206 protein-coding genes, 8 tRNA genes and 2 pseudogenes (1 of these 216 cut by a window edge) are annotated in these 228,746 nt (G+C 65.1%); 98 read left to right on the top strand and 118 right to left on the bottom strand.

Features of this window, described 5'->3' with window-relative positions:
• Positions 1-939 carry the 3' portion of a chorismate synthase gene (aroC, locus tag BLQ58_RS07645; protein ID WP_092595903.1) on the top strand. The gene continues 165 nt to the left of window position 1, outside the view, so 939 of the gene's 1,104 nt are visible here — the last part of the coding sequence; its start codon lies off the left edge, out of view; it ends in the stop codon at positions 937-939.
• Positions 933-2,150 (top strand): MFS transporter, encoded by a 1,218-nt coding sequence (locus tag BLQ58_RS07640; RefSeq protein WP_092595900.1) that lies wholly within the window; start codon positions 933-935, stop codon positions 2,148-2,150. Before aroC ends, BLQ58_RS07640 begins: the two co-directional genes overlap by 7 nt.
• Here the strand turns inward: BLQ58_RS07640 and BLQ58_RS07635 are convergent.
• The gene (locus BLQ58_RS07635) at positions 2,147-3,250 is read right to left on the bottom strand and encodes an NAD(P)/FAD-dependent oxidoreductase (protein WP_092595897.1); all 1,104 of its coding nucleotides are present in this window, start codon (positions 3,248-3,250) and stop codon (positions 2,147-2,149) included. The two genes, BLQ58_RS07640 and BLQ58_RS07635, sit on opposite strands and share 4 nt — an antisense overlap.
• A 44-nt stretch (positions 3,251-3,294) precedes the next feature.
• A complete protein-coding gene (locus tag BLQ58_RS07630) occupies positions 3,295-3,996 on the bottom strand; it encodes a FadR/GntR family transcriptional regulator (protein WP_092595895.1) in 702 nt (233 codons plus the stop codon).
• A gap of 300 nt (positions 3,997-4,296) precedes the next feature.
• On the opposite strand from BLQ58_RS07630, the gene BLQ58_RS07625 reads away from it, so the two are divergent.
• On the top strand, positions 4,297-5,253 hold the full coding sequence (locus tag BLQ58_RS07625) for a flagellar brake protein (RefSeq protein ID WP_092595893.1): 957 nt from the start codon (positions 4,297-4,299) through the stop codon (positions 5,251-5,253).
• A 75-nt stretch (positions 5,254-5,328) separates the two neighbouring features.
• On the opposite strand, the gene BLQ58_RS07620 is transcribed toward BLQ58_RS07625, so the two are convergent.
• The gene (locus tag BLQ58_RS07620; RefSeq protein WP_092595891.1) at positions 5,329-7,008 is read right to left on the bottom strand and encodes an electron transfer flavoprotein-ubiquinone oxidoreductase; all 1,680 of its coding nucleotides are present in this window, start codon (positions 7,006-7,008) and stop codon (positions 5,329-5,331) included.
• Positions 7,009-7,441: 433 nt separating this feature from the next.
• On the opposite strand from BLQ58_RS07620, the gene BLQ58_RS07615 reads away from it, so the two are divergent.
• The 5 genes from BLQ58_RS07615 to BLQ58_RS07595 all read left to right on the top strand — a co-directional run bounded on the left by BLQ58_RS07615 (position 7,442) and on the right by BLQ58_RS07595 (position 11,707).
• Positions 7,442-8,227 (top strand): SDR family oxidoreductase, encoded by a 786-nt coding sequence (locus BLQ58_RS07615; protein ID WP_066738575.1) that lies wholly within the window; start codon positions 7,442-7,444, stop codon positions 8,225-8,227.
• 109 nt (positions 8,228-8,336) lie between these two features.
• Complete coding sequence (locus tag BLQ58_RS07610) at positions 8,337-8,936, top strand: TRAP transporter small permease (protein WP_092595889.1); 600 nt, start codon at positions 8,337-8,339, stop codon at positions 8,934-8,936.
• The gene (locus BLQ58_RS07605; protein WP_175459856.1) at positions 8,933-10,237 is read left to right on the top strand and encodes a TRAP transporter large permease; all 1,305 of its coding nucleotides are present in this window, start codon (positions 8,933-8,935) and stop codon (positions 10,235-10,237) included. Before BLQ58_RS07610 ends, BLQ58_RS07605 begins: the two co-directional genes overlap by 4 nt.
• A 40-nt stretch (positions 10,238-10,277) precedes the next feature.
• A complete protein-coding gene (locus BLQ58_RS07600) occupies positions 10,278-11,306 on the top strand; it encodes a DctP family TRAP transporter solute-binding subunit (RefSeq protein ID WP_092595887.1) in 1,029 nt (342 codons plus the stop codon).
• Entirely contained in the window at positions 11,306-11,707 is a 402-nt protein-coding gene (locus tag BLQ58_RS07595) for an acyl-CoA thioesterase (protein WP_092595885.1), read from the top strand. Before BLQ58_RS07600 ends, BLQ58_RS07595 begins: the two co-directional genes overlap by 1 nt.
• 59 nt (positions 11,708-11,766) lie before the next feature.
• Here BLQ58_RS07595 and BLQ58_RS07590 read toward each other — a convergent pair whose 3' ends face one another.
• Positions 11,767-12,312, bottom strand: a complete 546-nt coding sequence (locus BLQ58_RS07590) for a PAS and helix-turn-helix domain-containing protein (RefSeq protein WP_092595883.1) — start codon at positions 12,310-12,312, stop codon at positions 11,767-11,769.
• A gap of 157 nt (positions 12,313-12,469) precedes the next feature.
• Between BLQ58_RS07590 and BLQ58_RS07585 the strand changes: the two genes are divergently transcribed.
• On the top strand, positions 12,470-13,168 hold the full coding sequence (locus tag BLQ58_RS07585; protein ID WP_092595881.1) for a CoA transferase subunit A: 699 nt from the start codon (positions 12,470-12,472) through the stop codon (positions 13,166-13,168).
• 11 nt (positions 13,169-13,179) lie between these two features.
• Positions 13,180-13,818 (top strand): CoA transferase subunit B, encoded by a 639-nt coding sequence (locus BLQ58_RS07580; RefSeq protein WP_066738566.1) that lies wholly within the window; start codon positions 13,180-13,182, stop codon positions 13,816-13,818.
• Positions 13,819-13,939: 121 nt separating this feature from the next.
• Here BLQ58_RS07580 and BLQ58_RS07575 read toward each other — a convergent pair whose 3' ends face one another.
• Both BLQ58_RS07575 and BLQ58_RS07570 read right to left on the bottom strand, forming a co-directional pair.
• Entirely contained in the window at positions 13,940-14,422 is a 483-nt protein-coding gene (locus BLQ58_RS07575) for a DUF411 domain-containing protein (protein WP_092595879.1), read from the bottom strand.
• Positions 14,423-14,432: 10 nt separating this feature from the next.
• Positions 14,433-15,209, bottom strand: coding sequence for a 3-hydroxybutyrate dehydrogenase (locus BLQ58_RS07570; RefSeq protein ID WP_092595877.1), 777 nt, complete (start codon positions 15,207-15,209; stop codon positions 14,433-14,435).
• A gap of 179 nt (positions 15,210-15,388) precedes the next feature.
• On the opposite strand from BLQ58_RS07570, the gene BLQ58_RS07565 reads away from it, so the two are divergent.
• From BLQ58_RS07565 to BLQ58_RS07505, 13 genes are all read left to right on the top strand, one after another.
• Positions 15,389-16,270 carry an alpha/beta fold hydrolase gene (locus BLQ58_RS07565; RefSeq protein ID WP_092595875.1) on the top strand — a complete coding sequence of 294 codons (882 nt, stop codon included), beginning with the start codon at positions 15,389-15,391 and terminating at the stop codon, positions 16,268-16,270.
• A gap of 28 nt (positions 16,271-16,298) precedes the next feature.
• Positions 16,299-16,661, top strand: coding sequence for a RidA family protein (locus BLQ58_RS07560; RefSeq protein WP_092595873.1), 363 nt, complete (start codon positions 16,299-16,301; stop codon positions 16,659-16,661).
• A gap of 15 nt (positions 16,662-16,676) precedes the next feature.
• Positions 16,677-18,908 (top strand): RelA/SpoT family protein, encoded by a 2,232-nt coding sequence (locus tag BLQ58_RS07555; protein ID WP_092595871.1) that lies wholly within the window; start codon positions 16,677-16,679, stop codon positions 18,906-18,908.
• A gap of 21 nt (positions 18,909-18,929) precedes the next feature.
• Positions 18,930-19,006 (top strand) — tRNA-Val (locus tag BLQ58_RS07550).
• A gap of 349 nt (positions 19,007-19,355) precedes the next feature.
• Positions 19,356-21,263 carry a threonine--tRNA ligase gene (gene thrS / locus BLQ58_RS07545; RefSeq protein WP_092596457.1) on the top strand — a complete coding sequence of 636 codons (1,908 nt, stop codon included), beginning with the start codon at positions 19,356-19,358 and terminating at the stop codon, positions 21,261-21,263.
• Positions 21,264-21,310: 47 nt separating this feature from the next.
• A complete protein-coding gene (gene infC / locus BLQ58_RS07540; RefSeq protein ID WP_092595869.1) occupies positions 21,311-21,832 on the top strand; it encodes a translation initiation factor IF-3 in 522 nt (173 codons plus the stop codon).
• Positions 21,833-22,012: 180 nt separating this feature from the next.
• Positions 22,013-22,210 (top strand): 50S ribosomal protein L35, encoded by a 198-nt coding sequence (gene rpmI / locus BLQ58_RS07535; RefSeq protein ID WP_006575466.1) that lies wholly within the window; start codon positions 22,013-22,015, stop codon positions 22,208-22,210.
• A gap of 28 nt (positions 22,211-22,238) precedes the next feature.
• Positions 22,239-22,595, top strand: coding sequence for a 50S ribosomal protein L20 (rplT, locus tag BLQ58_RS07530; RefSeq protein ID WP_092595867.1), 357 nt, complete (start codon positions 22,239-22,241; stop codon positions 22,593-22,595).
• Positions 22,596-22,849: 254 nt separating this feature from the next.
• On the top strand, positions 22,850-23,875 hold the full coding sequence (pheS, locus tag BLQ58_RS07525) for a phenylalanine--tRNA ligase subunit alpha (RefSeq protein ID WP_175459866.1): 1,026 nt from the start codon (positions 22,850-22,852) through the stop codon (positions 23,873-23,875).
• A gap of 66 nt (positions 23,876-23,941) precedes the next feature.
• Positions 23,942-26,389, top strand: coding sequence for a phenylalanine--tRNA ligase subunit beta (gene pheT, locus BLQ58_RS07520; protein ID WP_092595863.1), 2,448 nt, complete (start codon positions 23,942-23,944; stop codon positions 26,387-26,389).
• A gap of 75 nt (positions 26,390-26,464) precedes the next feature.
• Complete coding sequence (locus tag BLQ58_RS07515) at positions 26,465-26,881, top strand: integration host factor subunit alpha (RefSeq protein ID WP_066738541.1); 417 nt, start codon at positions 26,465-26,467, stop codon at positions 26,879-26,881.
• Positions 26,882-27,078: 197 nt separating this feature from the next.
• Positions 27,079-27,516 carry a MerR family transcriptional regulator gene (locus tag BLQ58_RS07510; protein WP_092595861.1) on the top strand — a complete coding sequence of 146 codons (438 nt, stop codon included), beginning with the start codon at positions 27,079-27,081 and terminating at the stop codon, positions 27,514-27,516.
• Positions 27,517-27,572: 56 nt separating this feature from the next.
• Positions 27,573-27,649, top strand: a tRNA-Pro gene (locus BLQ58_RS07505).
• Between the two features lie 343 nt (positions 27,650-27,992).
• On the opposite strand, the gene msrA is transcribed toward BLQ58_RS07505, so the two are convergent.
• From msrA to msrB, 3 genes are all read right to left on the bottom strand, one after another.
• Positions 27,993-28,724: a peptide-methionine (S)-S-oxide reductase MsrA gene (msrA, locus tag BLQ58_RS07500; RefSeq protein ID WP_092595859.1), complete on the bottom strand. Its 732-nt coding sequence runs from the start codon at positions 28,722-28,724 to the stop codon at positions 27,993-27,995.
• Between the two features lie 62 nt (positions 28,725-28,786).
• Entirely contained in the window at positions 28,787-30,709 is a 1,923-nt protein-coding gene (locus tag BLQ58_RS07495; RefSeq protein ID WP_092595857.1) for a cytochrome c biogenesis protein DipZ, read from the bottom strand.
• Between the two features lie 55 nt (positions 30,710-30,764).
• The gene (msrB, locus tag BLQ58_RS07490) at positions 30,765-31,283 is read right to left on the bottom strand and encodes a peptide-methionine (R)-S-oxide reductase MsrB (RefSeq protein WP_092595855.1); all 519 of its coding nucleotides are present in this window, start codon (positions 31,281-31,283) and stop codon (positions 30,765-30,767) included.
• Between the two features lie 172 nt (positions 31,284-31,455).
• Between msrB and BLQ58_RS07485 the strand changes: the two genes are divergently transcribed.
• The gene (locus tag BLQ58_RS07485) at positions 31,456-32,217 is read left to right on the top strand and encodes a response regulator transcription factor (protein WP_092595853.1); all 762 of its coding nucleotides are present in this window, start codon (positions 31,456-31,458) and stop codon (positions 32,215-32,217) included.
• Complete coding sequence (locus BLQ58_RS07480) at positions 32,214-33,665, top strand: sensor histidine kinase (RefSeq protein WP_092595851.1); 1,452 nt, start codon at positions 32,214-32,216, stop codon at positions 33,663-33,665. The genes BLQ58_RS07485 and BLQ58_RS07480 overlap by 4 nt, the downstream gene beginning before the upstream one ends.
• 301 nt (positions 33,666-33,966) lie before the next feature.
• Here BLQ58_RS07480 and BLQ58_RS07475 read toward each other — a convergent pair whose 3' ends face one another.
• The gene (locus tag BLQ58_RS07475) at positions 33,967-34,227 is read right to left on the bottom strand and encodes a hypothetical protein (protein WP_092595849.1); all 261 of its coding nucleotides are present in this window, start codon (positions 34,225-34,227) and stop codon (positions 33,967-33,969) included.
• A 465-nt stretch (positions 34,228-34,692) separates the two neighbouring features.
• Between BLQ58_RS07475 and BLQ58_RS29415 the strand changes: the two genes are divergently transcribed.
• The 3 genes from BLQ58_RS29415 to BLQ58_RS07460 all read left to right on the top strand — a co-directional run bounded on the left by BLQ58_RS29415 (position 34,693) and on the right by BLQ58_RS07460 (position 35,742).
• Positions 34,693-34,929: a hypothetical protein gene (locus BLQ58_RS29415; protein ID WP_254775835.1), complete on the top strand. Its 237-nt coding sequence runs from the start codon at positions 34,693-34,695 to the stop codon at positions 34,927-34,929.
• A gap of 104 nt (positions 34,930-35,033) precedes the next feature.
• Entirely contained in the window at positions 35,034-35,270 is a 237-nt protein-coding gene (locus BLQ58_RS29725; protein ID WP_092595845.1) for a hypothetical protein, read from the top strand.
• An 82-nt stretch (positions 35,271-35,352) separates the two neighbouring features.
• Complete coding sequence (locus BLQ58_RS07460) at positions 35,353-35,742, top strand: hypothetical protein (protein ID WP_092595843.1); 390 nt, start codon at positions 35,353-35,355, stop codon at positions 35,740-35,742.
• Between the two features lie 110 nt (positions 35,743-35,852).
• On the opposite strand, the gene BLQ58_RS07455 is transcribed toward BLQ58_RS07460, so the two are convergent.
• The 5 genes from BLQ58_RS07455 to BLQ58_RS07435 form a co-directional block, all read right to left on the bottom strand.
• A complete protein-coding gene (locus BLQ58_RS07455) occupies positions 35,853-40,742 on the bottom strand; it encodes an NAD-glutamate dehydrogenase (protein ID WP_092595841.1) in 4,890 nt (1,629 codons plus the stop codon).
• Positions 40,743-40,893: 151 nt separating this feature from the next.
• Positions 40,894-41,415 (bottom strand): MarR family transcriptional regulator, encoded by a 522-nt coding sequence (locus tag BLQ58_RS07450; protein WP_092595839.1) that lies wholly within the window; start codon positions 41,413-41,415, stop codon positions 40,894-40,896.
• A gap of 382 nt (positions 41,416-41,797) precedes the next feature.
• On the bottom strand, positions 41,798-42,172 hold the full coding sequence (locus BLQ58_RS07445; protein WP_066738921.1) for a hypothetical protein: 375 nt from the start codon (positions 42,170-42,172) through the stop codon (positions 41,798-41,800).
• 178 nt (positions 42,173-42,350) lie between these two features.
• A complete protein-coding gene (locus tag BLQ58_RS07440) occupies positions 42,351-43,328 on the bottom strand; it encodes a tripartite tricarboxylate transporter substrate binding protein BugE (RefSeq protein WP_092595837.1) in 978 nt (325 codons plus the stop codon).
• Positions 43,329-43,628: 300 nt separating this feature from the next.
• A tRNA-Lys gene (locus tag BLQ58_RS07435) sits at positions 43,629-43,704 on the bottom strand.
• 125 nt (positions 43,705-43,829) lie between these two features.
• On the opposite strand from BLQ58_RS07435, the gene BLQ58_RS07430 reads away from it, so the two are divergent.
• A complete protein-coding gene (locus BLQ58_RS07430) occupies positions 43,830-44,729 on the top strand; it encodes a LysR family transcriptional regulator (protein ID WP_092595835.1) in 900 nt (299 codons plus the stop codon).
• Positions 44,730-44,848: 119 nt separating this feature from the next.
• Positions 44,849-46,231 carry an 8-oxoguanine deaminase gene (locus BLQ58_RS07425; protein WP_092595833.1) on the top strand — a complete coding sequence of 461 codons (1,383 nt, stop codon included), beginning with the start codon at positions 44,849-44,851 and terminating at the stop codon, positions 46,229-46,231.
• 116 nt (positions 46,232-46,347) lie between these two features.
• Here BLQ58_RS07425 and BLQ58_RS07420 read toward each other — a convergent pair.
• Positions 46,348-46,423 (bottom strand) — tRNA-Lys (locus tag BLQ58_RS07420).
• A gap of 366 nt (positions 46,424-46,789) precedes the next feature.
• On the opposite strand from BLQ58_RS07420, the gene BLQ58_RS07415 reads away from it, so the two are divergent.
• On the top strand, positions 46,790-47,053 hold the full coding sequence (locus BLQ58_RS07415) for a DUF1488 family protein (RefSeq protein ID WP_066738920.1): 264 nt from the start codon (positions 46,790-46,792) through the stop codon (positions 47,051-47,053).
• Between the two features lie 148 nt (positions 47,054-47,201).
• On the opposite strand, the gene BLQ58_RS07410 is transcribed toward BLQ58_RS07415, so the two are convergent.
• From BLQ58_RS07410 to folD, 5 genes are all read right to left on the bottom strand, one after another.
• A complete protein-coding gene (locus BLQ58_RS07410; protein WP_254775834.1) occupies positions 47,202-49,061 on the bottom strand; it encodes a SulP family inorganic anion transporter in 1,860 nt (619 codons plus the stop codon).
• Positions 49,062-49,065: 4 nt separating this feature from the next.
• Positions 49,066-49,863 carry an exodeoxyribonuclease III gene (gene xth / locus BLQ58_RS07405; RefSeq protein WP_092595831.1) on the bottom strand — a complete coding sequence of 266 codons (798 nt, stop codon included), beginning with the start codon at positions 49,861-49,863 and terminating at the stop codon, positions 49,066-49,068.
• A 6-nt stretch (positions 49,864-49,869) separates the two neighbouring features.
• Positions 49,870-50,307: a hypothetical protein gene (locus tag BLQ58_RS07400; RefSeq protein ID WP_092595829.1), complete on the bottom strand. Its 438-nt coding sequence runs from the start codon at positions 50,305-50,307 to the stop codon at positions 49,870-49,872.
• 30 nt (positions 50,308-50,337) lie between these two features.
• Positions 50,338-52,443: a M3 family metallopeptidase gene (locus BLQ58_RS07395; RefSeq protein ID WP_092595827.1), complete on the bottom strand. Its 2,106-nt coding sequence runs from the start codon at positions 52,441-52,443 to the stop codon at positions 50,338-50,340.
• Positions 52,444-52,608: 165 nt separating this feature from the next.
• Positions 52,609-53,466, bottom strand: a complete 858-nt coding sequence (folD, locus tag BLQ58_RS07390) for a bifunctional methylenetetrahydrofolate dehydrogenase/methenyltetrahydrofolate cyclohydrolase FolD (protein ID WP_092595825.1) — start codon at positions 53,464-53,466, stop codon at positions 52,609-52,611.
• Positions 53,467-53,621: 155 nt separating this feature from the next.
• Here folD and BLQ58_RS07385 point away from each other — a divergent pair, with 155 nt between their 5' ends.
• A complete protein-coding gene (locus tag BLQ58_RS07385; RefSeq protein WP_092595823.1) occupies positions 53,622-54,320 on the top strand; it encodes a hypothetical protein in 699 nt (232 codons plus the stop codon).
• A gap of 93 nt (positions 54,321-54,413) precedes the next feature.
• Here the strand turns inward: BLQ58_RS07385 and BLQ58_RS07380 are convergent, their stop codons facing one another.
• The gene (locus BLQ58_RS07380) at positions 54,414-55,046 is read right to left on the bottom strand and encodes a response regulator transcription factor (RefSeq protein ID WP_092595821.1); all 633 of its coding nucleotides are present in this window, start codon (positions 55,044-55,046) and stop codon (positions 54,414-54,416) included.
• Between the two features lie 141 nt (positions 55,047-55,187).
• A complete protein-coding gene (locus BLQ58_RS07375; RefSeq protein WP_092595819.1) occupies positions 55,188-57,800 on the bottom strand; it encodes a PAS domain S-box protein in 2,613 nt (870 codons plus the stop codon).
• Between the two features lie 432 nt (positions 57,801-58,232).
• Between BLQ58_RS07375 and aceE the strand changes: the two genes are divergently transcribed.
• The 4 genes from aceE to lpdA all read left to right on the top strand — a co-directional run bounded on the left by aceE (position 58,233) and on the right by lpdA (position 65,341).
• Positions 58,233-60,920: a pyruvate dehydrogenase (acetyl-transferring), homodimeric type gene (gene aceE / locus BLQ58_RS07370; RefSeq protein ID WP_092595817.1), complete on the top strand. Its 2,688-nt coding sequence runs from the start codon at positions 58,233-58,235 to the stop codon at positions 60,918-60,920.
• 202 nt (positions 60,921-61,122) lie between these two features.
• The gene (gene aceF, locus BLQ58_RS07365) at positions 61,123-62,787 is read left to right on the top strand and encodes a dihydrolipoyllysine-residue acetyltransferase (protein ID WP_029051239.1); all 1,665 of its coding nucleotides are present in this window, start codon (positions 61,123-61,125) and stop codon (positions 62,785-62,787) included.
• Positions 62,788-62,878: 91 nt separating this feature from the next.
• A complete protein-coding gene (locus BLQ58_RS07360; RefSeq protein WP_029051240.1) occupies positions 62,879-63,511 on the top strand; it encodes an Ntn hydrolase family protein in 633 nt (210 codons plus the stop codon).
• Positions 63,512-63,550: 39 nt separating this feature from the next.
• On the top strand, positions 63,551-65,341 hold the full coding sequence (lpdA, locus tag BLQ58_RS07355) for a dihydrolipoyl dehydrogenase (protein WP_029051241.1): 1,791 nt from the start codon (positions 63,551-63,553) through the stop codon (positions 65,339-65,341).
• A 311-nt stretch (positions 65,342-65,652) separates the two neighbouring features.
• Here the strand turns inward: lpdA and phaP1 are convergent, their stop codons facing one another.
• A complete protein-coding gene (phaP1, locus tag BLQ58_RS07350; protein WP_029051242.1) occupies positions 65,653-66,231 on the bottom strand; it encodes a TIGR01841 family phasin PhaP1 in 579 nt (192 codons plus the stop codon).
• A gap of 468 nt (positions 66,232-66,699) precedes the next feature.
• Here phaP1 and BLQ58_RS07345 point away from each other — a divergent pair, with 468 nt between their 5' ends.
• The 4 genes from BLQ58_RS07345 to pbpG all read left to right on the top strand — a co-directional run bounded on the left by BLQ58_RS07345 (position 66,700) and on the right by pbpG (position 70,414).
• Positions 66,700-67,647, top strand: coding sequence for a histone deacetylase family protein (locus tag BLQ58_RS07345; RefSeq protein WP_049815906.1), 948 nt, complete (start codon positions 66,700-66,702; stop codon positions 67,645-67,647).
• A gap of 122 nt (positions 67,648-67,769) precedes the next feature.
• Positions 67,770-68,213 (top strand): acyl-CoA thioesterase, encoded by a 444-nt coding sequence (locus BLQ58_RS07340; RefSeq protein ID WP_029051244.1) that lies wholly within the window; start codon positions 67,770-67,772, stop codon positions 68,211-68,213.
• 25 nt (positions 68,214-68,238) lie between these two features.
• Positions 68,239-68,934: a nitroreductase gene (locus tag BLQ58_RS07335; RefSeq protein WP_029051245.1), complete on the top strand. Its 696-nt coding sequence runs from the start codon at positions 68,239-68,241 to the stop codon at positions 68,932-68,934.
• 295 nt (positions 68,935-69,229) lie between these two features.
• The gene (gene pbpG / locus BLQ58_RS07330; RefSeq protein ID WP_139186073.1) at positions 69,230-70,414 is read left to right on the top strand and encodes a D-alanyl-D-alanine endopeptidase; all 1,185 of its coding nucleotides are present in this window, start codon (positions 69,230-69,232) and stop codon (positions 70,412-70,414) included.
• A gap of 105 nt (positions 70,415-70,519) precedes the next feature.
• Here the strand turns inward: pbpG and BLQ58_RS07325 are convergent, their stop codons facing one another.
• Positions 70,520-71,305: an IclR family transcriptional regulator gene (locus BLQ58_RS07325; protein WP_029051247.1), complete on the bottom strand. Its 786-nt coding sequence runs from the start codon at positions 71,303-71,305 to the stop codon at positions 70,520-70,522.
• A gap of 237 nt (positions 71,306-71,542) precedes the next feature.
• On the opposite strand from BLQ58_RS07325, the gene BLQ58_RS07320 reads away from it, so the two are divergent.
• The 3 genes from BLQ58_RS07320 to BLQ58_RS07310 are packed head-to-tail and all read left to right on the top strand — an operon-like array spanning position 71,543 to position 73,971.
• On the top strand, positions 71,543-72,268 hold the full coding sequence (locus tag BLQ58_RS07320) for a (Fe-S)-binding protein (RefSeq protein ID WP_029051248.1): 726 nt from the start codon (positions 71,543-71,545) through the stop codon (positions 72,266-72,268).
• A gap of 27 nt (positions 72,269-72,295) precedes the next feature.
• Complete coding sequence (locus BLQ58_RS07315; protein WP_029051249.1) at positions 72,296-73,708, top strand: LutB/LldF family L-lactate oxidation iron-sulfur protein; 1,413 nt, start codon at positions 72,296-72,298, stop codon at positions 73,706-73,708.
• The gene (locus BLQ58_RS07310) at positions 73,705-73,971 is read left to right on the top strand and encodes a hypothetical protein (protein ID WP_029051250.1); all 267 of its coding nucleotides are present in this window, start codon (positions 73,705-73,707) and stop codon (positions 73,969-73,971) included. The genes BLQ58_RS07315 and BLQ58_RS07310 overlap by 4 nt, the downstream gene beginning before the upstream one ends.
• 99 nt (positions 73,972-74,070) lie before the next feature.
• Here the strand turns inward: BLQ58_RS07310 and BLQ58_RS07305 are convergent, their stop codons facing one another.
• The 5 genes from BLQ58_RS07305 to BLQ58_RS07285 form a co-directional block, all read right to left on the bottom strand.
• A complete protein-coding gene (locus tag BLQ58_RS07305; protein ID WP_029051251.1) occupies positions 74,071-74,865 on the bottom strand; it encodes an ABC transporter ATP-binding protein in 795 nt (264 codons plus the stop codon).
• 1 nt (position 74,866) lies between these two features.
• On the bottom strand, positions 74,867-75,763 hold the full coding sequence (locus BLQ58_RS07300; protein ID WP_029051252.1) for an ABC transporter permease: 897 nt from the start codon (positions 75,761-75,763) through the stop codon (positions 74,867-74,869).
• 101 nt (positions 75,764-75,864) lie between these two features.
• Positions 75,865-76,845 carry an ABC transporter substrate-binding protein gene (locus BLQ58_RS07295; RefSeq protein ID WP_029051253.1) on the bottom strand — a complete coding sequence of 327 codons (981 nt, stop codon included), beginning with the start codon at positions 76,843-76,845 and terminating at the stop codon, positions 75,865-75,867.
• A gap of 377 nt (positions 76,846-77,222) precedes the next feature.
• Positions 77,223-78,257, bottom strand: coding sequence for a quinone-dependent dihydroorotate dehydrogenase (locus BLQ58_RS07290; protein WP_029051254.1), 1,035 nt, complete (start codon positions 78,255-78,257; stop codon positions 77,223-77,225).
• Between the two features lie 176 nt (positions 78,258-78,433).
• The gene (locus BLQ58_RS07285) at positions 78,434-79,231 is read right to left on the bottom strand and encodes an arginyltransferase (RefSeq protein WP_029051255.1); all 798 of its coding nucleotides are present in this window, start codon (positions 79,229-79,231) and stop codon (positions 78,434-78,436) included.
• Positions 79,232-79,416: 185 nt separating this feature from the next.
• Here BLQ58_RS07285 and BLQ58_RS07280 point away from each other — a divergent pair, with 185 nt between their 5' ends.
• Positions 79,417-79,950, top strand: coding sequence for a hypothetical protein (locus BLQ58_RS07280; RefSeq protein WP_139186072.1), 534 nt, complete (start codon positions 79,417-79,419; stop codon positions 79,948-79,950).
• Positions 79,951-79,954: 4 nt separating this feature from the next.
• Here the strand turns inward: BLQ58_RS07280 and aat are convergent, their stop codons facing one another.
• From aat to BLQ58_RS07235, 9 genes are all read right to left on the bottom strand, one after another.
• Positions 79,955-80,701: a leucyl/phenylalanyl-tRNA--protein transferase gene (gene aat, locus BLQ58_RS07275; RefSeq protein ID WP_029051256.1), complete on the bottom strand. Its 747-nt coding sequence runs from the start codon at positions 80,699-80,701 to the stop codon at positions 79,955-79,957.
• 34 nt (positions 80,702-80,735) lie between these two features.
• Positions 80,736-81,320 (bottom strand): NUDIX hydrolase, encoded by a 585-nt coding sequence (locus BLQ58_RS07270; protein ID WP_029050656.1) that lies wholly within the window; start codon positions 81,318-81,320, stop codon positions 80,736-80,738.
• Positions 81,321-81,528: 208 nt separating this feature from the next.
• Positions 81,529-81,605, bottom strand: a tRNA-Met gene (locus BLQ58_RS07265).
• A 138-nt stretch (positions 81,606-81,743) separates the two neighbouring features.
• Positions 81,744-82,505, bottom strand: coding sequence for an RES family NAD+ phosphorylase (locus BLQ58_RS07260; RefSeq protein ID WP_029050655.1), 762 nt, complete (start codon positions 82,503-82,505; stop codon positions 81,744-81,746).
• Complete coding sequence (locus BLQ58_RS07255) at positions 82,465-82,854, bottom strand: antitoxin Xre/MbcA/ParS toxin-binding domain-containing protein (protein WP_029050654.1); 390 nt, start codon at positions 82,852-82,854, stop codon at positions 82,465-82,467. The genes BLQ58_RS07260 and BLQ58_RS07255 overlap by 41 nt, the downstream gene beginning before the upstream one ends.
• Positions 82,855-82,945: 91 nt before the next feature.
• On the bottom strand, positions 82,946-84,202 hold the full coding sequence (boxA, locus tag BLQ58_RS07250; protein ID WP_029050653.1) for a benzoyl-CoA 2,3-epoxidase subunit BoxA: 1,257 nt from the start codon (positions 84,200-84,202) through the stop codon (positions 82,946-82,948).
• A 22-nt stretch (positions 84,203-84,224) separates the two neighbouring features.
• Positions 84,225-85,649, bottom strand: coding sequence for a benzoyl-CoA 2,3-epoxidase subunit BoxB (boxB, locus tag BLQ58_RS07245; protein ID WP_029050652.1), 1,425 nt, complete (start codon positions 85,647-85,649; stop codon positions 84,225-84,227).
• Positions 85,650-85,691: 42 nt separating this feature from the next.
• Entirely contained in the window at positions 85,692-87,371 is a 1,680-nt protein-coding gene (boxC, locus tag BLQ58_RS07240) for a 2,3-epoxybenzoyl-CoA dihydrolase (protein WP_029050651.1), read from the bottom strand.
• A gap of 204 nt (positions 87,372-87,575) precedes the next feature.
• A complete protein-coding gene (locus tag BLQ58_RS07235) occupies positions 87,576-88,532 on the bottom strand; it encodes a helix-turn-helix transcriptional regulator (RefSeq protein WP_029050650.1) in 957 nt (318 codons plus the stop codon).
• A gap of 251 nt (positions 88,533-88,783) precedes the next feature.
• Here BLQ58_RS07235 and BLQ58_RS07230 point away from each other — a divergent pair, with 251 nt between their 5' ends.
• From BLQ58_RS07230 to BLQ58_RS07195, 8 genes are all read left to right on the top strand, one after another.
• On the top strand, positions 88,784-90,496 hold the full coding sequence (locus BLQ58_RS07230; protein WP_029050649.1) for a benzoate-CoA ligase family protein: 1,713 nt from the start codon (positions 88,784-88,786) through the stop codon (positions 90,494-90,496).
• A gap of 72 nt (positions 90,497-90,568) precedes the next feature.
• Positions 90,569-91,384, top strand: a complete 816-nt coding sequence (locus BLQ58_RS07225) for an alpha/beta fold hydrolase (RefSeq protein WP_029050648.1) — start codon at positions 90,569-90,571, stop codon at positions 91,382-91,384.
• A gap of 76 nt (positions 91,385-91,460) precedes the next feature.
• Entirely contained in the window at positions 91,461-92,678 is a 1,218-nt protein-coding gene (locus tag BLQ58_RS07220) for an ABC transporter substrate-binding protein (protein ID WP_029050647.1), read from the top strand.
• A 77-nt stretch (positions 92,679-92,755) separates the two neighbouring features.
• On the top strand, positions 92,756-93,622 hold the full coding sequence (locus tag BLQ58_RS07215) for a branched-chain amino acid ABC transporter permease (protein WP_029050646.1): 867 nt from the start codon (positions 92,756-92,758) through the stop codon (positions 93,620-93,622).
• A gap of 14 nt (positions 93,623-93,636) precedes the next feature.
• On the top strand, positions 93,637-94,701 hold the full coding sequence (locus tag BLQ58_RS07210) for a branched-chain amino acid ABC transporter permease (RefSeq protein WP_029050645.1): 1,065 nt from the start codon (positions 93,637-93,639) through the stop codon (positions 94,699-94,701).
• Positions 94,698-95,489 (top strand): ABC transporter ATP-binding protein, encoded by a 792-nt coding sequence (locus BLQ58_RS07205; RefSeq protein ID WP_029050644.1) that lies wholly within the window; start codon positions 94,698-94,700, stop codon positions 95,487-95,489. Before BLQ58_RS07210 ends, BLQ58_RS07205 begins: the two co-directional genes overlap by 4 nt.
• Positions 95,486-96,202 (top strand): ABC transporter ATP-binding protein, encoded by a 717-nt coding sequence (locus tag BLQ58_RS07200; protein ID WP_029050643.1) that lies wholly within the window; start codon positions 95,486-95,488, stop codon positions 96,200-96,202. The genes BLQ58_RS07205 and BLQ58_RS07200 overlap by 4 nt, the downstream gene beginning before the upstream one ends.
• A gap of 376 nt (positions 96,203-96,578) precedes the next feature.
• Entirely contained in the window at positions 96,579-98,480 is a 1,902-nt protein-coding gene (locus tag BLQ58_RS07195) for a potassium transporter Kup (protein ID WP_029050642.1), read from the top strand.
• 83 nt (positions 98,481-98,563) lie between these two features.
• Here BLQ58_RS07195 and BLQ58_RS07190 read toward each other — a convergent pair whose 3' ends face one another.
• On the bottom strand, positions 98,564-100,927 hold the full coding sequence (locus BLQ58_RS07190) for a Tex family protein (RefSeq protein WP_029050641.1): 2,364 nt from the start codon (positions 100,925-100,927) through the stop codon (positions 98,564-98,566).
• A 177-nt stretch (positions 100,928-101,104) separates the two neighbouring features.
• Here BLQ58_RS07190 and BLQ58_RS07185 point away from each other — a divergent pair, with 177 nt between their 5' ends.
• From BLQ58_RS07185 to BLQ58_RS07175, 3 genes are all read left to right on the top strand, one after another.
• Positions 101,105-101,887, top strand: coding sequence for a hypothetical protein (locus tag BLQ58_RS07185; protein ID WP_029050640.1), 783 nt, complete (start codon positions 101,105-101,107; stop codon positions 101,885-101,887).
• A gap of 58 nt (positions 101,888-101,945) precedes the next feature.
• Positions 101,946-102,149: a DUF465 domain-containing protein gene (locus tag BLQ58_RS07180; protein WP_029050639.1), complete on the top strand. Its 204-nt coding sequence runs from the start codon at positions 101,946-101,948 to the stop codon at positions 102,147-102,149.
• 251 nt (positions 102,150-102,400) lie between these two features.
• A complete protein-coding gene (locus tag BLQ58_RS07175; protein WP_254775850.1) occupies positions 102,401-104,554 on the top strand; it encodes a DNA repair helicase YoaA in 2,154 nt (717 codons plus the stop codon).
• Between the two features lie 105 nt (positions 104,555-104,659).
• Here BLQ58_RS07175 and BLQ58_RS07170 read toward each other — a convergent pair whose 3' ends face one another.
• The gene (locus BLQ58_RS07170) at positions 104,660-105,490 is read right to left on the bottom strand and encodes an outer membrane protein assembly factor BamD (protein ID WP_029050638.1); all 831 of its coding nucleotides are present in this window, start codon (positions 105,488-105,490) and stop codon (positions 104,660-104,662) included.
• A 16-nt stretch (positions 105,491-105,506) separates the two neighbouring features.
• On the opposite strand from BLQ58_RS07170, the gene BLQ58_RS07165 reads away from it, so the two are divergent.
• Positions 105,507-106,730 (top strand): RluA family pseudouridine synthase, encoded by a 1,224-nt coding sequence (locus BLQ58_RS07165; protein ID WP_029050637.1) that lies wholly within the window; start codon positions 105,507-105,509, stop codon positions 106,728-106,730.
• Positions 106,720-107,541 (top strand): peptidoglycan editing factor PgeF, encoded by an 822-nt coding sequence (gene pgeF / locus BLQ58_RS07160; RefSeq protein WP_049815784.1) that lies wholly within the window; start codon positions 106,720-106,722, stop codon positions 107,539-107,541. Before BLQ58_RS07165 ends, pgeF begins: the two co-directional genes overlap by 11 nt.
• Here pgeF and BLQ58_RS07155 read toward each other — a convergent pair.
• Positions 107,538-107,780: a hypothetical protein gene (locus tag BLQ58_RS07155; protein WP_029050635.1), complete on the bottom strand. Its 243-nt coding sequence runs from the start codon at positions 107,778-107,780 to the stop codon at positions 107,538-107,540. The genes pgeF and BLQ58_RS07155 overlap by 4 nt on opposite strands.
• Positions 107,781-108,100: 320 nt before the next feature.
• Between BLQ58_RS07155 and phaC the strand changes: the two genes are divergently transcribed.
• The 9 genes from phaC (at position 108,101) to BLQ58_RS07110 (ending at position 118,942) form a co-directional block, all read left to right on the top strand.
• Positions 108,101-109,981 (top strand): class I poly(R)-hydroxyalkanoic acid synthase, encoded by a 1,881-nt coding sequence (gene phaC, locus BLQ58_RS07150; protein WP_029050634.1) that lies wholly within the window; start codon positions 108,101-108,103, stop codon positions 109,979-109,981.
• Positions 109,982-110,056: 75 nt separating this feature from the next.
• Entirely contained in the window at positions 110,057-111,235 is a 1,179-nt protein-coding gene (locus BLQ58_RS07145; RefSeq protein ID WP_029050633.1) for an acetyl-CoA C-acetyltransferase, read from the top strand.
• Between the two features lie 109 nt (positions 111,236-111,344).
• Positions 111,345-112,085 carry a 3-ketoacyl-ACP reductase gene (locus tag BLQ58_RS07140; protein ID WP_029050632.1) on the top strand — a complete coding sequence of 247 codons (741 nt, stop codon included), beginning with the start codon at positions 111,345-111,347 and terminating at the stop codon, positions 112,083-112,085.
• Positions 112,086-112,513: 428 nt separating this feature from the next.
• A complete protein-coding gene (gene phaR, locus BLQ58_RS07135) occupies positions 112,514-113,065 on the top strand; it encodes a polyhydroxyalkanoate synthesis repressor PhaR (protein WP_029050631.1) in 552 nt (183 codons plus the stop codon).
• A 182-nt stretch (positions 113,066-113,247) separates the two neighbouring features.
• Positions 113,248-114,123: a hypothetical protein gene (locus BLQ58_RS07130; protein ID WP_139186071.1), complete on the top strand. Its 876-nt coding sequence runs from the start codon at positions 113,248-113,250 to the stop codon at positions 114,121-114,123.
• A gap of 175 nt (positions 114,124-114,298) precedes the next feature.
• Complete coding sequence (gene rimO, locus BLQ58_RS07125; protein ID WP_049815780.1) at positions 114,299-115,672, top strand: 30S ribosomal protein S12 methylthiotransferase RimO; 1,374 nt, start codon at positions 114,299-114,301, stop codon at positions 115,670-115,672.
• 136 nt (positions 115,673-115,808) lie between these two features.
• Complete coding sequence (gene bktB / locus BLQ58_RS07120) at positions 115,809-116,993, top strand: beta-ketothiolase BktB (RefSeq protein WP_029050629.1); 1,185 nt, start codon at positions 115,809-115,811, stop codon at positions 116,991-116,993.
• 78 nt (positions 116,994-117,071) lie between these two features.
• Complete coding sequence (locus tag BLQ58_RS07115) at positions 117,072-117,644, top strand: hypothetical protein (protein ID WP_049815779.1); 573 nt, start codon at positions 117,072-117,074, stop codon at positions 117,642-117,644.
• Positions 117,645-117,727: 83 nt separating this feature from the next.
• Entirely contained in the window at positions 117,728-118,942 is a 1,215-nt protein-coding gene (locus BLQ58_RS07110; protein WP_029050627.1) for a cystathionine beta-lyase, read from the top strand.
• A 69-nt stretch (positions 118,943-119,011) separates the two neighbouring features.
• Here the strand turns inward: BLQ58_RS07110 and BLQ58_RS07105 are convergent, their stop codons facing one another.
• The 6 genes from BLQ58_RS07105 to mfd form a co-directional block, all read right to left on the bottom strand.
• Complete coding sequence (locus BLQ58_RS07105) at positions 119,012-120,643, bottom strand: PepSY-associated TM helix domain-containing protein (RefSeq protein ID WP_029050626.1); 1,632 nt, start codon at positions 120,641-120,643, stop codon at positions 119,012-119,014.
• A gap of 21 nt (positions 120,644-120,664) precedes the next feature.
• Positions 120,665-120,964: a hypothetical protein gene (locus tag BLQ58_RS07100; protein ID WP_029050625.1), complete on the bottom strand. Its 300-nt coding sequence runs from the start codon at positions 120,962-120,964 to the stop codon at positions 120,665-120,667.
• Positions 120,961-121,272 (bottom strand): hypothetical protein, encoded by a 312-nt coding sequence (locus BLQ58_RS07095; RefSeq protein WP_029050624.1) that lies wholly within the window; start codon positions 121,270-121,272, stop codon positions 120,961-120,963. The genes BLQ58_RS07100 and BLQ58_RS07095 overlap by 4 nt, the downstream gene beginning before the upstream one ends.
• Positions 121,273-121,501: 229 nt before the next feature.
• On the bottom strand, positions 121,502-122,356 hold the full coding sequence (gene serB / locus BLQ58_RS07090) for a phosphoserine phosphatase SerB (RefSeq protein WP_029050623.1): 855 nt from the start codon (positions 122,354-122,356) through the stop codon (positions 121,502-121,504).
• 96 nt (positions 122,357-122,452) lie between these two features.
• Entirely contained in the window at positions 122,453-123,664 is a 1,212-nt protein-coding gene (gene argE / locus BLQ58_RS07085; protein WP_029050622.1) for an acetylornithine deacetylase, read from the bottom strand.
• A gap of 54 nt (positions 123,665-123,718) precedes the next feature.
• The gene (gene mfd / locus BLQ58_RS07080; RefSeq protein ID WP_029050621.1) at positions 123,719-127,171 is read right to left on the bottom strand and encodes a transcription-repair coupling factor; all 3,453 of its coding nucleotides are present in this window, start codon (positions 127,169-127,171) and stop codon (positions 123,719-123,721) included.
• 187 nt (positions 127,172-127,358) lie between these two features.
• Here mfd and ispD point away from each other — a divergent pair, with 187 nt between their 5' ends.
• Positions 127,359-128,093: a 2-C-methyl-D-erythritol 4-phosphate cytidylyltransferase gene (ispD, locus tag BLQ58_RS07075; RefSeq protein ID WP_029050620.1), complete on the top strand. Its 735-nt coding sequence runs from the start codon at positions 127,359-127,361 to the stop codon at positions 128,091-128,093.
• Between the two features lie 22 nt (positions 128,094-128,115).
• Positions 128,116-128,622: a 2-C-methyl-D-erythritol 2,4-cyclodiphosphate synthase gene (gene ispF / locus BLQ58_RS07070; RefSeq protein ID WP_029050619.1), complete on the top strand. Its 507-nt coding sequence runs from the start codon at positions 128,116-128,118 to the stop codon at positions 128,620-128,622.
• 13 nt (positions 128,623-128,635) lie between these two features.
• Here the strand turns inward: ispF and BLQ58_RS07065 are convergent, their stop codons facing one another.
• The 6 genes from BLQ58_RS07065 to ompR form a co-directional block, all read right to left on the bottom strand.
• The gene (locus BLQ58_RS07065; protein WP_029050618.1) at positions 128,636-129,217 is read right to left on the bottom strand and encodes a GNAT family N-acetyltransferase; all 582 of its coding nucleotides are present in this window, start codon (positions 129,215-129,217) and stop codon (positions 128,636-128,638) included.
• A 238-nt stretch (positions 129,218-129,455) separates the two neighbouring features.
• Entirely contained in the window at positions 129,456-129,977 is a 522-nt protein-coding gene (locus BLQ58_RS07060) for a carboxymuconolactone decarboxylase family protein (RefSeq protein ID WP_029050617.1), read from the bottom strand.
• A gap of 121 nt (positions 129,978-130,098) precedes the next feature.
• Complete coding sequence (locus tag BLQ58_RS07055; RefSeq protein ID WP_029050616.1) at positions 130,099-130,647, bottom strand: peroxiredoxin; 549 nt, start codon at positions 130,645-130,647, stop codon at positions 130,099-130,101.
• 320 nt (positions 130,648-130,967) lie between these two features.
• The gene (locus BLQ58_RS07050) at positions 130,968-132,260 is read right to left on the bottom strand and encodes an MFS transporter (protein WP_029050615.1); all 1,293 of its coding nucleotides are present in this window, start codon (positions 132,258-132,260) and stop codon (positions 130,968-130,970) included.
• 273 nt (positions 132,261-132,533) lie between these two features.
• Entirely contained in the window at positions 132,534-133,883 is a 1,350-nt protein-coding gene (locus BLQ58_RS07045; RefSeq protein ID WP_029050614.1) for an ATP-binding protein, read from the bottom strand.
• Positions 133,884-133,906: 23 nt separating this feature from the next.
• Positions 133,907-134,629: an osmolarity response regulator transcription factor OmpR gene (gene ompR, locus BLQ58_RS07040; RefSeq protein ID WP_010810107.1), complete on the bottom strand. Its 723-nt coding sequence runs from the start codon at positions 134,627-134,629 to the stop codon at positions 133,907-133,909.
• Between the two features lie 285 nt (positions 134,630-134,914).
• Here ompR and BLQ58_RS07035 point away from each other — a divergent pair, with 285 nt between their 5' ends.
• Positions 134,915-135,286 (top strand): hypothetical protein, encoded by a 372-nt coding sequence (locus BLQ58_RS07035; protein WP_029050613.1) that lies wholly within the window; start codon positions 134,915-134,917, stop codon positions 135,284-135,286.
• Here the strand turns inward: BLQ58_RS07035 and BLQ58_RS07030 are convergent, their stop codons facing one another.
• Together BLQ58_RS07030 and hpnD are read right to left on the bottom strand one after the other, a co-directional pair.
• The gene (locus BLQ58_RS07030) at positions 135,287-136,549 is read right to left on the bottom strand and encodes a Zn-dependent hydrolase (RefSeq protein WP_029050612.1); all 1,263 of its coding nucleotides are present in this window, start codon (positions 136,547-136,549) and stop codon (positions 135,287-135,289) included.
• Between the two features lie 141 nt (positions 136,550-136,690).
• A complete protein-coding gene (gene hpnD, locus BLQ58_RS07025) occupies positions 136,691-137,521 on the bottom strand; it encodes a presqualene diphosphate synthase HpnD (RefSeq protein WP_029050611.1) in 831 nt (276 codons plus the stop codon).
• Between the two features lie 409 nt (positions 137,522-137,930).
• Between hpnD and BLQ58_RS07020 the strand changes: the two genes are divergently transcribed.
• Both BLQ58_RS07020 and BLQ58_RS07015 read left to right on the top strand, forming a co-directional pair.
• Positions 137,931-139,175 (top strand): efflux RND transporter periplasmic adaptor subunit, encoded by a 1,245-nt coding sequence (locus tag BLQ58_RS07020; RefSeq protein ID WP_029050610.1) that lies wholly within the window; start codon positions 137,931-137,933, stop codon positions 139,173-139,175.
• 9 nt (positions 139,176-139,184) lie between these two features.
• Positions 139,185-142,295 (top strand): efflux RND transporter permease subunit, encoded by a 3,111-nt coding sequence (locus tag BLQ58_RS07015; protein ID WP_029050609.1) that lies wholly within the window; start codon positions 139,185-139,187, stop codon positions 142,293-142,295.
• 21 nt (positions 142,296-142,316) lie between these two features.
• On the opposite strand, the gene BLQ58_RS07010 is transcribed toward BLQ58_RS07015, so the two are convergent.
• From BLQ58_RS07010 to BLQ58_RS06975, 8 genes are all read right to left on the bottom strand, one after another.
• Complete coding sequence (locus BLQ58_RS07010) at positions 142,317-142,553, bottom strand: hypothetical protein (RefSeq protein ID WP_029050608.1); 237 nt, start codon at positions 142,551-142,553, stop codon at positions 142,317-142,319.
• Positions 142,554-142,618: 65 nt separating this feature from the next.
• Positions 142,619-143,032, bottom strand: a complete 414-nt coding sequence (locus BLQ58_RS07005) for a DUF3830 family protein (RefSeq protein WP_029050607.1) — start codon at positions 143,030-143,032, stop codon at positions 142,619-142,621.
• A gap of 77 nt (positions 143,033-143,109) precedes the next feature.
• The gene (locus BLQ58_RS07000) at positions 143,110-144,300 is read right to left on the bottom strand and encodes an amidase (protein ID WP_029050606.1); all 1,191 of its coding nucleotides are present in this window, start codon (positions 144,298-144,300) and stop codon (positions 143,110-143,112) included.
• 35 nt (positions 144,301-144,335) lie between these two features.
• Complete coding sequence (locus tag BLQ58_RS06995; protein WP_049815778.1) at positions 144,336-145,367, bottom strand: ABC transporter ATP-binding protein; 1,032 nt, start codon at positions 145,365-145,367, stop codon at positions 144,336-144,338.
• Positions 145,368-145,383: 16 nt separating this feature from the next.
• The gene (locus BLQ58_RS06990; protein ID WP_029050604.1) at positions 145,384-146,475 is read right to left on the bottom strand and encodes an ABC transporter ATP-binding protein; all 1,092 of its coding nucleotides are present in this window, start codon (positions 146,473-146,475) and stop codon (positions 145,384-145,386) included.
• Between the two features lie 2 nt (positions 146,476-146,477).
• The gene (locus BLQ58_RS06985; RefSeq protein WP_029050603.1) at positions 146,478-147,365 is read right to left on the bottom strand and encodes an ABC transporter permease; all 888 of its coding nucleotides are present in this window, start codon (positions 147,363-147,365) and stop codon (positions 146,478-146,480) included.
• A 10-nt stretch (positions 147,366-147,375) separates the two neighbouring features.
• Positions 147,376-148,326 carry an ABC transporter permease gene (locus tag BLQ58_RS06980; protein ID WP_029050602.1) on the bottom strand — a complete coding sequence of 317 codons (951 nt, stop codon included), beginning with the start codon at positions 148,324-148,326 and terminating at the stop codon, positions 147,376-147,378.
• A 103-nt stretch (positions 148,327-148,429) separates the two neighbouring features.
• The gene (locus BLQ58_RS06975) at positions 148,430-150,007 is read right to left on the bottom strand and encodes an ABC transporter substrate-binding protein (RefSeq protein ID WP_254775849.1); all 1,578 of its coding nucleotides are present in this window, start codon (positions 150,005-150,007) and stop codon (positions 148,430-148,432) included.
• 263 nt (positions 150,008-150,270) lie between these two features.
• Between BLQ58_RS06975 and BLQ58_RS06970 the strand changes: the two genes are divergently transcribed.
• Positions 150,271-151,518, top strand: a complete 1,248-nt coding sequence (locus BLQ58_RS06970) for a Zn-dependent hydrolase (protein ID WP_029050600.1) — start codon at positions 150,271-150,273, stop codon at positions 151,516-151,518.
• A 26-nt stretch (positions 151,519-151,544) separates the two neighbouring features.
• On the opposite strand, the gene BLQ58_RS06965 is transcribed toward BLQ58_RS06970, so the two are convergent.
• Entirely contained in the window at positions 151,545-152,330 is a 786-nt protein-coding gene (locus BLQ58_RS06965) for an IclR family transcriptional regulator (protein WP_029050599.1), read from the bottom strand.
• Between the two features lie 246 nt (positions 152,331-152,576).
• Here BLQ58_RS06965 and BLQ58_RS06960 point away from each other — a divergent pair, with 246 nt between their 5' ends.
• From BLQ58_RS06960 to BLQ58_RS06935, 6 genes are all read left to right on the top strand, one after another.
• Entirely contained in the window at positions 152,577-153,275 is a 699-nt protein-coding gene (locus BLQ58_RS06960) for a GntR family transcriptional regulator (RefSeq protein ID WP_029050598.1), read from the top strand.
• 35 nt (positions 153,276-153,310) lie between these two features.
• Positions 153,311-153,988, top strand: a complete 678-nt coding sequence (locus BLQ58_RS06955) for a DUF2848 domain-containing protein (protein ID WP_029050597.1) — start codon at positions 153,311-153,313, stop codon at positions 153,986-153,988.
• A gap of 8 nt (positions 153,989-153,996) precedes the next feature.
• Positions 153,997-155,319 (top strand): amidase, encoded by a 1,323-nt coding sequence (locus BLQ58_RS06950; RefSeq protein ID WP_029050596.1) that lies wholly within the window; start codon positions 153,997-153,999, stop codon positions 155,317-155,319.
• A 135-nt stretch (positions 155,320-155,454) separates the two neighbouring features.
• Positions 155,455-156,780, top strand: a complete 1,326-nt coding sequence (locus BLQ58_RS06945) for an MFS transporter (protein WP_049815777.1) — start codon at positions 155,455-155,457, stop codon at positions 156,778-156,780.
• 210 nt (positions 156,781-156,990) lie between these two features.
• A tRNA-Leu gene (locus tag BLQ58_RS06940) sits at positions 156,991-157,077 on the top strand.
• Between the two features lie 185 nt (positions 157,078-157,262).
• Positions 157,263-158,270: a tyrosine-type recombinase/integrase gene (locus tag BLQ58_RS06935; RefSeq protein ID WP_029050594.1), complete on the top strand. Its 1,008-nt coding sequence runs from the start codon at positions 157,263-157,265 to the stop codon at positions 158,268-158,270.
• Between the two features lie 24 nt (positions 158,271-158,294).
• Here BLQ58_RS06935 and BLQ58_RS06930 read toward each other — a convergent pair whose 3' ends face one another.
• From BLQ58_RS06930 to BLQ58_RS06900, 8 genes are all read right to left on the bottom strand, one after another.
• Positions 158,295-158,603 (bottom strand): hypothetical protein, encoded by a 309-nt coding sequence (locus tag BLQ58_RS06930; protein WP_029050593.1) that lies wholly within the window; start codon positions 158,601-158,603, stop codon positions 158,295-158,297.
• Entirely contained in the window at positions 158,596-159,093 is a 498-nt protein-coding gene (locus tag BLQ58_RS06925) for a hypothetical protein (RefSeq protein ID WP_175459855.1), read from the bottom strand. Before BLQ58_RS06925 ends, BLQ58_RS06930 begins: the two co-directional genes overlap by 8 nt.
• 2 nt (positions 159,094-159,095) lie before the next feature.
• Positions 159,096-159,314, bottom strand: a complete 219-nt coding sequence (locus BLQ58_RS06920) for a hypothetical protein (protein ID WP_029050592.1) — start codon at positions 159,312-159,314, stop codon at positions 159,096-159,098.
• Positions 159,307-159,549, bottom strand: coding sequence for a hypothetical protein (locus tag BLQ58_RS06915; protein ID WP_029050591.1), 243 nt, complete (start codon positions 159,547-159,549; stop codon positions 159,307-159,309). Before BLQ58_RS06915 ends, BLQ58_RS06920 begins: the two co-directional genes overlap by 8 nt.
• Positions 159,549-159,707: a hypothetical protein gene (locus tag BLQ58_RS29070; RefSeq protein WP_175459854.1), complete on the bottom strand. Its 159-nt coding sequence runs from the start codon at positions 159,705-159,707 to the stop codon at positions 159,549-159,551. The genes BLQ58_RS06915 and BLQ58_RS29070 overlap by 1 nt, the downstream gene beginning before the upstream one ends.
• Before the next feature lie 2 nt (positions 159,708-159,709).
• Positions 159,710-162,418 (bottom strand): toprim domain-containing protein, encoded by a 2,709-nt coding sequence (locus tag BLQ58_RS06910; protein ID WP_029050590.1) that lies wholly within the window; start codon positions 162,416-162,418, stop codon positions 159,710-159,712.
• 81 nt (positions 162,419-162,499) lie between these two features.
• Positions 162,500-162,748, bottom strand: coding sequence for an Ogr/Delta-like zinc finger protein (locus tag BLQ58_RS06905; protein ID WP_029050589.1), 249 nt, complete (start codon positions 162,746-162,748; stop codon positions 162,500-162,502).
• The gene (locus BLQ58_RS06900) at positions 162,745-162,903 is read right to left on the bottom strand and encodes a hypothetical protein (RefSeq protein ID WP_254775833.1); all 159 of its coding nucleotides are present in this window, start codon (positions 162,901-162,903) and stop codon (positions 162,745-162,747) included. Before BLQ58_RS06900 ends, BLQ58_RS06905 begins: the two co-directional genes overlap by 4 nt.
• Here BLQ58_RS06900 and BLQ58_RS06895 point away from each other — a divergent pair.
• The 3 genes from BLQ58_RS06895 (at position 162,902) to BLQ58_RS06880 (ending at position 165,774) form a co-directional block, all read left to right on the top strand.
• Positions 162,902-163,474: a helix-turn-helix domain-containing protein gene (locus BLQ58_RS06895; protein WP_092595811.1), complete on the top strand. Its 573-nt coding sequence runs from the start codon at positions 162,902-162,904 to the stop codon at positions 163,472-163,474. The two genes, BLQ58_RS06900 and BLQ58_RS06895, sit on opposite strands and share 2 nt — an antisense overlap.
• Positions 163,475-164,081: 607 nt before the next feature.
• Positions 164,082-164,732, top strand: coding sequence for a hypothetical protein (locus BLQ58_RS29065; RefSeq protein WP_029050586.1), 651 nt, complete (start codon positions 164,082-164,084; stop codon positions 164,730-164,732).
• A gap of 52 nt (positions 164,733-164,784) precedes the next feature.
• Positions 164,785-165,774, top strand: coding sequence for a hypothetical protein (locus tag BLQ58_RS06880; RefSeq protein ID WP_029050585.1), 990 nt, complete (start codon positions 164,785-164,787; stop codon positions 165,772-165,774).
• Here BLQ58_RS06880 and BLQ58_RS06875 read toward each other — a convergent pair.
• Together BLQ58_RS06875 and BLQ58_RS06870 are read right to left on the bottom strand one after the other, a co-directional pair.
• Positions 165,750-166,511 (bottom strand): DNA-methyltransferase, encoded by a 762-nt coding sequence (locus BLQ58_RS06875; protein ID WP_049815775.1) that lies wholly within the window; start codon positions 166,509-166,511, stop codon positions 165,750-165,752. The two genes, BLQ58_RS06880 and BLQ58_RS06875, sit on opposite strands and share 25 nt — an antisense overlap.
• Positions 166,465-166,662, bottom strand: coding sequence for a Com family DNA-binding transcriptional regulator (locus BLQ58_RS06870; protein ID WP_092596451.1), 198 nt, complete (start codon positions 166,660-166,662; stop codon positions 166,465-166,467). The genes BLQ58_RS06875 and BLQ58_RS06870 overlap by 47 nt, the downstream gene beginning before the upstream one ends.
• Positions 166,663-167,504: 842 nt before the next feature.
• On the opposite strand from BLQ58_RS06870, the gene BLQ58_RS28715 reads away from it, so the two are divergent.
• Positions 167,505-167,852, top strand: a complete 348-nt coding sequence (locus tag BLQ58_RS28715) for an immunity protein Imm33 domain-containing protein (protein WP_029050584.1) — start codon at positions 167,505-167,507, stop codon at positions 167,850-167,852.
• A gap of 90 nt (positions 167,853-167,942) precedes the next feature.
• Positions 167,943-168,260: an SMI1/KNR4 family protein gene (locus BLQ58_RS28710; RefSeq protein ID WP_139186069.1), complete on the top strand. Its 318-nt coding sequence runs from the start codon at positions 167,943-167,945 to the stop codon at positions 168,258-168,260.
• A gap of 278 nt (positions 168,261-168,538) precedes the next feature.
• Here BLQ58_RS28710 and BLQ58_RS06850 read toward each other — a convergent pair whose 3' ends face one another.
• The 14 genes from BLQ58_RS06850 to BLQ58_RS06785 form a co-directional block, all read right to left on the bottom strand.
• Positions 168,539-169,891 (bottom strand): phage late control D family protein, encoded by a 1,353-nt coding sequence (locus BLQ58_RS06850; protein ID WP_217635964.1) that lies wholly within the window; start codon positions 169,889-169,891, stop codon positions 168,539-168,541.
• Positions 169,888-170,328, bottom strand: a complete 441-nt coding sequence (locus BLQ58_RS06845) for a phage tail protein (RefSeq protein ID WP_049815994.1) — start codon at positions 170,326-170,328, stop codon at positions 169,888-169,890. The genes BLQ58_RS06850 and BLQ58_RS06845 overlap by 4 nt, the downstream gene beginning before the upstream one ends.
• A gap of 3 nt (positions 170,329-170,331) precedes the next feature.
• The gene (locus BLQ58_RS06840; RefSeq protein ID WP_175459853.1) at positions 170,332-172,899 is read right to left on the bottom strand and encodes a phage tail tape measure protein; all 2,568 of its coding nucleotides are present in this window, start codon (positions 172,897-172,899) and stop codon (positions 170,332-170,334) included.
• Positions 172,900-172,928: 29 nt separating this feature from the next.
• On the bottom strand, positions 172,929-173,057 hold the full coding sequence (locus BLQ58_RS06835) for a GpE family phage tail protein (protein ID WP_092595805.1): 129 nt from the start codon (positions 173,055-173,057) through the stop codon (positions 172,929-172,931).
• Entirely contained in the window at positions 173,027-173,356 is a 330-nt protein-coding gene (locus tag BLQ58_RS06830) for a phage tail assembly protein (protein WP_092595803.1), read from the bottom strand. The genes BLQ58_RS06835 and BLQ58_RS06830 overlap by 31 nt, the downstream gene beginning before the upstream one ends.
• Before the next feature lie 32 nt (positions 173,357-173,388).
• Positions 173,389-173,898, bottom strand: coding sequence for a phage major tail tube protein (locus tag BLQ58_RS06825; RefSeq protein ID WP_092595801.1), 510 nt, complete (start codon positions 173,896-173,898; stop codon positions 173,389-173,391).
• A 34-nt stretch (positions 173,899-173,932) separates the two neighbouring features.
• Positions 173,933-175,105 (bottom strand): phage tail sheath protein, encoded by a 1,173-nt coding sequence (locus tag BLQ58_RS06820; RefSeq protein WP_092595799.1) that lies wholly within the window; start codon positions 175,103-175,105, stop codon positions 173,933-173,935.
• 128 nt (positions 175,106-175,233) lie between these two features.
• Positions 175,234-175,590, bottom strand: a complete 357-nt coding sequence (locus BLQ58_RS06815) for a DUF1353 domain-containing protein (RefSeq protein WP_092595797.1) — start codon at positions 175,588-175,590, stop codon at positions 175,234-175,236.
• 5 nt (positions 175,591-175,595) lie between these two features.
• Positions 175,596-176,207, bottom strand: coding sequence for a hypothetical protein (locus BLQ58_RS06810; RefSeq protein WP_092595795.1), 612 nt, complete (start codon positions 176,205-176,207; stop codon positions 175,596-175,598).
• Position 176,208: 1 nt separating this feature from the next.
• Positions 176,209-177,366: a phage tail-collar fiber domain-containing protein gene (locus tag BLQ58_RS06805; protein ID WP_092595793.1), complete on the bottom strand. Its 1,158-nt coding sequence runs from the start codon at positions 177,364-177,366 to the stop codon at positions 176,209-176,211.
• Positions 177,363-178,067: a phage tail protein I gene (locus tag BLQ58_RS06800; protein ID WP_092595791.1), complete on the bottom strand. Its 705-nt coding sequence runs from the start codon at positions 178,065-178,067 to the stop codon at positions 177,363-177,365. The genes BLQ58_RS06805 and BLQ58_RS06800 overlap by 4 nt, the downstream gene beginning before the upstream one ends.
• Complete coding sequence (locus tag BLQ58_RS06795; protein WP_092595789.1) at positions 178,060-178,974, bottom strand: baseplate J/gp47 family protein; 915 nt, start codon at positions 178,972-178,974, stop codon at positions 178,060-178,062. The genes BLQ58_RS06800 and BLQ58_RS06795 overlap by 8 nt, the downstream gene beginning before the upstream one ends.
• Positions 178,971-179,333 (bottom strand): GPW/gp25 family protein, encoded by a 363-nt coding sequence (locus BLQ58_RS06790; protein WP_092595787.1) that lies wholly within the window; start codon positions 179,331-179,333, stop codon positions 178,971-178,973. Before BLQ58_RS06790 ends, BLQ58_RS06795 begins: the two co-directional genes overlap by 4 nt.
• Complete coding sequence (locus tag BLQ58_RS06785; protein ID WP_092595785.1) at positions 179,330-179,947, bottom strand: phage baseplate assembly protein V; 618 nt, start codon at positions 179,945-179,947, stop codon at positions 179,330-179,332. The genes BLQ58_RS06790 and BLQ58_RS06785 overlap by 4 nt, the downstream gene beginning before the upstream one ends.
• A 133-nt stretch (positions 179,948-180,080) precedes the next feature.
• Here BLQ58_RS06785 and BLQ58_RS28705 point away from each other — a divergent pair, with 133 nt between their 5' ends.
• Positions 180,081-181,070, top strand: a complete 990-nt coding sequence (locus BLQ58_RS28705) for an HNH endonuclease (protein ID WP_139186068.1) — start codon at positions 180,081-180,083, stop codon at positions 181,068-181,070.
• 392 nt (positions 181,071-181,462) lie between these two features.
• A complete protein-coding gene (locus tag BLQ58_RS06770) occupies positions 181,463-181,771 on the top strand; it encodes a hypothetical protein (RefSeq protein WP_092595780.1) in 309 nt (102 codons plus the stop codon).
• A 159-nt stretch (positions 181,772-181,930) separates the two neighbouring features.
• Here BLQ58_RS06770 and BLQ58_RS06765 read toward each other — a convergent pair whose 3' ends face one another.
• The 11 genes and pseudogenes from BLQ58_RS06765 to BLQ58_RS06715 form a co-directional block, all read right to left on the bottom strand.
• Positions 181,931-182,392: a phage virion morphogenesis protein gene (locus tag BLQ58_RS06765; protein ID WP_092596448.1), complete on the bottom strand. Its 462-nt coding sequence runs from the start codon at positions 182,390-182,392 to the stop codon at positions 181,931-181,933.
• Positions 182,389-182,829 carry a phage tail protein gene (locus BLQ58_RS06760; RefSeq protein WP_092595778.1) on the bottom strand — a complete coding sequence of 147 codons (441 nt, stop codon included), beginning with the start codon at positions 182,827-182,829 and terminating at the stop codon, positions 182,389-182,391. The genes BLQ58_RS06765 and BLQ58_RS06760 overlap by 4 nt, the downstream gene beginning before the upstream one ends.
• Positions 182,826-183,333: pseudogene (locus tag BLQ58_RS06755) on the bottom strand (hypothetical protein). The gene BLQ58_RS06760 and the pseudogene BLQ58_RS06755 overlap by 4 nt, the downstream one beginning before the upstream one ends.
• A complete protein-coding gene (locus BLQ58_RS06750) occupies positions 183,330-184,136 on the bottom strand; it encodes an N-acetylmuramidase domain-containing protein (RefSeq protein ID WP_092595776.1) in 807 nt (268 codons plus the stop codon). Before BLQ58_RS06750 ends, BLQ58_RS06755 begins: the two are co-directional and overlap by 4 nt.
• Positions 184,114-184,461: a phage holin family protein gene (locus BLQ58_RS06745; protein WP_092595774.1), complete on the bottom strand. Its 348-nt coding sequence runs from the start codon at positions 184,459-184,461 to the stop codon at positions 184,114-184,116. The genes BLQ58_RS06750 and BLQ58_RS06745 overlap by 23 nt, the downstream gene beginning before the upstream one ends.
• Entirely contained in the window at positions 184,458-184,847 is a 390-nt protein-coding gene (locus tag BLQ58_RS06740) for a putative holin (protein WP_092595772.1), read from the bottom strand. Before BLQ58_RS06740 ends, BLQ58_RS06745 begins: the two co-directional genes overlap by 4 nt.
• A gap of 59 nt (positions 184,848-184,906) precedes the next feature.
• Positions 184,907-185,077 (bottom strand): annotated as a pseudogene (locus BLQ58_RS29410) (tail protein X); the annotation flags it as partial.
• Positions 185,077-185,544, bottom strand: a complete 468-nt coding sequence (locus tag BLQ58_RS06730; RefSeq protein WP_092595768.1) for a head completion/stabilization protein — start codon at positions 185,542-185,544, stop codon at positions 185,077-185,079. The gene BLQ58_RS06730 and the pseudogene BLQ58_RS29410, both read right to left, overlap by 1 nt.
• Before the next feature lie 120 nt (positions 185,545-185,664).
• Complete coding sequence (locus BLQ58_RS06725; protein ID WP_092595766.1) at positions 185,665-186,396, bottom strand: phage terminase small subunit; 732 nt, start codon at positions 186,394-186,396, stop codon at positions 185,665-185,667.
• Positions 186,393-187,418 (bottom strand): phage major capsid protein, P2 family, encoded by a 1,026-nt coding sequence (locus BLQ58_RS06720; RefSeq protein WP_092595764.1) that lies wholly within the window; start codon positions 187,416-187,418, stop codon positions 186,393-186,395. Before BLQ58_RS06720 ends, BLQ58_RS06725 begins: the two co-directional genes overlap by 4 nt.
• Before the next feature lie 31 nt (positions 187,419-187,449).
• Entirely contained in the window at positions 187,450-188,301 is an 852-nt protein-coding gene (locus tag BLQ58_RS06715) for a GPO family capsid scaffolding protein (RefSeq protein WP_092595762.1), read from the bottom strand.
• Between the two features lie 137 nt (positions 188,302-188,438).
• Here BLQ58_RS06715 and BLQ58_RS06710 point away from each other — a divergent pair, with 137 nt between their 5' ends.
• Entirely contained in the window at positions 188,439-190,220 is a 1,782-nt protein-coding gene (locus BLQ58_RS06710) for a terminase ATPase subunit family protein (RefSeq protein ID WP_092595760.1), read from the top strand.
• Positions 190,217-191,245, top strand: coding sequence for a phage portal protein (locus BLQ58_RS06705; protein WP_092595758.1), 1,029 nt, complete (start codon positions 190,217-190,219; stop codon positions 191,243-191,245). The genes BLQ58_RS06710 and BLQ58_RS06705 overlap by 4 nt, the downstream gene beginning before the upstream one ends.
• A gap of 51 nt (positions 191,246-191,296) precedes the next feature.
• Here the strand turns inward: BLQ58_RS06705 and BLQ58_RS28700 are convergent, their stop codons facing one another.
• The 5 genes from BLQ58_RS28700 to BLQ58_RS06685 form a co-directional block, all read right to left on the bottom strand.
• Entirely contained in the window at positions 191,297-193,126 is a 1,830-nt protein-coding gene (locus tag BLQ58_RS28700) for an ATP-binding protein (protein ID WP_139186067.1), read from the bottom strand.
• Positions 193,127-194,822: 1,696 nt separating this feature from the next.
• On the bottom strand, positions 194,823-196,046 hold the full coding sequence (locus BLQ58_RS06700; RefSeq protein WP_092595756.1) for a glycosyltransferase family 87 protein: 1,224 nt from the start codon (positions 196,044-196,046) through the stop codon (positions 194,823-194,825).
• Between the two features lie 227 nt (positions 196,047-196,273).
• Positions 196,274-197,530: a hypothetical protein gene (locus tag BLQ58_RS06695; RefSeq protein WP_139186066.1), complete on the bottom strand. Its 1,257-nt coding sequence runs from the start codon at positions 197,528-197,530 to the stop codon at positions 196,274-196,276.
• A gap of 420 nt (positions 197,531-197,950) precedes the next feature.
• Positions 197,951-198,313: a VanZ family protein gene (locus BLQ58_RS06690; protein WP_254775832.1), complete on the bottom strand. Its 363-nt coding sequence runs from the start codon at positions 198,311-198,313 to the stop codon at positions 197,951-197,953.
• 118 nt (positions 198,314-198,431) lie between these two features.
• On the bottom strand, positions 198,432-199,289 hold the full coding sequence (locus BLQ58_RS06685; protein WP_092595752.1) for a 23S rRNA (adenine(2030)-N(6))-methyltransferase RlmJ: 858 nt from the start codon (positions 199,287-199,289) through the stop codon (positions 198,432-198,434).
• 162 nt (positions 199,290-199,451) lie between these two features.
• Here BLQ58_RS06685 and mnmC point away from each other — a divergent pair, with 162 nt between their 5' ends.
• The 8 genes from mnmC to BLQ58_RS06645 all read left to right on the top strand — a co-directional run bounded on the left by mnmC (position 199,452) and on the right by BLQ58_RS06645 (position 210,532).
• On the top strand, positions 199,452-201,461 hold the full coding sequence (gene mnmC / locus BLQ58_RS06680) for a bifunctional tRNA (5-methylaminomethyl-2-thiouridine)(34)-methyltransferase MnmC2/FAD-dependent 5-carboxymethylaminomethyl-2-thiouridine(34) oxidoreductase MnmC1 (protein WP_092595750.1): 2,010 nt from the start codon (positions 199,452-199,454) through the stop codon (positions 201,459-201,461).
• A 158-nt stretch (positions 201,462-201,619) separates the two neighbouring features.
• The gene (gene tig, locus BLQ58_RS06675; protein ID WP_092595748.1) at positions 201,620-202,969 is read left to right on the top strand and encodes a trigger factor; all 1,350 of its coding nucleotides are present in this window, start codon (positions 201,620-201,622) and stop codon (positions 202,967-202,969) included.
• Positions 202,970-203,074: 105 nt separating this feature from the next.
• The gene (gene clpP, locus BLQ58_RS06670; RefSeq protein WP_008651661.1) at positions 203,075-203,725 is read left to right on the top strand and encodes an ATP-dependent Clp endopeptidase proteolytic subunit ClpP; all 651 of its coding nucleotides are present in this window, start codon (positions 203,075-203,077) and stop codon (positions 203,723-203,725) included.
• Between the two features lie 274 nt (positions 203,726-203,999).
• Positions 204,000-205,277 carry an ATP-dependent Clp protease ATP-binding subunit ClpX gene (gene clpX, locus BLQ58_RS06665; RefSeq protein WP_066738113.1) on the top strand — a complete coding sequence of 426 codons (1,278 nt, stop codon included), beginning with the start codon at positions 204,000-204,002 and terminating at the stop codon, positions 205,275-205,277.
• A gap of 267 nt (positions 205,278-205,544) precedes the next feature.
• Positions 205,545-207,956 (top strand): endopeptidase La, encoded by a 2,412-nt coding sequence (gene lon / locus BLQ58_RS06660; protein WP_092595746.1) that lies wholly within the window; start codon positions 205,545-205,547, stop codon positions 207,954-207,956.
• Between the two features lie 226 nt (positions 207,957-208,182).
• Positions 208,183-208,258 (top strand) — tRNA-Val (locus BLQ58_RS06655).
• Positions 208,259-208,302: 44 nt separating this feature from the next.
• Positions 208,303-208,379, top strand: a tRNA-Asp gene (locus BLQ58_RS06650).
• A 206-nt stretch (positions 208,380-208,585) separates the two neighbouring features.
• The gene (locus tag BLQ58_RS06645; RefSeq protein WP_092595744.1) at positions 208,586-210,532 is read left to right on the top strand and encodes a SurA N-terminal domain-containing protein; all 1,947 of its coding nucleotides are present in this window, start codon (positions 208,586-208,588) and stop codon (positions 210,530-210,532) included.
• Positions 210,533-210,621: 89 nt separating this feature from the next.
• On the opposite strand, the gene BLQ58_RS06640 is transcribed toward BLQ58_RS06645, so the two are convergent.
• The gene (locus BLQ58_RS06640; RefSeq protein WP_254775831.1) at positions 210,622-211,218 is read right to left on the bottom strand and encodes an arylesterase; all 597 of its coding nucleotides are present in this window, start codon (positions 211,216-211,218) and stop codon (positions 210,622-210,624) included.
• A gap of 97 nt (positions 211,219-211,315) precedes the next feature.
• On the opposite strand from BLQ58_RS06640, the gene BLQ58_RS06635 reads away from it, so the two are divergent.
• A complete protein-coding gene (locus tag BLQ58_RS06635; protein WP_092595742.1) occupies positions 211,316-212,014 on the top strand; it encodes an ABC transporter ATP-binding protein in 699 nt (232 codons plus the stop codon).
• 59 nt (positions 212,015-212,073) lie between these two features.
• On the opposite strand, the gene pgi is transcribed toward BLQ58_RS06635, so the two are convergent.
• From pgi to BLQ58_RS06595, 8 genes are all read right to left on the bottom strand, one after another.
• Entirely contained in the window at positions 212,074-213,702 is a 1,629-nt protein-coding gene (pgi, locus tag BLQ58_RS06630) for a glucose-6-phosphate isomerase (protein WP_092595740.1), read from the bottom strand.
• A gap of 280 nt (positions 213,703-213,982) precedes the next feature.
• Complete coding sequence (locus BLQ58_RS06625) at positions 213,983-214,930, bottom strand: DMT family transporter (protein WP_092595738.1); 948 nt, start codon at positions 214,928-214,930, stop codon at positions 213,983-213,985.
• Complete coding sequence (locus tag BLQ58_RS06620) at positions 214,927-216,558, bottom strand: NAD(P)H-hydrate dehydratase (RefSeq protein ID WP_092595736.1); 1,632 nt, start codon at positions 216,556-216,558, stop codon at positions 214,927-214,929. Before BLQ58_RS06620 ends, BLQ58_RS06625 begins: the two co-directional genes overlap by 4 nt.
• 6 nt (positions 216,559-216,564) lie before the next feature.
• Positions 216,565-217,860: a D-amino acid dehydrogenase gene (locus BLQ58_RS06615; RefSeq protein ID WP_092595734.1), complete on the bottom strand. Its 1,296-nt coding sequence runs from the start codon at positions 217,858-217,860 to the stop codon at positions 216,565-216,567.
• A gap of 39 nt (positions 217,861-217,899) precedes the next feature.
• Positions 217,900-219,210, bottom strand: a complete 1,311-nt coding sequence (locus BLQ58_RS06610) for a TRAP transporter large permease (RefSeq protein ID WP_092595732.1) — start codon at positions 219,208-219,210, stop codon at positions 217,900-217,902.
• Positions 219,210-219,761 (bottom strand): TRAP transporter small permease subunit, encoded by a 552-nt coding sequence (locus BLQ58_RS06605; RefSeq protein ID WP_092595730.1) that lies wholly within the window; start codon positions 219,759-219,761, stop codon positions 219,210-219,212. Before BLQ58_RS06605 ends, BLQ58_RS06610 begins: the two co-directional genes overlap by 1 nt.
• 130 nt (positions 219,762-219,891) lie before the next feature.
• Positions 219,892-220,863, bottom strand: a complete 972-nt coding sequence (locus BLQ58_RS06600; protein ID WP_092595728.1) for a TRAP transporter substrate-binding protein — start codon at positions 220,861-220,863, stop codon at positions 219,892-219,894.
• Positions 220,864-220,996: 133 nt separating this feature from the next.
• Positions 220,997-222,367: an amidase gene (locus BLQ58_RS06595; RefSeq protein WP_092595726.1), complete on the bottom strand. Its 1,371-nt coding sequence runs from the start codon at positions 222,365-222,367 to the stop codon at positions 220,997-220,999.
• Positions 222,368-222,572: 205 nt separating this feature from the next.
• On the opposite strand from BLQ58_RS06595, the gene BLQ58_RS06590 reads away from it, so the two are divergent.
• The gene (locus BLQ58_RS06590; protein ID WP_092595724.1) at positions 222,573-223,169 is read left to right on the top strand and encodes a winged helix DNA-binding protein; all 597 of its coding nucleotides are present in this window, start codon (positions 222,573-222,575) and stop codon (positions 223,167-223,169) included.
• 272 nt (positions 223,170-223,441) lie between these two features.
• On the opposite strand, the gene BLQ58_RS29405 is transcribed toward BLQ58_RS06590, so the two are convergent.
• Entirely contained in the window at positions 223,442-223,588 is a 147-nt protein-coding gene (locus tag BLQ58_RS29405) for a hypothetical protein (protein ID WP_254775858.1), read from the bottom strand.
• On the opposite strand from BLQ58_RS29405, the gene purL reads away from it, so the two are divergent.
• Positions 223,526-227,512, top strand: a complete 3,987-nt coding sequence (gene purL, locus BLQ58_RS06585; protein WP_254775847.1) for a phosphoribosylformylglycinamidine synthase — start codon at positions 223,526-223,528, stop codon at positions 227,510-227,512. The two genes, BLQ58_RS29405 and purL, sit on opposite strands and share 63 nt — an antisense overlap.
• Positions 227,513-227,574: 62 nt before the next feature.
• On the opposite strand, the gene BLQ58_RS29060 is transcribed toward purL, so the two are convergent.
• From BLQ58_RS29060 to BLQ58_RS06575, 3 genes are all read right to left on the bottom strand, one after another.
• Entirely contained in the window at positions 227,575-227,712 is a 138-nt protein-coding gene (locus BLQ58_RS29060) for a hypothetical protein (RefSeq protein WP_175459852.1), read from the bottom strand.
• A 41-nt stretch (positions 227,713-227,753) separates the two neighbouring features.
• Positions 227,754-228,197, bottom strand: a complete 444-nt coding sequence (locus BLQ58_RS06580; RefSeq protein ID WP_092595720.1) for a hypothetical protein — start codon at positions 228,195-228,197, stop codon at positions 227,754-227,756.
• Between the two features lie 163 nt (positions 228,198-228,360).
• Positions 228,361-228,696: a hypothetical protein gene (locus tag BLQ58_RS06575; protein ID WP_254775830.1), complete on the bottom strand. Its 336-nt coding sequence runs from the start codon at positions 228,694-228,696 to the stop codon at positions 228,361-228,363.
• Positions 228,697-228,746 lie beyond the last annotated feature (50 nt).

The following is a 228,746-nucleotide window of genomic DNA, read 5'->3' as shown; positions in this document are numbered from 1 at the left end:
GTGACGCAGCGCCAGGAGCCGGACCAGGTGGAAATCCTGTCGGGGGTGTTCGAGGGCAAGACCACGGGCACGCCGATCTGCCTGCTGATCCGCAATACCGACCAGCGCAGCAAGGACTACGGCAATATCGTCGAGACCTTCCGGCCGGGCCACGCCGACTACACCTACTGGCACAAGTACGGTATCCGCGACTATCGCGGCGGCGGCCGTTCGTCGGCCCGCCTGACAGCGCCGGTGGTGGCCGCGGCGGCCATCGCCAGGAAGTGGCTGCGCGAGCAGTACGGCACCGAGATCCGGGGCTACATGTCGCAACTCGGCGAAATCGAGGTGCCCTTTACCGACTGGAAGCATGTGCCGGAGAACCCGTTCTTCGCGCCGAACGCCGACATCGTGCCCGAGCTGGAAACCTATATGGATGCGCTGCGCCGCGATGGCGATTCCGTCGGCGCGCGCATCGAGGTCGTGGCCAGCGGCGTGCCGGTGGGCCTTGGCGAGCCGCTGTTCGACAAGCTCGACGCCGATATCGCGCACGCGATGATGGGTATCAACGCGGTCAAGGGCGTGGAAATTGGCGCCGGTTTCGACAGCGTGGCCCAGCACGGCACCGTGCATGGTGACGAACTGACGCCAGAGGGCTTCCGCACCAACAACGCCGGCGGTGTGCTGGGTGGCATCTCCACCGGGCAGGACGTGACCGTGTCGCTGGCGATCAAGCCGACATCGAGCATCCGCACCGCGCGGGAATCGATCGACAAGGCGGGCCAGTCGGCCAGCGTCGAGACGTTCGGCCGCCACGACCCGTGCGTGGGCATCCGTGCCACGCCCATTGCCGAGGCGATGCTGGCGCTGGTGCTGATGGATCATGCGCTGCGCCATCGCGCCCAGTGCGGTGACGTGCGCGTCGAGACCCCGCGCATCGCGGCGCAGGTCAAATCCTGAGTACCGCCTCATACCGGCCGGGGTCGATCGACCCGGCCACCTATCTCCGTTTCGGACTTTTCTACCTCGGCTACTACGGCTACGTCGGCGTCATCTCGCCGTATGTGAGCCTGTTCTTCGCCGATCGCGGCTTCTCGCCGGTGCAGATCGGCGTACTGATGGCCTGCTTCCAGCTGAGCCGCATCGTCGGGCCGTATCTGTGGGGCTGGCTGTCGGACGTCACCCATACGCGCGTGAAGCTGCTGCGGCTGGCGGCCGTCGCGTCGCTGCTGGCGTTCCTGGCCGTGCCCGGCGTCCACAGTTACGGCGGCATGATGGCGATGATGATCGGGCTCAACCTGATTACCAGTGCCATGTCGCCCTTGGGCGATGCGCTGACGATTTCCACGCTGCGGCGCCATGGCGCGTTCGACCACCGCTATGGCCGCGTGCGCATGTTTGGCTCGGTGGGGTTTATCGCGGCCGTGCTGCTGGGCGGCGCGCTGTTCGAACACTTCGGCATGCCGGCTTTCCCATGGCTGGCCAGTGCGATGCTGGCGCTGTTCGCTGTGGTGGTCTTCGGGCTGCGCGATGCCGAAGACGAAGGGCCGCGCGTGAAGCCGCCCCCGGCGCTGCCGCTGCTGCGCCGGCCCGACGTCGCATGGTTCCTGGCGTCGGCCTTCCTGATGATGTTCGCCCACGCGGCGCTCTACGTGTTCTATTCGCTGTACCTGGAGCAACTGGGCTATAGCAAGATCGCCATTGGCGTGATGTGGACCATCGGCGTGGTGGCCGAGATCGTGTTCTTTTTCTATCAGGGGCGGCTCTTTGGCGCGCTGGCACTGCGCACGATCCTGGCGGGCACCTTCGTGCTGGCGGCCGTGCGCTTCGGGGTGACCGGCTACTTCGCGCAGTACGCGTGGCTGATGGCCGCCGTGCAGATCCTGCATGCGGCCACGTTCGCCGCGCACCACAGCGCCAGCCTCAAGCGGCTGCAGCGTTGGTTCGCCGGGCCGTTGCAAGGGCGCGGGCAGGCACTTTATACGGGCATTTCCTACGGTCTGGGCGGAACGCTCGGCGGCCTGGTCATGGGGTGGACGTGGAAGACGCTGGCGCCGATGCACACGTTCGGCCTGGCGGCGCTGGCCGCGGCGCTTGGGGCCGGCTGCGCCGCGATGAGCTTCCGGGATGAGCGCCCGGAGGCCCACCCGGAAGCTGCGACGCAGGCTTAGGCCAGCAATCCGGCGACCTTCTCGGCAATTGCCAGCGACGACGTCAGTCCCGGCGATTCGATCCCGAACAGATTGACCAGTCCCGGAACGCCATGCACCTGCGGGCCGTCGATACGGAAATCGGCGGCTGTCTCGCCCGGGCCGCTGATCTTCGGGCGGATACCGGCGTAGCCCGGCTGCAGGGCGCCATCGGCCAGGCCCGGCCAGTAGCGGCGCACCTCGTCATAGAAGCTGTCGGCATCGTGCGGTGGCACGCTGTACTCGATCTCCTCGATCCAGCGCACATTGGGCCCGAAGCGGGCCTGGCCGCCCAGATCCAGTGTCAGATGCACACCCAGGCCGGCGGCTTCGGGCACCGGGTAGATCAGGCGCGAGAACGGCGCGCGGCCAGCCAGCGTGAAATAGCAGCCTTTGGCGTAGAACTGGCCGGGAATGTTCTCGGGCGGGATGCCGTCGATGCGGCGCGCCAGTTCGGGAGCGGTCAGGCCGGCCGAGTTGACCACCGTGCGGGCCAGCAGCGTCGTTTCGCCGTCTTCCCCGGCCACGTCCAGCCGAATGCCATCGGGCGTGACGGCACCGGATACCACGGGCGACTGCACGGCCAGCATCGCGCCGGCCTGTTCGGCATCGCCCAGCAGGGCGGTCATCAGGCCGTGGCTGTCGATGATGCCGGTCGATGGCGACAGCAGGGCGGCATGGCATTCGAGCTGGGGCTCCAGGGCGCGCGCCTCGTCGCGCGTCAGCAGACGCAGGTCATGCACGCCATTGGCCTCGGCCTTGGCGCGGATGCCGGCCAGCGTGGCCACCTGGGCCTCGCTGGTGGCCACAATCAGCTTGCCGCAACGCTGGTGGGTCACGTGGTGGCTGGCGCAATAGTCATAGAGCATGGCTTTGCCGCGCACACAAAGCTCGGCCTTCAGCGATCCGCCGGGATAGTAGATGCCGGCATGGATGACTTCGCTGTTGCGGGCGCTGGTGATCGTGCCGAACGCGTTTTCGGCTTCGAGGATGATGACCTCGCGGCCCTGCTGCGCCAGCGTGCGGGCCACGGCCAGGCCCACCACACCGGCGCCAATCACGACGCAATCCACGTTTTCCATCTGTCTGCTCCTGTTTTGTTCGGACTTTTCCGATGTCTGTGTGTTCAGTCGAGTCCCATCCGGTGCGCGGCGGCGCTCAGGTGGGCCGAGGCGGCCGCGCGCGCGGCTTCGGGGTTGCTGGCGGCGATGGCATCGACCAGCGCGGCATGTTCGGCGTCGGCGGCGCGCGGCGTCCCCTGGGCAGCGTGCAGCCGGGCGCTGTTTTCCCATGCATGCTGGCGCGCCACCAGCAGCTGCTGGCTGACGAAGTCGGTCAGGCCCGTGAAACACGGGTTATGCGCGGCCTGCGCGATGGCGTGATGGAACGCGATGTCGGCCGCCGCCGCGCTGGGAAAATCGGCGCCGTGGCGCTCCATGCTGGCCAGCGCTTCGCGGATCCGCTGCAGATCGGCTTCGGTCCGGCGCAGCGCCGCCATTTCGGCACAGGCCGTTTCCACGACGCGCCGTAGTTCGAAGAGTTGCGCGAGGGTCGGGCCGCCGTCCGGCGTGCTGGCTACGCGCCAGACCTGGCCGCCGGGCGTCTCGGACACATAGGCCCCGGAGCCCTTGCGCGTAATCAGCACGCCGTCGGCCTTCAGCAGGGCAATGGCCTCGCGCACGATCGGCCGGCTGACATCGAACGCATCGGCCAGCGCCGCCTCGGCTGGCAGGCGTGCGCCGGCGGCAAAGCGCCCGGCGGCAATGTCGTCGCGCAGGGTCTGGGCGATGCGGCTGGCGAGCGAAGCGGGGCGGGGCAATCGATCCATAGTGATCCGGGATGCTGTCAGGCTGTCTGACAGCTTTTCATCGAATGCTGATTCTGCAAGGTCGAATGATGCCCGTCAAGCGGCGATTGATCTGTTGATGGCCGAATGGCGAAGACGGCACATGAAATGGTTCCGAAAGCGATCGCCCCCAAGGTGGGGGTCAAGGTTCTGTCACATTGGTCGATAGCAGACGCATCAGGATCGGTGTGTCCGTCATTGGGTGATGGACAAAGGTCCGTCACGATTTCCTCGCGTTGGCGCATCGTGCGCCGGCGCGTTTCATGGAGAGTCCTCCACGCCATGATTCCGCTTACGCCCCAAGACTTGCCCGTCGGGCAGCCGCTTCCCTGGTCCTTGCTGGACGGACAGGGCAACCTGATGCTGGGCAGCGGCAGCATCATCCCCGATGCACGCGATCTGGCGCTGATGTTCCGGCACGGCACGGTCTGCCGGCCTGACGACATGCTGGAAGCCGGCAATGAACCCGACGCCCAGGCTGGCACGCGCCTGAGCGCCGGACCGCTGGGCCTGCAGGTGGGTACGCTGCTGCACGTGAAAACACCGGGCGATCAGTCGCGGGCCGCCGCAAGCCGCCTGATCGGCTTTATCGAACAGGGGCTGTTTGTCACCTGGCCGACCCTTGGCGGGCGCGAACTGGCCGTACGTGCCGGTGAAGACCTGCTGCTGCGCGGATTCTCCGGGCACGCCATCCACAGTTTTACCTCGACGGTCACGGCGGTGTGCCGCAGCCCGTTCCGATACCTGGTGCTATCGGCGCCGGCCCAGACCGAACAGATGCCGGTGCGCCGCGCTGCCCGCGTGCCTACAAGGTTGGCGGCCTATCTGGTCGATGCCGACGATGCGAGTGCCGAGGCGGACGAAGGTGGCGACGGCGGCAACGGTATCGACAACGGCCCCGGCCAGACCATCCCCGATCTGAGCGTTGACCAGCGCATGGGCGAGGGCATGGCGCGGCTGGGGCTGCTGTCCGACCTCAGCACCGGCGGCGCGCTGGTGCAGACGTCGTCGCCCGCCCCGGCGGTGGGGCAAAAGGTGCGGCTGCGCTTCCAGTTGCGCACCGGCGCGCTGGACGCCGAAGTCCTGATCGATGCCACGGTGCGCAGTGCGCCGGGGCAGGAAGATGACGAATTCCCGGCATTCGGCGTGGCGTTTGACGCGCTGGGGGAGCGCGAGCTGACCCTGCTGCAGTGCTTTATTTACGAGCAGCTGCTGGCAACGACCTGCATGCCGGTCTGACGCCGGCGGCGCGCAAAGCAAAACGCCGGCCACTGGCCGGCGTTTCCGTTGCTGCGCGGGGGGGCGCAGCGCGACTTACATGCCCACGTAGTTCGGGCCGCCGCCGCCTTCCGGCGTAACCCACACGATGTTCTGCGTCGGGTCCTTGATGTCGCAGGTCTTGCAGTGCACGCAGTTCTGCGCGTTGATCTGCAGGCGTTCCTTGCCATCGTCGTTCTGCACGAATTCGTACACGCCAGCCGGGCAGTAGCGCGACTCGGGGCCGGCAAACTTTTCCCAGTTGACGTTGACCGGCACGCTGGCGTCCTTGAGCGTCAGGTGCGCGGGCTGGTTCTCTTCGTGGTTGGTGTTGCTGATGAACACCGACGACAGGCGGTCGAACGTGAGCTTGCCGTCCGGCTTCGGGTACTCGATCTTCTGGCACTCGGCGGCCGGCTTCAGGTACACGTGGTCCGGCTTGGTGCGGTGGATGGTCCAGGGCGGGTTGCGGATGCCGAGCTTCGGCAGCAGCCACTGCTCGATGCCGGTCATCAGCGTGGCCGTGGTGCGGCCCTTCTTGAACCATTGCTTGAAGTTCTTGGCCTGCAGCAGTTCCTTGTGCAGCCAGCTTTGTTCGAACGCGGCCGGGTAGGCAGTCAGTTCGTCATGCTGACGGCCAGCCTGCAGCGCGTCGTAGGCGGCTTCGGCGGCCATCATGCCGGTCTTGATCGCGGCGTGGCTGCCCTTGATGCGCGAGGCGTTCAGATAGCCGGCATCGCAGCCGACCAGCGCGCCGCCCGGGAACACCGTCTTCGGCAGCGACAGCAGGCCGCCGGCCGTGATGGCACGGGCGCCGTAGCCAATGCGCTTGCCGCCTTCGAAATACTGGCGGATTTCCGGATGCGTCTTGAATCGCTGGAATTCCTCGAACGGCGACAGCCACGGGTTGGTGTAGTCCAGGCCCACCACGAAGCCGACGGCGACCTTGCCATCTTCCATGTGATAGAGGAACGAACCGCCGTAGGTGGCCGGATCGAGCGGCCAGCCAGCCGTGTGCACCACCAGGCCGGGCTTGTGCTTGGCCGGGTCGATTTCCCACAGTTCCTTCAGGCCGATGCCGTAGCTCTGCGGATCGCGGCCAGCGTCGAGCTTGTACTTCGCGATGATCTGCTTGCCCAGGTGGCCACGTGCCCCTTCGGCGAAGATCGTGTACTTGGCATGCAGCTCCATGCCGAGCTGGAAGTTCTCGGTCGGCTCGCCTTCCTTGTTGATGCCCATGTTGCCGGTGGCCACGCCCTTGACCGAGCCGTCGTCGTTGTAGAGCACTTCGGCGGCCGGGAAGCCCGGGAAGATCTCCACGCCCAGGGACTCGGCCTGCTGGCCCAGCCAGCGCACGAAGTTCGACAGGCTGACGATGTAGTTGCCTTCGTTGTGGAAGCACTCGGGCAGCAGCGGGGCACCCTTGGAGCCGGACTCGTCCAGGAACAGGAACTTGTCTTCGGTGACGGGCTGGTTCAGCGGCGCGCCCAGTTCCTTCCAGTTCGGAATCAGCTCGTTCAGCGCGATCGGGTCCATGATGGCGCCCGAGAGGATATGCGCGCCCGGCTCGGAGCCCTTTTCGAGCACGCACACGTTGACGTCGCCGCCTTTTTCCGCGGCAAGCTGCTTCAGGCGGATGGCGGTGGCCAGGCCGGCGGGACCGCCGCCGACGATGACCACGTCATATTCCATGGCTTCGCGCGGGCCGAACTGCTCGACGAGCTGTTGCTGATCCATTGTCTCTTACCCTCAGTGTCTTCTGGGCGGCAATACTGCCGCATGGTGCAGCCCTCTCCAGGCGTGCGGATTGTGGGATGCGGTAATCGTGGTTCTGCGGAACCGGGGACCATGCGGGGGGCGAGGCGGGTTCGACGTGTGGCGGCACGCGCCTGCCCGGTGGGGGCCCGGCGCGGCATGCGCGCTGACCTGGCGATCGGCGGGTTACCGGGCCGGATCTAGGCGTTTTTCCTCTTTCCCTTTGGGGACCAAGTTCTTAGAATCTTCGGCATTGTCCGGGACTCGACACCCTCAGGCAAGACATTTTTTTGAACGACCGTTCTTTTTTTTGATAAGCTGCGGCCGCACATCGGCAGGTGCCTTCCCCGGCGCCCGCGATGCGGAACAGCGGGCCGTGCCGGGCCTGCGCGGTTGCTCCCACACCGAGGTAACTATGGGTTTGTCGATCAATCTGGAAGGCAAGGTCGCGCTCGTGACCGGGGCGTCGAGCGGGCTGGGTACGCGGTTTTCGCATGTTCTGGCTGCTGCCGGCGCCAAGGTCATCCTGGCCTCCCGCCGCGTGGAGCGGCTCAAGGAGCTGCGGGCAGCGATCGAGGCCGATGGCGGCAGCGCGCACGTAGTGCGGCTGGACGTGACCGACCCCGACAGCATCCGTGCTGCCGTGGCGCACGCCGAAACCGAGGCTGGCTCCATCGATATCCTGGTGAACAACTCGGGCGTGTCCACCACGCAGAAGCTCACCGACGTCACGGCCGACGACTTCGATTTCGTCTTCGATACCAACACGCGTGGCGCGTTCTTCGTGGCGCAGGAAGTGGCCAAGCGCATGATCGCGCGGGCCAAGGGCGCCGAGAAGATGGGCAACCCGCTGCCACAGGCGCGCATTGTCAATATTGCGTCGGTGGCCGGTCTCAAGGTACTGTCGCAGATTGGTGTCTACTGCATGAGCAAGGCCGCCGTGGTCCACATGACCAAGGCCATGGCTCTGGAGTGGGCGCGTCACGGTATCAACGTGAACGCGATCTGCCCCGGCTATATCGACACCGAAATCAACCACCACCACTGGGATACCGATGCGGGGCAGAAGCTGATCCAGATGCTGCCGCGCAAGCGCCTGGGCCAACCCGAAGACCTCGATGGCCTCTTGCTGCTGCTGGCGTCCGATGCATCGCGCTTTATCAATGGCGCGGTGGTCACTGCCGACGATGGCATGGTCTGACCGCTGACCCTTCGGGGGGAGGGGGCGGGCCTAGAAGAATAAGCAACAGGAGAAACGTCTCGGACGGCCAGCTGGCCAGAGGCGGCCCGGAACCGGAGGCCGGGTTTTGATGGCTCAAGAAGAACTGGCACGGCGCGACGCCGGGCCGCAGCACGTTGTCGATTCGGTGATCGTTCCCGAAGCCGCCGACGAGGCGCGCGATAGCGAATTCCGCATTTCACCGCGTATCGAGGACTGGGTTGGCGTCATTGTGATGGTGTTGCTGGTGGCCATCACGTTTGCCAACGTGGTGGTCCGCTATTTCACCGACGAATCGTTCGCGTGGACCGAGGAATTCTCGGTCTTCCTGATGATCGTGCTGGCGCTGGTGGCCGGCAGCGCCGCCGTGGCGCGCGACCGCAATATCCGTATCGAGTATTTCTTCGAGCGGGGCAGCGCGGCGCGGCAGAAGCGGCTGGCTGTCCTGTCGGCCGTGGGCGTGGCGGTGATGTTCCTGGCGCTGGCGGTGCTGGGCGCGCGGATAACATGGGATGAATACGCGTTCGGCGAGACCTCGCCGGGCATTGGCGTGCCGAGCTGGTGGTATTCGATCTGGCTGCCCGTGCTGTCGGGTGCGATCGCGCTGCGCGCCCTGGCCCTGGCCCTGCGCAATGTGCGCGCGCTGAAGGCGCTCCATGCAGCGAACAAGGATGGAGGCCAGCCGCGATGACACTGGTCGCCATCATTCTCTTCGTGGTGTTCATCGGCCTGATGCTGCTGGGCGTGCCGATTGGCGTGTCGCTGGGGCTGGGCGGCCTGGTGGCCATCGGCCTGTCGAATCTGGACACCCAGATGTTCGGCCTGCTGGCCGTGCCGCAGAACTTCTATGCCGGGCTGGCCAAGTATCCGCTGCTGGCGATTCCGATGTTCGTGCTGGTCGGGTCGATCTTCGACCGCTCCGGCGTGGCGCAGCGGCTGGTGACCTTTGCCATCGCCATCGTCGGGCGCGGGCCGGGCATGCTGCCGCTGGTGGCCATCCTGGTGGCGATGTTCCTGGGCGGCATTTCCGGCTCGGGGCCCGCCAATGCGGCGGCCGTGGGCGGCGTGATGATCGCTGCGATGTCGCGCGCCGGCTATCCGGGCTCGTACAGCGCGGCGGTGGTGGGCGCCGCGGCGGCCACGGACATCCTGATTCCGCCGTCGGTGGCCTTCATCATCTATAGCGTGCTGGTGCCGGGCGCGTCGGTGCCGGCGCTGTTCGCGGCAGGCATGATCCCGGGCATCCTGGCTGGCGTGGCGCTGATCGTGCCGGCCGTGTGGCTGGCGCGCAAGCACAACATGGGGCATATCGAGGCCGCACTGCCGCGCCCGCCGTTCTGGAAGAGCCTGCGCGAGGCCGCGTGGGGGCTGGTGGCGCCGTTCCTGATCCTGGGTGGCATGCGCGCGGGCTGGTTCACGCCGACCGAGGCCGCCGTGGTGGCGGTGGTCTACGGCCTGTTCGTCGGCATGGTGATCTACCGCAGCATCGGCATGCGCGACCTGTTCACCATCTTCCAGGAGGCGGCCGAAACGTCGGCCGTGATCCTGCTGGTGGTGGCGCTGGCCGGCATCTTTGCCTACGCGCTGTCCACGCTGGGCGTGATCGACCCGCTGGCCAACGCCATTGCGCATTCGGGCCTGGGCGAATACGGCGTGCTGGCGCTGATCGTGCTGCTGCTGATGACGGTGGGCATGTTCCTGGACGGCATCTCGATCTTCCTGATCTTCGTGCCGCTGCTGCTGCCAATTGCCAACGCCTTCCACTGGAACCCGGTATGGTTTGGCGTGGTGCTGACGCTGAAGGTGGCGCTGGGCCAGTTCACGCCGCCGCTGGCCGTGAACCTGATGGTGTCGTGCCGCATCGCCCGCGTGCGCATGGAAGAAACCGTGCCCTGGGTGATCTGGATGCTGCTGGCGATGTTCATCGCCATGCTGATGGTGCTGGCCTATCCGCCGCTGGCCACCTGGCTGCCCAACTACCTGGGCTACTGATTTGAACGACAAGACGAAGATGAAACGAGGAGATTCCCGCATGAAACGCCGTGCCCTGATGCTGTCCGTTGCCGCCTCGATCGCTGCCGCTGCCTTTGCCGCGCCGGCCGCCATGGCCCAGACCTACAAGCCCGAATACAAGATGTCGCTGGTGCTGGGCCCCGCGTTTCCGTGGGGCAAGGGCGGCGAGATCTGGGCAGACCTGGTGCGCCAGCGCACCAGCGGCCATATCAACATCAAGCTGTATCCGGGCACGTCGCTGGTGGCCGGCGACCAGACGCGCGAGTTCTCGGCCATCCGCCAGGGCGTGATCGACATGGCCGTGGGCTCGACCATCAACTGGTCGCCGCAGGTCAAGGAACTGAACCTGTTCTCGCTGCCGTTCCTGATGCCCGACTACAAGGCGCTGGATGCGCTGACGCAGGGCGAAGTCGGCAAGTCGATCTTCGGCACGCTGGAAAAGGCAGGCGTGGTGCCGCTGGCCTGGGGCGAGAACGGCTTCCGCGAAGTGTCGAATTCGAAACACGAGATCCGCAAGCCCGAAGACCTCAAGGGCCTGAAGCTGCGCGTGGTGGGTTCGCCGCTGTACATCGAGACCTTCAACGCGCTGGGCGCCAACCCCACGCAGATGAGCTGGGCCGATGCGCAGCCGGCCATGGCGTCGGGCGCGGTGGACGGCCAGGAGAATCCGCAGAGCGTGTTCGCCGCCGCCAAGCTCTACACGGTGGGCCAGAAGTACGTGACGACCTGGGGCTACGTCGCCGATCCGCTGATCTTCGTTGTCAACAAGCAGATCTGGGAAAGCTGGACCCCGGCTGACCGCGAGATCGTGAAGCAGGCCGCCATCGACGCCGGCAAGCAGGAAATCGCACTGGCCCGCAAGGGGCTGGTGGAGCCGGGCGCGCCGGCCTGGAAGGACATGGAGCAGCACGGCGTGAAGGTGGTCTCGCTCTCGCCGGCCGAGCACGACGCGTTCAAGAAGGCCACGGCCAAGGTCTACGACAAGTGGAAGAAGCAGATTGGCGCCGACCTGGTGACCAAGGCCGAAGCGTCGATCGCCAAGCGTTGATGAAGCACGTCTTCACCTGCGTGATGCCGATCCGGTGGGGTGACATGGACGCCATGGGCCATGTCAATAACACCGTCTACTTCCGCTACCTGGAGCAGGCGCGAATCGAGTGGTTCGCGTCGATCGGACGCAATGGGCGGGACGGTAACGGCCACGGCCCCGTGCTGATCAATGCCCACATGACGTTCCTGAAGCAGCTGCGTTACCCCGGCGATATCGAATGCCGGGTGTACGCGGGCCAGCTGGGACGGTCGAGCTTCGAGACGAAGATCGAGATCCGCCGGACCGACCTGCCCGATGTGGTCTGGGCGGAAGGCGGCGCCAAGGTGGTGTGGTGCGACTACGCGGTGGAGAAATCGGTGCCGGTGCCGGACGAGATCCGGCGGCTGATCGAGGCCTAGGTTTTTATCCGCAATCGGCAGGCCCCTTCTCCCGCCAGGCGGGAGAGGGGCGCAAACCGTCAATGATTGACCAGCCGCTGCACCAGATCGACAGCGGTATGCGCCCCATATTTCTTCATCAGCCGCGCCCGGTAGATATCCACGGTGCGCGGGCTGATCGCCAGCAGCTTGCCGATCTGCTTGCTGGTCTTGCCTTCCACCAGCTGTGCGGCAATGTCGCGTTCCCGGGCGGTCAGTTCGGCCGTGACCGGCCGCTTCTGCGACAGGTCCTCGAATGTCCAGATGCCGGCGCCGAGCGGATCGGTGCGGTCCAGCGCGCGGCCCGTGACATGGCACCAGAACAGCTCGCCGCTGGCGCGCTTCATGATCCGTTCGTCGGAATACAGCCCCCTTGTGTTCATGACCGGCACGATGCGCGCGCCGGTACGTTCGAATTCGTCGGCGGTGGGGTAGAGCACCTGGAACGACTGGCCCATCAGGGCTTCGCGCGTGGTGCCGAAGATCCGGCAGACCTCGTCGTTGCAATCCTCGATCATCCGGGCGCGCGAGAGCACCAGGCCGACCGGCGCCAGCTGGAATGCGGTCTGGTAGTCGATGGGCGGCATTATCCCTTATGTACTTTTACGTAATGGCGTTCGCGGCATCCGTTGACGTATCCTTTGGGGCGTCAACGGCGGCGCCTGACCGCCGATTGTACCGTTACAATTTCCGCGTGTGGCCAACCGGCCGCGCAAGAGCGGGACTACCGAGGAAGGAGCGAACATGAACAAGGTCTACGCCAGCGCCGCCGAGGCGCTCGCGGGCGTCGTACGCGACGGCCAGACGATCGCCGTGGGCGGTTTCGGTCTGTGCGGCATCCCCGAAGCACTGATCGCCGCGCTGCGCGACAGCGGCGTCAAGCAGCTCACCTGCATTTCCAACAACGCCGGCGTGGACGGCTTTGGCCTGGGGCAGCTGCTGGCCACCCGCCAGATCAAGAAGATGATCTCGTCGTACGTCGGCGAGAACAAGGAGTTCGAGCGCCAGTACCTGGCCGGCGAACTCGAGCTCGAATTCACGCCGCAGGGCACGCTGGCCGAAAAGCTGCGCGCCGGTGGCTCCGGCATTCCGGCGTTCTTTACCAAGACCGGCGTGGGCACGATCGTCGCGGAAGGCAAGGAAACCCGCGAATTCAATGGCGATACCTACGTGATGGAGCAGTCGCTGGTGTCCGACGTGGCCATCGTGAAGGCCCAGAAGGCCGACAAGGCCGGCAACCTGGTGTTCCGCCGTACCGCCCGCAACTTCAACCCGGTGTGCGCCATGTCCGGCAAGATCACGATCGCCGAAGTGGAAGAGATCGTCGAAACCGGCGAAATCGACCCGGACGACGTTCACCTGCCCGGCATTTTTGTGCACCGCGTCGTGCTGAACACCCGCCCCGAAAAACGCATCGAACAGCGCACCGTGCGTGCCAAGTAAGGAGACAGATCATGGCATGGACACGTGATGAAATGGCCGCACGCGCGGCCGCCGAGCTGCAGGACGGCTTCTATGTGAACCTGGGCATCGGCCTGCCGACGCTGGTGGCCAACCATGTGCCGCAAGGCATGGAAGTGTGGCTGCAGTCGGAAAACGGCCTGCTCGGCATCGGCCCGTTCCCGACCGAGGAAGAAGTGGATGCCGACATGATCAACGCCGGCAAGCAGACCGTGACGACGCTGCCGGGCTCGTCGATCTTCTCGTCGGCCGATTCGTTCGCGATGATCCGCGGCGGCAAGATCAACCTGGCCATCCTGGGCGCGATGCAGGTCAGCCAGCGCGGCGACCTGGCCAACTGGATGATCCCGGGCAAGATGGTCAAGGGCATGGGCGGCGCCATGGACCTGGTGGCCGGCGTGGGCCGCGTGGTGGTGCTGATGGAACACACGGCCAAGAAGAAAGACGGCACCGAGGACGTCAAGATCCTCAAGGAATGCAACCTGCCGCTGACCGGGCTGGGCGTGGTGAACCGCATCATCACTGACCTGGCCGTGATCGACGTGACGCCGCAAGGGCTGAAGCTCGTCGAAACCGCGCCGGGCGTGTCGCGCGAGGAAGTCCAGGCGAAGACGGAAGCCGAACTGATCTGAGCGCCGCTGCCTCGAGCACGCAGCCTCAAACAAAAAACCCCCGCCGGTTCGCCCCGGCGGGGGTTTTTGCTTCGGACGAAACCGAGGCGCTGGCCGGGTCGCCGGCGCAAGCGCCCAAGGCTCAGGTCGAGGGCTTGTTGTAGCTGGAGAAGACCGACGCCGCGCCATCGGACTTCACCAGCAGCACGTCGAACGGATCCTTGCGCGGACCATACTCCATGCCCGGCGAGCCGACCGGCATGCCCGGGACGGCCAACCCGGCGGCCTTCGGCCTGGCTGCCAGCAGCTTCTTGATATCGGCGGCAGGGACGTGCCCCTCGACGCCGTAGCCCTGGATGACGCCGGTATGACACGAGCCGAATCGCTCGGGAATGCCATATTTCTTGCGATATACGCCGGTATCGTCCACGTCGTGGGTGGCCACGGTGAAGCCGTTGTCGCGCAGGTGCTTGACCCAGCCCTCGCAACAGCCGCAGGTCGGGCTCTTGTAGACGTCGATCGCCAGGGCCTTCGGGGCCTGGGCCACCGCCATCAGCGGCGACAGCAGCAGGGCCCCGGCGCCAAGGGTGCGCAGGACATGGCGTCGCGATTGACTACGCTGCATCGCCGCCTCCTTATTGCGCCACCCAGCCGCCATCCATGTTCCAGATCGCGCCACGCACCTGCCTGGCCGCTTCGCTCGACAGGAATACCGCCAGCGCGCCCAGTTCCTCCGGCGTGACGAACTGGCCCGACGGCTGCTTTTCCAGCACCAGCTCGCGCTTGGCCTGTTCCACCGGGATGCCTTCCTTCTGCGCGCGGGCTTCCACCTGCTTCTGCACCAGCGGGGTCAGCACCCAGCCCGGGCAGATTGCATTGGCGGTGACGCCGGTCTGTGCGGTTTCCAGCGCGGTAACCTTGGTGAAGCCGACAATGCCGTGCTTGGCCGCCACGTAGGCCGACTTCTCGGCGGAGGCCACCAGGCCGTGGGTGGACGCCACATTGATGATGCGGCCCCAGTTCCTGGCCTTCATCGACGGCAGGGCGAGACGGGTGGTATGGAAGGCGGAGGTCAGGTTGATGGCGATGATCGCATCCCACTTGTCGACCGGGAATTCCTCGATCTTGGCCACGAACTGGATGCCCGCGTTATTGACCAGGATGTCCACGCCGCCGAAGTCCTTCTCGGCATAGCGCATCATGTCCTCGATCTCGGCGGACTTGCTCATGTCCGCGCCGTGGTAACCCACCTGGATGCCGCTGCCGGCGCGGGCGATTTCCGCCTTTGCGCCGTCGGCATCACCGAATCCGTTGACGATGATGTTCGCGCCCTGCGCAGCCAGAGCCTGCGCGATGCCGAGTCCGATACCGCTGGTCGAGCCCGTGACCAGTGCCGTCTTGCCTTTGAGCATGTAAGCCTCCGTCGGGAGTGTCAGGATGTGCTGTGGCATTGTACTCGCAGGGCGTACAATCCGGCTTTGGCCTGGCGCCGTATTTCGTCGCGTTCTGCCCGGTGTTTCATCGGGGGCAAGAAATTCCGAAAAACTCGCACGCCGCAGGGGATGCGGTGGCACCAGCAGGGGAGTCCCAGATGTCTTCCAGTCCGCGCCTTGGATTCGTTCAGTGCTTCAGCCCGGCGGGCCTGCATCGCATGGCCTATCACGAATGGGGCGATCCGCTGAATCCGCGCGTGCTGATGTGCGTGCATGGCCTGACGCGTACCGGCCGCGACTTCGACGCGCTGGCGCGCGCGATGTCCGACGAGTATCGCGTCGTGTGCCCCGACGTGGCCGGCCGCGGACGCTCGGAATGGCTGGCCGATCCGCATCACTACGTGGTGCCGCAGTATGTGTCGGACATGGTCGCCCTGATCGCCCGGCTCAACGTCGAACAGGTGGACTGGTTCGGCACGTCGATGGGCGGGCTGATCGGCATGGGCCTGGCAGGCCTGCCGAAGTCGCCGGTGCGCAAGCTGCTGCTCAACGATGTGGGGCCGCGCATCGCCGCGCAGGCGCTGGAACGAATTGGCGCCTACCTGGGCCTGCCGGTGCGGTTCAAGACCTTCGAGGAAGGGCTGGCGTACCTGCAGACGATCAGTACGTCGTTCGGCCGGCATACGCCCGAGCAATGGCGCGAACTGAACGGCGCCATCCTCAAGCCGGTGCAGGGCGCCGAGGGGCTGGAGTGGGGGTTGCACTACGATCCCGCGCTGGCCGTGCCGTTCAAGGAGGCGTCCCCCGAGGCGGTGCAGGCCGGCGAGCAGGTGCTGTGGCACATGTTCGAGGCGGTGCCAGGGCCCACGCTGATCGTGCGCGGCGCCCAGTCCGACCTGCTGCTGCGCGAGACGGTGGCCGAGATGGTGGCACGCGGCAAGCAGGTGTCGACGGTCGAAATCCCCGATGTGGGGCACGCGCCCACGTTTATCGATCCGGCCCAGATTGCCATTGCCCGGGAATTCTTCCTGGGTACGTAACGAATTTTTTTGCTGAGAAGAATCTGATATGAGCACCTACCCCCTGAAGCGCGCCCACGTGGGCAAGCGTCTGTCCGAATACGCGGTCTACAACGGCGTGGTCTACGTGGCCGGCCAGGTTCCCGAGGTGGATCCCAAGGCCGACCTGCGCGGCCAGACCCGCGAGGTGCTCGGTCATATCGACCGCCTGCTGGCCGAGGCCGGCAGCGACAAGACGCGCATCCTGATGTGCCAGATCTTCCTGACCGACGTCACCCGCATCGGCGAGATGAACGAGGTGTGGGACGAATGGGTGCCCCAGGGCAACACGCCCCCGCGCGCGACGGTGGAAGCAAAGCTGGCCAATCCCGACTACCTGATCGAAGTGGTGGTGACGGCCGCCCTCAATTGATGCAGGCGTTGTGACATGGTGACGTCAACGGAGCTGACGGGCCAGACCGCAGGCATTCCGGATGCCGGGCTCGTCGAACGCGCCCTGGCCTTTGTGCGCGAGGTGGCGGACGGCGAGAACCCCGTGCTGTTGCCGACCGGCGAGAGCGTGCTGTCGCACGCCGAAGGGATGCTGCGCATCCTCGACGGCCTGCGGGTGGACGATGCCGCGCGGGCCGCGGCCTGCCTGTTCGCAGCGGCGGCCTTCGTGCCCGACGCCGAGGCCCAGATCGAACCCAGATTTGGCGAGGAGGTGGTACGCCTCGTGAAGGGGGTGCGCCAGCTGCTGCGCATCGGCGCCATCGCAGTGACGCAGGCGGACGTGTCGGAAGCGTCGAAATCGCAGGTGGCCGCGCGTCACGAGCAGGTCGAGGCGTTGCGCAAGATGCTGCTGGCGTTTGCGCAGGATATCCGCGTGGTGCTGGTGCGGCTGGCGTCGCGCCTGCAGACGCTGCGCTGGCTTGCGCAGACCAAGACGCCGCCGCTGGCCGGCGTGGCGCGCGAGACGCTGGACATCTACGCGCCGCTGGCCAACCGGCTGGGAATCTGGCAGGTGAAGTGGGAGCTTGAAGACCTGGCGTTCCGCTTCGAGCAGCCCGATACCTACAAGCGCATCGCGAAGCTGCTGGACGAGAAGCGCATCGAGCGCGAGGGCTATATCGCGCAGGCCATCGCGCGCCTGCAGTCGGAGCTGGCCTCGGCCGGCATCCGCGCGGAGGTGACGGGCCGCCCCAAGCACATCTACAGCATCTGGAAGAAGATGCGCGGCAAGGAACTCGATTTTGCCGATCTGTACGATGTGCGCGCGTTCCGTGTGATCGTCGACGACATCAAGGACTGCTACACCGTCCTGGGGATCGTCCACCATATCTGGCAGCCGATTCCGCGGGAGTTCGACGACTATATCTCGCGGCCGAAAGCGAACGGCTACAAGTCGCTGCATACCGTGGTCATCGGCGACGACGGGCGCGCGTTCGAAGTGCAGATCCGCACGCAGGAGATGCATCATTTCGCCGAGTACGGCGTGGCCGCGCACTGGCGCTACAAGGAGGCCGGCGGCAAGGGCTACAGCGGCCAGTTTGCGGCCGACAATACCTACGACGAAAAGATCGCCTGGCTGCGGCAGCTGCTGGCCTGGAAGGACGAGGCCGACCACACCGTCGCGCACGAGGATTCGCCGTGGGAGCAGCTCAAGCATGCCGCCATCGACGACCATATCTATGTGCTGACGCCACAGGCGCGCGTGGTGGCGCTGCCCCAGGGCGCGACGCCGGTGGACTTTGCCTATTACCTGCACAGCGATCTTGGGCACCGGTGCCGCGGGGCGCGCGTGGACGGATCGATGGTGCCGCTGAACACGCCGCTCAAGAACGGGCAGACCGTGGAGATCGTGGCGGTGAAGCAGGGCGGCCCGTCGCGGGACTGGCTGAACCCCGAGCTTGGCTATCTGGCGAGCAATCGCGCGCGGTCGAAGGTGCGGGCCTGGTTCAACGCGCTCGATTCGCAGGAAACGCTGGCGCAGGGCCGGGCGCTGATCGAAAAGACGCTGCAGCGCGAGGGCAAGACGGCCGTCAATCTCGACGATCTGGCCACGCGGCTGAACTTCAAATCGACCGACGATCTCTATGCGGCCGTGGCGAAGGAAGAGTTCAGCCTGCGGCATGTGGAGCATGCGCTACGTCATCCGGAAGGTGACGCCCAGCCGCAGTTCAACGAGGAAGAGGCCGTCACCAAGAAGAGCCGCGCCACGAGCGTGGCGCGCGGCGCCAAGAGCGGCGTGCTGGTGGTGGGCGTCGATTCGCTGATGACGCAGATGTCGCGTTGCTGCAAGCCGGCGCCGCCTGACGAAATCGTCGGGTTTGTCACCCGCGGCCGTGGGGTGTCGATCCATCGCCGCAACTGCAGCACGTTCCTGCAACTGTCGGCACGGGCGCCCGAGCGCGTGATCCAGACGGAGTGGGGCAAGCGCAGCGACGCGGTGTATCCGGTGGACATCCAGGTGGAAGCGGTGGATCGCCAGGGCCTGCTGCGCGATATCTCCGAAGTGCTGTCACGGGAGAAGATCAACGTGACCGGCGTGAAGACGCTGTCGAGCAAGGGCGTGGCGCGCATGCAGTTTACGGCGGAAGTGTCCGAGGCCACGCAGTTGCAGCGCGCGCTTCAACTGATCGAGGAAGTGCAGGGGGTGTTGCACTCCCGGCGAAAATAAGGTTATACTCTGCGCTTCGCTAGGCTCGTAGCTCAGCTGGTTAGAGCACCACCTTGACATGGTGGGGGTCGTTGGTTCGAGTCCAATCGAGCCTACCAACGAACATGCAGTACAACGCCGGAAGCGCACCATGAACATGACAACTCGAACTACTACCGCTGGTTAGCGACAGTAGTCGAGGTGCGCCTTCGACCCGTGCAGGATGCGGGGAAATACAGAAAAACGCGGCCTTGGCCGCGTTTTTTTTCGTCTGTCGTTTGCCAGTGTGCTGCTAAGCTGCCGCGTCGCCTGAATTTGGGCGCGGGTCAGCCCGAGAGATTTCCGTTGCCGGTGTTGTCCGATGCGCGCGTGCGCCGCATCTGGCGGCCTGGCGCCACAAAAAGTTGCTTTGTCCGCCCGCCCTGGTGCCCAGACGCCGGCGCGGTGGAATCCACAAGAGGTGCAATGATGATCGCAATCACGCTGCCGGACGGTTCCCGTCGCGAGTACCCCGGCCCCGTCACGGTGGCTGAAGTGGCGCAGAGCATCGGCTCGGGCCTGGCCAAGGCCGCGCTCGCCGGCAAGGTCGATGGTCGCATGGTCGATACGAGCTACACGATCGACCAGGATGCCTCCCTGGCCATCGTCACGGACAAGGACGCCGACGGCGTCGACGTGATCCGCCATTCGACGGCCCACTTGCTGGCCTACGCCGTCAAGGAGCTGTTCCCCGATGCGCAGGTGACGATCGGTCCGGTCATCGAGAACGGCTTCTACTACGACTTTTCCTACAAGCGTCCTTTTACGCCCGAGGATCTGGCCGCCATCGAGAAGAAGATGACGGAGCTGGCCCGCAAGGACGAGAAAGTCACGCGCGAAGTGTGGAACCGCGACGAGGCGGTGGCGCTGTTCGAGTCGATGGGCGAGAAGTACAAGGCCGAGATCATCGCGTCGATTCCGGCCGACCAGGAAATCGGCCTGTATCGCGAAGGCAGCTTCGTCGATCTGTGCCGTGGCCCGCACGTGCCGTCGACGGGCAAGCTCAAGGTCTTCAAGTTGATGAAGGTGGCCGGCGCCTATTGGCGTGGCGACTCGAACAACGAGATGCTCCAGCGCATCTACGGCACGGCCTGGGCCAGAAAGGAAGATCAGGAAGCGTACCTGACGATGCTGGAGGAGGCCGAGAAGCGCGACCACCGCCGCCTGGGCAAGACGCTGGACCTGTTCCACCTGCAAGAGGAAGCGCCGGGCATGGTGTTCTGGCACCCGAAGGGCTGGAGCGTCTGGCAGGCCGTCGAGCAGTACATGCGCGGCCGCCTGACGGAAGCCGGTTATCAGGAAGTCCGGACGCCGCAAGTGATGGATCGTTCTCTCTGGGAGAAGTCGGGCCACTGGGAGAACTACAAGGAAAACATGTTCGTCACGGAGTCGGAAAAGCGCGACTACGCGATCAAGCCGATGAACTGCCCGGGACATGTCCAGATCTTCAACCACGGCCTGCGTTCGTACCGCGACCTGCCGTTGCGTTTTGCCGAATTCGGCTCATGCCACCGCAATGAACCGTCGGGTGCGTTGCATGGCCTGATGCGCGTGCGTGGTTTCGTGCAGGATGATGCACATATCTTCTGCACGGAAGAGCAGATCGTCGAGGAAGCCAAGGCGTTCAACGAGCTGGCGTTTTCGGTGTATGACGATTTCGGCTTCAAGGACGTCAAGGTCAAGCTGTCGCTGCGCCCGGAAAAGCGCGCCGGCTCGGATGCCGTCTGGGATCACGCCGAAGACGGCCTGCGCCTGGCGCTGCGCGCCTGCGGCGTGGAGTGGGAGGAACTGCCGGGCGAGGGCGCCTTCTATGGTCCGAAGGTGGAATACCACATCAAGGATGCGATCGGCCGTTCGTGGCAGTGCGGTACGCTGCAGCTCGACCTGGTGCTGCCGGAGCGCCTGGGCGCCGAGTACGTGGCGGATGACAACGGCCGGAAGCGCCCGGTCATGCTGCACCGTGCCATCCTGGGTTCGTTCGAGCGATTCCTCGGCATCCTGCTGGAAAACCATGCGGGTGCGCTGCCCGCCTGGCTGGCTCCGGAGCAGGTGGTCGTAATGAATATCGCCGAATCCCAGGCGGAATATGCCGAAAACGTCGTGCAACTCTTGCAAAAACAAGGGTTTAGGGCCAAGGCGGATTTGCGTAACGAGAAAATTACGTATAAAATCCGCGAGCACTCGCTCCAGAAGATTCCCTACCTGCTAGTGGTGGGCGACAAGGAGCGGGACGCCAATCAAGTGGCCGTGCGTGCCCGTGGCAATGTGGATCTGGGTGTCATGCCCGTTTCCGCCTTTGTGGAACGTCTTCAGAACGACGTTGCCAGCAAAGCCTGAGGGTGTGAAGCACGGCTTGTTTTTTTGTCTTCTTGAGGTAACGGAACATCGCTACAGACAAAGGTCACCGTATCAACCGGGAAATCAGCGCGCCTGAGCTGCGCCTGGTAGGGGTTGATAACGAGCAGCTCGGCATCGTCAAGTTCATGGACGCACTGCGCATGGCCGAGGACAAGGACTTGGATCTGGTGGAGATCGCGCCTAACGCGGCTCCTCCCGTGGCCCGCATCATGGACTACGGCAAGTTCAAGTACGAGGAAGCCAAGCGCGCCCACGAGGCCAAGCTTAAGCAGAAGATCATCCAGGTCAAGGAAGTGAAATTCCGTCCTGGCACGGATGATGGCGACTACAACGTCAAGCTGCGCAACCTGCGACGCTTCCTGGAGGATGGGGATAAGACCAAGATCACGCTGCGTTTCCGCGGTCGTGAGATGGCCCACCAGGAAATCGGCGCGCGCATGCTCGAGCGTCTGAAGGCTGACCTGGAAGAGCTGGGTCAGGTCGAGCAGATGCCGAAGATGGAAGGTCGCCAGATGGTGATGGTGCTGGCTCCCAAGAAGAAGAAGTAATTCCTGTGTGGGGCGACGGCCGGGATGCCGGGGGTATCCCGGCGTCGCCCTGCGCGGAAACCGTGCGTGGTGTACGGGGTTTGCACCCCGGTGCCGCGTACAAAAACAAGTGGATGCGGGTTTTGCAAGTGATGGCGTCAGTCATCCACCTGCATGCATGTCATAGAGCTGGAGTTATTCATGCCTAAGATGAAGACCAAGAAAAGCGCCTCCAAGCGCTTTACGGCGCGCCCGAACGGTTCGTTCAAGCGTGGCCAGGCCTTCAAGCGTCACATCCTGACGAAGAAGACCACCAAGAACAAGCGTCAACTGCGCGGCACCCAGGACGTCCATGAGACGAACCTGAAGTCCGTTCGCGCGATGATGCCTTACGCATAACCCCAACCGATAACGAAAGGAGTATTACATGCCTCGAGTAAAGCGTGGGGTCACTGCACGGGCCCGTCACAAGAAGGTTATCGACGCTGCCAAGGGTTACCGCGGCCGTCGCAATAATGTCTACCGTATCGCCAAGCAGGCGGTCATGCGTGCTGGTCAGTACGCGTACCGCGATCGTCGCAACAAGAAGCGCGTGTTCCGCGCTCTGTGGATTGCACGTATCAATGCCGCGACGCGTGAGCATGGCATGACCTACAGCGTGTTCATGAACGGCCTGAAGAAGGCTTCGATTGAACTGGACCGCAAGGTGCTGTCGGACATGGCCATCCATGACAAGCCTGCCTTTGCCGCCATCGTCAACCAGGTGAAAGCCTCCGTTGCCTGATGGCCGTTCGGGAAGCGCGTAATGCGCTTCCGGGCAAGCACCGACCGCAAGGTCTGCTGAAACGGGGCTCCTCACCGAGCCCCGTTTTCATTTCGAATGCCATGCCGAATGGAGACTTCCCCAGCCGGGACGGCATCCGAAATGACAAGGCATCGCCGCGTGCGACCTACCGTGTACCGCGTATCGCGCCCGGCGGCAGTGCCTATCCTTCCTATGCACCATCCACGTACCGTCCACGTATAGCCGTCATGTCCCTGGATCTGGATCAAATCGTCGCCGACGCACAGGCCGCCTTCGCCGCCGCCAACGACAACGCCACGCTGGAAAACGAGAAGGCCCGCTTCCTGGGCAAGACCGGCGCACTGACCGAACTGCTCAAGGGCCTCGGCAAGCTGGACCCGGAAGCCCGCAAGACCGAGGGCGCCCGCATCAACCAGGTCAAGCAGCAGGTGGAGGGCGCGCTGCAGGTGCGCCGCCAGGCGCTGGCCGATGCGCTGATGAACGCGCGCCTGGCCGCCGAGGCCATCGACGTGACGCTGCCGGGCCGCGCCGTGGCGCGCGGCAGCGTGCACCCCGTGATGCGTACGTGGGAGCGTGTCGAGCAGATCTTCGGCTCGATCGGCTTCGACGTGGCCGACGGCCCCGAGATCGAAACCGACTGGATGAACTTCACCGCGCTGAACAACCCGGACAACCATCCGGCACGTTCGATGCAGGACACGTTCTATGTGGACGGCCGCGACAGCGACGACAAGCTTCTGCTGCTGCGTACCCATACCAGCCCGATGCAGGTGCGCTACGCCCGCATGCACGTGCAGAAGTACGCCGGCAAGCCGATGCCGCCGATCAAGGTGATCTGCCCGGGCCGCACCTATCGCGTGGACAGCGACGCCACGCACTCGCCGATGTTCAACCAGGTGGAAGGCCTGTGGATCAGCGAGGATGTCAGCTTTGCCGACCTCAAGGGCGTGTACACCGATTTCCTGCGCAAGTTCTTCGAGCGCGACGACATCCAGGTGCGCTTCCGCCCCTCGTACTTCCCGTTCACCGAGCCGTCGGCCGAAATCGACATGGCCTTTGGCAATGGCAAGTGGCTGGAAATTTCCGGCTCGGGCCAGGTTCACCCGAACGTGCTGCGCAACATGGGCCTCGACCCCGAGCGTTATATCGGCTTCGCGTTCGGCTCCGGGCTGGAGCGCCTGACGATGCTGCGCTACGGCATCAATGACCTGCGCCTGTTCTTCGAGGGCGACGTGCGCTTCCTGCGCCAGTTCGCCTGATCGTCGCAGGCCGCTGCCCGCATATCGTCAAAGACATCACAGAATACCTACCGGATCAGAAGCGCCATGCAATTCTCGGAATCCTGGCTTCGCACATTCGCCAATCCTGAAAAGATCTCGACCGACGCGCTGTCCCACAGCCTGACCATGGCCGGCCTCGAAGTGGAAGAGGTCGGCCCGGTTGCGCCGCCGTTCAACAAGATCGTGGTGGCCAGCGTGCTGGCGACCGAACGCCATCCCAATGCCGACCGCCTGAACGTTTGCCAGGTGGACGTCGGCACCGGCGAGACGCTGCAGATCGTTTGCGGCGCGCCCAACGTGAAGCCGGGCATCAAGGTGCCATGTGCGCTGGTGGGCGCCGTGCTGCCGCCTGCCGAAGACGGCGGCAAGCCGTTCGAGATCAAGGTGGGCAAGCTCCGCGGCGTGGACAGCTTCGGCATGCTGTGCTCGGCCCGCGAACTGAAGCTGTCGGAAGATCACGGCGGCCTGCTGGTGCTGCCGGACGACGCGCCGGTGGGCCAGGACATCCGCCAGTACCTGGACCTTGACGACCAGGTCTTCACGATCAAGCTGACGCCAAACAAGGCGGACTGCCTGTCGATCCACGGCGTGGCGCGCGAGGTGTCGGCGCTGACCGGTGCCGCGCTGACGCTGCCGGACATGTCGCCGGTGGCCGTGACGCTGCAGGACAAGCTGCCGGTCAGGATCTCGGCGCCCGACCTGTGTGGCCGTTTCTCGGGCCGTATCATCCGCGGCGTGAACGCCCGGGCGGCCACGCCGGCCTGGATGGTGCAGCGCCTGGAGCGTTCGGGTCAGCGCAGCATCTCGGCACTGGTCGATATCTCGAACTACGTGATGCTCGAACTCGGCCGACCGTCGCACGTGTTCGACCTGGACAAGATCCACGGCGGGCTGGACGTGCGCTGGGGCCGCAAGGGCGAACAGCTCAAGCTGCTGAACGGCAACACCGTCGAGGTGGACGAGCAGGTTGGCGTGATCTCCGACGACAAGGAAATCGAAAGCCTGGCGGGCATCATGGGCGGCGACAGCACCGCCGTGTCGCTGGACACCACGAACATCTATCTGGAAGCCGCGTTCTGGTGGCCCAATGCCATCCAGGGTCGCGCGCGCCGCTACAACTTCTCGACCGATGCCGCGCATCGCTTCGAGCGTGGCGTGGACTACGCCACCACAGTGGAGCACATCGAACGCATCAGTGCGCTGATTCTTGATATCTGCGGCGGCCAGGCCGGCCCGGTGGACGACCAGATCGTCAACCTGCCGCAGCGCAAGCCGGTGGCCCTTCGCGTGGCGCGCGCCGAGCGCGTGTTGGGTATCGAACTGTCGCCGGCTGAGATCGCCGATGTGTTCCAGCGCCTGAACCTGCCGTTCACGCGTTCGCAGGGCGCGGATGGCGAGGTGTTCGAGGTCACGCCGCCGAGCTATCGCTTCGACATCGAGATCGAGGAAGACCTGATCGAGGAAGTGGCGCGGATCTACGGCTTCGAGCGTATCGTGGCCCGTCCGCCGATCGCCGAAAGCGAAATGCGCCCGACCAACGAAGGCCGCCGCTCGCAGCACGTGGTGCGCCACGCGCTGGCCGCGCGCGACTTCAACGAAGTGATCAACTTCGCCTTCGTGGAAGAGCAGTGGGAGCGCGACTTTGCCGCCAATGACAACCCGATCCGCCTGTTGAACCCGATCGCTAGCCAGCTGGCCGTGATGCGTTCGACGCTGATCGGTGGCCTGGTCGACAAGGTGCGCTACAACCTCAACCGCAAGGCGGCGCGCGTGCGCCTGTTCGAGGTGGGCCGCGTGTTCCACCGCGACGCCAGCGTGGCCGACGGCGGCCTGACCGTGGCCGGCTATCGCCAGCCGATGATGGCGGCGGGCATCGCCTACGGCCCGGCATTCGAGGGGCAATGGGGTGTGGCAACGCGCCCGGTGGACTTCTTCGACATCAAGGGTGATGTGGAGGCGCTGTTCCATCCGCGCACGCCGCGCTTCGAGCCGGTGGCGCATCCCGCGCTGCACCCGGGCCGCGCCGCGCGCGTGATCGTCGGCGGCAAGTCCGTGGGCGTGGTGGGTGAAATTCACCCGCGCTGGCTGCAGGAGTACGAGCTGACCAACGCGCCGGTCGTGTTCGAGCTGGAGCTCGACGCGCTGCGCGACGTGGGCCTGCCGGTGTACACGGAAATCTCCAAGTTCCCGGCGGCCGTGCGTGACCTGGCCGTGGTGGTCAAGCAGCAGGTGCGCGTGCAGGACATGATCGATGCCATGCGCGCGGCGCTGGACAAGGCCGGCTCTGGCCACTTTGTCCAGAGCCTGGTGCTGTTCGACGAGTTCCGTCCCAAGGCGGCGTCGGCGTCAATTGGTGCCGACGAGAAAAGTCTTGCCTTCCGGGTAACGTTGCAAGATACTGGGGCGACCCTCCAGGACGAGACAGTCGACAGCGCGGTGCGTTGCATGGTCGACGCGCTGACAGCGGGCTTCGAAGCCCGTCTGCGCGGTTAAACCACCATCGCAGTTGGAGCGCCCGGGCACAGCTCCCGGGCGGATCGCCAGACAGATTCAAGAGAGCGATCAAGGATGAACGATCGAGACGCGATTTCCATGAATGCTGCAGACCTGGGCGAGGCAAGCGACCGGCATGCTGCCTCCTTCGACGATGCATCGCCGGAAGCCCGCGCTACCGAGGTGCCTACCCTGACCAAGGCCGAACTCGCAGAAATGCTGTTCGACCAGGTCGGCCTGAACAAGCGCGAATCGAAGGATATGGTCGAGGCTTTCTTCGACGTGATTCGTGAAGCCCTGGAAAAGGGCGACAGCGTGAAGCTGTCCGGCTTCGGCAACTTCCAGTTGCGCGACAAGGCCCAACGTCCCGGCCGCAACCCCAAGACGGGCGAGATCATTCCGATCACCGCCCGCCGTGTGGTGACGTTCCACGCAAGCCAGAAGCTCAAGAGCCTGGTCGAGGAACGCGCCGACGTGGCGCTTCCGGGCTGACGACGCGGCAGGACCTGACGCCCCGCGTGTCAGCCGCCTGTCGAACGATGACCGTCGCGGCGCACAGACATCTGTATCAATTTGCCACATCGGTTGGATTGCCCGGGGCGGCGGCTGTCTGTATCCTGCAATGCTGCGCGCGCGTCGCGCCAACCGCGTCTCGCCCCTGACGGGGCTGACATCAGCTTCTCCATCGCATGACGGAAAAATCCAGCGAGCGCGTCGCGCTGCCGCCGATTCCCGCAAAACGCTATTTCACGATCGGTGAAGTCAGCGAGCTTTGCGCCGTCAAGCCGCACGTCCTGCGCTATTGGGAGCAGGAGTTCACGCAGCTCAAGCCCGTGAAGCGGCGCGGCAACCGCCGCTATTACCAGCACCATGAAGTCCTGCTGATCCGACGGATTCGCGAACTGCTCTACGAGCAAGGCTTCACGATCAACGGTGCGCGCAACCGGCTGGACGAAGGGCGTCATCATGGCGTCGCCGCTGCCATGCCGGACGAAGCGGTCGAAGCCAAATCCGACGCCGCAGTGCAACCGCCGATGCTGTCGGTCGACCTGAACACGCTGCGCGGCGACCTGGTGGAAGTCCAGCATCTGCTGGCGCAACTGAAGCAGATCGCGAAGCATGAATAAATTAACTGCAAACCACTAGCCATTACTGTCGGCTCTGATATAATCTCGTTCTTCTTCGGGGCGTAGCGCAGCCTGGTAGCGTACCTGCATGGGGTGCAGGTGGTCGGAGGTTCAAATCCTCTCGCCCCGACCAAAAAAAATGGAAGCCCGCGTAATCGATTGGTTACGCGGGCTTTGTCTTTTCCGATTCAGTGATTGCCCTGGCGATATGCCAGGCGAACTGGTCAGGGCGGGATCACCGCAAAATTTCCTTACATCTCAGACATTGTTCTGTGTCCGTGATGGTCTAGCCTTAACCCCATTCATCGAACTCATGGAATGCCGCACGATGGCGGTTTATCGTGCGGCCGCGTTTATTAGTGATGACCTGGCGTGACGTCTTACTGATTGGTTGTGGATGGGTAGGTGCCTGCGTGGCCGCGGGGTGGATCCTGAGCGCGGCGGTCGGGGTGTTCGGGTGAACCTGCCGGGCTCCCTCACTGCGCTTTCGATACCAGCACCGGATCGTTCCGATAGAGGTCCGGGAACATCTTCTTCAGGTTGCCGATCTTCGGCAGGTCGTTGAAGACGATATACATGTCGCGCGGGTTCCGGGCCAGATAATCCTGGTGGTAGCTCTCGGCGGCATAGAACGGCTTGTTGGGCTCCACGCGCGTCACGATCGGCGACGGCCAGGCCCTGCTGGTGCCCAACTGCGCAATATAGGCTTCGGCAATCGATTTCTGCTCCGGTGTAAGCGGGAAAATGGCGGAGCGGTATTGCGTGCCGTGGTCCGGCCCCTGGTAGTTCAGTTGCGTCGGATTATGGGCGACCGAGAAAAAGACCTGCAGCAGCTTGCCGTAGGTAATTTGCGTGGGGTCGTAGCGGACTTCCACGGACTCGGCGTGTCCGGTATTGCCGGTGCCCACTTTTTCGTACTGCGCCGTATTGGCCGCGCCCCCCGCGTAACCGGATGTGACCAGCGTTACGCCACGTACATGCTGGAACACGCCTTGCACGCCCCAGAAGCAGCCGCCGGCGAAGACCGCCGTGGCGGAATGGCTGGTGCCCGGTTTTTCGTCGACGGTGGGGGCCGGAACCTTCACTGCGTCCTCGGCCGACAGGGCGGGTACCCGGTAGGTGGTGGCGATGGCCGCGACGAAGGCGAGCCCCATCATCTTGAGCGTGGTAGGGCGGGTCCAGCGTTGCAGCGTGGTGATGGCGGTCATGGTGATGTTCCTTTCGCTGTCGAAATCAGTGTGGATGGCTTGAACCGGTCCTGGCTACGGCCTCAGCCGAACGTGAACGCGTAGGCCTGCACGCCGGGGTCCAGAAACTCGATGGCAAAGGTGCGGTCGCGTATCGTCCCGTCTTGCCGCACCAACTGGTAAAGGCGCTGGTCCGTGACCGTGCCGGTGCCGTCGGCGGCCACGTCCGTGCCGTGCGATGCCCCTGGCGACTGGCCATCGATCGTCACACGGAAACGCGCCGGCTTGCCGTCGCGGCCGGGGCCCAGCACCAGATGCAGATCGCGGGCGTGGAAGCGGTAGACGATGCGCCCATCGGGCTTCACCAGCGAGGCGTGCTCGTCGCCGATATTCCACTGGCCGGCCAGGCCCCACTGGTTCAGCGCAGGCTGGACGGGCGCGCTGTAGTCCTTCGTGGCGTCTTGCCGGGCACCGCCGGGCGAGGCGAAATTCTCGGCCCGTGCGTAGCCGACGTAGGTTTCCGGCGACTGCACGGCGCGGGCGTCGGCGGCCAACTCCACGCCCGATGCCATGCCCTGTACCGTCCCTTCCGCCGCGCCCGCACCGACAGCAGCCATCTTGCCCACATCGCCGTGGCCGGCCTCGGCCAGCAGCTCGCGGATGACCTGCTCGGACTGGTCGTATTCGCCTTCGCCGAAGTGGTGGAAGCGCACGCGTCCCTGGGCGTCGATGAAGTAGTGCGCCGGCCAGTAGTTGTTGTGGAAGGCGCGCCAGATGGCGTAGTTGTTGTCGATCGCGACCGGGTAGGTCACGCCCAGGTCCTTCGTCGCCTTGCGGACGTTGTCGATATTGCGCTCGAACGCGAACTCGGGCGCATGCACGCCGATCACCACCAGCCCCTGGTCGCGATACTTGTCCGCCCACGCCTTCACGTACGGCAGCGAGCGCAGGCAGTTGATGCACGAATACGTCCAGAAATCGACCAGTACCACCTTGCCTCGCAGGGCGTCTGCCGTCAGGGGCGGCGAATTCAGCCACGCCACCGCGCCATCGACACCGGGAAACTTGCCTTCGACCGGCAGGTTCGATGCATGGTCGGCCGCCGCGCGCATCATCATCGACCCACCGGATGCCTCGGGCCTGGCCGACATCGCCATACTGTTCTGCGCCATCGCCTGTGGCTTGGCCTGCATCATCATCGCGCCGCCGCCGCCGCCGCCGCCGCCGCCGCCGCCGCCGCCGCCGCCGCCGCCGCCGCCGCCGCCGCCGCCGGCGTCCTTGCGGCCGGCGAAGGCATCGACCAGCCGCTGCTCCAGGCCGCCGGTGGCTACCGTGGAAATACGCGTGAGGATGCCAGTATCGAGCCCGAGCGCGATGGCGGCCACGCCCACGAGCATGGCGGCGCCGATGCCGCGCCGGATCCATTCGCCCGCGCCCAGCGACCGTTTCATGGCGGCGAACACGCGGCCGCCTACCAGTAGCGCCACCGCCAACGACGTGGCGGCGCCGGCGGCATAGGCGAGCAACAGCAGGGTGGTGCCGATGCTGGCGCCCTGCAGTGCTGCGCCCGTCAGCACCAGGCCCAGGATCGGGCCCGCGCAGGGCGCCCAGAGCAGGCCCGTGGCGATGCCGAGCAGGAACGACGACGCCGGGCTGGCCGGGCGTCCGTCGGCCTGGGCGAAGCTGGTCAGGCGGCTGCCGGCACGTACCAGCGGCTGGGTCAGCCGTTCGGCAAGGCTCGGCAGCAGCAGCGTCACGCCGAACACGGCCAGCATCGCGATGGCCAGCCAGCGGCCAAGTTCATTGGCCTGCGCTACCCAGCCGCCGCCCACGGCGGCCAGCGTGGCCACGCCGGCGAACGTGATACCCATGCCGGCCAGCAGGGGCAGGCCGCTGCGCACGAACGGCTGGTCGGCCCGCGCGAATACGAACGGGAGGACAGGCAGGATGCAGGGGCTCAGGATCGTCAGGACCCCGCCCAGGTAGGCAAGTATCAGCAGCAGCATGGCGTGGTGCTCGTGGTCGGTGGCTGGGGAATGTCGCGGTGCCCGCGGGTCAAGGTCAGGCGGCAGCCGGCCGGAAGGTCATTGCTACGCCGTTCATGCAATAGCGCAGACCGGTGGGCTTGGGTCCGTCATCGAATACATGGCCCAGGTGACCGCCGCAGCGGCGGCAATGCACCGCGGTGCGGATCATCCCGAACGTCACGTCCTGGGTGGTGCCCACCGCATTGGCCAGCGGCGCCCAGAAGCTGGGCCAGCCGGTGCCGCTGTCGAACTTGGTATTCGACGCGAACAGGTCGAGCTGGCAGCCCGCGCAGGCGAACAGGCCCTTGCGGTGCTCGTCGTTGAGCGGACTGCTGAACGGCCGTTCCGTGCCTTCCTGCCGCAGCACGTTGTACTGGGCGGCGGTCAGCTTCTTGCGCCAGTCGGCATCGCTCATGGTCACTTCGAATTTCTCGGGGGCCTGCGGGGCGGTGCCGGCGCTGGTCGGGCCCGCCAGCAGCCGCCAGCCGCCCAGGGCGGCCACCGCGGCAGTCAGGGTGCCGCCGGACAGCAGAAAGCGTCGGGTGATGCGCATGGTGGACTCCGTGCTCAGGAAGGGGTGATCGGATGGTAGGCAACCGGGCGTATCGGAGTCCTCGCCGAACCTTAAACAATTCGTGATAACTGCCTCAGGCGGATTTCTGCACAATAGCGACACATTCCCGATTTCCCGAGCTTTCCCGCAGCCCCTGCCCACCCGGTACAACATGGAACACCCGAAACGGATCCTGCTGGTCGAAGACGATGCCGGCATTGCCAACGTGCTGGCCATGCATCTGCGCGACGAACGCTACGAGGTCGTACACAGTGCCGACGGCGCCGAAGGCCTTCGCCTGCTGGAGCAGGGCGGCTGGGACGCGCTGGTGCTGGACCTGATGCTGCCCGGCGTGGATGGGCTGGAAATCTGCCGGCGGGCGCGTGCGATGACGCGCTACACGCCGATCATCATCACCAGCGCGCGTTCCAGCGAGGTGCACCGCATCCTGGGACTGGAACTGGGCGCCGACGACTACCTGGCCAAGCCGTTCTCGGTGCTGGAGCTGGTAGCGCGCGTCAAGGCGCTGCTGCGGCGCGTGGAGGCGATGGCCCGCGATGTGCGCGCCGACGCCGGTAGCCTGGAACTGGCTGGCCTGGCCATCGACCCGCTGGCGCGCCAGGCTTCGGTCGACGGCCGGCGGCTCGATCTCACGCCGCGCGAGTTCGACCTGCTGTACTTCTTCGCACGCCATCCCGACAAGGTTTTCTCGCGCATGGACCTGCTCAACGCGGTCTGGGGCTATCAGCACGAAGGCTACGAACACACCGTGAACACGCATATCAACCGGCTGCGCACCAAGATCGAGGCCGATCCGGCGCGCCCGATGCGCATCCTGACGGTCTGGCGTCGGGGCTACCGGTTCGTGGCCGACCCGGCTGCCGCGCCCATGGGCGAGGTGGAAGACAAGGGGACCGAAGGGGAGCCATCGTGAACCTGTCGCTGACCCAGCGCCTGTCGGCCGTGTTCGCGGCGCTGCTGCTGGCCTGCTGCGGCGCGTCGGCCTGGCTGCAGGTGCGCGCCAACGCGATGCACGAGAAAGAGGTGATCCAGAGCCTGTCGCGCGGCCTGGCCGCCTACATCGCGCGCAATGCCCTGCTGGAGGACCAGAGTGCCATCGCGCCGCAGGCGCTGCGCCAGCTGTTCGGCCAGTTGATGGTGGTGAACCCCAGCGTCGAGGTCTATCTGCTGGACGACCAGGGCCATATTCGCGGCCACGATGCGCCCAGCGGCCACCTGATCCGCGATCGGGTCGATCTGGCGCCGGTGAAGAAGCTGATCGACGGCGGCGCGCTGCCGATCCTGGGCGACGATCCGCGCAGCGCGTCCGGGCGCAAGGTGTTCAGCGCCGCGCCGTTGCGGCAGGGCGGCTATATCTATGTGGTGCTGATGGGCGAGACGCACGACCGGCTTGCCGCGCGGGCGTCGCAGGATTCGGTCATGCGCACCACGCTATGGTCGATGGCGCTGGTGGCCTCGCTGGGCCTGATCGCCGGCCTGGTGGCGTTTGCGCTGATCACGCGGCCGCTGCGCCGGCTGACCAACGAGATCCGGCAGTTCGATTCCGGCGATGCCTACACCGCCGGCGACCCGCAGGCGACGCCGGCAGAGCCCGTGCCACGCGACGAGATGGCGGCGCTCGAATCGGCGTTTCGCCAGATGTCGGACCGCATCGACAGCCAGTGGCGCGCGCTCAAGCAGCAGGACCAGGAACGGCGCGAGATGGTGGCCAACATCTCGCACGACCTGCGCACGCCGCTGACGTCGTTGCACGGCTACCTGGAAACCTTGTCGGTCAAGGCCGACAGCCTGAGCGCGGACGAACGCCAACGCTATCTGGCGATTGCGCTGGCGCAGAGCGCCAAGGTCGGCGGACTGGCCCAGGCGCTGTTCGAACTGGCGCGGCTGGAGCATGGCATGGTGCAGGCCGTGCCCGAGGACTTCTCGATGGTTGACCTGACGCAGGACGTGCTCGAAAAATTTGCCTTGCCTGCCGAGGCCAAGCATTTGCAACTGCGCGCCGGGGTGCCCCCCGCGTTGCCGGCCGTGTCGGCCGACCTCGGCATGATCGAACGCGTGCTGACCAACCTGCTGGACAACGCGATCCGGCACACGCCGGCCGGCGGTACGGTCGAGATCGACCTGGCCAGCCAGGACGGCAGGGTGGCGGTCACGGTCAGCGATACGGGGCCGGGCATTCCGCCGGCGCTGCGCGAGTCGATCTTCCAGCGGCCGTTTCCGTCAGGCGGCGCGCATCGGGGCGGCGGCCTGGGCTTGCTGATCGTGCAGCGCATGCTGCAGCTGAATGGCAGCCAGGTGAAGCTGGTGGACCGGCAGGGCGGTACGACGCTGACGTTTGCGCTGCGGGCGGCGGCGCGGTAGCAGCCATGGCTGGCATGTGCTGTACGGCATCCATCGGCCGGCCTTTCCTTCGTCTGGAAGGGGGGCAGGCGGCCACGTGGGCCGATGCGGCGCGCGGCAATGCGGGGTGTCCGATGCACCGCGCGCCTCGTTCTAAGGCGCGATGTGAAGCGATTGGCCGCGCCGGATATCTGGCGGGCCACCGTATGGCCAAGTTCAACCCGTTGCTACGTATCGGGCACATGATTGGTAGTTGGGCGAGCTATGTAGGCGGCGTGGGCCTGCGGCGCTGATGCGCCAGGGTAGGCACGAGCCCGCCGACCTACAGCAGCGCGAAGCGTGCGGCCTGCGGCCCCACCACCGCCGGCCGGCTGACCGGATAACGATGATGGTCGCCGCCGGCCTCGAACGACAGGTAGTCGGGTGTCCAGCGCAACCCGCGCAGGATCCGGGTTTCCAGACCGTCGACAACAATGGCGCCGCCGTGCACGGTGACGCGGTCACAAGGCAGGCGCAGCAGCTCGGCGTCGTCGCCGAAGTAATGGGCTTCCAGCAGGATCGAGGCGGCTTGGTAGGCGGGCATGAGGGTCGTCGGTGCGGCGGATCGAATACTGTATAAACATACAGTAGTATAGCGGCGTTGCCTCGCGGCCGCACGTGCCTGATTCTCAATTTTCGTGGCCGGCGCCCGATTCAGAAAAGTCTTGCTTCCCCGACATCGCGACGTGGCCGGCGCACGTCCATGGCCCATCCATCGCTGCCCCATCGCCAGATTGGTATAACCTGAAGTGCAGGAACCTCCGATCTTCCGGCGTCTCTCGACATCGGAGAAACGTCTCGAAGCGGGAGGCTGCGGATGTTGGAAAGGGAAAGCAGGACGTGCTGGTTTGCCGCGGGGTTGCTGACGGGGGCCATCACGGCGGGCATATGTGCATGGCTCGGCGTTCAACGCGCGCGACGCGACAGGTTGCCGGCCGGAACGTCTGGCGCGGCCGACGCCGATGATGCCGGAGCGCCGGCGGGGCCCCCTGTCAGGCCGGTACCTTCGGTGGCCGCGTCGCATCAGACCGACGGTGGGTCCGACATGTTCGAGTACCGTGGGTTTGTCGTGCATCTGTTCTGGCAGGCCCTGGCGCCGGAGCGTTATCGCGCGTGGTGCGATATCTGGGAAGCCGGGGCGGTGGTGCAGGAAGCAGGCGGTCCGCCGGCCACGTTCCTGAGCGCGGCCGAAGCGCGGCTCGCAGCGGGGGCATGGGCACGCCACTGGGTGCAGAACAATGGCTAGGGCAGTCACGCCATCCCGCCGACGTGGGGCGTGAATCATGCAGACGCGCGGTGTGATGCGTGGAGCCTGCGTGATACGATGACTCGCTTCATTTGGAGTTCATGATGTTTGTCTGCCAGAACCAGCCTTGCGGCGCGCAGTGGTCGCCCGACGAGGTGGAGATCCGGAACGAAGGGCAGGGCCCGCTGTTTCGCTGCCCGCTGTGTGGCGCGCGCAATCACCTGGAGGCCCGCGATGGGCCGGACGGCGCGCCAAGATACCGCCAGGTTCCTCGGGCTCCCGCCGCAACGGCGACGGAGCGTCCGTCCAGGCCGGCGCCTCACCGCGGAAAACGGCACTGATTCCGTCGCGCAAAAGGGGCACCGTCATCCACGATAGCGATGTCACCTCAAGCCGGCGCGGTCTCGTACCGTTAAGACAATCATGGACATTAGCGATATCTCTCACGATGCCGCCTCCAATGCCGAAGTCATTGGATGGGCGGGTGCATCCCCTCAGGTCATTGCCAGGGTGCTGAACACCGCGCTGGCCGCGCAGGATCTCTCGGGCTTTGCCGCGCTGCTGTCTGACATCGCACGAGACCGCGGCCTCAAGGGTGCGCGCGGCACGCATCAGTCGATTTACGACATGCCGTATGCGAGCCTGCTGCCGCGCCAGAAGCATATGCTGGCCGATGCGTTCGACCTGTTCCTGCGCCTGGGGCTCGAATTCCGCGCGCGTGGCGACGGGGCGGACGATGATCTGACCGATGACGGCGACGACGCGCCGCCGCTGCGTGACATGGACGACGACGACGTGATCGACGACGACTGACGCGCAGCACCGGATGCTTCACGTCATACGACTGTTTGATCCCACCACATCCTTCGGCCCGCCCAGTGCGGGCCGTTTTGCTTGCAGTGCGGTCAACGCGTGCACCGGCGTCAGGCGCGTTCCAGCAGGCCGATCTCCCTGACCGCCACCGACAGCATCGACAGGGCCGCCGCGCCCGACACACCCGACGCGCGCTGGTCGGTCAGCATCTGCGCGTAGCGGTCCAGGGCCACCTGACGGCTGCCGCGCCAGGTGTGGATCATTGCCGCCGCATCGTCGCTGTCCTGTGCCTGGGCCAGTACGCTGGTGGTCAGTGCGCGCTTGAGCCGGCCCAGGTCTTCCAGCGTGGTTGTGCGCGCGAGCAGGTCCCAGTGCGTATCGGCCGGCAGCGACAGCGCGCGTTCGCGCAGCCAGCCGAAGTTGAGTTCGGTGTCGAGTGCGAAGTAGACTGCCGCCACCGCCGCCAGGCTGCGGTGGCAAGCCCCGGCCACCTCGGCAATGTCGAGCGCGGCGGCAGCGTTGTCGCTGGCGGCCACACGCAGGGCCAGGTCGTCGTCGACACCGGCCTCGGTCAGCGACAGGGCTGCATCGGCCATGGCCTGCGACGTCTCGGGCGGCAGCAGCGTCGCCAGTTGCGGCGTCAGCCACTGCGCGGCCTCCATGAATCGCGTGGCACCCGGCTCGACCGTGCCACCGCCCCGGAGGTAGCGCACGAACCATAGCGTCGCGCGTTCCAGCAGCCGGCCCAGCGCGCCGAACATGCGCGCCTGGATGGCATCGTCCACGCGGTTGTCGAGAGCGTCGATGCGTTCCCACAGCCCGGTCAGCCCGAATACGTCGCGCGCCAGCAGGCAGGCGCGCACGATGTCGGCGGGCCGGGCGTCGGTCTCTTCCATCAGCCGATGGACGAAGGTGGCGCCGATGCGGTTCACCAGCATGTTGGTCAGGTGCGTGGCCAGGATCTCGCGCCGCAGCGGGTGCCGCTGCATGGTCGCGGCATGCTGCTGCTGCAGCGGCTTCGGGAAGTAGTCGACGAGCAGGCCAGCCACCAGTGCATCTTCGGGCAGGTCGGACACCAGCAGCTCGTCGTAGAGCCACATCTTGCTGTAGGCCAGCAGTACCGCGCGCTCGGGCGATGTCAGGCCCTGGCCCAGCGACTTGCGTTCGGCGATGTCGGTGTCGGACGGCAGGAATTCGAGCGGACGGTTGAGGCGGCCCGCGCGTTCCAGCCAGCGAATCAGCCGGCCCTCCGCATCGATCAGCGTCGGCGCCTCGCGCCCCGCCACCGACAGCGCCTGGGTCTGGTAGTAGTTGTCCTGCAGCACCAGCAGGCCCACCTCGTCGGTCATCTCGGCCAGCAGCTTGTTGCGCTGCTTCCCGGTCATCTCGCCATCGGCGACGACCAGCCCGAGCAGGATCTTGATGTTGACCTCGTGGTCCGAGCAATCGACGCCGGCCGAGTTGTCGATGGCGTCGGTATTGATGCGGCCGCCGTTGCGCGCGAACTCGATGCGGCCCAGTTGCGTGAAGCCCAGGTTGCCGCCTTCGCCCACCACCTTGCAACGCAGTTCGTTGCCGTTCACGCGGATCGCGTCGTTGGACCGGTCGCCGGCCTGCAGGTGCGTCTCGGTGCTGGCCTTGACGTAGGTGCCGATGCCGCCGTTGTAGAGCAGGTCCACCGGCGCGGTCAGGATCGCGTGCATCAGCTCGTTCGGCGACAGCGCGGACGCCTGGATGCCCAGCGCGGCCTGCACCTGCGGCGACAGCGGAATCGTCTTGGCCGTACGCGGAAACACACCGCCGCCGGCCGAAATCAGCGAGGTGTCGTAGTCGGCCCAGCTGGAGCGCGGCAGGTCGAACAGGCGCTGGCGCTCGGCCAGGGCCTTCGCGCAATCGGGGTCCGGATCCAGGAAGATATGCCGATGGTCGAACGCGGCCAGCAGCCTGATATGGGGCGACAGCAGCATGCCGTTGCCGAACACATCGCCGGACATATCGCCCACGCCCACCACGGTGAACGGCGTGCTCTGGATATCCACGCCCATTTCACGGAAGTGCCGCTTGACGCTTTCCCACGCGCCGCGCGCCGTGATGCCCATCTTCTTGTGGTCATACCCGACCGAGCCGCCCGACGCGAAGGCGTCGTCGAGCCAGAAGCCGTATTCGGCCGAAATGGCGTTGGCGTAGTCGGAGAACGTGGCCGTGCCCTTGTCGGCGGCCACCACCAGGTAGGGGTCGTTCTCGTCGTGACGCACCACATCCGGCGGCGGCACCAGCTGGCCCGATACCAGGTTGTCGGTCAGGTCCAGCAGGCCGCGCAGGAAGGTCTGGTAGCAGGCCACGCCTTCGGCCAGGAAGGCATCGCGATCGGTGGCCGGCGGCGGACGCTTGACCACGAAGCCGCCCTTGGAGCCTACCGGAACGATCACGGTGTTCTTGACCATCTGGGCCTTCATCAGGCCCAGCACCTCGGTGCGGAAGTCCTCGCGGCGGTCCGACCAGCGCAGGCCGCCGCGTGCCACGCGCCCGCCGCGCAGGTGCACGCCTTCGACGCGTGGCGAGTAGACCCAGATCTCGAACATCGGGCGCGGTTCGGGCAGGCCCTGCACCAGCGCCGGATTGAACTTGAACGACACGTACGGGCGCGCCTGCCCGTCCGCGCCGCGATGGAAATAGTTGGTGCGCACCGTGGCGTCGATCAGGTTCAGGAACAGCCGCAGGATGCGGTCCTCGTCCAGGTTGGGCACCTGGTCGAGCGCGGCATCGATATCGGCCAGCCACTTGCGGGTGCGCGGGTCGTCGGTCTTCTCCGCGTGATCTGGTGCGGGCGCGGCCGCCGTGGCCGGGTCGAAGCGCGCCAGGAACAGCGACACCAGCATCGCCGCGATGTTGGGATTGGCCGTCAGCGCCCGTTCGATATACGCATTGCTGAACGTGGAGCCGACCTGGCGCAGGTACTTGGTGTAGGCGCGCAGGATGGTCACGTCGCGCGCGGCCAGGCCCGCGCGCAGCACCAGCCGGTTGAAGTCGTCGTTCTCGATCTCGCCATTCCAGGCGCGCGCGAAGGCGTCCTCGAACAGCGGCTTGATTTTCTCGATGTCGATGTCCAGCGGCTTGCCGTCGGGGTCGGCCACGATTTCCAGTCCGAAGTCGTGAATCCACACCGGCTCGCAGCCATCGGGCTCGATCAGGTAGGGGCGCTCTTCGTCCACGCGCACGCCCAGGTGTTCCAGCATCGGCAGGCTCAGCGACAGCGCGATGGGTTCGCCGGCGCGGTACACCTTGAAGCGGAACGCGCCCGATGGGGCCTCGATCGGCCGGTACAGGTTCATCGCCAGCTTGCTGGGATGCTGGCGCGCATGTTCCATCAGTTCGATATCGCGCACTGCGGTGCGGGCCGCGTAGTCCTCGCGAAAGCCGGCCGGGAACGAGTCGCCGTAGCGGCGCAGCAGCCGGTTGCCCTGTTCCTCGCCACGGCTGTCGTGCAGCGCCTGCGCCAGATCGTCCTGCCAGCGGCGCGTGGCCTGCACGATCTTTTCTTCAAGCTCGCGCGTGTCCACCTCGGGCATCGTGCCCGGTTGGCCGCGCACCGTCAGCTGGATGCGTGCGAGCGGCGATTCCGACAGCTGCGGGCTGAACTCGCAACTGGTGCCGTTGAACGACTGCACCAGCAGCTTCTGGATGCGCTGGCGCAGGTCGGTGTTGTACTTGTCGCGCGGCACGAAGACCAGGCACGAGATAAAGCGGTCGAAGCGGTCGCGCCGCACGAACAGCCGCGTGCGCTGGTGTTCCTGCAGGCGCAGGATGCCCAGCGTGATGTCGAACAGTTCGTCCTCGTCGGCCTGGAACAGTTCGTCGCGCGGATACTGCTCCAGGATCGTCACCAGCGACTTGTACAGGTGGCCCTTGGTCAGGAAGCCGGCCCGCTGCAGGATATTGGCGCACTTGCGGCGCACCAGCGGAATCTCGCTGGTGCTGACCATGTAGGCCGTGGACGTGTACAGGCCCACGTAGCGGCGTTCGCCGAACAGGTTGCCATTGGCGTCGAGCAGCTTCACGCCCACGTAGTCGAGATAGCCCGGCCGGTGTACCGTGGACCGCGAGTTGGCCTTGGTGATGAAGATCGGCGATGCGCCTTCGATGATGGCGCGTGCGGCGGGCGGCAGGGGTGTGACATCGTCAGTGCCCGGGTCGCGCAGCGCCTCGCGCAGGATGCCCGCGCCGGAGCCCGCCACGCCGCGCAGGAAGTACTGGCCGTCGCGCGACACCAGTTCATAGTCGCGCTGGCCCAGGAATGTGAAATGGTCGTCGAGCATCCATTCCAGGAACGCCCGCGCCTCCGCTGACTCCGGCGTGCCGGCATCGGCCGCGTGGGCCATGCCGGCCACGGTTTCCTGGGCGATCTGGCGCATGCGCGGCCAGTCTTCCACGGCTGCGCGCACATCGCCAAGCGCGGCGCCGATGCCCACGCGCAGCGCATCGAGCCGGGTGGACTCTCCGGTGCGGTCCACTTCGAAATGGATGAACGATTCGAGCCGGCAGCGATCGGTGCTGGCTTCGGTGCCGCCCAGGCCGATGCTCTCGATCGCCCCGCGCGCGTCGCGGCAGACGCGGAATACCGGATGGATGGCCGAATGCAGGGTCAGGCCGTGACGGTTGATCTCCATCGTCACGGAATCCACCAGGAACGGCATGTCGTCGTTCACGATCTCGACGATCGTGTGGTCGGAATGCCAGCCGTGTTCTTCCAGGTTGGGGTTGTACACGCGCAGCCGCGCGGCACCCGAGACGAATTTCTGGGCCGTCTGCCAGTGCGCCATCACGGCGCCGTACAGATCGGCGACGTCGCGCGCCAGCAGGTCTTCGGCATCGGCCAGGTCGTAGTAATGCCGGAACAATGGCTCGACGATGGCAAACGTGGCGGCGGGCAGGCGTTCACGCGCGAATGCAACCAGATCATCGAGCAGTTGCGCAACCTTTTCTTCGTTCTCGGGGGGCATGGCCTCTCCTCGCTGTTCTCGGTGGTGTGCCGGTGCATGCTCACACTGTAGGAAAGATTTACGAGGCCGGGGCCACAAAACGACGACGCCCCGCAGGGGCGGGGCGTCAGGGTCGTGACCGGTGGGCGCAGGGCCGAAGCCCTGGTGCGGGTCAGGCGGCCAGCGCGTGTTGTGCGGTGCGGCTGGCGTGCTCGGCCACCACCAGCGATAACTCGGCGGTGTTGCGGGCGGCCTGGCGGCTGTGGCGTTCGGCGTGATGGTCCAGCGTGGCGGTCATGCGATGCAGCAGACTGGTCAACGCGGTGCGTTCCGCCGGCGCCAGATGCGAGATCGAGACCGAGTGCAGCGCCCGCACGGCCAGCGCCGCGCGTTCCAGGCGCGAACAGGCTTCGAAGGCGATCTGCGGCGTGCCATCGCTCGGAAACTCCAGCCAGCCATCGGCATGGAGTTCGCGCAACAGTCGCTCGGTCTGGGGCACGTCGAGGAAGATCGCGCCCTGGCATGGCTGGCCGCGCGTGAAATCACCGGACTGGATGCCGCGCAACAACAGCCATTTTGGATAGGTCAGCCCGGAGACGCTCAGCGTCTGTTCCAGGGCGCTTTGCCACGCGGTGACCGCATCGACAAGCGAGAACACGACAGGCTCGTGGATTTCGAGTGCTTTGGGCTGCATTTGCTCAGGTCTCCCATAACAGGGTTTTCTTGCCGCCTGGACACTTCTTGGGCCGGTGCTTGGCCGGCCCGGACGGCTGGCGCCTGCCTCTCGATCGGGCCGGTCGCTCTTCATTGAAAATCGTTAGGGACGAACACTATCAGCAATGTTGGGACATTTGCGTGACAGGTCGGGTATGTCCTAGTCAATCTTTTGGCTGAGGCGGCTGCGTTGCCGCTTGACGCTGCAGGGCAGGCGGGGTGTCTGACGTCTGATGTGCGCAAGGGCGGCAGGCGGCGCTGCCCGAATGAAAAAAGCCCCCGCGCGACGGCAGGGGCCTTGAGGCGCTGACAGTGAAAGCAAGCCCGGTGTGCCCTGGCCGCCGACTGTCTGGGTGCGGGATTTACTGCTTCTTGGCGCCGTCGGTGTACGGATCGGCCTTGCCGGACTTGGCGCCGTCCAGGTACGGATCGGGCTTGCCGCTCTTCGCACCGTCCAGGTAAGGATCCGGCTTGCCGGACTTGGCGCCATCGGTGTACGGGTCGGCCTTCTTGTTCGGGGCCAGGTCGGCGCGCGTCGATTTCTTCGCGCCATCGGTGTACGGATCGAACTTGCCGGACTTGGCCGGATTCTGGTTCGGATTCGCCTTGTTCTTGGTGTGGCTGCCGCTGTAGAGATCGCCGCCATCCGTGTAGTTCTTCTGGGCGTGGGCCAGCTGCACGGCGCCCAGGGCAGTCAGGGCGGCAACGATCAGCGTCGGTACGGTCTTCTTCAGCATCATTATCCTCTCGAGTGAGGGCCGGTCGGTGGGATCGGCCAAAAACAGAAATTTGTAGAAAATGCCTGTATCGATAATCACACTGTACCGCTATTTGTGACGGCCTGCCGCCGGGAGTCGTAGTACCAACCCTCGGGCGACGGGCGCGTCACGTGACCGTCATGCCATCATCAGGCGGTCATTCGAGCGTGATGTTCTGGTCGGTCGCAATCTTCTTGCGCAGTTCCAGTTCGCGCTTGATCTGCGCGGCATATTGCTGCTGCGTATTGCCATCGGGATAGGCGCCGGCGTCGTGCAGGCGCTTCTTCACGTTCGGGTCCTGCAGTGCCTTGACCGCGGCATCGTGCACCTTGGCGACGATCGCTGCCGGCGTGCCTGCCGGGGCCACCAGGCCGTACCAGGCCATGTTGTTCATGTCCTTCATGCCTTCCTCGGCGAAGGTCGGCACATTGGGCAGGCCTTCCACGCGCTTGGGCGCGGCCACGGCCAGCGCACGCAGCTTGTCGCTCTGGATGAAGGGCATCGACGACGGCAGGTTGTCGAACTGGGCGTTCACCTGGCCGGCCAGCGTGTCATTCAATGCCGGGCCCGATCCACGATAGGGGATGTGGACCATGTCGGTCTTGGTGATGTACTTGAACAGTTCGCCGTCCAGATGCGAGATGCTGCCCTTGCCGGCCGACGCATAGCTGTACTTGCCAGGGTTCGACTTGAGCAGGGCGACGAATTCCTTGAGGTTCTTCGCCGGCACCTTCGGGTTCACCGTCAGTACGTTCGGCACGTTCACGAGGTTCGTGATCGGCGCGAAATCCTTGATCGGATCGTAGGGGTTCTTGGCGTTCGTGGCCGGGTTGGTGGCCATCGTGCTTACGGTGGCGATGCCCAGCGTGTAGCCGTCCGGTGCGGACTTGGCCAGCGCGTCGGCGCCGATCGCGCCGCCGCCGCCGCCGCGGTTCTCCACCACCACCGGCTGACCCAGTTCGCGGCCCAGCGCGTCGGACACGGCGCGGCCAACGATATCGGTGGTGCCGCCCGCTGCGAACGGCACGATCAGGCGGATCGGCTTGGTCGGATACGACTGCGCCTGCGCGGCGGTTGCGACCAGGCCCAATGCGGCGAGGGCGCCCGCGGCGCCCACTTTCAGAACAGCTTTCAAGAGATGCCTCCCAACATATTGCTTGTATTGCCCGGATACGGACTCGGGTTCCGCAATACGGAACTACGTTCCGTGATATGCGGCGAAGAGCATTCAACCGCGAAAGGCGAGGGCCGGGATATAGGGGGGAACCCGTGGAGATCGGACCACCGGCGCCGCGACGTGGGGAAGGGGGCTTGCACCGCTCTGACCGGAAAGCAGGGGGCCGGAAAGCAGGGCCGGAAAAGCAGGGCCGGAAAAGCAGTGGGCCGGAAAGCAAAAAGCCCGAAGCGGGTAGCCTCGGGCTTTTCTGGAATTCGCTGGTGGGGCGTGAGTGACTCGAACACTCGACCTACGGATTAAGAGTCCGCTGCTCTACCAACTGAGCTAACGCCCCAACGAAGAAAAAGATTGTAGCAAGCGACTTTGTATCGCGCAAGCCCCTTCGAAGAGTTTTTTGAAGAAATTGCTGCGCCTTACAATGCGCAGATTCCTGAGCCGACCCTTTTCCGTCCTTCCGCCATGCACGCACGTGTCCTCCGCTATCTTGACGAAGTTGTTCGCCGTGGTTCGATCCGGCGCGCGGCGGAAACCCTTCACGTGGCGCCCACGGCAATCAATCGCCAGATCCTTGAACTGGAAGCCGAGCTTGGCGCGCCGCTGTTCGACCGCATCCACAAGCGCCTGCATCTGACGCCGCTGGGCGAGGCCGTGCTCGCCCATGTCCGGCAGACGCTGCGCGAACATGCGGCACTGCAGGCGCGCGTGGCCGAGATCAAGGGCGCGCGGCGTGGCATGGTGACGGTTGCCACCACATCGGGCCTGGCTGGCGCACTGATGCCGTCGCTGGTGCATGACTTTCGTCAGCATCAGCCGGGCATCGTCGTCCGCGTGGCCGACCTGCCGGTCAGCGGCATTGTTACGGCGGTGGAACAGGGCGATGCCGATCTGGGGCTTGGCTACGACCTGCCGGAAGTGGCGGCGTTTCGCGTGGTGGCCAGTCGCGACTGGTCGATCGGTGCCGTGGTGGCGCCGGGCCATCCGCTGGCCGCGCAAACGTCGGCCACGCTGGCCGAATGCGCGGGGTACCCGCTGATCCTGCCGGCGCCGTCGCTGTCCATCCGCGCACTGGTCGACGATGCGTTTGCCCGCCAGTCGATCGAGTTGATGCCGGTGGTGGAATCCACCTCGGTGGTGCTGATCCAGCGCCTGGTGGCCACGGGCGCCGGCGTGGCGCTGCTGAATCCGCTCGATGTGATGGAGGAGCGGGCGCGCGGATCAGTGGTGTTCGTGCCGTTGCGCGACAGCGGCCTGCAGCGCCAGACGTTGCGGCTCGTGGCGCGTGGCCGCAGCCCGCTGTCACCGGCCGCCGGATCGATGGCCGATGCCATGGCCCAGACCCTGGCCGGCCTGTTCCGCTAGTCGCCTCGATCGCTGTCTGTCCACATTTTGTGGACACCCCGCACGAAATTCTGCGCTTGGGGGTGCTAGCCGGCGGTGCGTAGACTCCGGGGCATACTTCATCCGGATACACGACTGCCATGACCCTGATCCTCCAGCACGCCGACGTACTGGTCACCATGGACGCCCAGCGCCGCGAGATCGCGGACGGTGCCCTCGTCGCCAACGGCCCTGCCATCGAATGGGTGGGTCCCACCGCCGATCTGCCCGAGACCTACCGTCGCAAAATCGACGATGGCAGCGCCGAGGTGGTGAATATGCGCGGCCATGTGGTGATGCCCGGTCTGGTCAATACGCACCATCACATGTACCAGAGCCTGACGCGTGCCGTGCCGGCCGCGCAGGACGCCGAGCTGTTTGGCTGGCTGACCAACCTGTACATGATCTGGTCGCACCTGACGCCCGAGATGATCCGCGTGTCCACGCAGACGGCGATGGCAGAGCTGATGCTGTCCGGCTGCACGACCACCAGCGACCACCTGTACCTGTATCCGAACGGCGCCAGGCTCGACGATTCGATCGATGCGGCGCGGCAGATCGGCATGCGCTTTCACGCCGCGCGCGGCTCGATGAGCGTGGGGCGCAGCCAGGGCGGCCTGCCGCCCGACGTGGTGGTCGAGCGTGAGGCCGACATCCTGCGCGACAGCCAGCGACTGGTGGAGCAGTACCACGATGCCTCGCGCCACGCGATGCTGCGCGTGGTGCTGGCGCCGTGCTCGCCGTTCTCGGTGTCGCGCGACCTGATGCGCGAATCGGCCACGATGGCGCGCCACTATGGCGTGTCGCTGCACACGCACCTGGCCGAGAACGACAACGACATCGCATACTCCCGCGAGAAGTTCGGCATGACGCCGGCGCAATACGCCGAGGACCTGGGTTGGGTGGGTCGCGATGTCTGGCACGCGCACTGCGTGAAGCTCGATGACGAGGGCGTGGCGCTGTTCGCGCGCACCGGTACGGGCGTCGCGCATTGCCCGTGCTCGAACATGCGGCTGGCGTCGGGCATCGCGCCAATTCGCCACATGCGCGATGCAGGCGTGCCGGTTGGGCTGGGTGTCGATGGCAGCGCGTCGAACGACGGCGCGCACATGCTGGGCGAGGCGCGCCAGGCCATGCTGCTGCAGCGCGTGGGTTTCGGTCCGGCGGCCATGAGCGCGCGCGAGGCGCTGGAGATTGCCACGCTCGGCGGTGCCCGGGTGCTGAACCGCGACGATATCGGCGCGCTGGTGCCGGGCATGTCGGCCGATATCGTATCGTTCGACATGTCCGCCGTCGGCTTTGCCGGCGGGGGCCACGACCCGGTGGCGGCGCTGGTGTTCTGTACGCCGGCCAATGTGTCGACCAGCATCATCAACGGCCGCGTGGTGGTGCGCGATGGCCAGTTGCGCACGGTCGATCTGCCGAACGTGCTGGCCGATCATCGCCGGCTGGCGCGCGCGCTGTTCGAGAGTGCCAGGGTTTGATGCGGCAGCGTTGGAAGCTTTGATGATCGGACCGCATGAGCGGTCCGGCCGTACATAGCGGGATCGCCAGAAAGCAAAAGGCCGGAAGCATCGCTGCTTCCGGCCTTTCTTTTGTCTGGTGGGGCGTGAGTGACTCGAACACTCGACCTACGGATTAAGAGTCCGCTGCTCTACCAACTGAGCTAACGCCCCGACGAAGACCGAGATTCTAGCAGCATTTTCAGCTTTGTCAAACGCTAGATGCGTGCCGCGCATAAATCGCTCCGAGGCCCGCAGGCATGCGCGCTGCAAGCCGCCGCGTGAGCGGATCGATCGGTCGAACGACCGGCTGAACCATCGGCGGAACGATCGGCACATCGCGCTGACACACATGCATGGCATGCTGCGCGGTTGCGGTGGCGTCCGATGCAGAACATTCGACAAGTGACGGAACTTGCCGTGCCCGCCGCTAGTCATTGGGACGAATCTTATTCTGCTGATGGCGCGCAGGGGATCGAAGACGATTTCCGCAAAGCCATGTTAGGATTCTTTTCCACTTGCATATGGAGGGCTGTGATGATGGAAATCAAATTCCAGGAGCAAGACCGCTACGACATCAACAACGAGGGTTTGCTGTTCCACGCGCTTGTCGATGGTGAGCAAGTGACATGCGTGGTAACACGCGAAGCACTCTGGGAAGGGTTCAGTGCCGACCAGGTGCTGTCGCTGGAAGAGGCGTTCCGCGCCGGTCGTGACACGATCGAACGCGCGGCCGTGGTACTGATCGAGCAGGGTGTCCCCCAGCCGGTCGTGGTCAAGCGGGCGCACGTGGCGCCGGTCTGAAGGCCGGCCGACGGTAGCAACCCTCCGCCCGCCGGCTTCGGCCCTGCTTCACCGCAGGCCGGCCGGCGCGCCAGACGCCAGAAGGTTCAGGGCGCCTTTCGAGTAGTTCTCAGCAGTTTTTTCAAAGTCTGGTTGTCTGCATTGCCATTCAGGCAGGATGCGTCGTGTCCAGTGCCGTGCCATGCCGTGGCGCGGCCTGAACTGTGGCGTCCTGTTCCGGCTGGCTTGCCGGGCCGCCCGGCCGTGCTGCGCATTCCTCGAAAATGCGCGCCTGGCATTGCGCGCAGATTTCGGGCGATAGCCGCGCGATGATCGTGTGAAGTGCCTGCCGCTTGGTCGGGAAGATATGGTCGTTGCCCAGCTTGGCGGTGAATCCGGTCTGCTTCCACGTTTCGAGCACCTGCGTACGCGGGCGATGGAAGTAGAGATCGCCGCCGGCCGCGCGGCGTTCGCTCAGTTCGGCCTCCCACATCTCGGCGCCAGCCAGGTCGATAAAGTTCATGCTCTTGGTCATCGCCAGCAGGTGCTTCTGGTCGGCATCGACGGTGCGCAGCCAGTGCAGGCGATCGGTCACGTATTGCACCGCGCCGAAGTAGATTGCGCCTTCCATGCGCAGCAGCTTCAACTGCGGGCATTCGGGCTGCGGGCGTCGCAGTTCGTCCAGCGGCGTGAAGCGCCGGCCCGGGTCGTCCGCGTCGGGCACCAGGCTGCGTACGGCGGGGCGCGACGTGCGATAGAGATAGGCCACCAGCGACAGCATCGTACCTAGCAATACGGCCATTTCCAGCCGGATCACCAGTGTGGCGGCGAACGTGCCCACCGCGATGGCGAATTCCGTCCGGGAAAGCTGTGCGATGCGGCGCATCCGCTGGAAATCGAACAGGCCCCAGGCCACCAGCATCAGCATGGCCGCGATGGCGGCCAGCGGCATCTGGGCCAGCAGCGGGGCGCTGACGGTGACCAGCACCACGAGCAGCAAGGCCGAAAAAACGCTGGCCAGCGGCGTCTGCGCGCCAGCCTCGAAGTTCGGCATCGAGCGGTTCAGCGATCCGCACGAGATATAGCCCGAAAACAGCCCGCCGGCGATGTTCGACAGACCCTGGCCGATGAACTCGCGATTGGCGTCGACATGCTGCCCGGACCTCAGCGCCACGGCCTTGGCGATCGAGATCGACTGCCCCAGCGCCACAATGGTCAGCGCGGCGGCGATGCCGAGCAAGTCGGGCACCGTGCGCCAGTTGATGTCGGGCACATGGAAGGGAGGAATGGCCGACGGAATCGGGCCCACAACGTTCACATGCTGGGCGCCGCCCCAGCCGCTATGGTTCAGCATCATCGCCACGCAGTAGCCCGCCAGCAGGCCCAGCAGCATGAACGGCAGCCGCCGCGACACCCGCTTGAGGGCGATGGTGACCACCAGCGTCACGGCACCGACGATCAGCGCGCTGCCATTGACGGTGTCGAGGTTCTCGAACAGGAAACGCACCACGCCGAACGCGCTGGTGCCCGTGGGCACTGCCAGGCCGAACAGGTCCTTGAGCGCGTAAAGGCCAATCAGCGTGGCCGCGCCGCAGGTGAAGCCGAGCAATACCGATGGCGAAATGAAGTTGGCGAGCGAGCCCAGCCGCAGCGCGCCGACCGCCAGTTGCAGCAGGCCCACCAGCATCGTCACGGCAAGGGCCAGCGCGATATAGTCCGGGCTGCCCGCGAAGGCCACCGGGCTCAGCATGGCGAACAGCGCCAGCGAATTGGCATTGGTCGGCCCGGACATCACATGCCAGCTCGACCCGAACAGCGCCGCCACAATGCACGGAATCACAGCCGTGTAGATGCCATATTGCGGCGGCAGCCCCGCCAGCGTCGCAAAGGCCACGCCCTGCGGCAAGACCAGCACCGCACCGAGCAGGCCGGCGATGACGTCCGCGCGCAGCGTCAGCGGGGTGACGCGTCGCAGCCACGGAAACCAGCGCTGCAGGGTCGGGGTGTTGGCGCGGGCGGTGGCGCTCATCGGCTCAGTCGAGCTTGAGCGAGGCCACGACCGGGGTGTGGTCCGACGGCTGGTCCCAGCGGCGCGGTTCCTTGTCGATCAGGCAGGTCGTGCAGCGTTCGGCCAGCGCCGGCGTCAGCAGGATGTGGTCGATGCGCAGGCCCGCGTTGCGGCGGAAGCCCATCATGCGGTAGTCCCACCACGAGAACGTTTTCTCGGGCTGCTCGAACATGCGGAATGAATCGACCAGACCCATTGCCACGAGCGCCTTGAACGCATCGCGTTCCTGCGGCGACACCAGGTTCTGGCCTTCCCACTTGGCCGGGTCGTGCACGTCGCGGTCTTCCGGGGCGATGTTGAAATCGCCCAGCAGCGCCAGCTTCGGATACTTGATCATTTCGGCGCGCAGCCAGTCGGTCATGGCGCGCAGCCAGTCGAGCTTGTAGACGAATTTGTCGGAATCCAGCGCCTGGCCATTCGGGAAATAGGCGCTGATCAGCCGCACGTCGCCGTAGGTGCCGGCCACCACGCGCTGCTGGGCGTCTTCATAGCCGGGGATGTTGCGCACCACGTCGGTCGGCGCCGGCATGGCGCCGTCGCGCGCCACGATCGCCACGCCGTTGTACGTCTTCTGGCCCGTGAAAATGCTGTGGAAGCCGGCGGCTTCCAGTTCGGCCAGCGGATACTTGTCGTCGGGCAGCTTCAGTTCCTGCAGGCACAGCGCGTCGACAGGGGTGCCCGCGGCGTCCTGCGCGGCCAGCCATTGCAGTACCTGAGGCAGACGGACCTTCAGGGAATTGACGTTCCAGCTCGCGATTCTCATATGTCGTTATTCTTCGGGGTTGGCACTTTCGCCAAAAAGGTTGCGGCTGCCGCCCAGCAGATCGCGCTGGTCGAGGATTTCGAATGCGATGTCGGGATGGGCTTCCATGCTGCGCCGGATGGCGGCGGGAATCGCCTGCCGGGTCTTGCGGCACAGGCCGGGCTGGTCGGCCAGTTCGATGCGGAAGCCGCGCGTGGTGCGCACCACGTTGTCGCTGGGCGTGATCGTGATCGTGATGCCCAGCAGCGCGTGCATCCGTTCCTGCATGCGGTTCAGTTCGGCCAGCGTGGCGATGTTTTCTAGTCGTTCTACGAGTTTCTTTTCTTCCTGCTGCGTGAGCTGCAGAATGCGCCGGTCGGCCTGCGGATTTTCCAGCAGCGCCTCGCGGTTGCAGACGCAGGCGCCCGGCGGACATTCCTTGCGGATCGGGAAAGGAATGTCCATGAGCCGGGGCGCCTGGTCGGGGCGACGCGATCAGGCCGCCACTGCCGCCGTGTCGGCCATCCCGCCGTGCCGCAGCAGCGCGTCGATCTGCGGGGTGCGGCCGCGGAAAGCCACGAACGATTCCATGGCCGGGCGGCTGCCGCCCACCGACAGGATCTCCTGCCGGTAACGCGCGCCGGTTGCCGCATCCAGCACGCTGCCCGACAGCTTGGCGGCTTCCTCGAAGGCCGCGTACACGTCGGCCGACAGCACTTCGGCCCACTTGTAGCTGTAGTATCCCGCCGCGTAGCCGCCCGCGAAGATATGGCTGAACGTGTTCGGCCAGCGCGACAGCGGCGACTGCGGCACCACGTGCTTCGCGTCGTTGATCTGGCGCGACAGTTCCAGCACCGACACGTCGCCCTGCGGGTCGTAGTCGGTATGCAGGTGCATGTCGAACGACGAGAGCACGATCTGGCGCAGCGTCATCATGCCGTTCTGGAAGTTCCTGGCCGCCAGCATGCGGTCGAACAGCGCGCGCGGCAGCGGGGCGCCGGAATCCACGTGGGCCGTCATCGTCGACAGCACCTCGTATTCCCAGCAGAAGTTCTCCATGAACTGCGACGGCAGTTCCACGGCATCCCATTCCACGCCGTTGATGCCCGAGACGCCCAGGTCGCCCACCTGCGTGAGCATGTGGTGCAGGCCGTGTCCGAACTCGTGGAACAGCGTGATGACCTCGTCATGCGTGAACTGCGCCGGCTTGCCACCCACGGGCGCCGTGAAGTTGCAGGTCAGGTAGGCCACCGGCGTCTGCACGGTGCCGTTGTCGCGCTCCTTGCGGCCGCGGGCGTCGTCCATCCAGGCGCCGCCGCGCTTGCCTTCGCGCGCGTAGAGGTCGATGTAGAACTGGGCCAGCAGCGCGCCCTGGGGCGACACCACGCGGAAGAAGCGCACATCCTTGTGCCAGGTCTGGGCGGTGTCCGGCTCGATCTTCACCGAGAACAGCTTCTCGACCACGCCGAACAGGCCTTTCAGCACCTGCGGCTCCTGGAAGTACTGCTTGACCTCGTCGTCGGAGAACGCATAGCGCTTCTGGCGCAGCTTTTCCGACGCATAGGCCACGTCCCACGGCTCGATCGTGTCCAGGCCCAGTTCGGCGGCCGCGAACTCGCGCAGTTCCTTCCAGTCGGCTTCGGCGAAGCGGCGGGCGCGGACGGCCAGTTCGTCCAGGAACTTCAGCACGTCGGCCGGCGTTTCGGCCATTTTCGGCACCAGCGAGACTTCGCCGTAGTTGTTGTAGCCGAGCATCCGCGCCTCTTCGCGGCGCAGCGTCAGCTGCTCGCGCATATTCGACGTGTTGTCCCAGTCGGGCTGGCCGTTGTTGTACTGCGGGCCCAGTTCCGAGGCGCGCGTGACGCTGGCCTGGTACATGGTCTGGCGCAGCGCGCGGTCATCGGCGTACTGGAGCACCGGGAAGTACGACGGGAAGTGCAGCGTGAATTTCCAGCCGGGCTTGCCATCCTTTTCGGCGGCCAGCCTTGCGGCTTCCTGCGCGTCGGCCGGGATGCCAGCCAGGCGCTTCTCGTCGTCGACGTAGAGCGCATAGGCGTTCGTGGCATCGAGCACGTGATCCGAAAATGCCTTCGACAGCTGGGCCTGCTGCTCCTGGATCTCGGCAAAGCGCGGCTTCTGGTCTTCGGGCAGCTCGGCGCCACCCAGGCGGAAACCGCGCAGCTCGTTTTCGAGCAGTTGCTTGCGGGCCGGCGACAGCCCGCCGAATTCCGGGCCGGCCGCCACGGCCTTGTATTTCTCGTACAGGGCCAGGCTCTGACCCAGCGACGACCAGAATTCGGTCATGCGCGGCAGGTTGTCCGAGTGAGCCTTGCGCAACTCGGGCGTATCGGCGACGGCGCTCAGGTGGCCCACCACGCCCCAGGCACGGCCCAGCGGTTCGGTGGCGGTTTCCAGTGCCTCGACGGCGGTTTTCCACGAAGCCGGCGTCTCCGGAGCCTCGGCGCGCGCGACGGCCGCCTCGGCCTGCGCCAGCAGCACATCCAGCGCTGGGCCGATGTGCTCGGGGCGGATCTCGGCAAAGCGCGGCAGGTCCGCGAAGTCCAGCAACGGGTTGTTGGCGCGGTCGGTGGTATCAGTCATGACAATTCCCGGTTGGCGTGCCGCCGTCGAAAAATGCCATGCGGGCATGGCGGCACGATTACCTGTGCAAGATGAGGCCTTTAGGGCCAAATATCCAGTACGACTTTGCTATCAGGATGATTGAGGCGCGGCGCGCGCGCCATCGGGACCCATCCCGATCATTCGTCAGGCCAGGCCAGCCCGGCGCTCGGCCGCTTCCAGCGTGTTGATCAGCAGCATCGTGATCGTCATCGGGCCAACGCCACCCGGCACGGGCGTGATGTGGCCGGCTACCTCGCGCACGCCGGCAAAGTCCACGTCGCCGCACAGCTTGCCGGCATCGTCGCGGTTCATGCCCACGTCGATGACCACGGCGCCCGGCTTGACCATGTTGGCGGTGATGATGTTGCGGCGGCCCACGGCGGCCACGATGACGTCGGCGTCACGGGTGTGCGCCGTCAGGTCGCGCGTCTTGCTGTTGCAGATCGTCACGGTTGCACCGGCCTGCAGCAGCAGCATCGCCATCGGCTTGCCCACGATGTTCGAGGCGCCCACCACCACGGCACGGGCGCCGCGCAGCGGGTACTGGATCGATTCCAGCATCTTCATGCAGCCGTAAGGCGTGCACGGGCGGAACAGCGGGGCGCCGGTCATCAGCGCGCCGGCGTTGGCCACGTGAAAGCCGTCCACGTCCTTTTCGGGGGCAATGGCTTCGAGCACCTTGTGGCTGTCGATATGCTTGGGCAGCGGCAGCTGCACCAGGATGCCGTGGATCTTCGGGTCGTTGTTCAGCGCGTCGATGCGGGCCAGCAGGTCGGCTTCGGACAGGTCGGCCGGATAGCGGTCCAGCGACGAGTAGAAACCGTTGTCCTCGCAGGCCTTGACCTTGTTGCGCACATAGACCTGGCTGGCGGGATCCTCGCCCACCAGCACCACGGCGAGCCCGGGCTGGTGGCCGGCGGCGGTCAGGCGGGCGGCGCGCTGGGCGGCTTCGGCACGGATTTGTTTGGCAAGGGCGTTACCGTCGATCAATTGGGCGGACATGGGCGTACGTGACTGGAAAGGCTGAGAAGAAGGCGCCGCGCGCCACGCTGCAGGGCGGGCGCGTGCAAAACCCGGATTATAAAGGCTTGGCACGATTCGGCGCCGCCTTGACCGGATGCAAGCGGAGACAGGCTGGCGACTGCTAGCATCCGCCGATGGACATAGACGATTCTTCAATTCCGGAACTGCTGGCGACCTGGCCGCTACCGACCCTGGCCGTGGCAGTGCTGGTCTGGGCGATCTCGCAGCGGCCGTGGCTGGTGCTGCGCCGCGAGCCGATCCAGCATGCCTGGCTCGGGACGCTGGTGTTCCTGGCGCTGCTCTGGACGGCGCGGGCCACACTGGGCGGCGGGGTGGTGATCCAGTTGATGGGCGCGACGCTGGCCGTGACGATGTTCGGCCTGCCGATGGCGCTGGTGACACTGGCCATCGCCAACGTGATCTCGCTGATCGGGCTTGCCTACCTGGCCGGGCAGGCGTGGCAGGACATCCACTGGGTCTCGCTGGCGCCGCGCTTTATCTGGATGGCGGCGGTGCCTGCGCTGGTCACGGCCGGCCTGCAGGCCACTTTGCGGCACTGGCTGCCGCGGCACCTGTTCATCTTCATCCTGGGCCACGGGTATTTTGCCGCGCTGGTGGCGGCCATCGTGGCGGGGGTGCTGCGGCTGGCCTGGCTCATGCTGGCCGGACACGGGGGAGAGGCCGGGCTGACCGTGGGCGACTGGCTGACCGGCGTGGTGATCATCGCCTTCGGCGAGGCCTTCCTGACCGGCATGCTGGTGGCCATCTTCGTCATCTACCGCCCGCAATGGGTGGTGACGTTCACCGACGCGGAATACCTGGAGGGAAAGTAGGGGGCGGACCGGGCTGGGCCGGACCCAGCAGGGTCGGCGCCGGCCGTGGTGTGGCAATGCACGGGCAGCCGGCGCGTCGGGGATGTTGCCCGATCAGCTGTTGCGCGACAGGGCCAGTCGCAGCAGGTCGGCCACCGTGTTGACGTTGAGCTTTTCCATGATGTTGGCGCGGTGCGCCTCCACGGTCTTGATGGAAATGCCCAGGTCGTCGGCGATCTGCTTGTTCAGGCGGCCGGCCACGATGCGTTCCAGCACCTGCTGCTCGCGCGTGGTCAGCTTGGACAGCAGGTCCTTGGCGGCGCGCTGTTCGCGGGCGGCGGAATGGTCGGTGCGGGCCTTCTGCAGCATCCGTTCCACCAGCGCGCGCAGTTCGGACTCATCGAACGGCTTTTCGATGAAGTCGATCGCGCCGCGCTTCATCGTCGACACCGCCATCGGCACATCGCCATGGCCGGTAATGAAGACGATCGGGATGTCGATGTTCTCGGCGATCATGCGTTCCTGCAGCTCCGGACCGCTCATGCCGGGCATGCGCACGTCCAGGATCAGGCAGGCCACCGAACCGGTGTCGTAGGCGGACAGGAACTGCTCGGCGCTGTTGAAGCTGCGCACCTGGTAGCCGTTGCCCTCTAGCAGCCAGGTCAGCGAGTCGCGCATCGCTTCATCGTCGTCGACGATGAAGACGGTCTCGCCACGATGCGGCGTTGGGCTGGGCGTTGCGGTCATGAAGTCTCCTGGGGCAAAGTCGTTTGCAACGAAGTGTAACTGCATGCGGCGGCGCGCAACACCCCCAGGCAAATCGTCCGGACGGCCTCCCGATGCCCCGCGGCAGAGGGTCGTCCGGCATGCCCGGGGGCGCTCCCGAGGTTATTGCTCGGGTAGCGCGGGCTGCAGCGGCAGGGTGATTTTAAACGTACAACCGATGCCGTCCACATTGTTTTCCACCCACAGACGGCCCTGGTGGGATTCAATGATCGACCGGCAGATGTTCAGGCCCATGCCCATGCCGTCCGATTTGGTGCTGAAGAACGGCTCGAACAGCCGTTCCTTGGTGGCTTCGTCCACGCCCGGGCCCTGGTCGATCACGTCGATGCAGACCGATTGGCCGAACTCGACGTTTTCGACCCGCGCATGGAGCCTGACCACGCCGGCCGCGCGCATCGCCGGCAGGCCGGCCATGGCTTCCACGGCGTTCTTGAGCAGGTTGACCAGCACCTGCTCGATCAGCACCGGGTCCACATACAGCATCAATGGCGGGGCGGGCAGGCGCGTCAGGATGGTCACGCGGCGGCGCGTGGCTTCCAGGTCGGCCAAGCCCACGGCGTCGGCCACGATGTCGTGCAGGGCGGCCTCGCGCCGCTGGGGCTGGCTGCGCTTCACGAAGCCGCGGATGCGGCTGATGATGGTGCCGGCCCGCACGGCCTGGGCCGACGTCTTTTCCAGCACCGGGATCAGGTCTTCCGGCGTGCTGCGGCCCGAATGCAGGCGCGCCACGGCACCCATGCAGTAGTTGTTGATGGCGGCCAGCGGCTGGTTCAGCTCGTGCGCCAGCGACGACGCCATCTCGCCCATGGTGGTCAGGCGGCTGGTGAACTGCAGGCGTTCCTCGTGCTGGCGCGCCATTTCCTCGGCGGCCTTGCGGACCGTGATGTCGGTGGCGATCTGCATCTGCGCCAGGTGGCCGTCCACCCACTGGATATAGCGGCGGCGCACTTCAAACCATTTCTGCATGTCCGGCACGAACACTTCCCGGGCGTCGGACGCGTACGGCATCAGCTCCGAGGCGGGCAGGCCGGCATAGGCGTCGACGAAGTCGGTGTTGTCACTCGACATCTGTTCCTTGTCGAAGTCGTCGCCGGCCAGTTTCAGGTGCCCCTCTGCCTCCCAGCCGAACAGCTGGCGGTAATAGCGGTTGGCGAACAGCAGTTCGGCCTTGTCGGTGGCCAGCACCGACACCGCGGCGTCCAGGCTTTCCAGCACCGTCGTGAAGCGGTCGTGCGCGGCGGCCAGTTCCTCGCGGGCGCGCTTGGGCTCGGTGATGTCCGTCATCGAGCTCATCCAGCCCGTATGGCGGCCGCGGCTGTCCACCAGCGGCGACACGTACATCCGCGCGAAGAAGCTGCTGCCGTCGCGGCGCATCACGCGCATTTCGTAGCCGGTGGCCGGCGACTTGCCCTGCAGCGTCAGGTCGATCTGCTTCTGCATCTCCTGCTGGTCGTTGGGCGGCCAGTAGGGGAAGGGCGGGATGCGGCCCACCAGTTCGGGCTCGGACCACCCGGTCATGCGGCAGAACGCCGGGTTCACGTAGGTGATGCGGCCGTTCAGGTCCAGCGCCCGCAGCCCGATCAGCATCGAGTTTTCCATCGCGCGCCGGAACGATGTCTCGGCCAGCAGCGCGCGCTGCGCCTCGGAGCGCCGGCTGGTGTGCCGCCACATGCTCCAGAGGCTCCAGAGCAGGAAGCACGACAGCCCCACCACCAGCCACAACAGCATGTTGTTGGGCAGGTTCGATGGGGGCGGATAGGCATCGGCGCGCAGCGACAGCGAATGGCCCGGCGGGTCGAGCAGCACCTCGTAGGACAGCGCATTGCCCGGCACCGGGCGCACCGACGTGCTGGCGCGCGTCTGGTTGTTCTTGTCGATCAGCGAAAAGCGGTACCGCTCGGTCAGCTCGGGCGGCAGCAGGTGGGTCAGGATGCCGTTGATCGAATAGAGCGCCCCGAGCGTGCCCAGGAACTCGTTGTCGCGCACGATCGGCACTTCCATCAGCATGAAGCTGTCGCCGCGGTCGTTGGTAAGCGGGCGGGAATAGACCACGCGCTGGGTCTCGCGGGCGGCGTCGAAGGTGTCCAGCACCTCGGGTTCCAGCGGCTGGTCGACGGTTTCACGTAGCCGTCCGGCGAATTCGGACGTCGACGGCAGCGACCAGCGGCCACGCTTGGTGGCGTCGAGCCAGTTGATGAAAACGATTTCGGGGTTTTCGCGCAGGATTTCCTGGGCGGCGGTGCGGTAGGCGCCCTGGTCCAGCTGCGCGGCGGCGATGTCGCGCGCCAGCGAGGCCATCTGGTCCTGGTTGCTCAGCAGGGATAGCCGAACCCGCTGCTGGGCCCAGGCGGCATCGCGGTACAGCGAGTCGCGCTGCTGCTGGCGCTCGGTCTCGTGCAGCGACCACAGGATGACGCCCATCGCGACGGTAAACAGCACGATGGCCACCAGCGGAATGAACATGAACCAGCTGGTCGCCACCAGATTGCGCCAGCGCATGATCCACAGGCGGCGCGGCGGCGCGGCCAGCGGCTCCATGACGTCGGCGTGATCGACGTGTTCAGGATGGTCGTCGTGACCGACATGCGAATCGCCATGGCCCGCGCGCGCCACGCCGGGCGCAACGCCCTGGGCGGAATCGCTGACGGTACCGGCGGAATTCGGTGGCAGGATGGCCATTCGCAGGCCAGAGAGGATTCGGTCGAAGAACTGCATAGGGGATTGACGGTCAGCCGAACAGTGTATCGGCTTTATTGCGGTGCGTCGCTTGGGGAAAGCGCCTATCCGGCACCGCCGGATTCGGAAATCCGCAGACGGTTTTCCGGCTTGGCCATGCGGTTTCTGGTGCACTGCCGCAATATTTCACATTATAAGAAATGACTTCGTAATCTGAAAATTTAGCTTGTCAGCCGTTGCTGTGCTTCCATAGAATCGCTTCGACCGAACAATGCGGGCGGAGCCATGTGCTTGAGCCGATGAGGATCCGGGCGACGCGACCCGATGCGAAAGATCCCGGTCCTGGCCATTGAACCGATGCCAGGGCCACGAGGCAAGGGCTCCGCTGCGACGTCAACACCGTCAGACCGGCCAACCGAGATCCGCCATACCGGGCGGGCGCCGGGGCAGGAATTTACCCAGGAGACAGTCATGTCCGCTGTACCAGAGCAGATCCTCGGCGCCAGCAGCGCCAACGACGCAGATCCCCAGGAAACGCATGAATGGCTTGACGCCCTGCAGGGCGTCCTGAACGCGGAAGGCTCCGACCGCGCCGCCTTCCTGATCGACAAGCAGATCGAATACGCACGCGTGAACGGCGTGACGCAGCCGTTCCACGCCGAAACGCCGTACATCAACACCATTCCGGTGGAACAGCAGGCACGCATTCCAGGCGACCAGGACATCGAGCACCGCATCCGCTCGTACACGCGCTGGAACGCGATGGCCATGGTGCTGCGCGCCAACAAGAACACCAACGTCGGCGGCCATATCTCGTCGTTCGCCTCGGCGGCCACGCTCTATGACGTGGGCTACAACCACTTCTGGCGCGCCCCGTCGGAACAGAGCGGCGGCGATCTGGTCTTCGTGCAGGGCCACTCGGCTCCGGGCGTGTACTCGCGCGCCTTCCTGCTGGGCCGCCTGACGGTCGAACAGCTCGACAACTTCCGCCAGGAAGTGGACGGCAAGGGCATCTCGTCGTACCCGCACCCGTGGCTGATGCCGGATTTCTGGCAGTTCCCGACCGTGTCGATGGGCCTTGGCCCGATCATGGCCATCTACCAGGCCCGCTTCATGAAGTACCTGGGCAGCCGTGGCCTGGTGAACACCGAGGGCCGCAAGGTCTGGGCCTTCCTGGGCGATGGCGAGACCGACGAGCCGGAATCGCTGGGCGCGATCGGCATGGCCGGCCGCGAGAAGCTGGACAACCTGGTCTTCGTGATCAACTGCAACCTGCAGCGTCTGGACGGCCCGGTGCGCGGCAACGGCAAGATCATCCAGGAACTGGAATCGGAATTCCGCGGTTCGGGCTGGAACGTGATCAAGGTGGTGTGGGGCAGCCGCTGGGACCAGCTGCTGCAGCGCGACACCAAGGGCCTGCTGATGAAGCGCATGATGGACTGCGTGGACGGCGAGTACCAGACCTTCAAGGCCAAGGACGGCGCCTACGTGCGCGAGCACTTCTTCAACACGCCGGAACTGAAGGCCATGGTGGCCGACTGGTCCGACGATGACATCTGGCGCCTGAACCGTGGCGGCCATGATCCGCACAAGGTGTACGCGGCCTACAAGGCGGCCAGCGAGCACAAGGGCCAGCCGACGCTGATCCTGGCCAAGACCATCAAGGGCTATGGCATGGGCGATGCCGGCCAGGCCATGAACGTGGCGCACCAGCAGAAGAAGATGCCGGTGGACGCCATCCGCGCGTTCCGCGACCAGTTCAACATTCCGGTGCCGGACGACAAGCTCGAAGAAGTCCCGTACCTGACCTTCGAGGAAGGCTCGAAGGAACTGGAATACATGCGCCAGGCGCGCATGAACCTGGGCGGCTACCTGCCGGCCCGCCGCCAGAAGGCCGACGCGCTGAAGGTGCCCGAGCTGTCGGCGTTCGACGCGCTGCTGAAGGCCACCGGCGAAGGCCGCGAAGTGTCCACCACGATGGCCTTCGTGCGGATCCTGAACACGCTGCTCAAGGACAAGCAGATCGGCCGCCACGTGGTGCCCATCGTGCCGGACGAATCGCGCACGTTCGGCATGGAAGGCCTGTTCCGCCAGGTTGGTATCTGGAACCAGGAAGGCCAGAAGTACGTGCCGGAAGATCACGACCAGCTGATGTTCTACAAGGAATCGCAGACGGGTCAGGTGCTGCAGGAAGGCATCAACGAAGCCGGCGCCATGTGCGACTGGATCGCCGCGGCCACGTCGTATTCGACGCACGGCGTGCAGATGATCCCGTTCTACATCTACTACTCGATGTTCGGCATCCAGCGTATCGGCGACCTGTGCTGGGCCGCTGCCGACATGCGCTCGCGCGGTTTCCTGCTGGGCGGCACGTCGGGCCGGACCACGCTGAACGGCGAAGGCCTGCAGCACGAGGACGGCCACTCGCACGTGTTCCACGCCGTGATCCCGAACTGCATCTCGTACGACCCGACGTTCCAGTACGAGCTGGCCGTGATCATGCAGGACGGCCTGCGCCGCATGTATGCCGAACAGGAAGACGTGTATTACTACCTGACGGTGATGAACGAGAACTACGAACATCCGGAAATGCCGGCTGGCGTGGAAAAGGACATCGTCAAGGGCATGTACCAGTTCCGCAAGGGCGTGGAAAACAGCAATGCGCCGCGCGTGCAGCTGCTGGGTTCGGGCACGATCTTCCGCGAGGTGATCGCCGCCGCCGAGATGCTCAAGAAGGACTGGGGCGTGGAATCGGATATCTGGAGCTGCCCGAGCTTCACCGAACTGGCCCGCGAAGGCCAGGCCGTGGAGCGCCATAACCTGCTGCACCCGACGGAAGCGCCGCGCGAGTCGTTCGTGGCCCAGAAGTTGAAGGGTGTGCGTGGCCCGGTCATCGCATCCACCGACTACATCCGCGCGTTCGCCGAGCAGATCCGTCCGTTCGTGCCGCGCCGCTACGTGGTGCTGGGCACCGACGGCTTCGGCCGCTCGGATACCCGCGAGAAGCTGCGTCACTTCTTCGAAGTGGACCGCAACTGGGTGACGGTGGCCGCGCTGAAGGCGCTGGCCGACGAAGGTGCGATCGGTCGCGAAAAGGTGGCGGAAGCCATCAAGAAGTACAACCTCGACCCGAGCAAGCCGAACCCGATGTCGGTCTGATTCCCCGGACTTGCACGACTGAACCCCCGCAGCGCGGCAACCCGCCGCGCCGCGGGCGCCCCCGGCTGGCCCGGCGGTGCCCGGCGGCGCAGGTGATGCGCGGCAGCGTGACAGATGCGTGCGGCGAGAGTAACCTCGCCGATTGCGTTTGTCGTGTTGAGCGTAACGAACCAGGGTGCCGGCTGCCCAGGAGAGACACTGAATGAGTCAAGCGATTGAAATCAAGGTGCCGGACATCGGCGACTACGACGCCGTTCCCGTCATCGAAGTGCATGTGAAGCCGGGCGACCAGATCAACGCGGAAGACGCGCTGGTCACGCTGGAATCGGACAAGGCCACCATGGACGTGCCGTCGCCGCAGGCCGGCACGGTCAAGGAAGTCAAGATCAAGGTGGGCGACAACGTGGCCGAAGGCAGCGTCCTGGTCATGCTGGAGCCTGCCGGCGCCGGCGCCGCCGCCGCTCCGGCTCCGGCCGCCGCATCGGCCCCGGCACCGGCACCTGCCGCCGCTGCTGCGGCTCCGACGCCCGCCGCACAGGCGCCTGCCCCCGCAGCCGCGCCGGCTGGCGGTGGTACGGTAGAAGTCAAGGTGCCGGACATCGGCGACTACGACGCCGTCCCCGTCATCGAAGTCCACGTGAAGCCGGGCGACCAGATCAACGCGGAAGACGCGCTGGTGACGCTGGAGTCCGACAAGGCCACGATGGACGTGCCGGCCCCGCAGGGTGGCACCGTCAAGGAAGTCAAGGTCAAGGTCGGCGACAACGTGGCCCAGGGCACGCTGATCCTGATCCTGGAAGCCGCTGGCGGCGCCGCCGCAGCCCCGGCTCCGGCAGCAGCCCCCGCTGCCGCCCCGGCCCCGGCTGCTGCTGCACCGGCACCCGCGCCGGCTGCCGCCGCCCCGGCCCCGGCTCCCGCCGCTGCGCCGGCCCAGGGCGTGACCGGCAAGGCCGCCCACGCCAGCCCGTCCGTGCGCAAGTTCGCACGTGAACTGGGTGTGGACGTGGCGCGCGTGCCGGGCTCGGGTCCGAAGGGCCGTATCACCCAGCAGGACGTGCAGAACTTCGTCAAGGGCGTGATGTCGGGCCAGACCGCTGCCCCGGCGGCCGCTGCCGGCGGTGGGTCGGGCGTCGGCCTGGACCTGCTGCCGTGGCCGAAGGTCGATTTCACGCGCTTCGGCGAAGTGGAATCGAAGCCGCTGTCGCGCATCAAGAAGATCTCGGGCGCCAACCTGCACCGCAACTGGGTGATGATCCCCCACGTCACGAACTGCGACGAGGCCGATATCACCGACCTGGAAGCGTTCCGCGTGCAGCTGAACAAGGAAAACGAGAAGGCCGGCATCAAGGTCACGATGCTCGCGTTCATGATCAAGGCCACCGTGGCGGCGCTGAAGAAGTTCCCGAACTTCAATGCATCGCTGGACGGCGACAACCTCGTGCTGAAGAAGTACTTCAACATCGGTTTCGCCGCCGACACGCCGAACGGCCTGGTCGTGCCGGTGATCAAGGACGCCGACAAGAAGGGCGTGATCGAGATCAGCCAGGAGATGGGCGAGCTGGCCAAGCTGGCGCGCGACGGCAAGCTCAAGCCGGACCAGATGCAGGGCGGCTGCTTCTCGATCTCGTCGCTGGGTGGCATTGGCGGCACATACTTCACGCCGATCATCAATGCGCCGGAAGTGGCCATCATGGGCGTTTGCAAGTCGTACATGAAGCCAGTCTGGGACGGCAAGCAGTTCGCGCCGCGCCTGACGCTGCCGCTGTCGCTGTCGTGGGACCACCGCGTGATCGACGGCGCCGAGGCGGCGCGCTTCAATACGTACTTTGCGGCGCTGCTGGCGGACTTCCGTCGCATTCTTCTCTAAGCGGTGGCTAAAGATTTTGCTTCATCTTGAAGCAACCGCAACGCGCACCGGCCGGGCCGGTGTGCGGATAGCCGAGTAAGGGGGGCGAGCCATGACTACCTGCGTTGTCGTACGCAAGGGTGACGAGGTGGCGATCGCGGCCGATGCGCTGGTGACGTTCGGCGATACGCGCCTGTCGCGTGCCTACGAGCGCAACCAGAAGGTGATTCCCGTGGGCGAGAGCTTCGTCGCGCTGGCGGGCACCACCGCGCATTTCCCGGTCATGCGCGCACTGTTGACGGGCATGGGCGACGAATGCCGCCTGATGACCCGCGACGACGTGTTCCGAACCTTCCTCAAGGTGCATGAAAAGCTCAAGAACGAGTACTTCATCAACACCAAGGAAGACGAGGACGACCCCTACGAGTCATCGCAGATCGTTTGCCTGATCGCGAATCCGGGCGGCATTTTTGGCGTTTATTCCTACCGCGAGGTGTTTTCGTTCGACCGTTTCTGGGGCATTGGCTCGGGCCGCAACTATGCGCTCGGGGCCATGCACGCGGTGTACGACCGGCCCGAAATGGGCGCCGGCGACATTGCGCGGATCGGGGTCGACGCGGGAATCGAATTCGACAAGAGCTCGGCGGGCCCGATCGACGTGCACACGGTGAAGATTCTTGCGGCACCCCATGAGACGCCCCAGCAGCCCGGCGGCGCGGAAACCAACAAAGACGGCGCGGCCTGAACCCGGAGCGGGCAGGGCGCGCATCCCAGGAGGAAAAGCATGAGTGTGATCGAAGTCAAGGTGCCGGATATCGGCGATTTCGACGCGGTGGAAGTGATCGAGGTGCTGGTCAAGGCCGGCGACACGGTCGAGGAAGAGCAGTCGCTGATCGTGCTCGAGAGCGACAAGGCCAGCATGGAAGTGCCGTCGTCGGCCACCGGCAAGGTGGTGGACGTCAAGGTGAAGGTTGGCGACAAGGTGGCCAAAGGCACGGTGATCTGCACGGTGGAAGGCGGCGCGGCCGCCGCCCCGGCGCCGGCGCCCGCCGCGGCACCTGCTCCGGCGGCTGCTCCGGCCCCGGCTGCGGCCGTTGCGCCGGCGGCAGCCCCCACGGCCGCCAAACACAGCGGCAGCGCCGACATCCAGTGCGACATGCTGGTGCTTGGCGCCGGCCCCGGCGGCTACTCGGCCGCCTTCCGTTCGGCCGATCTGGGCATGAACACGGTGCTGGTCGAGCGTTACGGCTCGCTGGGCGGCGTCTGCCTGAACGTCGGCTGCATCCCGTCGAAGGCACTGCTGCACAACGCAGCGGTGATCGACGAGGCGAAGGCCCTGGCCGCGCACGGCATCCTGTTCGGCGAAGCCAAGATCGACCTGGACGGCCTGCGTCATTACAAGGAATCGGTGGTCAGCAAGCTGACCGGCGGCCTGGCCGGCATGGCCAAGTCGCGCAAGGTACAGGTGGTGCGCGGTATCGGCACGTTCCTGGACCCGCATCACCTTGAAGTGCAGGAAACCGAAGGTGATGCCAAGGCCACCACGGGCAAGAAGACCGTGATCCGGTTCGAGAAGGCCATCATCGCGGCCGGCAGCCAGGCCGTGAAGCTGCCGTTCATCCCTGAAGATCCGCGTATCTTCGATTCGACCGGCGCGCTGGAACTGCGCGACATCCCGAACAAGATGCTCGTGATCGGCGGCGGCATCATCGGCCTGGAAATGGCCACCGTCTACAGCACGCTGGGTGCGCGCATCGACGTGGTGGAAATGCTCGATGGCCTGATGCAGGGTGCGGACCGCGACCTGGTCAAGGTCTGGGACAAGATGAACAAGCATCGCTTCGACAACGTGATGCTGAAGACCAAGACGGTCGGCGTGGAAGCCAAGCCGGACGGCATCTACGTCAAGTTCGAAGGCGAGGGTGCCCCGGCCGAACCGGTTCGCTACGACGCCGTGCTGGTGTCGGTGGGCCGCACGCCGAACGGCAAGAAGATCGGCGCCGAGAAGGCCGGCGTGGCCGTGACCGACCGTGGCTTCATCGACGTGGACAAGCAGCTGCGCACCAACGTGCCGCATATTTTCGCGATTGGCGACATCGTTGGCCAGCCGATGCTGGCGCACAAGGCCGTGCATGAAGCCCACGTGGCCGCCGAGGCCGCGCATGGCGAGAAGGCGTACTTCGACGTCAAGCAGATTCCGTCGGTGGCCTACACCGATCCGGAAGTGGCATGGGCCGGCCTGACCGAAGACCAGTGCAAGGCGCAGGGCATCAAGTATGGCAAGGGCGTGTTCCCGTGGGCCGCTTCGGGCCGCGCCATCGCCAATGGCCGTGACGAAGGCTTTACCAAGCTGATTTTCGACGAGGAAACCCATCGCATTATCGGCGGCGGTATCGTCGGCACCCATGCGGGCGACCTGATCAGCGAAGTGTGCCTGGCCATCGAGATGGGCGCCGATGCCGTGGATATCGGCAAGACCATCCACCCGCACCCGACGTTGGGCGAGTCGATCGGCATGGCCGCCGAGATCTACGAAGGCGTCTGCACGGACGTGCCGCCGCCGCGCAAGCGTTGATCGGCCTCCTCGACACCGACGAAGCCCGCCGTCCGGCGGGTTTCTTTTTGGCGGATTACTCAATTAACCGCCAAGAAAATGCGGCGCCGGCAGGCGGGCGAAAAAAACCCGGCAACCTGCTTGCAGGGCCGGGCCGAACGATACCTTTTGGAATCGGTACCGAGGAGACATCGGTACAGGGCGATGGACGATGGCGATGGTGCCGCCTCTTGTCCACGCTTGCCGTTGGCAAAGCACCCATCCTGGCGGGCAGGGCGAGGATGCTTTGCCAACGGACCGGCCGAAGCCGGTACGCTGGAGAACTACGGTGCTTAGGCAGCAGCAGCCGACTTCTTGGCGGCGGTGCGGGCCGTTGCGCTGGCTTGCTGGGCAGCCTTGGTGGCGGCGGTGGCAGCAGCCTGGAAGTTGGTTTCGGCCATTTCAACAGCCTGCTTGGTGGCCTTCTGGACCGACTCGTAGGCGTTGTTGGCAGCCGAGATGGCCGACTTCACGATGGCCACGGTCGATTCCGAACCGGCCGGGGCGTTCTTGGCGAAGTTGTCGACCAGGGCTTGCACGTTCTTCGTGCCTTCGGCCAGCTGGGCTTCGGCAACCTTCGTGAACTCGCTTTGGGTTTCCGAAGCGATTTCGTACAGGTGACGGGTGTAGGCCAGGGTCTTTTCGGCAACCGGCTGCACCAGGGCAGCCTGGATGGCCAGCAGTTCCTGGGCATCCTTGGCGCCAAGGGCCTTCTTGGCGTTGTCGACGTTCTCGGCGAACGTGGCCTTGACCACTTGCAGGTTCAGCTCAACGAGCTTCTCGACGCCTTCGAAGGCCTTCGAGGTCAGACCGAACAGGGTCTCGAGGTTGGCTTTTTGTGCAGCTGCAACTTGTTCCGGGGTCAGGATCATTGCTGGTCTCCAGTGGTGAACTTCAAGGTCAAGCAAAATTAAAATTAAGCCGCCCAGATGTCAGGGCCATGACTTCAGTGTCTGGCCAGCCCGAGCGTACCTTCGTATGTCCGTCGGCGTTTTCCGAGATTCTCGGTCTTTGATGCGCCGCAACAATTCCAATTCTAAGCAAGGCAAATTGGGTGTCAAGCGGTTTTTGTGCGGCGCACCAAAAATACCGGGGGATTTTCCTTCGGAAGGGCATTTCGGGCCACTATCCCGCCATGGGTAAGGGTTTGTCCCGATCTAGGGCGGGCGTCGCGGAGGTGGTGCGATGCGAGAAAAACGGGTGTTTCACACGCCTTGCGGCATCGCCACGGGTCCAGTGCTGAAGTCGGTGCTACCATCGCTGACTGTCCGGTCGGGAAATGACTGCAACGCGTCACTTGCCGACCAAGCTTCCAGCGCCCCGACCCCCCACGCGCCCCGATGTTCGCCTTCTACGCCGACCACTTCGTCCTGCCGCTGCCCCCTGGGCATCGCTTTCCCATGCGCAAGTACGGCATGCTGCGCGATGCCGTGGTTCGTGAGGTGCCCGGGCTCCAACTGCATGAAGCACCGCGTGCTGGCGACGATGCGTTGGCGCTGGCCCATTCGGCCGACTACATCGCCGATGTTTCGGCGGGGCGGCTGGACCCGGCACGCCAGCGCGAGATTGGCTTCCCCTGGTCGCACGAAATGGTGGAGCGTTCGCGCCGGTCCGCCGGCGCCACGATCGCGGCGTGCCGCACCGCACTGACGCAGGGCATCGCGGTCAACCTGGCTGGCGGCACGCACCACGCCTACGCCGACAAGGGCGGCGGCTTCTGCGTGTTCAACGACGCCGCCATCGCCGCGCGCCAGTTGCAGCGCGATGGCCAGGTGCGGCGTGTGGCGGTGATCGATCTTGATGTCCATCAGGGGAACGGCACGGCCTCGATCCTGCGCGACGACCCATCGGTGTTCACGCTGTCGCTCCATGGCGAGAGGAACTACCCGTTCCGCAAGGAGGCCAGCGACCTCGATGTCGGGTTGCCCGATGGCTGCGACGACGACACCTATGCCGCCGCGCTCGCCGGAGCGCTCGAATCACTGCAGGCGCGCTTTGCTCCCGACCTGCTGATCTACCTCGCCGGCGCCGATCCGCATGAAGACGACCGGCTGGGGCGCCTGCGGCTGACCATGGCAGGCCTGGCCCGGCGCGACAGCATGGTTTTCGACTTTGCCCTGGCGCGCCGGCTGCCGATCGCCGTGGCGATGGCGGGCGGCTATGGCAACCAGATAGAAAACACCGTGGCTGTACACACGCAAACCGTCGCACTGGCGGCGGCCTGTCACACCCGTTACGGCGCACTGGATGCCGGCCTTTCGTCGCCCATGTCGGCGGCGGCCGCATGATGGCTTCGATGCATCGTAAAAAATTTGGAACCTTGTGGCATACCGTGCGCTCATACGGTCCTCGCATGTGGCTGCTGCGGCGCTGATCCCGTTTCGCTCAATGTTGTCCTGAACCGATTCCAATGAAGCCTGAACCCGATCGCCGTAGTGCGTACGCGCACTTTCAGCCCATCACGACGCGTTGGATGGATAACGATGTGTATGGCCACGTGAACAACGTTGTCTACTACAGTTACTTTGATACCGTCGTGAATGCGTACCTGATCCGGGAAGGCGTGCTCGACATCGAAGCCGGTGCCACGATCGGCCTCGTCATCGAAACGCAGTGCAACTACTTCTCGTCGCTAAGCTTTCCCGACACGGTCGTGGCGGGTCTGCGCGTGGCGAAGCTGGGTAATTCGAGCGTGCGCTATGAAGTGGGGCTGTTCCGCAACGACGAGGATGTGGCGGCGGCGCAGGGGCATTTCGTGCACGTATACGTGGATCGCGAAACGCGCAGGCCGGTGGCGTTGCCGCCGGCGTTGCGCGAGGCATTGCAGGCGCTGGTCGTAGGCCAGCCACAATGAACAAGATTTGAGGAGACCACAGAGCATGTCGCAAGCAGATGACGCCGCGATTGTTGATCGCGCCATCACGACACGCCGTTCGGTTCGGGCGTTCCTGGATACACCGGTGCCGCGCGAAACCATCGAGGAAATTCTTGCTGTCGCCAGCCGGGCGCCGTCGGGCACGAATACGCAGCCCTGGAAGGTTTACGTGCTGGCGGGCGATGCCAAGGCGCGCTTCTGCGCGGATGTGCTGGCCGCTTACGACGACCCCGACCGCGACGCCAAGTACCGCGAGGAATATCCCTACTATCCGCGCGAGTGGGTGGACCCGTACCTGTCGCGCCGCCGCAAGGTGGGCTGGGACCTGTACAGCCTGCTGGAGATCAAGCGCGAGGACAAGGCGCGCATGCACGAGCAGCACGCCCGCAATTTCCGCTTCTTCGATGCGCCGGTCGGCCTGATCTTCACCATCGATCGGATCATGGAGCAGGGCAGCTGGCTCGATTACGGCATGTTCCTGCAAAGCATCATGGTGGCAGCGCGCGCACGCGGGCTCGATACCTGTCCGCAAGCCGCGTTCACGCAGTTCCACGCGATCATCAAGCAGCACTTGCTGCTGACCGAGGAGGAAATGGTGGTGTGCGGCATGTCGCTCGGTTATGCCGACCCGGGCGCGACAGCCAATCAATTGACAACCGAACGTGAACCAGTCAGTGGGTTCGTGCGTTTCCTCTCCTGAATTGCCCTGACAGATATCAGGATTCCGCCATGCAGACCGTTATCGACAGGAACCGGCAGGAAACAAGGCGTCGTGACCTGCCCTGTGGCCGACGACGATGGCGTGACGCCTGAGACTCAGCACGTTAAAAACTGTTGTATTTGCGTTAGCAGTGATGTGATTTATATGGCTCTTTTCCCGCAATGCGGAAATGTTTGCGAATGAAACTTTAAAGAGCCGCTGTAAGTCATTAATCTTGCTAAGAATTTCTTAATTTCCTACACTAGCGCCATTCCGTATTCGCGCTGAACAGATCATGTTCCGGACCGATTCCTTCATGTCCCGACTCTTTGGCCTTCCTCAACTGACCGCTATCGCCACGTCGGCGCTGGTGTCGGTTGCCCTGCTGGCCGCGCCGGCAGCGTACGCATCGACGAAGTCGACTGCGACGAAAACTTCCTCCAAAAAGACCGAAAAGTCCGCAAAACCCACCAAAAAGGTGGCTTCTGCGAAAGCGGAGGCGTCTCCACGCAAAGTGATTGTCGTCAGGAACGGCAAACGCACCGTGGTGGCCAGCCGTGCCGCGCCGGTGCGCGCCGCGTTCGTGCCGGCCAAACCGTCGCTGGGCGAGGCGATGGGCCTGCGGGACACCGAGGACGCCCTCTCTCTGCGTTCGTCGGTGGCGCTGGTCATGGATCAGAACACCAACGAGGTGCTGTTCCAGAAAAATCCGACAGCGGTGCTGCCGATTGCCTCGATCACCAAGCTGATGACAGCGCTGGTGGTGATGGACTCGCACCTGCCGATGGATGAAATGCTGACGGTGAGCGAGGACGACCGCGACACCGAGAAGCACAGCAGCTCGCGCCTGCGCTTCGGCACGACGCTGACGCGCCACGAGATGCTGCTGCTGGCGCTGATGTCGTCGGAAAACCGCGCCGCGTCGGTGCTGGGCCGCAGCTACCCGGGTGGCCTGCCGGCTTTCGTGGGGGCGATGAACAAGAAGGCACGCGAGCTGGGCATGAACGACAGCCACTTCGTCGATTCGAGCGGCCTGTCGAGCAGCAATGTGTCGAGCGCGATGGATCTGGCTCGCCTGGTCAACGCGGCTTACCGCAACCCGACCATCCGCGAATTCTCGACGCAGCCGGAGCACGAGGTCAGCGTGTCGGGTCGCACGATGCACTACGTCAGCACCAACCGCCTGGTACGTGGCGGCAGCTGGGATATCGGCCTGCAGAAGACCGGCTATATCTCGGAAGCTGGCCAGTGCCTGGTCATGCAGACCCGCGTGAACGATCGCAACGTGGTGATGGTGTTCCTGGACTCTGTGGGCAAGCTGTCGCGCTTTGCCGATGCCACGCGCGTGCGCAACTGGCTTGAGCATCAACCGCCGTCGGCAGGGGGCCAGCCGCGCCCTTTCCCGTCAACGCCCAATCTTACGCAGGGTCCTAGATCCCCTGCGGCGGTCCTGGTATCGCAGCAGTCGCATGGCACCTGAGCGGTAGCCATTGCGCCATGGAAAACGCGCCGTGGGGTGTCAGCCCCCGGCGCGTTCTTTTTTGCCCGGCCGACGTGGCCGTCGAGCCGACGATGACGGTGCAGGTCAGGCGGTAGGTTCGGGCACGTAGCCCATGCCGCGCGAAATCTGCAGCGCGGTCTCCTTGAGATTCTGCAGCCAGCTGTCCTGCAGCCGGTCGGCCGGGGCCGACAGCGACAAGCCTGCCACGAGCCGGCGGGAGTCGTCATAGATACCCGCGGCGATGCAACGCACGCCCAGTTCCAGTTCCTCGTTGTCGCGCGCATAGCCGTTCGAACGCACCCACCCCAGTTCGCGTTCGAGCTTGGCCAGATCGGTGATCGACGTGCGCGTATGGCCGGCCAGACCGGTGCGGGTGGCATAGGTGCGCACGCGCGTGGCTTCGTCGGCGGCCAGGAACAACTTGCCCACCGATGTGAGGTGCAGCGGGGCGCGGCCGCCAATGGCGCGCACGACCTGCATGCCCGAGCGTTCGCTGTAGGCGCGCTCGATGTAGACGATTTCGTCGCCCTGGCGCACCGACAGGTTCACGGTCTGCCCCGTCACGCGATGCAGCGCCCGCATCGGCGCCAGCGCCGCGTCACGAACCGAGAGCCGTGCCTTGACCAGGTTGCCCAGTTCCAGCAGCCGCATGCCGAGCCGGTAACTGCCGGGATCGGAGCGGTCGACAAAGCGGCAGGCCACCATGTCGTTCAGGATGCGGTGCGCGGTGGACGGGTGCAGGCCGGTGGCCAGCGACAGCTCTTTCAGGCTGACGGGATCCGCGTGCTGGGCCAGCGCGTCCAGCAGCGTCATCATGCGCTCGATCACCTGGATCGAGGTCTTGCCGGGTGACTTGTCTGCTTCTGCCATGTGGAAATGTTGCCGTGCGGCAAATTAAGCGTTTGCCTGATTCTATCTCGCATCGTGAAAATTTCAACAGGTGAAACGTGATTTTCGAGATTTCCTTCGATTGATGCGGCCTGGCGCCCGGCGGGTCATGAGCCACTTTGCACCGCCCGATGAACAGGATTGCGGCGCCGGATGCCCGCAGCGGTGGGGCAAAGGGGCATAATCACGGGGTTTCAGGGTCTGGATAAAGAAAACGCCATGCGAATCGGACTGTTCGCCACCTGTCTGGTGGACCTCATGCGCCCCGAGATCGGGTTTTCGGTGCTGAAGCTGCTGGAATCGGCTGGCTACGAGGTGATGGTGCCCGAGGCGCAGACCTGCTGCGGTCAACCCGCGTACAACTCGGGCGAGCGCGCCGTGTCGCGCGATCTGGCCGAGAAATTCCTGCGTGAATTCGAGATGTTCGACTATGTGGTGGTGCCGTCGGGCTCTTGCGGCGGCATGATCCGCCACCACTACCACGACCTGCTGCGCGACGACCCCGAGCTGAACGGCCGCTACGAGCGACTGCGCGAACGCGTGTTCGAACTGACCGATTTCCTGGTCAACGTGGCGAAGATCGACAAGCTCGATTCCAGCTTTGCCGGCCATATCACCTATCACGATTCGTGCTCGGGCCTGCGCGAACTGGGCGTCAAGCAACAGCCACGCGCCTTGCTGGGCAAGCTGCCCGCCGTGCAGCTGACCGAGATGAAGGACTGCGAGGCCTGCTGCGGTTTCGGCGGTACGTTTTCGGTCAAGTACGGCAATATCTCCACGGCGATCGTCGACGAGAAATGCGCCAACATCAAGGCCAGCGGTGCCGACGCCGTGGTGCTGGGCGACCTGGGCTGCATGTTGAATATCGAAGGCCGGCTGCGCCGCTCGGGCGATGCGCAGACGCGCGTGCTCCATATCGCACAGGTGCTGGCCGGCGACGCCTGACACTGCGAACTTTCAAGAGAGCCCCAGATGCAAGTGCACAGCATGGAATTCAAGGCGCGCGCCGGGCAGAAGCTGGCCGATCAGCGTCTGCAGCAGAACCTCAAGAAGCTTTCGACGAAATTCGTGACGGCCCGTGCCGACGCCATCCGCGACATCGACTTCGACGCCACCCGCGCCGCGCTGAAAGAGCGCCGCAACCGCGCACTGGAAAACCTCGACGTCTGGCTGGCCACTTTTGAAGAAAATGCGACCCGGCGTGGCGCCACGGTGCTGTTTGCCGAGACTACGGCCGACGCCGCCCGGCTGGTCGCCGAGATCGCCCAGAAGCATGGCGTGAAGAAGGTCATCAAGAGCAAGTCGATGGTGACCGAGGAAATGCGCCTGAACCAGGTGCTGGGCGAGATGGGCGTGCAGAGCATCGAGACCGATCTGGGCGAGTACATCCTGCAGATCAACGATGCCGAACCGCCGTCGCACATCATTGCGCCGGTGATCCACAAGGACAAGGACGAGATTGCCGACCTGTTTGCCAAGGTCCACAACAAGCCGCGCCTGACCGACATTCCCGAGATGACGCGCGAGGCGCGCGAAGTGCTGCGCCCCGAGTTCCTCTCCGCCGACATGGGCGTGACAGGCGGAAACTTCATCATCGCCGAGACCGGCTCCGTGGCGGTGGTCACCAACGAAGGCAACGAGGGCATGTGCACGATCATGCCGCGCGTGCACGTGGCCGTGACGGGCATCGAGAAGGTCTTGCCGACGCTGGAAGACCTGGCCACTGTGATGCGGCTGCTGCCGCGCTCGGCCACGGGCCAGGCGATCTCGAACTACTTTTCGCTGCTGACCGGGCCGCGTGCGGAGGGCGAGCGGGATGGCCCGGAGCACATGTACTTCGTGCTGGTGGATGGCGGGCGTAGCGGGCTGATCGGTGGCGAATTCCAGGAGATGCTTCGCTGCATCCGTTGCGGCGCGTGCATGAACCACTGCCCCGTGTACCAGAAGATCGGCGGCCATGCGTACGGTTGGGTCTATCCCGGTCCGATGGGTAGCGTGCTGACGCCCAGCTATGTCGGCCTGGCCAATGCGGTGGATCTGCCGCAGGCCGCCACGCTGTGTGGCGAATGCAACCGGGTGTGTCCGGCATCGATTCCGCTGTCGGACCTGCTGCGCAAGCTGCGCGAGAAGCAGATGGAGCGCCACCTGCGCCCGTGGCAGGAGCGCGTGGCGCTGCAGGTCTGGGGCTACGTGGCCCGGCGCCCGGACTTGTACGCCTTTGTCGCACGGATTGGGGCGCGTATGCTGTCACGCATGGGTGGCCGCAGCAAGCTGATTGCCAGCCTGCCCATGGCGGGCAAGGGCTGGACCGAAACACGAGACATGCCGGCCCCGAGCGGCCGCACGTTCCGCGAGCTATACAAGGAAAGGAGGGCGCGTTCATGAGCGCCAATCAGGAAACGCTGGCCGTCATGCGCCAGGCGCTGGAAGCCCATCTGGCCGGCACGCTGCCTGCCGGCGAGCTGATCGCCCGGTGGCGGGCTGCCGCACCGTCGCTGACGCTGCCACCCGTGTTCGGACAAGCAATGGAGGAATTGCTACGTCGGATGGAGATGGCGGCGGTCTTCGCACAGGACAGCTGCTCGTTTTCGAGCACGGCGGTGACCGATCAGCTCCAACGCTGGCTGGACAAGGCGGCAACTGCCTGAGCGGCGGCCCCGATACTCCGGGTGCCGGCAGGAAGAAGAAAAGCCCGCTTCGGCTTCGAAGCGGGCTTTTTTGCGAGCGGCTTGCGCCGCGCGTGGCGATCAGCTCAGCAGAAGGGCGTCGTCATCGAGTTGCTCATGCCGCGTCTGCTCGAACATCTTGAGCAGGTCGGGCACGTCGAGGCCCTTGCGCTGGTCGCCCGACACATCGAGCACCACCTGGCCCTGGTGCAGCATCACGGTGCGCTGGCCGTAGTCCAGCGCCTGGCGCATCGAATGGGTGACCATCATCGTCGTCAGCTTGCTTTCCTCGACGATACGCGCGGTCAGTTCCAGCACGAAGGCTGCGGTCTTGGGGTCCAGCGCTGCCGTGTGCTCGTCGAGCAGCAGGATGCGCGACGGCTGCAGCGATGCCATCAGCAGGCTCACCGCCTGGCGCTGGCCGCCCGACAGCAGGCCGATGCGGTCCGTCAGACGGTTTTCCAGGCCCAGGTTCAGCAGGCGCAGCTTGTCGCGGAACAGTTCGCGCGACGGCTTGTTCAGTGCCGGCCGGAAACCGCGGCGCGAGCCCCTAGCCATGGCCAGCGCCATGTTTTCCTCGATCGTCAGCGCCTCGCAGGTGCCGGCCATCGGATCCTGGAACACGCGGGCCACCAGGTGCGCGCGGTCCCAGGCGGGCTGGCGCGTAACGTCTGTGTCGTCGATCATGATGCGGCCGCTGTCGACCATCGTGTCGCCGCTGACGGCGTTCAGGAAGGTCGACTTGCCGGCACCGTTGGACCCGATCACGGCCACGAACTGGCCGGCCGGGATTTCCAGGCTCAGGCCGCGCAGGGCCCGGTTTTCGATCGGCGTGCCCGGGTTGAAGGTGAGCTTCAGGTTTTCAGCGCGCAGCATCTCAGGCACCTCCGTTCTTGCGGGCGAACAGCTTCTTGCGCGTGGCGGGCAGCACCAGCGCCAGCGTCACCAGCGCGGCGGTCACCAGGTTCAGATCCTGTGCCTTGAGGCCGATGAATTCCGAATTCAGTGCCAGCGCGATGAAGAAGCGGTACAGGATGGCGCCGACTACCACGGCCAGCGTCACGTACACCAGGCGTCGCGCCGGGATGATGGTCTCGCCGATGATCACCGCGGCCAGGCCGATCACGATCGTGCCGATACCCATCGAGATGTCCGATCCGCCCTGCGTCTGGGCGAACAAGGCGCCGGCCAGCGCCACCAGCGCGTTTGACAGCGCCATGCCGGCCAGCGTGGCGCGGCCCGTGGGCACGCCCTGGGCACGTGCCATGCGCGGATTGGCGCCCGTGGCACGCATCGCCAGGCCAAGCTGCGACGAGAAGAACCAGTCCAGCGCGAGCTTGGCGATGACCACCACGACGAACAGCACCAGCGGGCGCAGCACGTAGTCGGGCATCCATTCGGGCTGCAGGATCGTGAAGATCGTCGGCTCGGTGATCAGCGGCACATTGGGGCGGCCCATGATGCGCAGGTTGACCGAGTACAGCGCGATCATCATCAGGATACTGGCCAGCAGATCCATGATCTTCAGGCGCACGTTGAGCCAGCCCGTGATCCAGCCGGCCATGGCGCCGGCGACGATGGCGACCACCGTGGCAATGAACGGATCCTGTCCGGCGGAGATCAGCGTGGCGGCGACTGCGCCACCGAGCGGAAAGCTGCCATCAACGGTCAGATCGGGAAAATTGAGGATGCGGAACGAAATCAGCACCCCGAGCGCCACGAGGCTGAAGATCAGGCCGATCTCCAGGGCACCCAGCAGGGAAAAGAGGGACATTGGGGAAAATCCTTTGCAGGCCGTCCGGCCGGCCCGGATAGGGCCATTGGGGGCGCTTCGGGCCGCGCGCCACAGGGTAGGGCGCGCGGCATCCGGCGGTATTACTTGATGACGGTCTTGGCTTCCTTGACCAGGTCCGGCGACAGCGTGACGCCTTGCTTCTCGGCGGCGCCCGTGTTCACGAACAGTTCAAGGTTATCCGACGTCTGCGAGGCGATCGCGCCCGGCTTCTCGCCCTTCAGGATGCGCACCACGACCTTGCCGGTCTGGTGGCCGAGGTCGCCGTAGTTGATGCCCAGCGCGGCGATGGCGCCACGCTTGACGCTGTCGGTATCGGAGGCCACCAGCGGAATCTTCGATTCGTTGGCCACTTTGACCAGCGATTCGTAGGCCGATACCACGTTGTTGTCGGTGTTCGTGTAGATCACGTCCACCTTGCCGATCAGGCTCTTGGCGGCCGGGCCGATGTCCACGGTACGCGGCGCGGCGGCTTCCTTCAGCGACATGCCCTGCTTGGCCAGCAGATCCTTCAGCTCCTTGACCACCACCACCGAGTTGGCTTCACCGGGGTTGTAGACCATGCCGACGGTCTTGGCCTTGGGCACCACGCGCTTGATCAGCGACACCTGCTTGTCCAGCGGCAGCTTGTCCGACACGCCGGTCACGTTGGTGCCCGTCGCGCTCCAGCTCTTCACCAGCTGCGCGGCCACCGGATCGGTCACGCCCGAGTACACCACCGGCACGGACTTGGTGGCGGCCACCACGGCCTGGGCCGAAGGCGTGGCGATGGCCACGATCGCGCTCGGCTGGTCGCCCACGAACTTGCGGGCGATCTGGGCGGCGGTGCCCGGGTTGCCCTGGGCGCTCTGGTATTCCCACTTCAGGTTCTTGTCGGCGTCGTAGCCGGCAGTCTTCAGCTCGTCGCGCACGCCGTCGCGGATGGCGTCGAGCGCAGGGTGATCCACGATCGACAGGACCTTCACGGTGGCCGTCTGGGCCTGCACGGCACCGCCGTAGAGCAGGGCCAGCGCCACTGCGCTGCCGAGGATGGACTGGGTGGTGGATGCCTTGAAACGCAGCATGTAATTGTTCTCCCCCGAGGGTTCGGTGCTTTTCAGTCAGTCAGCCGCAAACGGTACGACTGCCGTCCTGACGGGCGCCGGCAGGCCGGAAAGGGCATCTGCGGGGCTGCCCGGCGGTCCTGATGCGGACGCGGCGCGCCCGGCGGCAGGTACGGGCACGCGCGTGATCACATCGGATGCGACGGCGCGAAGCCTGCGAGCATACCATTTTCGGCCCCCGCTGGGATCGCTTTTGGTGCTGCATTGCGCCATATCCTGCCGAAAAACACCTCCCAAAGAAGGGTGTGCCGCAAGATATTGCGCAAGATTGTCATTTTTCGCGTGAATGCGCCCGATGACCGACACGGGGTGGTGGCCCCCGCGATGCCGTCCGCCGCCTACCGGCGCAGGGCGGCGGCGCAGTCGCGGACCAGCGTCGGGCCGCGGTAAATCAAGCCGCTGTAGACCTGTACCAGTTGCGCGCCGGCGTCGATTTTGGCGCGCGCGCCCGCTCCGTCGAAGATACCGCCCACGCCAATAATTGGCAGATCATTGCCAACGACGCGGCGCAGTTCACGCACTACACGCGTGGATGCCTCGAAGACGGGGCGGCCGGACAGGCCGCCGGCTTCGTCGGCATGGGGCAGACCCTTGACCGCGTCGCGCGAGATGGTGGTGTTGGTGGCGATCACACCGTCGATACCGTGGCGGACCAGGGCATCGCCGATATTGCGGATCTGGTCGTCATCGAGATCGGGCGCGATCTTCAGTGCCACCGGCACGTACCGCTTGTGCTGGTCGGCCAGGCGCTGCTGGGCGGTCTTGAGCGTGGACAGCAGGCTGTCCAGCTCGCTGGCGCCCTGCAGCTGGCGCAGGTTCTTGGTGTTGGGCGACGAGATGTTCACCGTCACGTAGCTGGCGTGGGGGTAGACGCGCTCCAGGCAGTACAGGTAGTCGTCGGCCGCGCGCTCGATCGGCGTATCGGCGTTCTTGCCGATGTTCAGGCCCAGCACGCCGCCTTCGGCCTTCCAGCGAGACGCCTGCACGTTGCGGATGAACGCGTCGACGCCGCCGTTGTTGAAGCCCATGCGGTTGATCAGCGCATCGGCCTGGGGCAGGCGGAACATGCGCGGACGCGGATTGCCGGCCTGGGCGCGGGGCGTGACGGTGCCCACTTCGATAAAGCCAAAGCCGAACGCGGCCAGCCCGTCGATATAGGCCCCGTCCTTGTCCAGCCCCGCGGCCAGGCCCACCGGGTTCGGAAAGCGGATGCCCATCACGGTGCGCGGATCGTCGGCGATGCTGTTGCCGAGGCAGCCGGCCAGACCCATGCGCTTGGCGCGCATCAGGTTATTCAGCGTGAAATGGTGGGCATCCTCCGCGTCCATGGAGAACAGGGCGGGGCGAAACAGGGGATAGAGCGCGTTGAGCACGGATGGGGCGCGGCCGGAGCCGGAGAGGAGTCGGAACCAGGGCGGCATTGTAGCCGTTCAGGCCGCGTCTGCCGCCAATTCTGCCCGGTCTGGGCGCGAACTGCCCCGTTCGGCCTGGTTTCGACTGGATTTGCCTCGCGTACCCGGTAGCCCGGGCACGGGCCCGCGCCTGGCGCCTATTCCTGTGCCGGGCCGGGATTGGCCGACGGTTGCGGCTCCGGCGAGGCGGGTGCGCCTTCGAACGCGTGCCACTGGTTGCCGGTCAGGACCTGCAGCGGCTGGAAGCGCGCCTTGTAGGCCATCTTGCGGCTGTCTGCGATCCAGTATCCCAGGTACAGATGCGGCAGGCCCAGCTCGCGGGTCTGATTGATCTGCCAGAGGATGTTGTACGTGCCATAGCTGGTGCCGGTTACCAGCGGGTCGTAGAACGTGTAGACCGACGACAGCCCATCGTCGAGCACATCGATCATGCTCACCATGCGCAGCTTGCCGGCCTCGGGCGAACCCGCCGGCTCGCGGAATTCCACCAGCCGGGAATTGACCCGGCTTTGCAGCAGGAACTGCTCGTACTGGTCGCGGCTGTCCTGGTCCATGCCGCCGCCCGCATGGCGCATCGACTGGTAGAGCAGGTACAGCGCGTAGTGCTCTTCCACGTACGTCAGCGGCGCCACCAGCGCCTGCAGGCCCTGGTGCTGTTTCCAGGCGCGACGCTGGCTGCGGTCGGGTTCGAACTGGTCCACCAGCACCCGGCACGGCGTGCACGCGCGGCATTCGTCGCAGTAGGGGCGGTATGTGAAGATGCCGCTGCGGCGAAACCCGGCCCGCACCAGCCGCGAGTAGACATCGGCGTTGATCAGGTGGGCGGGTGTCGCCACCTGCGAGCGGGCCATGCGGCCTTCCAGATAGCTGCAAGCGTAGGGCGCCGTCGCATAAAACTGCAGCGCGGAGAGCGGTAGTTCCTTCAGCTTGCTCATGACGTCGAATGAGGGGGCGGCGCGTCGGACGCCGGCATTGCGGGTCTGAGTGGCAGTCTATCAGAGCCCATTGGGGCACGTCTGCAAGCGGAATCGGCACGGCGGCCGGCACTTTGAGATTCCTCGCATTGTTTTCAGCGCAGCGGCTTTCTAGGATGCGCTCTCTGATACTTCAGGAGCACATCATGGCATCCATGCCATTCGAGGAAGGTTCGGGAAGGGCGCAGCCTGGCGCGACCATGGTTGCGGGCTACCCGGTTGGCCGGTGGACGCGCTACGCAGACATGGCGGCGGTGGCAGGCCTCGGTCTCGGGCTGCTCGCCGCGTTGTTCGGCATTCTCGATTACCAACGCAACGTCTACGGCGACATGTTGAAAACCGAGGTTCGGGCCGTTGTGTCCACAATGTCGGAAATGGACAGGCGGCTCAGTGGTGAAATCGGGGCGCTGGACAAGAAGCTCAGCGGACAAATCGTCGCGCTGGACAAGAAGCTCAGCGGACAAATCGTCGCGCTGGATAACAGGCTCAGCGGACAAATCGGGGCGCTGGACAACAGGCTCAGCGGGGGAATGAAGGGGCTGGAAGCCCGCCTTGGCGACAAGATCGACGCCACGAACCGGCGTCTCGATGAAACCAATCAGCGCCTTGTCGGGCTGGAAAAGGAAGTCGGCGGCATCAACGTCCGCCTGGGCCGGCTCGAAGGAAAGGTCGCCAAGTGATGGCTCAGGCGTCGCCGTTTGTGCCAGTCCAGCGGCGCAGTTCGCCCTTGTCGAAATGCCATGGCTCGATAGTGGCAGAGCCTGCCGCGGCCCGCACATGCGCGATAAAGTCGGCGCGCGGAATCGGCGCCGCGCCAAGCGATGCAAGGTGGTCGGTTTCCTGCTGGCAGTCGATCATGGCGACGCCGTGGCGCTCCAGGAACGCACAGAGCGCCGCCAGCGCGATCTTCGAGGCATCGGTCCGATGCGCAAACATCGATTCGCCGTAGAACATGCGTCCCAGCGCCACCCCGTACAGGCCGCCCACGCGCTCGCCCTGGTACCAGGCCTCGACGGAATGCGCCAGGCCCAGCCGGTGCAGGGCCGCGTACGCGGCAATGATCTCGTTCGTGATCCATGTGCCGAGCTGGCCGTTGCGCGGCGTCATGGCGCAGGCGCGCATGACGGCCGTGAAGTTGTCGTCGACGCGGATTTCCCAGTCGGGATCGCGCAGCACGCGTCGCAGTGTCTTGCGGAACGAAGGAGAAACCTTGAGCGCGGCGGGCACCAGCACCATGCGCGGGTCGGTGCTCCACCACAGCACGGGCTGGCCTTCGGAGTACCACGGGAAGATGCCCTGGCGATACGCCAGCAGCAGGCGCTGCGGGGTCAGGTCGCGGCTGGCCGCGAGCAGTCCGGGCGCGTCGCTGGCTGGGCCGAGCGCGCGCTCGACCGGCGGAAACGGATCCTGCGGGTCGAGCCAGGTAATCATGCCGGGAAGATGGGCGGGGCCGCCTGGGCCGCGGTTACGGTGTGACGGTGGCGCGGCTGGTAAGCGGCCGCATCGGCTTGTCGATGTCGAGCGTGTGCAGGCGGAAGTCGCCAGCGGCGATCCTGCCCGCGGCGCGGTCGGCAAAGAAGCAGCGGAGCGTGTGGATCACGGTCGGGAAGGCCAGGTCGTCCCAGGGCACGTCGGCTTCATCGACGAGCTTGACCTCCAGGCTTTCTTCTCCCGGAGCGATGTCCAGGTCGTTCAGTCTGGCCAGGTAGAACAGGTGCACCTGATGCACATGCGGCACGTTCAACATCGAGAACAGCCCGCCCACTTCCACGCGTGCGCCGGCTTCTTCGAGCGTCTCGCGAGACGCAGCCTGCGCCGTAGTTTCGCCAATTTCCATGAAGCCAGCGGGCAAGGTCCAGAATCCGTAGCGCGGCTCGATGGCGCGCTTGCAGATCAGGATCTTGTCTTCCCAGACCGGAATCGTGCCCACGACATTGCGCGGATTGACGTAGTGGATGGTGCCGCAGTTATCGCACATGCTGCGCGGGCGGTTGTCGCCTTCGGGCACGCGCAGCACAACCGCATGACCACAGTTCGAGCAGAATTTCATGGGAGGCGTCCGGGAAGAATGGGGGAAAGTGTATCACCGCGCCGGAGACTCGCTTTGGCGGCTGCGTGAGGCAGGCGCGCGAAGCGTGGCGAGGGCGCACCGCGCCTGACATGCGGCATGGCCGAGGCGGCGATGCAAAACAAAAAACCCGCCGTTGGGGCGGGTTTGCTGTGTTGCTGCGTGACGGATCCGATTGATGCTGATCGGTTGGTTGCGGGGGCAGGATTTGAACCTGCGACCTTCGGGTTATGAGCCCGACGAGCTGCCAGACTGCTCCACCCCGCGTCCGTCGAAGCTGTGATTATAGGTGACCTGTTTTCGCATTGCAACAGAAACTTAAAAGTTCTGCGATGGCAGCCAATCCGGCGCGTTCGGGCTGCGCCTGACCTGCCTAACTATTGGAGCGTTTTTGCGCCGGGCCGTTCAAGCCGATGGCGGATTTTCACTTGTGCGATGCGGTGGCGGCCAGGGGGTACTTTCGAATTCGAAGCTGTCGCGCTGTCGCAGGTCATCGCGTTGCCAAATCACGCGGTCGTGGCGCACCGTGAGCATCCAGGTGGTGGTGGCCAGCGGTTGCGGCGGGTCGAACGCGCGCGGCGTCAACACGGCCACGCAGGTACCTGGCTCGGGATCTCGCACCGACGTGTAGCGGATCAGGCCGACACCGGCTTCCCGGGCGATGCGCGCGAAGTCCTGGCATGGGCCGTACTCGCGGGGGTGCGTCCACTGCGCGGCGTCCTGCGCGAAGGGCAGGGCGTCCAGCGCCACGCCATCGCTGCGGACACCTACCTGGAACAGCGTCTGTGCGCGCGCATCGATGCGGGGCAGGGCCGGGCAGTCCATCAGGAAGCGCCAGCGCCAGTAGCCCAGTTCGGCGCAGGCGGTACGGATCGATTCCGCGCCGTAGAACACGCCGGGGTCCTGGCCACCCCGGAAGCGTGAGCCCCACTCGGTGGCCGGATACCGGAACGGCGTAAAGATCAGGTAGTGCAGGGCGCGCGCGTCGGGTGGGACGACAGGTTTGCCGGCATCGATCACGGCTTCCAGAACGGCCTGCTCTTCGAGGGTATCGACCAGGGGCATGGTCGAGACAACATGCTGGGCTTCCACGGCCCGCCAGAGCGTGAGCGCGAACAGCTTGCGCTCAGATGCGACCGCGGGTGGCGTCCAGGTAGTGAACGACACGGACGAGGCCCTCAGTGGTGCGGATCAGTTCCAGCGGTTTGCCGCCGAGCGAGATGTTGTCGTGCGTCAGCCAGAGCCGCGCCTGCTCGTCATGGCCGAGGATGGCATCCAGCGATCGGAACAGGCGGACGAACAGGACAGCGAATTCCCATTCCTTGCGATGCGCGTCCAGCACATAGCCGCCCGAGGCCATGCGGGACACCGAGGCGGTGCTGATGCCCAGCACACTGGCGACGATGGCCTGGCTGATGCCCAGGAAGCCGGCCGCACGCATCACCGCCTTGGTCAGCGTCACACCGGCGTCAGGGTTGCCGGTCGGCGCAGTCTCCGGAATCTGCCTCGATTGCATCGCCCATGGTCTCCTGTTTCTTGAGAAACATTATAGGCGGCAGGTTTCACTTGGGAAGTTGCAAATCGAGACAGTTCCAGACCCTCGACAATCAGTACGTTTCGATGTGCAGCCGGCCTTCGGCGCGCAGGCGCGTCTCCACCTCAGTCCACGACAGCCCGGCCATCGCGCACACCTCCGAGAAAGCACCGAGTACGCCTTCCTCCATGCCCTTGAGCCCGCAGATGTAGACGTAGCCATGCGGGTCGCCAAGCAGTGCGGCGACGCTGGGGGCCGCTTCGCGTATCGCATCCTGCACATAGCGGCGCGACACGCCCGGGTCGCGGGAGAACGCGAAGTGGATGTCCAGGAAGTCCTTTGGCAGCTTCAGCAGCGGGCCGAAGTACGGCAGTTCGCGCCGGTTGCGAGCCCCGAAGAAGAGCAGACGGCGACCGCCGAAGTGGCTCATGTTGCGGCGCATCCGTTCGGTCATGGCACGCATCGGCGCCGATCCCGTCCCGGTGCAGATCATCATGACGCTGGCTTCGCGGTGGTTCGGCATCAGGAACGTGTTGCCGAACGGGCCGACGACCTGCACGGTGTCGCCCTTGTTCAGGTCACACAGGAAATTCGAGGCCACGCCACGCACCGGATTGCCGTCGTGGTCGGTGTCCACGCGCTTCACGGTCAGCGCCAGGTTGTTGTAACCGGGCCGTTCGCCGTCGCGCGGGCTGGCCACCGAATACATGCGGATGTAATGTGGCCTGCCCGACGCATCTGTGCCGGGCGGAATGACGCCGATGGCCTGTCCTTCGAGCACCGGAAAGAACTGGTTGCCGAAATCCAGCACGATATGGTGGATATCACTCGACGCGTCGGTCTCCGTCAGCCGGTAGTTGCCGGCCACCGTGGCGGTCAGCGGTTCGCGGATGCCATGCAGGTGGACGTATGGATGCGCCGCCGACCACGGCGCCTTGGGCGAGGTATGGCGGCTGGTTTCCACCGCCTGCACCGTTACCGGCGTGCTCGATGCCGCAGCCTCGCCAATCGCTTCGTCGGCTGCTGCGGCGTCGATGGCGGCGTCGATCACCGCATCGGTCAGCGGCACCTCGGCGGGCAGTTCGTCCCAACCCAGCTGCGCCTCGATCGTGTAGGCCTGCCCTTTGAACATGGTGCGCCAGTTGTCGATGGCGCCCGTGGGGCAGGGCGACAGGCACGCGCCGCAGCCGTTGCAGACGTCGGCCTTGACCACGTAGTTGCGGTCGTCGTGGGTGATGGCATCGATCGGGCAGGTGTCTTCGCAGGTATTGCACCGAATGCAGATTTCCGGATCGATCAGATGTTGCTTGATGATGTCGGCGGCGCCCATGATCGTCGGTTCCTCCGAAAATTCAGTTGAAGCGGACGTACTCGAAGTCCACCGGCTGGCGGTTGATGCCAATGGCAGGCGGCGCGATCCAGTTGGCGAACTTGCCCGGCTCGACCACCCGGCCCATCAGCGACGCCACGTACTTGCGGTCCGCGTCGGTGGCCAGCCACTTGTCCTTGTTGGCATTCCACTCGGCTTCGCCGATCACATCGCCTGTGGGCGACACATGCAGGTTCGCGAACGTGCCGATCTTGCGGTTGAACGCCTTGTGCGGCACCGTCAGCCGGAACGGGATGCCGGCTTTCTCGATCACCTTGTTCCAGCGCGCCACCCCGCCCACGGAATCCTTGATGTAGTCGTCCCGCAGCACTTCGTTCAGCGCGTTGAGCATCGGCACCTCGCGCTCGGCCAGCTTGCCGTCCCGGACTTCGAGGATACGGTACACATCCCCCTTGAGCAGGTGATCGTCGGCGCGCTTGCCCTCCTCGAAGCGGCCCTTGAGGCCGGCGCTGTAGAACGTGGCGGCGTTGGACGACTGGTCCGCGCCGAACAGGTCGATCGTCACGCTGTAGTGGAAGTTCAGGTAACGCTGGATGGTTTCGAGGTCGATCACCCCGGCGGCGCGCACGTCGGCCGGGTCCTGGATGTCGCGCTCGCGCATGACCTCGCAGGTGCGCTGGATCACGCGCGACACGCCGGATTCGCCCACGAACATGTGGTGGGCTTCCTCGGTCAGCATGAAGCGCGTCGTGCGCGCCAGCGGATCGAAGCCCGATTCGGCCAGCGCGCAGAGCTGGAACTTGCCGTCGCGGTCGGTGAAGTAGGTGAACATGAAGAACGACAGCCAGTCGGGTGTGCGTTCGTTGAAGGCGCCCAGGATGCGCGGGTTATCCTCGTCGCCAGAGCGGCGGCCCAGCAGCGCCTCGGCCTCCTCGCGGCCATCGCGGCCGAAGTGGCGGTGCAGCAGGTACACCATGGCCCACAGGTGGCGTCCTTCCTCCACATTGACCTGGAACAGGTTGCGCAGGTCATAGAGCGATGGGGCGGTCAGGCCCAGGTGGCGCTGCTGCTCCACCGACGCGGGCTCGGTGTCGCCCTGCGTGACGATGATGCGGCGCAGGTTGGCGCGGTGCTCGCCCGGCACTTCCTGCCAGGCCGCCTCGCCCTTGTGCTCGCCAAAGTGGATCTTGCGCTCGGCATCGGCCGGTTGCAGGAAGATGCCCCAGCGGTAGTCGGGCATCTTCACGTGGTCGAAATGCGCCCAGCCCGACGGGTCCACCGACACCGCCGTGCGCAGATAGACATCGAAATTGTGCGAGCCGTCCGGACCCATGTCGCGCCACCAGTCCAGGAAGGCCGGCTGCCAGTGTTCCAGCGCGCGTTGCAGCGTGCGGTCTTCCGACAGGTTGACGTTATTCGGAATCTTCTGGCTGTAGTCGATGCTCATCGCGGGTCTCCTTTTTTCGTTGTCAGGGGTGGCGGGCGGCGGTCAGACCCGGTCCCAGTCGAAGCGTGCCTTGTTGCCGGTGCCGAAGACCTTGAGTGCCCCGTGCTCGCCCACGGCGTTGGGGCGGTTGAAGATCCAGTTCTGCCAGGCCGTGAGCCGGCCGAAGATCCGCGTTTCCATGGTCTCGTGGCCCCCGAAGCGCAGGTTGGCCTCCAGGCCGGTCAGCGCATCCGGCGACAGGCTCGCGCGTTCCTCGATGGCGATACGGATCTCGTCTTCCCAGTCGATGTCGTCCAGCGCGGCCGTGACCAGCCCCAGCGCCTCGGCCGCAGGGCCGGCGAGTGGCTTGCCCGCCTGCTCGCGCACGGCGGCCAGTGCGTCGGATTCTTCGTAGAACCGTGCGGCGATCCGCGTCAGCCCGTTCGGCATCGGATAACGGCCAAAATTGGCGGCGTCGGCATGCAGGTGCGGGGCCTCGTCGGGGGCATCGGGCATATGCAGCATGTAGGTGCGGTCGGCGGCCAGCGCCAGTTCCAGCAGCGTGCCGGCAAAGCACGAACCCGGTTCCACCAGCGCGAACAGGCTGCGCGAGGACACATCGAGCCGTGCCAGCGTCCGGCGCAGCATGCCGATGGTTTCGCGCACGAACCAGTGACTGGCGTGGGCGTCCATCAGCGCATCGGCTGCCAGCACCTGCGCGGCGTCGCCCGTGGTCTTCAGGACCCACATGCCGATGTCGAGGTGGTTGGCGCGCAGGGTCAGGATGGCGTCATCGAGCTCGCGGGCCATCTTCAGCGGCCACCACTGCGCGCCGGCAGCGACGATGCCTGCCACGTCAGTCGGCTGCTCGCCGGTGGGGGCGCTAACGGTGATCGTGGCGTGGCGCGCGTCGCGGTCGATGTCGACGCGCACGGTGTCATAGCGATAGCCGGTGTCGCTGGTGTGGCGCGCCAGCGGTGTCAGCGCCACGCCGGCCTCGCCCGCGGGTCGATCGCTTTGCGCGGCCAGCGCCTGCGCGCGTTCGCGCACGTGTTCGTTGAAGCGGGCGGGTTTGACCACATCGTCCACCAGTCGCCAGTCCTTGGCGCGCTGGCCGCGCACGCCCTCGGTGGTCAGGCAGAAGATGTCGGCGTGGTCGCGGCGTACGCGGCGCTTGTCGGTCACGCGCGTCAGACCGCCGGTGCCGGGCAGCACGCCCAGCAATGGCACCTCGGGCAGGCTCACGGCCGACGAGCGGTCATCGATCAATACGATTTCGTCGCAGGCCAGCGCCAGTTCGTAGCCACCGCCGGCGGTGGTGCCGTTGCAGGCTGCGATGAACCTGATGCCGGAGTGGCGGCTGGCATCCTCGATGCCGTTGCGCGTTTCGTTGGTGAACTTGCAGAAGTTCACCTTCCAGGCATGGCTGGACTTGCCCAGCATGAAAATATTGGCGCCCGAGCAGAAGATGCGGTCCTTCGCGCTGGTGAGCACCACGGTGCGGACTTCGGGATGTTCGAAACGGATGCGCTGCAGCGCGTCGTGCAGTTCAATATCCACGCCCAGGTCGTAGGAATTGAGTTTCAGCGTGTACCCGGGGCGCAGGCCGCCTTCCTCGTCGACGTCCATGGCCAGTGTCGCAATCGGTCCATCGAACGTCAGCTTCCAGTGGCGGTACTGCTCGGGATGGCGCTCGAAGGTCACCGGGGCGGCAGGGGCGAGCGTGGCGGTCTCCGTCGGCATGGGGGCGTCTCCTTGATGCACTATAGTGCCGTATCATTTGCGATGAAATATAGTGCATCGAGGCGGGCGATGCAAGTCCCGCGCAACATGTCGGCGCGAAGCCGGAGACTTCGCGGAATTCGTGGGCAAAGGGCGGCGACGCGCGCCCGCTATCGTGGAAATGTTCCGGCCGCCCCGGGCACTGTCCGGGGCGGCCGGGCAGGTCTAGTGCGGAAGCTGGCGCAGTTGCGTCTGGAGCGCCTGCAGCGACGACGCGGCGTCCTGGCCGCTGGTGTCGATCGAAACATCCGCGCGCGAATAGAGCGGGGTGCGCGCCTGCAGGATGCGGCGCAGGTCGGTCATGGCTTCGCGGTTGCCCTCCATCGGGCGCATGTCGCCCTGGGCGACCACGCGCGCCATGTGCTCCTCGGGCGAGGTGCGCACCCAGACCGTCAGGCAACGCGACAGCAGCAGGTTGAATGTGGCCGGTTCGGAAACCAGGCTGCCCGGCGTGGCCAGCACCATCGTGTCGTGCTCGCGCAGCACGCGTTCGAGCGCGCGCATTTCATAGCGCCGGTAGGCGGCCTGGCCGTAGAGCGAATGGATCTCGGACAGGCTGGCGCCGGCCTCCTGCTCGATCGCCGCGTTCAGTTCGACGAACGGGATGCCTTCGGCGGCAGCCAGCGCGCGGCCGATCGTGGATTTGCCGGCGCCGCGCAGCCCGATCAGCGCAATGCGACGATGCCGCGCGTCGCGCGACTCCGCTGGCGACAGCGCGTGCTGCGCCGCCTCGCGCACGCGCGCCAGATCGCTGGCGGGCAGTTGTGCCAGCCACTGCACCAGTTGCGAAAACTCAGCGGCGCCGGGGCTGCCGTGCCCGGTGGCGTGGCCATCCACCTCGGCCAGCACGACGGGCAGCGGCACGTCCAGCGCGCCGGCCACCTGGCGCAGCAACAGCACCGATGCATTGCCGGTGCCCGTTTCGAGGTTGGCCAGGTAGCGTTCCGAGACATCGGCGCCGCGTGCCAGGTCCTTGCGAGACATCCCGCGCGCCGCGCGCAACGAGCGGATGCGTTCGCCAAGCTGCGTCAGATAGGGGTCGCGCTCGCCCGTGGCGCGGGACTCCGCGCGCGCGTCGGCGCGGCCGTCGGGGGGCAGGAGCGTGTCGGGATCGCGACGCATGCTGGTATCGAAAATAGGGTCAGGTTGGATCGGGCGACGCATTATACGTACACGGCGCGCCTCATCGCGCATGGTGGGCGCTGTTATATAGTGCATACCCTTGCTTGCATAATAGTCGATATGAAATAAAATGCATCGACATCACGGCGGCGCTGCGCGTGGCTGTCGGGACAAGAAGACAAACTGCTGGAAGCCATACCGGACCGCGTGCTGTGGCTGGCGACGATCCGGGTGGCCAGAGGAGTGGAGACATGACGCCCCCGATCACTAGCACCGCGGCTGCCGGCACGGCAGGGCAGGCGGTGTCCCCGGCTGTATCCCTCGCATCGTCTTCCGTGTTGGCTGGCGAGGCGCCGGGCCCGGCAACTGCGACGGCCACCGTCGCCGTGACCGCGCTGCCCAACCGCTACAACGCCGCCGACGACCTCCTTGCGCGCCACCTGCAGGCCGGGCGGGGCGGCAAGCTTGCCTATATCGACGACACCACGACGCTGACCTTTGCCGGGCTGGACGATCGCTGCCGCCGCTTTGCCGGCGCGCTGCATCGGGCGGGGTTCCGGCGCGAGGAGCGCGTCTTGCTGTGCGCGCTCGATACGATCGACTTTCCCACGGTATTTCTGGGATGCCTGCTGGCCGGCGTGGTGCCGGTGGCCGTCAACACGCTGCTGACCGTCGACGACTACGCATACATGCTGGCGCACAGCGGCGCGCGGGCCGTGGTGGTGTCGGCGCCGCTGCTGGGTACGATGCAGGCCGCCATCGACAAGGCCGGGCTGGCGCCCGACGTGATCGTGGCCGCGCCCGGGACGCCGTCGATGGCCGACGCACCGGCCCCCACCGTCGCCAGCATGGTGGCCGATGCCGATCCGGCACCCACCGCAGCCGCTACCGGCCCTGACGACATGGCGTTCTGGCTGTATTCGTCGGGCTCGACGGGCCGCCCCAAGGGCACGGTCCACACCCATGGCAACCTGTTCCATACGGCCGATCTGTACGCGCGCCGGGTACTGGGCATCCGCGAAGACGACGTGGTGTTCTCGGCCGCCAAGCTGTTCTTTGCCTATGGATTGGGCAATGCGCTGACATTTCCGCTGTCGGTGGGCGCCACCACGGTGCTGATGGCCGAGCGGCCGACGCCTCAGGCGGTATTCCAGCGCCTTGTCAAGCATCGTCCGACCGTGTTCTGCGGAGTGCCGACGCTATTCGCCGGCATGCTGGCCGCCGCCGACCTGCCGCCGCGCGCCGATGTGGCGATGCGGGTGTGCACGTCGGCCGGCGAGGCGCTGCCGCGCGATATCGGCGACCGTTTCCAGAACCACTTCGGCTGCGACATTCTCGACGGCATTGGATCCACCGAGATGCTGCACATCTTCCTGTCGAACCGTCCGGGCGAAGTGCGCTACGGGACCACGGGCCGCCCGGTGCCGGGTTATGAGCTGAAGCTGCTCGACGAGCAGGGCGAGCCGTGCGCGCCGGGCGAGATTGGCGACCTGTTCATCAAGGGGCCGTCGGCCGCGCTGATGTACTGGGGCAATCGCGACAAGAGCCGCGATACCTTCGTGGGCGCCTGGACGCGCAGCGGCGACAAGTATGTCTGCGATGCCGATGGTTACTACACCTACGCGGGCCGCAGCGACGACATGCTCAAGGTGGGTGGCATCTATGTATCGCCGGTCGAGGTGGAGGCCGTGCTGGCCCAGCATCCGGCCGTGCTGGAGGCGGCCGTGATCGGCGTGGCCGATGCCGACGACCTGATCAAGCCGAAGGCCTTCGTGGTGCTGCGGCCGGGCCAGCAATGGCACGACGGCATGGCCGCCGAACTGCAGGCTTTCGTCAAGACAAAACTGGCGCCGTACAAGTATCCGCGGCAGATCGAATGCGTGGAGGAATTGCCGAAGACGGCCACCGGCAAGATTCAGCGATTCCGTTTGCGCCAGCGCGAGGAAGCGGCGCGGCTCTCGTGAGGTATCGTGACGGCGTAGCGTCGGGCAGTCAGTCAGGCGGGTGCAGGCAGGCGTGGTGACAGGGGTAGTGACATGGGCAGCGAGCTGGTTCGAATTCCTTTCGATGGGCGGCAGATCGACATCGAGTACCAATGGCTGAGGCAGGAACGCAAGCGGCGGCCGCTGGTGGTGTTCCTGCACGAGGGCCTGGGCTCGATCAGCATGTGGCGCGACTTTCCGCGCCAGTTCTGCGACGCCGGCGACTTCCGGGGCCTGGTCTTCTCACGCTACGGCTACGGGCGTTCCACCCCACGGCCGCATGACGAGAATTGGGGTGTCGATTTCATGCATCGCCAGGGCCGCGAGGCGTTGCCGGCGCTGTTCGATGCGCTGGGCATCGGCCCCGGCCGCCAGCATGGCAAGCCCTGGATGCTGGGCCACAGCGACGGCGGGTCGATCGCGCTGATCTACGCGGCAAGCTTTCCCGATGCCGTGGACGGCCTGACCGTGCTGGCGCCCCACATCTTCGTCGAGGACCTGTCGGTGCGCAGCATCGCCGCCACGCGCGAGACCTACCTGAACACCGATCTGCGCGCACGCCTGGCGCGCCACCATGCCGACGTGGAATCGGCCTTCTGGGGCTGGAACGATATCTGGCTGAACCCGGAATTTCGCCATTTCGACCTGCGCCCGCTGCTGGACGGCATCCGCAGCCCGGTACTGGCCGTGCAGGGCGAGGACGACGAGTACGGCACCATGGCCCAGATCGAGGGTATCCAGCGATATGCCCCGCAAACCGTACTGCTTAAACTCGCGCGCTGTGGGCATTCGCCACACCGCGACCAGGCGGGCGCATTGACGGCTGCGACCGCGGCGTTTATAACGGCAAATACTTCAATCCTAAAATAACTGGCGGCGACAGCCGGGCCGGCACCGGCCCGGTGCACGCGGCGCCATCGGCTTCAGACCACCAGGAGGAGATTCCATGCATCGCAATGCATTGCGCAGGCTGCTGCACGCGCGTCGTCTGTCTGTCGTCACATTGGCCGCCAGCGCGGTGCTGGCCACCGGCTCAGCAGCCCTGGCCCAGACGGCACCGGCCGCCCCGGCCGGCGGCAAGGTCAAGGTCGGCTTCATGCTGCCGTACACGGGCACCTATGCGGCGCTGGGCACGGCCATCGAGAACGGCTTCCGGATGTATGTGCAGCAGCAGGGCGGCAAGCTGGGCGGGCGCGATGTGGAGTACTTCAAGGTGGACGATGAATCGGACCCGGCCAAGGCACCGGAAAACGCCACCAAGCTGATCCGACGCGACCAGGTGGATGTGGTGGTCGGCACTGTGCATTCGGGCGTGCAGATGGGCATCGTCAAGGTGGCCAAGGAAAACAACACGCTGCTGATCATCCCCAATGCGGGCGTGGACGAGGCCACGGGCCCGCTGTGCGGCCCCAATATCTTCCGGTCGTCGTTCTCGAACTGGCAGCCGGGCTATGCCATGGGCCACGTGCTGGCCGATCGCGGCATGAAGAAGGTGGTCACGCTGACCTGGAAGTACGCGGCCGGCGAGCAGTCGGTCAAGGGTTTCAAGGAGGCCTTCGAGGCCAAGGGCGGCAAGGTGGTCAAGGAACTGAGCCTGCCGTTCCCGAACGTCGAGTTCCAGGCGCTGATTACCGAAGTGGCGTCGCTGAAACCGGACGCCGTGTTCGTGTTCTTTGCCGGCGGCGGTGCGGTCAAGTTCGTGAAGGACTGGCAGGCAGCCGGGCTGAAGGACAAGATCCCGCTCTTCGGCTCGGGGTTCCTGACCGATGGCACGCTGGAGGCGCAGGGCGCCGCCGCCCAGGGGCTGGAGACCACGCTGCACTACGCCGATGGCCTGAGCAACGCGCGCGACAAGGCCTTCCGCCTGGACTACGCCAAGACCTACAAGCTGCAGCCTGATGTCTACGCCGTGCAGGGCTACGACGCCGCGCAGCTGCTGGCCGCCGGCGCCAACGCGGTGAAGGGCGACATGACGCGCAAGCCGGACATCATCAAGGCCATGGAAGCGGCCAAGGTGGATAGCCCGCGCGGCGCGTTCACGTTGTCGAAGGCCCACAACCCGGTGCAGGACTTCTACCTGCGCCGCGTGGATGGCCGCGAGAACAAGGTCAGTGCCGTGGCGGTGAAGGCGCTGGCCGATCCGGCGCGCGGCTGCCGCCTCTGATCCGGCGCCGCCGCGGCCTTTCGCACGGCGCCCCAACGCCACCCCTCGATCCACCAGACGGCACGGCCGGTTTCACGATGGACATCGTTTCCTTTCTCATCCAGTGCCTGAACAGCGTGCAGTACGGCCTGCTGCTGTTCCTGGTGGCCAGCGGGCTGACGCTGATCTTCGGCATCATGGGCGTGATCAACCTGGCCCATGGCAGCTTCTACATGCTGGGGGCTTACCTGGCGTTCACGCTGGCCAGCCTGACCGGCAACCTGTTTATCGCGCTGCCGCTGGGCATCGTGCTGGCCGTGCTGTTCGGCTACGTGCTCGAATGGGCGTTCTTCAGCTACCTGTACCAGCGCGATCACCTGCAGCAGGTGCTGATGACCTACGGGCTGATCCTGGTGTTCGAGGAACTGCGCAGCATCCTGGTGGGCGACGACGTCCATGGCGTGCCGGTGCCCGCGCTGCTGGACGGGTCGCTGCCGATCGGCAACGACATGACCTATCCGGTGTACCGGCTGTTCATCTCGGCGGTCTGCCTGCTGGTGGCGGGCGCGATGTACTACGTGATCCGGCGCACGCGGGTGGGCATGATGATCCGCGCTGGCGCCACCAACCGCGAGATGGTGCAGTCGCTCGGCATCAACGTGACGGTGCTGTACCGCTTCGTGTTCGCGCTGGGCGTGGCGCTGGCCGTGCTGGCGGGGATGATCGCGTCGCCAGTGTCGTCGGTGTACCCGGGCATGGGCGGGCAGGTGCTGATCATCTGCTTCGTGGTGGTGGTGATTGGCGGTATCGGGTCGGTCAAGGGGGCGCTGGTGGCCTCGCTGCTGATCGGCTTTGTCGACACGTTTGGCAAGGTGTTCTGGCAGGACGCCGCCGGCGTGCTGGTGTACCTGCTGATGGCCGTGATCCTGCTGTGGAAGCCGCAAGGGCTGTTCCGCGCGGGTTGAGCAGGGAAGGGGACATGCAAACCGACATCTCGACAACCGCGCCCCAGCCAGTGCGGCGCCCCGCGTGGCTGGCCGCAACGGGCTGGATCATCGCGCTGGCCGTGCTGTGCGCCGCGCCGCTGCTTTTGACCGCAGACAGCCACAAGTACTACATCGAGCTGCTCAGCAAGGTGATGATCATGGCGATCTTCGCGCTGTCGCTGCAGCTGCTGATCGGCTACACCGGACTGGTGAGCCTGGGGCACGCGGCGTATTTCGCCATGGCGGCCTACGCCACCGCCATGCTGGCGCCCCAGAGCGGCGCGGGCAACGGCTGGCTGCTGTTGCTGGGCGCGGTGGGCGCCGCCGGTGCGCTGGCGCTGGTGGTGGGTACGCTGGTACTGCGCACGCGCGGCATCTACTTCATCATGGTCACGCTGGCCTTCGCGCAGATGGTGTATTTCGTGTTCCACGACACCAAGATCGCCGGGGGCAGCGACGGCACTTATATCTACTTCCGTCCCGAATTCGGCCTGTTCTCGGAACTGCCCATCACGGTGAACGATCCGGTGCGCTTTTACTGGCTCGTGCTGGCCGCGCTGGTGCTGACCGTGGCGCTGCTGGCGTTGCTGCTGCGCTCGCGTTTCGGCCATGCGCTGGTGGGCATCCGCCATAACGAGCAGCGCATGCGCGCGGCCGGCTTCGGCACGTATCGCTACCAGCTGGGCGCCTTCGTGGCTGGCGGCATGCTGGCCGGGCTGGCGGGATTCCTGTATGCCATCCAGTTCGGTTTCGTGAACCCCGAGATTGCGTCGTGGCACCAGTCGGGCAATGCCATGCTCATGGTGATCCTGGGCGGCGTGGGCAGCCTGGCCGGGGCCGTGCTGGGCGCGTTCTCGTTCGTGCTGCTGGCCGAGTGGTTCGGCACGCTGACCAGACACTGGCAGTTGCTGATGGGCGGCTTCATCATCGTCGCGGTGGCGCTGCTGCCGCGCGGGCTGGTGAGCGTGCCGGCAGTGCTGCGGCAACGTTCGCCGCGCCGCGGGCGCCGCCATGCCGGCGCCGCCGACCCGAACGCGCAGAGCCGGGAGGCCGTATGAACCATGCCACATCGGCGCCGGTGATGCAGGCCGAGATGCTGTCGCGCCGCTTTGGCGGTCTGACGGCGGTCAACCAGGTGGACCTGTCGCTGCACCTCAATGAAATCCACGCCGTGATCGGCACCAACGGCGCCGGCAAGTCGACACTGATCAACCTGCTGTCCGGCGAGCTGCCGCCGTCCGAAGGCCGGCTGTATCTGCAGGGGCATGAGGTCACCGGCTGGGCGCAGCCAAGGCTGGCGCGCCACGGGGTGGGGCGCAGCTACCAGCGCAACAATATCTTCCTGCCGCTGACCGTGCGCGAGAACTGCCGGCTGGCCGCCCAGTCGCGCGCCCAGCGCGCATGGCGACTATGGGAATCCGCACAAGGCTGCCGTACCAGCCGGGCGCTGGCCGATGAAGCGCTGGAGCGCGCCGGCCTGTCGCAGCACGCGGGCCGCGTGGCCAGCGAACTGGCCCACGGCCAGAAGCGCCAGCTGGAAGTGGCGATGTGCCTGGCCACGGAGCCCGTGGCGCTGCTGCTGGACGAACCGCTGGCCGGCATGGGTGCCGAGGAATCGGCCCGCATGCTCGACCTGCTGCGCGGCCTGCGCGAAGGGCACGCGATCCTGCTGGTCGAACACGACATGGAGGCCGTGTTCGCCGTGGCCGACCGCATCACGGTCATGGTCAACGGCACGGTCATTGCATCGGGCGATCCGGCCAGCATCCGCGCCAACCGTGAGGTGCAGCTGGCCTACCTGGGCGAAGAGGACGAGACGGGGCAGCGGCAGGAGGCCGGCGCATGAGCACCACCGCCATCATCGACGCCAGCGGCGTCAACGCCTGGTATGGATCCAGCCACGTGCTGCGCGGCATCGACTTCCATGTCAACGCGGGCGAGACCGTCGGCCTGCTGGGCCGCAACGGCATGGGCAAGAGCACGCTGCTGCGTACGCTGCTGGGCCATGTCCGGGAACGCGCCGGCACGATCCGCGTGGCTGGCCGCGAGATGTCGCGCGCCCGGCCGCACGAGGTGGCCCGGCTTGGCATCGCCTACGTGCCAGAAGGACGTGGCATTTTTCCGAATTTGAGCGTGCGCGAGAATCTGGTGATGGCAGCGCGGGCCGGCTGCGGTGGCCGCAGGGACTGGGACGAGGTACGCGTGCTGGACCTCTTTCCGCGACTCAAGGAACGGCTATCCCACGGCGGGCAGCAGCTGTCCGGCGGCGAGCAGCAGATGCTGTCGATCGGCCGCGCGCTGATGACCAACCCCGACTGCCTGATCCTGGATGAGGCCACCGAGGGGCTGGCGCCGCGCATCGTCCACGAGATCTGGAACGTGATCGCCACCGTGCGTGGCACGGGCATCGCATCGATCGTGGTCGATCGCAACTACCGCGCGGTGCTGTCGCACGCCGACCGCGTGGTCGTCCTCGAAAAAGGGCAGGTGGTCATGGCGGGGCCCGCCGCCAGGCTGGCCGCCACGCCCGCCGCGCTGGACCGCTACCTGGGCGTCTGACACCTGTTTGAAAAAAGTAACGTATCAGACATTTGGTGTCGTGCCTTCACAACGTGCCGATGGTGGGTGATACCACCGTGGCGGCATTGGTGGGCCTTGACCATGCCCCGCTTCTTTCCCATGCTTGATCGGTCGCGGCCAATGACGTCGGCTTTTCCACAGTGGTCGCCGCACGACACTTCATCTAGAATGCGCGCGTTTGTGCATCGCAATAGAAACTGAGAAGGCCAATACGCCCCATCGGGGACCGGAGCCGCTAGCGTGAGAGAAGATCGTGCCTGATAAAGCACTTTGGAGGGACTGTCCGTCTGGCGCCATGCCAGGGCAGCCAAAGGCAGGCACGGGAGGCGCGAGCCGGTTCACCTGACCCAATTCCATGACCCAGTCCGCAACCACCAGCCATTACTTCGTCGAAAGCCCGAGCACCCGTGCGCTCGTGATCGGCGCGATCGGCGTCGTCTTTGGCGACATCGGTACCAGCCCCCTTTATTCGCTGAAGGAGTGTTTCAGCAAGGACCACGGCATTCCGTTCAGCCCCGAAGCGGTGCTGGGCATCATCTCGCTGCTGTTCTGGGCGATGATCGTCGTCGTGTCGATCAAATACGTGTTGTTCGTGATGCGCGCCGACAACAACGGCGAAGGCGGGGTGCTGGCGCTGATGGCGCTGGCGCTGCGGACCGCGGCGCCACGGTCGCGCATGGCCCGGCTGATCATGATGTCGGCCATTTTCGGCGCCTGCATGTTCTATGGCGATGCGGTGATCACCCCGGCCATCTCGGTGCTGTCCGCCGTGGAGGGGCTGGAGATCGCCGCGCCAGCGCTGTCGCACTTCGTGATCCCGATCACGCTGTCGATCCTGTGCGTGCTGTTCTTCATCCAGCGGCACGGCACCAGCGCCGTGGGCAAGCTCTTCGGGCCGATCATGGTGGTCTGGTTCCTGGCCCTGGGCGGCCTGGGGATCTTCAATCTGGCGCAGGCGCCGGACATCCTCAAGGCCATCAATCCCTGGTACGGCATCTCGTTCCTGATCGAACACTCGCTGCTGGCGTTCATCGTGCTCGGCAGCGTGTTCCTGGTGCTGACCGGTGCCGAGGCGCTGTACATCGACATGGGCCACTTCGGCGCCAAGCCCATCCGCTACGGCTGGTTCGCGCTGGTGATGCCCTGCCTGATGCTGAACTACTTCGGTCAGGGCGCGCTGCTGCTGGTCAACCCGAACGCCATCGAGAACCCGTTTTTCCTGATGGTGCCGGACATGCTGCAGCTGCCCATGGTGCTGCTGGCCACGGCGGCCACGGTGATCGCGTCGCAGGCGGTCATCTCCGGCGCGTTCTCGCTGACCAGCCAGGCCATCCAGCTGGGGTTCCTGCCGCGCATGCGCATCCTGTACACGTCGGCGGCGGAAATCGGCCAGATCTACCTGCCCGTGATCAACTGGGCGTTGCTGGTGCTGGTGATTGCCGTGGTGCTGTCGTTCCGCAAGTCCGAGAACCTGGCCGCAGCCTACGGCATTGCCGTGACTACCACGATGCTGATCACGACCTTCCTGGCGGTCATCGTCATGCGCCGGTTCTGGAAGTGGAACCGGGTGCTGGTGACGGTACTTGGCGCATCGTTCCTGATCGTCGACCTGTCGTTCTTCGCCGCCAACCTGCTCAAGGTGGCGGAGGGGGGCTGGTTCCCGCTGCTGATGGGCAGCACGGCGTTCTTCCTGCTGATGACCTGGCATAGCGGCCGCAAACTGCTGCGGGCGCGCAGCCTCGAAGACGGCATTCCGCTGGAGCCCTTCATCGCCGGCCTGCTGGCCCATCCGCCGCATCGCGTCGAAGGCACGGCGGTGTTCCTGACCGGCAGTACCGAATCGGTGCCGGTGTCGCTGCTGCACAACCTGAAGCACAACCGCGTGCTGCACGAGCGCGTGGTGTTCCTGAGCTTTGTCACGCGCGACATTCCCTACGTGGACGACGACCATCGCCTGACCTGCAAGGACCTGGGCGGCGGCGTGTTCATCCTGGCATCGGAGTACGGCTTCAAGGAAACGCCGGACGTGAACCGGGTGCTCGACCTGGCGCAGCGCAAGCTCGACATGCATTTCGAACTGATGGAGACCTCGTTCTTCATCGCGCGCGAGACGGTGATCCCGTCCAAGCTGCCGGGTATGTCGATGTGGCGCGAACGCCTCTTCGCGTGGATGCATCAGAACGGCGCCAAGCCGTCGGACTTCTTCTCGATCCCGGCCAACCGGGTGGTGGAACTGGGTACGAAGGTAGAAATCTGAGCCGGCTCGCCCACTGGCCGCCGCAATGAAAACGCCCCGCATCGAGCGGGGCGTTTTTCGTTCTGCCGTGCGTTGCGGGCGGCTTAACGCTTGAGCTTGGCAAAGGCGGCGGCCATGGCGCCTTGCGTCTCGGGCTCGCGGCGGGCGATGCCGCCGGCGCCACGGTTGCCGCCTCCGCTACGCGGACCACGATCGGCAGGGCGGTCGCCGCCGCCCGCGCGGGCCGCCTGCTGGCCGGGTTCGTCGTCCAGGCGCATGGTCAGGCCGATACGGTTGCGCTTGACGTCCACTTCCATGACCTTGACCTTGACGATCTGGCCGGCCTTGACCACTTCGTGCGCGTCCTTGACGAACTTCGTCGACAGCGCCGAGATGTGGACCAGCCCGTCCTGATGCACGCCGATGTCGACGAACGCGCCAAAGGCCGCCACGTTGGTAACCACGCCTTCCAGGATCATGCCCGGCTGCAGATCCTTCACGTCTTCCACGCCTTCCTGGAAGGTTGCGGTCTTGAACTCGGGGCGCGGGTCGCGGCCCGGTTTTTCGAGTTCGGTCAGGATGTCGCGCACGGTCGGCACACCGAACTTGTCGTCGGCAAACTGCTGCGGCGACAGGCCGCGCAGGCTCTCGCGGTTGCCCATCACGTCGGGCAGGCCCTTCTTGATGTGGTCGAGGATCTTCTGCACCACCGGGTAGGCTTCCGGGTGCACGGACGAACGGTCAAGCGGATTGTCGCCATTGTTGATGCGCAGGAAGCCGGCCGCCTGCTCGAACGTCTTGTCGCCCAGGCGTGGCACCTTCTTCAGCGATTCGCGATTGCTGAACGCACCGTTGGCATCCCGGAACTCGACGATATTGCGCGCCAGCACCGAGTTCAGGCCCGACACGCGCGCCAGCAGCGGGGCGGATGCGGTGTTCACGTCCACGCCCACGGCGTTCACGCAGTCTTCCACCACGGCGTCCAGCGCACGGGCCAGCTCGCGCTGGTTCACGTCGTGCTGGTACTGGCCCACGCCGATCGACTTCGGATCGATCTTGACCAGCTCGGCCAGCGGATCCTGCAGGCGGCGGGCAATCGACACGGCGCCGCGCAGCGATACGTCCAGGCCAGGGAATTCCTTGGCAGCCAGTTCCGACGCCGAGTACACCGACGCGCCGGCCTCGCTCACCACGATCTTGGTCAGCTTCAGCTCCGGGGCGCCCTTCATCAGGTCCTGCACGAGCTTGTCGGTCTCGCGGCTGGCCGTGCCGTTGCCGATCGAACAGAGCGCGACATTGTGCTGCCGGGCCAGCCGGGCCAGCGTGGCCAGCGAACCGTTCCAGTCGCGGCGCGGCTCGTGCGGGTAGATCGTGGCGGTATCCAGCAGCTTGCCGGTGCTGTCCACCACGGCGATCTTGCAGCCCGTGCGAATGCCTGGGTCGATACCCATCACGGACTTCGGGCCCGCCGGCGCGGCCAGCAGCAGTTCATGCAGGTTTCGGCCGAACACCTTGATGGCTTCGCCCTCGGCGGTTTCGCGCAGCTGGGTCAGCAGTTCGGTTTCCAGATGCGGCTGCACCTTGACGCGCCAGCACCAGCGGCACACGTCGGCCAGCCATTTGTCGGCCGGACGGCTGCGGTTCTCGATGCCGACATGGCGCGCAATCATGCCTTCGCACGGGTGCGGCACCATGGCGTCCTGCTCTTCGCCCAGGCCCAGCTTGACCAGCAGCACGCCCGCGTTGCGGCCGCGGAACAGCGCCAGCGCACGGTGCGACGGCACGGTGCGGAGGGTCTCGCTGTACTGGTAGTAGTCGCGGAATTTCTCTTCCTCGGCGGTTTCCTTGCCTTCCATGACCGTGGACGACACCACGCCGTTGTTCCACAGGTGATCGCGCAGCTTGCCCAGCAGCTCGGCCGTTTCGCCAAACTGCTCGGACAGGATGTCGCGGGCGCCGTCCAGCGCGGCCTTGGTGTCAGGCACGCCGCCTTCGGCGGTGGGGTTGCCATTGACGAATTTGGCGGCCTCGGTCTGCGGATCCAGCGTGGGGTCGGCCAGCAGCGCCTGGGCCAGTGGTTCCAGGCCGCATTCCCGGGCGATCTGGGCGCGCGTGCGGCGCTTTGGCTTGTAGGGCAGGTACAGGTCTTCCAGCGTCTGCTTGGTCTCGGCGCCCTCGATGGCGGCGCGCAGCTCGTCGGTGAGCTTGCCCTGTTCCTCGATCGACGCCAGGATCGTGGCGCGGCGGTCTTCCATGTCGCGCAGGTACAGCAGGCGCTCTTCCAGGTTACGCAGCTGTGTATCGTCGAGGTTGCCCGTCACTTCCTTGCGGTAGCGGGCGATGAACGGCACCGTGGCACCTTCGTCCAACAGGTCGACGGCAGCCGCCACCTGGCGCGGTTGCACGGACAGTTCGGCCGCGATCAGCGACACAATCTTTTGCAGGACGGAAGCAGGCAGATTGGACATCGAGAAAACGAGTCAGTCGAAAGCGGGGCATTGTGCCACAAGCGCGGCGCGCTTCCGGTGACGGGAAGACACCTTTTACCGTGTCTTTTCCGCGGCTTGCGCGGGTGGCGCCCGCACGGCACCTGGCGGCCGGTTCGCGGTGCGGTCCGAGGGGCCCCCGGATGCTAGAATCGCGGCATGATCGTCAAGCCCCTTCCGGCCGTCATGGCTCGCCCGGTTTCCTTTTCCGCTTCCCCGATTGCCACGCTGGCGCTGGCCTCGCTGCTGCTGGGGGCGCCGCTGGGCGCCGCGCACGCGCAGGCGTCCGCACCCGTTGCCGCGCCCGCATCGGTACCCATCCCGCCGGACCCTGGCAAGCCGCGCGATTTCGAGGCCGAGCGCAAGGCCATCAATGATTCGCGCGCATGGACCAATTACCGCTTCGCGGTGGCCGAGCGCGCGTGCTACAGCAAGTTCCTGGTGACTAACTGCATCGACAAGGCCAAGGACGTGCAGCGCGAGGAACTGCACGTGCTGCGGGCCAAGGACCTGGAAGTCGGCGATGCCGAGCGGGCCTACAAGGCGGCCACGCGCGATCGCGAGCAGGCCCTGCGCCGCGCCGAATTCGAGGCCGGCCAACCGGGCCGGGCGGCCAACGAGCAGGCCAGCCGGGAAGCGTTCGATCGCAAGCAGCAGGAACAGGCGCTGCGCGATGCGCAGGCCACGGGGCAGGCGCCGCAGCGCGCGGCCAATGCCGAGGCGTACCAGAAGAAGCAGGACGATTACAACGCGCGCATGAAGGAAGCCCAGCAGAAGGGCGCCGAAAGCGCGCGCCAGCGTCAGGAAAACGTCAAGACGTACGAGCAGAAGCAGGCAGACGCCGTGCAGCGCCAGAAAGACCTGGACGAGCGGCGCGCACGTGCCGAGGAGAAGCAGAAGCAGGGCGGCCAGAATTCCGGGCCGAGCCCGTTCGGTTTCTGATTCGTTGGCAGGGTCTGGCGGGGCCGCTGGCTGCCGCCATGGAGTACGAAGGCGCACCATGGATGAAAATCTCAACACGCTGGCGCGGCAGATCATCGAGTTGCAGATCGAACACCGCGACCTCGATTTCCTGATTGACCGGCTGTCCGCCGATCCCGCCCACGATGAACTGCAGCTGCGTCGCCTGAAAAAGCGCCGCCTCAAGCTCAAGGACGCGATCACCTTGCTGCAGCTGCACCTGGAACCCGATGTTCCGGCCTGATGCCCCCGCAACGGCGCGCTGGCCTGACGATCCGGCCAACTGAAGCGCGGCACACGCACCACACATCTCTCGTGGCAGGGCAACCGGCCACGGGTATCGAAGAAAGCCCCACCTTGCCAGATCCCACCGACGACCTCCTGTCCGATGCCGCCGAGGCGCCCGACGCACACGAACCCGCCGAATCCCTGGGCGAGGCCGTGGCAGCGGCATCGGCCAGCCAGGCGGCCTTGCAAGCCGCGCAACTGTCGACGATGTTCGCCGACACGGGCACGCTGGCCACGGCCATCCCGGGCTACCGTCCGCGTGCGTCGCAGTTGAAGATGGCCGAAGCCGTGGCCAATGCCATCGGCCAGAACGACACGGTCATCGTCGAGGCCGGCACCGGCACCGGCAAGACCTTTGCCTACCTGGTGCCCGCCATGCTCTGGGGCGGCAAGGTCATCCTGTCCACCGGCACCAAGAACCTGCAGGACCAGCTGTTCCTGCGCGATATTCCGACGGTGCGCCATGCGCTGAACGTGCCGGTGTCGGTGTCGCTGCTCAAGGGGCGCGCCAATTACGTGTGCCACTACCACCTGGAGCGCGCGCAGGCCAATGGCCGGCTTGCATCGAAGCAGGATGCCGCATGGCTGCGCGACATCGGGAATTTCGCCAAGGCCACGGCTACCGGCGACAAGGCCGAGCTGGCGTCCGTGCCCGAGAACGCGCCCGTCTGGCAGATGGTGACGTCCACGCGGGACAACTGCCTGGGCAGCGAATGCCCGAACTACAAGGAATGCTTTGTGATGCGCGCCCGCAAGGAAGCGCAGCAGGCAGACGTGGTGGTGGTGAACCATCACCTGTTCTTTGCGGACGTGGTGCTGCGCGATACCGGCATGGCCGAGCTGCTGCCCGCCGCCAACACGGTGATCTTCGACGAAGCCCACCAGCTGCCCGAAACGGCGACGCTGTTCTTTGGCGAAACGCTGTCCACCAGCCAGTTGCTCGAACTGGCCCGCGACACCGTGGCCGAAGGCCTGTCACACGCCCGCGACGCCGTGGACTGGGTGGCGCTGGGCGCGCCGCTGGAACGTGCTGCGCGCGACTTGCGGCTGGCGTTCGGCCGCGACAACGTGCGCATGGCGATGGGACAGATCGATGCCGATCCGCGCACTGCGGAGCCGTTCTACGAAACGCTGGACGCGCTGGAAGAGGCATTGTCCGGGTTTGTCGAGGCGCTGGAATCGCAGGCCGAGCGCGCCGAAACGCTGGAACAGTGCCATCGCCGGGCCGTGGAGCTGGCCAACAGGCTGGAAGTCTGGCGCGATGACCGCGTGGCCGCGACGCCGGCCCCCGCGGCGGTAGCGTCCGGCGAGCCGGCGGCCGAGGGTGATGCGGAAACCGCGGCGCCGCCCGCGCCTGCCCAGTCCGGCCCGGATACCGTGCGCTGGGTCGAAGTGTTCTCGCACACCGTCCAGCTGCACCGCACGCCGTTGTCGATCGCCCCGATCTTCACGCGCCAGCGCGAAGGCCAGCCCCGCGCGTGGGTCTTCACCTCGGCGACGCTGTCGGTAAAGGGCAATTTCGCCCATTACGCGGCGCAGCTCGGGCTGAACAAGGATCAATCGCTGACGCTGCCCAGCCCGTTCGATTACGCGAAACAGGGCCTGCTCTATGTGCCGCGCGACATGCCGCCGCCCAATTCGCCCCAGTTCACCGAAGCCGTGGTCGAAAAGGCGCTGCCACTGATCGAGGCGGCTGGCGGCCGCACCTTCCTGCTTTGTACCACGCTGCGTGCGGTGCAGAAGGCGTCGGACATGCTGTACGACCTCTTTGCCGCGCGTGGCATCAACCTGCCGCTGCTGGTGCAAGGCCAGGCCAGCCGCACCGAACTGCTGGACCGCTTCCGTCAACTCGGCAATGCCGTGCTGGTCGGGAGCCAAAGCTTTTGGGAAGGTGTGGATGTGCGCGGCGAGGCGCTTTCTCTGGTCATCATCGACAAGCTGCCTTTCGCGCCGCCCGACGACCCGGTGCTGGCCGCCCGCATGGAGGTGTTGCAGAAAAAGGGCCTGAGCCCATTTGCCGTACACCAGCTGCCGCACGCGGTGATTACGCTGAAGCAGGGCGCCGGGCGCCTGATCCGTTCCGAATCGGATCGCGGCGTACTGGCCATCTGCGATACGCGGCTCGTAGAAAAGCCATATGGCCGTCAGATCTGGCAGAGCTTGCCGCCGTTCACGCGTACGCGAGAGGCCGAAACGGTGGTGCGGTTCCTGGAAAGCCTGCGCAAGCCGGCTGACGAGGCAGGCACGAATGCCTGGCCTGGCGCGGAAGCGGGCGGCGAGGGCCGGGTCGACGATGAACGGGTCGACGAAGGCCGGGTCGACGAAGGCCGGGGCGGCGAAGAACGGGGCGGCGAGGCATAGGAAGAGCGGGAAAAGCGCCAGCCAGCACTCAACACCGTCGCCGAAAAACGAAAAAGCCCGACCTTGCGTCGGGCTTTTCTCATGTTCCGGCCAGGCCGGGCGTCGTCAGAACACTTCCCACCAGGACTTGTCCTTGCGGCGCTGTCCGTACTTGATGAAATCGCTGTTCGGGTAGTTGCGTTCCATCACGCGTGCCGCGTCGTCGCGCAGGTCCTTCATGCCCAGCGCATCGTACGACCGGACCATGATGTACAGCGCCTCTTCGTTGGCCGGCGCGCCATCGTAGTCCTTGAGCGCCTGCTGCGCGCGGTTCACGGCCGCCAGGTAGGCGCCACGGCGGTAGTAGTAACGCGCGGCGTGGACCTCGTGCTGGGCCAGCGCGTTGACGATGTACTGCATGCGCAGCGTGGCGTCCGGGGTGTACTTGCTGTCCGGATAGCGCGTGATCAGGGTCTGGAACGCGTCATAGGCGGCGCGGGCTGCCTTGGGGTCGCGTTCGCTGAGATCCTGGCCCGAGAAGCGGCCAAGCCAGCCGAGGTTGTCGTTGAAGTTGATCAGGCCCTTGAGGTAGTAGGCGTAATCGATGTTCGGGTGGCTCGGGTGCAGCTGGATGAAGCGGTCCACGGCAGCCAGCGCGGCAGCGGTCTCGCCATCCTTGTAGTTGGCGTAGGCGGTATCGATCTGGGCCTGCTGTGCATAGCGGCCAAACGGATAGCGGCCCTCGAGCTTTTCGTACAGCTTGACGGCGCGCGTGTAGTCGCCGCCATCGAGGGCATCCTTGGCTTCCGAATATAATTTGTTGGCCGACCAGCCGGCAGTTTCGTCAGGCTGGTCTCCCAGCAGGCCGCATGCCGATAGCATGACGCATCCGCCTGCGAGCAAAACCGCTCCAATTTTCGCGCGCCAGTTCGCGCGTTTGATGCTCTGCAATTGCATGGGCAACCTGTTCCGGATGAAAAAAAATAGCGCCAAGCATTATAGCCGAAGCCCCAAGACCGAAACCGGTCTGGAACGCCACTCCGAAAACGCCGACGTGACCGACGAGGAATCCGAAGACTTCGACGACCATCTTGATGATGGCGACGAAGGGGAGGCGACTGGCGAATTCAATGACGAGGTGCCTGCCACGGCGCCTGCCGCGCCTGACCTGATGCCACTGTACCTGGAAGTCGATAGTGCGGCGCATGGCGAGCGGCTCGACAAACTGCTCGCGCGGCACTTCAACGAATTTTCGCGCAGCCGCATCCAGCAGTGGATCGAGGAGGGCGCCGTCCGCGTGGACGGCGAGCCCAGCCGTGCCAAGGCATCGGTGCAGATGGGCCAGCAGATCGAGATCCGCCCCCAGGCCGCGCCGGAAACGATGGCCTTTACCGCAGAGGACGTCCCACTCGACGTGCTGTACGAGGACGAGGCGCTGCTGGTCATCAACAAGCCGGCCGGGCTGGTGGTGCATCCTGCCGCGGGCAACTGGAGCGGCACGGTCCTCAATGGCCTGCTGCACCGCGATCCGCACGCGGCGCGCCTGCCGCGCGCCGGCATCGTGCATCGGCTCGACAAGGAAACCTCGGGCCTGATGGTGGTGGCGCGCACGCTGACTGCTCAGACCGACCTCGTACGGCAACTGCAGGCCCGCACGGTCAAGCGCACGTATATCGCGCTGGTCTGGGGCGAGACGCCCGACGAGGGCACGATCGATGCGCCGATCGGGCGCGATCCGCGCGAGCGCACGCGGATGGCCATTGTGCATACCAACAGCGGCAAGCCGTCGCGCACGCATTTCGAAACGCTTGGCACGGTGCCGCTGGGCCGCTCGAAGGTATCGATGGTGATGTGCCAGCTCGAAACCGGGCGCACGCACCAGATTCGTGTGCATTTCGAGTCCATTGGCCATCCGCTTGTAGGGGATCCGGTGTATCACAAGGCGACGCAGCGCGGACAGCGCCCGGCCGTGCGCGTGCCGCTGCCGGTGCCTTTCACGCGCCAGGCGCTGCACGCATACCGGCTGGGGCTGATGCACCCGGTGACGGGCCGCAGGAAATCCTGGGAGGCCGAGCCCCCCGAAGACCTGCAGGCATTGATCGATGCGCTCGACTTCGATCGCTATGCCGAGGAAGACGAAGAGGACGAGGGCGAGCCCGAGTGGTACGAAGGAGAGGCCGATGACGATGACGACTGACCGGGCGACAGTTGACCCGATGGCCGGTGCCGCAGCCTGGATCGTCCCGGACTGGCCGGCGCCGGCCCGGGTGCGCGCGCTCTCCACCACGCGAAAGGGGGGTGTCAGCGCAGGTCCGTATGGCTTGGCCGATGGTCGCGCCGGAGGACTCAACCTGGGTACGCACGTCGGCGACGATCCGGCTGCCGTGGCGGCCAACCGGGCACGGCTGGCCAGCCATCTGCCGGCCATGCCGCACTGGCTCGAACAGGTGCATGGATGCGGCGTGGCGACGGCCGACGACGCGGGCGAAGGCGACGATGTGCCGCGCGCCGATGCCAGCGTGAGTGCTACGGCCGGACACGTCTGCGCGATCATGACGGCCGATTGCCTGCCCGTGCTGCTGTGCAATACGGATGGGACGGTGGTGGGTGCCGCGCACGCGGGCTGGCGCGGGCTGTGCGACGGCGTGATCGAGGCCACCCTGGCGCGCATGGCCACGCGGGCGGGCGCGGGGGCGCGGTGGCTGGCCTGGCTCGGCCCGGCGATCGGCCCCGATGCCTTCGAGGTGGGGGTCGAGGTACGCGAGGCGTTCCTGCAGCAGGCCTTGCCCGACGAGCGCGCGGCCGTGGCAGCGGCGTTCGTCGCGGGCGCGCCCGGCAAATTCCTGGCCGACCTGTATGCACTCGCACGCATTCGCCTCGCGCGCGCCGGCTGCACGCAGGTGTTCGGCGGCAATACCTGCACGGTCAGCGACGCCGATCGCTTCTACTCCTACCGCCGCGACCGCACCACGGGCCGCATGGCCACGCTGGTCTGGCTGGCCGACTAGGGCCCGGTCGCACCATCGTCCGGAAGCCGCGCCGCCTGTGCCGTGGCCGCTTCCGCGGCTTCACGGGCTTCCTGCGCACGGCGCCGGCGACGCCGGCCCGGCGTCCCCATGATGTACATCACGATCGACACCGGCGCCAATCCGTACAACAGGAACGTGGCCACACCGGCGACGACACTGGTCTCGGTGATGGCCATCATCAAGGCGACGTAGAGCCAGCCAATTGCCACGATATACATCAGGCTTTCATCTTTCCTGGATAGGGGTTGGACCGGCCCGGCAACCCGCGCCAGCATTACCGTCCGGTAGGTTGGGCTTCACTTATTCAGCCCACGCATCGCAATGCGGATTTCCGCATTGACAGTCTCTCCATTGCAAGGCAACAATGCCTCGAAATGTATCGGAACCGAGGAACGATTCCAGGGTTTCGCCGGCAAGCATAGCGTAAGAGCCAAGCAGCCCTGGGCAGCTTGCGGACGCAACCCGGATGCGGGGCGGGTCGGGAGACAGTTACCCCGAGCCCGTCATCCACTACGACAGGCAGAGAGACGATTACATCATGGCGACCGGCAAAGGTGCGGCAGCTTCCGGCAAGGAAGACAAGTCCCAACCGTTTCAATTTGCGCCGGGGCCATTCGATCCAGCTGCATGGCTGGAATGGTCCCGTCAGTGGGCCCCTGAAGCCAACGGCGAGATGCCGGCCGGTTTCCCGGCGGGTCTGGCCGGTGCATTCCCCGGTGGCTTTCCCGCCGGCGATGCCTTCGCCAAGGCGTTCCAGCAGGCGTTTCCGACTGGCGGTGCGAACGGCGGTCCCGTGAAGATCGCGCCGGACCAGCTGGCCGGCATCCAGCAACGCTATCTGAAGGACTTTGCCGAGCTCTGGCGCGAAATGGGCGAGGGCGCCATGGTCGCCAACGGCAATCCGGCCGGCAACGGGAATGCCGGTGCCAGCGAACGCTTGTCCGATCGCCGTTTCGCCAGTCCTGCCTGGCGCAACAACGCGCCGTACCGTTATACCGCCGCGTTCTATCTGCTGACGGCGCGCGCCATGACCGAACTGGCCGACGCGGTGGAAGCCGACCCGAAGGTGCGTCAGCGCATCCGCTTCGCGGTGTCGCAGTGGGTCGACGCCATGTCGCCGGCCAACTTCCTGGCCACCAATCCCGATGCCCAGCAGCGCCTGATCGAGTCGGGTGGCGAATCGCTGCGCAACGGCGTGCGCAACATGCTGGAAGACCTGCAGCGCGGCAAGATCTCGCAGACCGATGAGAAGGCCTTCGAAGTGGGCCGCAACGTGGCCGTGACCGAAGGCGCCGTGGTCTACGAGAACGAGTACTTCCAGCTGCTGCAGTACAAGCCGCTGACCGACAAGGTCTACGCCCGGCCGCTGCTGCTGGTGCCACCGTGCATCAACAAGTACTACATCCTCGACCTGCAGCCCGAAAGCTCGCTGGTACGGCACGCCGTGGAAAACGGCCACACGGTCTTCCTGGTGTCGTGGCGCAACCCCGATGCGTCGATGGCCGAGCGCACGTGGGACGACTACATCGAGCACGCGGCCATTCGCGCGATCGAGGTGACGCGCGATATCGGCGGGCAGGACCAGATCAACGTGCTGGGCTTCTGCGTGGGTGGCACCATCATCTCGACCGCGCTGTCCGTGCTGGCCGCGCGTGGCGAACGGCCCGCAGCCAGCCTGACGCTGCTGACCACACTGCTCGATTTTTCAGATACCGGCATCCTCGACGTATTCGTCGACGAAGCACACGTCCAGCTGCGCGAAGCCACGCTGGGCGGCGCCTCCGGGGCGCCTTGCGGCCTGCTGCGCGGCGTGGAGCTGGCCAACACGTTCTCGTTCCTGCGACCGAACGACCTGGTCTGGAACTACGTGGTGGACAACTACCTGAAAGGCAATACGCCGGTGCCGTTCGACCTGCTGTTCTGGAACGGCGACGCCACCAACCTGCCGGGCCCCTGGTACTGCTGGTACCTGCGCCACACCTACCTGCAGGACGAACTCAAGGTGCCGGGCAAGCTGACCGTCTGCAATGCCCCGGTGGACCTGGGCGCGATCGACGTGCCGACCTATATCTACGGGTCGCGCGAAGACCATATCGTGCCGTGGATGGCCGCCTATGCATCGACCGCGCTGCTGAGGAACAAGCTCCGCTTCGTGCTGGGCGCCTCTGGCCATATTGCCGGCGTGATCAATCCCCCGGCGAAGAAGAAGCGCAGCCACTGGACCAACGATGCGCTGCCCGAATCGGCCCACGAATGGCTGGCCGGCGCCCAGGAGCACCCCGGCAGCTGGTGGCCCGACTGGATGGCCTGGCTGGGCAAGCACGCAGGCCAGAAGCGCGCCGCATCGGACACGCTGGGCAACGCCCATTACCCGCCGGTGGAGCCGGCACCCGGCCGCTACGTCCGACAGCGCGCCTGATTTCACGCGGGCCGGCCGTGGCGGCTGGCCCGGTTTCGAACCGATCCGCGATTCGCTTTCTCGAAAGGACCTCAAATGACCGACATCGTCATTGTTTCCGCAGCCCGTACCGCAGTAGGCAAGTTCGGTGGCTCCCTGGCGAAGATCCCGGCGCCTGAATTGGGTGCCATCGTGATCAAGGCCGCGCTCGAGCGCGCCGGCGTGAAGCCGGACCAGGTAAGCGAAGTGATCATGGGCCAGGTGCTGACGGCCGCTTCGGGCCAGAACCCGGCGCGCCAGGCTTCGCGCAAGGCCGGCCTGCCTGACATGGTGCCGGCCATGACCATCAACAAGGTGTGCGGCTCCGGCCTGAAGGCGGTGATGCTGGCCGCGAACGCCATCATCGCCGGCGAAGCCGAGATCGTGGTGGCTGGCGGCATGGAGAACATGAGCGCCGCGCCGCACGTGCTGCCGGGCTCGCGCGACGGCTTCCGCATGGGCGACACCAAGCTGGTGGACTCGATGATCGTCGACGGCCTGTGGGACGTCTACAACCAGTACCACATGGGCATCACGGCCGAAAACGTGGCCAAGGAATACGGCATCACGCGCGAAGCCCAGGATGAGTTCGCCGTGGGATCGCAGAACAAGGCCGAAGCCGCCCAGAAGGCCGGCAAGTTCGACGAGGAAATCGTCCCGGTACTGATTCCGCAGCGCAAGGGCGATCCGGTGGCCTTCAAGACCGACGAATTCGTGCGCCAGGGCGCCACGCTCGACAGCATGTCCGGCCTGAAGCCCGCCTTCGACAAGGCCGGCACGGTGACGGCCGCCAATGCATCGGGCCTGAACGACGGCGCCGCCGCGGTGGTGGTGATGTCGGCTGCCAAGGCCAAGGAACTGGGCCTGACGCCGCTGGCCACGATCAAGGCGTACGCCAACGCCGGCGTGGATCCGGCCGTGATGGGCATGGGTCCGGTGCCGGCCAGCAAACGCTGCCTGTCGCGGGCTGGCTGGGGCGTGCAGGACCTGGATCTCATGGAAATCAATGAGGCCTTCGCCGCCCAGGCCCTGGCCGTGCACAAGGAAATGGGCTGGGACCAGTCGAAGATCAACGTGAACGGTGGCGCCATCGCCATCGGCCATCCGATCGGTGCATCGGGCTGCCGCATTCTGGTGACCCTGCTGCACGAAATGAAGCGTCGTGACGCGAAGAAGGGCCTTGCCTCGCTGTGCATCGGCGGCGGCATGGGCGTGGCGCTGGCAGTCGAGCGCTGATTGCAGGAGGGGTATGCCGGCGGCGCGTGCCGAGGAACGTCTGCCCGCCGGTATCGACACAGACCTGAGCATCGATAACAACGATCGAGCGAGCCAACTAGGAGTGGATATGACTCAGCGCATTGCATATGTGACCGGCGGCATGGGTGGCATCGGAACCGCGATTTGCCAGCGTCTGGCCAAGGACGGATTCAAGGTGGTGGCGGGCTGCGGCCCCAATTCGCCGCGCCGCGAGAAATGGCTCGAACAACAGCGCGCGCTTGGCTACGAGTTCGTGGCGTCCGAGGGCAACGTGGCCGACTGGGATTCGACCAAGGCCGCCTTCGACAAGGTCAAGGCCGAAGTGGGCGAAGTCGACGTGCTGGTCAACAACGCCGGCATCACGCGCGACGTGGTCTTCCGCAAGATGACGCGCGCCGACTGGGACGCCGTGATCGACACCAACCTGACGTCGCTGTTCAACGTGACCAAGCAGGTGATCGACGGCATGGCAGACCGTGGCTGGGGCCGGATCGTCAATATTTCGTCGGTGAACGGCCAGAAAGGCCAGTTCGGGCAGACGAACTACTCGACGGCCAAGGCAGGTCTGCACGGCTTCACGATGGCGCTGGCGCAGGAAATGGCTACCAAGGGCGTAACGGTGAACACTGTGTCGCCGGGCTATATCGCTACCGATATGGTCAAGTCCATTCGCCAGGACGTGCTGGACAAGATCGTCGGCACGATTCCGGTCAAGCGCCTGGGCGAGCCGGCTGAGATTGCTTCGATCTGCGCCTGGCTGGCATCGGAAGAATCGGGTTTTTCGACCGGTGCCGACTTCTCGCTGAACGGCGGCCTGCATATGGGCTGACGCCGGCGGCCTGCATTGGGACGCCGCCTTGATGCGGCGCATCCAGCGCAGTGCACAAGCGGATATTCCTGGCCGGCTGCGCAGCGCCAGGAACGGGCCGCCCGCATGCCACCCGGCGCGCGGGCGGCCTTTTTTTTCAGGCCCTTTCTGTAGACGACGGTGGTTTGCTGCGGGTTTTCCTTAAACACTGCCGTCTTTCCATAGTGCTTTCTTGAGCATAGAATCAGGGCAATGGCGCAACCGGCACCAAAGAAGAGCGCTCTTCACGGGTCTGGTCCGGTTGTATCTTGCGCGCCTGCGGCGTCGATCCCGCCCGGGACGACGCGTCCATTGCGCACTGCACCGCATGCGGTGCAGCAGCGTTGCGACCAGGCGCAGCAGCGGATGCCAACCGCCGGCATCAGCGACGACAAAAGGATAGAGCACCGATGGCCACGACCAAGAAAGGCGCAGAGCGACTGATCAAGAAATATCCCAATCGCCGGCTCTACGATACGCAGACCAGCACCTACATCACGCTCGCGGACGTCAAGCAGCTGGTCATGGATACCGAGGAATTCAAGGTCGTCGACGCAAAGACGGGCGAGGAACTCACGCGCAGCATCCTGCTGCAGATCATCCTGGAAGAAGAAACGGGCGGCGTTCCGATGTTTTCGAGCGCCATGCTGTCGCAGATCATTCGTTTCTACGGCCATGCCATGCAGGGCATGATGGGCACCTACCTGGAAAAGAACATCCAGGCCTTCATCGACATCCAGAACAAGCTGGCGGAGAACTCGAAGGGCCTGTATTCGGGCGAGGCGTTCAGCCCGGACATGTGGTCGCAGTTTATGAACCTGCAAGGCCCGATGATGCAAGGGATGATGAGCAACTATATCGAGCAGAGCAAGAACCTGTTCGTACAGATGCAGGAACAGATGCAGAACCAGGCCAAGAGCATGTTCGGCACGTTCCCTTTCAACCAGCCAGACAAGAAGTAAGCGGCCTTCCGGCCAGCGCATATCAGGCCCTGCACGTGCAGGGCCTTTTTCGTTGTGCGGCGGCGACGAGATGTTGTGAATGTCTGGCGAATTGCCACATTGGTGATGCACTCCCCGGAGAGCGATGCCCACGGCAAGTCTTCTGTGGTGCAATCGGCGGAACCCTGAGCAACGGGTACCTGTTGATCCCGATTTCTTTCGCTGCACGATGGCATCTCTCGCGCAAACGCACACGCACCCGCCGGGCGGCGCGGCGCCATCGGGCCCGAACTGGAGGCACATCCATGCCCAGCCAAGCCGCTACCTGGGGCCTTGAGCCCGACCATGTCGAATCGCCGCAATTCACGAATGTCTTCGAGTTTGCGCTCGGTCTGTACGGCCAAATGGCCCACATTCAGCACGAGGTTGGCGCGTTGTCGGCGGCCCAGCCGCGGATCGAGGAGCGACTCGATGCGACGCAGGCCCTTGTCGGCGCCGCCGAAACCCGCCTCGGCGGACAGGTCGTTGAAGCCGAGGCGCGCCTGACGGACCGGATTCGCGAATCGGAAGCCCGCACGGCCCAGGCGCTGGCGGCGTCGGAGGAAAGGAGCGAGTCGCTGATCGCCAGGGTCTTGCGGGAAATTGACGCCCGTTCCGAAGCGCGCTTCAGCCGGATGGACGCCAGGTTTGACGCCATCGATGCCAAATTCGAAGTCGTAGACGCAAAGTTCGATGCCATCGACGCCAGATTCGACCAGATGGACGCGCGGTTCGACCAGATGGACGCCCGGATGGACAAGATGGACACCCGGATGGACAAGATGGACGCCCGGATGGACAAGATGGACGTTCAAATGGACAAGCTGGACGCCAGATTCGACAAATCTGACGCACGGGTGGACAAGCTGGAAGAAAACCTTGGAGGTCGCATCCAGTCCGGTAACGAAAAGATCTCCGCCCTGAAAGACCGACTCAACAAGGTCTTCTGGGTGGCGTCAGGCGGGGGCATCGTGCTCGGCCTGGCGGTGGGCTGGAAGCCGATCATCGAACGCATGGGGAGTCTGGCTGGCCTGTCGTAGCGTGGTTTCCGGCCATTTGGCCGGCCCATGCGCCAATATCGGCCGCTCGGGGTAAAATCTCCGCCTTTCATGGCAATGACGGCGCCCGGCAGGCTCGCCGGATGCCATAGACCAGCGCGGCGCACCACCGGGGACGGTAGGGCGCGCCCAGATCCCCCCATATTCGCGGTGCCCCATGTCGTCTGAAACCAATCTGTCCAATCCTGCGCCGAAAGTCGGCTTTGTATCACTTGGCTGCCCCAAGGCCTTGGTCGATTCCGAGCAGATCATCACGCAGCTGCGTGCCGAAGGCTATGCCATCAGCGGCACTTACGACGGTGCCGACCTGGTGGTGGTCAACACCTGCGGCTTTATCGACGAGGCCGTGCAGGAGAGCCTGGACGCCATTGGCGAGGCGCTGACCGAAAACGGCAAGGTCATCGTGACCGGCTGCCTGGGAGCCAAGAAGGATGCGGCGGGACACGATATCGTGTCGTCGGTCCACCCAAAGGTGCTGGCGGTTACGGGGCCCCATGCGCTGGGCGAAGTGATGCAGGCCGTGCACACGCACCTGCCGAAGCCGCACGATCCGTTTACCGATCTGGTCCCTGCTGCAGGCATCAAGCTGACCCCCAAGCACTATGCCTATCTGAAGATTTCGGAAGGCTGCAACCATCGGTGCTCGTTCTGCATCATCCCGTCGATGCGGGGCGACCTGGTCTCTCGCCCGGTGGCAGAAGTGATGCTGGAAGCCGAAAACCTGTTCAAGGCCGGCGTCAAGGAACTGCTGGTGATCTCGCAGGACACGAGTGCGTATGGCGTGGACGTCAAGTACCGCACGGGCTTCTGGGCGGGCCGGCCGTTGAAGACGCGCATGACCGAACTTGTCGCAGCGCTTGGCGAGCTGGCCAGCCAGTATGGCGCCTGGGTACGGCTCCACTATGTCTATCCGTATCCGCATGTCGACGAGATCATTCCGCTGATGAACCAGGGCAATGTGCTGCCGTACCTGGATGTGCCGCTCCAGCACGCGCATCCTGATGTGCTCAAGCGCATGAAGCGTCCGGCCAACGCCGAAAAGACCCTCGACCGCATCCGTGCGTGGCGCGAAATCTGCCCGGAGCTGACGATCCGCAGCACGTTTATCGCCGGTTTTCCGGGTGAAACGGAGGCCGAATTCCAGACGCTGCTCGATTTCATTGCCGAAGCCGAGCTCGACCGCGTGGGTTGCTTCGCCTATTCGCCGGTGGAGGGGGCAACCGCCAACGACCTGCCCGGCGCGCTGCCCGACGAGGTGCGTGAAGAGCGCCGTGCGCGGTTCATGGAAGTCGCCGAGGCCGTGTCGGCACGCAGGCTCCAGCGCAAGGTCGGGCAGACGCTGCGGGTACTTGTCGACGAAGTGAACCAGGACGGCGGCATTGGCCGGTCGTCCGCCGATGCGCCGGAAATCGACGGTCTGGTCTATATCGACCCCGTCGCCAAGCCGTCGCAGCGTTTCAAGACGGGAGACTTCGTGAACGTCAAGATCACGGGTGCCGACGGTCACGATCTCTGGGGTGAAATCGCCTGACGCTGTATCGGCTTTTTGGGGCCGGGCGGGCGGATGGAAGTGTGCCTGTCCAGACAATTAGGTAAAAGTACGGTCGTTCGCTTTTGCTTGGCGAGGACTATACTGTGCGCCGCAACATAACGCATGGAGACGAGTCATGACGCGTGAAGTGGTGATTGTCAGCGGTGTACGCACCGCAATTGGCACCTTCGGCGGCAGCCTGAAGGACCTGGCCCCGACCGAACTGGGTGCGCTGGTGGTGCGCGAGGCATTGGCCCGCGCCAACGTGTCGGGCGACGACGTCGGTCACGTCGTCTTCGGTAATGTGATTCAGACTGAACCTAAGGACATGTATCTGGGCCGCGTAGCGGCCGTGAACGGCGGTGTTTCCATCAATGCGCCCGCGCTGACCGTGAACCGCCTGTGCGGTTCGGGCCTGCAGGCGATTGTCAGCGCGGCCCAGACGATTCTGCTGGGTGACGCCGATGTGGCCATCGGCGGAGGCGCCGAAAGCATGAGCCGCGCCCCGTATCTGGCACCGATGGCTCGCTGGGGCGCTCGCATGGGCGACGCCAAGCTGGTCGATATGATGCTGGGCGCGTTGCACGACCCGTTCCACACGATTCACATGGGCGTGACGGCCGAGAATGTCGCGAAGGAATACGACATTTCCCGCCAGCAGCAGGACGAAACCGCCCTGGAATCGCACCGCCGCGCGTCGGCCGCCATCAAGGCTGGCCACTTCAAGGGCCAGATCGTTCCGGTCACGTTGAAGTCGCGCAAGGGCGATGTCGTCTTCGATACCGACGAGCACGTGCGCCACGATGCCACCATGGACGACATGACGAAGCTGAAGCCGGTTTTCGTCAAGGAAAACGGCACGGTGACGGCTGGCAATGCCTCCGGTCTCAATGACGCCGCCGCAGCAGTGGTGCTGATGGAGCGGGCAGAGGCGGAGCGCCGCGGGTTGAAGCCGCTGGCGCGTCTGGTCTCCTACGGCCATGCCGGCGTGGATCCGAAGACGATGGGGATCGGCCCGGTGCCCGCCACCAAGATTGCGCTCGAGCGGGCCGGCCTGTCGGTCAAGGATCTGGACGTCATCGAGGCCAATGAAGCCTTCGCTGCGCAGGCCTGCGCCGTGACCAAGGCCTTGGGGCTGGATCCGGCCAAGGTCAATCCGAACGGTTCGGGCATTTCGCTGGGCCATCCGATTGGCGCCACGGGCGCCCTGATCACCGTGAAGGCGGTGCATGAGTTGCAGCGTGTCCAGGGCCGCTACGCGTTGGTGACGATGTGCATCGGCGGCGGGCAGGGAATTGCCGCGATCTTCGAGCGCCTTTAAGTCGCCTTGCGCGCAATTGCCAAGGAAGCCGTCTTGTCCCGTCCCGCTCTGTCCTGTCTGCATTCGTTAATCGTTGTGATGGCGGTGGCGCTGCCGGCCGCTGCCATGGCTGCCGCAGACGAACTGTCGACAGGAACCGGGCAGGGCGGCGGCTTTGGTATCAACGAAGCCATCCGCGCAGGAGAAGCCGAGCGCGGCGCATCGCTGTCAACCGGACCGGTTCGCACGCTGTCGCCGCGCCAGGAGTACTCGCACTATCCGACTTACGTCGGCACGGTGGGCGACAAGCCAGTGCGCATGCGGATTGCGCCGAAGACCGACACACGAGACAGCCTGCAGGGCGAGTATCAGATCGGCGATGGCAAGGGTGTGCGACTGCTGTCCGGGGAATGGGACGACGGCACATTCCTGATGGAGGAGTCGGACGACGGCACGCGTGTGTCCGGCAACTGGGAAGGGCAGATCGACCGGAACGGCGCGGTGCGTGGCACATGGACCGATGCCTACAATCCGGCGATCGTCTTGCCTTTTTTTATTCGCCCGTTTGGCGGATATCTGGTGATTCCCCCGTTCGACACAAATTCGGGCAGTGGCGTCACCTATGCGCCGCCGGCCCCCAAGTCATCGATCTCGACGGGCAAGTCCCGCTGACACGTCGGCGCCACATCGCGTGGCGAGCGCGGCATTTGCTGGTAAGCTCGGACGCCTGATCCGAATTTTCCAGGGAATACGCCGTGTCTGCATCTGACTCGTCCCGCAACGCCCCGCGCTATATCCGGACCACCGCGGTCCAGCCCGAACTGGATATCGCGCCGGGTTTCGACTCTTTTTCCACGCCCACGTATCGCGGCTCGACGATCGTCTTCCGCAATCTTGCTGAATTGCGCGCCTATGGTGATCGCAGCAAGACGTACTGGCGCTACGGCCTGCATGCCACGCCCACCAGCGAGGCACTGTGCCAGCAACTGGCGCAGATTGAAGGTGGCCGGCACACATTGCTGCTGCCTTCGGGCATGGGCGCCATCTCGCTGGTGTATTTTGCCCTGTTGCGGACCGGCGACGATGTGCTGGTGCCCGACAACGTCTATGGCCCGAACCGCGACCACGGCGAATGGCTGGCGCGCGAATTCGGCGTGACGGTGCGCTACTACCATCCGTCGATTGGCGCCGGCATCGCTTCGCTGATCCAGCCCAATACGCGGCTGATCTGGATGGAGGCACCGGGCTCCGTGACGATGGAGGTGCCTGACACCGACGCCATTGTCTCGGTGGCGCGGGCGCGAGGCGTGCTGACCGCCATCGACAATACGTGGTCGGCGGGGGTCTATTTCAAGCCTTTCGAGAAGGGCATCGATATCTCGGTGCAGGCGCTGACGAAATACCAGTCCGGGGGCAGTGATGTGCTGATGGGCGCAGTCATCACGCAGGACGACAAGGTGCATGACCGCCTCAAGCGTACCCGCATGATCATGGGCTGGGGCGTGTCGGCGGACGATTGCTTCCTGGTCCTGCGCGGGCTTGCCAGCATGCCGGTACGCCTGGCGGCGCACGACCGTGCGGCACGTGAAGTTGCCGAATGGCTCAAGCAGCGTCCCGAGGTGACCCGTGTGTTGCATCCGGCCTTGCCCGATTGCCCGGGGCACGCCGAATGGTTGCGTGATTTTTCCGGGGCCAGCGGACTGTTTTCGATCATCCTGCATGACCGCTTCTCGCGCGAGCAGGTGGATGCGTTCGTCGAGGCCCTGAAACTCTATGCGATCGGTTGGTCCTGGGGCGGCGCGCATAGCCTGGCGGTGCCGTACCACATTGACACGATGCGGCCGGCGGGCACGTGGCCGCCGGAAGGCTGGACGAACGCCGGGGAGCTTGTGCGTCTGTACATTGGCCTCGAAGACACGCGCGACCTGATTGGCGATCTGAAGCAGGCGATGGAAAGCTGCCTGCGCTAGCCGCCGGGGCGCCCCGTAGCAGTAAAAAAGCCCCGCCGAAGCGGGGCTTTCTGTTTGCTGGCCAGTCCATCAGGAGGCGTCGGCCTTGCGCATCGTGGCTTGCGGCGCCGGCTGGGCCGCAGTGCCCGGTGTTGCCCACACCGATTCGGCGGGGCCATTCTGCGCGCGGCGGCGGGTCACACGGGCCAGTGCGATGTAGCCCACCGCCATGGCAATGGCGCCAATATCGAAGCCGGCGATGACCCAGCGGCCATGGAGTGCGGCGGCAAACACGTGATCCCCGGTCAGGACCCAGTTCGACAGCGGCACGGCCAGTGTTGCCAGCGCCGCCACGTAGAGCAGTTCCACGGCTGCGCGAATGGGAGGCCTGGCCAGCGCCCATGCCGCGGCCAGCACGAACACTGGCCAGAACACATAGCTCACGGCGCGGTCCGGCCACAGCAGGGCCGCCGGGAAGCACAGCGCCACCCCGATGCAGGTGCCGATGCAGACGCCTACCGTGGCCTGGGCCAGAAGCTTGTGGACACGAGGCTGTTCGGCCTGCCGGGACTTGCGGCGCGTCTCGATCCACAGCAGGTTGCCGGAATAGAACAGGAACGCGCCGGCGAGCCCTGCGACAAGGTACACGAGCCGCACCGCCAGGTCGCCATAGGTGCCGTAGTGCAGCGCAAACATGGCGCTGTAGATCATGTGGTTCGTGTCGCGGGCGCCAGCCGTCTGGTTGGCGATCAACTGGCCGGCGTTAGGCTCATTGGCGGCCGCGTGGATGCCCACAGCGCCGCCGTTGCCGAGCGCGCGCGTGCTGTCGCCTCGTACTTCGGCCACGGCGTTGGCATCGCCGTAACGCTGGAAGCGGATGGCGTTGGGCGTGAATCGCTCGCCGCCGTGTTCGCGCGCAATAGCGAGCAGCTGGGCCGAACTCATCGTCGGGGATGCGCGGCCCGAGGCCGTGACTTCGGGGGCCGCACCCGTGACGCGCGGAATCACTTCGAACAGCTTGCCGTCGAACGTCAGCGTGTTGAAGACCATGACCATGATCAACGACAGGCAGAAAAATGCGCCGGTGATGGCGAAGATCAGGTGGAACGGCAGGCTGAACAGGCCCAGCACATTGTGCGTGTCCATCCAGAAACGCTTCAGGTTGCGGCCGGGCCGCACCGCGAACAGATCTTTCTTCAGGCGGGGCAGGTGAAGGATCACGCCCGATACAAGTGCCAGGCCGTACAGCACGGAGATGATCCCCATGAAGTACATCCCATTGATGCCGAGGCCCAGCGAATAGTGCAGCGCGTTCAAGAACGCCGACAGCTCGCCAGTCACGTGGTCGAGCGAAGTGTTGTTCTGCGCCGCCTTGTCGCCGTTCAGGCGCTCGCCGTTCATCGTGTGCCATTCACCGGCCTTGTCCTGCCAGTAGGCGTTGAAGTCCGGTTCCTCCTTGCTGGGCAGGCCGACGTAGACGCTGTTGGCCGCGTCCGGATGCACCGCCACCAGCTTCTGCACGAAGGCGTCGATGGCAGGCCCGTCCACCTGGACTTCGGTGCCGTGATGACCCTCCAGGCGCGCCGGGTTCTGCCAGACGTGCAATTCGTGGTGGAAGACGGTGATCGCGCCCGCGAAGAAGGCGATGAACAGTGCCCAGCCGGCCATCAGGCCGACCCAGGTGTGGAGCGTATTGAAAACGCGCAGGGTATTGGGTTTCATGCGAATGCCTCGGTGGCCGGATCAGTGCCCAGACAGGGCAGACAGGGTCGATGCCGGCGGCATCGCGTGCATCAGGCGGACCGCCCACAGAATGCCGTAGCAAACCAGGTTGCCGCCAATCAGCCAAAGCCAGGCGGCGCGGCTGGTCTGGAATAGCAGGCTCAGGCTGATGATGGTCACCCACAGCACGAAGCTGAGGGTGACGGCCAGCACGACGCCGCTCTCCCAGCCGCCCGGCAGCCACAGCACGCCGAGCGTGCACAGCGCGACGGCCAACGGCAGGCCCAGCAGGGTGCCGGCGAGCCACTTGGTTCCAATCATGGTGCACTCCCTTCGCCGGGCATGTCGTCGTAGCGTTTGTGGTGAATCCAGGTGCCGACGAACGGCCATGCGGACAGGCAGCAGGTCAGCGTGACCAGCGTCGCGGCGATCGCCACGGGCCAGCCTTCGGGGATGCTCATGACCCAGGTGCTGCCGATGGCAAGCGCGACGCCCAGCCAGCACAGCAGCCGCGGCGGTAGCGGTGCACGGCCGTTGTTGTCGGCGTCCACGCACAGGACCTGATTCGGCGCGGAAAGATAAAGGCAGGCGGCGGCGGCCAGGGATAGGAAAACGGCTAACGCTTGCATGCGTCGAGCGACCGAGGGGACGGTGTTACGGGAAAGAAATAATAATAATGATTCGCATTTGATTTCACAAGGAAATCGCGGCTTTAACGGGCTAATCGGTACACCTGTGACCGAAAAGCGAATAACGCAAATGTAATGTGACATGCGCACGGAAATGTGCGCAGAAGACGGCCCCCGGCATCGCGAGGGCCTCAACAGGCACCGCGAACGGGTGCCGGCGGGTAATCGCTTAGTGCGGGAACAGGTTGAGCAGGCCGTCCAGGCCCACGTGATTGAACGCGACGCTGGCTTGCGCGCGCACCACGGGTTTGGCCCGGAAGGCCACCGAAAGACCCGCTACGGCCATCATCTTGAGGTCGTTGGAGCCGTCGCCCATGACGATGGCCTGGGACGGGTCGGCGCCGATCTGCGCGCAGACTTCCCGCACCGTGCGTGCCTTGACGTCGGCATTGACGATTTCGCCCACCACGTTGCCGGTCAGCTTGCCGTCGACGATTTCCAGCGTATTGGCGCGCGTGAAGTCGAGTTTCAGCCGCGGCTTGAGCTGGTCGGTGAAGTGTACGAATCCGCCCGACACCAGCAGCGTCTTCATGCCCAGAGCCTGAATTGTCTGCAGCATGCGCTCGGCCCCCGGCGACAGCTTCAGGCGTTCGGCGTACACGCGGTCGAGCACGCTCGCGTCCAGGCCCTTCAGCAGGGCCACGCGGCGGCGCAGGCTTTCGTTGAAATCGGTAATTTCGCCGCGCATGGCGGCTTCGGTGATGGCCGATACCTCGGCCTTGAGTCCGCAGAAGTCGGCGATTTCGTCGATGCACTCGATCGTGATCAGCGTGGAGTCCATGTCCATCGCCACCAGCCGGAAATCCGACAGCTTGCGGCCTGCCGGCACCACTGCCCAGTCGATGCCACGTTCGCCGCACACGTCGTCCAGGGCATCGCGCAGCGCCGGGGTCAGCGGATTGCACTGATCGGCGGCTGCCACGCTGTCGCCGCGCAGCGCGAGATCAGGGGCATTGGCCACCGTGCGGACGGCGTCGAGGTCGGCGGCGGACAGCGGGGACAGGCTTTGGAGAATCAGGGGCATGACGGCAGGAATCCGCGCGATGCGGGAGGGGCGACAAGGAGAAGGGCGGTATTGTACTGCGCTCCCGCTCCCTCATCGCGCCCGGGGCGGCGACGATCAGGCCGCGCGCAGGCTGTCCACCACCTTGTGCAGGAACGCCTCGCAGGCGGCCAGCTGGTCCAGCGCCACGAATTCGTCGGGCTTGTGCGCCTGCTGGATATCGCCGGGGCCGCATACGACGGCCGGAATGCCGGCACGCTGGAACAGGCCGGCCTCGGTGCCGTAGGCCACCTTGTTCGTGTCGCGGTCGGCGGTCAGTGCGCGCACGAGCTGCGTGATGGCATCGGATTCGGCGGCGTCGAGCGACGGGGCCGCGGCGATCTTGCTGATCGCCATGCCCGCATCCACGTGCTCGGCGCGCATCTTCGGCACCAGCACGTCGTTCACGTACTGCTGGATGCGTGCCAGGATGGCTTCCGGATCCACGCCCGGCAGGTTGCGGAACTCGAACACGAACTCGCATTCGGCAGGGATCGTGTTCAGCGCGATACCGCCGTGGATCGTGCCGGTGGACGCCGTGGTGAACGGTACGTCGAAGGCCCGGTCGTACGGGCCGTTGGCCTTGAACTCGTCGGCAATGTCGCGGATATAGCAGATCAGGCGCGCCGCATATTCGATGGCGTTGACACCCTTCGGCGTCAGCGACGAATGGGCCGCCTGGCCCTTCACGCAGCAGCGATAGGCGTTGATGCCCTTGTGCGCAACGATCACGCGCATGCTGGTCGGCTCGCCGACGATGCAGCCCGCCGGCTTCACGCCGCGGTCGCGCAGTTCGGCCAGCAGGTACGGCGCGCCCATGCAGCCGATTTCCTCGTCGAAGGACAGCGCGTAGTGCACCGGCTCGCGCAGCCTGGCGTCGAGGATAGTCGGCAGGAGCGCCAGGCTGGCGCCGATGAAGCCCTTCATGTCGCATGTGCCCCGGCCGTAGAGCTTGCCGTCGCGAATCACCGGCTTGAACGGGTCGGTGGTCCAGCTCTGGCCGTCCACGGGCACCACGTCGGTGTGCCCGGACAGCACGATGCCGCCATCGGTGGCGCCGTTCGCGGCAGGAATCGTCACGAACAGGTTGGCCTTGTCCCCCTGCGGGTTGTAGCTCAGATGCGGACGCAGCCCCTTTGCCAGAAAGTGGTCGCGCACGGATTCGATCAGGCCCAGGTTCGAGTGGCGCGACGTGGTGTCGAACGACACCAGGCGCTGGGTCCACTCCAGCGCGCTGCCGCGTTGCGGGGCTTCGGTATTGGTGTTTCGGGTGTCGGCGGCAGCTTGCATGGGATGGTGAACCGTTGATTCGTCAAGGATGTGATCGTACACCTGTCGGCGTGGTCAGGCCAGCTGGCGCAGCGTGTGTTTGATGGTCTGCGCACGGGCGCCCACGTCGGGCATCTTGGCCTCGATACGCAGCTTGTCCTGGCCGGCCAGCTTGATGTGTTTGTTCTTTTGCACGAGGTCGATGATCCGGATGGCGTCGATCGGGGGATTCGGCACGAACTGCATGCTCACGGTGGCCTCGCCGGCGTCGATTTTGCGCACGCCCAGCGGCGCGGCGGCAATGCGGAGCCGGTGCGTTTCTATCAGTGCCTGCGCCTGGGCGGGCAGCCGGCCGAAGCGGTCGATCAGCTCTTCCTGGATGTCGTCCACGCGCTCGCCGGTCTCGCAGTTGGCCAGCCGCTTGTAGAGCGATAGACGCTCATGGACGTCGGCACAGTAGTCGTTCGGCAGCAGCGCAGGCGTGCCGAGGTTGATCTCGGTGGTGGCCGCCAGCGGTGCCATCAGGTCGGGCTCCTTGCCGGCCTTGAGCGACTTCACGGCCGCGTTGAGCATGTCGGTGTAAAGCTGGAAGCCGATTTCGTGGATCTCGCCCGACTGCTTGTCGCCCAGCACCTCGCCGGCGCCGCGGATTTCCAGGTCGTGCATGGCCAGGTAGAAGCCCGCGCCCAGTTCCTCCATCTGCTGGATGGCTTCCAGCCGGCGCTGCGCCTGCTTGGTCAGGCCGTCCACGTCGTGCACCAGCAGGTAGGCATAGGCCTGGTGGTGGCTGCGGCCCACCCGGCCGCGCAACTGGTGCAGCTGGGCCAGGCCGAAGCGGTCGGCGCGATGGATCAGGATGGTGTTGGCCGTTGGCACGTCGATACCGGTCTCGATGATCGTCGTGCAGAGCAGGATGTTGTCGCGGCGGGCCACAAAGTCGCGCATCACGCGTTCCAGCTCGCGCTCGTGCATCTGTCCGTGCGCCACGGCGATGCGGGCCTCCGGCACCAGCTCGGCCAGCCTGGCGCGCTTGTTCTCGATCGTCTCGACTTCGTTGTGCAGGAAGTAGACCTGGCCGCCGCGCTTGAGCTCGCGCAGGATGGCCTCGCGGATCACGCCGTCTTCCTCGCGCCGCACGAAGGTCTTGATGGCCAGCCGCTTCTGCGGCGCGGTGGCGATGACCGAGAAGTCGCGCAGGCCTTCCAGCGCCATGCCCAGCGTCCGCGGGATCGGCGTGGCGGTCAGCGTCAGCACGTCCACTTCGGCGCGCAGCGTCTTCAGCGCCTCCTTCTGGCGCACGCCAAAGCGGTGTTCCTCATCGATGATGACCAGGCCCAGACGCTGGAACTTCACTTCCTCGGACAGCAGCTTGTGGGTGCCGATGACGATGTCGACCGTGCCGTCGTTGATCTGCTTGATCGCGGCGTCCACTTCTTTTTTCGTCTTGAAGCGCGACAGTTCCACGATGCGCACCGGCCACTCGGCAAAGCGGTCGGACAGGGTCTGGAAGTGCTGCTCGGCCAGCAGCGTGGTGGGGGCCAGCATGGCCACCTGCTTGCCGCCGAGCACGGCCACGAACGCCGCCCGCAGCGCCACCTCGGTCTTGCCGAAGCCCACGTCGCCGCAGACCAGCCGGTCCATCGGCTTGCCCGACGTCATGTCGGCGATCACGGCCGAAATGGCGGCGGCCTGGTCTGGCGTTTCCTCGAAGCCGAAGCTCTCGGCGAAGGTCTCGTAGTCCTTGGGCTGCAGCGGGAAGGCAAAGCCCTGGCGCAGCGCGCGGCGCGCGTACAGGTTCAGCAGTTCGGCGGCCGTGTCGCGGATCTGCTGCGCGGCGCGGCGCTTGGCCTTGTCCCACTGGCCGGTGCCCAGCGAGTGCAGCGGGGCGGTGTCCGGATCGGCGCCCGAATAGCGCGAGATCACGTGCAGCTGGTGCACGGGCACGTACAGCTTGCTGGCCTTGTCGTAGTCCAGATGCAGAAATTCCTCGTCGCCCTGGCCCATGTCCAGCGTGACCAGCCCCTGATAGCGGCCGATGCCGTGCTCGCTGTGCACCACGGGGTCGCCGATCTTGAGTTCGGCCAGGTCGCGCACCATCGAATCGACGGTGCTGGCCTGCTCCTGCTTGCGGCGCCCCGTGCGGCGCGCGGTACCGGCATACAGTTCGTTCTCGGTGACGAACGCGAATTTAGCGGCGGTCAGGGCAAAGCCGCTCTGCAGCGGCGCGACCACGATCGAGAAATGCGAGTCGCCAGCCAGGAAGGCCGCAAAGTCCTCGACCACCATCGGACGCAGACCACTTTCGGCAAACAGCTGCATCAGCGTTTCGCGCCGGCCCGCCGAGTCGGCGCACATCAGTACGCGTGTGGCCTTGTTCAGCAGCAGTGCTTCCAGGTTGACCAGCGGATCTTCGGCGCGGCGGTTGACCGACACATCGGGCAGGCTGGCCGAGAAGGCCGGCACGTCGGCCGCCACGGCCTCGCGCTGCAGCACCAGCCGGGCCAGCGGCTTGGCCCCGATGAAGAACTGCTCTTCGGACAGGAACAGGTCCGCGGGCGGCAGCAGCGGGCGCTCGCGGTCGTGGCGCATGAAGGTGTAACGCTGCGTGGTGTCGGCCCAGAAGCGGCGGATGGCCTCATCGACCTGGCCCGCGAATGCCAGTTGCGTGCCGGCGGGCAGGTAGTCGAACAGCGTGGCGCTTTGCTCGAAGAACAGCGGCAGGTAGTACTCGATGCCCGCGGACGGTACGCCGTTGCCGATGTCCTTGTAGATCGGGGACTTGGTCGGGTCGCCCTCGAACACCTCGCGCCAGCGGCCGCGGAAGGCGGTGCGGGCGGTGTCGTCCAGCGGAAACTCGCGGCCCGGCAGCAGGCGCACTTCCTTGACCGGATACAGGCTGCGCTGCGAATCGGGATCGAACGCGCGGATGGTTTCGATCTCGTCGCCGAACAGGTCGATCCGGTACGGCAACGCCGAGCCCATCGGATACAGGTCGATCAGCCCGCCGCGCACGCTGTATTCGCCCGGTCGCATGACCGCGCTGACGTGCTCGTAGCCGGCCAGCGTGAACTGCGCCTTGAGCGCGGCCTCGTCGAGCTTTTCGCCCTGTTTGAAGAAGAACGTGTAGGCGGCCAGGAACGAGGGTGGCGCCAGGCGGTAGAGCGCGGTCGATGCGGGGACGATCATCACGTCGCACTGGCCGCCCTGGATGTCGTGCAGCGTGGCCAGGCGTTCCGATACAAGGTCCTGGTGCGGCGAGAAGCTGTCATAGGGCAGCGTTTCCCAGTCGGGCAGCAGCCGCACGCGCAGTTCGGGGGCGAACCATGGGATTTCCTCGGCCAGCCGTTGTGCGTCCATGGCATTGGCGCAGATCACGGCCACCATCGGCACGCTGGCGCGATGCTGGCGCGCGTAGGCGGCCACCGCCAGGGCGTCGGCGGATCCGGTCAGGCCGGCCACGGTATGGCGCATGCCAGCCTTGATCAGTGGCAGGGTGGCGAAGGGAAATGCGGTAGCGTTGTCAGGCATTGGCAGCATTAGGCGCAAAAACGGCGACACCCCGCCGGCACATGCGAAAGGCATGCCACGGGCAGGGTTGTCTGTCATGCCAGCCGGGCCATGCCAGGATTCATGGCGGCGGGCGAGGGCCGTATTATAGAATGCGCTCCGGCCGGCCCGCTGGCCGTGCCAAATATTCAAAGGCCCTCAGAAACCTGTGTCCGATCGTCGATTCGCCCTGATTCCCTGTGCCGGTACCGGCAGCCGTGCCGGCGGCGCCGTGCAAAAGCAATACCAGACCGTGGCCGGCCGGCCGATGCTCTGGTACGCCCTGGCGGCGTTTTCCGCCAGCGAAGCCATCAGTGCCACCGCGCTGGTACTGGCGCCCGACGACATGCCGCTGGAGTCACGGTTCGGCGCGCAAGCCTTTGCGGGGCTGCGCTTCGACACCGCGTTCGTGGGCGGCGATTCGCGCCACGCGTCGGTACTTGCCGGCCTGCATCATCTGGCCACGCTGGGTGCAACGGACACCGACTGGGTGCTGGTCCACGACGCCGCGCGCCCCGGGCTGACCAGTGCGATGATCGATACGCTGGTGCGGGCGGTGGAATCCGACGATTCGGCCAGCGAGCCGATCGGCGGCATCCTGGCCGTGCCGGTGCCTGATACCCTGAAGCGTGCCGATGCCGGCGCGCGCATCGGCGGGACCGTGTCGCGCGAGGGCCTGTGGCAGGCGCAGACACCACAGATGTTCCGCATCGGCGTACTGCGCCATGCGCTCGAAGACGCCATGGCCGCCGGTGCCGTGGTCACCGATGAAGCCAGCGCCATCGAGCGCCTCGGCCTGCATCCGCGGCTGGTCAACGGATCGCTGCGCAATTTCAAGGTGACCTACCCCGAGGACTTTGCGCTGGCCGACGTGCTGCTGCGCACGGGCCAGCCGGCGTCGTGACCCATTTTTGCAAGGAGTCGTTTTGAATCCGTTCGATTTTCGCGTTGGGCAGGGCTATGACGTGCACGCCCTGGTGCCGGGCCGCAAGCTGATTCTTGGTGGCGTCGATATTCCGCACGACCGTGGCCTGCTGGGCCACTCCGATGCCGATGCGCTGCTGCACGCCGTGACAGACGCACTGTTTGGCGCGGCCGCGCTGGGCGACATCGGCCGCCATTTCCCGGACACCGATCCGGATTTCAAGGGCGCCGACAGCCGCGTGCTGTTGCGCGAGGCCGCGCGCCGTGTGCGAGCCGCCGGGTTCGAGATCGGCAACGTCGATGCCACCGTCATCGCGCAGAAGCCCAAGCTGGCGCCGCATATCGCGGGTATGGTGGCCAACCTGGCCGAAGACCTGGGCCTGCCCGTCACGCATTGCAACGTGAAGGCCAAGACCAACGAGAAGCTCGGGTTCGAAGGAAAGGAAGAGGGTATCGTCGCGCAGGCGGCGGTGCTGATCTACCGCCGCACCGCCGACGTGCAGGACTGATTGCGCGACCCGTTCAGGGGGCTGGCGGCGACGGTGCCGCCGGTTCCTCGGCCTTGATCGGGTAGACGTAGTCGATCAGCCGCGCCATGGCCCCATGGCGCGATCCGGCTTCCGTATGTTTCTGGAAGCCCATCTGCTCGCAGAGTTTGATGGCCGAATCCATTTCGGGCATGGTGCGGCAGATCAGCGCCTGGGCGCCAATGTCGCGGGCGCGCTGGATGCAGATCTGCATCAGCCGCTTGCCCAGCCCCAGCCCGCGCGCCTGCGGGCTGACCGAAAGCAGCCGGGCTTCGGGCTGCGTCAGCGTGATCGTGGAGTCGTCCAGCGCCGTCAACGTGGCGCCCGGATGGCAGAACAGCACCGCACCGCTGATGCCGTGGTCGGTTTCCGCGACCCACCATTCCATGTCCGGATTGTCCTTGGCGGCCATCACGGACTTCATGCCGCGCTGGAACGACGCACGGCAATCTTCCATGATTTCCAGCTCATACTGCCCGTAGGCCTGCTGCGTGACCGCGGCGATATCGCCCCAGTCGTGTACAGCGGCCAGCCGGAAGCGGAAGCGCGGCGAATTGGGTGAAGGCAAGGTGCTCATGGCAACGGCGAAGTTCGTGACCTTTCGTTGATTGTAGGCCGCGCCATGCACAAATGCACCGGGTCGATTGGCTGTACGCGATGTCGGACAATACCGATTGACCGATTGCGGAAGTGCAGAAATGCACGCGGGCAGGCACTCTTCAGTGCCCGCCCGCGTGGGTGCCTGGCGATGCGTCACGGGCGACGCCGCCCGCGATAAACGCCCGATTGGCGTGCTTCGGTTGCGATTTCGCGCCTTATTCCGCGACGATTACATTGGCAGCGGCGCCAATCACGGCGGCGATGCGGCCGACATCGCGCAGCTGCTGGGCGCTCATGCCCTGTTCGTTCTTCAGCAGCTGGTAGTGCGACTTCACGCAGAAGTGGCACTTGCCGATGATCGACGCAGCCAGGGCGTACATCTCGAAGCGGCGCTTGTCCACACCACCATGGGTAGCGTAGGCGTTCATGCGCAGGCCAGCGGGCTGGCTGGCCAGGTCCGGATCTTCGGCCATCTCGACGTACGGATACCAGATGTTGTTCATGCCCATCAGCGCGGCGGCGGTTTGCGCGGCGTTGACTTCCTCGGGCGACAGCACGTTGGCATTGCGAATCACGTCGACAATCAGCTTGCTCTTGGCCGCGAAGGCCGCAGCCAGCGCCACGCCCACCGCATCGTTGCCTTCCAGCGACGAACGCGCGATGGTGCCATCCACATTCAGGCGGATGTCCTTGGCGTAATCGGGGATTGCATTCTTAATCGTGCTGAGGAATTCCATTTATTTCTCCTATCGACAAGGGCTCAAAAAACCCGCACATAGCGGGTTTCGACATGAAAGGGCGCCAGGCCCTTCCATGTGATGTGCCGGGTCACCCAAGGTGCCTGGCGGGCAGGGCCAATTACAGCGTGGCGCCGCCGACAGCGCGGTTGCACGGGCACAGTTCGTCCGTTTGCAGACCGTCCAGAATACGCAGGACTTCTTCCGGGTTGCGGCCCACGTTCAGGTTGTTCACCGAAACGTGCTGGATCACATTGTCCGGATCGACGATGAACGTCGCGCGCAGGGCCACGCCAGCGGCCTGGTCACGCACGCCCAGCTGGTCGACCAGCGAGCCGGTCACATCGGCGAATTGCCACTGGTTCAGCTTGTTCAGGTCCTTGTGTTCGCGGCGCCATGCCAGCTTCACGAATTCGTTGTCGGTCGAGCCGCCCAGCACGATCGCGTCACGATCGGCGAAGTCGTTGTTCAGCTTGGCGAACGCCACGATTTCGGTCGGGCACACGAACGTGAAGTCCTTCGGGTAGAAGTAAATGATCTTCCACTTGCCCTCGAACGACTTTTCGGTGATGTCTTCGAAAGCCGACTGGCCATTCTCTTCGTGGTTGTTGAAACCCGGCTTGACACCAACGATGCTGAAGGCTTCGAGCTTGTCACCAACGGTCTTCATAGACTTCTCCTAGATACGGTTGAACAGATTGAGGCTTGCAATCTACGATTCCGTTCCCGCGGCAGCCGGGGATGTCAATCGTATTTGCACGAAAGCTTCGAGTATGCGCATTTGTGCGCACCAAGGCCAATTGGTTTTCTTAACTGGCCCGATAGGCAGCGTTTCATGCGGCGCAAAACGAGCCGCCAGTATGCCATGTGCGCGAGATGGTGATGGCTGTCCGAAAAGCAATCGCGCCGCCATCACGTACTTGCCACGAAAACGTGTCAGGCACATGAAGGCGGCGCGGGCCGCACGCATGCGGCAGGCAGGCCAGGGGCTCAGGCGGTGCGCAGCGCCGCTTGCTCGCGCCGGGCGCGGAAGATGACCAGCGTGGCGACCAGGCCGCAAGCCGCGGCAAACATCAGCCACAGGCCGGGGGCTGCCTTGTTGCCGGTGCTATGGATCAGGTACGTCGAGATCGCCGGCGTGAAGCCGCCGAACAGTGCCGTGGCCAGGCTGTAGGCCAGCGAGAAGCCGGCGGTACGCACGGCGGGCGGCATGACCTCGGTCAGGGTGACGACCATGGCCCCGTTATAGCTGCCATAGAGGAACGACAGCCACAGTTCCACCATCAGCAGGCGCTCGAAAGAGGGCGCCGCCACCAGCCACGACACCGCGGGGTAGGCCGTGACCAGCGTGGCGATCGTGAAGAACACCAGCAGCGGCTTGCGGCCGATACGGTCGGACAGCGCCCCCATCAGCGGCAGCCAGATGAAATTCGACAGGCCCACGCACATCGTGACGATCAGGTTGTCCACGTCGTCGAGCTTGAGCACCGTCTTGCCGAACGTCGGCGTGTACGCGGTAATCATGTAGAACGACACCGTGGTCATTACCACCATCAGGCAGCCGGCGATGATGATGCGCCAGTTGTCGAGCATCGAACGGTAGATCTCGTTGATCGTCGGACGATGCTTGCGCGTGCGGAATTCCTCGGTTTCTTCCAGCGAGCGGCGGATCAGGAACAGGAACGGCACGATCAGGCAGCCGATCAGGAACGGCACGCGCCAGCCCCAGCTGTCCATCTGCGCGGGCGCCAGCGTGGCGTGCAGGACCACGCCGAGCAGGCCGGCGAAGATCACGGCCACCTGCTGGCTGGCCGACTGCCAGGCCACGTAGAAGCCCTTCTGGCCGGGCTTGGCGATCTCGGACAGGTACACCGACACGCCGCCCAGTTCCACGCCGGCCGAGAAACCTTGCAGCAGGCGCCCGAACAACACGAGCAGCGGGGCGGCCACGCCGATCGAAGCATAGCCCGGTACCAGCGCAATCAGCAGCGTGCCCAGCGCCATCAGCGCCAGCGTGATGATCAGGCCCTTGCGGCGGCCGTGATGGTCGATGTAGGCGCCCAGCACGATCGCGCCAAGCGGTCGCATCAGGAAGCCGGCGCCGAAAGTGGCCAGCGACAGCATCAGCGAAGCAAACTCATCGCCGGCAGGAAAGAACGTACGCGCGATGGCGGCGGCGTAGAAGCCGTACACCATGAAGTCGTACATTTCGAGGAAGTTTCCGCTGACGACGCGGAACACGGTACGGAAACCGTGCTGGGATGTGGAGCTGGAGCTTGACATGGCTGTCTCTCGGTCGCCGCATGTGGGGTCGTGCGGCATGTTGTCGGTCGTTGTCAGCCATGGCGGAAAAGGGGTGCTGCGGCAGGCGGCGCCATGACTTCGGATGCCGTTGTATGCATCGGCCTGTCGATGGCCTGAAGTGTGCGCAATGACGCTGTCATTCCCCTGTCAGCAACCTTTCAAAACCATATCAAATGCTGAAGAAAACCTGTCAATGCGCCGCATGCGGGACACACGGGCACTCAAGTGGGGCGCGAAGGGGAATACGGCGGTTCAGGCGCGCTTGAATCGCGCGCTGACCACGAGTCCGGTTTTCGGGGCGGGACGGTTGGCCAGTATCAGGCGGCCGCCGTTGCGCTGCAGGATACGGTTGACGATGGACATGCCCAGGCCGGCGCCCTTGGCTTCGCTGCGCGCGCTGTCGAGCCGGTAGAACGGGCGGGTCAGCAGCGACAGCTGTTCGTCGGGCACGCCGGGCCCGCTGTCGGCCACCACCAGCACGGCTTCCTTGTCCTCCACCCGCGTGGAGATTTCCACCTCGGCCATGCCCGATTCCTCGTCCTTGGCATAGCGGCGCGCGTTCTCGACGAGGTTGTCCAGGATGCGCTGGATCTCCATGCGGTTGGCCACGGCCATGACCGGGCCATTCGAGCGCACGTGCACGCGCACATCGTCGTGCGCGGCATAGACGCCAACGGATTCCTGTACCAGCGTGGAAAGGTCCACCGGCTCCACCACTTCCTGGCCTGGCCGGGCGTAGTTCAGGAACTGGCCGATGATGGCGTCCATCTGTTCGATGTCGGCAATCATGGCGTCACGCGTGGTGGTGTCCACGGGCGACATCTCGGTTTCCAGCCGCAGACGGGTCAGCGGGGTGCGCAGGTCGTGCGAGATGCCGGCCAGCATGACCACGCGGTCGTCGTCGAGCTGGCGCAGGTCGCGCACCATCTGGTTGAAACTGCGGTTGGCCTGGGCCACTTCGCTGGCGCCCTGTTCGCGCAGCGGCGGCGCTTCGCCCCCGGTACCGATCAGTCGCGCGGCATTGGCCAGCCGCTTGAGCGGGTAGTTCACGCGCGCCGTGATGAAGGCCGCGCCGATGATCGACAGCAGCAGCGCCGCAATACTCCACCAGAGCCACTGGATGCCGGGCACGCGTTCGAAGCGTTCGGGGCTGATCGCCACCCAGTAGTCGTCGCCTTCGATTTCGAAGCTGACCCACACGCCCGGAATATCGTTGACGGTGGTGGCCAGCACGGTGTCTTCGCCCAGCCGGCTGCGGATTTCCTGCTGGACGAGCTGCGTCAGGAACGGGTTGGCCTTGGGCGCGGCAAAGTCGTCGTCCTTTTCGCGCGGATAGACCTTGATGCCCTCGTTCTGGACGAGGTCGAGCAGCAGGAACCGGCGCCGGGCCGGATCCGAGTAGAGCAGGGCTGCGCGGGTGAGCTTGACCACGCTGACCACCTGCATGGCGATCTGCTGGGCGCGCGGCGCGCGTTCGAAGAGCCGATAGCTCTGGAACCAGATACCCAGCGAGATCGCCAGCAAAAGGGCGATCAGCATGAAGGTTCGCCAGAATAGCGAACCGAAGAACCGCGTTGCGGTACGGCCGAGGGCAGTCGCCACGATGAGGCTGCGGTCGACCGGACTTACTTCACGCCATCGGGGATGAAGACGTAACCCAGGCCCCACACTGTCTGGATGAAGCGCGGGTTGCTCGGGTCAGGCTCGATAAGCTTGCGCAGACGCGAAATCTGCACGTCCAGGCTGCGGTCGAAGACTTCGTATTCGCGGCCGCGCGCCATTTCCATCAGCTTTTCGCGCGACAGCGGCTGGCGCGGGTGGCGCGCGAAAACCTTGAGCACCGAGAATTCGCCCGTGGTGAGGGTGATTTCCTCGTCGTTCTTGGTCAGCGTGCGGGTGGCCAGGTTCAGCACGAAATCGCCGAACGCAAACGTTTCGGGCGTTTCGGACGGCGCGCCCGGTACTTCGGCGGGCCCCTTGCGGCGCAGCACGGCGTGAATCCGCGCAATCAGCTCGCGCGGATTGAAAGGCTTGGGCAGATAATCGTCGGCACCCATTTCCAGGCCGACGATGCGATCCACGTCCTCGCCCTTGGCCGTGAGCATGATGATCGGGGTCTGGTCGTTGGCGCCGCGCAGGCGGCGGCAGATGGAAAGCCCGTCTTCGCCGGGCATCATCAGGTCCAGCACCAGCAGATCGAAACGCTCGCGCAGCCAGAGCTTGTTCATGGCCGTGGCGTTTTCCGCCACGAGAACCGTGAAGCCCTGCTCGCCAAGGTAGCGGCGCAGCAGGTCGCGCAAGCGCGGGTCGTCATCCACGACGAGAATCTTGTGGCTGGTATTTTCCATGGCGGTATCTTAGCGACTATCGCTTTCGCTCAAAATGGCTTAACAAAACGTTACATACTTTACCCCGTGGTATGGCGGCATGCACCTTTTGTGCATTTACACTCCGCAAACCGTTTTCCCAAGGACGATTTTCGCCGGGGAAATGAATGGTCACCACGGGCATCGTACTGTTCCCGGCCGCGACACGGGCATTCGCCTTGCTGTCGGCGGGGGCGATGCCGGTGCGCTGCCACCGGGGATCCTGAAGATCGATCCGGAGGCCACAGTCGAAACCGCCATTATCCAATGAAAGTGAAGCATAACCGGCACGGGCAAACCCTGCGTCGCACAATTTGCGCGCGAGTGGTCTGTCTGGCCGGCCTGACCCTGCTGATGGCCGTGGCACCTGCTCCGGCATTCGCCCAGTCGGCGGGCATGGCGCATTTGCTTCACCCCAAGGGCCAGCCGCCCGGCGGGCCCGGCAGCAGCCCGTCCGCACCCGAACGCAACCGTCAGCCACCCCGCCGCAACGATCGTGCCGAGACCGAGCGCGACATGGCGGAGCGTGCGGCGCGCCAGGGGCAGCGCGGCGGCAGCCAGCGCCTGTCGCCCGACGAGCGCAAGACGCTGCGCAAGAATCTTTACGACATCGGCAAGGAAATGTACCAGGGCGGCTGATCAGCCCGCCGCCCGGAAGTGCCGCAGGAAGTCCACGAATACCTCGGCGGCCTGCTGGGCGTCTTCCACCGTGATCGTTTCCGCCGGATTGTGGCTGATCCCGCCATTGCCGCAGCGCACGAACAGCATTGCCACATCGGTGATCCGCTGCATCATCATCGCGTCGTGCCCCGCACCCGAAGGCAACTCGAACGCCTCCAGCCCACGTTTTCTCAACACGGCCGCGAACTGGTCCATCAGCCAGCGTGCGCAGGGCGCGTTGTTGACCGGCGTGACCCGTTCCACGGTGACCTGCAGCAGGCGCCGCGCCGCAATGGCCTCGATGCCCGCCACGATGTCCGCAATGGCCGCTTCGCGGATGCCGTCCTCGCCCGCGCGGATGTCCATCGAAAATACGCATGCGGCCGGAATCACGTTGCTCGATCCGTTGGGCACCTGCAGCTGGCCCACCGTGCCGACCAGCGTCGGCACCTGGCCGCAGCGCTGCTCGACCAGCAGGATCATTTCCGCGGCGCCGGCGGCGGCGTCGCGTCGCATATCCATTGGCGTGGTGCCGGCATGGCTGGCCAGGCCCTCCACGCGCACCAGAAAGCGGCTGCTGCCGGCGATCTGCGTCACGATGCCGAGCGGCAGGCCGCGATTCAGCAGCACCGGGCCCTGTTCGATGTGGACCTCGACAAAGCCGGCCAGCGTGGCGGGATCGACCGCCGCGGCGCGCAGCGCGTCCAGCGCGCCAGCGCCCGGGAAGCCCGCCTGCGCCAGGGCATCGCGCATCGACACGCCATCGGCGTCCACGCGGTCCAGCAAAGCCGGATCGAAGCGGTTCGCCAGCACGCTGCTGGCCAGGAAGCTGGTCTTGAAGCGCAGGCCTTCCTCTTCGGCAAAAGCCACCACCTCGAAGTGGTAGGGCAGGCGAATACCCGCATCGCGCAGCGCGCCCACCACGGCGATCGGCAGCAGGATGCCCAGCCGCCCGTCGTAGCGTCCGCCGTTGCGCACCGTGTCGAAGTGCGACCCGGTCATCAGCACCTTGGGGTCCGGCGCGGCCGGATCGGCGGCATAGCGGCCGATCACGTTGCCGATGGCGTCGATGCGCACCGTCATGCCGGCATCTTCCATCCAGCGCGCCAGCAGCGCCTGCGCCTGGGTGTGGGCGGGCGTCAGGTAGGCGCAGGTCAGGCCGCCTTCCATGTCGGAGTGCCGGGCCAGGGCGTCGGCGCGATCGAGGATCAGCTGGCCTAGAGAGGGCGTGGCAGTGGTCATGGCATCAATACGTTGAAACGACTGGCCGCCAGGGACTGACGGCGCGGGACGGGGCCGCGGCAGAAAGGGCGGCAGTAAGAGCGGTAGAAAAGGGCCGACGGCGCAAGAAACCCGCGGGCCGACGCGGCAAGGAACCCGCGCTCAGCCATTCCTGAGCCAGGTCTTCCACGCCAGCCACAGCTTGCGCATGGGCGTCAGCGCAATGCGCTGGGTCAGTACCTGGAAATCGCTGGCTTCGATCTCGTCGAGCAAGGCATGGTGGATGGCCGCCCGCGCCAGCGACGCGCGCTGGGCCCGGCGGTCGGCGCGGGGCAGCAGCGCCAGGGCTTCCTGGTACAGCGTGCGGGCCAGCGTGGCCTGTTCGCGCATCAAGGCCACAAACTGCGGGGAATGGCGCGACTGCATGATGTCCGCCACCGGCACTTCAAATCGCTGCAGGGTATCGACGGGAATATAGACGCGGCCCTGGCGGGCGTCGTGGCCCACCTCGCGCACGATGCGGATGCGCATCTGCGACAGCCCGAGCTTTTCGGTCGATTCCAGCGTACGTTCATCGGTAAAGCCCAGCAGCCGCGCCGACAGCTTGCCCAGCGTGCCGCCCACCAGCCGGCAGTACCGGCCAAGCGCGCCCTCGTCGAAATAGCGCGACTGGGCGAGGTCCATCTCGGTGCCATCGAGCACCTGGGTCATCTCTGCCTGCGGCAGGCTGGCCAGGTAGGGCAGCAGCGCGTGGCTGACGGGGTGATTCGGGCTGCCTTCGTACAGGCGGCGCAGTTCGGCGCGCCACCAGTCCAGCCGCTGGAGGGCCACGCCGGCGTCGTGATTCTCGTGAACGATGGCATCCAGCTCCAGGCGCCAGGCTTGCAGCGCCGTCAGCGCACGGCGGCGTTCGGGAGGCAGGAGCAGGCTGCTGTAGTAGAAACTGGAGCCGCTTTTCGCGGCCTTGTCCTGGCAATACTGATCGGGCGTCACGCCAATCTCTTTCTGGTGGGGCGGCGGGGGCGGCGCCAAAGCGGCGAATTGTAACATCGGCCACCCGGGCCGGCGCCCCGGCAATTGAGTGATGAAAAAGGCTTTTGTAGCCTGCCGCGCCGGCAACGTGACGTTTTGTCGCGAAATACAGCCGTTCGTCATCCGGCGTTTGACGCACTCATGGGCGCTCGCTATATTACTGACCGCAAAGTTATTAACTCATCGTGGCCGATTTCCGAATGTTCGGGGATCGACCCGCGCGGCAGCAAGGCACCCGACCCGAGGCGCCAGCGAGACACCATCCGGCCGCAAGGCCGCGCAGTACCGCTGCCGTATTCGGCCCGAGTATCAGCCGGGTTTTCGCTGCACCCAGCTTCATCCTTTTCCACCGACTCAAAGACGCTTGTCCATGCCAGTGCCCATTGCGAGGCCGGAAGTTGCGGCCGCTGAAGTTGATCTCGTTCCCCAGTCGCGCGTGGCCGTGCGCCGCCCCGTGCGGCCGGGGCGGGCCCGTTTGGCCGTGGGGCTCGTGGCCTTGGCGGGGTTGCTGGCACTGGGTGGATGTGGCAAGCAGGCCGAGCCGGTGGAGGACGTGCGGCCGGTACGCCTGATGCAACTGAGCCCGGCGGCCGGCAAGACGGAGTACGAGTTTTCGGGCGAAGTTCGCCCGCGCATCGAATCGCGTCTGGGGTTTCGGGTGGGTGGCAAGATCTCGGCCCGTCTGGTCGATGTCGGGGCCAGCGTACGCAAGGGGCAGCCGCTGGCACGGCTGGATCCCACCGATCTGGCGCTGGCCGAGTCCGGCGCGCGGGCCCAGTACGATGCGGCCAGGACCGATCGTGATTTGGCTGCCGCCGACCTGAAACGCTACAAGGAACTGGCAGCCAGGAATTTCATCAGCGCAGCCGAACTGAACCGCCGCCAGGCTACCTTCGATTCGGCCGCGTCGCGGCTGGAACAGGCGCAGGCCAGCCTGCGCAACCAGTCGAACCAGACCGGCTACGCGGTGCTGACGGCCGACGCCGACGGCGTGGTGACTGCCATCGATACCGAAGTAGGCCAGGTGGTCACGCCGGGCCAGCCGGTGATCCGTGTGGCGCAGACCGCCGAAAAGGAAGTGGCCATCGGCCTGCCCGAAGATCAGGTGGACATGCTGCGTGGCATCACCGATGTGTCGATCCATACGTGGTCGGACCCCGACCGCACGTTGCCTGGCCGGGTGCGCGAGATTTCGGCGGCGGCCGATCCGGTCACGCGTACCTATCCGACCCGCGTCAGCATTCCCAACCCGCCGGCCGACCTGCGCATCGGCATGACAGCCGTGGTGTCGTTCACCCGGACCGGCGATGCGGCCACGATCCGCGTGCCACTGACTGCGCTGCTGCAGGACAAGGGCGCCAACCAGGTATGGATCTACCAGCCCGGCCAGGGCGGCAGCGGTACGGTCAAGCCGGTGCCGGTGACGCTGGGCGAGGCGCAGGGCAACCTGATCGAGGTGCGGCAGGGCCTGACGCCGGGCCAGACCATCGTCACGGCCGGCGTCCATCTGCTCAAGCCCGGGCAGAAGGTCAAGCCGATGCAGAGCGTGGCGCCGGCGCAGCCCGCCTCGAATCCCGGCGCGCAGCTGAGCGCCCTCGACCGCCGCCTGGGCTGAGGGCGGCGCATGGAACATTCCCGTTTCAACCTGTCGCGCTGGGCGCTCGAACACCAGCCGCTCACGCGTTACCTGCTGGTCGTGCTGCTGCTGGGCGGCCTGCTGGCGTTCTTCCAGCTTGGCCAGGACGAAGACCCGCCGTTCACGTTCCGCGTGATGGTGGTGCAGGCCTTCTGGCCCGGCGCCACGGCCGAGCAGATCGCCGTGCAGGTCACCGACAAGATCGAACGGCAACTGCAGGAAGTGCCGTATGCCGACAAGATTCGTAGTTTCTCCAAGCCGGGCGAGACCACGGTGATCTTCCAGCTGGCCGACAATTCGCCGGCCAAGGACACCGCGCAAATCTGGTACACGGTTCGCAAGAAGATCGGCGATATCCAGCAGACGCTGCCGCAGGGCGTGCGCGGCCCGTTCTTCAACGACGAGTTTGGCGACGTTTACGGCTCGATCTACGCACTGTCCGCCGACGGCTTCAACTACAAGGAACTGCGCGAATACGCCGATCTGGTGCGGCAGGAACTGCTGCGCATTCCGGCCGTCGCCAAGGTCACGCTGCTGGGGCTGCAGGACGAGAAGATCTTCATCGAGTTCAACCAGGCGCGCTTTGCCCAGCTTGGGCTGGACATCAACGCCATCGCCAACCAGATCTCGGAGCAGAACAATCCCACCGGCAGCGGCGTGCTGGTAACGCCGACCGACAACCTGCAGGTGCGGGTCACCGGCCAGCTGGGCGACGTGGAAGACCTGCAGAACCTGGTGCTGCGCGGGCCCAACGGCATTGCCAATATCCGCCTGGGCGACATCGCGCACGTGTACCGCGCCTATGTGGACCCGCCGGTCAGCAAGATGCGCTTCAACGGCAAGGACGTCATCGGCCTGGGCATCTCGATGGAAAAGGGCGGCGACATCATCGCGCTGGGCCAGGAACTGCGCCGCGTGACCGATGGCCTGCGCGGTCAGTTGCCGGTGGGCATCGAGATGGACCAGGTGCAGGACCAGCCGCAGGCGGTCAAGCGCAGCGTGGGCGAGTTCGTCCACGTGCTGATCGAGGCCGTGGTGATCGTGCTGGGCGTCAGCTTCGTGGCGCTGGGCCTGCATACCCGGCCGCTGCGGCTGGACGTGCGGCCGGGGCTGGTGGTGGCGCTGACCATCCCGCTGGTGCTGGCGGTGACGTTCCTGTTCATGAACATCTTCGGCATCGGCCTGCACAAGATATCGCTGGGAGCGCTGATCATCGCGCTCGGGCTGCTGGTCGATGACGCCATCATCGCCGTGGAGATGATGGTCCGCAAGCTCGAAGAAGGCTTCTCGAAGATGGAGGCGGCCACCTTTGCCTACACCTCCACGGCCATGCCGATGCTGACCGGCACGCTGATCACGGCGGCGGGCTTCCTGCCGGTGGGGCTGGCGCGCTCCACGGTCGGCGAATACACGTTCGCGATCTTTGCGGTCACGTCGCTGGCGCTGGTGCTGTCCTGGCTGGCGGCGGTCTATTTCACGCCGTATCTGGGCTACCTGATCCTCAAGACGCGCACGCATGACGGCGGCCATCACGAGGTGTTCGACACGCCGTTCTACGCGCGCTTCCGGCAGCTGGTGAACTGGTGCGTCACGTGGCGCAAGACGGTGATCGCGATCACGCTGGTGGCGTTCGCGCTGGGTCTGCTGGCGTTCAAATACGTCGAAAAGCAGTTCTTCCCCGATTCGAGCCGCCCGGAGCTGATGGTGGAGTTGTGGATGCCGGAGGGCACCGCCATTGCGGAGACCGAGGCCATGACCAAACGCTTCGAGGCCGCCATGCGCCGCGACAAGGGCGTGCAAAGCGTGACCTCGTTCGTCGGCACCGGCGCGCCGCGCTTCTACCTGCCGCTGGACCAGATCTTTCCGCAGTCGAACGTGGCACAGGCCATCGTGATGCCGGTGACGGTGGAAGCGCGCGATGCGTTGCGCAAGCGCATCGAGCGCGTGCTGGTCACGGAATTTCCGCAGTTGCGCGGCCGTGTGAAGCTGCTGCCGAACGGCCCGCCGGTGCAGTATCCGGTGCAGTTCCGCGTGATCGGTCCCGATGCCGGCGGGGTGCGCAAGGTGGCCGATCAGGTGCGGGCGATCATGACGGCCAACCCCAACACGGTGGGCGTCAATGACAACTGGAACGAGAACGTCAAGATGCTGCGCCTGGAGCTGGACCAGGACAAGGCGCGGGCGCTGGGCGTGACGACCAACGCCATCGCGCGGGCTACCCAGGCGGTGCTGACGGGCGTGCCGGTGGGCCAGTATCGCGACGCCGACAAGCTGATCGACATCATCATGCGCACGCCGCGCAGCGAGCGCGACACGATGTCGGACCTGAACAACGTGCTGGTGCCCACCAGCAGCGGCCGCGCCGTGCCGCTGACGCAGGTTGCGCGCGTCACGCTGAAGTCCGAGCCTGGCGTGATCTGGCGCGAGAACCGCGATTTCGGCATCACCGTGCAGTCCGATATCGTCGATGGCATCCAGGGCCCGACCGTCACCGCGCAGATCAATCCCAAGCTGGACCCGATCCGGGCCGCGCTGCCGGCCGGCTACCGGATCACGATCGCCGGTGCCCAGGAGGAAAGCGGCAAGGCCGGCGCGTCGATCGCAGCGCAGCTGCCGCTGTGCATCTTCCTGATCTTCACGCTGCTGATGCTGCAGTTGCACAGCTTCTCGCGCGCGGTGATGGTGTTCCTGACCGGCCCGCTGGGCCTGATTGGCGCCGCCGCCACGCTGCTGCTGCTGCATTCGCCGATGGGGTTTGTCGCGCAGCTGGGCATCACGGCGCTGCTGGGCATGATCATCCGGAACTCGGTGATCCTGGTGGACCAGATCGAACAGGACATCCGGTCCGGACTGCCGCCGTGGAATGCCATCGTGGAATCGGCGGTGCGCCGCTTCCGGCCGATTATCCTGACGGCCGCGGCGGCGGTGCTGGCCATGATCCCGCTGTCCCGCTCCACGTTCTGGGGGCCGATGGCGGTGGCCATCATGGGCGGTCTGGTGGTGGCTACAGTGCTGACGCTGCTGTTCCTGCCGGCGCTCTATGCCACGTGGTTCCGGATCAAACCGCCCGAGGACGAGCGCGGGGTGATGGCGGGTTGATCCCGGCCGAAGGCGCGGGCCTTACGGCCGGCGCTTCTTCCATTCGTAGTCCGGCGGCGGGTCTGCCGCGCCGGGCTTGCCGACCGAGTTCGGGTTTTCCGAGCAGAGCGTGACAAAGCTGACCGGTTCGCCCGCGAACTGCCGGCGGCGCAGCGCCTCGGCGAACTGCAGCGCATCGCGCAGCGCATCTCCCGGGAACGATTGAGCGTGCGGGGCCATGCCTTCGGCGGTGGCCTCGGTCCAGTAGATCATGTACATGTGATGTCTCCGTTGCGGCGTCGCGGCCGAGCCGGCCGCCCGTCGCAGCTGAGGCCGGCTGCCCGTTACTCGGCCAGCTCGAACACCACGTCCTGCGCGCCCTCCCACAGCACCTTGGTGCCCAGCGCGCGCAGGTTTTCCTTGCCTTCGACGATGGTCAGGAAGTGGTTGCCGGCCAGCTGGCCCATCTTGCTGGCGAAGCAGCAGCTGCCATAGGCCAGGATGATCTCGGTTTCGCTGTAGCCGCCCGGATAGAACAGGATATCGCCCACCGACGGATGGCTCGTGTGGTTTTCGAAGCCCACGCCGAGCTTGAACTCGCCCAGCGGAATCCAGCAGCCTTCGCCGCTCCAGCGCACGTGGATCAGCTTCTGCCGGTAAGGCAGCAGCTTCATGAAGGCCGCCACGGTGTCGGGGGCGTCCGGGTTCGTCTCGGCGATAAACGAATGGCCGGCGGCGGTGATGCGGAGTCGGGTCATGGAGTTTTCCTGTTGCGTGTCCGTCCCCGCCGGCACGGGGCGGCGGGGTCCAGTTGAGCCTAGCCTATGCCGGCCCGTCAGACCAGTGCCGTCATCAGCGTCTCCGCCACGGCGATCAGGCTGCGGTCGCTGCCCTTGGGGCCCAGCAGCGAGATGCCCAGCGGCGCCCCGTCCCGGCCCGACAGCGGCAGGCTCAGTTGCGGAAAGCCCGACAGCGGCGTCAGGCACAGCGTATGGGCGGCCGCCGTGCGGTAGTCCTCCAGCGCCTCCATCGGCGTGGCGCGCAGCGGGGCGATGTCGGGCATGGTCGGCAGCACCAGGATGCCGTCATGGCCCAGCAGGCGCCCAAGGTGGGCGGTGAATTCGCGGCGCACGGCGCTCGACTGCTCGAACTGGGCCTGCGTGACGCCCTTGCTGAAGGCAAAGCGCCCGGCCACATCGGGCCCAAGCTGCAGCCCATAGTTTTCGATCAGCGCGCCGTCGGCCTCCCACGCTTCCCAGCCTTGCACGTAGCGGAACGCCCAGTACAGGTCTGACAGCGGGCGGTCCGCCACGTCCACCGGCGTGGCCTTGCCCAGGATGGCTTCGATCCGCGCCACGGTCGGCGCCAGCGCGGCGCGCGCGGCCGGTGTGGGCAGTTCGAACAGGTCGGCCGCCAGCAGCAACCGCGGCCGGGCCGGCAGCGGATCGCCATCGGCGCCGAACAGTACGTCGGCCACGCGGGCGAACGTGGCGATATCGCGAGCGAAGAAGCCGCAGGTATCGAGCGATTCGCACAGCGGCATGCAGTCCTTCAGCGAAATGCGGCCATGGGACGGCCGGATGCCGAACAGCCCGCAATGGCTGGCCGGCGCACGCACCGATCCACCCGTGTCGGTGCCCAGCGCGAAGTCGCAGAGCTGGTGTGACACGGCCGACGCCGATCCCGAGGACGAGCCGCCAGTGATGCGGTCGGGTGCCGCGCCGTTGTACGGGCCGCCGTAGTGGTAGTTCTGGCCGTTCATCGAAAAGGCCAGCTCGTCGGTGTGTACCTTGCCGATAAACGTGGCGCCGGCGTCAAGCAGCTTCTGCACGGTGGGCGCCGTGGCGGTCTTGATGCCCGAGCGCGCCAGCACATGGGGATTGCCGCCGCCGGTCGGGTAGCCGGCCACGTCGAACAGGTCCTTGACCGCGAAGGTCAGGCCACGGAGGGGCCCGCTTGCCGCGTTCGGCACGGCGACATCGGGGTAGGGCAGGAACGCGCGGGCGGGATGGGTGGCCAGGCTCATGGTGTTCGGGTTTCCTTGGTCGAGAAGGTAGGAGGTCATGCCGCGCATTCGCTGGACGCGGGCTCGGATACCAGCACGCAGCTCACGCGGTGGCCGCCGCCCAGCGATACCGCTGGCGGCACGGAAGACAGGCACTCGGGCCGCGCCTGCGCGCAGCGCGGCGCGAACGTGCAGCCCGGGGGCAGGTTGGCCAGGTCGGGCGGTGCGCCGCCGATGGTCTGCAGGCGCTGCCCACGGTCCATGCCGTGCTGGCGGCTTTGCAGCAGCGCAATGGTGTAGGGATGGCGCGCCTCGCGCATCAGCGTGCGGATCGGGCCTTCCTCGACGATGCGGCCGCCGTACATCACGGCCACGCGGTCGGCAATCTCCACGGCCGCCCCGATGTCGTGGGTGACGAAGACGATCGACAGGCCCAGTTCGCGCTGCAGTTCGCGCAACAGGATCAGCACCTGGATCTGCACCGTGGCGTCCAGCGCCGTGGTCGGTTCGTCGGCCAGCAGGATCTTGGGCTGCGCGGACAGCGCCAGCGCAATCATCGCGCGCTGCCGCATGCCGCCCGACATCTCGTGCGGATAGGCGGCCAGGCGGCGCTCGGGGCTTGGAATCCGCACCGATTCCAGCGCCTTGAGCGCCAGCGCCTGGGCTTCGGCCCTTGACACCTTGCGATGGGTGCGGATGCATTCGACGATCTGCTGGCCCACGGTGTAGACCGGGTCCAGCGCCAATAGCGGCTCCTGGAACACCATGGCGACGATGCCGCCGCGCAGGCGGGCCAGCGCGCGCTTGTCGAGCTTGAGGACGTCCTGCCCGTCCACGCGGATATCGCCCTCCATCGTCGTGCGGCGAGGCGGATGCAGGCGCATCAGGGCCCGCAGCGTCACGCTCTTGCCCGAGCCCGATTCGCCGATCAGGGCAACCGCTTCGCCCGGCGCGACGTCGAGCGATACGCCATTCACGGCCCGGATGGTCTTGCCGCCGCCCGAGAACGTCACGCGCAGGTCACGCACCGAGACGGCCGGCGGGGTCGGGGTGGCGGAGACGGAGGAACTGGTGGAGTCTATGGACATCGAAATCTCCGGCGAATCAGGGTGTGGCGGCGTGCAGGCCGGGCGTCATGCGGCGCATCGGCAGCGAATGGCCGCCGTCGGGCATCGCCATCAGGCACGACACCGGATGGCCGGCCAGCGCATCGGACAGCACCGGCGCGCGGCGTTCGCAAATCGGCTCGGCGCGGGCGCAGCGCGGATGGAAGCTGCAGCCGGGCGGCGGGTTGATCGGGTTGGGCGGGTCGCCGGCCAACGGGGCGGCCAGCGTGCGGTGGTCGGGGTCCATCGACGGCATCGACGCCAGCAGCGCGCGCGTGTACGGGTGGGCCGGGTTGGCATAGACCGATTCGGTGTCGCCGATCTCCACGACCTTGCCCAGGTACATGACCATCACACGGTCGCACAGGTAGCGGATCACGTTGAGGTCGTGGCTGATGAAGACGTAGGTCAGGTCGAATTCGGCCTTGAGGTCCAGCAGCAGGTTCAGCACCTGGGCCTCGACGGACTTGTCCAGCGCGGACACCGCTTCGTCCAGGATCACCAGGCGCGGCCGCAGCGCCAGCGCGCGCGCGATATTCACGCGCTGGCGCTGGCCGCCCGACAGTTCGTGCGGATAGCGTCCGGCAAATCGCTTCGGCTCCAGGCCCACACGTTCCAGCAGATAGCGCGCGCGCTCGGTGGCTTCGCGGGGCGGCACGCCGTGCACGCGCGGCGTGAAGGCCACCGATTCCTCGATGGTCAGGCGCGGGTTCAGCGACGAATAGCTGTCCTGGAACACCATCTGCACCTGGCTGCGGAAGGCCTTCATCGGCAGTTGCGGCGAGCCCACGCCCTGGGCGTCGAAGATCAGTTCGCCGCTGTCGTGCGGCGTCAGCTGCATCAGCAGCCGCGCCGTGGTGGACTTGCCGCAGCCCGATTCGCCCACCACGCCCAGCGTTTCGCCCTTGAGCACGTCGAAGCTCACGCCATCGACGGCCCGCACCACGCCGCCGGGGCGGAACGGCACCGCCGATTTCAGCGGGAAATGCTTGACCAGGTCGCGTGCGATGACCAGCGGCTGGGCCGGGCCGCCGACATCGGCGGCGGCGGGGGGCACTACGGGGTTGGGGGTTGCCAGCATCTCGGCCATGCTCACTCCTTGATTTCCATCGCCGAGCGGATGCCGTCGGCCAGCAGGTTGAACGAGATCGAGGTCAGGAAGATCATCGCGCCGGGCAGCGCAGCCACCCAGGGCTGCGTGTAGATGGCCGTGCGCAGCGTGTTGAGCATCAGGCCCCATTCGGGCTCGGGCGGCTTCACGCCCAGGCCCAGGAACGACAGGCCGGACGCCAGGATCATCGACACCGAGATCAGGCTGGTGGCGTAGACGAAGATTGGCCCCAGCACGTTGTTGAGCACGTGCGCCCGGACGATGGTCAGCGACGATGCGCCCGAGGCCCGCGCCGCATCGACAAACTCGCGGTTGCGCACCTGGGTGGTCACGCTTTCGGCCACGCGCACGATCTGCGGCACGAAGACGATGGTCAGCGACAGCAGCGCGTTGCCCACGCCGGCGCCCAGCGTGCCGGACAGCGCGATGGCCAGCAGCACCGACGGGAAGGCGTAGAGGATGTCGGTGAGCCGCATGATGGCCGTGTTGGTCCAGCCACCGGCATAGCCCGCCACGATGCCGATGGCGCTGCCGATCACGAACGCCAGCAGCACGGGCGTGATGCCCATGAACAGCGACAGCCGCGCGCCGAGCATCAGGCGCGACAGCATGTCGCGGCCCAGCTCGTCGGTGCCGAGCGGATAGCCCTCGAAGCCGATCGGCTTGAGCCGCTTGAGGATCGACGACGCGTACGGGTCGGCCGGCATCAGCGCCGGCGCGAAAATGGCCATCACAATCAGCGCCAGCAGGATCAGCCCGGCCAGCATCGCCAGCCTGTTGCGCAGCAGGCGCCGGCCCACGGTGGCCCAGTAGCCGGGGGAGCGTTCCACCGGCAGCGGCGCCACGGCCTTGTTCAGCGTCATTTCCATGGCAGGCTCCTCAGTTCCGTTGGATGCGCGGGTCGAACAGCGTCTGCAGCGCGTCGACCACCAGGTTCAGCAGCACGAAAAACACGGCCAGGACCAGGATCGTGCCCTGCAGCAGCGGAAAATCCCGCTGGAAGATCGCCGAGTTCAGCAGGAACCCCGTGCCGGGCCACGAGAAGACCGTCTCGATCAGGATCGAGCCGCCCAGCAGGTAGCCGAGCTGCAGGCCCATCACCGACAGCGCGGTGGGCGCGACGTTCTTGACCACGTGCCGGAACACGGCGTATTCGGACAGCCCGCGCGCGCGCAGCCCGACGATGAATTCGTTGGACAGGATTTCGGCCACCAGCGCCCGGATCGTGCGGGCGACGATGCCCATCGGGATCACCGACATCGTGACGGCCGGCAGCAGCATGTACTGGATGTGTTCCCAGTCCCACCGCCAGGAGCCCGATCCATCGGGGCCGGCGCCGGTGGCCGGCAGCCAGCCCAGCAGCACCGAGAACGCGATGACAAGCACCATGCCCAGCCAGTAATGCGGGATGCTGACGCCCAGCACCGACAGGAACGACGCCACGCGGTCTGGCACCGAATCGCGCAGGTAGCCCGCCACGAAGCCGAAGAGGCTGCCGAGCGTGAAGCCGATCAGCGTTGCCACGGCGGCCAGCCGGATCGAGTTGACGACCGCGTTCGATACTTCGGCCATCACTGGGCGGTTCGTCGCGATCGAGGTTCCCAGGTCGCCATGCACGGCACGCGCGAGCCAGTGGAGGAATTGCTCCACGAACGGCTTGTCGAAGCCGTACAGCGCGGTCAGCTGGCGGCGCAGGTCCTCGGACGCATCGGGTGGCAGCACCGACACGAGCGGATCGCCGGGCGCGATATGAACCAGCGAGAAGCAGAGCAGGGCGACCCCAAGCAGGATCGGCAGCGCATACACGATGCGGCGGAGCAGGTAAGTCATGGTCTGTGGCCGGCTTGTGGGGATGGCGATGACATTTCAATTCGGCGCCCCTCGCCCGGGGTCGGGAGAGGGGAGCAAACAGGCGAGTCGGGCAAACCGCGCGTCAATCCATCGACATCGTCGCAATGTCGATGAACCAGCTTTGCGGCTGCACCACGCCCTTGACCTTCTTCGAGATCGCGCGCGGGCCAACGTCGTGGGCGATCAGCACGAAGGGCGCTTCCTCGACGATGCGGGCATGCAGCCGGGCCAGCGCGGCATCACGGTCCTTCTCGCCGAACGACGTGCGCGCGGTTTCGATCAGCTTGTCGAACTCCGCATTGCCGAAGTAGCCCCAGTTGTTCGAAACCGGCGGCTGGGTCTTCGTGCTGACGAAGCGGACCATGGCGAAGAACGGGTCCATCGCCGCAAAGCTGACGTTGATGGCGTTGGTGCCGTGCGCGCTCGGGTCCTTGGCGCCGATGCGCCAGTTCGTGAACAGCGTGTTCCACTCGACCACGTCGAAGTCCACGTCGAAGAAGCATTCCTTGAGGTTCTGCTGCACGTATTCGTTCATCGGCAGCGGCTGCATCTGGCCCGACCCCGATGCCGACACCTGCACCTTGACCTTGACCGGCTTGGCGGCCGAGTAGCCGGCCTCGCTCATCAGCTTGCGCGCGGCGGCAGGGTCGTACTTGATGTCGAACTTCGGATTGCCCCACCACGGGTTGCCGGACTCGACAATGCCCTTGGCCTCGGCCATGTAGCCGCCCAGCAGCGTTTTCAGGCCGGCGCGGTTCACGCACAGGTTGGCGGCCTGACGCACGCGCTTGTCCAGCCACGGGGAGTTGGGCGCGAACGACAACTGCCACGGCCACATGTGCGGCTGGGCGTTGGCGTAGACCTCGAAGCCACGGCTCTTGATCTGCGCGATGGCGTCAGGCGCGGGGGCCTCGATCCAGTCCACCTGGCCGGACAGCAGGGCCGCCGTGCGCGCGTTGGCCTCGGGCATCGGCACCATCACAACCTTGTCGATCTTCGGCGTGCGCTTCGGGTCCCAGTAGCTGGCGTTCTTCGCCAGTTCCAGGCGCTCGCGCGGCACGAATCGCGTCATCTTGAAGGGACCCGTGCCCGATGCATCGGCCGCGAACGCCACCCATGCCTGCTTGCTGCGCTCGGCCGGGTCGGTCACGGACGCGGGCACGGCGGCCAGCTTCTTCTCCCACTGCGTGGGCGACGCCATGAACAGGTTCGACACGTTATAGGGCAGGAACGAATCGGGCTCGGCCGTCACCAGTTCCACGGTCAGGTCGTCGATCTTCCTCGCGCTGCGCAGCGTGGGCATGCGCGATGCCGTCACCCCCACCTGGCTCGGATCGAACTGCTTGGCGGTCTTGTCGAGCACCTTGTTGACGTTCCAGACCACGGCGTCGGCGTTGAACGGCGAGCCGTCGTGGAACTTCACGCCGGGCCGCAGCTTGAACGTCCACCTGGTCTTGTCCTTGTCGTCGACCTTCCACTCGGTGGCCAGGCCCGGCACCAGCAGGCTCGGGCCGTTGCTTTTGGACAGATCCCAGGCGGTCAGGGCGTCGTACATCGGAATGCCGGTGAAGCGGTTGCCTTCGAAACCCTGGTCGGGCTGGCCCAGCGTGCGCGGGATATCGGCGGCGGTCATGCCGATGCGCAGTACCTTGTCGGCCATGGCCGCGCCGGGCAGGGCCAGCAGCGACAGGGCGACGGCAGCCGAAGCCGAACGGATGACAGCGGAGAAACCTTTTGCGCGGGGATACGTGGAGAGGGTCACAGGCAGGGCTCCTGATTGGGGGATGGGTTGAACGCTGTGTTCGGTCTCGAACTAGCAAGTGATGTGCCAGTGCCCATGCACCATCGCTGGATCATCGGCGCCGGTGGTCTGCTTCTTGCTGGATCGACACTCGATGTTCACTCACTGCAGACAACACAGACATGGATTCGCAATTCACTCCCCGCATCAATGGCGCCCGCCTGTGGCAATCGCTGATGGACCTGGGCGCGATCGGCGCCACGCCGCTGGGCGGCGTGTGCCGCATCGCCCTGACCGACGAAGACCGCAAGGGTCGCGACCTGGTGGTGCAGTGGTGCCGCGAGGCCGGGCTCGACGTGCGCGTGGACGAGATCGGCAACGTCTTCGCGCGCCGCGCCGGCACCGACCCCAACGCACCGGCGGTGGCCACCGGCAGCCACATCGACACCCAGCCATCGGGCGGCAAGTTCGACGGCAACTTCGGCGTGCTGGCCGGGCTGGAGGTCATGCGCACGCTCAATGACCTGGGCATTGCCACGCGCGCCCCGCTGGAGGTGGCGTTCTGGACCAACGAGGAAGGCACGCGCTTTACCCCGGTGATGATGGGGTCTGGGGTGTTTGCCGGGGTATTCGACGGCGAGTTTGCGCGCGCCCAGCAGGACCGCGACGGGGTCAGCGTGGGCGATGCGCTCGAAGCCATCGGCTACCTGGGCGCGCAGCCCGCCGGGCAGGTGCCGGGCGGCATGTACGCGGCCTACTTCGAGGCGCATATCGAGCAGGGGCCCGTGCTGGAAGCCGCCGGCCTGCCGATTGGCGTGGTCAGCGGCGCGCTGGGCCAGCAGTGGTACGACGTGACCGTGACCGGCCAGGATGCCCATGCGGGCCCCACGCCGCTGGCGCTGCGCCACGACGCGCTGCTAGCATCGGCGCGCATGATCGAGGCCGTCAACCGCATTGCGCGTGACGAGGCGCCACATGGGCGCGGCACCGTGGGTTTTGTCGAGGTCAAGCCGAACTCGCGCAACGTGATTCCGGGGCGCGTGGATTTCTCGGTGGACTTCCGCAACCTGTCGCAGGCCGGGCTCGACCGCATGGACGCGGCGATGCGCGCCGCGTTTGCCGGCATCGCGGATGCCACCGCCGTCACGGTGGCCGTGCGTCAGGTCGTCAAGTTCGAGCCCTGCATCTTCGCGCCTGCATGCGTGGACAGCGTGCGGCGCGCGGCCGCGTTACTGGGGCTGCCGCATATGGATGTGGTGAGCGGGGCCGGGCACGATGCCGTGTACGTCGCCCAGCGCGCGCCCACCGGCATGATCTTCGTGCCGTGCAAGGACGGCATCAGCCATAACGAACTTGAAGACGCGCTGCCCGAGCATATCGAAGCCGGCGCCAACGTGCTGCTGCAGGCGATGCTGGAGCACGCGCGCTAAGCCTCCCGCCAGCGAAACGCCGGAGGTCAGTGGGCGATCGACCGCGAGATCGCCCACGCGCATTCGATCACCAGCGGCCCGAGCTTCTTCTGCGCGTCGGCCATGGTCCAGCGGCTGGCCGGCGGGGATACATGCACCGCGCCAACGGCCTCGCCACGGCTGTTCACGATGGGCGCGCCCACGCCCATGTCACCGAGGAACAGTTCCTCCTCATTGCACGCATAGCCCAGGCTGCGGCACGCCACCACCTGCTCGAAGATCGCATCCACATCGGTCAGCGTGGCCGGCGTACGCGCCTGCCGCGTGGAGGCTTCGAGCATCGCGCGTACCTGGTCGTCGGGCAGCCGGCTCAGGTAGGCCCGGCCCGAACTCGTGCAGTACATCGGAATCCGCATGCCCACCGGCGTCAGCACGGGCATGTGCTTGGCGGTCATGAGTTGCGCGACGTAGACCATGTCGAGCCCCACGGGCTCGGTCAGGTTGGCCGTCTCGCCGCTGGCATTGGCCAGTTGCGACAGATAGGGGCTGGCAATCGGAATCAGCGCGTCGGCAGCCAGGTAGTTGTAGCCGATTTCCATCACCTTGGGCGTCAGCCGGAAGCGCCGCGTCTGCGGGTGCTTGTCGACGTAGCCAAGCCGTTCCAGCGTATGGACGGTGCGCTGCGCCGAACTCTTCGTCATGCCGGTCAGCGCGGCCAGTTCCACCAGGGTCAGCGTGCGATGCACGGCGCTGAATGCGCGCAGGACTTCGAGCCCTTTTTCCAGGGACTGGTTGAAGAGCGGGTCGGGACGGTCGCCGTCGTTGATGGCCATGGGGGTGGATCCGGATTCGGCACCATCGTCGTGATCCGCTGCACCACGATTGTTAAATATTGCACCAAGATATTTATGTATCGATTATCGATTCATAGCGGACGGCTAATGATAGGCGCAACGGCCGTCACATGGCCAGCCGAGGCGCGATGCCTAGCGTTTACCCCTAGGAAATTCCCGGTTGTGTCCAGTGAAATATCACACTAGTATCACAACAACTTCAAACGAACAGACACTGATCCTGCCGTGGTGAATCCGATTCGACTGGTTGGCGCCGCCGACCCCGCGCCCGCACTGCCCACCGCCGCCCAGAGCGGCGCGGCAATGCGCGAGCAGGCCTATACCGAAATCAAGCGCCGCATCATCGCGTGCGAGTTCCGTCCGGGCGAACCGCTGAACGAGGCCCAGGTGGCCGCGCTGCTGGGCCTGGGCCGTACGCCGGTGCACCAGGCGCTCCACCGGCTGGAAGTGGAAGGGCTGGTGTCGATCCTGCCGCGCAAGGGCGTGCTGGTGACGCCGCTGTCTCTCAATGAAGTGCTCGACATGATCGAAGTGCGCGCCACCAACGAGGTGCTGTGCGCCACGCTGGCCTGCGAGCGCGGCCACGACAGCGATTTCAAGGCCATGCGCGACATCGTCGACCGCTCGCCAGAACTGGTCGCCCGGCGCGACATCCCCGCGCTGGCCGCCCTGGATCTGAAGTTCCACACGGCGATGTCAGCCGCCTCGCGCAACCGCGTGCTGGCCGATCTCCTGCGCGGCCTGCACGAGAAGCAGGCGCGTTTCTGGTTCCTGTCGCTGTCCGATCCGCAGCACCTGGAGAACGTCTACCAGGAGCACCTGGAGATCGTTGACGCCCTGGAGCGGCGCGACGTGCCGGCCGTGCGCGAGGCCATCCGCGAACACATTGACGAATTCCGGAAGAACATCATCCGGACACTCTGACCCGAACTTTTTCCTCGTAACAAAGGTAGTACGCAATGCCGACACTGCATCTCCAGGTAGCCGGCGGGGGCGCGCTCGCCCTCGACATCGAACGACTGATCATCGCCGGCTGGACTGGCCGCGACATGGCAGCCGTCCAGCACCATATCGACGAACTGAAGGCCATCGGCGTGAAGCCGCCGGCCACCGTGCCCACGTTCTATCCGCTGGCCGCCCAGCTGCTGACCACCGACGACGTGCTGGAAGTGCCGCGCGACGACTCGTCGGGCGAGACGGAATTCGTGCTGCTGCAGGGCGCCGACGCGCTCTATATCGGCATCGGCTCGGACCATACCGACCGCAAGGTCGAAGCGTACGACGTGACGGTATCCAAGCAGATGTGCGCCAAGCCCATGGGCCGCGAAGTGTGGCGCTTCGACGAGGTGGCCGATCACTGGGACGCACTGGAAATGCGTTGCTGGCGCGTGCGCGACGGCCAGCGTGCGCTGTACCAGGAAGGCAAGGTTACGCGCCTGCTGGACCCGCGCGACCTGATCGAACGCCTGACCGGCGAATCGCAGCTGCCGCCGGGCACCGCGATGTTCTGCGGCACCCAGGCGGTGATCGGCGAGATGGGCCACGGCGAATCGTTCGAAGTGGAACTGCACGATCCCGTACGCAACCGCAGCCTGCGCCACGCCTATCGCGTGGAAACGCTGGCCGTAGCCGAGTGAGCATCGCCATGACTGCACCGACCATTGCAGAACTGGCCGCCGCGCTGGCATCCGGCCGGACCACCAGCGTGGCGCTGACCGAAGACGCGCTGGCCAGGATCGACCGTCATATGCAGGCTGGCGGCGCGGCGTTCATGAGCGTCGACGCCAAGGGCGCGCTGGCACAGGCCCATGCGGCCGACCAGGCCCGCTCGGCAGGCTACGTGGCATCGCCGCTGGCGGGGCTGCCAGTATCGGTCAAGGACCTGTTCGATGTGCGCGGTCAGGTGACGCGTGCGGGCTCGAAGGCACTGGACGGCCGCGCGCCGGCCCGGGCCGACGCCCCGGCCGTGGCGCGGCTGCGCGCCGCTGGCGCCGTGCTGATCGGTCGCACCAACATGAGCGAGTTCGCGTTCTCGGGCCTTGGCCTGAACCCGCACTACGGCACACCGCGCACGCCGTTCGATCCCGACCGCATCAGCGGCGGCTCGACGTCGGGCGGCGCCGTGAGCGTGGCGGAGCAGATGGCCGTGGCCACGCTGGGCACCGACACCGGCGGCTCGATCCGCATCCCGTCGGCCTTCTGCGGCCTGACCGGCTTCAAGCCCACCGCGCGCCGCGTGCCGCTGGACGGCGCCGTGCCGCTGTCCACGTCGCTCGACTCGGCCGGCCCGCTGGCCCGCTCGGTGGCCTGCTGCGTGGCGATGGATGCGGTGCTCAGCGGCGAAACGCTGGACACGCGCGCCGCCAACCTGCGCGGCCTGCGCTTCTACGTGACCCGCGACTTCGTCGCTGACGGGCTCGATGCCGAGGTGGCCCAGGCATTCGAGGCCACGCTGGCGAAGCTGGCGGCGCAAGGCGCGCACATCGTGGAATTCGCTTTCCCCGAACTGCGCCGCCTGCCCGAGATCAACGCTGCCGGCGGCCTGACCGCGGCCGAAGCGTGGACCTGGCATCGCGAGCTGCTGCAAACGAAGGGCGACCAGTACGACCAGCGTGTGGCCCAGCGCATCCGCCGCGGCGAGAAGCTGACGGCCACCGACTACATCGTCCTGCTGGCCGAACGCCGCGCCATGCAGCAACGCGCCGCCGAGCTGCTGCGCGATGCCGATGCCTGGCTGATGCCGAGCGTGGCCGAGCGTCCGCCGCGCCTGGATGCGCTGCAGCGCGACGAGGATTTCTTCGCGATCAACGGCCTGGTGCTGCGTAACCCGAGCGTGATCAATTTCCTCGATGGCTGCGCGGCGTCGCTGCCGATGGGCGAGGGCATGGGTCTGGGCGTCTGCGGCCTGCATGGCAACGATGCCCGCGTGCTGCAGGTGGCCGCGGCCATCGAGCAGGCCCTGGCCTGACGCCGTACCTTTGCATTACACGTAGCACCGGCCGGATTCCCACGGCCGCCGCAGCAAGCGCCAGCACAGCGCAATGCGAGAGGGCGCCGCCAACGTAGCGGCGCCCCGCCAACCACACCCAAGGAGTAGTCACCGATGTCTTCCGTGATGAGCGGCGCCCCCGGCGCCCTGGAGAGCCTGCCGCCAGCGCAACTGGCGCAGCAACGCAACGAGGCGTACCGCAAGATCACCGTGCGCCTGATCCCGTTCCTGGTATTCCTGTTCATCCTGGCCTGGATCGACCGCGTCAACGTGGGCTTCGCCAAGCTTCAGATGCTGCAGGACCTGCAGTTCAGCGAGGCCGTGTACGGGCTGGGCGCGGGAATCTTCTTTATCGGCTACTTCCTGTTCGAGGTGCCGAGCAACCTGCTGCTGGAAAAGATCGGCGCACGCAAGACGCTGGCGCGCATCACTATCCTGTGGGGCCTGGCCTCGATGGCGATGATCTTCGTGAAGACGCCGATGCAGTTCTACACGCTGCGCTTCATGCTGGGCATCTTCGAGGCCGGCTTCTTCCCGGGCGTGGTGCTGTACCTGACCTACTGGTTCCCGGCCGCGCGGCGCGCACGCATCAACGGCCTGTTCATGACGTCGTTTGCCATCGCAGGCGTGATCGGCGGCCCGCTGGCCGGCTTCATCATGAGCGCGATGGACGGCGTGGACGGCCTGGCCAACTGGCAATGGCTGTTCGTGATCGAAGGCATTCCGTCGGTGCTGGCCGGTATCGCCGTGCTGATGTACCTGCCGGAAAAGCCCGTCAACGCCAGGTGGCTGTCGCAGCAGGAACAGGAAATCGTCACGCGGGACATCGAACAGGAGGCGCGCGATCCTGCCAAGCATTCGTCGCTGAAGGCCGCCTTTGCGAACTCGCGCGTCTGGATCTGCGCGGCGATCTACTTCTGCGTGGTGAGCGGCAACGCCACCATCGCGTTCTGGTCGCCGTCGATCATCAAGGAACTGGGCGTGCAGGGCAACCTGCGGATCGGCCTGATCTCGGCCATCCCGTTCGTGGCCGGCACCATCGCCATGGTGCTTAATGGCATCCACTCGGACCGCACCGGCGAGCGCCGCATGCACTGCGCGCTGGCTACGCTGCTGGCCGCCGTGGGCCTGACCCTGACGGGCTTCTGGCTGCACAGCGCCGTGCTGGCGCTGGTCGCGCTGACCCTTGCGTCGGTCGGGATCCTGGCCGCATTCCCGGTGTTCTGGTCGCTGCCCTCGGCCTTCCTGGCCGGCACGGCCGCCGCCGGCGGCATCGCGCTGATCAACTCGATCGGCAACCTGGCCGGCTTTGTTGCGCCGTACATGATCGGCTGGTTCAAGACCACCACCGGCCAGCTGGCCTCGGGCCTGTACTTCGTGGCCGCCCTGGAGGCCTGCGCCACGGTCCTGGTGATCGCGTTCATCCGCGCCCGCCAGTAAAGTGGAGCGGCATTGTCGGCCGGAGGCGCGGGGGCTGGATTCCCCCGACGCCTTGCGATACAATCCGCATCCTTATTGCGCCGCAGGCTGAAGTTACGCCGGCGGCACGAACCGGATCCCGGCGCGCAACGCGCCACAGCAAGCCACAAGCAGGAAAAGGCGGGCAGTCCAGCCGCCTTTTTTGCTTTGTGCCTGCCCGGTTCCAGGACTGCGAGGGTGGCGAAATTGGTAGACGCACCAGGTTTAGGTCCTGACGCCAGCAATGGTGTAGGGGTTCGAGTCCCCTCCCTCGCACCAACCTACCTTTTTGTTGCGTAATCGCAACATTTACACTCCACGCCAATCGGTGGCACTTAACGCCGCGAAGCCAAGCCCCGCAAAGGCCGGCGGGTGATTTCCCCCCTTTGTCGTCGCGCAATTGGTGCCCCTCCGCGCCACTCTATAATTTCCGCGCGCCCCCAGAAATCCCCCACGGAGCCCCCATGGCATCGTTGCAAAAGACAGGGACTGGATGGCGCGTTCAGATCGACGTGAAGGGCCATCGCGAGAGCAGGTGTTTTCCGAATAAGGCACTTGCCCAGGAATGGGCGGATCGGCGCAAGTCCGAACTCCGGTCGCTGCAAGGCGGTAAGGGCAGCAAAACACACACCATCGGCGACGTCCTGGACGACTACCAGCGCAAAGTCAGCCCGACAAAGCGTGGCGCCCGGTGGGAAAAGCTCCGCCTGGACCTCATCGGCCGCAAGGAGATCGAGGGCAGCCCGTTCCGCGACATCCTCCTGGTCAACCTGCGGCCCGCCCACATCGCCGCCTGGCGCGACGCGCGGCTGCGCGATGGCGTGGCCGGGTCGTCTGTGTCCCGCGAAATGTCCCTGCTGTCGCACGCCCTGCAGGTGGCGCGCACCGAATGGGGCTGGCTGGTGACCGACCCGATGAAGGAGGTGCGCCGGCCGCCCGACAACCCGCCGCGCGAGCGGCTGATTCCCCAGGCGGAGATCGACGCGGTACTGATCGCCCTGGGCTACATCGAAGGCATGCCGGTCGTGCGGGCTTCCCAGCGCGTCGCCGTGGCTTTCCTGTTTGCGCTGGAGACGGCCATGCGGTCAGGCGAGATAATCGGCCTGACCAGCTTCACAGTGGATTTTGAGCGGCGGGTGGCGCGGCTGCCGCTGACCAAAAACGGCCTGGCGAGAGAGGTACCCTTGTCGGGCCGCGCCATCGAGCTGCTGCGGATGCTGCCGGCGGTGGACGAAGGGGCGCCGCTGTTCAGCCTGGTACCAGCCAGCCGCGACGCGCTGTTCCGCAAAGCCAGAAACAAGGCCTGCATCGTCGACCTGACGTTCCACGACACACGGCACGAAGCCATCACCCGCCTGGCGAAGAAGCTGCAGCCGCTGGACCTGGCCCGCATGACAGGCCATACCAACCTGCAGGAACTGATGACTTACTACAACGAGTCGGCGTCCAGCATCGCGCAGCGCCTGGGCTGACGCCGCAGGCGCTGCAACGCGTGGTCAATCCGCCTTGCGCGGGCGGCCACGCGGCTGATCCTTGTACGATTCCGCCCAGGCCACCACCTCGGAGGCCCTCCAGCGGGGCAGCGCCTTGGCCGGCGCCCCACCGCCCGATTGCACGGAAGGTATCCGAATCGCCTTCGGAAAGTCCGGCAGCGTAACAATCCGTTCCCGCACCACCTTGGGCGAGCGCACCAGGAATTCCGCGATCCGGTCCACATCCCAAAGCGCCACGCTCACCGGCAGCGCCGGCCGCACGTGATCCGCCACGGCCAAGGCGATGCGTTTGATCAGGTGCCCGTCATTCATCCCGTGCTCCCTCGATGCGTGCATGCACCGCGCGCCACCGTGGCGCATTGTCGCCGTGGTTTTGCTGGTCTTCCACCGCCAACGAAACCTCCAACAACTCCCTCCTGGTACACATCCTCTGAATCTCATCCGTCAGATTCAACGCCCGCCCGATCACCCGATACTCGTCGCCAGTAACCCCCAGCCGGCCGCGCGCCCGATACCGCTTTCCCACAGCGGCAATCGCTTCCACGGCTGCATCCATCGCCTCGCGCAGCTCACGGTTTTCCGCAAAGTAGAGCGCCGCCGCCAGCTGGCCGACGTTCACACGGAAGCCCAGGGTGAACCAGGCATTCTCCGTGGCTGTGCCGTCCAGGATCTTGCTCAGCTCCACATGGGGAATGAGCTGCAGATCCACCTCGGCCTTGTTGCTGAAGCGATAACAAGACGGCAGGCGGGCCACACGCGGCTGGTGCGCGCGGCGGTTCTTCCGGTGTTTGCTTGCTGGCATGGTCAGTCCTCAAAGTCGCCGGCAGCGCGGCGTTTTAGGTCGATGGAAAGGGCGCGTGGCCGGGCCTGGCCGCGCGCAGCCATGTCTCGCGCAGCCATGGCACGGGCTGCGGCGGCTACGGTGCGGCGCAGCAGGTCCGACATGGCGTCGAAGGGGGTGGCGATGCGAAGCGCCTGGTGCGTGCGCCGCAGCTGCGCTTCGGTGACGAAGGGTTTATCCACGGGCGCCTCCCTGGCGAATGAACCCGTCCCACACGCCCCGGCCGTAGCACAGCGTGAAAAACAGGCTGACCACGAACATGCCGGGCTCGTCGGTGGCCATCGTCAGGTGCAGCCACGCGGGCTGTCCGACCAGGCCGATCAACGCGCCCCAACGCACCCGATGCGCGCCGGCGTTGAACAGGTAGACGGAGGCCACAGCCGTGGCGATCATCCAGACATTGAGCAGGGCGTACATCAGGCAGCCCTCCCGATGGCGGTAGCGCGGCAGAAGCGGGGTGGCTCGGTCAGGCAGTCCAGCGCGCCCAATTGCGCATCGAGGCGCGTACGGGCCAGCCTGGTGAACTCGATGCGGACGCCGGCGTGGGAAACGATGCAGACGAGGAAAGCAGACATACTCACGCTCCTGTGTTCGCCGGCCGATCCTCGAACACCCAGCACTTCACAGTGGCAGGGCGTTTCGGCTGGTGGATGTGCTCGGCGTTGAATCGCGCGTTGATTGCGCTGTTGACGACCCGCAGATCAATGAACTTGCGGTGCCGGGATGTCTTCAGCACGCGTTTCAGTTCGGGCAGCGGGGGAAGGTTCAGGCGGCGGTCGTTTGCCACCTGTTCGAAATGGCGCAGGCTGATGGCGATGACGCCATTGCCTCGGGCGTGGTTCAGCACGGCCTGGTCGTCGGCGGCGGATTCGAGGTGGTCGTACAGTTCCCAAAAGTCCTGTACCAGCGGATGGTCTGCGCCGATGGCTTGCTGGCGCTCCACGGCCATCTGCACCAACTGGCGCTGTGCGGCGTCGCGGTACTCAGCCGGCAGCGGCAACACAATGGGCAGGCAGTCGACCATCGCCATGATCTGTGCGTGGTTCTTCGCCAGGCGCTGGTTCTTCACGTCCGGGTTGCGGATCAGCATGTCCTGGTAGTGCGGCATGCGCTCGACAAAGCGCGCCAGGATCTCGCTTTCCTTCAGGATGGCGGACAGCAGAAAGCCCGACACGTCCTCCACCGGCATCTGCTCCAGCGCGCGGGCGGCGGCAAAGGTGTCGGCGTTCTGGCCCGAGCGGTCGAAGTACAGGTGGACGATCCGCTGCAGGATGGCGTCGCTGGCGCACACGTCGGCGTTCTGGCTGATCACCACGGCGCCACGGAAGGGCGATTCGTCTGTCTCGTTGCCGGAATTCTTCACGCCGCGCGAGCGTGAGCTGCGGCCGTTGTAGGCGGTCTTCAGTTCGTTCCAGTCGAAACCCTTGACCTTCGCACCATCGTCACCACGGTCGGCCTCGATCATCACGACCGGCAGGTTCGACACCTGCGAGAAATTGCGCGCCCGCGCCGCAATCGACGCCTTGGACGGGTCGAAGCCCTCGTAGTCACGCCGCCCACACAGCTTCCACAGGAACTCGATCAGCGTCGATTTGCCGGCGCCGGGTTCGCCCACCACTTCCAGAAACGGGTAGCTCTTTTGCTTGATGCCGTCGCCTTCGCGGATCTGCTCCACAAACAGCGACCCCAGCCAGAACGCCAGCGCGACGATGGCCTTCGCGCCGAACGCGCGCCACAGGGTGTCCAGCCAGTCGTGCCGAAACGCCTTCAGGTCCGTGTTAAGCGACAGGCCGGCCGAGCCGAGAATGCTCTTGATCGACAGCCGGCCGATGTCGAAGAAGTCCTCGTCGTTGAGGGTGTAAAGCTTGCCGTCCTTCACCGCCACGTCCGAGTACACGTAGCAGCCGCTCTCCCTCGTGTACCCGACATAGTTGATCGTCTGCACGCTCTTGATGCGGTGCATCTGCTCCTTCAGGTAGGCGTCCAGTTGCCCGTTCGATCCGGTGTAGAACGCCCCCGGCGCCACGGCCAGCAGGCGCTTCTTGAACTCCGTGGCCGACGCCACCTGCGCGCTGGTGAATGTGTTCCTGATCGGCGCGGCATCGTGCGGGAAGGCAACGCGGAAGTAGTACCAGGCTTCGTCGGTCGCAGCGTTCGCCTGGTAGTAAAGGACGGTGGGCAGACACGTCGCGATGTTCGTGACCACGCCGGCCTTGAGCATCGCCTCGTCGCGGATCTCGGTTTCATCCATGTCGCCGTGCGCGCTGCGCACGGCGTCCATCTCGCGTGTCAGCGCGTCCAGGTCCAGCTTGAACCAGTAGAGCCGGCTCTCGAAGTCGAACGCGAACTGGCTCATGCTGGTGCGGCCGTAGATCAGCCGGGCCTTCTCGGCCGCCGTGGGTGCGGCCAGCAGGTCGCCCAGGTAGCGGTATTCGGCAATGTCCGGCTCGGTCAGCTTGTCCAGCTGGTGCAGGTCGTTCCAGTCGAGCTTTTTCTTGCCTTTCTGCTTCGGCAGCGCGATGGAGGCTTCCCAGCCTTCCTCGCGGCTGCGCTTGAGCCATTGCATGGCGTACCGCATGCCGGCCTTGTCGGCATCCAGCGCCCACACCAGCCTTGGCCGAGGATTGCCGTTCGCCGCGCACTGTTCGGCCAGGCCGCGCAACGCCTGCGCGGGGTAGTTCGTGCAGGACAGGGCCGACGCTGCGGTGATGCCGTGGTGGAGCAGGGCGATGGCATCGAACACGCCCTCGACGATCCACAGTTCTTCTGCGCCGCAATGGGTAGCCCCCGGCGGCTGCCACCACATGCCCCCATAGCTGCCATGGAACGTCGCCTTACGGTCACCGAAGCGGTGTGCCTGGTCGATGATCCGTTCCCAATAGACGCCGAGCGCCAGCGCAAAACGCACCGTGGCGCTGCCAATCTTGAGTTCGTGGCTGTAATAGCTCTCCTGGGTGTACCAGTCGCGCACCTTGTCCAGATCAAAGCCGCGGCCGTCGCGCATATACGCATCGGCCGACGCCTTCGGGTTCTCAGGTGTCGGGCGAAAGCGGTCCGACCAGCTGTCAAAAAGATCCGGGTACAGATCCTTGATGTGCAGCTCGGCGCCGCAGTTGTTCAGCCGATTGCAGCGGATCACCCACGGCGCATCGCCGAACGCCCACAGCGCCTTCTTGCCGCAGGACGGGCAGTGGCCGGCTTCCAGCTTCGCACCGGACTGTTTCTGCTTGAACGCGTAGTCGCGCAGCAGGCGGCTGGTGACATCGGAGTGCAGGGATGGGTCCATGGAATCCAGGCAAAAGGGTGTCCCTCACGGTGCGCCGGACGCGCCGTGAACGAAAGAAACCGGAATGGGAAAGTCAGGCCGCTACGTAGGCAGCAAATCCATCTGCCGCGTGTCCTGCGGCGTGCCGCGCGCCCTGCCTTGCGGCAGGTACGCCTTGGGGTTGGGCATCATGCTCGGCGCGATGGTGTGCACGGCCGACAGCAGCATCTTGCAGGTGTAGGCGCACTCGACGTTCGGGCACTGCGCGTACAGCTCTCGGGAGAGCAGCGAGACGGCGCGGCTGGTGCGAATCTGCAGGCGGTAGGTGCAGTGGGGGCAGAGCATCATCATCTCGCGTTGCTCCGCAGTGGGATCGTGCGTGCCGGTTTGCACTCGTAGGCAGACAGCCCTTCCAGCAGGATCAACCGCGCCAGGCTCGACAGCGAGCGGTTCTCGACCAGCGCCAACTGCTCCAGCTGCTCGCGCTCCTTGGAGAGCAGACGCATGCTGATTGGCTTGTCCTTCAGCACCCCACGCGGGGCGCGACTTACCGGCGTTTTCGCACGAGACATGGCGGATATACTCTGTGTGAAAGTTAGCGATGCACAACACGCAGTGTCTTACCAAGAGGAAAGTTTTTCAATGATCTCAAGGGAAGAAAAGGAAGGTTTAGGAAAACGCCTATACGAAGAACGGAAGCGGGCGGGGCTCACGCAGGCCGCGCTCGCAGCGATGGGCGGCGTCTCGCCAAAAACGCAGGTGTTCTATGAGAAGTCTGAGCGCGTTCCGGACGCTGCCTACCTGGCCGCGATTGCGCGGGAGAGCTTCGACGTGATGTACATCCTGGTTGGCGAGCGAACATTCGAACCCCTGTCGGTTGAAGAAACCGCCCTGGTGTCCGGGTACCGTCGGCTCAATACGCGAGCACGCGCCGGCGTCATGGCCCTGCTCAGCGGCATGCAGCCAGAGCCCGAGCAACGGGTACACGTCAAGGGCGACGTGGGGCAACTGATCGAAGGCAATTTGCACACGTCAGCGCCGGTCACCATCAACATGGGAAAGAAGCGAAAGAACTGATTCACACAGTGCGCGTGCCACGACGCGCGCCAATGGCAGGGGTCGACCGTAGTCGTAGTTTCTTTTTTGGGAATGCGATGAGGAAAGAAAAAAGCGATCTGGTGGTTGACGGAGATGTGGGCCAGGTAGTGATGGCGTCGAGTGTGGTGTATCACGCGAGCAGCGGGCCAGGGCAGGTTAGCAACGCCATAAATATGTCCGGATCGGTAGAGCAGGCCGACGCCGGCACTGAGCCCGAATGTAAGCCCTCGGCGAAGTGCCACAAGTGCGCCGCAGTAGCGCAACGCTTCCGCCGGATCAAGCTGGCCGTGGCCCTCGCCGCAGCAGCTGCGTGCGGGGCTCTCGTGGCTACCGTCCGAAGCCACTTCGCGGAATGCGAACCAGCTCAGCCGGTGGCAAGCCAGTGCCATTTCGATGGTCGGCAATACTCAGCCGGAAGCATCGTCAAGATGTCCGATGGCCTCGCCCGAGAGTGCCTGGAGTCAGTCGGCGGCAGGGCTCACAAATGGTCGGAGTTTGCGTTACGGCCAATCTAGGTTTTTTGAATCGAAGCGCCCCCTAACAGATTGTGGCTCATGAGAATGAAGCCGCGCTATGGGAGGTATCGATGTTCGGAGCAGGATTCAAAGCCGTATTGAAGGCGGTGTTCGACGACATATTTGCTGTGCCCCGGCCTCCGCAGCCGCCGCATATTCCATCGGAGGCCACGGCGACGGCGCCCGTTAGAACGGAGCCCAAGGCGAAGGACGAGCCTGCCCAGGGAAAGTCGAACGAAAAGTCGGGCCGGACCGTGTCGAAGGTGATAGCCAAGCCGGTCGTCCCACAGCCCAAGGTGTGGGCCTCTCCCGCTGTGAGCGCGTCGAAGCCAAATGCAGTGCCGGTCGACACGGAAGCGAAGGTCCAGGCCGAGATAGCCGCACTGCGAAGGATGGCGCCACTGAGACCGCGACAGTCTGTGAGATACGACGCCTACATCGAAAGATTCGACGAGGATGACGAGGACGACGGGCTGGGCATGGTGTCACTAGCCGAAACAGAGCATGTCATCTTTTCCTACCGTGACGCTGGTGGCAACGAGACCGACAGGCACGTGATGGTCGAGCGTGCCGGCGAGGATCACTTTCAGGGTTTTTGCATGATGCGCATGGACACGCGTACGTTTCTATATTCGCGCATCATTGGAAAGGTGACGCGGTTGGACACGGGGGAAATCCTGACGAAGGCTAAATGGCGGCGTGGATTGGTCGATATCGACTGAGGGGGACGCATTGTCCAGTTGTTGGACTCTTGATCAAAAGAACAGGTCGATAATGAAGAAGATCACGCGCATTGCGTATAACACCGCGGGCTGGCGCCGCCCGTCCGGCGACGCTGGAGCACTCGAGACATCGAAAACCTATGCTCGGGAGTTTGGCTTTGCACACGAGGAGTGGTTGTTTCGAAATCAATGGGTTCATCAAGGATGGCGCTATGCATTCTTGCAGGGAGTAGGGAAAAGCCACAAAAAGCTTCAGGAGGAAGGTGCCTTTGATGTGACGCTTTACACGATAGAGCCCTTCAAACAGCGTCGCCTGGTGGCAGAGATCCTCCAGGCAGAGGCCATTAGTGACGATGACGCTGAGATGGCCTTCAAGGCATTCCGGAAAAACGGATGGCTGAAGATCATGCAGAAGGAAATTGATGCACTCGGCCGCAAGGCGTTGAATTTGGCAAGGGTCGATTCCGCGAGGAGCCTCTTCAACGTTCGGTTTCGCGCGAAGAACGTCCATATGTTTCCTGCGGGCTCGTACATTGAGCGAAGCCACGCTGCGTGGAGGCAAAGCCGGTACATCATTACGGGCCTTACGGATGCTTCGCATGTTTCTCCGAGTCAGCGCAGGAGTCGGCGTGCAGACCCAGTTCTATCTGAGATTGAAGCGTATGTCCGTGTTGGAACGAAACCGGTGCGAGTCACACAGCATCATCGAACAATGCAACGACGACTCTTTGAGAGGCTGAAGAAGGAGTATCCAAACGCTGTAGTCGAAGCCGAGAAGAATTTCGTGGATGTGCTTGTGCAAACCGAAACAGAGATCCGGTTGTACGAAATCAAATCTGATCGCTTGGCCCGCGTGGCAGTACGCAACGCGCTAGGGCAATTGCTCGAGTACGCGTATCACGCGGTGGACGCAACTCACAGAAAGGTACAGCTCATTGTGGTTGGACCAACGAAGCTGGACTCCGACAACTCGAAGTACATCAAGTATTTGCAGTGCACCTACGGCTTGCCGGTTGACTACGAAGTGATGTCGTTTAAGTAACGGGTGGGAGGCGATGCTACTGCGGCACGCAATCGAGCTACAGAGGCCGCGTGATACGCAGCCTCAATTTCACACCCAATCCACCGATGCCCGTGCTCCTTCGCCGCAGCCAGGAACGTGCCTGAGCCGGCAAACGGATCGCAGACAACACTGCCCGCCGGCACCAGGCGCACGACTTCGCGCGCCAGGCCGGCGGGCTTCTGCGTCATGTGAGACTTGGGGCGGGGCAGGCGTTCGGCGAAGACGCCTGGCAGATGTACTTTGTGGTCGGTGCGCACCGCGCCCTTCGTCGCCCACACCATGAACTCTGCCTGCTGCGAAAACCCGCCCAGGCGCGGCCGCGCGCCGCCGGCGGTCTTGTCCCAGACGGCCACGCTGCGCCAGATGAAGCCGGCGCCCTGAATGGCGTCAGTCAGGCTGGGCAACTGCCGCCAGTCGATGAAGCAGACCAGGTGGCCACCGTCCTTTGCAGCGCGGAACGCCTCGCTTAGCCAACTCATGCACCAGTAAGTCCAGGACCGCTGGTCCTTGTTATCGTGGCTGAATTCGGGATAGACGGTCTTCACGTCCGCGCCGATGTACTTCTGGCCCGGGGCCTGAGCGCGCGTGCTGGCGTGCAGGCCGCCGGACGAGTAGGGCGGGTCGGTGAAAAACAGGTCCACCGACTTGTCGGGCAAGCCGCGCAGCATGTCAAGGGCGTTGCTTTGGTAGAGGCGGTCGAGCTTCATCGCGGGCATCTCCGATACACGAAGCTCGCGGGCTCTCGGGGACGGGGCGCTCGGCCCTCAGTTGGTTCATCGTGCCGCAGCGCGGGCACTTGATGGCAAGGCAAACGTAGTCGCCCATGCCGAGCTTGCGGTTACAGCTACCGCAGCGGATTTCCTGCATGATTTGCACTCCCAGCGTGTGCTAGGATGCCTGCGCCTCGCGAGGTGGCGCGGCCCTGGCCGGACTGGCAGGCTGGTTCTGCTGGAACGGGGCGTGGTTGGTGCGCTAACACCAGTCCCGTCGCCGCGTCTTTCTTTCTGCTGACGAATCGATTGTCACGCGCGTGTGCGGGGAGCGCACATGGAGCCTGTAGTTGCTCACACGCTTACAACAACGCGACAGCGCGGGAAGTCTGGCGCTTCCACGAAGAAATGCTGGAGAGCCGGCTGACGGCGGAGTTCGGCCAAAAGCGGCCGGTCGGCATACCTGGCGATTTGAATATGGGATCGCACCGAATTGGCCATGGGGACGCATCATTTCCATTGGTACGATGCAGCCCGCACGAACGGCCTACGGGCGTCCTCAGGCAACCACGAGAACTGTATTTTGAGTCCACAGTCGACTGCATCGCAGGCCTTCGATATGTCCGCCTGCTGCCAGTGGTCGGCACGGCATGCCTCGGCCCAGATTTGCGAGAGCGTGTCTGGGTCCTCGGAATCACGAGATAACTGACTCAAAACAGTCGAATAGAACGTCCATGGCTTTTCCCAATCCTGGAACGCGTTTACAACTTCAGTAAGGTCGGATCTGGGCATGATGCGAAAGCTCGAACAATGAGGGGTTACGATATTACGTCGGACGTCTGCTTTCGAGATATCCGTCCGTCCGCTTCGGGTCGGTCAGAGCCCGCCGGCCATGACGGCGCCGTCACCCGGTGGGCCGAGACCGGCCACAAGCGGTCGGTCGACCACGCAGTCGGAATCGGCGACAATCACGACGAGTTGAGCATATTCCGCGCGACCATGTCCAATGATCAAAGAAATGTTTGCCAGCGATTCGGTACGGAATACATGCCGCCTGAGGCGAGCCAGAAGGTAGGAATCTCGCTTGGATCCCTTGAAGATGTGCCGCTTCACGCGGTTCGGCTATCCCCGGATAACGGTACGTGCGGTTGGTATATTTACGGTGGCGAGTACTCGCCGGACGCTAACTTCTATCAGCCGCTTCATGTCGCCCACTTGATCGAGCGCTGTCCGAATATCGTCCCTTACTTGGCACTACCGCCGGGATGGCGTGTATTGCTTGCGCCGGACTATGAGGATGTCTGGTTCGATGGTGAACTGCTGAAGAACGTCATTGATAGCCTGTAACGGCCATGAGCGGACATTGGTCGATGCTCGTTAGGAAATCCCGAATGCTGCTAGAGTCTCCGTAAGTCACCCCCAACCGAGAGCGAATACATGCTGCCTTCAGTCCCGCGTCAGTACAGTGATTATCTGGCTGCCCATGGAGTCTTCGAAGGATTTACGGCGGACGGAACTAGGCCCGGGTACGTCGCGCTATGGCCCCTAGATGAAATACGCGGCAACAACGTTGATGTCGAAATCGAGGTCTATGCACCAGGATTTCTAGCCTTTGGGGGCGACGGCGGCGGAGAGCTGTTGGCTTTCGATCATGCCGGCGCCGTTTTCATGCTGCCAATGATCGGCATGGCACCAGATTGCGCCATCCGCATCGCAGATTGCTTTTCGGACCTGGCTGCGCTCTTCGAGATTTGACTGGGCGACGCTAGCGCCAGAAACCTACAACAACGCTTGCCCGGTACGGTTCCGGCAGATGTCGCGGGCCGGCTAGGTGCAGCCATTCGCCAACTTCAATCCAGCGCTTCAAGTCAGGGAACCATGGACTCTGCAATACAAGAACTCGTGAGCACTATTGAGGAACTCGCGCAGCTACTCGAGAGCGACCGCGACCGTCATTGGAGTCTGTGGGTACGTCGGGCTGCTGGCAGATTGACCGATAGCGACGGTTCAGGTGTTGAGTATTTGTTGCAAGCCTACGGCGGTATGGGTTCAATCAACGACCTCGTTCTGGGCCAAACAACCCGCGATGGTACTTTCGCGTGGAAGCCGGGGTATGAGGCGCTGAATGAGCGCTTTGAAGCACTTCGCAGTAGGGCTTGGCACCTCGCGCAGCAGGTCAAGCGTTCGCGTACCGCAATCTGAAAGGCCGCTTGGGAGCGGAGTCGATGACCGGTTAGGGTCGATACACGACCTTCAGGACTCGTCGGCAACTTCCGTACACGAGTGGCCACTTCCATCTCTAACGCCGATGTGAATCCATTCCCCGAGTATGCGTGCGTAACCTTTGCGACCACCCACCCCGTCCCATCAATCTCCGTCTTCCACCCCCTCACGCTCGCCGCCAACTCCGGAAACACCTCCGGCCGCCCTCGAGCCAGGGTGATCCGGAACGACGCGACCCCACGTTGGATCCTCTGCCATTCCGCCCGTGCTGCGCGCTCAGCGTTGGACTTGGTGGCATAGGTATGCCGCAGCACCTTCAGGTTGTCCGGATCGGAGTTCGCCAGGACGTTGGCCGCCGTAGGCTCTCCGGCCGAAGATGAACTGGCGGCAGCTTCCATCCCGTTCGACCCATCCACCACCACTTCACCTTTCTCTGCCCGCCGTGCGTCCTGGTAGTACGCCTTCACGCCGTTGTAGTTGTCCCGATCCGCGACCGTAAAGCTGTGGGTGTCCCCGCTGGCCCGTGTGATCGTAACGGTGGGCAGCGGCACGCCTGACGCGCTCTGCGCCGCGCCGGTGCTGATGAACAGCAGCTTGCCTTGCTTGACCGTGGCGATGGCGTCGTGGTCCTTAGCCAGGCGCGTGAGGAAGTTGGCATCCGATTCGCCGGTCTGATCTATATGGTCGATGACCAGGTGGTCGAGGGCGGCGGCGATTGCGGCTGTCAGGCCATGCCGCGCGGCGATGGCCCGGACGATGACGCCGATGGTTTGGCCGCGGTACGACTGTTCCTTGCGCGTGGTAAGGCCGCTGGCGAGGTCGGCGCTGCGGGCGCGGATGGTTAGGCGGTCTGGTGGGCCGGTGTGTTCCAGCTCGTCGACCTTGTACGTGCCCTTGTCGACCACGCCCGTGTCCTGCCAGCCCAGGGCCAGTGACAGCGTGGCGCCTTTGTCGGGCAGGTCGAGCATACCGTCTGCATCGTCCAGTTCGATGTCCAGCTGGTCGGCTTCGAAGCCACGGTTGTCGGTCAGCGTCAGGGAGATCAGCCGGCCCTGGAAGCGGCTGGTGATGTCGTGCTTCCCCTGCATCAGTCGGTACACGGGCACAGCGGCGGTGCCAGAGATACTGTCGGGCAGGGTGGTGGTCGGCGGGATGGCTGTCATAGGCCTGGTGTCGTGCGTGGCAGCATACCGAAGAGACCGCCACCGATGACATCCTCGGCCTGGCCGTCCACTCGCGTCAGCCGAACGGAAAACTCGATGCGCCGCGCCTTGCCGTCGCGGAAGAAGAGGGTGCGGGTGATTGATAGCGAATCGATCTCGAACATGCCGTAGTACCGGCCCGAGCCCTCGATAAGCACGTAGGGCTGGCCCGTGTCGCCCATTTGCCGCAGCAGGTCGATGGTGTTGTCGCCGCCACTCAGCTCGGGCAGCAGCACGCCGGACAGGGTTACGGTCTCGTCATCCAGCCCGGTGTACTGGCGCGATGGCCGGCGACCCACCCGGTTGTTCGACGGGTGGCGCCAGCCGATCTGCTGCTGGAATTCCTGGTAGGGCGCCGTCTCCAGGGCGAAGACGAACAACCCGAGGGCCATCATCATGGGTCAGTCCCTGTCGGTGAGCCGGGACCGGGCGCGGGCGGCGCGCTGCGCCTCCAGCCGCTCGATCCGCTCGGCCACCAGGCGCGCGATCAGGTGCTCGTCGGCGCCGGCTGGCGGGTGGATGTGGATAACGACCGGCGCCGAAGCCGCCGGCGGCGCAGCAGTCGCGGCGCGGGAGGGGGCTGCGATGGGCGGCCGGGTGTCAAACCGCACGGCTGCGGTGGCTTGGCCGGTGCCGATGGCCAGGCCGGCGCCGATACCGGCCATCGCCGTGGCGACGCGGGAGACGATGCCCAGCGGGCCGTCCTGGGCGCGTGTGAGCCCGCGTTCCAGCCCCTGCATGGTGAAGCCGCCCAGCTGGGCGAAGACGCGGCTGGGCGAGCGGATGCCGAGCTTGTCTTTGAACCAGCCCACCACGCTGTCGCCCACCGACGAGATAGCATCACGGACAGCGGACACTCGGCTCTTGATGCCAGCCACCAGCCCCTGCAGCAGGTTGGTGCCGAATTGGCTGAAGCGCGCGGGGAGATCGATGCCGAACCAGCGTAGGACGGGCGCCATCACGTTGTACAAGGTGCCGAGCAGCGACCAGTTCGCAACCAGAGCAAGCACGCCGCCGAGGCCGCCCTGGAACGTGGCGGTCACCCGTGCCCAAAGGCCAGTAAAGAACGCCTTGATCGGCTCCCAATACTTGATCAGCAGGTAGGCGCCGAGGGCGATGGCTGTGACGGCCAGACCGATGGGATTGAGCAGGAACGCGCGGCCAACGAACGCGAGCGTCTTCATCAGGAAATTGAAAGCCCCGGCCAGGCGGGTTGCAATACCGACACCACGGCCAAGCTGGATACCCAGCATCGCCATCCCATAACGCGCAATCACCAGCGGACCGAACGCGGCCGCCAGCGCCAGGGTCAAGGCGCCCAGCACCGTCAGCAACGCACCCACGGAGGCGGCGCCTTTGAGAAGCCAGGACACAAGCTGCGGATGCGCCTGGGCGAAGGCGTTGAAGCGGTCGATCAGGCGTCCCACCGTATCCATCAACCCGACGAGCGTCGAGCGCAGCGCCCCGCCTCCGGCGCTGCTGGTATTGAACATCTGGTTCTGCAGGCGTTGCCAGCGGGCAGAAACCGTGTCCTGCCGCGCCGCGAATTCGCGCGACATGGACCCCTGAGCCTTCGCACCGTTGGCCAGGTCAAGTTGGCGCCGCAGCTCGTCAGGCTTGTCGACAAGCTTGGCCAGTGTGTCCGAGTGCTCCATGCCGGCAAGCTCCACCATCACGCCGATGCGCTTGTCGCTGGGTAGCTTGCGGATGGCGTCGATGACCGTGAAGAGCGTGCCCGTTGCGTCGGTCGCCATTCCCCGCTGGACGGCGGCCGTCGAAAGGCCGATCTCATCCATGGCGGCGCGGAACTTTTTTGACCCTTTCTCGGCGGCAGCAAACTTCTGCGTGATGGCGTTGATGGCCGTGCCGGCGGTTTCCCGGCGCTCCCCCAGTGTCAACAGCGTCGAAGCCAGTGCGGCTGCATCGGATGCCGGCATGGCGACACCCGACACAACTCCCGACACGCGGTTCAGGACGTTGATGATGTCGTCGCCTCTGCTGATTGCGTTATCGTCGAGATAGTTGATCGTGTCGGCCAAGCCCATGATGGCGCCAGTGGGGATCCGGAAGTTCTTGGCGACCTTGCCCATGCTCTCGGCGATCTCGTCGGGCACGGCATCGAAAGCCGTGGCCATCATCGTGACCGTCCGGGTGTACTCGATCAGGGCGTCGCGCGGCACTTCCATCCGGGCGCCGGCCGTTACCATGTCAGCGATTTGTGCCGTAGGGACGGGAAGCTCGCGGGCCAACTGGCGGATCTCGCGCGCCATGTCGTGGTAGACGACGGTTAGCTTGCCGCCTTCGTCGCGCGCACCCTCTACCTGGCGGGCGATGCCGAGCATGGCGTCCTCGAAGGTCACGTAGTCCTTGACCGTCTTGACGACTGGCGCCAGTATCGCGCCGCCGCCGGCCATGGCCGATGCACCAGCATTGAGCAGAGCATTCCGCGCTGCCATGCCTTTCTGGTACTGCGCCTGGGCGGCAGCCATCCGGCTGTTGCGCTCGCTCACAGCCTTGAGCTGGGCTTCTTGCTTGGCAAGGGCGGCAGTGACCGAGGTGATCTTTTCCCGCAGATCCGCCTGGCCTCGCCGCAACGTCTGCGTGCTGATGCCGGCAGCTTGCAGCCGTTCCTTGACGCCGCCCAGGCTCCGTTGCAGTTCCGCGCTCTTTTTGCTTAGTGCGTCAACTTCGCGATCTGCCTTGTTGAACGCGCGGGTCATCGCAGCCGTGGGCCGGCCGGCGGCGTCCATTTCCAGCCCCAGCGCCTTCATCTGGGCCTTCGCCTTGCGCAGCGCATTGTCGGCAATCGCTGCATCCTTCGACAGCTTGCGGAAGCTCTCGGTGTCGGCCTGGACGCGGTTCAGCTCCTTCAGCTGGTCCCGCGTGGCCTTGACCGTCTTCGCCAGCTTGCTGCTGCCGCCCATGATCGCCTTGAACGGCCGCGTCATCTTGTCGACGGCCTGCAGCACGACTTCCAGCCTGAGATTTCTCGGGGTGCTCATTCGTCGGATCCGCTACGCTCGTAGGCGCGCTGGCGCCATTCCATCAGTTCGGCGATTCCCATGGCGTACATCACGTCTGGGGGCCAGTGGAAGATCACTGCAATGTCGGCGACGGCGTGATCGATTCGGTCTGGAAGTTGTCCTCCCTGGCCGACTTCGGCAGCAAAAAACCGGTTACCGCCGTGCCGAGCTGGGTCAGGTCTGCCGGATCCAGCCTGCCGACATCATGCTGCGTCAGCGTCGGGTTGGTGATGCGCGGCAGCACGAGGTGAAGGGCGGACACGTCCATGCGCATCAGGTCGATCAGGCTGCAGCCGCGCAACTCGCCGGAGCCAGGCTTGCGCACCTGGATCTTCGAGATGGTCTGCCCGCCGCGCTGGATGGGGTGGTCGAGGTCGATGTCTACGGTGGTGGGTGGGGTCATGATCGTTCAGACACAAGGTGGTTGGGGGAGGGCTACAGGCCCATCGCGCGGCGTTGCTCCGCCAGGCGGTCGACGCCGAAGATGATCTCGATAAAGTTCGCGTGGTCGATCTCGCACCAGACTTCGCCGTTGACGGTGAGCTTGTAGTAGCTGATGGAGGACTTGACCTTGAACTGGCTGTTGTCGCCTGCCTTGGCGGCGCCCATGTCCAGCTCCGTATGCCGGCCGCGGATGACGACCTCTACCGCATCGACCGCGTCGGAGTCGTCGCGCTGATAGGCGCCAGCGAAGCGCAGCAGCACGCCGTCTACCGCCGTGATGCCCCATGCCTTGAAGGGCTCGCGCATCAGGCCGCCGTAGGTCGCTTCCGTTTCCATCTTCTCGGCGCCCAGGTCGATATCGACGGGACCGTTCATGCCGCCGGCGCGATACTCCTCCAGCTTGCGGGCCAGCTTGGGCTGCGTGAATTCCTCGCATTCGCCCACGTAGCTGACGCCGTCGTGGAACACGTTGAAGTTCTTGAGTTTGCGTGGCAACGCCATGGTCTGTTCCTTCGAGTGATGGCCGGTCGAACACTCACGCGGTGACCGCGCGGGCGAACTGCATGAGGTAGCGGTCGGTGATGCGCTGGCGCAGCGTCAGGTTCTCCAGCGGCGGTACCGGCCCGTAGTCGTAGTCGATGGCAAGCTGGCCGGCTTTCAGCGTGTCTTGGGTATTGACTTCCGGGTCGAACCAAGCCTCGCCGCCCAGCAGGTAGCCGTTGCGCTTGAGACCGCGCATCTTGGCATTGATGCCTTCCAGGATGTCGCGCACCAGCGAAGGGTGCATCGGCAGATCCATCGCCCAGGCGTGGGCTTCGGCCATGGTGTCGGCCAGGACTTGTGCCGTGCGGGTGTAGTTCTCGAAGGCGAAGAGCGGGTCCGCGCTGCAGGTGCGTGAGCCCCAGAAGCGGAAGCCCTGGAAATTGACGAGCGTGGTGACTTCGTTCCGGTTCAGGTAGCCGGCATCGGTGGCCGGATCCTGCAGATCCCAGAACACGTCTTTCGACAGCCCGGTCACGCCGTTGACGGCCACGTTCGACAGGGTCTTGTGCCAGCCCACCTCGTTGTCGAGCTTGGCCCGCAGGCCCAAGGCGCGGGCCGTGGCCCAGAGCGTGGATTCGGCGTTGCTGACCGTGTTCCACCCGACAAACTCCGGCCAGATCGTCATCAGCTCGCGCTGGCCGAAGTTGGAACGGTAGGCCACCGCTTCTTCCTTCGTTTCGCAGCCGAAGGCGGACACGTAGGCAAAGGCCCGCAGCTTCTGCGCGATGGCGGCCAACTCGGCGGCTATGGGCAGGCTGTCCAGGCCGGGAATGCCCAGGATGCGCGGCGTCACGCCCAGCGTGTTCTTCGCGGACAGCAGCGCCTTCATGCCGGTAAAGCGTCCGTTGGCGTCGGTGCCGCCGATCAGGTTGGTAGTGGTCTCCGCAACCGTTTCGCCCTCCGGCACGCGCACGACGACCGTCAGCGGATTCGCCTGGTCGGTGATGGCATCGAGCGTGTGGGCCAGCGTGCCCGTATCGCCGGCCTTGCCCAGGGAAGCCATGGGGTTGGTCAGCAGGACGGGCCGGTTCATTGGAAAGACCGCCGCATCGGCGTCGTCGGCGGTGCAGACGATGCCAGGCACGGCGGTCTCGATAGTGCGGATAGGGCGGGTGCCTTCGTTGATTTCAACGACACGGACGCCGTGATGGTAGCCAGTTGGCATGCAGTCCTCCGGGGTGGGCCAGGTGATGGCCGGGATCGTCCGGTAAGGATGCGGCGTACGCGCGAGGGTGTCGCGAAGAGGGTGTTGTGCCAGCATCTGAGACAACACCTGGTGGGGCATTGGGCGGGCTAGTAGGCTCCCCGTCCCCCGACCCGCACCGCCCAATACATCAGCCAGCGGACTGGCCGCGAAACGCCGAGTACTTCCATGGCTTCCCGAAACGTCCGATCCGCATACGCCTTGCTGCCAATCGCGTTGGCATACAGGTAGTCGTGGATGATCGCCGCCTTCGCCCACCGTCCATGCGGCGGGAACAGTGCCCAGAGCAGGCGCGGCACACTGGCCAGGTCGGTGATGGTGCCTGCGGGCACGCAGATCACGTCGGCGCTGGGGTAGTCGCCGACGTGGTATTCGAACGCCGCCAGCAGCTGCCAGCGGTAGTTGTCCAGCATGCGCAGGTCGGCAGGGCGGGTGAAGCTCGACATGCCGGTCAGCGTTGCAGCCTGGACGCGGCGGCGTGTGCCGCTTCTGTCTGCGCGGTAAGGATGTCGGTGATCTCGGCTTCGTCCTTCGCGGCGCGGATGGCGGTGCGTGCGTCGTCGCGCAGACGCTCGGCCAGGCCGACGATCTTGGCGTACGCGGTGGCGTTGGCGAGGACCGAAGTCGCCCATGATCGCCTGGCCGCCGCGTCATTCAAGCCAGCCGCGGCGACAAACTGCTCGCCCGCAGCAGAAAGCTCGGAACCAGCCGTGATGGCGCCTGCCGTTTCAAGCTTCAGTGCCCACGTGTCCTTTTCGACCTGTGTGGGGTTGTCTACCATGGTTTGAACGGCTTCGGCATGGAAGGCGTCAACGCGCAGCAGAGCTTGTTTCTTTGCCTCTGCAAGCGATTGCGCCGCTAGTTCGTCATCGAGGACGTAGCTCTGTCCGTCCCACTGGCGCGCGCCATCGAAGGGAAGAGGCACGCCCCCGTCTGCGACAAAGTCCTGAAACTGCCGCCAGGTCTCGTTGAATTCATCCTGTGGCACCTGTACGCCGGCGGCGATGATGCCCGGCATCCGGACGCCGGCTACGGTTGGCATTTCCATGTAGATGTTCTGCATGTCAGAGTACCTTGTTGCCATAAAACGCAAATGCGTTGTAGTTGCCGCCGCGAATGCGGACAGTGCCATGCCCGGACGGAATGCTGCCGTTGTTTTTCAGGACGAACCTCACGGTAGCCATTGCTGAAAAGACCCGCACAACGAACGGCGACTGGTTATAGGGCGAGGGATTGACCTGTGGCACGTTGGTGAAGCCGGATTCACCGATCCCTGCGTCAAATTGCGCGAAGCACGTGAGGTAGTAGGAGCCGTGGCTGTTCTCAATTTCGAAGCCGCAGTTGTAAGGCGCGATGACATAAACACCGCGCGCCAGCTGGATCTGAGGGGTACGCAATTCGTTGGCGATCCCAACTTCCACTGTGACGCCGACAGCGGCGTAGGCCGCACGATCGCTGGGTAGCGTGGCATTCCAGCGCCATGGCGACCAGGCGCCATCGGCATTGCGCGTGCGCACGAACAGCTCGCCGCTTCTTGACTGGCATAGTTGGGACACCCACTGCGAGTCCTCACGCCAGACCTTCATGACACCTGCGTCACTCGGCGCGTTTGGATTCGCGCTGGAGTAGAAGTACTCGCCGGGCGTCACCAGCGCGTTGAGGTCGCCCGCCGCCGCATTGGTCACGGCTAGATCCGCGCCCACACCTGCGGCCGTGCCCAGGACGGCGGGAAGGCTGGCGGCAGTGCATGCGCCAAATCGGTTGTCGACGTACTCGCGCGTGGCCAGCACGGCAGAAGCGTCGATCTTCAGCTCGACTTTGACTTGACCAGTGACCAGGACGACCAGTCGGATCACCTGCGTGCGGCCGGACCCTTCCGCCAGGCGCGGCTTGTACGTCTCCGGCAGGTTGCTGTAGTAGCAGAGCATGCCATCTTCGTCGTAGAGGCCGGCTTCGCGCATCCACCATCCTCCGACTTCGGCAGGGATCACCTGCTCGGCGATGTACTGGCCGGGGTTGTCCGGATCGGGCGACAGCATGTTCAGCGGTGCGCGGCGTTTTTCGTTGACCAAGGCGGAGCGCTGGCGGCTAGGCTCGGGCAAGGCACCGTTGCCATCGCCCACGGCCATGTGGGTCAGCCTAAATGGCTTGCCGAGTGCCTGGGCATTGGCGATGCGGGCTTCGCCGGCCGCAGTGGGCATCAGGAAATATCGTTGGGTCATAGCGACAGTTGGGTGACGGTGACGGTATCGGTAACGTGGAATGCTGCTCCCTGCGCCAGGCGCCCCGACACCTCGACGGGGCTGGTGGGGCCAGGGTGTACGGTGAGGGTGTCGATGACGTGAAACGCGCCGCCATGACGCAGGCCCCCACGGACTTCGACAGCGTGGGAGAGATTTGGATGGACGGTGATGATGTCGCCCAGGATTGGGGCGCCGCCAATCCGAAGGTGCCCACGCGTCTCCAGTTGCATGGTCAGCGCCGTGAGGTGCCGCGCCAGCGGCTTGGCATCATCAATGAGCCGAGCGATTTCCTCGTGAAGGTCTTCGGCCACGCCACGTTCACCGACTTCGACCTGTATGGCGAACGTGCCGCGACGGCCCACTGGATCCATCTCGTACCAGGGCACCAGCCGCACCCGGTAGCCAAGCGGCTCGATGGCGCGGCGGATGGCGCCGACCGTGCCCTTGCGTTGATGCACCAGGAACGCGGCGTCGATCACGGCGCGCTTGGTGGCTTCGGGCCAGTCGGGATCCCATCGGTCTACGGAGCGTTCCCAGGCGAGGAACGGCAGGACGGCGGTGGGGCAGGTGGCCGAGTCGCCAATATCCCGAATTGGGATCGGAATCTCCGCGATGGCCGCGCCCGCCGCAGCCAGGTTGCGCTCCAGCGGCGTGGCGTTGGGTGGCAACAGGCTACTCACGCGCGCCCCCGTCCACGATGTTCACGGCCGTGCAGTAGCCGGCCTGGGTGTCGTCCAGCGCCACGTCGACGTCCGGCAGACGGATCTCCACGCGCGATACGCCCTCGGCGAACAGGGCGTTGTTGATGGCAGATCGGTCGATGTCGCGGCCCAGGCGTCGGCTGGCTTTGCGATAGGCGTCGGCGCGCTTGCGCGACTCTGCCAGTACCAGTTCGCGTTCGGGGCCGTTGGTCTTGGTGTAGACCGTGGCGTCGATCTCGTAGCGCACGATACGCGCGGACTGGACGGTCAGGCGGTCGGCCATCGGGCGGACGTCCTCGTCGCTCAGGGCTGTTTCTACGTTGTGGAGCAGGTCCTGGCCGACTGTGCCGTCTCCCTCGATGCCGAGCACGGTGATCACCACTTCGCATGGTTCCGGGCTGGTGGCGCTGACATCGGCAATGCGGCCATCGGCGCTGCGCGCATGGAACTTGTATCCCTCGCGCGGTCCGGCGGTCGATAGACCTTCGAAGGCAAGTTGCGTGCGCTCGGTCAGGGAGTCGTCGTCTTCCATCACGGCGGCGGCGGGCGGCGTCGCGGCCGGGTTCGCCGGTGATACCACCAGGCGCCGGACGTTGTAGTTAGCCGCGATGTGTTCGAGATCCTTGCCTTCGGCGTAGGCCAGCATGCGAGCCCGCGCCGCGTCGTTGATGCGCTGGCGCAGCACGATTTCGAGGTAGGCGTTTTCCTGCAGCAGCTTCAGGGCCGGCTCGGATTCCAGCTGGAGCGCCTTGGCCACGGCGGCGCGCTGTTCGGGCGGGTGCAGGTCGATGTACCGCGCTCTACGCCTGGCGAGGATGGTTTCGAAGTCGAGCGTTTCGACCACGTCGGGCGCGGGCAGGCGGGACAGGTCAATCGGGGAGGTCATCGCTTGGCCTCTCGTACAGGGATGGAGAGCCTGCCCATGGCGCTGGCCCGCGCGCCGTCGATGCGATCCGCATCCAGGTCGACCACCATGCCGCCTGCGGCGTCCACGGAGAACCAGGCCGCGTTGACCTGTACCCGTGGCTCCCACTGGACGATGGCGGCCACGGACGCCGACATGACGCGCAGCCGCGTAATGTCGTTCAGCGGCTGATCGATCAGCATCGGCACGTCCGAGCCGTACCGGCGCCGCATGAGGCGCGTGCCGACAGGGGTGGTGAGGATATCGCGGATTGATTGCTGGATGTGGTCCAGATCCGCGATGGGGCCACCAGTGGCGCTGTTCAGGCCCTGGTATGTCATTGCGGACCTCCCGTGCGATCCCCGCCACGCCGCACGCCGCCGTGGTCGTGCTTGTGGACGACAACGCCGTTGGAGGACAGATCCCCACCCGAATGGGTGATATCGCCCTGAATGGCGTTGCCGTTGGCGCCGGCCTGGCCGGAGATGCCGTTTTGGTAGGAGAGCAGGCCGGTAACGGTGACGTCGCCTTCGAAGGTGGTGTTGGGGGATTTCACCAGGACGCTGGTGGCGGCTTCAATCGTGACCCGCTGGACGCCGATAAGCGTTAAGACGCCGGATGTGTGGTTGTAGCGCGTCGTCGCACCATCCGGATACAGCGTCACCGTTTCGTCGGGGCTGTGGCTGGGCGTGTCGTTGGTGTCGCACGGGATGCCGCAGAGGACGATGCCGTTGCGGAGGTCGCCGCTGGGGCAGAGCATGAGGACCTGTTCGCCGATGGTCGGCGGGTTCCAGGTGCGGGTGGAGCCGGCGCGGCGTTCGAGCCAGGGGAGCCAGTCGGTGGTCAGGCCGCCGGCTTGGACGCGGACGCGGGGTGGGGTGGTGTGCTGCAGCTCGGTGATGGTGCCGAGGCGCAGGAGGTTTTCGAGTAGGCGGAGGAGGCTGACGGAAGACATGACCGCCAGCGTGCCTCAGGCGCGCGGGGCTAGCATTGGTTGCGTGTTGTATGACGGAGCAAGACAACAAAGATGGGCGATAGAATGCGTCCTCAGAATAAATGCACTCGCAGATCCCCGAGGAGGTGACCACATGGCGAAAATGGATAGAGCAACGGACGAGCGGTTTACCGCCTTTTTGCGTGAGAAGGCAGCTGAAATCAAAAGAGATACTGGTTATCCGCCCAACCAGTTCATCAAGATGCTGAACGCCGATGGCGGCTACGCCACGGCGTGTAAGTTGCTGGCAGGAAAGTACCCTTCAGATGGCTTTGTCGAGCTTTCCAATAAGCACCGGCTGGATCTGAGTGTCGAAGCACTGGTGCTGGAAACTGAATGGATCGCCTACTTCGATGAACTTCTGTTGAAGGAAGCAGAACGAAAGCTCAAGGGCGCATACAAATTCGTTCGTTACCAGCCTGTGGGAGACAACAATCGCTGGCCAGTCGACGTGCTCGAAAAGGTAACTGCCGAACATTTGTTCGAGGCGGTCCGCCAGTTTAGGGAAGGTACCGCTCAACATGTGTTTGCACCTTCGACCGACTACGACCTGCTTACCGAGGATGGTCGGAGGTTTCCCCCGAAGGCCGTTTTTGGGGTCGCTCTATCGATGGCCCTAGGCGGTGAAACTGTTGAACCGAAGCACTTTTCGGGGGGCGAGTCGTCCGCTTGTTTTCGCATTTTGCGTGAAGCAGGCTATGTCGTGGTCCCCAAGGATTCTGTCGAACCTTCTCAGCCAGAGACGGATCCGGACAAGGAATGGCACGAAGGAAAGCCTCGGCTAGTGTCGCATCTCAAGCGAGAGAGAGCAGCAGGGCTATCAAAAGCAAAGAAGGCCCAGTTTCGTCGACTCCACGGAGCTTTGCGATGCGAGCGTTGTGGTTTCGATCCCGCGAAGCACTACGATGAGGAGCATGCCGAATCGTGTATCGAAGTGCATCACGCAGAAACTCACGTTAGCAAGATGGAGAGCGGGCATGTGACAACTCTCGATGACGTGCAGTGCTTATGCGCAAATTGTCACCGCGTCGTCCATAGCGTCCTGCGCGCTGAAACCGTACGCGCAAAGCGGGTCGGCAACTGAGTATTTTTGGTGCTGCGACGTGGAGTGACGGGCGAAGTGGTGTCGGCATGCCATTCTTGCTGGGGGTATTGGCGGAGGATTTCAAATGCGAAGATTTACCGGTGGCAAGAAGCGGTACCGCACAGCGACGTGCTCTCATCCGCGCGAGAGCAATTGCTCTGGAACTAGCAAATTGGACGTTCTTTCTAAGGATTCGGCGTGACATACATCTTGGCGACCACGGACGAAACGGTGCGGTGGTACAAGTTCAGATACAACGGTGACTTGGAACCGGGTCAGTTTGAGCTCTTGGACAAGCTGGAATTGAAGCAAGTCCCGCACTTTGCCGACAAGGAGACGGCCAAACTCGCGGCCCAAGCTCTCGGGCTGAAAACGTGGAGGTACGTGCGCATATGAGTAATCAGTTCTTCTTTATCGTGCTGCGGATCGAGAAGCTGGAAACCTCACTGTACGAGTGGGTGGCCGAGGCGGATTCGGGCGGGCCGCCTGCGCTGGATTCTGGCAATGGGACCAGCATCGAGGAATGTTTGCGAGATGCCGTTGGGATTCTCGGCGTGTCCCACGGAGTGGAACTCCGCTATGACGGATATTGCGCGGGTACGTTCGTCGGTGCCGAAGTGGCAGAGCGTCCCGCAGAGTTTGCCGCCAAGGCAGCTGCGGTCACGAAGTATTTCAAAGCAGTCCAGTTTGCTGCAGGCTGATGATCAGCCCGAGTCTTCCACAACGTCTACAAACGGCTTTCGATCAGCGATCTCAGATGGGCCTGACTCAGCGTCACAAGGAAGCCATCAAGTATCTCGAATGGCACCGCAAGCTGCTATTCGCTTCTGAGTAAAGCGCAGGCACGATGATCATTCGCATCAAAGGGTTTCGCGTGGCACGACATGGCTAAGTACCATGTCGGCCAACCGATCCACATCCCCCTCCGCGAACCCCAACAACTCCCGCCGCGCATACCTCACCTCAAGATTCCCCTTCCGATTCACCCGATCCCGCAACCCGTACTGGTGCACCGCCGCGATATTCCCGGCGTAGCCAGCAAACAACACCACCGCGCTGCCCGCATCCGACTGGGCCTTCATCGTCCGGGCCATCCTCAGCCGGGCGAACATCGTACGGCGCAGCCGGCCTTGCTTCTTCCTGAGCTGCGGCTTGCGCGGTTCGTAGGCCGACCCATCGGGGTTACGCTGCGCCGCAATCCGTGCGGTCTGGCGCCGCCGCAGTTCGGTGACGACCGCCCGCATCAGCGCCCGCCGTTGCCGAGCGTCCAGCGTCTGCACAAGGGCGCCGGCCCAGGTGGTCAGTTCGTCCAGATCTTTCATCGCGCGGGCAGCTTCCATCCGGACGGATCGTCGTATGGATCCACCGGCTCGTCCGCGTGGGTGACCTCATACCTCCCGTCGGCCACCTTCACGATCACGCGCTCAGTCAGCGGCAGCTTCACCAGCAGATCCACGCAGTCGTGATTCAACACGTCCGTTTCGAACTTGAAGCCATCCAGCCGTTTGTCGGGGTTCGTGAACAGCTCGGGCTGGTTCTCCCGCAGCCACGCCAGCACAGGCACGGTGATGGCGTCGGCACTGTCGGCGAAGTCGGTCACCAGCAGGCTAAGGGTGTACTGGTATTCGAAGGAGAGGGACTTCGCGCCGGTGGCCACCAGGCGGCCTTCCTCGACGAATAGGTGCAGCTTCTCGGGGTTGCGCTGCAGGTCGGGCACCGCCGCGGTGATGGCGGCTCGCAACTGGGCGGGTTTTTTCATGGTGCCGGTTCCGCGATGATGGTGACGTCCTGGGCGCGCAGTGTGTCCTGGAGCGCTGTCAGTTGGGCGGCGTTGGCGTGGCCGGTGGTGTAGTTGGTGGCGACGGTTGCGGCGACGGCAGAGAGTGGAACGCCTGAGGGGGCCGCATCAGGATCTCCGGGATGCGGATCGAGCATTGCACCGGCTGCGGCGGCGTTGTGCAGGCGGACAAAGCCAGCAGGCACACCAGGCAGCATCAGCCTCGACGGTGACATAGCGGGGTACCTCCTTGATGATGGTGTTGCCTTTGAGCCGGATGGTTTTGACGCGGTCTACGTAACGGATGACTTCGACCACGCCGACGTCGGTGCTGTCGAGTTGGGCGCGCAGCGATGCGACCAGCGTCTCGGCGGCAGTGGCGCGCTGCTGGGCGGCGCGGTACTGGCTGGTGAGCCACGCGCCAGCGCCAGCGATGCCGAGGACGGCCAACAGCGCGGCCAGGGCGATGTACAGGGTGCGGTTCATGCGGCCTCCCGATCTTCGGCCTCGTAGCGTGCGTAGGCGCGCGCCAGCCTGACGTCGTATAGGTTGTCCTTGTACGCCGGGCCGTTGTAGCCGGCGGCGAAGGTGGCCCAGCGGCGGGCTTTCAGCGCCTTGTGGAGCGCCGGGTCGGCCAGCACGAAGCGCACGAAGGCATCGAGTTGGTCCGCTTCGCTTTGGCGCATGGCGTCGGCGAACGTCTCGACGCTGGCGTAGCCCAGGCGCTCCCAGTGGTAGCCCATGACCTGGAACATGCCCCAGCTGGCCGACGCCAGCGCGCAGGCCTGGTTGATTTCCGCCGCGCGGGTCAGGCGCATGTGCTCGGCCGCCTTGCCCATGTAGCCTCCGCGCTTCGGGTTGACGATGTTCGGGTACTGGCGGGCCAGCGCATCGGCATCGAGGCCGAGCGCGCGTACCTGCCGGTACATGATGTGGCGCTCGAACAGGATGACCGGGCGGCCGTCCGGCAGGAAGCCGGGGCCGGCGCTTTCCACTTCGTTCACGGCGCGGACACTGGCCAGCGGCACTTCGAGCTGGGCGGCCGCGCGGCGCAAGTCGTCGGCGCCAAGCTGGCCGGGCTGCCGGCCGTCCAACTGCAGGGCAATCAGCGTTTTGGGACCGGCCAGGCCGTCCACGACCAGGCCGTAGCGGGCTTGGGCGGCCAGGACGGCTGCGACCGTCGCCCCGTCGAATTCGGCGGTCAGTTCGATTTGTGCGCCACGCGTGCGCAGCAGGCGCTGCAACTCGCGCACATCGGCGCCGACGTTACCGCGTCGCAGGATCGTCATGGCGGGATCTCCGGAGCAGGCGAAGCAGGAAGGAATCCCCATCGGCGGCGCGATCGAGCCCCGTGATGCGGAACAGTTCGACCACGTTGCCGCGCACGGCGTAGATGGCCAGGCATAGCACGGCGGTGATGCCGTTCTGAGCCAGCAGCGCCCATTCATAGCGACCGCAGAGTCCGCCGATGGCGCCGGTGCTGGTCAGCACGATCAGGCCATAGGCCAGGCGGGCTGCCCAGGGCCGGTGGACGCCACCGGCGCGGCGGAACAGCAGCAGCCGGACGGCGATCAACGCGCACAGCAGCGCCTGGAGGATGAACAGCAGCTTCATTTGCCACTCCTTTCATGGTGACCACGGATCAGGGACATCAGCCGGTCGCTGCGGTCGGCCAGCCGGATCAGCGCCAGCAGGAGCTTGACCAGGACGGCCGAGGCGACCAGGGCGCCGACGCCGTGGCTGACCTCGGTGTCGGACGGCAGCAGCCGCGCCAGCAGCGATGCGGCGAGCGGGGCGGTGAGCCAGCCCATGACGATCGACAGCAGCAGGAAGGCGACCTTCTTGCCGGTGGACAGCTCGTCCGAGTTCAGCGCGAAGACGGCGGCGCCAGCGAAGGCGCCCAGCACGGTGGCGGCGTCGACGCCTGGCAGCAGGGAGACGGCGCCGACGCCGGTTACCGCGAGGGCGGCGGTCGAGCTGGTGGAGATGGGTTCAGCCATGTTGGTCCTTGCTTGGTCCTTGGTGTCAGTCCCACAGCTGGGACGCGCTTCACATCCGGCTGGGGTGGCAGGTCGGGCAGGTTCACGACCGTGCCGTGGGGAAGGACCGGGCCGAGATCGGCCAGGCCCGGATTCGCTTCTAGGACCGCCTCGGTGATACCGGCGGTCTGGCCGTAGACGCGGTGGCAGATGGCGTCCACGGTGTCGCCCTGCATGGCGATGGCGCGCATCAGATCAGGTCCACGGTGCTGCGCTGGCGCCCGACGATGTCGCTGACAGCCCAGCGGGCGTCGCGGCGCAGGTCTTCCACCGCCTGCATCAGCGCCTCGGCCTTGCGGTCGCCGGCAGCGGTAGCGTCATAGTCCCGATAGCGTTCGATCAGACCGGCGCGGGCCTCGCAGTACACCGCGCGCAGGTATCGGTGGACGTGGGCGGGCTTGCCGTCGATCTTGTCGGTCGGTACGGCTTCGAGCCTGGCGTGGCCGGCGGTCTGCCGGGCGACCCGCCATGACGCCAGGTCTTCGTTCACCGACAGGATGGCCTCGACGAGCGCCGCGCGCAGGCGCCCCGCGGTGACGGTGCCGTCCTGGCGCATCGCGGCCATGGCGACGCTGACATCGATGTCGGGGAAGAAGCCGTCGTTGGCGATGACGGTCTGTCCGGGTGGCGCTGGCGCTTTGGCGAGGAACGAAGACATGGCTGGACCTGTTGGGGACAGTAGAGGCGATGGAGGCGGTGGACGGGGTGACTGTCGGTGCGGCGCGTGGCCTGGCCTTGGGCACCCCGTGCCGCCTGGTGCGCGGGGTCACGCTCGGGGTCAGCCGGATCCGTCGCCTGGCTTGTCTTCAGGCGGCGCGGCGGTGGCTGCGTTTCGGATCTCGCGCTCCAGGCGCTCGATGTCTTTCTTCACGCCTGACTTGTCGTGCAGCGTCAAGGCGCGTTGCAGATGAGCGAGGGCGGCCTGCCGGGCGCGCTGCTGCTGGTCGGCCGGCAGGGCGGGGATGCCGGTCAGGCTGCTGTAGCCGATGGCCTTGTGCAACTTCGCGCGCACCTCGTCGGGCATGTCTTCGCCTTCCACGAGTTGGGCGATGTCGGCCAGTGCGTCGGTATCCACGGGATCGCCGGCCTCGGCAGCCTTGATGGCCATGGTGGCGTACTCCTCGGCGATCAGGCAGGCGGTGGTCCGCTGGTACTGGTCGGGCATGGCCAGGCGGTGGCGGATGGCGTGTCGCGCCAGCGGCAGGGCGCCAGTGAAGTCGCCCACGTCGATGTGCCAGACCATGACGGTCATGAAGACTTCGTCCTGGACGGCGGCGTCGGCGGCGATAACGCCTTCGATCCAGGCCTGGTACTCGGGCAGCATCGTGCGCTTGGCGTCGGCCTTGCGCTTGATGGACTGGATCAGCTTCAGGGCGCGCTTGTGCTCGGCAAGCTGAGCCAGCATCAGCTCGTAGCCGGTGGCGTGGCGGAGCGGGTTGTCCGCTTCGGCATCAGCTGCGGAGCGTGCAGCGGCCATGCGGAGGAAGTGGCTGCGGGCAGGGCTGGTCATACGTCGACCACCTCGATGTTTTCGGCCATCGCCACGCATTCGAAGTCCTCGACCACGTAGGCGTCGTTGCTCGATTCGTAGTTCTCGATGCGGTCGCGTTTGGCGTTGTCGACGATGGTGCGGCGGCGGCTGCCCTCCTGCCAGTAGATCGACAGGTTGTCCAGGCGGGTCACGAGCAGGGCGTCCGGCGGGAAATACGGCACGCGGATGGCGGGCAGGTTGCCGATGCGCTTCTGGCTCATGATGATGTCTGTGGCCAGCTTTTCGGTCGGTTCCCGGTCGCGGTTGACTAGCGGGAAATACTTGTCGGCCAGCAGCTTGCGGCCACAGATGACTACTAGGTCCGGATCTTCGGCGTACCACGGCGCGATCAGGTTGTTGCACAGGTCGAAGACCAGGGCGTCGAGGCTGGCGTAGTCGCGGCCCGGTTCGCCATCGAAGCCGCCTACGACGATCTTGTCGGCCGCCTTGGCGCCGGTCATGACGCGCTCCTTTGCTTCCTTGCGCAGGTGTTCCAGCCAGCCCGTGTTCACGTCCTGCAGCATCGGATTCGCCTTGCGGTCGGACGTGGCAGCGCGGCCAATGCCGTGGAAGCCGATCATGATGCGGTCCAGTGCCTGGCGGCGCAGGATGGCGTCGCGCAGGCGCGTCTGGAAGTCTGGAAACTTGGCCCAGGTGTCCAGGCGCTGGTAGGTGATGTGCGTGTCGGAGTCGGTCTTCTCGCAGCGGTACTTGCGATTGTCGAGCGCGGCCAGATCGGTGGTCTGGCGTTCCTTCTTCGACGTATCCGTGGTGCTGGCCACGGGGCCGGATACGCCCAGGCCGACCTTCTCGCCCTCCAGCTCGGGCACGCCAATGATGTTGATCCGCGAAAGGAATTCGCTCGATTCCTGCACGCGGGTTTCCAGCTTCTGCTGGATGGTGGGCGCGACGCTGAACTTGCGGTCGACGCGGTCCACGTCGTTCAGTTCTGCGATGCGTTGTTCGTAGGCCGTGTACAGGCGGCGGGTGTCGTTGCGCATGGGATGGGCTCCGGAGGAATGGGGTGTCGGGTCAGCAGTCGGTCGAGGCGGCGGTGCTGCCGTTGCCCCCTGTGGCCGGTGGGCGGCGGCTGTACGACTCGGTCGAATCGAGCGCGGTTTTCAAGGTGGAGAACTCGGCCTTGTCTTTTTGCTGCTCGGACTGGATCGTGTCGACGCGACTGGCGATGGATTCCAGCGCCTGGGTGACCTTCGTGAAGGTGCCGCCCATCGCGTGGATCTCGCGGGCCAGTTGCTCGACGGCCTCGCGTGTGTCCGCGTGCTGCGCCTGGCTGCCGGCTTCGGACTTGTCGACGCAGCCGAACAGGCGCTTGATGGATGCGGCCAGGCCGTTGGTGGGCTGGGCAGGTTCGCTCGGATCGTCGGCGGTGAAGTCGAGTTCGACTTCGACGGCTTCGGAGAACAGGTTGTTCGGATCCTGCTTACGGTCGGCCAGCGGATTGACCTTGGCCTTGGCGCTGAATTGCAGCATCTCGCAGCCCAGGCTGGCCGGATTGTCCGTGACGGCCAGACCGGTCAGGTAGGCCTCGCCGGTATCCGCAAAATCGGGGTTCACCTCCATCGAGCAGAAGATTTTCTGGCGAGCTTTGGTGAGCGATACCAGTTCGGGCGTGGGGTCGAGCTGCGCGAAGAGCCGCATCTTGCCGTCTTGTTCTTCGGCTTTCAGGGCCAGGACGTCGCCGTAGGCCTGGAACATGCCCTTGGGGTCGATGCCGCGAATGTGTTCGAGGTTGATGCGGGCGCCGTACGTCTGCGGCGTATAGCTGGCGGCCATCTGCAGGAGCATCTGGCGGTCGATCACGCGGCCGTCGCTGGTGGCGCCTTCGGTGGCGATGCGGAAGAACTTGGGCTTGCTGCTGGCCATGGCTGTCTCGTCGGTGAATCAGTGGTGTTGCCATGGTGAGCAGGCGGACTCGCGCGGGCAACGTCGCGGTGTTGTTGGCGCCGGGCAGACAACATCGTCCGCGTGGCACGCGTGCGCGCGAACGGTAGCGTTGCGGCATGACTACGCTGCCGCCCATTTCCACGCATCAATTCGACCCGCAGATGGACCCGCGCCGCATTGCGCGCGGGCTCTACTGGCAGGGATACCGCGTCGCGCGCATCGCCGAGATGCTCGGCATCAAGGCCGCGACCGTGCATAGCTGGAAGCGCCGTGAGGCGTGGCACAAGGCGGACACGGTGGACCGCGTGGGCGCGAGCCTGGAGGCGCGGATGGCGCTGCTGGTGGCCAAGGACCAGAAGGAGGGCAAGGACTACAAGGAAATCGACCTGCTGGGCCGGCAGATCGAGCGGCTTGCGCGTGTGCGGCGTTATGAGGCCAGCGGCAACGAGGTCGACCTGAATCCCAAGGTGGCCAACCGGAACAAGGGCGCTCGGCGCAAGGTGGAGCGCAACGCGATTAGCGAGGCGCAGCAGGGCGAGCTGGTGGACGCGTTCATGGATTCGATGTTCGCGTATCAGCGACTCTGGTACGAGGCAGGCCTGGCCGAGCGGATCCGCAACATCCTGAAGAGCCGGCAGATCGGCGCGACCTGGTACTTCGCGCGCGAGGCGCTGGTCGATGCGCTGACCACGGGGCGCAACCAGATCTTTCTGTCGGCCAGCAAGGCGCAGGCGCACGTCTTCAAGCAGTACATCATGCAGTTCGCCAGGGTTGCCGTCGGGGTGGACCTGAAGGGTGACCCGATGGTGCTGCCGAACGGCGCCACGCTGTACTTCCTGGGCACCAACGCGCGCACGGCGCAGAGCTACCACGGCAACCTGTACCTGGACGAGTATTTCTGGATCCAGCGTTTTCAGGAGCTGCGCAAGGTGGCGTCGGGGATGGCCATCCATTCGAAATGGCGGCAGACATATTTCTCGACGCCTTCGAGCCTGGCGCATGAGGCGTACCCCTTCTGGTCCGGGGCGCTGTTCAATCGGGGGCGGAAGAAGCAAGACCACATCCGCGTGGATGTGAGCCACGCGAACCTGAAGGGCGGCCGGCGTTGCGCGGACGGGCAGTGGCGGCAGATTGTGACCGTGGAGGATGCGATTGCCGGCGGTTGCAACCTGTTCGACATCGAGCAGCTGCGCCTGGAATACAGCGATGCCGACTTCGAGAACCTGCTGATGTGCGGGTTTATCGACGATACGGCGTCGGTGTTTCCGCTGTCGATGCTGATGCGCTGCACGGTGGATAGCTGGGAGGTGTGGGAGGACTTCCGGCACTGGTCGCCGCGACCGTTTGGCAACCGGGATGTGTGGGTGGGCTATGACCCGAACGGTGGCGGCGGCGACAGCGCGGCGCTTGTGGTGGTGGCGCCGCCGCTGGTGGCCGGCGGCAAGTTCCGGGTGCTGGAGAAGCACCAGTTCCGCGGCATCGACTACGAGGAGCAGGCGGCGGCGATCAAGCGGGTGTGCGAGCGGTACAGCGTGGCGTACATCGGCATCGACCGGACGGGCATTGGCGATGCCGTGTTCCAGCTGGTCAGTAAGTTCCGGCCCGATGCGCGGGGCTTTACCTATTCCGTGGACGTGAAGACCGGCCTGGTGCTGAAGGCGCACGACGTGATCAGCAAGGGGCGGCTGGAATTCGATGCCGGGTGGACGGACTTCGCCGCGTCGTTCATGTCTATCCGGAAGACCACCACGGCTGCCGGGGGGCGGGTCACCTATCAGGCCGGCCGGTCGGAGGAAACCAGCCACGCGGATCTGGCCTGGGCCTGTATGCACGCCATCGCGCACGAGCCGTTGGAGGGTGTGACCACAACGAACACCAGCATTATGGAGATGTCATGAGCATGGGGAAATTTCGTCGGAAGGGTGGCACGGCGGCGCGCGCTGGCGCCGGGGCGTTGGAGGCGTTCACGTTTGGCGACCCGGTGGCCGTGCTGGATCGGCGCGAGCTGCTGGACTACGTGGAATGCCTGCGCGTGGGCGACTGGTTCGAGCCGCCGATGCCCTGGGAGGGGCTGGCGCGCACGTTTCGCGCGGCGGTGCATAACAGCTCGCCGATTTACGTGAAGCGGAACATCCTGGTGTCGACGTTCATCCCGCACAAGCTGCTGTCGCGGTCGGCGTTCGCGCGGTGGGTGCAGGATTTTCTGGTGTTCGGGAATGGATACCTGGAGCGGCGCGACAACGTGCTGGGGCGGCCGGTGGCGCTGGAGCCGGCCCTGGCAAAGTACATGCGGCGGGGGCTGGATCTGGACAGCTACTTCTTCGTGCAAAACATGCAGGACGTGCATCGGTTCAAATCTGGTAGCGTGTTCCACCTGATGGAGCCAGATATCAACCAGGAGGTGTATGGGCTGCCCGAATACCTGTCGGCGCTGAACGCGACCTGGCTGAACGAATCAGCGACGCTGTTCCGGCGGCGGTATTACAAGAACGGCAGCCATGCCGGGTTCATCCTGTACATGACGGACGCGGCGCAGAAGCAGGAAGACGTGGACGCGTTGCGCGAGGCGCTGAAGAACAGCAAAGGACCGGGAAATTTCCGGAACCTGTTTATGTATGCGCCTTCGGGCAAAAAGGACGGGATTCAGTTGATTCCTGTTTCCGAGGTGGCTGCCAAGGATGAGTTCTGGAATATCAAGAACGTGACGCGGGACGACCAGCTGGCCGCGCATCGGGTGCCGCCGCAGTTGATGGGGATTATTCCGGCTAATACTGGGGGATTTGGGGATGCTGAAAAAGCGGCTTTGGTTTTTGCGAGGAATGAGGTGAAGCCGCTGCAGGAGCGGCTGGCGGAGGTGAATGAGTGGGTTGGGGAGGGGGTGGTTAGGTTTGGGGGGTATGGGTTGAACGATCTGCCTGTTTAGGAAGTTGACATTGGGCGTGGGCGGTAAATACGCGCGTGGCTCTGCCTGTTCCTAACCAGCATCTGTACTGGCTGTCACGTTTTCATAAAGACCGATCATGTGGCTCTGATCGTGATACCAATCATGCGTGCCCGTCACAATATTTCTCGTTCGCCATAGCTCCGATTTGAAATCCTCATTCGATTTCACTCTGTCCAGCAGAACACATAATTGAGCAAAGCTCAAATGCCAGTTTGAGAAGAACATTCTCGTGGTGTCGGCGCCCAGTTTCGCAAGTCCCGCGCAAGAATTCCTCAGACTTTGTGCAATTTTGTTTGCTTGCGAAAACTGCTTTTTCATTACTCCGCTGTTGGTTGAAAAGTCAGCTCGCAAAAAGGCGTTCAACAGATGGTCCAAAATTATCCGGTCTTGGAGTGCGCCAAATTCCGGTAGGCTGATAGATATCCTCTCAACATGGCGGTTGTTGAGGTGTACTGTATGATTTAAATCACCATCTTTAAGCGTCAATGTGCCGTTGGATTTTAGTAATAGTTCGTGCCGAATGATTTGGCTTGCCGCATGCACTGCACCAAGAGCGAGATCCGTGAATAAGTGAAGATCGCTGCCGCTGCGAGCCAAATTTGTAAGAGTCTTGTTCTTTGTCTCTAAGAAAAACACCACGTCCTTGGTTTCGATTACGATGTCGCACTCTCCTTTCTCCAATCTTCCTTCATATACGGAAGAGTACTCTCCAGTATGCCAAGTTATGCCGTGAGCCGTCAGTTTTTCCCGGAGTAGGTGCTCGGCTTGGCGCCCGAGGTCGGCGTAAAAATTACTGTCGGCCCCGCTGGCAAATTGGAGAAGAGACGTTACGAAGGCGGGCCCGCAAATTGAAGGGGAAATGATCTGATAGGTCCCATTCTTTTGTTTCAGTAGAGGTCTGTCTTGAAAATTGACCAAGTCTACATTAGCGGCAAGAAGGTAATCCTTGTTTGCGGCATGTGGCTCATGAGCGAGCACTGTGTCAATTATCTTCCGTACAGTTGATTCCCTCATTTTTCTTTCTTGCGCTATCGATTTCGCGCTGAAAGGAATCTTGAAATTTCCGCGGCAATGTCGATCAATGATGAAGTCCGTCAATCGAATTACTTCGGCCACGCCAATCCCTCGAATGGTGGTGCGTGATGAAATATGCTTTCGCAGCAAGCCTTTATATAAAATTTTCGCGTCAGTAACTCTGAGTTGAAAGATGCTGAATAATGAGTCGTAGCGCACCGATCGCTGAAGAAAATTAATTATATTTTGGGTGTCAACGAACAGGGACGAGTATGGGTTGTATGGTTGGACCTCATGCAATGCGCTGTAGGCAGTGGAAAGGTGTTGAATTTTATCTAGTAGATTCAGATTTGTTTCTTTTGGTTCGAGATGCCAATGCTTTACGGCAAGGTTAATCAAATATCCAAAAGGCTGCTGGGGGTTTACTTGGTGATTCCATTGGCTTGTCTTTCTTACGAAGCGGTATCGTTGAAATCTGGGGTCGAATAGATGGTTAATTTGATGGAATACACAGTCCAATACTACGCGTCCGCCCACAGTTGCTACGAGCGAGTCGATGTCAGTTGCAAGTTTCCTTTCTTCGTCGTCGGATATTTTTAGCTCGCCTTCTGCGAAATTGATATCGTATCCGACTTTCTTAAGATATTGCACTGCCGTAGCCAAGGCTCGCTCATCCTCGCAGCTGCCTAGAACCGATTCATAGTTGGAGAAATGCGGTGAGCGCGGAGCACTACACATTAGCTCGAGTGCCTTTCGCCACTCCACGTGCCCCTGAATTTCGCCTTCAGGTTCACCCCTCAAATAATTGAGGATTAACTCGTGAGCAACGATTAAAGGACGTTGCACGTCCTCTTCACTGCATACTGATCGCAAAATAAGTTCTTTTCGTATCCTTGCTATTTGTTGTCGGATTGCGTTTGTGTCATGCGGGAAGCAGTTCCTGATTTTCTGGCTACGCTCGCGCGAATAGGGAGGGGTCGAGACCTGGAGCACGTCCGTGCTTGGGTCGCTATTGCTCTCTGTAGGCCAGGCGTGTCGTACAAGATCAATGAACTCGTCGGTTCGCATTCAAGCTGCCTCATGCTGATAGAAATGGACGTGCTGCACGCGGCATCCCCTCCGAATGGAGCACTAGACATTCAAATTTTGCCGCATCTGGAAGTCTGTGAGGGTAATGTGACTAGGACTACCCGACGACCGATATGTCATCCTTCAGCGCGCCACTTCGACCCCGCCTCGCCGGCGCGCCTCGTAGGTCAGTTTTGATGCACGCGTGCGGCGCCGCTTCCACCCGCCAGTCTTGGCGCCAGCGGACGACGTACGACAGCAGTGAAATTTTCAATTCTCGGCGCCTATCGTCGCAACAAGCCTCCAGTACATCGCTCCGGGGCGATGCCGCTTCAATCCTATGAACTAGGGCAGGGTCCGGAAAAAGGTAACCTCGGTAACTAAGCCCGAAAATGCCGTCTAACTACATGATTTATAAGGAAAGCGGTGGTTACCTTTGGAAGGTAATCTTGGGTAACCTAAAAGGTAACCTCTCGCTAAGTCATTGATTTTATTGAGGGGGTGATTTGGAAGGTGTTACCTATGAAAAAGGTAATCTGGTTACCTTAAAGTTACCCCAATGTTACCTTTTGCTCGAAACCCGCTAAGCCTTGCACCACAACGGTTTGCGGGCAATTCTCCAGACGTGGTTACCAAGGTTACCTTTTTCCGGTGCCCCCACCGACTTTCACCATCCGGCGGAAATTGGCTGTATGTATATACAGTGGTGAGGCAAAGTGCTTATGCAGCTTGGACAGATCAAGCAGAGAGAAGCGACGGCCGTCTTTCGTCTCGATTCCGCCGGTTAGCTCACGCACTGCCACGCTCACCGGGTCGGATCATCCAATGGCTCGGCCCGAACGGCCGTCCAGAAGTAATGCGAGTGCCGGCCGTGCTTGGCCCGCCGGCGCTCGACCGAAACATGCACGAGGCCCAGCTCTCCCGCCTCCACCACGACCGTCGCGGCGCCGGGCCCGATCGCCGTAGGAGGAGGGAGTGAGTTCACCGCTTGCGCAACATAAACGCCAGGCACTCGGCCAAGGATTCCGTTTTCGGTGGGGACGATGTCGCCAGGCGCGGCAGCGTTTGTGGGGATTTGGCAGGTCCGAGCCAGTCTGTTGTTACCCATGATGCACTGTTGAGTACTGTATATTTATACAGTATATGGCCGAGTGCAACGGCCTGTAAACTTGGCGCGTCCCCGTGGGGAGAGCCCCTCACATAACAGAATCGGGCGAGCTACAAGTCCCCAGGATTCCCCCGGAAGTCTGCTAACGCGCTGATTTCCCAGCGCTCACGCTTCCCCTCCCTCGCACCAACCTACCTCTTTGTTGCGTAATCGCAACATTTGCACTCCACGCCAATCGGTGGCACTTAGTGCCGCGAAGCCAAGCCCAGCAAAGGCCGGCGGGTGATTTCCCCCCTTTGTCGTCGCGCAATCGGCAGCACTTCCAGTTCTTCGACCTCGTAGGGCCGTTGTCGATGACGCCGGTGGTCAACAAGTGCGCCGGGATGTCTCTCCGCAGGCGTCGGTTGATTCGCGTGCCGTCGCCGAATGCCGCCGCACCACGATGATCAGCAAGGCGATCATTACGGCCGGGAGAACGTTCAGGTATTGGTGAAGGTACGCTGAGAGGACGGCTTGGGCGGGCGCCAGCCAGGCTGCGCCGATGACAATCCATTCCATGCGCCCCAGCGCCACGGCCCGGTGGTCACGAATGAGAAGGACGAGCGGCAAGATTAGCCACACCAGGTCATAGAACATGATGTAGGGCTGCACCAGCAACGTGGCGATAATGAGCGAGGCGGCCCTGAGTTCGAATCTGGCCCGCCGCGTCCACAGATAAGCCAATGCAAGGACCGCGGGTGTCACCACAACACCATGCAACAGGTAGGAAGCAGTGACCGACAAGCCAGCGCTTCGGCCCAGCGCGAAGGCAGTTGGCATACCGGGCCACATCATGATGCCGCCTTGCTCTACCGCCAGCGTGCTGAACTGCGGCAGGAATTCCGCAAATGCCAGCCAGGCATCTACGCCGAACGCCAGAAGGCTCGCGCCGACAATTGCAAGGGTGCAAAGTGCGGATACGCCGAATGTCTTCCATTGCCCGGCACAGACGAGCGCCAGCGGGAACAGCACGCCAAATTGCGGCTTGATGGCGAGCATGGCGATGCATACTCCCGCAAGAGCGGTCTCAGCCTCGATCATGGCCAGTGCAGCGCCGGCAGCCGCAACCGTGAACAGGGAATTCTGCCCTAGCCCGATAGCAATGGCGACGCCGGGGAACGCCAGCAGCAGCGGCAGATATGCGCGGTCGATCCCGCGGCAGAGGCGCGCGAGCACGGCCCCATAGGCCAGCAATCCGAGCATGGAGTAAATGGACAGAGCCATACCAAAGGGCAACTGCCCAAACGGCAAGACTGCCAGCAGAAATGTCGGTGGATACGGCCAGGCGGAATAGGTGTCGAGCCCTAACGCGAGTTCCATCGGCTGCATCCACTGTGGCGAAAAGACGGCGGCGGCTCCATGCGCCATGGCCACCTTTGCCGCAGACCAGAAAATCGCGAAGTCGATGCCGACCATCGGAGATGAGTGGTCTTCCACGATGTAGAGCCGGAAGATCCATATGCCCAATACGAGGATCTGGATGGCGAGAGCCGCCAAGGCGTAGACCGTCAGGCGGCGCGTGGACGGGCGCTCGTTATTCGACGACGACATAGGCCCCCTGCGGGATGGCTTGTTTGCCGAGTCTACTTCGTCGAACACTACGTAGACACCGCCCAGTAGGGGGAAAGTGTTTTCCCTCACCACCTCCCTGGGCCAGAAAGCAAACTGGCGACGCTCAATGAAGCCGGGGCGCTTGATCGCGCAAATCTGCGCGTCAAAAGTGCGTCATTGCGCTCTTTCGCCCATCCGGGCGGGTGCGCTTGTACCGCATTGCATACCTAACGTGTTAGTCCGGCCGTATCGGCCACCAGCAAGACTTTGTCGTGCATGCCCGCCAGCACGCGTTCACGCGCTTCGCTGTTCCGGCGCAGGCCGAGGCCGGATTGGTTCTCGGCGGCCTTGACCAGGGCCAGGACGTCGATCGTGCGCGATTTGGAGGATGGGCTGGTCGAATCTTCCTCGAGATGGCCCATGACGTATTTCTGGGTATGGCGCGACTGGTCGACCGATTGCGTGATCGTTGCCTTCATCAGGTCGCCCTTGCGATAGGCGAATTCTGATTCGCTGCTGGCCTTGTCGTGGATTTGTTCGTAGTAGTAGTTTTGCGAGTACGGGCTTTCGTCCAGGGACAGCGGCGTGTCGGCGGACAGGGCGCTGTGGTAGCTGGCATCCAGGCTCGACTGCTGTTGCTGCCTGGCGCCGCGGTCGGCCTGGCCGCGGCCTAGCAGCTGGGTGGTTTGCGAGGCCTGATAGTCGAATGTGTCCGTCTCGTCGGAGCGCAGCGGATTGATGGAGGCGGGCGCCTGCGAGATCGAGGCCGAGAAGTCGGCAAGCCCCGTCAGCATGCCGTGGTCGCCGGCGCTGAAGCTGAAGCGCGATTGCTGGGTGGTGGCGGTGTTGTAGTGACTATGCAGGGCGCTGAAAGCGTCCTTGAACATGGCGATCAGCGCGGCGTCGCCCTGGCCGCGCGCCTTGGCGTCGTCGAACTGCTTCAGGTACTGGCTGACGGCCTTGGCTTGTTGCGCCGGGGTGCCGAAAATCGTCGGGTTGCTGGTGTCGACGCTGAGCTTTATCGTGCCGGTCGGTCCGGTCGACGTCAGCGACCGCACCTTGTCGTCGGCCTGAAAATCAAGTGTCTGCGTCTGATTGCCGCCTAGGGCCAGGTTTGCCTGCAGATGCACGGACGCAAACTGGGTGGCGTCGTATTGCATCAAGCCGTTCACGTCGATGCGCGGCGGCACCTCGTTCAGCGCGTCGATCGATTTCTGGAACGCTGCCGAGAGTTTTCCGATTGCCTCGCGCTCACCATCGGACAGTTGGCCGTCGCTGACCGTTGCCTGCACGCGCAGGCGGTCCCCGTCGCTGCCCAGCGTGATGCCTACCTTGGCGCCGCCGCGTGTGGTGATGGTCAGCTGGATTTCGTTGCTCGAGTGGGCTTGAAAGCTCGACGACGCCACCGCGTCGATCGGCTCGTCGGCGGGCAACTGGATGATCGACTGCGAGAAACTGCCGCCGCCGCCAGCGATCTGGTTCATCAGTGCCTCGCCAAGACCGCTGAATCGCGCGGATAGCTTGGACGCCGATACGTTGCCTGCCATGCGCATCGAGATCGGATCACCGATCGCATGCTCCCAGACCGGGGTCGGGCCCATGCTTTTGGCAGAATAGGTTGGCCAGTTGGCCGGCAGGGGCGTGGCCCGGCTCAGCGTGACAGACGTTGCGGACGATCCCTCGCCCTGCGCTGGCGCGCCGGTGGCTGCCGACGCGGAATTGGCACGGGCTGTGCCGGCGAGAACTTGCGACCCTACGGAAGAGATGGCGACCATTTGATCCACGAAGCTTGACGCGATGTGGAGTATTAACGACATATTAAGCGCCGGCTTGAGGCGCGATTTCCGTAGGAGGCGCCGCCGGTGCGATGCCCGATGCGGGGTGTCTGCGTCGTCTGGTCAGGGTCAGGTGCTGCCCGATGTCGATCGTCCGGCGCGGATCGCGCGAAAACCGAGCGCCATCCCGATCCCGATGCCCAACACGTCGGCCAGCAGGTCGGCCCAGGAAGAAGTGCGATAGGTCGTCAGCGACTGAAGGACCTCGATCGCCGCGCCGTAGGCCGTCAGGGCCAAGGCCAGTTGCCAGATCCGCGCCGGCCAGGCGCGGAGGCCCAGTACGGCCAGCGTGCCGAATGCCAGCAGGTGATTCGTCTTATCCCAGCCGGTGGACGGTTCGGCCGTATCCGGCGGCAGCAGCGAGAGCACCAGCACCGCCAGTGCGCAGATCGAGAAGAGAAAGCGATAGTGGGTCGGTGTCAGGCGTGTCACGGCGATCTCGGCGGTCCGGGCATGTTGGGGGCATCCCCTGGCGGGAATCCTGTCACCATCGCGCGCCCGATCGCCCCAGTCTGTGGGCTGCGGCACAGAAGAGCCGGCCACCGCACCGTTAGTTGTCGAGCGATTCGAGCGTGAAGCCGGCGCCGGCGTCCTGGCCTAGCAATTCCACGAGCTTTGGCATCGCTTCCTGCAGTGCAGCCTTGAGCGTCCACGGCGGATTGACCACGAACATGCCGCTGCCGTGCAGACCCAGGCCGCCTTCCACCGGATGCTTGACGGTCAAGGTCACATGCAGCCAGCTCTTGAGCGGAAGCCGTTTCAGTTGCGCTGGCAACTGGACAGACTCGCGGCGCTGCACTTCGGGATACCAGATCGCATAAACGCCATTCGCAAACCGTTCCAGGCCCGCCTTGAGCGTGTCGACCGTGCGCGCATAGTCCTGCTTGTCTTCGTAGGAAGGGTCGATCAGCACCAGCGCGCGGCGCGGTGGCGGGGGCAGGATGGCCTTGATGCCGTTGAAGCCGTCGCCGTCATAGAGCATGACCTTCCGACCCGCGCCACGGAAGTTGTCGCGAAGCACCTGGATTTCGGTGCTATGAAGTTCGAACAGCCGCAAACGGTCGGCATCTCGCAGCATCTGCCAGGCCAGCCAGGGTGATCCCGGATAGTGCTTGAGATTCCCATCCTGGTTCAGTTCGCGAACCTGCTCAAGATAGGCTTCGAGCAGTTCGGGCAGGGCCTGGCCCTTGGCCGCGGCGCGCCACAGCGGCGCGATGCCGGTCTCGAATTCCGACTTTTTCTGCGCGTAGGCATGATCCAGCGCGTACAGGCCAGCCCCGGCATGCGTGTCGACGTACCAGAACGGTTTGTCCTTCTGCGTCAGATAGTCGAGCAACTGGACGACAACGGCGTGCTTGAGGACATCGGCGTGATTGCCGGCGTGAAAGGCGTGACGATAACTGAGCATGGCAAGGCGGGATGACGGCGCGCAAACTCCAGTCAGACAAAGGCCGGCAGGCGTCCAGTCAGACAAAGGCCGGCAGGCGGTCTGCGCGAAGGGGGCTATGCTACCATCCGCCGCCATTTCCGGCCGTTTTCCTGTCGTACTTGCTCCTGTTTCCGTCCTGCCATGCCGTGTACCCTTGAGGCCGCCGAGCCCATCCTGTCCGACGACGGCATCCCGTATTCGCCGCGTTACGACGACGTCTATCACAGCACTGCAGGCGGCCTGGCACAGGCCCGGCATGTCTTCCTGGGTGGCAACGGATTGCCGGCCAACTGGGCTGGGCGCGAGCAATTCGTCATCGTCGAGACCGGCTTCGGGCAGGGGCTGAACTTCCTGGCCACCTGGCAGGCCTGGCGCAACGCGCCGCAGCGCTGCGCGCGCCTGCACTTTGTTTCCATCGAAAAGCACCCGTTCACGCGGGAAGGGCTGGCACAGTTGCATGCCGGTTTGGGCGATCTGCTGCCGCTGGCCGCGCAACTCCAGCAGCAGTGGCCCGACGCGCTGCCGGGCCTGCATCGCCTGACGTTCGAGGGCGGGGCGTTGACGCTGACGCTGGCGTTCGGCGACGTGCAGGCCATGCTGCCGAAGCTCGTGGCTGGCGCCGATGCGTTCTACCTCGACGGCTTCTCGCCGTCGCGCAACGCCGACATGTGGTCGGACATCGTGTTTCGCGGCCTGGCCCGGATGGCACGCATGGGGGCGACACTGGCTACCTACACGGCGGCCGGATTCGTGCGCCGGGGCCTGCAGGCCGCTGGCTTCGAAGTCAGCAAGGCTCCCGGATTTGGCGGCAAACGTGACATGACAGTCGCACGCTTTGCGCCCGTCTGGAAAAATCGCCGCCACGCGCCGCCCGACGCCGCTCGCTGGGCCGAGCGGCATGCCATCGTCATCGGCGCGGGGCTGGCCGGATGCGCGGTCACCGAGCGGTTGGCCGCGCGCGGCTGGCGCGTCACGCTGTTCGATGCCCACGACGGGCCGGCGCGCCAGACCTCCGGGCATCGCGCGGCGGCCATGCACGCGCACGTTTCGGCCGACGACAGCCTGCTGTCGCGGCTGTCGCGCGCCGGGAACCTGCATGCCTTGCGTGCGTGGCGGGCGCTGGCCGACGCCGGCCATCCGGTGGGATGGCATGGCTGCGGCGTGTTGCAGACCGGCGAGGATGACATCGAAAACGCGGCGCAACATGCCGCACTTGACGCACTGGGCTTTCCCGAATCGTTCGTGCGATGGATGTCGCCTGGCGAGGCTGCGGCGTCCCACGGCGCCACGGTGAGCCGTGGCGGGCTCTGGTTTCCGCAGGGCGGGTGGGTGGCGCCGCCCGATATCTGCCGGGCCCAGCTGGCCGCCGCCGGCAACCGGCTGGATGCCCGCTTCGGATGTCGGGTGGCGGCCATCGAGCATGTCGATGGAAAGTGGCTTGCTCGCGATGCATCGGGCGCGGTGCTGGCCAGCGCGCCGGTACTGGTGGTGGCAAATGCGCACGAGGCCGAACGGCTGGTGCCGGCCGGCTTCCTGGCGCTGCGCCGCGTACGCGGGCAACTGACCGATCTGACCCCTGCCCATGTCGAAGCGCTGGGCGGATGGCCCGACTGCGTGGTGACCGGCAGCGGCTATCTGTTGCCGCGTGGCGAGCAGGGTGGGGCCCGGGTGGGTTCCAGCTACGAGCCCGACACGGGCCCGCTGGCCGAAAGCGCCGCGGTACATGCCGCCAACCTGGGGCGTGTGGCGTCGCTGCTTCCCGACCGGGCAGCCGCGCTGGCCCGGATCGACGCTGGGACGCTGACGGGTTACGTGGGCGTGCGCACCGTCACGCACAACCGCCTGCCGCTGATCGGCCACATGGCCGACGAGCCGCAGGCGCTGGCACACGCCGGTGCGCTCCGCGGCGCGCATTTGCGCGACCTGCCTCGTCTGCCTGGGCTCTACGCGGCTCTTGCATACGCGTCGCGCGGCCTCACATGGGCCGCACTGGGCGCCGAACTGATCGCCTGCCAGCTTGAAGGTGAACCGCTGCCCCTGGAGGCGGATCTGGCCGATGCCGTCGATCCGGCCCGTCTGCTTCTGCGCGCACTGCGTCGTGGGCAGGCGGCAGACCCGTCGGGGCAGGATCCGGAGCCGGATCCAGACTGACTAGGGTAAAAACTGCCGGAAGCGAATGAAAACCGTGCGATAATCCGCGTTTTCCGTTTGCGCGGAGAACTCCGCTCGCGAGCACTGGCCGCGGCCAGGCGGCAAGGTGCGCAGACGGATGCGCTGACAACAACTATTTCTGGATTGGATTAACGACCATGTCGAACGTCATTGAAAACCTCGGCAAGCTGGACCGCAAGGTGACCCTGGCTATTCCCAAGGCCGAAGTGCAGAAGGAAACGCAGGAACGCCTGGTACGTCTGTCGAAGACCGTGAAAATGTCCGGTTTCCGTCCGGGCAAGGTGCCGATGAAGATGGTCGAGAAGCAATACGGCCAGCAGGTGGAATTCGAAGTGCGCTTCGACAAGGCCGCCCGCAAGTTCTTCGACATCACCCAGGCCCAGGACGTGAAGGTGGCCGGTCAGCCGAAGTTCGACATCAAGACCGAAGGCGTTGCCGACGACGAACTGGCTTTCGAAGCCACCTTCGAGGTGTATCCGGAAGTCAAGATCGGCGAGCTGGCATCGGCCGAAGTAACCCGCACCAAGACCGAGATCGGCGACGCCGAGATCGACAAGACCGTCGACATCCTGCGCAAGCAGCGTGTGCACTACCACCACCGCGGTGAAGCCGGCGCCCATGGCGACGGTGGCGCCGAAGTGGATGCCAAGAACGGCGATCGCGTGACGATCGACTTCGTCGGCAAGATCGACGGCGTGGAATTCGCCGGCGGCAAGGCCGAAGACTTCGTGTACGTGCTGGGCGAAGGCCGCATGCTGCCCGAGTTCGAGCAGGCCACGCTGGGCCTGAAGGAAGGCGAGAGCAAGACGTTCCCGCTGACGTTCCCCGAGGACTACCACGGCAAGGAAGTGGCCGGCAAGACCGCCGAGTTCACGATCACGCTGAAGAAGGTCGAGTGGGCGCACATGCCGGAAGTGGACGATGCGTTCGCAAAGTCGCTCGGCATCGCTGACGGCAGCGTCGAAAAGATGCGCGCCGACATCCGCGAAAACCTGGAGCGCGAAGTCAAGCGCCGCACGCATTCCATGCTGAAGGACGAAGTCATGGAAGCCCTGCTGAAGGTCAGCGAGCTGGACGTGCCGAAGGCCCTGATCGAACAGGATCAGGAACGCCTGGTGGAAATGGCTCGTCGTGACCTCGAGCAGCGTGGCATGCCGAACGCCAAGGACATGCCGATTCCGGCCGAGATGTTCGCCCAGCAGGCCGAACGCCGCGTGAAGCTGGGCCTGATCCTGGCCGAGATCGTCAAGGCCAACGGCCTGGAAGCCAAGCCGGAACAGGTCAAGGCCGAGATCGAGGACTTCGCGAAGAGCTACGAAGACCCGAAGGAAGTCATGCGCTGGTACTACGGTGACCAGCAGCGCCTGGCCGAGATGGAAGCCTACGTGCTCGAAAACAACGTGGTAAATTTCGTGTGCGACAAGGCCAAGGTTACGGACAAGTCGGTGTCGTTCGAGGAACTCACCGCCGCGCCCGCACAAGCCTGAGGTCGGGCAAGACCGGATGCCGCGCGTTGACGCGGCGGCGGTCCGTGTCAACCGGCCTCGCGCGCTGGCCGGTTGACACCATTCCTGAATATCTGGAGAACCTGCATGACCCGCAATGATTTGCTTGATCGTCTCGCCACCACGCAGGCTTCTGCCCTGGAGACCCAGGGTCTCGGACTGGTGCCGATGGTTGTCGAGCAGTCCGGCCGGGGCGAGCGCGCGTACGACATCTACTCGCGCCTGCTCAAGGAACGCGTCGTCTTCATGGTTGGCGAGGTCAACGACCAGACCGCCAACCTGGTGGTGGCGCAGCTGCTGTTCCTGGAAAGCGAAAACCCGGACAAGGACGTGTCGCTGTACATCAATTCGCCCGGCGGTTCGGTTTCGGCTGGTCTGGCGATCTACGACACGATGCAGTTCATCAAGCCCGACGTGCAGACCCTGTGCATGGGCATGGCGGCGAGCATGGGCGCGTTCCTGCTGGCTGCAGGTGCCAAGGGCAAGCGCAGCGCGCTGCCGAACTCGCGCATCATGATTCACCAGCCGCTGGGCGGTGCGCGTGGCCAGGCCTCGGACATCGAGATCCAGGCGCGCGAGATCCTGTACCTGCGCGAGCGGCTGAACAGCATCCTGTCGGAAGTCACCGGGCAGCCGGTCGAGAAGATTGCCCGCGATACCGATCGCGACAACTTCATGAGCGGCGACCAGGCGGTGGACTACGGTCTGATCGACAAGGTGATTACCCGCCGCAGTTGAAATTTGGCCGGTGTGTCGGCACATCAGCCCGGAAGCATCCATCGGAAGCATCCGGGCGGTGACCGGCAAGGCCGGGCACCTGCCGCATTGGCTTGCGTCGTGCCAAATGACGAAGGCTACACCGGAACGAGGCTGTGCGCCTCGTTTTTGCGTTTTGCCCCACACGCAGGGGACGCCGCCGACTGCGCCAATTGTTTTGGCGTATGATGCGTTTAATGCGTTTCCCGCCCGTACGTTTCTGGCGGGATCCACACTGCTAATGTGACTGATTCCTATGGCGGACAAAAAAGGTTCATCCAGCGAGAAACTTCTCTACTGCTCGTTCTGCGGCAAGAGCCAGCACGAGGTAAAGAAGCTCATCGCGGGCCCGTCGGTGTTCATTTGCGACGAATGCATCGACCTGTGCAACGAGATCATTCGTGACGAGGCCGCCGCGACCGACAAGGACGCCGCCGCTGTCACGCGCTCGGATCTGCCCACGCCCCACGAAATCCGCGAAAGCCTTGACCAGTACGTGATTGGTCAGGAACAGGCCAAGAAGATTCTGGCCGTGGCGGTCTACAACCACTACAAGCGTCTGAAGCACCTCGGCAAGAAGGACGACGTCGAGCTGTCGAAGAGCAACATCCTGCTGATCGGGCCCACCGGCTCGGGCAAGACGCTGCTCGCCCAGACGCTGGCGCGCCTGCTCAACGTGCCGTTCGTGATCGCCGACGCCACCACGCTGACCGAAGCCGGTTACGTGGGGGAAGACGTCGAGAACATCATTCAGAAGCTGCTGCAGAACTGCAATTACGAGGTCGAGAAGGCCCAGCGCGGCATCGTCTACATCGACGAAATCGACAAGATCTCGCGCAAGTCCGACAACCCGTCCATCACGCGTGACGTGTCGGGCGAGGGCGTGCAGCAGGCGCTGCTGAAGCTGATCGAAGGCACCATGGCCTCGGTACCGCCGCAGGGCGGCCGCAAGCATCCGAATCAGGACTTCCTGCAGGTGGATACGACGAACATCCTGTTCATCTGCGGTGGCGCATTCGACGGCCTGGAAAAGGTCATCATGCAGCGTTCGGACAAGACCGGCATCGGTTTTGACGCACAGGTGCAGAGCAAGGAAGAGCGCGAGGTCAGCGAGGTGCTTCCGCAGACCGAGCCCGAGGATCTGATCAAGTTCGGTCTGATCCCGGAACTCATCGGGCGTCTGCCGGTGGTGGCAACGTTGGCCAAGCTGGACGAAGCCGCGCTGATGCAGATCCTGGTCGAGCCGAAGAACGCGCTGGTCAAGCAGTATCAGAAGCTGCTTGCCATGGAAGGCGTCGAGCTGGAAATTCGCCCGGCTGCGCTGACCGCGATCGCGCGCAAGGCCATCCGTCGCAAGACGGGCGCCCGTGGCCTGCGTTCGATTCTCGAACAATCGCTGATGGACGTCATGTACGACCTGCCCAACTACAAGGGCGTGCAGAAGGTGGTGATCGACGAAAGCACGATTACTGGCGACGCACCGCCGCTGCTGATGTACGAAGAGCAGCAGCCCAAGGTGGCAGGATCGAACTGAGCGAGGCCCAACTGACGCCGAACGTGCCGGACCCACGTGGTCCCAACCATACTGGCGACACTTTCAAGCTGCCGTTCGCTGGAAAGCGAGCGGCTTTTTTTCTTCAATTCCACAAACTAACGGGAGCAAACGCGGGTATGCTGTTTCAGAGTGGGTCGCGGGTGCAGTTTACGGCACGTTTTTTTAGTGTCGGGAATTGATGACGGGTATCTTGCAATCGAATCCCGAGACCCTATTTACGCCTTAAATGACTGACTGGGGAAAATGATGTCCGGAACACAACTCCTCCCGGCTGAGCCGATTCGCCTGCCACTGTTGCCGCTGCGCGACGTGGTGGTGTTTCCGCACATGGTGATCCCACTGTTCGTGGGACGCCCGAAGTCCATCAAGGCGCTCGAGACTGCGATGGAGTCGGGCAAGAGCATCATGCTCGTGGCACAGAAGACGGCCGCCAAAGACGAACCGACAGCCGAAGACCTCTATGAGGTTGGCTGCATCGCCAATATCCTGCAAATGCTGAAGCTGCCCGACGGTACCGTAAAGGTGCTGGTCGAGGGTACGCAACGTGCAAACATCACCGAGGTGAGCGAGGACGATTCGCACTTCATGTGCGAAGCCGTGCCTGTGCCGCCCGCACCGGCTGAATCGGCCGAGACCGAGGCCCTGCGCCGCGCGATCGTGTCGCAGTTCGACCAGTACGTAAAGCTCAACAAGAAGATCCCGCCGGAGATCCTGACATCGCTGTCGGGCATCGACGAGGCTGGCCGCCTGGCCGACACCATTGCCGCGCATCTGCCGATCAAGCTCGAGCAGAAGCAGAAGATCCTGGAAATGGTGAAGGTGACGGAACGCCTGGAGAGTCTGCTGTCGCAGCTCGAGGGCGAGATCGACATCCTGCAGGTGGAAAAGCGCATCCGTGGTCGCGTCAAGCGCCAGATGGAAAAGTCTCAGCGCGAGTACTACCTGAACGAGCAGGTCAAGGCCATCCAGAAGGAACTGGGTGAGGGCGAGGAAGGTGCAGACCTTGAAGAGCTGGATAAGCGCATCAAGGCCGCACGCATGCCCAAGGAGGCCAAGAAGAAGGCCGACGCCGAGTTCAAGAAGCTCAAGCTGATGTCGCCGATGTCCGCCGAGGCGACTGTCGTGCGTAACTACATCGACACGCTGGTCAACCTGCCGTGGCGCAAGAAGAGCAAGGTCAATAACGACCTGGCCAACGCGGAGCGCGTGCTGGACGAAGACCACTACGGTCTGGAAAAGGTCAAGGAACGTATCCTTGAGTATCTTGCCGTGCAACAGCGCGTGGACAAGGTGAAGGCGCCGATCCTGTGCCTGGTCGGGCCTCCCGGGGTGGGCAAGACGTCGCTGGGCCAGTCGGTGGCACGCGCCACGAATCGCAAGTTCGTGCGCATGGCGCTGGGTGGTGTGCGTGACGAGGCCGAGATTCGCGGTCACCGCCGTACGTACATCGGGTCGATGCCGGGCAAGATTCTGCAGAGCCTGTCGAAGGTTGGCGTGCGCAATCCGCTGTTCCTGCTCGACGAGATCGACAAGATGGGCATGGACTTCCGCGGCGACCCGTCGTCGGCCCTGCTCGAAGTGCTGGACCCGGAACAGAACCACACGTTCCAGGACCACTACATCGAAGTGGACTTCGACCTGTCGGACGTGATGTTCGTGGCGACGTCGAACTCGCTGAACATTCCGCCGCCGCTGCTGGACCGGATGGAAGTGATCCGTCTGTCGGGTTACACCGAGGACGAGAAGGTGAACATCGCCACGCGCTACCTGCTGCCGAAACAGATCCGCAACAATGGTCTGAAGCAGGGCGAGATCGAAGTCACCGAAGCGGCCATCCGCGACATCATTCGCTACTACACGCGTGAAGCGGGCGTCCGTTCGCTGGAACGCGAGGTGTCGAAGATTGCCCGCAAGGTGGTCAAGCTGCTGCTGCTGAAGAAGGAGTCGGGCGCGGTAAAGGTGGATTCCGAGAACCTCGACAAATTCCTCGGCGTGCGCAAGTACGACTTCGGCCTGGCCAACAAGGAAAACCAGGTGGGCCAGGTGACTGGTCTGGCGTGGACGGAGGTGGGCGGCGATCTGCTGACCATCGAAGCCGCGATCATGCCGGGCAAGGGCAACATCTCGCGTACCGGCTCGCTGGGCGACGTGATGAAGGAGTCGGTCGAGGCCGCGCGCTCGGTGGTGCGTTCGCGCGCACGTCGTCTGGGTATTGCGGATGAGATGTTCGAGAAGCGCGACATCCACATCCACGTGCCCGAAGGCGCCACGCCCAAGGATGGTCCGTCGGCCGGTATCGCGATGACCACCGTGCTGGTGTCGGTGCTGACGGGAATTCCCGTGCGTGCCGATGTGGCGATGACCGGCGAGATCACGCTGCGCGGCGAAGTGCTGCCGATCGGTGGCCTCAAGGAAAAGCTGCTGGCTGCCCACCGTGGCGGTATCAAGCTGGCGCTGATTCCCGAGGAAAACGTGAAGGACCTGGCGGACATCCCCGACAACGTCAAGAACGCCATCGAGATCGTGCCCGTGCGCTGGATCGACAAGGTGCTGGAGCTGGCACTCGAGCGCAAGCCCGAGGCGCTGCCCGAGGAAGACGCCAAGCCTTCCGAAGTGGCGGACAAGGGCGAGGCCAAGGTCGAGCGCATTCATCACTGATCGACGCCATCGTTGAAACGCCAAGAGCCGCGGGTTAGCCCCCGCGGCTTTTTTGTTTGCGCGGCCAGCGTGATGCAAGAGAATCGTGCAATCAACGCTTGGCAAATCGAAAAGTCTCGTATTACAATCGCGGCCTCGCAACGCAAACAGCGGCAACGAAGCAGTAACCGCCGAATCGTGCGCAGCGAGAATTACCTTGCAGGCAACTGGCTTGCGTGGTCCATGTGGGTGCTTAGCTCAGCTGGTAGAGCGGCGCCCTTACAAGGCGTAGGTCGGGGGTTCGAACCCCTCAGCACCCACCACACTGGATCGCAGCGCACAGGTCTTGCAGGTAGCGCCGACGCAAGGAGTGGTAGTTCAGTCGGTTAGAATACCGGCCTGTCACGCCGGGGGTCGCGGGTTCGAGTCCCGTCCACTCCGCCAACATAAAAGCCCGCAATCGCGGGCTTTTTGTTTTTGCATCTTCTGATCCGCGCAGCGAGCGTCCCAGTTCGCTGGCCCGAACGTGCAAGCATCCTGACGCAAACTCACTCCACGCCACATATTCCGCAGGTCTGGCGTCCTGCTCCTGATAGAATCGCAAAGTTTGACTGTCGGCCCAAAGGCCTCAACCCTTTCACCCGAAAAGCATGCTTGATTTCGTACGCAACAACCGGCGCCTGATGCTTTTGCTGCTGCTGGTGCTTGTCTTCCCGTCGTTCGTGTTCTTCGGTGTCGAGAGCTACTCGCGCTTCATGGACAGCTCGCATGACGCCGCCAAGGTCGATGGCCGTACCATCACCGTGCAGGAAGTCGACAACGTGATGCGTGACCAGACCGAGCGCATGCGTCAGATGCTTGGCAGCAACTACGACCCGCGCATGTTCGAGAGCGCCGCCGCACGCCAGTCCGTGCTGGACCAGCTGATTTTGCAGCGCGTGGTGGCCGACGCCACGGCCAAGAAGAATCTGACCGTTTCGAACGAGCAGCTACGCCAGGCCATCGAGTCCATTCCGGCGATCGCCCAACTGCGCAGTCCGGACGGCAAGCTCGACGAGAAAGCCTATATCCAGTTGCTGGCCCAGCAGGGCATGACGCCCGAACAGCTCGACGCCCGCATGCGTTTCGAAATGGCGACGCAGCAACTGGGCGGCGCCGTGGGCACCACCGCTTTCGTGCCGAAGTCGCTGCTCGACCGCCTGATCGCCATCCGCGACCAGCAGCGCGACGTGCAGGCCCTGCTGATCAAGCCCGCTGATTTCACTTCCAAGGTGACGTCCGATGCCGCCGCGCTGAAGGCCTACTACGAATCGCATCTGTCGGCCTACACCACCCCCGAGCAGGCCAAGGTTGAGTACGTGGTGCTGTCCGGCGATGCCATGGCAGCCAGTCAGACCGTGACGCCGGAAGAGCTGAAGTCCTACTACGACAGCAATGCCCAGCGTTTTCGTACGGAAGAGCAGCGCCGCGCCAGCCACATCCTGATCACGGTTCCGAAGGACGCCAAGGACGCGGATCGCAAGGCCGCCAAGGACAAGGCCCAGAAGCTGCTGGAAGACGTGCGCAAGCACCCGGAAACGTTCGCGGACGTGGCGAAGAAGAACTCGCAGGATCCGGGCTCGGCAGAGAAGGGCGGCGACCTCGGCTTCATGGGTCGTGGTGCACTGGTCAAGCCGTTCGAGGACGCCATGTACGCGCTCAAGGACGGCCAGATCAGCGATCTCGTGGAGACCGACTACGGCTACCACATCATCAAGCTGACCGGCATCAAGCCGGCTGCCACCCAGCCGCTGGAAGAAGTGCGTCCGGAACTCGAGGCCGAGCTGAAGAAGCAGCTGGCCAGCAAGAAGTACACGGAGCAGGCGGACGCCTTCGGCAATACCGTCTATGAACAGTCCGACAGCCTGAAGCCGGCAGCCGACAAGTTCAAGCTGACGATCCAGACCGCCGACAATGTCACGCGCCAGCCGAACCCGGCCCTGGGCAAGGACAATCCGCTCAACAACGACAAGGTGCTCAAGGCCCTGTTCAGCGGCGACGCGATCAAGAACAAGCGCAATACCGAGGCCATCCAGGTGGGCCCGACGACGCTGGTGGCGGCGCGTATCGTCGACTACCGCCCGGCGACCGCGCGCAAGTTCGAGGACGTGGAAGCCCAGGTGCGCCAGGCATATGTTGCGCAGCAGGCGGCCGAACTGGCCCGCAAGGATGGCGAGGCCAGGCTCGAGGCGCTGAAGAAGGCCGACAGCGCCAGCGGGTTCGGCCCGACGGTCACGGTGTCGCGCGCCAAGGCCGACAACCTGTCGCCGAAGGCCGTCGACGCCATCATGCGTGCCGACGCCACCAAGCTGCCGTCGGTGGTGGGTGTGGACCTGGGTGCGGACGGCTATGCGATCTATCGCATCAGCAAGGTCAGCACGCCGACGGAAGCCAATGCCTCGCAGCGCCAGGCCGATGCGCAACAGCTGAGCCAGCTCGCCGGCCAGACCGAACTGGCGGCCTACTATGAAGCGCTGAAGGCGCAGGCAAAGGTCAAGATCCTGCATCCGGTGAAGTCGGATGACCTGTCCCCGGCCAGCGAAGCCGCCGCGCACTGATACGGCGCGCTACGCCGGATGGCAAAAAGCCCCTGCAGGTGCATACCGCAGGGGCTTTTTCTTTACTGCCAGGGATGCGCGGCGCAGGATCAGCGGCGCTTGGCAGGCGCCTTCAGCAGCGGCTTCAGCGCAGGCCAGACCGTGTCGAGCAACGTCGGCTGGGCGGCCGATGTCGGATGAATCCGGTCTTCCTGGAACCATTCGGGCCGTGTCACGACTTTGTCGAGCAGGAACGGTACCAGCTGGGTCCGGTATTCCCCGGCGAGCTTCGGGAAGAGTCCGACGAACCGCTCGGTGTAGTCGGCGCCGTAGTTCGGCGGGATGCGCATGCCCACCAGCACCACCTGTGCGCCGGCCTTCTGGGCATCGCCGATGATGCCGCGCAGGTTGGCTTCGGTCGATGGCAGCGACAGGCCGCGCAGCGCGTCGTTGGCGCCGAGTTCCACGATCACGATGGCGGGCTTGTGCCGCTTGAGCAGGTCCGGGAGCCGGGTCTTGCCGCCGACCGTGGTCTCGCCGCTGATGCTGGCATTCACGACGCTATAATCGAACCGCTCGCGGCGCAGGCGGTCCTGAAGCAGGCTTGCCCAGCCCGTGCCGCGTGCAATGCCATATTCGGCCGACAGGCTGTCTCCCAGCACCAGCACCGCGGGCCCGGCCGATGCAGTGGCCGTGCCCTGCGCCATGGCGGGCGGCGCCGGCAGTGAACCGAACAGGGCGACCGCTGTCGCACTACAAGCTGCCAGCATCCGCCGGCGACCAACGTTTGCAATCCTCTCGCGCATGTCCTCTTCCATTCTTGCTGTCGAGTCCCTCGGAAAGACCGTAGCTGACACGACGGGTTCGCTGACGATTCTGCACGACGTCTCGTTTTCCGTCACGGCCGGTGAAACGCTGGCCATCGTTGGCGCTTCGGGGTCGGGCAAATCCACGCTGCTCGGCCTGCTGGCCGGGCTTGACCTGCCCAGCAACGGGTCGGTCCGCCTGCACGGGCAGGATATCTTCCAGCTCGATGAAGACCAGCGCGCCGCGCTGCGCGGTCGCCATGTCGGCTTTGTGTTCCAGTCGTTCCAGCTCGTCGGGCACCTTACCGCGCTGGAAAACGTGATGCTGCCGCTGGAGCTGCGCGGAGAAACGGGGCGCGTACGCGAGCGTGCCACGGAAATGCTCGAACGTGTGGGACTGGGCAAGCGCCTGACGCACTATCCGCGGACGCTGTCGGGTGGCGAGCAGCAGCGCGTGGCACTGGCCCGCGCCTTCGTGGCACGGCCGGACATCCTGTTTGCCGACGAGCCTACCGGCAGCCTGGACACCGCTACCGGCGAAGCCGTGATCGCGCTGATGTTCGAACTCAATCGCGATGCCGGCTCGACGCTGGTACTGGTGACGCACGACCGCTCGGTGGCGGCGCGTTGCGGCCGCATCCTGACGATCGATGCCGGCCGGGTGGCCAGCGACGAGCTGATGGGTACGGAAATCTAGGCGGCTACCGGCCAGGCGAGGATGAAAGGGCCGCGCGGGCCCAGATCCGGCTGCCCGGCTCAGCCGCGCCCGAGCACGCCGCGTGCACGGGCGATCAGCGCAGCGGTCGACGCATCATGCGTGGCCGTGCCCTGGCCAGTCAGTTCCTGTTCGATGGGGCGCGCCAGGATCTTGCCCAGTTCCACGCCCCACTGGTCGAACGAATTGATGTTCCACACCACGCCCTGCACGAAGGTGCGGTGCTCGTAGAGGGCGATCAGCGCGCCCAGCACGTGGGGCGTCAGGTCTTCCATCAGCAGCGTATTGCTGGGGCGGTTACCCTCGAAAACCATATGCGGAATGCGCGCCTCGTCGGTGACCCCGGCGGCGCGCAATTCATCGGCGCCACGGCCGCGCATCAGCGCCTCGGCCTGGGCAAAGCAGTTGGCAAGCAGCTTGGCGTGATGGCCGGGCACGTCGCGCGGTGGCACCAGCGGCGCCACGAAGTCCACAGGTACGATCTGCGAGCCCTGATGGATCATCTGGAAATAGGCATGCTGGCCGTTGGTACCCGCCGTGCCCCAGACCACAGGCGATGTTTCCACGTGTGCCGGGTCGCCGTTCAGCTGCACCGACTTCCCGTTGCTCTCCATCTCCAGTTGCTGCAGGAAGGCCGGGAACAGCTCAAGCGACGTGGAATACGGCGCCATGCAGCTGGTCGGCATTCCAAAGAAATTGCGATACCAGATGCCGAGCATGCCCATGACCACGGGCATGTTCCGCGCCAGCGGGGCCGTGCGGAAATGATCGTCCATGGCCCGGCCACCGAGCAGCAGGTCTTCGAACGCGTCGAAGCCCACGGCGAGCGCGATCGACAGGCCAACGGACGACCAGAGCGAAAAGCGGCCGCCGATCCAGTCCCAGAATTCGAACATGTTAGCCGGGTCGATGCCGAACTTGACCACGGCTTCGCGGTTGGTGGACACGGCAACGAAATGGCGTGCCAACTGGTTCTCGGCCACGCCGTGACGCAGGAACCAGTCGCGCATGCTGCATGCGTTGGCCATGGTTTCGAGCGTCGTGAACGTCTTCGAGCACACGATGACCAGCGTGCGTGCCGGGTCCAGCCGTACTAGGGTTTCGGCCAGTTCGGTCCCGTCGACATTGGACACGAAATGCATGCGTGGCCCTTTGGGATCCGCCAGGTGGGCCAGGGCGCGGCACACCATGCGCGGCCCGAGGTCCGAACCGCCAATGCCGATGTTGACGATGTCGGTGATGGTCTGGCCGTTGAAGCCGGTCCAGCCGCCGGTGCGCACGCGGGCGGCGAAATCGCGCATGCGGTGCAACACGTCGTTGATGCCGGGCATGACCGATGCCCCATCCACCTTGAACGGGGCGTCGGGCAGGGCGCGCAATGCCACGTGCAGCGCGGCGCGGTCTTCCGTCGTATTGATATGCTCGCCGGCGAACATGGCGTCGCGGCGCTGGGCCACGCCTGCTTCTTCGGCCAGCTTCATGAGCAGGGCAAAGGTCTCGAACGTGATGCGGTTCTTCGAGAAGTCGAGGTACAGGCCGGCGGCTTCCAGCGAGAAGTCCTCGACGCGGCGGGCGGCTTCGGCCTCGGCGAACCACTGCTGCATCGGCGTATGGCGGATGGCATCGTAGTGGTGGCGCAGGGCAGTCCAGGCGTGGAGTTCAGTCGGCATGGGGTGTTCTGAAATTCTCGGGGCATTGGCCCGCCGTAACGGGCCTGAGCGCAAGTATATCGCTCCGATGTGATGTCAAAAGCCGAAAGTAGCAGCAAAACGTAACGCCACTTGCGGCATCGGCAAAACCTTAACAGGCGATGTCTCCCCGCCGTATCGGGCGTTGTCCGACGTGCGGGGTGGCTTTGTGCGCGGGGCTGCCCAGTGTTTGTGCGCCGTAACGGTGGCGGGGTATGTGCGCCAGCGCGCGTTTGCCGCGGTGGGCCGCAGGCTCGAGCGACTATCGGCGCAGCCGCGTGGCCAACCGGCGCAGTAGGGGCTCGCCGCCTGCGACGCACAGGCCGCCTGCGCAGATCACGGCGATGCCAAGGGCGGTGGTCCAGTCCGGCAGATGGCCGAATGCGAAGTATCCGACCACGGTGGCGGAAAAGATCTGCAGATACAGGAACGGGCTCAGGAACGATGCGTCGGCATACTGGAATGCGCGGATCACAAAGTAATGCCCAAGCGACCCGGTGAGCCCTGCCGACAGCAGCAGCGCCCCTTGGGCCAGGGTTGGCACCGACTCGAACCAGAAGAACGGCACCAGCAGCGTGGTCAGCGCGGCACCTGTCACGCCGCTCTGGATCAGCGTTGTCATGGGCGCGTCATGGGCGGCGATGCGGCGCGTCAGCATCTGCAGCAGCGCAAACAGCAGCGCCGACAGCAGTCCCAGCCCCACGCCCACGGCGTCGAGTTCGCCGCCGGGGCGGACCACCACCAGCATGCCGGCGAAGCCGATGCCAACGCCGATCCAACGTGTCCAGCGCGCATGCACGCCGGGGCGCTCGCCCAGCAGCCACGGCGACAGCGCTACCACGATCAGCGGCGCACAGAAGTTCAGCGCGGTAGCGGTGGCCAGCGGCATCAGCTTCAGCACGCTGAAGAACACCAGCGTCGAGGCCAGCATCAGCGCGCCGCGCAGCCACTGCAGGCGCGGCGCGGCAGGACGCGACTGCCGTTGCCAGCGCGCCGGCCCGATCAGCAGGAAGATCGCCACCACGTGGCCGAGATACCGGACCCACGCCACGGCCACCACGGGCAGGCCCTGCTGGGTCAGCGTCTTGCCCGTGGCGTCGAGCAGGCTCAGGATCCATTGCCCGATAACGAGCAGGGCGATGCCGGTCAGCAGGCGGCGCCGCGCGCCATCGCCATTTTCGCCGCCGGCCAGTGTGGCAGCCTGAGTCATGCCGCGCCGCCTTGCAGCAACGCGTTGAAGATGGCCCGTGCGGGCAGGTAGAGTTCGCTCGCGGTCAGGCCGGCGGGGCCCGTGCCGGCGTCCACGAGTCGATCGGCGGCACGCCCGTGAATCCAGACGCCAGCACGTGCGGCGGACAGCATCGGCACGCCTTGCGCCAGCAACGCGCCAATCATGCCGGCCAGCACATCGCCGGTGCCGGCCGTGGACAATCCCGCATTGCCGGTGGGATTGATGGTGGCGGGCGCGCCTTCGGCCGTCGCAATGACCGTGCCGGATCCCTTCAGTACGACCGTGGCCTTCCAACTGGTGGCCAGTGCGTGCGCCGCAGCCAGGCGGTCGCGCTGCACGTCTGCCACATTGCTGCCCAGCAGGCGCGCCGCTTCGAGGGGGTGCGGCGTCATCACGTAGTCCAGCCCGCTGTCGATCAGCGACTGGTTCAGGGTCTCGTCCGAAGCCAGCAGGTTCAGGCCGTCGGCGTCGAGCACCAGCGGCACCGGCGGCGCCGCGTTGGCACAGAAGTCGATCAGCTTGACCAGTTGCTTGCGCGCGACCGTGCCAATGCCCATGCCGGGCCCGGCCACGAAAGCCGACATCGCATCGAGCGACAGTTCTGTCGCCTGATGCAGCATCAGTTCCGGGTGAACCGGATCAATGGCCGGTGCCGGCTGGGCCAGGAAGCCCACGTGCACGCGGCCCGAGCCGAGATGCAACGCGGCACGCGCGCCCAGCAGCGGTGCGCCGGTCATGCCATGGTTGCCGCCGATCACGGCCAGGCTGCCGAAGCGGCCCTTGTTCGCGGCGTGATCGCGGCGTGGCAGCGCATGCAGGAACGCGCCGGGCTGGTTGACGATGGCCACCGGCCGCTCGGCGGGCGGATAGTCCAGGCCCAGCGGGGCGATGTCGATGGCGCCTGCGCAGTCCCGGCCATCCAGCGTCAGCAGGCCCGGCTTGGCGCCCAGGAACGTCAGTGTGCGGCGCGCCCGCACGGCTGGCTGCCCTGCGCCCGTATCGGCAAAGAGCCCGCTCGGGATGTCCAGCGCATACACCGGCAGGTGTGAAGCGTTGAGATGCGCGATCCAGCGTGCCATATCGCCATCGGCGGCACGGTTCAGACCGATGCCAAGCAAGCCGTCGACGACCGCGACGCAGCCCGTAGGCCAGGGCGGCAAGGGCGCATCGGGGTCGGGATGCGTTGCCAGCAGCGGCACGCCGGCGGAGCGGGCGTTGAACCAGGCGCGCGCGGCATCGGCCGGCAACTGGTCTGCTTCGGCAACCAGCCAGGCTTCGACCAGGCGGCCGGCCTGATGCAGGCGCGTGGCGGCGACCAGCGCATCGCCGCCGTTGTTGCCACGGCCGGCCAGGAACAGGATGCGGCCACTGGGCACATGCTGGTGGAGCCAGTCTGCCGCGGCGGCGCCGGCGCGCGACATCAGCGTGAACGGTGCCGTGGCGTTCAGGCCCGCCTGTTCGACCCGGCGGATCGCCGCCACGTCGTAGAGCGGCGTCGGATCTTCACCGGCCGCGTCGAGCGGGATCCACGCGGGCGCGGCGGCGGTCTCGGCGGGGGCGCCCGGCTGGGTCGCGGACGGGGAGGAAGCGGGGACGTCGGTAGTCATGTCGGCTCACGCGGGCGCCAGCCGGTAGCGTGCCGGGGTCAATCCCTCCATGTCGATGGCGGGCCCCGGACCCTGGCCGGCGCTGGCGGCAATCTGGTCTGCGGCAATTTTGCCCGAACCGCAGCTCATCGCCCAGCCCGTGGAGCCGTGTCCCAGGTTCAGGAACAGCCCCGGCACGCGCGTGGCGCCGATCAGCGGCGGGCCGTCAGGCAACATCGGCCGCGCGCCGGCCCACAGCGTGGCTTCCTGATAGTTGCCGGCCACCGGAAACCAGTCGCGTGCCACCTTGATCAGCGTGTTCAGTGCGGCGGGACGCAGGTCCAGCCGCCGCGAGCCCAGTTCGGCGGTACCGGCCACGCGCAGGCGGTTGCCCATGCGCGTGATGGCGACCTTGAACGATTCGTCCATCAGCGCACCGAGCGGCGCCTGCAGTTCATCGCGCACCATGACCGTGGCTGAATAGCCCTTGACCGGATAGATCGGCACGCGCAGCCCGAGCGAGCGCAGCAGGCGGGCACTGCCCACGCCGGCGGCCACCAGCACGCGATCGGCATGGAGTACCTCGGGCGTGGCCCCCCGCTGCGTGGGGGCCAGTTCGACTGACAGCGTGCCCGACTGGTCGGCCCGCACCCGGGCCACGTCGGTCTGGAAGCGGAACTCCACCCCGGCGGCATCGGCGTGCTGGTGCAGGCGGCGCACGAACATGGGGCAGTTGCCCGATTCGTCCTCCGGCAGGTGCAGGCCGCCGGCCAGCGGGGTGTCGTCGGTCAGGCCCGGTTCGATCTGCCGGCACCCGGCGGCATCCACCAGCCGGTGCGGCACATTGTTCTCGCGCAGCAGCGCCAGGGCTGGCGCCGCCAGTTCGAGGTCTTTACCGGTGCGGAACAGCTGCAGGTAGCCACGCGACTGCTCGTATTCGATCTCCAGCTCGTCGCGCAGCAGATGCAGGCATTGGCGGCTGTAGAACGCCAGGCGCTGCATGCGCAGCTTGTTGGTGCGATAGCGTTCGACATCGCATTCGCGCAGCCATCGGCCGATCCAGCGCCACATCGCCGGATCGACCCCGGGCCGGAACAGAACGGGCGATTCGCGTCGGAACAGCGCACGCAGCACCTTGCCCGGCATGCCCGGCGCGGCCCACGGGGTGACGTAGCCCGGTGCGATCACGCCGGCATTGCCAAAGCTGGCTTCCTGCGCGGCCGCGCCGCGGCGGTCCAGCACGGTGACGGTGAAACCGGCCTGGCGCAGATACCAGGCCGAGCAGACGCCGATGGCGCCGGCGCCGATGACGATCACGTGCATCCGGGTGGGTTTCCTGTGGATGACTGCGGGTTTCCGGGCTTACTTGAGCTCCTTCGCCATCACCACGTCGGGCAGCCAGGTGACCACGGTGGGCCACACCGTGATGATGCCGATGGCAACGACCATCATCATGAAGAACGGCAGGGACACGCGCGCTATATAGTTGCTGTCCTTGCCGGTCATGCTCTGGAGCACGAAGAGGTTGAAGCCCACTGGCGGCGTCACCTCGGCGATTTCCACCAGCAGCACGATGAAGATGCCAAACCATACCAGATCGAACCCGGCCGCCTGCACCATCGGCAGCACCGTGGCGGTGGTCAGCGCGATCATCGAGATGCCGTCCAGCGCCGTGCCCAGCAGGATGTAGATCACGGTCAGCACCGCGATCAGCGCCCAGGGCGACAGGTGCAGCGCGGCGACCCACTCGGCCAGCGCCCGCGGGATGCCCGTGAAGCTCATGGTGACCGACAGGAATGACGTGGCGCCCAGTACGAACATGATCATCGCGGTCAGGCGGGTGGCCGACATCAGGCTTTCCCAGAACGCCTTGCGCGTCAGGGATCCGCCCGCCCAGGCCAGGCCCAGCGATGCCACCACGCCGTAGGCGGCCGCCTCGGTCGCGGTGGAGTAGCCGGCCATCATGATCCAGGTGATGAACGCGATCAGGATGATGCAGGGCATCAGCTGCCGGATGGAGGCCAGGCGGGCGCCCCAGCCGAAGGTTTCGGCAGGCGGGGTCCGCTTCGGATTCATCAGCGCCCAGACCACGATATAGCCCGAGAACAGCAGCATCAGCAGGAGCCCAGGCAGGAAGCCGGCCAGGAACACGCGGATGATCGACACATCGGCCGATACCGCATACACGACCATCGTGATCGACGGCGGTATCAGGATGCCCAGCGTGCCGGCGCACGACAACGAGCCCAGCGTGACGCGTTCGTCGTAGCCGCGCCGGGTCAGTTCGGGCAGGGCGGACTTGGCGATCGTGGCGCAGGTGGCGGCCGACGAGCCCGAGACCGACCCGAAGATGCCGCAGCCCAGGATGTTAACGTGCATGAGGCGGCCCGGCAGCCAGTTCAGCCACGGCGACAGGCCGTTGAACATCTGCTCGGACAGCTTGGTACGGAACAGGATTTCGCCCATCCACACGAACAGCGGCAGCGACGCCAGCGTATACGAGGCGCTGGACGACCACCACGCGTTGGCCAGGTTCACCAGTGCGTCGTGGTCGGAGAAGATCACCAGGCCCACCCATGACGTGACGGCGATGGCCACGGGGATCCAGGCGCCGATGGCCAGGAACACGATCATGACCAGCAACAGGACCAGTGCAACGAGTACGGTGCTCATCAGACGGTCTCCCCGAAATCGCCGGCGGCCAGCTTGGCTTCCTGCGCCACCTGGTAGCGCGGCTTCTGCCGGCGCACCACGCGCTGCCATTCGTCGGCCACGGCCAGCAGGAAGCCGATGGCACCGAGTACGGCAAAGCTCTGCGGAATCCAGAGCGGAATCACGATCTGGCCTTGCGAGACATCGTTGATGTCCCAGCTTTGCCAGGCGAACGTGCCCAGCGCCCACGCGGCATAGGCGGCGAACACCAGGCAGATCGTGAGCGATACCACTTCCAGCGGCCAGCGTCGGCGGGGACCGACCGCATCGAGCAGCATCTCGACGCGCACGATGCCGCCGTGCTGGAAGGTCTGGCCAAGGACCAGAAAGGCGGATGCCGCGCACAGCCAGGCGACGATGTCGTCGCCGCCCTTGAGCACGAACAGGGTCTCGCGCGAGATCGACATCGCGATCATGACGATACAGACCGCCAGGATGCAGAGCGCGCCGAGGGCGGCAAACGCGTCAAGCAGATGGTCGAGCCATCGCTTCTTGATGAGGGGGTCTTCCATGGGATAACAGGCTACCGGTAGGACTGCGAACAGCATGGAACTAGCCCGGCGCGATGCCCAGGGGCATGCGCGCCGGGCCGGTGGAGCAACACGCGTGGCGGGCGTGCGGGCCGTGGCCGGCTTGTCTGCCTTATTTGCGATAGGCGTCGAGGATGGCCTTGCCGTCGTCGCCCGCGCTCCGGGCCCACTCGCTCACCATGACGTCGCCCACCTTCTGCATGTCACCCTTGAGCTGGGGGGACGGCGGGGCCACGGTCATGCCGTTCTTCGACAGCGTGCCCAGGTATTCCTTGGTCTTCTGCTCCGATACCTGCCAGCCGCGCTTCTCGGCGTCGGCCACGGCCTTGAGCAGGGCGTCCTGGGTGGGCTTGTCCAGCGCATTGAACGCCTTCTTGCTGACCACCAGCATGTTCTTGGGCAGCCAGGCATCCACGGTATAGAAGTACTTGACCGACTCCCAGACCTTGGTGTCCACGCCGGTGGCGCCCGACGACATGAAGGAGTTGACCGTGCCCGTGGCCAGCGCCTGGGCCAGGTCGGCCGCCTGGATCGTCACCGGCTGGGCGCTGACGAGTTCGGCGATCTTGGAGGTGGCCGGGTTGTAGGCGCGCCATTTCAGGCCCTTCATGTCGGCCGCGCTGTTGATCGGCTTGTTCGCGTAGATGCCCTGCGGGGGCCAGGCCACCGCGTAGAGCAGCTTCATGCCCTGGCGGTCGAGCACCTTGTCGGTGACCGGCTTCGAGGCTTGCCAGAGCCGGTACGAATCGGCGTAGCTGGTGGCCAGGAATGGCACCGCATCGACGCCGAACACGGGATTTTCGTTGGCCAGCAGCGACATCAGGATCTCGCCCATCTGCACCTGGCCGGTCTGCACGCCGCGCTTGATCTCGTTGGCCTTGAGCAGCGAGCCGTTTGGATGGATGACGATCTTGAGCTTGCCGCCGGTGGCCTTTTCCACGTCGTTGGCCATCTGCTGCAGATTTTCGGTGTGCAGGTTGGTGGCCGGGTATCCGGTTGGCAGGTCCCACTTGGTATCCGCCCGTGCCGCCGTGGCGGCCAGCAGCAGTGCCGCCGCCGCGACTGCCATTGCCTTGACTCGCATCTCGATCTCTCCTGGTGTTGCGCACGGGCGGCCTGCCCGGCTGCGCGGGTTTGGAACTACCTGGAACTGCCGCCGCGCCGGACTGAAGGTCTGAGCCACAAGCGCGGTACTGCGGTCACGGCGCGGGCCTGGCTCAGCCTGCGTGCTGTGACGGTCGAACGATCGATTCCAATGCAAGGGCCGTGCCCAGCAGGTGCGCGTCGCGCATCGGGCCGTGCGACAGCATCAGCCCGACCGGTAATTCGTCCGGCGCCTGGCACGGCAGCGACACAGAGCAGCCGTCCAGGAAGTTGAAGGCCGACGTATTGCGCAGCAGCAGCGCGTTGGTGCGGAAGAACAGGGCATCGTCGGCCACCAGCGGGGCAATCGGCGGGGCCACCATCGGCACGGTCGGGCAGACCACGGCATCGAACGGTGCCAGGCGGGCTTCCATGCGGGCAATCCACTCCAGCCGGGCGCGGTGCAGCGCGATGTAGTCGGCCGCGCTCATCGCGGCACCGCGCTCGATACGGCTCAGCACGCGCGGGTCGTAGCGGTCGCGATGGGTGGCCAGCAGGGCGCGGTGATGGGAAAAGGCCTCGGGTGCCGAAAATCCTCCGGTCGCGTTGAGGCCGGCCAGTTCGGCAAGTTCGGGCATGTCCACGTGTTCCACGCGTACCCCGGCCGCCGACAGCCGGCCAATGGCGCGGTCGAAGGCACGCGCCACCGCGTCGTCCATGTCGTCGAGCACAAGCTGGCGCGGAATGGCCAGCCGCAGGGCAGCAGGCGTGGCGATGGCCGGGATGACCGCTGCATCGGCGATGACGCTGTCCACGGCAATGCAGTCGGACAGCGTGCGGGCCATGGCGCACGCTGTGTCCAGCGTGTAGGAGAGCGGAAACGCGCCAGCCAGTGGCACACGGCGCGCGGTGGGCTTGTAGCCGGTGATGCCACACAGGGCGGCCGGAATCCGGATCGATCCGCCCGTGTCGCTGCCCAGGGCCGCCACGGCCGTGCCCAGCGCGACGGAAACCGCTGCGCCCGACGAAGAACCGCCCGGAATGCGCGGCGTCGCGTTGTCGCACGGATTGACCGGTGTGCCGAAATGGGGATTGATGCCGACACCCGAGAACGCGAATTCGGTCATGTTGGTGCGGCCAACCAGGGCCGCCCCGACCCCGCGCAGCCGGGCTACCACGGCGGCGTCGGCCGTGGCAGGCGCGGCATCCGCACGGGCCGCGGACGCGGCGCGCGTGACCTCGCCGGCCACGTCGTACAGATCCTTGACCGAAACGGGCAGGCCGGCCAGCGGATGCAGCGGCTTGCCGGCGCGCGCCGCGGCGTCGGCGGCATGCGCCACATGGCTGGCGGCATCGAAGGTGGTGTGAAGATAGACGGCCTTGCCGGCGGGGCCCCCGGCCCGGGCGGCCGCTTCGGCGATCAGGTCCGCGCGGGACGTCTTGCCGGTGCGCAGGCGGGTGTGGATCGATTCAAGCGATTCAAGCGGATCGGGATGAGGCAGCATGCGGCGGCGTGACGATGAAAGGCGTTGCGGAACCGGACCGCATCCACGCATTGCCTCTGTGAATTAAGGTGTTCATGCTGAGAATTCGCCGATAAACTGTCAAGCCGAAATTGCCCCAACCCGCTTCGGGCTTTCACCTATCGCCACCGTGGCCACCTTGGCCATCACCCCGTTGCACCCGCCGACCTCACTTGGAGACCCATCCATGGCCCGCAAGCCCGCCCCGGAACGCCACGCCGATGCCGCCGAGGGCGCCAATCCGGACGCCGCCGGGCGGACCGCGCCGCTGGCCCGGGCCGCCGGCGTCAACATCGTGTCATCGGCGCACCTGGTGTCGGTGCGCAGCCCGGAGCTGTCCGAGTTCGAATTCGGCCTGAATACGGCGTACAACGCCTATAGCCGCTGGGTGGTGCGCTGCATGGGCGCGGCCGGCGTGCGCGATTTGACCTTTCTGGATGTGCTGGTGCTGCACCACGTGAACCATCGCGGCCGGGCCAAGCGGCTGGCCGATATCTGCTTCGTCCTCAACGTCGAGGACACCCACCTGGTCACGTATTCGCTGAAAAAGCTTGTGGGTCTGGGGCTCGTGGCCGGCGAGCGGGTGGGCAAGGAGGCCACCTACGCCACCACGCAGGCCGGCACCGAGGCCTGCGCCCGGTATCGGGAAATCCGCGAGCAGTGCCTGACCAGCAATTTCACGGAAGGCAGCGATGAAAACGTCGAAATTGGCGAACTGGCGCGTCTGCTGCGCGTGCTGACCGGTCTCTACGAGCAGGCGGCGCGCTCCGCCACGTCTCTCTGACGGCATTTCAGGAGATTTCGGACGGGTTTCGGGTGAAAATTGGCCACTTTCGCGTGACTCGGAAGTCAGGCCGCGACGGACGGACCTCGCCCTAATGTGACGGATGCGCCACCGGGCAGGGTAAATCGCGGCCCGTTGTCCGATTTTCCCGGGGCTGTCCGTCCGCGCCACATTGCGCAATGCAAAAAGCGGCCGCCAACAAGGTACAATAGCGGTTTCCCGCCTGCCGGCATTCCATTCAGCAGTGCCAGCCGCCGTTTAGCCTCACCTTCCTACGCCTCCTGACCGTACCGATCATGGCGCATTTCTCGTGCTTCCCCGGCGCTTTGGCGCTTTCCGCTTTCCGTCAGCAACGCCTGCTTGCCGCCCTGCAACAAGTCGACGCCGATATTGAGTCCGTGCATGGCCAGTTCGTGCATTTCGTCGATTCGGACACGCCGCTGTCCGCCGAGGACCAGACGCGCATCGGCGCGATGCTGACCTATGGCGCGCCGTTCACGGCGCAGCCCGAGGGCGACCGTTTCGTGGTGATTCCGCGTTTCGGCACCATTTCGCCGTGGGCAAGCAAGGCCACAGATATCGCCCATAACTGCGGCCTGACCCACGTGCACCGCATCGAACGCGGCATCGAGATCACCGTGGTCTGCAAGAAGGGCCTGCTCCGCGGCCGCAAGACGCTGGACGCCGGCACCCGTGCCGCCGTGGCTGCGCACCTGTTCGACCGCATGACCGAAACCGTGATCGCGTCCCGCGAGGAAGCGGCCGGCCTGTTTCAGGAACTGCCCGCCAAGCCGCTGCAGTTCATCGACATTTCGGCAGGGCGTAGCGCCCTGATGGACGCCAACACGGCCATGGGCCTGGCGCTGTCGGACGACGAAATCGACTATCTGCTTGAAAACTACGGCAAGCTCGGCCGCAATCCGACGGACGTCGAGTTGATGATGTTCGCCCAGGCCAACAGCGAGCACTGCCGTCACAAGATCTTCAACGCTACCTGGACCATCGATGGCGTGACGCAGGACAAGTCGCTGTTTGCGATGATCCGCAACACGCACCAGCTGAATCCGCAGGGCTCGATCGTTGCCTATTCGGACAACTCGGCCGTGATGGAAGGCGACGTGGCCGAACGCTGGTTCCCACGCGGTGCGGACCAGAAATATGGCCGCCACGAGGCGCTGACCCACACGCTGATGAAGGTGGAAACGCACAACCACCCGACCGCGATCTCGCCGTTCGCGGGTGCCTCGACTGGCGCCGGCGGCGAAATCCGCGACGAAGGCGCCACGGGCCGTGGTGCCAAGCCCAAGGCCGGCCTGACCGGCTTCACGGTGTCGAACCTGATGCTGCCCGACGCCGTCGAGGGCTGGGAAAACGCCCGCGACGCCGCCCAGCCGGTGGCCCATCGCAACCCCGACGACAAGCCTGGCGTGACCGGCAAGCCGGACCGCATCGCCTCGCCGCTGCAGATCATGATCGACGGCCCGCTGGGCGGCGCCGCATTCAACAATGAATTTGGCCGCGCCAACCTGGGCGGCTACTTCCGTGTCTACGAGCAGAACGTGGGCGGCACGGTGCGCGGCTACCACAAGCCGATCATGATTGCGGGCGGCATCGGCAATATCGACGCCGGCCACACGCACAAGAACCCGCTGCCGGCCGGCACGCTGCTGATCCAGCTTGGCGGCCCGGGCATGCGCATCGGCATGGGTGGCGGTGCCGCAAGCTCGATGGCGACGGGTACCAACACGGCCGACCTCGACTTCGATTCGGTGCAGCGTGGCAACCCCGAAATGGAGCGTCGTGCCCAGGAAGTGATCAACGCCTGCTGGCAACTGGGCGAAGACAACCCGATCCTGTCGATCCACGACGTGGGTGCGGGCGGTATTTCGAATGCTTTCCCGGAATTGGTCGATGGTGCCGATCGCGGCGCACGCTTCGAATTGCGCCAGGTGCACCTTGAAGAGTCGGGCCTGTCGCCCGCCGAAATCTGGTGCAACGAGTCGCAGGAACGCTACGTGCTGGCCATCGCGCCGAACGACCTGCCGCGCTTCCAGGCCATGTGCGAACGCGAACGGTCGCCGTTCGCCGTGGTGGGTATCGCCACCGAGGAAAAGCAGCTGCAGTTGGTGGACGCCGATGTGGACGCTGCGCTGAAGGAGCACTTCACGGTCAACATGCCGATGGATGTGCTGCTGGGCAAGCCGCCGCGCATGCACCGCGACGTGCAGCGCATCGAGCGCGAACTGCCGCCGGTGGACGTGACCGGCATCGCCCTGGAACAGGCCGTGAGCGACGTACTGCGCCACCCGACCGTGGCCAGCAAGTCGTTCCTGATCACCATCGGCGACCGTACCGTGGGTGGCATGAACGCACGTGACCAGATGGTGGGTCCGTGGCAGGTGCCCGTGGCAGACGTGGCGGTCACCACGCTCGACTACAAGGGTCGCGCTGGCGAAGCCATGACGATGGGCGAGCGCACGCCGCTGGCCGTGATCGATGCCCCGGCCTCGGGCCGCATGGCCATCGGCGAGGCGCTGACGAACCTGGCGGCCGCCCCGGTCAAGGACCTGAACAAGGTCAAGCTGTCGGCCAACTGGATGGCCGCCTGCGGCGTAGCCGGCGAAGACGCGAAGCTGTACGACACCGTGCATGCCGTGGGCATGGAACTGTGCCCGGCGCTGGGCATCAGCATCCCGGTAGGCAAGGATTCGCTGTCGATGCGCACCAAGTGGTCCGATGCCGATGGCGACAAGGAAGTGGTGGCGCCGGTTTCGCTGATCATCTCGGCGTTTGCCGCAGTGGATGACACCAACAGGACGCTGACGCCGCAGCTGCGTACCGACCTGGGCGATACCACGCTGATCGCCATTGACCTGGGCCGTGCGAAGAACCGTATGGGCGGCAGCATCCTGGCCCAGGTGACGCAGCAGGTGGGCGACAGCGCGCCGGACGTGGACAGTCCGGAAGACCTGAAGAACTTCTTCAACGTGATCCAGCGCCTGAACCGCGACGGCAAGCTGCTGGCCTATCACGACCGCTCCGACGGCGGCTTCATGGCAACCGTTGCCGAAATGGCCTTCGCCGGCCGTACGGGCGTGTCGCTCAATGTGGACATGCTGACGCTGGACCCGAACCAGGAACAGGACTACGGCGACGCCAAGAACTGGGCGCAGCAGGTTGCCGAGCGCCGCAACGACCAGACGCTGCGGGCGCTGTTCTCCGAAGAACTGGGCGCCGTGATCCAGGTGCGTGCCGAAGAGCGCGATGCCGTATTCGCGGTGCTGCGGGAGGCCGGCCTGTCGGCGTGCAGCCACGTGATCGGCAAGCCGAACACGAATGACCAGATCGAGATCTATCGCGACGCGAAGAAGGTCTTCGGCGCTGCCCGTGTCGATCTGCAGCGCACCTGGACCGAGGTGAGCTGGCGTATCGCGCGCCTGCGCGACAACCCGGCCTGTGCCGACAGCGAGTACGACCGCGTTCTTGACGCCGCCGATCCTGGCATCAGCCCCGTTCTGACCTTCGATCCGGCGCAGGATATTGCTGCACCGTTCATCGCCACGGGCAACCGTCCGCGCGTGGCGATCCTGCGCGAGCAGGGCGTCAATTCGCAGATCGAGATGGCCTACAGCATGGACCTGGCCGGCTTCGAGACGGTGGACGTCCATATGAGCGACCTGATTGCCGGTCGCGCCACGTTGGCGGATTTCAAGGGTTTCGTGGCCTGCGGCGGCTTCAGCTACGGTGACGTGCTTGGCGCTGGCGAAGGCTGGGCCAAGACGATCCTGTTCAACGGCCAGATGGCGGAGCAGTTCGCGGCGTTCTTCAACCGCCAGGACACTTTCGCGCTTGGTGTTTGCAATGGCTGCCAGATGCTGAGCAACCTGGCCCCGATCATCCCGGGCGCCGGCGCATGGCCGAAGTTCACGCGTAACCAGTCCGAGCAGTACGAAGCACGCTTCGTTACGGTGGAAGTGCAGCAATCGCCGTCGATCTTCTTCGCCGGCATGGAAGGTAGCCGCATCCCCATCGCCGTGGCGCACGGCGAAGGCTTTGCCGATTTCTCGCAGCAAGGCGATATCGCGAAGGTGGACGTGGCGCTGCGCTTTGTCGACAACCGCGGTGTCGTGACGCAGACCTATCCGCTGAACCCGAACGGCTCGCCGGAGGGCATCACGTCGGTGACGACGGTTGACGGCCGCTTTACCGCGCTGATGCCGCACCCGGAGCGCGTGTTCCGTACCGCCACGATGAGCTGGGCGCCTGACGCCTGGAAGGACATCCCCGACGGTGGCAGCCCATGGATGCGCATGTTCCGCAATGCGCGCAAGTGGGTCGGTTGATTAAACCTGCTGCTTCGAACGAAACGCCCGCGCAAGCGGGCGTTTTTGTTAGGGTACGGAGCTTATGCGAGGGTGCGACGGTACCATTCGCAGGCGAGAATGGTTAACGCCGCGTAGGCAACCATTCCCCATCCGATGCGTCGTGCCAATTTCATCTGAAAGGCATCGTCCTCGAATAGGCGCGTCAAGAATTTCTCCATGGTCTTCTCCTGTTTGAAGGCGGATAGAACTGTCGAGCATCTCAGGGACCGTTGCCGGTGAATGCCAATTGGCCATAGGCATACACCACGGCCGTGGTGCAACTGAGGAAAACGGACAGGAAGAGCATCAGGTTTGCCCGTGCCTTGTTCCGACGACTTCTGGGATAACTGTCCAACGTACCCAGTAGCACGAGCACGGAGCCTGCAACGATCATCGAGACATGCAGGCAAAGTAGAAACCACGCGTCGGGCCTGGACCCGCCGGTCTGGTCAATCCAGCACGCCAGCCCATAACACGCGCTGGCATTCAGCGGAATTGCCGCCCACAGCAACTGCCCATCCTGAATCGCCCTCCGCACGATGCCCTGGCTGCGTGAGCGCGAGAACACCGGCACCTTCGCAAAGGGCAGCAGGGCGAACGGCGCCAGCAGCGGAATCGCCACGTTGAAAACAAACCAGCCGAACAGTTCGGATACGCCTGTCATACCGCTCCCTGAAAGCCATTGGACAAGGCTGCGTGTGGGGCAATGCATGCCCTCACGTTCACAACGCAGTGATCCTAGGCTTCGAAAACGGGTGCGCCAAGAGCGCTTTTGTGAACTTGTGTGTCCAGAAAACCGGCGCTTGCTTCAGGTCATGAGAAAGGTCTCAGACTGCAACAGGAGTGGGGAGGTAGGCAGGATTTTCGCCTGTTTGCGGCAGATGGGATTGCTGCGTGCGCAGGCGTTCGCTCCATGGCAGGTAGCGGGAATAGAGCAGCCGCATGCGGTCTGCGCCGGGCGGCACGGGGATTTCGCCACGCACTTCCATAAACGCGACGGTCGCTTGCAGCAGCTTTGACTGGGCGTAGCGGTCACGCGTCGGAAGGTGGGGATGAAGTTCGCGCCAGCGGCCGCCGGTGCATTCGATATGGGGCATGCCTAGCGCGCAGTAGACCATCCCACTGGAATAGAGATGCCACATGTACCAGTAGCCGCTCGTCATGCCCATTGCGATATGCCCTTGATCCTCGCGCTCGATACCTTGCCGGGACG

The organism is Ralstonia sp. 25mfcol4.1, assembly GCF_900104095.1.
Classification (GTDB): Bacteria; Pseudomonadota; Gammaproteobacteria; order Burkholderiales; family Burkholderiaceae; genus Cupriavidus.
Note: the sequence above shows the minus strand (reverse complement) of the source record. Positions and strands in the feature narration are given on the sequence as shown.

Coding starts and splice junctions, on each gene's coding strand:
- BLQ58_RS07210 (WP_029050645.1), top strand. CDS start 93,637: ATGCAAACCGACATCTCGACAACCGCGCCCCAGCCAGTGCGGCGCCCC.
- phaP1 (WP_029051242.1), bottom strand. CDS start 66,231: ATGATCCTGACCCCGGAACAAGTTGCAGCTGCACAAAAAGCCAACCTC.
- BLQ58_RS29405 (WP_254775858.1), bottom strand. CDS start 223,588: ATGCACGAACTGGCCATGCACGGACTCAATATCGGCGTCGACTTGTTG.
- BLQ58_RS07185 (WP_029050640.1), top strand. CDS start 101,105: ATGATCGTCAAGCCCCTTCCGGCCGTCATGGCTCGCCCGGTTTCCTTT.
- BLQ58_RS07385 (WP_092595823.1), top strand. CDS start 53,622: ATGGACATAGACGATTCTTCAATTCCGGAACTGCTGGCGACCTGGCCG.
- BLQ58_RS06955 (WP_029050597.1), top strand. CDS start 153,311: ATGCCGACACTGCATCTCCAGGTAGCCGGCGGGGGCGCGCTCGCCCTC.
- BLQ58_RS06895 (WP_092595811.1), top strand. CDS start 162,902: ATGCTGATTGGCTTGTCCTTCAGCACCCCACGCGGGGCGCGACTTACC.
- BLQ58_RS06925 (WP_175459855.1), bottom strand. CDS start 159,093: ATGCCAGCAAGCAAACACCGGAAGAACCGCCGCGCGCACCAGCCGCGT.
- BLQ58_RS07200 (WP_029050643.1), top strand. CDS start 95,486: ATGAGCACCACCGCCATCATCGACGCCAGCGGCGTCAACGCCTGGTAT.
- BLQ58_RS06875 (WP_049815775.1), bottom strand. CDS start 166,511: ATGCCCGCGATGAAGCTCGACCGCCTCTACCAAAGCAACGCCCTTGAC.
- BLQ58_RS07605 (WP_175459856.1), top strand. CDS start 8,933: ATGACACTGGTCGCCATCATTCTCTTCGTGGTGTTCATCGGCCTGATG.
- BLQ58_RS07170 (WP_029050638.1), bottom strand. CDS start 105,490: ATGCAATTGCAGAGCATCAAACGCGCGAACTGGCGCGCGAAAATTGGA.
- BLQ58_RS06575 (WP_254775830.1), bottom strand. CDS start 228,696: ATGACGAGCGGCTACTGGTACATGTGGCATCTCTATTCCAGTGGGATG.
- BLQ58_RS07415 (WP_066738920.1), top strand. CDS start 46,790: ATGGAAATCAAATTCCAGGAGCAAGACCGCTACGACATCAACAACGAG.
- BLQ58_RS07565 (WP_092595875.1), top strand. CDS start 15,389: ATGTCTTCCAGTCCGCGCCTTGGATTCGTTCAGTGCTTCAGCCCGGCG.
- BLQ58_RS07635 (WP_092595897.1), bottom strand. CDS start 3,250: ATGGAAAACGTGGATTGCGTCGTGATTGGCGCCGGTGTGGTGGGCCTG.
- BLQ58_RS07585 (WP_092595881.1), top strand. CDS start 12,470: ATGAACAAGGTCTACGCCAGCGCCGCCGAGGCGCTCGCGGGCGTCGTA.
- BLQ58_RS07180 (WP_029050639.1), top strand. CDS start 101,946: ATGGATGAAAATCTCAACACGCTGGCGCGGCAGATCATCGAGTTGCAG.
- pgeF (WP_049815784.1), top strand. CDS start 106,720: ATGACGACTGACCGGGCGACAGTTGACCCGATGGCCGGTGCCGCAGCC.
- BLQ58_RS06770 (WP_092595780.1), top strand. CDS start 181,463: ATGAGTAATCAGTTCTTCTTTATCGTGCTGCGGATCGAGAAGCTGGAA.
- BLQ58_RS07445 (WP_066738921.1), bottom strand. CDS start 42,172: ATGCTGAAGAAGACCGTACCGACGCTGATCGTTGCCGCCCTGACTGCC.
- BLQ58_RS07050 (WP_029050615.1), bottom strand. CDS start 132,260: ATGTCAAGCTCCAGCTCCACATCCCAGCACGGTTTCCGTACCGTGTTC.
- BLQ58_RS07030 (WP_029050612.1), bottom strand. CDS start 136,549: ATGACCACTGCCACGCCCTCTCTAGGCCAGCTGATCCTCGATCGCGCC.
- BLQ58_RS07095 (WP_029050624.1), bottom strand. CDS start 121,272: ATGCAAGCGTTAGCCGTTTTCCTATCCCTGGCCGCCGCCGCCTGCCTT.
- BLQ58_RS07430 (WP_092595835.1), top strand. CDS start 43,830: ATGCACGCACGTGTCCTCCGCTATCTTGACGAAGTTGTTCGCCGTGGT.
- BLQ58_RS29060 (WP_175459852.1), bottom strand. CDS start 227,712: ATGGAGAAATTCTTGACGCGCCTATTCGAGGACGATGCCTTTCAGATG.
- BLQ58_RS07320 (WP_029051248.1), top strand. CDS start 71,543: ATGCGAATCGGACTGTTCGCCACCTGTCTGGTGGACCTCATGCGCCCC.
- BLQ58_RS29070 (WP_175459854.1), bottom strand. CDS start 159,707: ATGTCTGCTTTCCTCGTCTGCATCGTTTCCCACGCCGGCGTCCGCATC.
- boxC (WP_029050651.1), bottom strand. CDS start 87,371: ATGCCGACGGAGACCGCCACGCTCGCCCCTGCCGCCCCGGTGACCTTC.
- lpdA (WP_029051241.1), top strand. CDS start 63,551: ATGAGTGTGATCGAAGTCAAGGTGCCGGATATCGGCGATTTCGACGCG.
- BLQ58_RS07055 (WP_029050616.1), bottom strand. CDS start 130,647: ATGAAGACCGTTGGTGACAAGCTCGAAGCCTTCAGCATCGTTGGTGTC.
- BLQ58_RS07000 (WP_029050606.1), bottom strand. CDS start 144,300: ATGAGCCTGGCCACCCATCCCGCCCGCGCGTTCCTGCCCTACCCCGAT.
- BLQ58_RS28715 (WP_029050584.1), top strand. CDS start 167,505: ATGTCCAATGATCAAAGAAATGTTTGCCAGCGATTCGGTACGGAATAC.
- BLQ58_RS06620 (WP_092595736.1), bottom strand. CDS start 216,558: ATGACTACCGACGTCCCCGCTTCCTCCCCGTCCGCGACCCAGCCGGGC.
- BLQ58_RS06950 (WP_029050596.1), top strand. CDS start 153,997: ATGACTGCACCGACCATTGCAGAACTGGCCGCCGCGCTGGCATCCGGC.
- BLQ58_RS07225 (WP_029050648.1), top strand. CDS start 90,569: ATGGGCAGCGAGCTGGTTCGAATTCCTTTCGATGGGCGGCAGATCGAC.
- BLQ58_RS06725 (WP_092595766.1), bottom strand. CDS start 186,396: ATGACCAGCCCTGCCCGCAGCCACTTCCTCCGCATGGCCGCTGCACGC.
- BLQ58_RS07300 (WP_029051252.1), bottom strand. CDS start 75,763: ATGTCCCTCTTTTCCCTGCTGGGTGCCCTGGAGATCGGCCTGATCTTC.
- BLQ58_RS07485 (WP_092595853.1), top strand. CDS start 31,456: ATGGAACACCCGAAACGGATCCTGCTGGTCGAAGACGATGCCGGCATT.
- mnmC (WP_092595750.1), top strand. CDS start 199,452: ATGCCGTGTACCCTTGAGGCCGCCGAGCCCATCCTGTCCGACGACGGC.
- BLQ58_RS07195 (WP_029050642.1), top strand. CDS start 96,579: ATGACCCAGTCCGCAACCACCAGCCATTACTTCGTCGAAAGCCCGAGC.
- BLQ58_RS06610 (WP_092595732.1), bottom strand. CDS start 219,210: ATGAGCACCGTACTCGTTGCACTGGTCCTGTTGCTGGTCATGATCGTG.
- BLQ58_RS07590 (WP_092595883.1), bottom strand. CDS start 12,312: ATGCCGCCCATCGACTACCAGACCGCATTCCAGCTGGCGCCGGTCGGC.
- BLQ58_RS06685 (WP_092595752.1), bottom strand. CDS start 199,289: ATGCTCAGTTATCGTCACGCCTTTCACGCCGGCAATCACGCCGATGTC.
- BLQ58_RS06700 (WP_092595756.1), bottom strand. CDS start 196,046: ATGTCGTCGTCGAATAACGAGCGCCCGTCCACGCGCCGCCTGACGGTC.
- BLQ58_RS07595 (WP_092595885.1), top strand. CDS start 11,306: ATGAAGCACGTCTTCACCTGCGTGATGCCGATCCGGTGGGGTGACATG.
- msrA (WP_092595859.1), bottom strand. CDS start 28,724: ATGACCGCCATCACCACGCTGCAACGCTGGACCCGCCCTACCACGCTC.
- BLQ58_RS07575 (WP_092595879.1), bottom strand. CDS start 14,422: ATGCAGCGTAGTCAATCGCGACGCCATGTCCTGCGCACCCTTGGCGCC.
- BLQ58_RS06990 (WP_029050604.1), bottom strand. CDS start 146,475: ATGGCCGAGATGCTGGCAACCCCCAACCCCGTAGTGCCCCCCGCCGCC.
- BLQ58_RS06720 (WP_092595764.1), bottom strand. CDS start 187,418: ATGCGCAACGACACCCGCCGCCTGTACACGGCCTACGAACAACGCATC.
- xth (WP_092595831.1), bottom strand. CDS start 49,863: ATGAGAATCGCGAGCTGGAACGTCAATTCCCTGAAGGTCCGTCTGCCT.
- BLQ58_RS07375 (WP_092595819.1), bottom strand. CDS start 57,800: ATGCAGTTCTTCGACCGAATCCTCTCTGGCCTGCGAATGGCCATCCTG.
- BLQ58_RS06995 (WP_049815778.1), bottom strand. CDS start 145,367: ATGTCCATAGACTCCACCAGTTCCTCCGTCTCCGCCACCCCGACCCCG.
- BLQ58_RS06850 (WP_217635964.1), bottom strand. CDS start 169,891: ATGACAGCCATCCCGCCGACCACCACCCTGCCCGACAGTATCTCTGGC.
- argE (WP_029050622.1), bottom strand. CDS start 123,664: ATGCAAGCTGCCGCCGACACCCGAAACACCAATACCGAAGCCCCGCAA.
- BLQ58_RS07105 (WP_029050626.1), bottom strand. CDS start 120,643: ATGAAACCCAATACCCTGCGCGTTTTCAATACGCTCCACACCTGGGTC.
- phaR (WP_029050631.1), top strand. CDS start 112,514: ATGGCCACGACCAAGAAAGGCGCAGAGCGACTGATCAAGAAATATCCC.
- BLQ58_RS07235 (WP_029050650.1), bottom strand. CDS start 88,532: ATGCGTCGCGATCCCGACACGCTCCTGCCCCCCGACGGCCGCGCCGAC.
- BLQ58_RS06935 (WP_029050594.1), top strand. CDS start 157,263: ATGGCATCGTTGCAAAAGACAGGGACTGGATGGCGCGTTCAGATCGAC.
- BLQ58_RS06905 (WP_029050589.1), bottom strand. CDS start 162,748: ATGATGATGCTCTGCCCCCACTGCACCTACCGCCTGCAGATTCGCACC.
- BLQ58_RS06645 (WP_092595744.1), top strand. CDS start 208,586: ATGCTTGATTTCGTACGCAACAACCGGCGCCTGATGCTTTTGCTGCTG.
- BLQ58_RS06790 (WP_092595787.1), bottom strand. CDS start 179,333: ATGACATACCAGGGCCTGAACAGCGCCACTGGTGGCCCCATCGCGGAT.
- BLQ58_RS06695 (WP_139186066.1), bottom strand. CDS start 197,530: ATGAACCAGATCGCTGGCGGCGGCGGCAGTTTCTCGCAGTCGATCATC.
- BLQ58_RS06615 (WP_092595734.1), bottom strand. CDS start 217,860: ATGCACGTGATCGTCATCGGCGCCGGCGCCATCGGCGTCTGCTCGGCC.
- BLQ58_RS07280 (WP_139186072.1), top strand. CDS start 79,417: ATGGCATCCATGCCATTCGAGGAAGGTTCGGGAAGGGCGCAGCCTGGC.
- BLQ58_RS07510 (WP_092595861.1), top strand. CDS start 27,079: ATGACGGAAAAATCCAGCGAGCGCGTCGCGCTGCCGCCGATTCCCGCA.
- BLQ58_RS06930 (WP_029050593.1), bottom strand. CDS start 158,603: ATGAATGACGGGCACCTGATCAAACGCATCGCCTTGGCCGTGGCGGAT.
- BLQ58_RS06750 (WP_092595776.1), bottom strand. CDS start 184,136: ATGACGATCCTGCGACGCGGTAACGTCGGCGCCGATGTGCGCGAGTTG.
- tig (WP_092595748.1), top strand. CDS start 201,620: ATGTCGAACGTCATTGAAAACCTCGGCAAGCTGGACCGCAAGGTGACC.
- clpX (WP_066738113.1), top strand. CDS start 204,000: ATGGCGGACAAAAAAGGTTCATCCAGCGAGAAACTTCTCTACTGCTCG.
- serB (WP_029050623.1), bottom strand. CDS start 122,356: ATGCCCCTGATTCTCCAAAGCCTGTCCCCGCTGTCCGCCGCCGACCTC.
- BLQ58_RS07475 (WP_092595849.1), bottom strand. CDS start 34,227: ATGCCCGCCTACCAAGCCGCCTCGATCCTGCTGGAAGCCCATTACTTC.
- BLQ58_RS06705 (WP_092595758.1), top strand. CDS start 190,217: ATGAGCATGGGGAAATTTCGTCGGAAGGGTGGCACGGCGGCGCGCGCT.
- BLQ58_RS07255 (WP_029050654.1), bottom strand. CDS start 82,854: ATGCAATCGAGGCAGATTCCGGAGACTGCGCCGACCGGCAACCCTGAC.
- BLQ58_RS06745 (WP_092595774.1), bottom strand. CDS start 184,461: ATGAAGCTGCTGTTCATCCTCCAGGCGCTGCTGTGCGCGTTGATCGCC.
- BLQ58_RS06945 (WP_049815777.1), top strand. CDS start 155,455: ATGTCTTCCGTGATGAGCGGCGCCCCCGGCGCCCTGGAGAGCCTGCCG.
- BLQ58_RS06785 (WP_092595785.1), bottom strand. CDS start 179,947: ATGTCTTCCGTCAGCCTCCTCCGCCTACTCGAAAACCTCCTGCGCCTC.
- BLQ58_RS07620 (WP_092595891.1), bottom strand. CDS start 7,008: ATGGATCAGCAACAGCTCGTCGAGCAGTTCGGCCCGCGCGAAGCCATG.
- boxB (WP_029050652.1), bottom strand. CDS start 85,649: ATGAGCATCGACTACAGCCAGAAGATTCCGAATAACGTCAACCTGTCG.
- BLQ58_RS06640 (WP_254775831.1), bottom strand. CDS start 211,218: ATGGCGCAGGGCACGGCCACTGCATCGGCCGGGCCCGCGGTGCTGGTG.
- folD (WP_092595825.1), bottom strand. CDS start 53,466: ATGTCCGCCCAATTGATCGACGGTAACGCCCTTGCCAAACAAATCCGT.
- BLQ58_RS06870 (WP_092596451.1), bottom strand. CDS start 166,662: ATGCAGGAAATCCGCTGCGGTAGCTGTAACCGCAAGCTCGGCATGGGC.
- BLQ58_RS06820 (WP_092595799.1), bottom strand. CDS start 175,105: ATGCCAACTGGCTACCATCACGGCGTCCGTGTCGTTGAAATCAACGAA.
- BLQ58_RS06635 (WP_092595742.1), top strand. CDS start 211,316: ATGTCCTCTTCCATTCTTGCTGTCGAGTCCCTCGGAAAGACCGTAGCT.
- boxA (WP_029050653.1), bottom strand. CDS start 84,202: ATGGGCGCCGCCGACATCATCAAGCAACATCTGATCGATCCGGAAATC.
- BLQ58_RS07115 (WP_049815779.1), top strand. CDS start 117,072: ATGGCGGTGGCGCTGCCGGCCGCTGCCATGGCTGCCGCAGACGAACTG.
- BLQ58_RS07615 (WP_066738575.1), top strand. CDS start 7,442: ATGGGTTTGTCGATCAATCTGGAAGGCAAGGTCGCGCTCGTGACCGGG.
- aceE (WP_092595817.1), top strand. CDS start 58,233: ATGTCCGCTGTACCAGAGCAGATCCTCGGCGCCAGCAGCGCCAACGAC.
- BLQ58_RS07100 (WP_029050625.1), bottom strand. CDS start 120,964: ATGATTGGAACCAAGTGGCTCGCCGGCACCCTGCTGGGCCTGCCGTTG.
- BLQ58_RS06805 (WP_092595793.1), bottom strand. CDS start 177,366: ATGACCCAACGATATTTCCTGATGCCCACTGCGGCCGGCGAAGCCCGC.
- BLQ58_RS07145 (WP_029050633.1), top strand. CDS start 110,057: ATGACCGACATCGTCATTGTTTCCGCAGCCCGTACCGCAGTAGGCAAG.
- BLQ58_RS07555 (WP_092595871.1), top strand. CDS start 16,677: ATGGTGACGTCAACGGAGCTGACGGGCCAGACCGCAGGCATTCCGGAT.
- BLQ58_RS07215 (WP_029050646.1), top strand. CDS start 92,756: ATGGACATCGTTTCCTTTCTCATCCAGTGCCTGAACAGCGTGCAGTAC.
- thrS (WP_092596457.1), top strand. CDS start 19,356: ATGATCGCAATCACGCTGCCGGACGGTTCCCGTCGCGAGTACCCCGGC.
- BLQ58_RS07190 (WP_029050641.1), bottom strand. CDS start 100,927: ATGTCCAATCTGCCTGCTTCCGTCCTGCAAAAGATTGTGTCGCTGATC.
- BLQ58_RS29725 (WP_092595845.1), top strand. CDS start 35,034: ATGTTTGTCTGCCAGAACCAGCCTTGCGGCGCGCAGTGGTCGCCCGAC.
- BLQ58_RS07295 (WP_029051253.1), bottom strand. CDS start 76,845: ATGCTGCGTTTCAAGGCATCCACCACCCAGTCCATCCTCGGCAGCGCA.
- lon (WP_092595746.1), top strand. CDS start 205,545: ATGTCCGGAACACAACTCCTCCCGGCTGAGCCGATTCGCCTGCCACTG.
- BLQ58_RS07630 (WP_092595895.1), bottom strand. CDS start 3,996: ATGGATCGATTGCCCCGCCCCGCTTCGCTCGCCAGCCGCATCGCCCAG.
- pbpG (WP_139186073.1), top strand. CDS start 69,230: ATGTTCCGGACCGATTCCTTCATGTCCCGACTCTTTGGCCTTCCTCAA.
- BLQ58_RS07460 (WP_092595843.1), top strand. CDS start 35,353: ATGGACATTAGCGATATCTCTCACGATGCCGCCTCCAATGCCGAAGTC.
- BLQ58_RS28705 (WP_139186068.1), top strand. CDS start 180,081: ATGGCGAAAATGGATAGAGCAACGGACGAGCGGTTTACCGCCTTTTTG.
- BLQ58_RS06590 (WP_092595724.1), top strand. CDS start 222,573: ATGGCCCGCAAGCCCGCCCCGGAACGCCACGCCGATGCCGCCGAGGGC.
- BLQ58_RS07625 (WP_092595893.1), top strand. CDS start 4,297: ATGATTCCGCTTACGCCCCAAGACTTGCCCGTCGGGCAGCCGCTTCCC.
- BLQ58_RS07410 (WP_254775834.1), bottom strand. CDS start 49,061: ATGAGCGCCACCGCCCGCGCCAACACCCCGACCCTGCAGCGCTGGTTT.
- BLQ58_RS06715 (WP_092595762.1), bottom strand. CDS start 188,301: ATGGCCAGCAGCAAGCCCAAGTTCTTCCGCATCGCCACCGAAGGCGCC.
- BLQ58_RS07380 (WP_092595821.1), bottom strand. CDS start 55,046: ATGACCGCAACGCCCAGCCCAACGCCGCATCGTGGCGAGACCGTCTTC.
- BLQ58_RS07455 (WP_092595841.1), bottom strand. CDS start 40,742: ATGCCCCCCGAGAACGAAGAAAAGGTTGCGCAACTGCTCGATGATCTG.
- BLQ58_RS06810 (WP_092595795.1), bottom strand. CDS start 176,207: ATGCAGAACATCTACATGGAAATGCCAACCGTAGCCGGCGTCCGGATG.
- ompR (WP_010810107.1), bottom strand. CDS start 134,629: ATGGAAAATACCAGCCACAAGATTCTCGTCGTGGATGACGACCCGCGC.
- BLQ58_RS07305 (WP_029051251.1), bottom strand. CDS start 74,865: ATGCTGCGCGCTGAAAACCTGAAGCTCACCTTCAACCCGGGCACGCCG.
- BLQ58_RS06760 (WP_092595778.1), bottom strand. CDS start 182,829: ATGAAAAAACCCGCCCAGTTGCGAGCCGCCATCACCGCGGCGGTGCCC.
- BLQ58_RS07205 (WP_029050644.1), top strand. CDS start 94,698: ATGAACCATGCCACATCGGCGCCGGTGATGCAGGCCGAGATGCTGTCG.
- BLQ58_RS06825 (WP_092595801.1), bottom strand. CDS start 173,898: ATGGCGTTGCCACGCAAACTCAAGAACTTCAACGTGTTCCACGACGGC.
- BLQ58_RS07270 (WP_029050656.1), bottom strand. CDS start 81,320: ATGAAATTCTGCTCGAACTGTGGTCATGCGGTTGTGCTGCGCGTGCCC.
- BLQ58_RS06845 (WP_049815994.1), bottom strand. CDS start 170,328: ATGATGATGGCCCTCGGGTTGTTCGTCTTCGCCCTGGAGACGGCGCCC.
- BLQ58_RS07610 (WP_092595889.1), top strand. CDS start 8,337: ATGGCTCAAGAAGAACTGGCACGGCGCGACGCCGGGCCGCAGCACGTT.
- BLQ58_RS07005 (WP_029050607.1), bottom strand. CDS start 143,032: ATGACCCGACTCCGCATCACCGCCGCCGGCCATTCGTTTATCGCCGAG.
- BLQ58_RS07220 (WP_029050647.1), top strand. CDS start 91,461: ATGCATCGCAATGCATTGCGCAGGCTGCTGCACGCGCGTCGTCTGTCT.
- BLQ58_RS07165 (WP_029050637.1), top strand. CDS start 105,507: ATGAAAAAAAATAGCGCCAAGCATTATAGCCGAAGCCCCAAGACCGAA.
- BLQ58_RS07310 (WP_029051250.1), top strand. CDS start 73,705: ATGAGCGCCAATCAGGAAACGCTGGCCGTCATGCGCCAGGCGCTGGAA.
- BLQ58_RS06605 (WP_092595730.1), bottom strand. CDS start 219,761: ATGGAAGACCCCCTCATCAAGAAGCGATGGCTCGACCATCTGCTTGAC.
- BLQ58_RS06970 (WP_029050600.1), top strand. CDS start 150,271: ATGGATTCGCAATTCACTCCCCGCATCAATGGCGCCCGCCTGTGGCAA.
- BLQ58_RS29065 (WP_029050586.1), top strand. CDS start 164,082: ATGTTCGGAGCAGGATTCAAAGCCGTATTGAAGGCGGTGTTCGACGAC.
- BLQ58_RS06795 (WP_092595789.1), bottom strand. CDS start 178,974: ATGACCTCCCCGATTGACCTGTCCCGCCTGCCCGCGCCCGACGTGGTC.
- BLQ58_RS28710 (WP_139186069.1), top strand. CDS start 167,943: ATGCTGCCTTCAGTCCCGCGTCAGTACAGTGATTATCTGGCTGCCCAT.
- BLQ58_RS06710 (WP_092595760.1), top strand. CDS start 188,439: ATGACTACGCTGCCGCCCATTTCCACGCATCAATTCGACCCGCAGATG.
- BLQ58_RS06625 (WP_092595738.1), bottom strand. CDS start 214,930: ATGACTCAGGCTGCCACACTGGCCGGCGGCGAAAATGGCGATGGCGCG.
- BLQ58_RS06600 (WP_092595728.1), bottom strand. CDS start 220,863: ATGCGAGTCAAGGCAATGGCAGTCGCGGCGGCGGCACTGCTGCTGGCC.
- BLQ58_RS06915 (WP_029050591.1), bottom strand. CDS start 159,549: ATGTACGCCCTGCTCAATGTCTGGATGATCGCCACGGCTGTGGCCTCC.
- BLQ58_RS07140 (WP_029050632.1), top strand. CDS start 111,345: ATGACTCAGCGCATTGCATATGTGACCGGCGGCATGGGTGGCATCGGA.
- BLQ58_RS06980 (WP_029050602.1), bottom strand. CDS start 148,326: ATGACTTACCTGCTCCGCCGCATCGTGTATGCGCTGCCGATCCTGCTT.
- BLQ58_RS07425 (WP_092595833.1), top strand. CDS start 44,849: ATGACCCTGATCCTCCAGCACGCCGACGTACTGGTCACCATGGACGCC.
- BLQ58_RS06975 (WP_254775849.1), bottom strand. CDS start 150,007: ATGGCCGACAAGGTACTGCGCATCGGCATGACCGCCGCCGATATCCCG.
- aceF (WP_029051239.1), top strand. CDS start 61,123: ATGAGTCAAGCGATTGAAATCAAGGTGCCGGACATCGGCGACTACGAC.
- BLQ58_RS06830 (WP_092595803.1), bottom strand. CDS start 173,356: ATGACCCCACCCACCACCGTAGACATCGACCTCGACCACCCCATCCAG.
- pgi (WP_092595740.1), bottom strand. CDS start 213,702: ATGCCGACTGAACTCCACGCCTGGACTGCCCTGCGCCACCACTACGAT.
- BLQ58_RS07020 (WP_029050610.1), top strand. CDS start 137,931: ATGCCAGTGCCCATTGCGAGGCCGGAAGTTGCGGCCGCTGAAGTTGAT.
- BLQ58_RS06595 (WP_092595726.1), bottom strand. CDS start 222,367: ATGCTGCCTCATCCCGATCCGCTTGAATCGCTTGAATCGATCCACACC.
- BLQ58_RS07570 (WP_092595877.1), bottom strand. CDS start 15,209: ATGCTCAAAGGCAAGACGGCACTGGTCACGGGCTCGACCAGCGGTATC.
- BLQ58_RS07580 (WP_066738566.1), top strand. CDS start 13,180: ATGGCATGGACACGTGATGAAATGGCCGCACGCGCGGCCGCCGAGCTG.
- BLQ58_RS07395 (WP_092595827.1), bottom strand. CDS start 52,443: ATGACTGATACCACCGACCGCGCCAACAACCCGTTGCTGGACTTCGCG.
- clpP (WP_008651661.1), top strand. CDS start 203,075: ATGACCCGCAATGATTTGCTTGATCGTCTCGCCACCACGCAGGCTTCT.
- BLQ58_RS07360 (WP_029051240.1), top strand. CDS start 62,879: ATGACTACCTGCGTTGTCGTACGCAAGGGTGACGAGGTGGCGATCGCG.
- BLQ58_RS06815 (WP_092595797.1), bottom strand. CDS start 175,590: ATGTCGAGCTTCACCCGCCCTGCCGACCTGCGCATGCTGGACAACTAC.
- BLQ58_RS07325 (WP_029051247.1), bottom strand. CDS start 71,305: ATGGCAGAAGCAGACAAGTCACCCGGCAAGACCTCGATCCAGGTGATC.
- BLQ58_RS06880 (WP_029050585.1), top strand. CDS start 164,785: ATGAAGAAGATCACGCGCATTGCGTATAACACCGCGGGCTGGCGCCGC.
- BLQ58_RS07400 (WP_092595829.1), bottom strand. CDS start 50,307: ATGGACATTCCTTTCCCGATCCGCAAGGAATGTCCGCCGGGCGCCTGC.
- BLQ58_RS06985 (WP_029050603.1), bottom strand. CDS start 147,365: ATGGAAATGACGCTGAACAAGGCCGTGGCGCCGCTGCCGGTGGAACGC.
- rimO (WP_049815780.1), top strand. CDS start 114,299: ATGTCGTCTGAAACCAATCTGTCCAATCCTGCGCCGAAAGTCGGCTTT.
- BLQ58_RS07600 (WP_092595887.1), top strand. CDS start 10,278: ATGAAACGCCGTGCCCTGATGCTGTCCGTTGCCGCCTCGATCGCTGCC.
- aat (WP_029051256.1), bottom strand. CDS start 80,701: ATGATTACCTGGCTCGACCCGCAGGATCCGTTTCCGCCGGTCGAGCGC.
- BLQ58_RS07450 (WP_092595839.1), bottom strand. CDS start 41,415: ATGCAGCCCAAAGCACTCGAAATCCACGAGCCTGTCGTGTTCTCGCTT.
- rplT (WP_092595867.1), top strand. CDS start 22,239: ATGCCTCGAGTAAAGCGTGGGGTCACTGCACGGGCCCGTCACAAGAAG.
- BLQ58_RS07010 (WP_029050608.1), bottom strand. CDS start 142,553: ATGTACATGATCTACTGGACCGAGGCCACCGCCGAAGGCATGGCCCCG.
- BLQ58_RS07335 (WP_029051245.1), top strand. CDS start 68,239: ATGTCGCAAGCAGATGACGCCGCGATTGTTGATCGCGCCATCACGACA.
- BLQ58_RS06965 (WP_029050599.1), bottom strand. CDS start 152,330: ATGGCCATCAACGACGGCGACCGTCCCGACCCGCTCTTCAACCAGTCC.
- BLQ58_RS06730 (WP_092595768.1), bottom strand. CDS start 185,544: ATGTCTTCGTTCCTCGCCAAAGCGCCAGCGCCACCCGGACAGACCGTC.
- BLQ58_RS06910 (WP_029050590.1), bottom strand. CDS start 162,418: ATGGACCCATCCCTGCACTCCGATGTCACCAGCCGCCTGCTGCGCGAC.
- BLQ58_RS06580 (WP_092595720.1), bottom strand. CDS start 228,197: ATGACAGGCGTATCCGAACTGTTCGGCTGGTTTGTTTTCAACGTGGCG.
- BLQ58_RS06740 (WP_092595772.1), bottom strand. CDS start 184,847: ATGGCTGAACCCATCTCCACCAGCTCGACCGCCGCCCTCGCGGTAACC.
- BLQ58_RS07315 (WP_029051249.1), top strand. CDS start 72,296: ATGCAAGTGCACAGCATGGAATTCAAGGCGCGCGCCGGGCAGAAGCTG.
- BLQ58_RS07155 (WP_029050635.1), bottom strand. CDS start 107,780: ATGTATATCGTGGCAATTGGCTGGCTCTACGTCGCCTTGATGATGGCC.
- rpmI (WP_006575466.1), top strand. CDS start 22,013: ATGCCTAAGATGAAGACCAAGAAAAGCGCCTCCAAGCGCTTTACGGCG.
- bktB (WP_029050629.1), top strand. CDS start 115,809: ATGACGCGTGAAGTGGTGATTGTCAGCGGTGTACGCACCGCAATTGGC.
- BLQ58_RS06765 (WP_092596448.1), bottom strand. CDS start 182,392: ATGAAAGATCTGGACGAACTGACCACCTGGGCCGGCGCCCTTGTGCAG.
- BLQ58_RS07515 (WP_066738541.1), top strand. CDS start 26,465: ATGAACGATCGAGACGCGATTTCCATGAATGCTGCAGACCTGGGCGAG.
- BLQ58_RS07230 (WP_029050649.1), top strand. CDS start 88,784: ATGACGCCCCCGATCACTAGCACCGCGGCTGCCGGCACGGCAGGGCAG.
- BLQ58_RS07175 (WP_254775850.1), top strand. CDS start 102,401: ATGTTCGCCGACACGGGCACGCTGGCCACGGCCATCCCGGGCTACCGT.
- BLQ58_RS07495 (WP_092595857.1), bottom strand. CDS start 30,709: ATGCTGCTGCTGATACTTGCCTACCTGGGCGGGGTCCTGACGATCCTG.
- BLQ58_RS06900 (WP_254775833.1), bottom strand. CDS start 162,903: ATGCGTCTGCTCTCCAAGGAGCGCGAGCAGCTGGAGCAGTTGGCGCTG.
- msrB (WP_092595855.1), bottom strand. CDS start 31,283: ATGCGCATCACCCGACGCTTTCTGCTGTCCGGCGGCACCCTGACTGCC.
- mfd (WP_029050621.1), bottom strand. CDS start 127,171: ATGCCTGACAACGCTACCGCATTTCCCTTCGCCACCCTGCCACTGATC.
- BLQ58_RS07345 (WP_049815906.1), top strand. CDS start 66,700: ATGTTCGCCTTCTACGCCGACCACTTCGTCCTGCCGCTGCCCCCTGGG.
- BLQ58_RS07340 (WP_029051244.1), top strand. CDS start 67,770: ATGAAGCCTGAACCCGATCGCCGTAGTGCGTACGCGCACTTTCAGCCC.
- BLQ58_RS07035 (WP_029050613.1), top strand. CDS start 134,915: ATGAAAGTGAAGCATAACCGGCACGGGCAAACCCTGCGTCGCACAATT.
- pheT (WP_092595863.1), top strand. CDS start 23,942: ATGCAATTCTCGGAATCCTGGCTTCGCACATTCGCCAATCCTGAAAAG.
- BLQ58_RS07015 (WP_029050609.1), top strand. CDS start 139,185: ATGGAACATTCCCGTTTCAACCTGTCGCGCTGGGCGCTCGAACACCAG.
- phaC (WP_029050634.1), top strand. CDS start 108,101: ATGGCGACCGGCAAAGGTGCGGCAGCTTCCGGCAAGGAAGACAAGTCC.
- BLQ58_RS07560 (WP_092595873.1), top strand. CDS start 16,299: ATGAGCACCTACCCCCTGAAGCGCGCCCACGTGGGCAAGCGTCTGTCC.
- BLQ58_RS07060 (WP_029050617.1), bottom strand. CDS start 129,977: ATGGAATTCCTCAGCACGATTAAGAATGCAATCCCCGATTACGCCAAG.
- BLQ58_RS07285 (WP_029051255.1), bottom strand. CDS start 79,231: ATGAGCAAGCTGAAGGAACTACCGCTCTCCGCGCTGCAGTTTTATGCG.
- BLQ58_RS07065 (WP_029050618.1), bottom strand. CDS start 129,217: ATGAGCACCTTGCCTTCACCCAATTCGCCGCGCTTCCGCTTCCGGCTG.